We start from the raw sequence: 215,004 nt of genomic DNA, 5'->3' as shown, positions 1-215,004 counted from the left end.
TTTGTGTGTGCCCCGCGCCGCGGCGCGGCGCCCCCGCGGCGGGGGGGCGGCGGGGGGGGGGGGGGGGGGGCCCCCCCCCCCCCCCCCCCCCCCCCCCGCCCTTCCGGCTGCTCCGCCCCGCGCTCCTCCTGCCCGACGTCAGGCTTTCCTGGAGCGCTGCTCGCGCGGGGGAAGCAGCTGTTCCCTCAGCGCCGTGAGCTGGTGCGAGTGCTCGACCGCACGGGTCTCGTCCAGGGTGGTGAGGGCCAGCAGCAGCGCGTCGGCGACGACGAGCCCTGTCAGCGCCTCGTTGGTGATGCCGGTCGGCGTGTGGGGCGCGGTGAGGATCGCGTCGACCCGGTCCTCGAACGCCTCGCCCAGCTCGTCCGTCACGAAGACGACCTTCGCCCCCACCGACCGCGCCCGCTCCACCAGCACGGTGAGCTCGGACAGCGGTCGGCCGGGCTGGAAGATGACCACCGTGTCACCCTGCGCCAGTGACAGCAGCGGGTCGGCGAGCGCGAACCCCGTGGCGCCCACGAACCGCGCGCGGCGGCCGATACGGCCGAGGGTCAGGGCGAGATGCCGGGCCGCGAGTTCGCACGCGGCGACGCCGTAACAGAACACCTCACGAGCGTCGGCGAGCGCGGCCACGGCCTGCTGGAGGGCGTCGGTCCCGGTCAGGCGCCGGCACTGGTCGATGCGGTCCTGCGTCTCGTCGAAGACGTCGTTCCAGATGGTCTGCAGGTCCTGGCCGACGTGCGCGATGCGCTGTTTCAGCCGGACCTCGGGAGCCAGTGCCGAGGTGAAGTCCGCCGCCAGCTCCCGCTTCAGCGCTGGCAACCCCGCGTAACCCAGGCGCTGGAGGGCGCGCACGACCGTGGCGTTGCTGGTGCCGCTGGCCGTCCCCAGCTCCTGTGCGCTGGCGAACATCACCTGCTCGGCGGGCGCGCTGACCAGGTACTGCGCGACGGTGCGCTCGGCGGCCGACAGCTCGTCCCACTGGTCGCGCACGGTGGCGCGCAGGCGGGTCAGACCGCCGGGCGCGGCGCTGCCGGATTCTGGATTCTTCATTACAGGTATTGACTCCTACGTTACGGCCGTTACGCTCGTGTGTATTCCGTTTCAGGATCTCGTGTTCTCGAAACGAACATTACAGCACGCATGTGTCCCGAGGAGTCCTCGCGATGAAACACGCCCTTCCCGTCATCGAAGTGTCGGGGACCCCCGTCGAGCGCGGCCGCCAGTACGGAGCCGCTGTCGCGCCACAGATCGGGACCGCTCTCGCCTACTACGCGGAGGCGTTCGGATCGTCGTCCGGGCTCACCTGGCAGCAGGTCAGCTCCCGGGCGGCCCGCTGGCTCGAGCCCGTCCGCGACTACGCACCCCACCTCCTGGAGGAGATGCAGGGCATCGCCGACGGCGCCGGCGTCGGCCTGCTCGACGTCCTCGCACTCAACGCACGCGGCGAGGTCATCTACGACGACTCCTTCGCTCGGATGCGGGAGCAGGACGGGCCCGGCGCGCGGGTCCCGGAGGAGGAGCCACCGGACGGCTGCACCTCGTTCGCCGCGTACGGCCCCGCCAGTGGCGACGGCCACGTATGGGCGGGCCAGAACTGGGACTGGCGCGCCGGGGTCGCGGACACCGTCGTCATGATCCGCGTGGTCCAGCCGCCGAAACCGACCGTCGTCATGCAGGTGGAGGCCGGACAGATCGGCCGCCAGGGCGCCAACTCCGCCGGCATCGCACTCAACGCCAACGGGCTCGGCGGCCGCTTCGACGACACGGTCGGCATTCCGCAGACCGTGATCCGGCGCAGTGTCCTCGACCGCTCCACGATCACCGACGCCCTCGACGAGCTCTGCCGCACCCGCGCGCACATCGCCAGCAATGCCCTGCTGACGTGCCGCGAGGGATTCGCCATCGACCTGGAGACCACGCCGGCCGGCCACGGCTGGATGTACCCGACCGACGGCCTGCTGGTGCACGGCAACCACTACCAGGCAGGCGTCCCCGCCGCCCTCGCCGCGGACTACCGTCCGATGGCCGCCGACTCCCTGGTGAGGGTGCCCCGCGCGGAGGAGGGCCTGCGCCTGCTGCGGGGGTCCACCGGCGCGGACGAGTCGCGGGTGCTCATCAAGCAGGCGATGTCGGACCACCTGGGCCACCCCGAGTCGCTGTGCACCCACATCGACCCCCGAAGACCGCAGGTCAAGCAGTGGCAGACGCTCGTCTCCTCGTGCGTCGACCTCACCACCGGCGACTACCACGTGACGGCGGGCACGCCCTGCGACCGCGAGTACCAACACCTGCCCTGGAATCTCTACGACGGCCCCCACGCCCCGAACTGACGCTGTTTCCGCTCTCAGGGCCTCTCGTTCGGATCCGGCCTGATCCGAACGAAAGCCCCTGGCCCTTCCCCGCTCAGGAGCCCTGCATGAAGCTCAGAACCACCGTCGCCGCCGCCGGCCTCGCCGGGGCGATGGCCCTCACCACCGCGTGCAGCGGCGCGGACACCACCCGCCCGGCGGGAGGCGGCGCCACCGCCGACGCCGCACAGCTCACCCTCACATCCACCACCGCGAAGGCCAAGGGCGAAGTCGCCACCGTCAACTGGCTGCTGGAGGACGAGCCGGACTCCCTCGACCTGGACACCCAGGGCGGCAGCGCCGGCCGCACCGTCCTCAGCAACGTGTGCGAGCGCCTGTATCAACTCCAGCCCGACATGTCCGTGCAGCCCTCCCTGGTCCGGCAGGCCACCCGACCGGACGCCAGGACCCTCGTCCTCGCCCTGCGCGACGACGTCCTCTTCCACGACGGCTCCGCGATGACGGCGGACGACGTCCTGTTCAGCCTCCGGCGCCACGCCCGGCCGGACATGGAGCAGTCCGACGAGTTCGACAACGTCGCGGAGATGACCAGGACCGGCGACCTCGAGATCACCATCACCTTCAAGCAGCCGGACGCCCTGTTCACCAAGGCGCTGGCCGGTGACGCGGGACTGGTCTACAACCGCGAGCAGGTCGAGAAGTCCGGCAAGGACTTCGGCACCCCCGGACAGCCCGACGCCTGCTCGGGCCCCTACCGGCTCGGCGACTGGAAGTCCGGCGACTCGATCGTCATCAACCGCAGCGACACCTACCGGGGCGAGAAGCCCCTCACCCGGCAGCTCGTCTTCCGCTGGGCCGACGACAGCGCCATGGTGAACGCGCTGAAGACGGGCGCCGCCGACGGCACGTACGCAGACTCCATCGGCACGGCCGCCGCCCTGCGTGGCACCAAGGGGCTCGACCAGCACTACGGACCGAGCACCGCCGCCCTCGCCCTGATCCCCACGGAGCGCGGCGGCCTCGCCGACCCGGACGTCCGAAGGGCACTCGCGCTCGCCCTGGACCGCGCGGGCATAGCCCGCTCCGGCTACGGCGGTCTCGTCGAGCCGTGGGCCACCCCCGTCGGATCGGGTGCCTGGGGTTACGAGAAGGGCGCCTTCGCCGCCGCCCAGAAGCAGCTCACGGGTGCTCCGGCCCGGCCCGGCGCCGACGACATCGCCGAGGCGAAGAAGCTCGTGGAGAACGCCGAGGCGGCTCCCGACAAGCCGATCGTCATCGGCACGGACAGCAGCCAGGGCCGCCTGGTGATCGCCAACGCCGTCCGCGCCGCGCTCCAGCAGATCGGCCTCAAGGGGCAGATCAAGACCGTCCCGCCCGCCGAGTACGGCGAGTTCTACGGCGACAAGCAGGCCCGCGCCGACATCGACGTGCTCGTCGCCGACTGGTACATCTCCAAGAGCGACCCCATCGGCTTCTACGACAACGGCCTCTCCGACAGCTCCAACAACTGGGTCGGATTCCGCAGCCCGGAGTACGACAGCAAGGTCAAGGAGGCGATGCGGACGCTGGACGACAAGCAGCGCGCCGCGCTCGTGATCGACGTGCAGCGCCGGTTCAGCGAAGCCGCGGTCTGGATCCCCGTCGCGCAGATGCCCACGGCCCTCGTCATCGACGACAAGCTGACCGGCCCGCCGGCGTCCATGGCGTACCTCTACTACCCCTGGGCCGCAGCGCTCGGTGCGAAGTGAGCCGAGCCACCATGATCGCCGCTGTCGCGCGACGGCTCACAGGACTGTTCGCCACGCTGCTGGCCGCCTCCTTCGTGATCTTCGCCGCCGTGTACGCCGCCCCCGGTGACCCCGCCGTCTTTCTTGCCGGGGGCCGGGACAAGCTCACCCCCGAGCGGCTGGCCGCCGTCCGGGAGCAGTACCACCTCGACGAGCCGCTGGTCGTCCAGTACGGCCGCTGGCTCTGGGACTGCCTCCACCTCGATCTCGGCCGCTCGTTCCAGTACGGGGACCAGGTCGCCGATCTGCTGGCGGCACGGTTCCCCACCACCCTCGCCCTTGTCGCCTACGCCACCGTCCTCTTCGTGGTCCTCGGCGTCGGCGCGGGGATCCTCGCCGCGGTCCGCCGCGGCGGCTGGGTGGACTCCGCCGTCGTCGGCGGCACCACCCTCGCCGCGTCCGTCCCCTCGTTCGTCGGCGGTATAGCCCTCGTCGCGCTGTTCGGGGTCCAGCTCGGCTGGTTCCCGGTGACCGGCAGCGGCGAAGGCTTCGCCGGCATGGTCCACCACCTCACCCTGCCCGCCGTCGCCATGGCGCTCGGAGCGCTCGCCGTCATCAGCCGGGTCACCCGCCAGGCCATGCTGGACGCGGGCTCGGCCGACCACGTCGCCGTCGCCCGAGCCTCCGGGATCCCGGAGCGCGAGATCGTCCGCCGGCACGTCCTGCGCAACGCGCTGGGCCCGATCATCACCATGTGCGGCCTGGTCACCGCCGGAATGCTCGCCGGGACCGTCGCCGTCGAGACCGTCTTCGGGCTCAGCGGCATCGGTTCGCTGCTCGTCGGCGCGATCAACAGCCATGACTTCCCGGTCGCCCAGGCGGTCCTGCTGCTGATGGTCACCGGCTATGTCGTGGTCACCACCGTCGTCGACCTGGTGCATCCGCTGCTCGACCCCCGTCTCAAGGCCGTGAGGAGTTCCGCATGACCGCCGTCCCCGCCGGCGGGCTGCTGCCCGTCGGCAAGCGCTCCCGCCGCTCCGCCGGAGCGGCGGTGGCGGCAGGCTTCCTCGGACTCGTGGTGCTCGCCGCCGTGTTCGCCCCCCTGCTCGCCCCGTACCCGCCGGACGCCGTCGACCTCTCCTCCTCCCTCGTCGGCACCGGCCCGGAACATCCGCTCGGCACCGACGCGTCCGGCCAGGATTTGCTCTCCCGCGTGCTGTACGGCGCCCGGACGAGCCTGATAGCACCGGTCCTGCTGCTCGCTTTCGCGTCCGTCCTCGGTGTCGCGCTGGGCACCCTGGCCGCCTGGCGCGGTGGCTGGGTGGACACACTGGTGTCACGTGCCACGGACGTGATGTACGCCTTCCCCGGCCTGCTGTTCGTCGTCCTGATCATCGCCGTGTTCGGCGCAGGGATGACCACGTCCGTGCTGGGACTCGGGCTCGCCTTCGCCCCGACGATCGCCAAGTACACCCGCAGCGTGGCCCTTTCCGAGCGGGCGAAGCCGTACATCGACGCCTACCGGGTGCAGGGCATGGGAGGGGCGCGGATCTGTGTGCGCCACCTCGTCCCCAACCTCGCACGGTCGATCGCCGGCTATCTCGTCGTCCTGTTCGGTGAGGCCCTCATGAGCCTCGCGACGCTCAGCTATCTGGGCTTCGGCGCCCAGCCGCCCAGCTCCGACTGGGGGCTGATGGTGCAGGAGGGGCAGTCGGCGATCGTGCAGGGCGCCCTGCTGCCCGCGCTGGTGCCGGGCACCGCCATCGCTGCCGTCGTGGTGGCCTTCAACGTCGTCGGGGTCCGTGCCGCCGACCGGCTCGGATCCAGGAGGTAACCGCGCCATGCTGCTCGACATCGAGAACCTGACCGTCCATCTGCCGGGCGCCGCCCGTCCGTTGCTGGCGGAGGTGTCCCTCCAGGTCCGCACCGGCGAAGTCGTCGGCCTCGTCGGTGAATCCGGCTCGGGCAAGTCCACCACCGCGAAGGCCGCGCTGAGCATCCTGCCCGACGGCGCCCGGACGGAAGGGAAGGTGCTGGTCGACGGCGCGGACGTACTGTCGATGACCGGCACCCGCCTGCGCGAGCACCGCGCCCGCACGGTGGCCATGGTCCACCAGGACCCGCGCTCCGCCCTCAACCCGGTGCGCAATGTCGGCGACTTCCTCGTCGAAAGGCTGGTCCGCCCCGGTGACGGCTCCGGGAAGGAGAGGCGCAGAGCGCAGGGGACCGCGGTCCAACTCCTCGACGCCGTCGGCCTCCCCGACCCCGCACGGCGCGTCAGGCAGCGCCCGCACGAGATGTCCGGAGGCATGCTGCAACGGGTCGTCATCGCCGGTGCGCTCGCCGCCGAGCCGCGTCTGCTGCTCGCCGACGAGGCCACCAGCGCCCTGGACGTCACCACCCAGGCGGAGATCCTCGCCCTGTTGCGCCAGCTGCGTGAACAGCGGGAACTGGGCATGCTGTTCATCACCCACGACCTGCATCTCGCCGCCGCCTACTGCGACCGCGTGTACGTGATGTACGCGGGCCGTGTCGTCGAGGAACAGCAGGCGCAACGCCTCTTCGCCGACGCCCGGCACCCGTACACCAGGGGCCTGCTGGACTGCTCGCCCGAACTGGGCGAGACACCACGGGCCATCCGTCCGATCCCCGGCCGGCCCCCGTCGCTCGCGGACGCCTTCCCCGGCTGCCCCTTCACGGCACGCTGCCCCCACAGCGAGCCCGCGTGCGAAGCCTGGACCCCCGAGCCGCTGCCCCTCGCCGGCGCCGGCACGGCCGCCTGCCGCCGGATCGGCGAGCTGCCCCCGGGCGGTCCGCTCGGCAAGCCGGCGGCAGGCACCGCCGAGGACCCCGTACCACCGGCCGTACCGGTCGTCAGGAGCACACCATGAACGGCAACAGCCCCCAGGGCGGCGCGCCCCTGCTCGTGGTCGAAGGGCTCCGCAAGACCTTCCGGCTGCCGGGCGGCGGCACTCTCACCGCGGCCGACCAGGTCTCCTTCACCCTGCCCGAGGGCGGTTCCGTCGGCATCGTCGGCGAGTCGGGCTCCGGCAAGAGCACCGTGGCCCGCATGCTCGCCGGTCTCGAGAGACCCGACGTGGGCACCGTCACCGTCAACGGCCGGGACCGGCACTCCGCGCGCCGTGGCGGACGCTCCCGGCGCGACCGGCTGGCCCGCGCACGCGAGATCCAGATGGTCTTCCAGGACCCCTACGTCTCCCTCGACCCGCGGCTCACCGCGGGCCAGTGCCTTCGCACCGCCCTGCGGCTGCACGGGCACCCCGCGGTGGAGGACCGCATCCGGTCACTGCTCGACCGGGTCGGCCTGGGCGCCCGCGAGGCAGAGGCCAGGCCGCACGAGCTCTCCGGCGGACAACGCCAGCGCCTCGCCATCGCACGCGCCCTCGCCGTCGACCCGCGCGTCCTGGTGCTCGACGAGGCGGTCGCGGCGCTCGACGTGTCCATCCAGGCCCAGATCCTCCAACTCCTCGCCGAGATACGCGAGGACACCGGTGTGGCCCTGGTCTTCGTCAGCCACGACCTGGCCGTGGTGCAGCACATCACGGACGAGACCGTCGTCATGCGCAGGGGCACCGTGGTCGAACAGGGGCCGACGGACCGGGTGCTGAGCACACCGCGGCACGCGTACACACGACTGCTGCTCACCTCCGTCCCGCACCAGGGCTGGGACCCCTCGGACGTGGTCCGTGCCCGGGCCGGGGCGGCGAAGGCGGAGGCGGCTTGAGCGATGGCCGGCCCGGGGACACCGGGCCTTCGCGGTGCGCGGTCCGGCCCCCGGACACGCGGCATGCAAGAACCTACGAGACGGGCTCCCTGCGCCGGCATTGTCCGGATCAGGTGATGGGGGTCGTCCTCCGGTCCTGCGACCTTCAGACCTCTCAGCCCGACCGTCGACGTCGGCCCCGGCGGGTAACTCCGCCGAAGTCGGCTACTCCGGTCGAACTCCCTCGCTCGCCTCGTAGGCGTCTACCAGCCTAGCGCTCCACGCATCCCATCAAAAGGGGTGAAAGGGGGAAATTCTGGCTCTTTTCCGGGCGGGGGGCGAGAGGCCGTGTCATCCGGCTCGGCACATGATCGCCCTACCGGTCCTCGGCGCGTGGCTCGCCACCCGCACTCACCACCAGGCCGCCCCAGGGAAGGCCTGGGACACGCCCTGCCGGACGAGCCCGGCCGCCTACCCGACGAGTGCGGCCGCCGCCCCCGCGCAACCCCAGGCGACGGTGATGCCGGCGCCGCCGTGGCCGTAGTTGTGGACCAGCAGCGCCCCACCCGGCAGGCGCTCCGACTCGATCCGCACGCCGGTGTCCCGGGCGGGCCGCAGACCCACCCGGTGCCCGAGCACCTTGGCCCGGCCGACCTCCGGGTGGATACGGGCGCACCGCTCGACGATGGCCGCCGCGGTGGCCTCTTGGGGCACCAGGTCCCAGAAGTCCTCCTCGGCTGTGCCGCCCAACAGCAGCCGCCCCGGCTGCGGAAGGAGGTACGTCGTCGCGCTCGACGCGTGGTCGACCGCGGTGAACCACTCCTCGACGCCCGGGTTCTCCACCACCACCAACTGTCCCCGCACCGGCCGTACGGACGGATCGGGCACCAGCTCGCGTGCACCGAGACCGGTGCAGTTGACCACGACGGACGCCCCGCTCCGGGACTGTGCCCGGGCGAGGGAACCGGCCTCGCGCGCCTCGACGGCGCCGCCCGCGGCCTCCAGCCGCCGCCGCAGCCAGCCGAGATGGACCGGCATGTCGATCAGCGGAATCCGGGCCCGCAGACCGGAAGCGAACCCCGGCGGCAGGTCGTCGCGGCCCACATCCCGCAGTCCTTCGACCCGCGCGGCCCAGGGACCGAGCTCCGCCGGCCGGGTCCCCGCCTGGACGCCGGGCACCAGCCGTACGCCCGTCTCCTCCGGCCGGTCCGCCAGTGCCTCGTACACCCGCAGTGATTCCAGGGCCCACTCGCCGACCAGCTTCTCCGGCTCGATGCGATACGGCCACCACAGCCCGCCGGCGACCGCCGACGTGGTCATGCCGGCCGGATCCCGGGACCACACCCGCACCCGCTTGCCGCTCTCCGCCAGCACGATGGCCGTGGTCAGGCCCACCACCCCGCCGCCCAGCACCAGTACGTCGCCGTTCATGCCGGGACCGTAATCCATGGCGTTCGTGCTCAGAAGACCGCGCGGTTGGGCAGACTCACGACATGTCTGCCGAGTACGCGACCTTCGGGCTGGCGCCGGCGATGCGGACCGGGGGAGTCCTCGCCGATGGTGCCTACCAGGTGCACCGGGACTTCACCGACTTCATCGTCGACGGCCGGCCGCTGCTCCACCGGCTCAGTGACCTCGACGCGGTCTCGCCGCTGGCCTCGGACATCCCGCCCGCCGTCTTCACCGACCATCTGCGCCGGCTGCTGCTCGACGCGGAGGCACCGCTGAGCGACGGCAGGTACGTGATCTACGGCTGTCCCGAATGCGAGGGGCTCGAGTGCGGGGCCGTCACCGCCGTCATCGAGCGCGACGGTGACGACGTCGTCTGGCGGGACTTCGCCTGGCAGACCGACGGGACGGCCGATCTGGAACTCAACGGCTACCACGGCATCGGACCGTTCCGTTTCCGCGGCGAGGAGTACCGGGCGGCGCTGGAACGGCTGCTGCCCGGCCCGGAGGAGGACGCGGCCCGCCGCCGCGTCCTGCTGATCGGCGCGCGGGTCGCGGTCCTCGCCAAGCTCGCCGCCGCCCTGCGGTCCGTCGGCATCGGCGCCGACATCGCCCACGACGCGGCCGGCGTCCCGGCCGAGGAGCTCTGCGCGTACCAGGTCGTCGCCTTCGGCCGGGCGGTCACGGAGACGGACCGGGCCGCGGTCCGTGAGGCGTTCGACCGCGCCGACGCGCAGGTGGAGTACGTGGACGGGCTCGCGCCGATCATCCCGCTGCTGGTGGCGCAGATCGAGCTGGCCCTGGACCGGAGCCCGGTCGGGCAGCGGCGCCTGCGGGGGCTCGGGGCGAAGGGCGGGGAGGCGGTGGTCGAGGTGGCCTCGGCATGCCGCGTCCGGCTGGTGGCCTACCGTCTCGACGCGCTGTACCGCACCCGTGTCCGGGAGCTGTTCGACGGGACGCTGCATCCCGGGACGCACCGAATTCCGCTGGACGCCAAGGCGGTCAAGGGACGATCCTTCGTCGTGGCACGCACCATGGGGGGCGTGCTCGTCACGCCGGTGGCGCGATGATCCGACAAGAGGCCCGGGCGAGCCGCTGAATCGCCGCCGCATGCATCACTCACGTCACGTACATCACACGCCTCGCACGTGTGCGCCCCTGAACCGGAGGTCCGCCTCCCCGCGCTCATGAGCGCCAGGAGCAGCGGACCCGCCTTCCGCACCCGTGCGCCCGACGAACTGCGCCGAAGCCGGCGCCCGCGAGCCCATTCCTGCTGGGACCATCTCTACGCGGCACCCCTGTGGCCCCTCCACGGCGCGAACCTGGGCACCCTCGCCCGCACCTGCGACGCCGTCGGCGCCTGCATCACCGTCCCGCGCTTCCCGTGGGTGCCCGAGGCGCTGGCCCGCGGAAACACCCTGCGCAAGCCGGTGTGCACCCACCGGACCGGCGACCCGCTGGGATGGCTGGCCCGGCAGCGGGAGCGGGGCGCGCGCATCGTGGGCGTCGAGCTGGCCGACGAGGCGGTCCGCCTCGCCGACCTGGCGCCGGCGCGCCGGCCGACCGTCATGGTCCTCGGCCATGAGCAGCACGGGATTCCGCCGGAGGCACTCGACCTGCTCGACGAGTGCGTGGAGATCCCGATGATCGGCACCGGCTCGAGCCTGAACGTGGCCGTCGCCGGCTCCCTTGCCCTGTACAAACTCGCCGGACTCCTCTGACCCGCAAGAAGCCCTAGGATTCACTCCCTGATGACTGCAACTCTCGTCGCCAAGGACCTCGCCGCCGGACACGGCGACCGCTCGCTCTTCTCCGGGCTCGACCTCGTCGTCGCGCCCGGCGACGTGATCGGTCTCGTCGGCGTCAACGGAGCGGGCAAGTCCACCCTGCTGCGTCTGCTCGCCGGGCTCGACCGGCCGGAACAGGGTGAGCTGCGGCTCTCCCCGCCGACCGCGACCGTCGGCCACCTCCCGCAGGAGCCCGAGCGCCGCGAAGGGGAGACCGTCCGGGCCTTCCTCGCCCGGCGCACCGGCGTCGCGGCCGCCCAGACCGCCATGGACGCCGCCGCCCAAGGCCTGGCCGACGGCGTCGAGGGGGCGGACGACGCCTACGCCACCGGCCTGGAGCGCTGGCTCGACCTCGGCGGCGCGGACCTGGACGAGCGTGCCGAGGAGGTCGCCGGTTCGCTCGGCCTCACCGTCGACCTCGACCAGCCGATGACGTCCCTGTCGGGCGGCCAGGCCGCGCGCGCGGGTCTCGCCTCCCTGCTGCTCTCCCGCTACGACGTGTTCCTGCTCGACGAGCCGACCAACGACCTCGACCTGAACGGACTCGAGCGCCTCGAGACCTTCGTCCAGGGACTGAGGGCCGGCACGGTCGTGGTCAGTCACGATCGCGAGTTCCTCACCAGGACCGTCACCAAGGTCCTCGAACTGGACCTCGCCCAGCAGCAGATCACCCTCTACTGCGGCGGCTACCAGGCCTACCTCGACGAGCGCGAGACCGCCCGCCGGCACGCCCGCGAGGAATACGACGAGTACGCCGACAAGCGGGCCGCTCTCGAGGGCCGCGCCCAGATGCAGCGGAACTGGATGGACAAGGGCGTCAAGAACGCCCGCCGCAAGGCCACCGACAACGACAAGATCGGCCGCAAGATGCGGAGCGAGGCGAGCGAGAAGCAGGCCGCCAAGGCACGCCAGACGCAGCGCATGATCGAGCGGCTCGACACCGTGGAGGAGCCCCGTAAGGAGTGGGAGCTGCGGATGGAGATCGCCGCCGCCCCGCGTTCCGGCTCGGTGGTCGCCACCCTTCGCGAGGCACAGGTGCGGCGCGGCGGCTTCCGGTTCGGGCCGGCGTCGTTGCAGATCGACTGGGCCGACCGCGTGGCCGTCACCGGAGCCAACGGCTCCGGCAAATCGACGCTGCTCGCCGCCCTGCTCGGCCGGCTTCCCCTCGACTCGGGACACGCGTCGCTCGGCTCCGGTGTCGTCGTCGGCGAGGTCGACCAGGCCAGGGGGCTCTTCTACGGCACCGAGACGCTGCTGGACGCGTTCTGTGCGGCCGTCCCCGACACCGAGCCGGCCGAGGTCCGCACACTGCTGGCCAAGTTCGGTCTCAAGGCCGGCCATGTGATGCGCCCGGCGACGACCCTGTCACCGGGCGAACGGACCCGGGCCGCGCTCGCCCTGCTCCAGGGACGCGGCGTCAATCTGCTGGTGCTGGACGAGCCGACCAACCATCTCGACCTGCCCGCGATCGAACAGCTCGAGGCGGCGCTCGACTCCTACAAGGGCACGTTGCTGCTGGTCACCCACGACCGCCGGATGCTGGACGCCGTCCATGTCACCCGCCGTGTCGAGGTGGCCGACGGCAAGGTCACCGAGCTCTGACGACCCGGCCGCCGTGACCCGGTCCCGCTGCGAGGCGGCCCGGCCCGGACGCGCTCCCGCCGATCCAGCCGCTCCCACGCGGTCGCGGCCGCCACGGCTGCTGCCGCCGCCGCGGAGCGGCCCGGTGCGGGACGCCCCTGTGCGGGACGGCGGCTCCCGGGGCCGGGGATGTTGCCCCGGCCCCGAGCGCACATCAGCGGTTCTTCGGGTCCACCAGGCCCGCGCGGCGCAGCGCGTCCGCCATCGCGCTGTTCGAGGGGGCCGGGGCCTGGCGCGGCGTGCCGGCACCACGGCGGTCACCGCCGTTGCCGCCGCCGCGACGATCCCCGCCGTTGCCGCCCCCGCCACCGGCACCACGGCGTTCGCGGCCGGCGCCTCCACCGCCCTGGCGCTGCTGCGGGGGACGTCCGCCGCGCTCACGCCGGGGCGCACCCGCGTCCGCCGGCTGCGCCGACGCCTCGTCGTCCAGCCGCAGCGTCAACGAGATCCGCTTGCGCGGGATGTCGACGTCGAGCACCTTCACCTTCACCACGTCGCCCGACTTGACCACGTCGTGCGGGTCCTTGACGAAGTTCCGGGACATCGCCGACACATGCACCAGACCGTCCTGGTGGACACCGACGTCCACGAACGCGCCGAACGCGGCGACGTTGGTGACCACGCCTTCCAGCACCATCCCCGGGGTCAGGTCGCCGATCTTCTCGACGCCCTCCTTGAAGGTGGCCGTCCGGAACGCGGGACGGGGGTCGCGGCCGGGCTTCTCCAGCTCCCGCAGGATGTCCGTCACGGTCGGCAGGCCGAAGGTCTCGTCCACGAACTCGGCGGGCCGCAGCGACCGCAGCACGGACGTGTTGCCGATGAGGGACGCCACCTCTCCACCGGTCGTCTTCACCATCCGCCGCACCACCGGGTACGCCTCCGGGTGCACGCTGGAGGCGTCCAGCGGATCGTCACCGCCGCGGATGCGCAGGAAGCCCGCGCACTGCTCGTACGCCTTCGGGCCGAGCCGTGCCACGTCCTTGAGCGCCTTGCGGGAGCGGAAGGGGCCGTTGGAGTCGCGGTGCGCGACGATGTTCTCCGCCAGCCCGGCGCCGATGCCCGACACCCGTGAAAGCAGCGGCGCGGACGCCGTGTTGACGTCGACGCCGACACCGTTCACACAGTCCTCGACCACCGCGTCGAGCGACCGGGACAGCTTCACCTCGGACAGGTCGTGCTGGTACTGCCCGACGCCGATCGACTTCGGGTCGATCTTGACCAGCTCGGCCAGCGGGTCCTGCAGCCGGCGCGCGATGGAGACGGCGCCGCGCAGCGACACGTCCAGACCGGGCAGCTCCTGCGAGGCGAACGCCGACGCGGAGTACACGGAGGCGCCCGCCTCGGACACCATCACCTTGGTCAGGTTCAGCTCCGGATGCCTGGTGATCAGGTCGCCGGCCAGCTTGTCGGTCTCGCGGGAGGCGGTGCCGTTGCCGATCGCCACCAGCTCGACGGCGTGCTCCTTGGCGAGACGTGCCAGCTTCGCGAGTGACTCGTCCCACTTGTTCGCGGGAACGTGCGGATAGATCGTGTCGGTGGCGACCACCTTGCCGGTCGCGTCGACGACGGCGACCTTCACCCCGGTGCGGAAGCCGGGGTCGAGACCGAGGGTGGCGCGGGTGCCCGCGGGGGCGGCGAGCAGCAGGTCGCGCAGGTTGGCCGCGAAGACCCGCACCGCCTCGTCCTCGGCGGCCGTACGCAGCCGCAGCCGCATGTCGATGCCGAGATGCACCAGGATCCGGGTGCGCCAGGCCCAACGCACGGTGTCGGCGAGCCACTTGTCGCCGGGCCGCCCGCGCTGCGCGACACCGAAGCGGGCCGCGACGATGCCCTCGTAGGACGAGGGCCCGTCGGTCGGCTCCTCCGGTTCCAGGACCAGGTCGAGGACCTCCTCCTTCTCACCGCGGAACATCGCGAGGATCCGGTGGGAGGGCAGTTCGGTGAAGCCTTCGGAGAAGTCGAAGTAGTCGGCGAACTTCGCGCCCGCCTCCTCCTTGCCCTCCCTGACCTTGGCGGCGAGCCGGCCACGGGTCCACATCCGCTCGCGCAGTTCGCCGATGAGGTCGGCGTCCTCGGAGAAACGCTCCGTCAGGATCGCGCGCGCTCCGTCGAGGGCGGCGGGGGCGTCCGCGATCCCCTTGTCCGCGTCGACGAACGCCGCGGCGGCCGCCGACGGGTCGACCGACGGGTCGCTCAGCAGGCCCTCGGCCAGCGGCTCGAGCCCCGCCTCACGGGCGATCTGCGCCTTGGTGCGCCGCTTGGGCTTGAACGGCAGGTAGATGTCCTCCAGCCGCGCCTTGGTGTCGGCTGCCCCGATCCGGGCCTCGAGCTCGTCCGTGAGCTTGCCCTGCTCGCGCACGGACTCCAGGATCGCGGTCCGCCGTTCCTCCAGCTCCCGGAGATAACGCAGCCGTTCCTCGAGCGTGCGCAGCTGCGCGTCGTCGAGCATCTCGGTCGCTTCCTTGCGGTAGCGAGCGATGAACGGCACGGTCGACCCGCCGTCGAGCAGCTCGACGGCCGCCTTCACCTGCCGCTCGCGTACGCCGAGCTCCTCGGCGATCCTGCCTTCGATGGACGTCGTCACGGTTTCCCGACTCGCCTTCTCGTGCTCGCTGTGCTTGAGAGTGCATTGTGCCGGGTGGCCGGGGGCCGTGTCGCGTGCCTCAGGCGCGCCGTGTCCTGCCGCCGCGCGAGGCTCCGCCGAAGAGCTTGGCCAGCAGCCGGAACGGCAGCGTCACCACGGTGGCGATCGCCGAGCCGACCGTACGAAGGGCGTCTGCTATGGCGCGGAACACAATTGACCTCCAATGACGGGGGGTTGGACTACGTCGGGTAGCCGGGATCGCTTCTCCGTAAACGTCCCCGCCCCGCCCCCGCCCCGCCCCGTCCCGGTGCCTCAGCCCTTGCCGGTGAGGTTCTCGGGGAACGCGCCGGCGAGCGCCGCGGTCGTCAGGAAGCCGCGGCCGAGTTCCGTGAGACGCTCGACGCCCTCCGCGCCCAGGTGCTCGTACGGCGCCCGGTCGAGCCGGTCGGTGTGCTCCTCCAGCTCGGTCCGCAGCGCGGTGCCGGCCTCCGTCAACTCGCCTTCCGCGTCGATCAGTCCACGCTCCCGCAGCCGGGACTGCGCGGCCTCCCAGTCGGTCCGTCCCCAGCCGCGGGTGGCGAGGATCCAGCGCGGCGCCATTCCCTTGCCCGTGGCGGTGTGGCTCACCAGCGCCTCGAGCGGGTCGAGACCGGCCGCGAGCAGCGCCGCGAGATGCCCGTCGCCGCGGTGCTCCCGCAGCAGGGTCGCCGCGTGCCAGTACGCCAGGTGCGGCTCGTCCGGGACGGGCAGGTCGGCGTGGGCGGCGTAGAGCGGACGGGCGTGCCGGGTGCATGCCTCGGCCGCGCGCAGCGCGAGAGCCGCTGCCTCCGCCATCTCGGGGGAGGCCACGGCGTCGTCGCCGAGCAGCCGCCGCAGGGTGGTGTCGACGGCGCGCAGCCGCGCCGCGAGCACCGCCTCGGGAGAGGCGGTGTCCCACACGGCCGGCAGGTGCTCGGCGATCAGCTCGTGGTTGAAGTTGTAGAACGCGGCGGCCACCGCACCCGGTCCGACCGCGCCCATGGCGGCGCCACGTCCGGCGAAGTAGGCGGCTCTCGGGTCCTCGACACCCAGCTGTGCGAGCTCGGCGGTGAAGTCGGGGGAGAAGTAGACCGTCGAGTGCAGCGGGTTGAGGGCGTTGTGGCAGCGGCGTCCCGCGCGCGGATGCAGAGAAGTCATGTCAGCACGTTACCGACTGGTCGGTACGGATGGTAGATCGGGCCGGCCCCCCGACGGCGGTGGCAGGAAAGGTGGGGTCCTCGTCATTGCGGACACGGCCCCGTCGCGCGAAGGATGGGACTCATGACGGAGCCGACGACGACAGAACCGGTGGAGCGGCCGACGACGGGGCGGACGCTGCTCGTCCTCCTCTTCGACGACGTGCAGAGCCTCGATGTGACGGGACCGGTCGAGGTCTTCGAGGGAGCCCGCCGGGCCTGCGGCGACCGGTCCGCGTACCGGATCCGTACCGCCTCGCTCGACGGCTCGCCGGTACGGACCTCCAGCGGCCTCACGCTGGTCCCTGACGGGGACCTGGCAGGCGAGCCCCCGCCCCATACGCTCCTCGTCCCCGGCGGCGAGGGCACCCGACGCCCTGATCCACGACTGATCGACTGGCTCCGCGACCGGGCGCCGCACGCCGGACGCCTGGTGTCCGTGTGCACCGGCGCGCTGCTGCTGGCGGAAGCCGGGCTGCTCGACGGCCGGCGAGCCACCACCCACTGGGCCGTCTGCGACCACCTCGCCGGCGCCTATCCGGAGGTCGAGGTCGAGCCCGACCCGATCTTCGTCCGGGACGGCAGGCTCTCCACCTCCGCGGGCGTCACGGCGGGCATCGACCTGGCACTGGCACTGGTGGAGGAGGACCTCGGCCGGGACGTCGCCCTCACCGTGGCCCGCCATCTGGTCGTCTTCCTGCGGCGTCCCGGCAACCAGTCGCAGTTCAGTGCCCAGCTCGCGGCCCAGACCGCGCGACGCGAACCGCTGCGGGCCGTGCAGCACTGGGTCACCCAGCACCCCGAGGCCGACCTCTGCGTCGAGTCGCTCGCGGACCGCGCGGGCCTGTCGCCCCGGCACTTCGCCCGCGCCTTCCAGGCCGAGACGGGCACGACACCGGGCCGCTACGTGGAGCGGGTGCGCCTCGAGCACGCCAGAAGGCTCCTGGAGGACACCGCCGACGGAGTCACGAAGATCTCCCGCGCCTGCGGATACGGCACCCCGGAGGCGATGCGGAGGGCCTTCGTGAAGGCCCTCGGCGTGGCCCCGGCGGAGTACCGCCGCCGCTTCCGCGGACCCGCCCGACCCTCCCGCTGAACCCTACGAAGGGAACGCCCGTGCCCACGCAGATCGCTGTCCTGCTCTTCGACCGTTTCACGTCACTGGACGCCGTCGGCCCCTACGAAATGCTCTGCCGCCTCCCGGACGCCGACGTCGTCTTCGTCGCCGAACGGAAGGGTCCCGTGACGAACGACCGTGACGAGCTCTCGCTCGTCGCCACCAGGACCTTCGACGAGGTGACGGCGCCGGACATCGTCCTCGTCCCGGGCGGCCCCGGCCAGGACGCCCAGATGCGGAACGAGACCCTGCTGGACTGGCTGCGCGCCGTGGACGCCACCAGCACCTGGACCACGTCGGTGTGCACGGGCTCGCTGCTGCTCGCCGCGGCCGGACTGCTGAAGGGCCGTGAGGCGACCTCCCACTGGCTCGCCTTGGACCAGCTGGAGCGGCTGGGCGCGAGGCCGACGGGCCGCCGGGTCGTGACGGACGGCAAGTACGTCACGGCGGCCGGCGTCTCCTCCGGCATCGACATGGGGCTCACCCTGGTCGGCAGGCTGTCCGGTGACGAGCACGCCCGGGCCGTACAGCTGCTCACCGAGTACGACCCGCAGCCGCCCTACGACGCCGGCTCGCCGCTGAAGGCTCCCGCGCACCTGGTCGAGGAGTTCCGTACCAAGAGCCGCTTCGTCCTCCAATAGGCAGGTGCGGCCGTCGGCGTCAGCCGGCTGCCGGCGTCCATGAGAAGCGCGGCGTACGCCGCTCGAGGAAGGCGGCGACCCCCTCCGCGGTGTCGCCGCTGCCGCGCGCCTGCTCCGCCCAGTACGCGTCCCGGTCCGTGCGGCCGGCGGCGAACTCCTTCGCCGCGCACTGCGTGAGCTGCGAGCGCGACACCAGGATCCTGGTGAACTCGGCCGCCCGCCGGCCCAGTTCGTCCCCCGGCAGCACCTCGTCGACGAGCCCGGTCCGCAGCGCCCGCTCCGTGTCGATCAACTCACCGGAGAACAGGAGGTACTTGGCCGCGGCCGGACCCACCAGCGCGGCGAGCCGGCGCGTCGAACCCGCCGGGTAGACGATGCCCAGCTTCGCCGGTGTGACCCCGAACAGCGTGTCGCGTTCGGCGAAGCGCAGGTCGCAGGCGGCGGCGAGCTGACAGCCGCCGCCCACGCAGTAGCCGCGCACCACGGCGAGCGTCGGCTTGGGGAACGCCGCGAGGGCCTCCTCGGCACGCACCGCCAGCGCCTGCGGGTCCTCGCCGGGCAGACGCAGCGAGGAGATGTCCGCCCCGGCGCAGAACGTCCCGCCTTCGCCGGTCAGCACCAGGGCCCGTACGGCCGGGTCCGCCGCCAGTGTCCCGAGCAGCTCCGGCAGCGCCCGCCACATGTCCGCGGTCATGGCGTTGCGCTTGGCGGGATTGCTGATCACGACGGTGGCGACACCGTCCGCCACGGTGTGCCTGAGCCGGGGCGGATGCGCGTTCGGGGACTCCATGCGCCGGATGCTATCCGGCGGGCCCGAACCTATGATCAAGAAGGGGCGCCGCTGACACGGGGGTTCGCCGAGGAGTCGTCCGATGACCGGTACCGCGCACGACGAGAAGGACCACCGCAGCCGGGAGAAGAGCCTGCGCCGCGGCTTCGGGAGACTGGCCGTGCTCGGCGCGATTCTCGCCGTGGGGGGTCTGGTCGGCCTGGTCTACACGGGCGTCGCGACCCTCACCTCGATGCTCCTGTTCGGCTGGCTGCTGCTGATCTGCGGGATCGTCGGCCTGCTCCACGCGGTCGAGTCGCGCGGCAGCAACTTCTTCTGGCTGGCCGTCGTGGTCGCCGCGCTGAACATCGCGGCCGGCGCGATCGTCATCCGCCATCCGGAGACGGCGGCGGCGGGCCTCACCATGTTCGCCGCCCTGCTGTTCCTGACCGGCGGACTCTTCCGGCTGGTGGGCAGCCTGGTGGTCCGCGGCCCGCAGTTCGGCTGGACCCTGGTGCAGGGGGCCTTCGGCCTGCTGCTGGGTGTGCTGGTGCTGGCCGACTGGCCGGAAAGCAGCCGGTACGTCCTCGGCACCTTCTTCTCGCTGGCGCTGCTCTTCGACGGTCTGGGACTGATCGCGATGGGGGTCGGCGGCCGGCACGTCGTCGACATGGTCACGGAGCAGGGGCAGGGGCCGCGGGAGAGCCGGGAAAACGCTGATAAGAGTGCTGAAACGATCGATCCGGGGAAGCGGGCAGAAGGCGGTTCCGACCAGTCACACAACTGACGCTGTCATACGCACCCGGTCAAAACGCGTCGATCGGCGTTCACTTCCGTTCAGTGGTACGGCACGGACCAACTGACTACCAACACTTGCTACCCGAAGGTCAGTGGGGACGAGCCGAAGGTGGGTGCCGGACTATGGAGAGCCGCGGGAGCGTGCCGGCCCGGCCATTGTCGTACGAGGGCGTCTGGCGGTTCACCGCTCCCGCCCTCGACGTGTCCGTCCCGCAGGCCCGGCACGCCGTACGGGACCTGCTCGCCCGCCAGGGCGTCCCGGTCGCCGACGACGTGGTGCAGGGCCTGCTGCTGATCGTGTCGGAGCTGGTCACCAACACCGTGCGGCACGCCGCTCTGCTCTCGCCGGAGGTCGCCGTCGAGGTCGCCATCGGCACGCACTGGGTGCGGGTCTCGGTCGAGGACAACCACCCCTACCGTCCCAAGGCTCTGGAGACCGACGCCGCGCAGACGGGCGGCAGAGGACTGTTGCTGGTCCGCGAGATCACCCGGGAGGCCGGCGGCATCTGCGACGTCGAACACACCGCGAGCGGCGGAAAGATCATCTGGGCGGAGCTGCCGCTGATGCACCGGTTCCAGGACGGCGCGGCGCCCGTATGAGGCGCCGCGCCGTGGAGCAGGCGGGCGCCTCTCACCAGCCTCCGGCCGGCCCCGTCAGCTCCCTGACCGCGGGCCTGGCCGCGTCCAGCACCGTCATGAACCAGGCGGAGAACGTCGCCCGGCCGTGCAGCTCGGTCAGCTCGTCCGGCGTCACGAAAGCCGTCTCGCTGATCTCCTCCGGATCCGGCAGCACCGGCTTCTGCACCATCCCGACGAAGAGGTGGTTGTACTCCTGCTCGACCAGCCCGGACTCCGGGTCCGGGTGGTTGTAACGGACCGTGCCGGCCTCGGCGAGCAGTGAGGGAGAGACCCCCAGCTCCTCGTAGGTGCGCCGGGCGGCCGCCGCGAACGGCGACTCACCCGGGTACGGGTGGCCGCAGCAGGTGTTCGACCAGACACCGGGGGAGTGGTACTTGCCCAGCGCGCGGCGCTGCAGCAGCAGCCGCCCCTGCTCGTCGAAGAGGAACACCGAGAACGCGCGGTGCAGCTGACCGGGCGCCTGGTGGGCGGAGAGCTTCTCCGCCGTACCGACGGTGTTGCCCTCCTCGTCGACCAGCTCGAGCAGGATCGCTGGTGATGTGCCGTTCGACGAACTGGTCGCCGCGGTGGCTGGTGTGATCGGCATAACCGTCCTTCGCATCGGTCCTCGGCCCTGCGGTCCTTCCGGAGGAAGGCCCCTGGGCCCCGCTCAGTCTGCCGTACAAAAGCGGCTTGTCCGTACTTCGGCGGCCGCCTGGCATGTCCGCCCCGCCCCGGAAGGCGGGGCGGGGCGAACAGCCGGTCAGACGCCGAACGCCGCCGGGTAGCGGACCGTGCCCTTCGGCACGTCCTCGCAGCCGTCGAGCGCCAGCACCATCAGGGCCTCCTCCGGTACCTCGAAAGATGTCCTGATCCCGTGCTGCGCCGCGACCTCGAAGCCGAACCTCGGGTAGTACCCGGGATGGCTGAGGACGACGACCGGTCCCTCACCGCGTGACCTCGCCGCGTCGAGCACCGCCCGTACGACCGCCGTTCCCGCCCCCTGCCGCTGGTGGCGGGGCGCGGTCGCGACCGGCGCCAGGGCGAGCGCGGGGGTGCCGCCGATCCGGCACCGGGTGAGCAGCGCGTACGCGGCCACCGACCCGTCCTCCGCCTCCGCCACGTACGACAGCCCCGGCAGCCACGCCTCGGCGTCCAGGCGGAGCGAGTCCACGAGGGCGGCCTCCTCGGGGGTGGGGAACGCGGCGGCGTTGACCGCGCGTACGGCCGGGATGTCGGCCGCCGTCTCCGGCCGGGTACGCCAGCGGGGATCGACGGGGCGGAGCACGTAGCCGGTGTAGCCGAACTCCGTGCCGTGGTCCCTGCGCATGGCGATCTCCGCGCGAGTGGCGGCCAGCGCCTCCGGCATGCCCGGCGTGCCCGGGTCCGCGGCGTCGGCCCGCTCACCCAGCGGGCCGTAGTACTCGTCCCAGTCGCTCTCGGGCTGCCGGTACAGCCCGAGCACGGTGTAGCCGGCCGCGACGGCCGCCGAGCAGTTGTCGGCCGTGCCGCGCAACGGGTAGTGCGCGTCCCAGAAGGCTCGGGCCTCCGGGGAGGGGGCGGCCGACGTCCACTCACACTCGGTCATGACCAGGCTGCCGCCGGTGGAGAGCAGCCGCCGCCACTTCTCGAGCGCGGTGTCGAAACCGATGCTGTAGGCGGAGCTCTCCGCCCAGACGAGGTCGAACGACCCGTCGGGGAAGGGCAGGTCACCCATGTCGGCGTTGACGGTGACGATCGTGTCACCGAGGCCGCGCGCCACGGCGCTGTGCCGCAGTTCGTCCAGGAACGGCTGGTGCAGGTCGACCGCCGTCACCAGTGCGCCGGCCCGCTCGGCCAGCAGCAGGGCCGAGCGGCCGGGACCGCAGCCGAGGTCGAGCACGCGCGGCCGGGCGGGCAGGGGGCCCACCGTCGCGAGCAACCGCAGAGAGGTGTCGTCGGAGCCGGGACCCTGCCGCGGAAGACCGTGGTGCAGGGCGAAGAAAGCGTCGTGCAAAGCGTTGTCGGACAACGTGGAAACCCTTGTTCACGGGGCTCCGGCCGACGTGCGCGATCGAACCGGCGGATACCGGACGGGATCGGATCAGGGTCGGACGGAAGCCCGGAGGATGAGGAAGGACCGGGCGCTGCGCTGGGCAGCCTCCGCTGCGACGGTCATCAACCTCAGCTCCTCTCAAGGGTCGTGGGACGCCTGCGTCCGCGGAAACCCTAGCAGGGGCCGTCCCGCTCAGTGGCAGAGTCGCGCCTCGTGCTCGGCGTGCCCGACCGGCTCCAGCTGGAAGGTGCAGTGCTCGACGTCGAAGTGCTCGCCGAGGCAGCCCTGGAGGTCGTGCAGCATCTTCTCGTGACCCACCGAGTCCAGCGCGTCCTGGCTCACGACGACGTGCGCGGAGAGCACCGGCATCCCGGACGTGATCGTCCAGGCGTGCAGGTCGTGCACGTCCGCCACGCCGGGCAGGGCCAGTATGTGCGCGCGTACCTCCTCCATGTCGACGCCCTTGGGGGCCGACTCCAGCAGCACGTTCAGCGTCTCCCGCAGCAGCCGCAAGGTGCGCGGCACGATCATCACGCCGATGGCCAGGGAGGCGATCGGGTCGGCGTACTGCCAGCCGGTCGCCAGGATGATTCCCGCGGACACCAGGACCGTCACCGAGCCGAGCGCGTCCGCCATCACCTCGAGATAGGCGCCGCGGACGTTGATGCTCTCCTTCTGGCCCCGCATCAGCAGCGTCAGCGAGACCATGTTCGCCGCCAGGCCGACGACGGCGAAGGCGACGGTCAGGCCGCCCCGGGTCTCCGCCGGCTCGATGAACCGCTGCACCGCCTCCACGAGCAGGAAACCGCCGACGCCGAGCAGCAGCAGACAGTTGGCGAGCGCCGCGAGGATCTCGGCACGGGCGAACCCGAACGTGCGGTTCACCCCGGCCGGCCGGTTGGCGAAGTGGATCGCGAGCAGGGCCATCCCGAGGCCCACCGCGTCCGTCGCCATGTGGGCCGCGTCCGCGAGCAGGGCCAGCGAGCCCGACAGCAGTCCGCCGGCGATCTCCAGCACCATCACGCCGAGCGTGATGGCGAGGGCGATCCGCAGCCGGCTCCGGTGGACGGCGGCCGCGGTGCCCGTGGGCGGCGGGCCGCCGTGAGTATGCCCGTGGTCGTGCCCTGCCCCCATGTCCATGCCCTTCGCTCTGGTGCGCGTCGCTCGGCCGAGGCTTAGTCAACTACGGGTGGGGGGTATGGGGCAACACGGCACTGAACACCGTTGTCATATGCTCTGACCTGCGGAAATGCTTGCAGGTCAGAGCCCCTGGAAGATCAGTGCGGTGCTGCCTCGGGGTGTCTGGCCAGCCAGCCGGCCCACGCGGACGCGACCATGTCGCCTACCCCGTGCGAGGCGGACCAGCCGAGCTCCTTGCCGATCAGCTCGACGGACGCGACCGCCGTCGCCGGGTCCCCCGGGCGGCGCGCCTCCACCACCGGATCGATACGGCGGCCGGTGACCTCGCCCACCAGAGAGGCGAGCTCCCGGACCGAGACGCCGACGCCGCGGCCGATGTTGACGGTGAGATCTCCGCCGCCGTCACGCCCGGCCAGCCGCCGCGCCACCGTGAGGTGCGCGTCGGCCAGATCGGCGACATGGATGTAGTCGCGGACGCAGGTCCCGTCCGGGGTCGGATAGTCCGCGCCGAAGATCCGCGGAGCCTCCTGGCGGGTGATCCGGTCGAAGAACATCGGGATGATGTTGAACACGCCGACGTCCGCCAGCTCGGGGGCGGCCGCACCCGCGACGTTGAAGTAGCGCAGGCACGCGGTCGACAGACCGTGGGCGCGGCCGGCCGCCCGCACCAGCCACTCGCCCGTGAGCTTCGTCTCCCCGTACGGATTGATCGGCCTGCACACGGCCGACTCGGCGACGAGTCCGGTGTCCGGCATCCCGTACACGGCGGCGGAGGAGGAGAAGAGGAAGCGCCGCACGCCGGCCGCCACCACCGCCTCCAGCAGCACCGTCAGCCCGTGCACGTTCTCCCGGTAGTACCTGAGCGGCTGCTCCACGGACTCGCCGACCTGCTTCTTCGCGGCCAGGTGCACCACACCCGTGACCGCGTGCTCGGCGAGTGTGCGCTCCACCTCGTCCCGGTCGAGCACGGACCCGCGCACGAGCGGCACACCGGCCGGCAGCCGCTCGGGGAACCCGGAGGACAGGTCGTCGAGCACGACGACCCGTTCGCCGGCCGCCGTCATGGCGTGTACGACATGCGCCCCGATGTACCCCGCTCCACCTGTGATCAGCCACGTCATGACGGCCACCCTATGGTGTGGCCCGCCGCCCCCGGCCGGTCCCGGCCTTCCCCGCCGGGCTCCCGGGCGCTGCTCAGGGGCCGCGGTTTGGAGGGCGGGGCATGGATCGACAATGATGATCTCGGCGGGCCGCCGAGGCGTAAACGGCCGGTGAACTCCCGCTTCCGTACATCCGATAGCCTCTGCCGACGTGCCGCCGCCCGTGCGCCGGGCCGAGCGGCCGTGCACCAGCACCGCCAGCGCCAAGGAGTGAGTTCGTCTGTCGACCGCCATCCTCACCGGTCCGCCGGTACCCGGGTCGTCGCTCGAGGGCGATCTGCGGTCGCTGGGCTTCGACGTGCGGGTCGCCAACGGCCCTGAGCACACCGCCGCCCTGATCGAGGCCGTGCCCGGTACCGAGAGGGTCGCCGTGGTCGACCCGCGCTTCGTGGGCCATGTGCACGCCCTGCGGCTGGCGCTGACCGACCCGCGCTTTCCCACCGCCGCCGTCACCGGCGCACTCACCGCCCAGCCGGCCGGACGCACCGCGCTGACCGGCGCCGTGCGCGCGGTCTCCGCCACCGTGCCGGCCGGCGCGGGAGCCGTCGCCGGTGACGGCGTCGTCGACGGTGTGACCGCCGAGCTCGAGGCGCGGGGCGTGTCCGTCCATCACCCCGAGCTCGGTTCGCTGGTCGCCGCCGTGCCCTCCGACGCGGAGGAACGGCACCGGACGCGCGCCGCCGTCGACGCGGTCGACGACGAGGCGGTGCGCCTGCGCTCCGCCGTCAAGGCGCGCGACGGCTTCTTCACCACCTTCTGCATCAGCCCTTACTCCCGCTACATCGCGCGCTGGTGCGCCCGCCGGGGACTGACGCCGAACCACGTCACCACCGCGTCGCTGCTCACCGCGCTCGTCGCGGCCGGCTGCGCCGCCACCGGCACCCGCGCCGGCTACGTCGCCGCGGGCCTGCTGCTGCTCTTCTCCTTCGTCCTGGACTGCACCGACGGGCAGCTCGCCCGCTACTCCCTGCAGTACTCGACGCTCGGCGCCTGGCTCGACGCGACCTTCGACCGGGCCAAGGAGTACGCCTACTACGCGGGACTCGCCCTCGGCGCCGCCCGGGGCGGTGACGACGTCTGGGCACTCGCCCTCGGCGCGATGGTGCTCCAGACCTGCCGGCACGTCGTCGACTTCTCCTTCAACGAGGCGAACCACGACGCGACGGCCAACACGAGTCCCACGGCCGCCCTGTCCAGCAAACTCGACAGCGTCGGCTGGACGGTTTGGCTGCGCCGGATGATAGTTCTGCCGATCGGCGAACGCTGGGCGATGATCGCCGTGCTCACCGCGGTGGCCACCCCGCGCATCGTCTTTTACGCCCTGCTCGTCGGCTGCTCCCTCGCCGCCTGCTACACCACCGCCGGCCGGGTGCTGCGTTCACTGACCCGCAAGGCGCACCGCACGGACCGTGCGGCCCAGGCGCTCGCCGACCTCGCCGACTCCGGTCCGGCGGCAGAGGCCGTGGCCCGTGCCACCGCCCGCGCGGCACGGAAGTTGCCGGGCATCGCACCGCTCGCGTCGGCCGCCGTGGGCGCGGCCGTGCTGCTGGCGACCGCCGCGTTCACCGGATTCGGCAGCGTCTGGACGCTGGTCGCCGCCCTCGTGTACGCCGCCACCTCGGGGCTCGCCGTCGCCCGGCCTCTCAAGGGCGCCCTCGACTGGCTCGTCCCCCCTGTCTTCCGGGCCGCCGAGTACGGCACGATCCTGCTCCTCGCCGCCCACGCGGAGGTGAACGGGGCATTGCCCGCCGCTTTCGGGCTGGTAGCGGCTGTCGCCTACCATCACTACGACACGGTGTACCGCATCCGCGGTGGCACGGGCGCGCCGCCGCACTGGCTGGTCCGGGCGATCGGCGGGCACGAGGGGCGGGTCCTGGCAGTCGCTGTGCTCGCCTTCCTGGTGCCCGCGGACATCACCGTCGCGCTGACGGTCCTCGCTGTGGCCGTGGCGGTCCTGGTGCTGGTCGAGAGCATCCGATTCTGGGTGTCCTCGCAGGCACCCGCAGTACATGACGAAGGAGAACCCGCATGATCGGCCTCGTACTGGCAGCCGGTGCCGGACGGCGTCTTCGCCCCTACACCGACACGCTTCCGAAGGCCCTCGTGCCGGTGGACGGGGAGACCACGGTCCTCGACCTGACGCTGGGCAACTTCGCGGAGATCGGGCTCACGGAGGCCGCGATCGTCGTCGGCTACCGCAAGGAGGCCGTGTACGAGCGCAAGGCGGCGCTCGAGGCGAAGTACGGCGTGAAGCTCACCCTCGTCGACAACGACAAGGCGGAGGAGTGGAACAACGCCTACTCCCTGTGGTGCGCCCGTGACGTCCTCGCCGAGGGCGTGATCCTCGCCAACGGCGACACCGTGCACCCTGTCTCCGTCGAGAAGACCCTGCTCGCCGCCCGTGGCGACGGCCAGAAGATCATCCTCGCCCTCGACACGGTGAAGCAGCTCGCCGACGAGGAGATGAAGGTCATCACCGAGGGCGACAAGGGCGTCCGGCGGATCACCAAGCTCATGGACCCGGCCACCGCCACCGGCGAGTACATCGGCGTCACGCTCATCGAGCCGGAGGCCGCCGCGGATCTCGCGGACGCGCTGAAGACGACGTTCGAGCGCGACCCCGACCTGTACTACGAGGACGGCTACCAGGAGCTCGTGAACCGCGGCTTCACCATCGACGTGGCTCCCATCGGCGACGTCAAGTGGGTCGAGATCGACAACCACGACGACCTCGCGAAGGGCCGTGGGATCGCGTGCCAGTACTGACCCGGCTCATCCCGTCCCCGGTCGTCGTCGACATCCATCGCGGCGCGCTGGACGACCTGGCCGGTCTCCTCGCCGACCAGCGGATCTCCGCGTCCGGCCGGCTCGCCTTCGCGATCAGTGACGGCTCCGGCCAGAAGCTGCGCGAGAGGCTCGCCCCGGCACTGCCCGGCGCGGACTGGTACGACGTCTGCGGCGGCACCATCGACGCCGCGGTGAAGCTCGCCGACGACATCAGGGGCAAGCGGTACGACGCGGTCGTCGGCCTCGGCGGCGGCAAGATCATCGACGTGGCGAAGTACGCCGCGGCGCGGGTCGGCCTGCCGCTCGTCGCCGTCGCGACGAACCTCTCGCACGACGGTCTGTGCTCGCCCGTCTCGACGCTCGACAACGACAACGGCCGCGGCTCCTACGGCGTCCCGACGCCCATCGCCATGGTCATCGACCTCGACGTGATCCGCGAGGCGCCCGTCCGCTTCGTCCGCTCCGGCATCGGCGACGCGATCTCCAACATCTCGGCGATCGCCGACTGGGAGCTCTCGCACCGCGTCACCGGCGAGAAGGTCGACGGCCTGGCCGCCGCCATGGGCCGCACCGCGGGCGAGTCCGTGCTGCGCCACCCCGGCGGCGTCGGTGACGACGAGTTCCTCACCGTCCTCGCCGAGGCCCTGGTGCTGTCCGGGATCGCCATGTCGATCAGCGGCGACTCCCGGCCCTCCTCCGGCGCCTGCCACGAGATCAGCCACGCCTTCGACCTGCTCTACCCCAAGCGGGCCGCCAGCCACGGCGAGCAGTGCGGACTGGGAGCGGCCTTCGCGATGTACCTGCGCGGTGCGAGCGAGCAGGCGGGCCTGTTCGCCGAGGTCCTGCGCCGGCACGGCCTGCCCGTACTCCCGCAGGAGATCGGCTTCTCCACGGACGAGTTCGTGCGCGCCGTGGAGTACGCGCCGCAGACCCGCCCGGGCCGCTTCACCATCCTCGAGCACCTCGACCTCAACCACGACCAGATCAGGGACGCGTACGCCGACTATGCCAAGACCATCAGTAGCTGAACTCCGCCCGGTCGTTCACCCCGCGGGTGTGAAGGACCGGCGCAGCGGGGAGCACTGGGGCGGCCGCCTCTACATGCGAGAGATCTCCCTGCGTATCACCCGCCTCCTGGTCACCACCAAGGTCACGCCCAACCAGCTGACCTACGTGATGACCCTCGCCGGTGTCCTCGCCGCTCCCGCCCTGCTCGTGCCGGGCATATGGGGGGCCGTCCTCGGCGTCGTGGCGGTCCAGCTCTACCTGCTGCTCGACTGCGTCGACGGCGAGGTGGCCCGCTGGAAGAAGCAGTTCTCGCTGTCCGGCGTGTACCTGGACAGGGTCGGCGCCTACCTGTGCGACGCGGCGGTCCTGGTCGGTTTCGGCCTGCGCGCCGCGGACCTGTGGGGCAGCGGCCGGACCGACTGGCTGTGGGCCTTCCTCGGCACCCTCGCCGCACTCGGCGCGATCCTGATCAAGGCCGAGACCGACCTGGTCGGTGTCGCCCGCCACCAGGGCGGACTGCCGCCGGTCAAGGAGGCGGCGGCAGAACCGCGCTCCTCCGGCATGGCGCTCGCCCGCCGGGCCGCCGCGGCGCTGAAGTTCCACCGACTGGTCCTCGGCATCGAGGCGTCCCTGCTCATCCTGGTGCTGGCCGTCCTCGACGAGGCCCGGGGCGACCTGTTCTTCTCCCGCCTCGGCGTCGCCGTGCTGGCCGGCATCGCGCTGCTCCAGACGCTGCTCCACCTCGTGTCCGTCCTCGCTTCGAGCAGGCTGAAGTGAACGCCCCGCTGAAGCTCGGCGCCGTCGTCATCACGATGGGGACCCGGCCCGACGAGCTGCGCGCCCTCCTCGACTCGGTGGCGGGGCAGGACGGCGACCCGATCGAGGTGGTCGTGGTCGGCAACGGCGCCCCCGTGGTGGACGTGCCCGAGGGTGTGCGCACGATCGACCTGCCGGAGAACCTCGGGATCCCCGGCGGCCGCAACGTCGGCATCGAGGCCTTCGGACCCGGCGGCTCGGACGTCGACGTCCTGCTCTTCCTGGACGACGACGGACTGCTCCCCGACGCGGGCACCGCCCAGCTGGTCCGGGAGGCCTTCGACGCGGACCCGGGGCTGGGCATCGTCAGCTTCCGCATCGCCGATCCCGAGACCGGGCTCACCCAGCGCCGCCATGTCCCGAGGCTGCGCGCCTCCGACCCCATGCGCTCCTCGCGGGTCACCACCTTCCTCGGCGGCGCCAACGCCGTGCGCACGAAGGTGCTGGTTCAGGTCGGCGGGCTTCCCGACGAGTTCTTCTACGCCCACGAGGAGACGGATCTCGCCTGGCGCGCTCTGGACGCCGGCTGGTCCATCGAGTACCGCGCGGACATGGTGCTCCTCCACCCGACCATGCCCCCCTCCCGGCACGCGGTCTACCACCGGATGGTGGCCCGCAACCGGGTATGGGTGGCGCGGCGGAACCTGCCCCTGCCGCTGGTGCCCGTCTACGTGGGCGTCTGGGTGCTCCTCACCCTCCTGCGGCGCCCGACGCTGCCGGCGCTCAAGGCGTGGTTCGGCGGTTTCCGGGAGGGATGGCGCACCCCCTGCGGACCGCGCCGCCCGATGAAGTGGCGTACGGTGTGGCGTCTCACCAGGCTGGGTCGACCTCCTGTCATCTGACAAGCTCGGTTCTGAGAGCATCGGGGCGACGAGCCACCTAGGCCGCGCCCCGAACTGCCGCGCATCTTGAACACGAAAGTTTCAACTTGTGAGTGACACAACCCATGACGGTGCCATCGCGACGAGCCCCCCGCCGTCGCCGGACGACGGCCTGTCTCCGTCACAGCTCGCCGCCAAGTACGGCCTGGCCGTCAGCGGCGCCCGACCGGGCCTGGCCTCGTACATCAGGCAGCTGTGGGGCCGCCGCCACTTCATCCTGGCGTTTTCGCAGGCCAAGCTGACGGCCCAGTACAGCCAGGCGAAGCTGGGCCAGCTCTGGCAGGTGGCGACGCCGCTGCTGAACGCGCTGGTGTACTTCCTGATCTTCGGCCTGATCCTCGACGCCGACCGGGGCTTCAGCACCGAGGTCTACATCCCGTTCCTGGTGACCGGTGTGTTCGTGTTCACCTTCACCCAGAGCTCGGTGATGGCGGGTGTGCGGGCGATCTCGGGCAACCTCGGGCTGGTGCGCGCGCTGCACTTCCCCCGGGCGTCGCTGCCGATCTCGTTCGCGCTCCAGCAGCTCCAGCAGCTGCTGTTCTCCATGATCGTGCTGCTGGCGGTGGTGGTCGGCTTCGGCAGCTACCCGTCCCTGTCCTGGCTGCTGGTGCTCCCCGCGCTCGCGCTGCAGTTCGTGTTCAACACCGGCTTGGCCATGATCATGGCGAGGCTCGGCTCGAAGACCCCCGACCTGGCGCAGCTGATGCCGTTCGTCATGCGTACCTGGCTCTACGCGTCGGGCGTGATGTTCTCCATCCCGGTGATGCTCGCCGACAAGCCGGCCTGGATCGCGGACGTCCTCATGTACAACCCGGCCGCCGTCTACATGGACCTCATCCGGTTCGCGCTGATCGACGGCTACGGTTCGGAGAACCTGCCCTCGCACGTCTGGGCCGCCGGCCTGGGCTGGGCTCTCCTGGTCGGCTTCGCGGGCTTCGTGTACTTCTGGAAGGCTGAGGAGCGGTACGGCCGTGGCTGAGAACATCGACAACAGAGCCGGGCGTGTCCCGACGGTCATCGCCGACGACGTGCACATCGTGTACCGCGTCAACGCCGGCAGCGGCGGCAAGGGCAGCGCCACCGCTGCGCTGAGCCGGATCCTGCGCCGGGAGAAGGGCGAGGCGCGCGGTGTGCGCAAGGTGCACGCGGTGCGCGGCGTCACCTTCACCGCCTACCGCGGCGAGGCGATCGGACTCATCGGCACCAACGGATCCGGCAAGTCGACCTTGCTGCGCGCCATCGCCGGTCTGTTGCCGGCCGAGAGCGGCAAGGTCTACACCGACGGCCAGCCCTCGCTGCTCGGCGTCAACGCCGCCCTGATGAACGACCTGACCGGCGAGCGCAACGTCATACTCGGCGGCCTGGCCATGGGCATGTCGCGCGAGGAGATCCGCGAGCGCTACCAGGGGATCGTCGACTTCTCCGGCATCAACGAGAAGGGCGACTTCATCACCCTGCCGATGCGCACGTACTCCTCCGGCATGGCGGCCAGGCTCCGCTTCTCCATCGCCGCGGCGAAGGACCACGACGTCCTGATGATCGACGAGGCGCTGGCCACCGGTGACCGCCGCTTCCAGATCCGCTCCGAGCAGCGCATCAGGGAGCTCCGCAAGGAGGCCGGCACGGTCTTCCTCGTGAGCCACAGCAACAAGTCGATCAGGGACACCTGTGACCGGGTCCTGTGGCTGGAGAAGGGCGAACTCCTGATGGACGGTCCGACCGACGAGGTCATCAAGGCGTACGAGAAGGAGACGGGCAAGTAGCCCCGGTCCCCAGCGCCCGCAAGGCCCTCGCCGGTCGGCCGGCGAGGGCCTTCCGCTTGCCGCCGGCTTCCGGCGGGGCGGCGCACCGGAGAGTCGACGGGCAGTCAACTTGCCCGGGATCCGGGAAAGTTGGGCCCGAACGCGGTGTTGTTCCGTTCTGTGCGGCACCCCAGGGCGTCGTTCGGTGTTGTACAACGTAAGCTGTACCGGGACCGAATCGCGGCAAGTGGGGTGATATGCCGCGATCCGACCGGTCGAACCTTCGGCCGCCGGACGGTCGGCAAGCGGCGCAGCATGCGGCGGCGTGTCCGAAATGGGATGTATTGAGTCGGCAGTGTAGAACGGGAGATGTGATGGCCATGACGGGAAATCTCCAGCTCCGCGAGCCCATCGCCGACTCCGTTCCCGGCAGCGCGCAGTGACGGGCACCGCGCACCCCCGCGCCGACGACCCGGCACGGGGCACCCTCGACAAGGCCGCCGACGAGAACTTCCCCGTCGCCCCCTTCTTCCTGCCCCGCGCCTGGCGCGACGACCTCATGGCCGTCTACGGCTACGCCCGGCTCGTCGACGACATCGGTGACGGCGACCTCGCGCCCGGCGGCGCCGACGCCCGCCACCTGGGCGTCGGACCGGACCTGGCCGACGACCCGCTCGCCCTCCTCGACGCCTTCGAGGCCGACCTGCGCCGCGTCTTCGACCTGTCCGGCGACGCCCCCCGCCACCCGCTGCTGCGCGCACTGCGGCCGGCCGTCGCCCGGCGCTCGCTCACCCCCGAGCCGTTCCTCGGCCTCATCGCCGCCAACCGGCAGGACCAGCTGGTACGCCGCTACGAGACGTACGACGACCTCCTCGCCTACTGCGAGCTGTCGGCGAACCCGGTGGGCCGGCTCGTCCTCGGCATCACCGGCACGGCGAGCCCCGAGCGGCTGCGCCGCTCCGACGCCGTGTGCACCGGGCTCCAGATCGTCGAGCATCTCCAGGACGTCGCGGAGGACCTCGCCCGCGACCGGATCTACCTGCCGGCCGAGGACATGAAACGTTTCCACATCACGGAGGCGGACCTTGCCGCACCGACCGCGGGTGCCTCGGTGCGCGCCCTGATCGCCTACGAGGCGCAGCGGGCGCGCGCCCTGCTCGACGAGGGCATCGGGCTGGTCGGCTCCGTCGACGGGCGGCTGCGGCTGCTGCTGGCGGGTTTCGTCGGCGGTGGGCGTGCCGCGCTCGCCGCGATCGCCGCCGCCGGACATGATGTGCTGCCCGAACCGCCCAGAGCGACCAGGCCGAGGCTGCTGCGTGAAGTGGGGACCGTCTTGCGAAGAGCGCGTAGAGAGGGATGAGCCGGACGATGGAGGGACCGACCCAGGTGCCGACCGCGCCGGTGCAGGCCGCGTACAGCTACTGCGAGGCCGTCACCGGACACCAGGCCCGTAACTTCGCCTACGGCATCAGGCTCCTGCCGCCGCACAAGCGCCAGGCCATGTCGGCGCTGTACGCGTTCTCCCGGCGCGTCGACGACATCGGCGACGGCACGCTGAAGCCGCAGGCCAAGCAGGACCGGCTGGAGGCCACGCGCGAGCTGCTCGGACGCATCAGGCAGGGCGCCGTCGACGACGACGACACCGACCCCGTCGCCGTCGCGCTCTGCGACGCCGCCCGCCGCTTCCCGCTGCCGCTCGGCGGCCTCGACGAACTCATCGACGGCGTGCTGATGGACGTCCGCGGCGAGACGTACGAGACCTGGGACGACCTCAAGGCCTACTGCCGGTGCGTGGCCGGCGCGATCGGGCGGCTCTCGCTCGGCGTGTTCGGCACCCAGCCCGGCGCGCGCGGAGCCGACCGCGCCGCCGAATACGCCGACACGCTGGGCCTCGCGCTGCAACTGACCAACATCCTCAGGGACATCGCCGAGGACGCGGCCAACGGCCGCACCTACCTGCCCGCCGACGACCTCGCCAAGTTCGGCTGTTCCGAGGGCTTCCACGGCACGACACCGCCGCCCGGCTCCGACTTCGCCGGCCTGGTGCACTTCGAAGTGCGGCGCGCCCGGGCCCTGTTCGCCGAGGGCTACCGCCTGCTGCCCATGCTGGACCGGCGCAGCGGCGCGTGCGTCGCGGCCATGGCCGGCATCTACCGCCGCCTCCTCGACCGCATCGAGCGCGACCCGGACGCCGTGCTCCGCGGCCGTGTCTCCCTGCCGGGACGCGAGAAGGCGTACGTGGCCGTCCGCGGACTGTCCGGCCTGGACGCCCGCCACATCGGCCGCCAGACCCACGGAGGGCGCCGGTGACTTCCCCGACGAACATCCCGGACCAGGCCGCGGCGCAGGCGCTCACCCCCGTTCGGCGGGCAACCGGCCGGCCCGCCGCCGCGTCACTGATGGTGGCGGCCACGGCACGTCACGTGCCCCATGCCGCACGGTCCACGAGGGAGGCACGCGGATGACGGCCGACGGCATGGACTCCCGGCACGCGGTGGTGGTCGGCGGCGGCCTCGCCGGTGTCACCGCAGCGCTCCAGCTCGCCGACGCGGGGGTTCGGGTCACCCTGCTCGAGAGCAGGCCACGGCTCGGCGGGCTCGCCTTCTCGTTCCGCCGCGGCGAGCTCACCGTGGACAACGGCCAGCACGTGTACCTGCGTTGCTGCACCGCCTACCGCTGGTTCCTCGACCGGATCGACGGCGCGCACCTCGCCCCGGTCCAGGACCGCCTGGACGTGCCCGTACTCGACGTCGCCGCCAGGAAGGGGCCGAGGCTCGGCCGCCTGCGGCGCTCCGCGCTGCCCGTACCGCTGCACCTCGCCGGGAGCCTCGCCGGCTATCCGCACCTCTCGCTCGCCGAGCGGGCCGGCGTCGGGCGTGCCGCGCTCGCGCTGAAGGGGCTGGACCCCACCGACCCGGCACTGGACGGCGTCGACTTCGCCACCTGGCTCGGCCGTCACGGCCAGTCGGCGCGCGCCGTCGCCGCCCTGTGGGACCTCGTCGGCGTCGCGACCCTCAATGCCCGGGCACCGCAGGCGTCCCTGGGTCTGGCCGCGATGGTCTTCAAGACAGGGCTGCTGTCCGAGCCCGGCGCCGCCGACATCGGCTGGGCCCATGTGCCGCTCGGCGAACTGCACGACACACTCGCCCGCAAGGCCCTCGACTCGGCCGGGGTGCGCACCGAACTGTCCACCCGGGTACGGCGGATCAGTCGGCCGGCGGACGGCCGCTGGCAGGTCGACGTGGACGGCGAGCAGCTGGACGCCGACACCGTCGTGCTGGCCGTCGCGCAGCGCGAGGCCCACGCCCTGCTCCCCGCCGGCGCGCTGGAGGATCCCGACCGGCTGCTCGACATCGGCACCGCCCCGATCCTCAACATCCATGTGCTGTACGACCGCAGGGTGCTCCGCCGGCCCTTCTTCGCCGCGCTCGGCACGCCGGTCCAGTGGGTCTTCGACCGCACGGAGGCGTCGGGCGCCAAGGAAGGCCAGTACCTCGCGGTCTCCCAGTCCGCGGCGCAGAACGAGATCGACGAGCCCGTCTCCGTGCTGCGGAAGAGGTATCTGCCGGAGCTGGAAAGGCTGTTGCCCGCCGCTCGCGGTGCCGGGGTACGGGATTTCTTCGTCACCCGTGAGCGCACGGCGACCTTCGCACCGTCCCCCGGCGTCGGCAGGCTGCGGCCGGCCGCGCGCACACGCGCCACCGGCCTGTACCTTGCTGGCGCGTGGACTGCCACCGGCTGGCCCGCGACCATGGAGGGCGCCGTGCGCAGCGGATTCAGTGCCGCGGCTGCTGCGCTCTCCGCGCTCGGCCGCCGCCATGAACATCCCCTCAAGGAGGCGGCGTGAGCACCAGTACTGGAACCAGAGGAGAAAGCGTGCCGACAGTGCACTCGGCGTACCCGGCTGACGACACCGCGCAGAGCCCGGAGAGTGTCGACATCTCCGCACTGCTGGAGCGCGGACGGACCTTGTCCACGCCGGTGCTGCGCGCCGCCGTGGAGCGGCTCGCGCCGCCCATGGACACCGTCGCCGCCTACCACTTCGGCTGGATCGACGCGCAGGGACGGCCCTCGGAGGGCGACGGCGGCAAGGCCGTACGCCCGGCGCTGGCGCTCCTGTCCGCCGAGGCGGCGGGCGCCGCGCCCGAGGTCGGCATCCCCGGGGCCGTCGCCGTGGAGCTGGTGCACAACTTCTCGCTCCTGCACGACGACCTGATGGACGGCGACGAACAGCGCCGCCACCGCGACACGGTCTGGAAGGTGCACGGACCCGCCCTGGCGATCCTGGTCGGCGACGCGCTGTTCGCGCTGGCGAACGAAGTGCTGCTGGAGAGCGGCACCGTGGAGGCCGGGCGGGCCGCCCGCCGGCTCACCACCGCGTCCCGCAAGCTCATCGACGGCCAGGCCCAGGACATCTCCTACGAGCACCGCGAGCGGGTCACCGTCGAGGAGTGCCTGGAGATGGAGGGCAACAAGACCGGCGCGCTGCTGGCCTGCGCCGTCTCCATCGGCGCGGTGCTCGGCGGGGCCGACGAGCGGACCGCCGACACGCTGGAGGCGTACGGCTACCACCTCGGTCTCGCCTTCCAGGCCGTCGACGACCTGCTCGGCATCTGGGGCGACCCGGTCGCCACCGGCAAGCAGACCTGGAGCGACCTGCGCCAGCGCAAGAAGTCCCTGCCCGTCGTCGCGGCGCTCGCGGCCGGCGGTCCGGCCTCCGAGCGGCTCGGCGAACTGCTCGCCGCCGACGCCAAGAGCAGCGACTTCGACAGCTTCTCCGAGGAGGAGTTCGCCACCCGGGCGGCCCTGATCGAGGAGGCCGGAGGCCGGGAGTGGACCTCCCAGGAGGCCCGCCGCCAGCACGCCGTCGCGATCGAGGCCCTCGACGGTGTCGACATGCCCGAACGGGTCCGTGCGCAGCTCGTCGCGCTCGCGGACTTCGTCGTCGTACGAAAGAGATGATCGCCATCACCATCGCAAGGACCGACCGGAGCAACAGCCGCACCATATGAAGCGCGTCGCCGGCCGGTGACGTCATCGTCACCGGCCGACGTCAGACCCCAGCTCAGCAGAGACCACTGCAACGAAGGGGAAACAATGACAGCGACGACCGACGGAAGCAGCGGGCCCGTCCGGGCCGGTGCTGCCCCTGCCGGCGACACGACCACGACGACCGCCGCCCGGACCACCGCGCCGGGCACCGACGTACGGGAAGCGGCCGGACGTGCCGCGGAACGGGCCGTCGAGCATCTGCTCGCGCGGCAGGACGCCCAGGGGTGGTGGAAGGGCGACCTCGAGACCAACGTGACCATGGACGCGGAGGACCTGCTCCTGCGGCAGTTCCTCGGCATCCAGGACGCGGCGACCGTAGAGGCATCCGCCCGGTTCATCCGCGGGCGGCAGCGGGACGACGGCACCTGGGCGACCTTCTACGGCGGCCCGGGCGAACTGTCCACCACCATCGAGGCGTACGTCGCCCTGCGGCTGGCGGGCGACCGCCCGGACGACCCGCACATGCAGCGAGCCGCCTCCTGGGTCAGGAGCAGGGGCGGCATCGCGGCGTCCCGCGTCTTCACCCGGATCTGGCTCGCCCTGTTCGGCTGGTGGAAGTGGGACGACCTGCCGGAGTTGCCGCCGGAGCTGGTCCTCCTGCCCACGTGGTTCCCGCTGAACATCTACGACTTCGGCTGCTGGGCGCGGCAGACCATCGTGCCCCTGACCATCGTCTCCGCGAAGCGGCCGGTGCGACCGGCCCCGTTCGCCCTCGAGGAGCTGCACACCGACCCGGCGAGGCCAAACCCCCAGAAGCGGTTCGCCCCCGCGGCCAGTTGGGACGGCTTCTTCCAGCGCGCCGACAAGGCGCTGCACCTCTACCACAAGGTGGCGCCCCGCCGGCTGCGCCGGGCGGCCATGAACGCCGCGGCCCGCTGGATCATCGAGCGGCAGGAGAACGACGGCTGCTGGGGCGGCATCCAGCCGCCGGCCGTGTACTCGGTGATCGCCCTGCACCTGCTCGGCTACGACCTCGAGCACCCCGTCATGCGGGCGGGACTCGAGTCGCTGGACCGCTTCGCCGTCCACCACGAGGAGGACGGGCTCCCCGTGCGGATGATCGAGGCCTGCCAGTCCCCGGTCTGGGACACCTGCCTCGCCACCATCGCCCTCGCCGACGCCGGTCTGCCCGCCGACCACCCCGCACTGGTGAAGGCGGCGGACTGGATGCTGAGCGAGCAGATCGTGCGCCCCGGCGACTGGTCGGTGCGCAGGCCCGGGGTCGGGCCCGGCGGTTGGGCGTTCGAGTTCCACAACGACAACTATCCCGACATCGACGACACGGCCGAGGTGGTCCTCGCCCTGCGGCGGGTGAAGCATCCGGACCCGGAGCGGGTCGAGGCGGCCGTGGCCCGTGGCACGCGCTGGAACCTCGGCATGCAGTCCCGGAACGGCGCCTGGGGAGCGTTCGACGCCGACAACACCAGCCCGTTCCCGAACCGGCTGCCGTTCTGCGACTTCGGCGAGGTCATCGACCCGCCGTCGGCGGACGTCACCGCGCACGTCGTCGAGATGCTCGCCCACGAGGGCATGGCCGATGACCCGCGCACCCGGCGCGGCGTGCGGTGGCTGCTCCAGGAACAGGAGGCCTGCGGCGCCTGGTTCGGCCGCTGGGGGGTCAACTACGTGTACGGCACGGGGGCGGTGGTGCCCGCCCTGATCGCCGCCGGGCTGCCCGCTTCCCACCCGGCGGTCCGCCGGGCGGTCACCTGGCTCGAGTCCGTCCAGAACGAGGACGGTGGCTGGGGCGAGGATCTGCGCTCCTACCGGGAGGAGCAGTCCATCGGCCGCGGCGCCTCCACGGCCTCCCAGACCGGCTGGGCGCTGCTGGCGCTGCTGTCGGCGGGTGAGAGGCAGAGCAAGGCCGTCGAGCGGGGTGTCGCATACCTGGCGCGGACCCAGCGGCCGGACGGCTCCTGGGACGAGCCGTACTTCACCGGTACCGGCTTCCCCTGGGACTTCTCGATCAACTACCACCTGTACCGGCAGGTCTTCCCCCTCACCGCGCTCGGCCGCTTCCTCCACGGGGAACCGCCCGTGGGCCGTGCGGCCGCCCGTGAGGGGGGCTGATGGGGGACCCACAGGAGCCTGCCGTCCCTGCCGTTCCGCTGCTGATCGCCTGCGCGCTGGGCATCGAGAGGTTCGCGCTGCGGGCCGGTGACCGGCGCCGCGGCGGGAGCGGAGCGACCGTCCTGCGCACCGGCATGGGGCCGGCCAACGCCGGCCGTGCCGTGCGCGCCGCGTGCGGCACCGAGCCCTTCCGGGAGGCGGCGGTCGTGGCGTCCGGCTTCTGCGCGGGGCTCGCCCCCGGCATGCACCCGGGAGACCTCGTGGTCGTGGAGGAGGCCCGGCTCGGCGGGGTCTCCACCGACTGCACCGACACGGACCTGCTGGTGAAGGCCGTGGCCAGGGCGGTCCCCGGGCACACGGTGCACCGGGGCCCGCTGACCGGCGTGGATCACATCGTGCGTGGTCATGAGCGTGCGGAGCTGCTCGCGGCGGGCGCGATCGCGGCGGACATGGAGTCCGCGGCGACTCTGAACAGCGCCATGGAGACCGGGCCGCGTCCCGTTGCGGCCGTCCGGGTGGTCGTGGACGCCCCGGAACATGAACTGGTACGCATCGGCACACTTCGCGGTGGAATATCAGCCTTCCGTGTTCTTCGTGCCGTAATGCCCGCATTTCTTGAATGGCACCGTTCTTTGCTGCTCCCCAGGAGGTGAGCCAGATGGCCATGCCGCTCCGCCAGACCGTCAGGGTCGGGACCTATCTCTTCGAACAGAAGCTCCGCAAGCGCGACAAGTTCCCTCTGATCGTCGAACTCGAACCGCTCTACGCGTGCAACCTCGCATGCGAGGGCTGCGGAAAGATCCAGCACCCCGCCGGGGTGCTCAAGCAGCGGATGCCGGTGGCGCAGGCGGTCGGCGCGGTGCTGGAGTCCGGTGCCCCGATGGTCTCGATCGCCGGCGGCGAGCCGCTGATGCATCCTCAGATCGACGAGATCGTGCGTCAGTTGGTGGCCCGCCGGAAATACGTGTTCCTCTGCACCAACGCCGTTCTGCTCCGCAAGAAGATCGAGAAGTTCACGCCCTCCCGGTACTTCGCCTTCGCCGTGCACATCGACGGACTGCGGGAGCGGCACGACGAATCGGTCGCCAAGGAGGGCGTGTTCGACGAGGCGGTCGCGGCGATCAAGGAAGCCAAGCGTCGCGGCTTCCGGGTCACGACCAACTCGACCTTCTTCAACACCGACACCCCGCAGACGGTCATCGAGGTCCTGAACTACCTCAACGACGACCTCAAGGTCGACGAGATGATGATCTCGCCCGCCTACGCCTACGAGAAGGCGCCCGACCAGGAGCACTTCCTCGGCGTCGAGCAGACCAGGGAGCTGTTCAGGAAGGCCTTCGCCGGCGGCAACCGGCGGCGTTGGAGGCTCAACCACTCCCCGCTCTTCCTGGACTTCCTCGAGGGCAGGGCCGACTTCCCCTGCACCGCGTGGGCGATCCCCAACTACTCCCTCTTCGGCTGGCAGCGCCCCTGCTACCTGATGAGCGACGGCTACGTCCCCACCTACCGCGAACTCGTCGAGGACACCGACTGGGACAAGTACGGCCGTGGCAAGGACCCGCGCTGCGCCAACTGCATGGCCCACTGCGGCTACGAGCCCACCGCGGTCCTCGCCACCATGGGATCGCTCAAGGAATCGCTCCGGGCCGCCCGCGAGACGGTCTCCGGGTCCCGGTGACCGGTATGTGACCGACCGACACTCTGGACCAGGAGAGCCGAGGAATGACCGAGCAGCCCAAGAGCTTCGATCTGGCGGAACTGCTGGCGCGGCGCGGTGACGAGCGCTACGAGCTGCACGCCCGGTACCTCAACCACCAACTCCCGCGGATGCTGCGCACCATCGGGTTCGACAAGGTCTACGACCGGGCGGAGGGGGCCTACTTCTACGACACCGAGGGCAACGACTACCTCGACATGCTCGCCGGTTTCGGGGTGATGGGCCTCGGCCGGCACCACCCGGTCGTGAACAAGGCGCTGCACGACGTCATCGACGCCTCGCTCGCGGACCTGGTCCGGTTCGACTGCCAGCCGCTGCCGGGACTGCTGGCGGAGAAGCTGCTCGAGCACACCCCGCACCTGGACCGGGTGTACTTCGGCAACAGCGGGACGGAGGCCGTCGAAGCGGCGCTGAAGTTCGCCAGGTACGTGACGGGCCGGCCCAGGATCCTGTACTGCACGCACGCCTTCCACGGGCTGACGACCGGAGCGCTGTCGGTCAACGGCGAGGACGGGTTCCGCGACGGCTTCTCCCCGCTGCTGCCGGACACCGCCGTCGCGATGGGCGATCTCGCCGCACTCGAGCGCGAGCTGGTGCGCGGCGACGTGGCCGCGTTCATCGTCGAACCGATCCAGGGCAAGGGCGTCCACCCGACACCCCCCGGGTTCCTTCGGGGCGCCCAGGAGCTGCTGCAGAAGTACAAGGCGCTGCTGATCGCGGACGAGGTCCAGACGGGCCTCGGGCGCACCGGCGACTTCTACGCCTTCCAGTACGAGGCGGGTGTCGAGCCCGACCTCGTCTGCGTGGCCAAAGCGCTGTCCGGTGGCTATGTGCCCGTCGGCGCGACCCTCGGCAGGGACTGGATCTTCAAGAAGGTCTACTCGTCGATGGACCGGGTCCTGGTGCACTCCGCGAGCTTCGGCTCCAACGCCCAGGCGATGGCGGCGGGGCTCGCCGTGCTGTCGGTGCTGGAGAACGAGCACATCGTGAAGAACGCGCGGGTGACGGGCGAGCTGCTGCGGGCCCGCCTGGCGTCGCTCGTCGACCGGTACGAGCTGCTGCACGCCGTGCGCGGTCGGGGGCTGATGATCGGCATCGAGTTCGGGCGGCCGGAGTCGATCAAGCTGCGCAGTCGCTGGACCGTGCTCCAGGCGGCCCGGAAGGGACTGTTCGCGCAGATGGTGGTGGTGCCGCTGCTCCAGCGGCACCGGATCCTCACCCAGGTCTCCGGGGATCACATGGAAGTGATCAAGCTGATCCCTCCGCTGATCATCGGGGAGACGGAGGTCGACCGTTTCGTCGGCGCGTTCGAAGCCGTGATGGAGGACGCGCACGGCGGGGGCGGACTGATGTGGGACTTCGGCAAGACTCTGATGAAGCAGGCGGTCGCCAACCGCTGACCAGCTATTTTGCCTGTGAGGCAAAGAAATTTGCCTCACAGGCAATACTCTGGCCCAATGGAGGCATGACCACCTCTGCCGAGCCGACGGACGAGGGGCTGCCCGACATGGCGCCCCGGCTGCGCGAACTGCGCCGCCGCCGTGGACTCACCCTCGAGGTCGCCGCCCAGCGGGCGGGCCTCTCGCCCGCCCATCTCTCCCGGCTCGAGACGGGACAGCGGCAGCCCTCGCTGCCGATGCTCCTCGCGCTCGCCCGCATCTACGGTACGACGGTCGCCGAACTGCTCGGCGAACAACCGGCTGAACGCGATCCGGTCATCCGTGGCCGCGACCGCGAGCCCATGGCCGCGGTCGGCTGGGACTACCACCAGGCCGGCAACCCGGGACGTGCCATGCAGGCCCTGCGTGTCTTCGTGCCGCACGGCGTGCAGGGCGACCTCGTACGGGTTCACCCCGGCGAGGAGTGGCTCCACGTCGTGAGCGGGCGGCTGCGGCTCGGCCTCGGGGACACCGTCCACGAGCTCGCCGCCGGCGACAGCGCGCACTTCGACTCGCTCACCCCGCACCGCATCGCGGCGGCCGGCCCCGAGGGGGCGGAAATGCTGTTCGTGCACACCCTGCTGCAGGCCCCCGAACTACACCCCGTCCCTGACCGGTGAGGAACTCATCCCGCATGTCGTACGACCCCTTGGACAGGCGCACCACCGGCGACGAGAGCCCGCGTGAGGAGCGTTTCCCGCGCGGACTGGTGATCCGGCTCTTCGCCTACCTCATCGCCGGCCACGTCATCGCCGGGTTCCTCTACCTGCTGTTCCTGGTGGGCGGTCAGAACCAGTGACAGGCGGGGCTCAGCCCTGCTCGAGCAGCCGTTCCCGCAGACGCTCACGCGTCGCCGGGGACAGCCGCAGGCCCTCGGTGAGGTAGCGCTCCGTCGTGCCCCAGTTCTCCTCGATCGCCTCGAAGGCCGCGGCCAGGTACTCGGCACGGGCGTCGAAGAGCGGGCCGAGCAGCTCCATCACCTCGGGTGACATCGCGTCAGGACCGTTGCCGCTGCGCCGGACCTTGTAACGGCGGTGCGGGTCGTTGGACTTGAGGTAGTCCGCCTCGATGGCGTCGCGCTCCACGCCGACGGCGAGCAGCGACACCGCTATCGACAGGCCGGCGCGGTCCTTGCCCGCGGCGCAGTGCATCAGGGCGGGGACGCTGTCCTCGGCCAGGGCGTGCAGCACCCGGCTGTGCTCCGCCGTCCGCTCCTTGATGATCATCCGGTACGAGGCGATCATCCGTCCGGCGGCCTTGCCGTCCGCGAGGATCGACTTCAGCTGGTCCAGATTCCCGTCCCGGACCATCGTCCAGAACTCCGCGCCGTCCGCGGGATCGCTCAGCGGCAGGTTCACATTGCGCACTCCGGGCAGGTCGATGTCCGGCCCCTCGAGCTTCTGGTCCGCCGCGTTGCGGAAGTCGAAGATCGTGTGGAGGCCCAGGGTCGACAGGAACGCGGCGTCGGCCGCCGTCGCGTGTGCCAGGTGGCCGCTGCGGAAGAGCCTGCCGGGCCGCACCCGCCGCCCGTCCGTCGTCGGCAGGCCGCCCACGTCCCGGAAGTTACGGACCCCGGTCAGCTCGGGCTCTGTAGAGGGGACCTGCGGCAGCTGCTGCGTCACGGGGACTCCTTCGGAGGACAGTCGCCGGCGCTGTTCGCCGGGCGATGGCGCGGCCTCGACCATACGACACACGTGCATCGGCCGGTCATCCTGGCCGCCGGGCACGGTGGTTGGCGCCCCCACGCGCCGTTGCCACCGTGGGCCGCCCGGCGGATGATGTGCGGGCCTGTGCGGAGCTGTGAGTATCCGAGGGGTCAGATGATCGAGAACGTTGGCAAAGGGCGTACCTGGGTCCTCTCCGGGCCCACGAGCAGCTACGCCCTCCACCTCACCGACGCGGACGAGGTGGTGCACCTCCACTGGGGCGGGCGTATCCCGGCCGCCGCCGTGGAGGCCCTCGCGGCCGCGGGCCCGCCGCCGTACCGGCCCTTCGAGTCCCCGCTCGACGGCCGCGAGGAATACCCCGTCGAAGGCGGTCCGCGCTTCGTGCGCCCGGCGCTGTCGGTCAGGACCGAGAGCGTCCGCGGCACGGAATGGACCTTCGCCGGCTGGACCACCGAGGACGACGAGCTGAGGCTGCGCTTCCGCGACGAGCTGGTGGGCCTCGGCCTGACCCTCCACTACCGCATGCGCGGCGACAGCGACGTGATCGAACGCTGGGTCACCGTCGCACACGAGGGCACGGGCCCCGACCTCGAACTGCTCCGGGCCGATGCCGCCGCCTGGACACTGCCGCTGCGGGAGGCGTGGCGGCTCTCCCAGCTGCACGGCCGCTGGGCCGCCGAGTCCCGGCTCGTGCGCGACACGCTCCCGTACGGGGAGACGACGATCGGCAGCCGGCGCGGTCACACCGGTCACCAGCACCTGCCCTGGGTGGCCCTGGACGCGGAAGGCGCCACCGAGGAACACGGCGAGGTGTACGGCTTGGCCCTCGGCTGGTCCGGATCGTGGCGGATCTGCGTGCAGCGGCTGCCGGACGGGGCCGTACAGATCACCGGAGGGGCGGGGCACGACGACTCGGGGCTTCAGCGGCTCGCGCCGGGCGGGACGTACACCTCGCCCGTCTTCGCCGGCCTGTGGAGCGACGGGGGATTCGGCGGAGCGAGCAGGGCGTGGCACGCCTGGCAGCTGGCCCACGTGATTCCCGACGCCGGCCAGGTGCGGCCCGTGCTCTACAACTCGTGGGAGGCCACCGGCTTCGACATCTCGCAGCACCAGCAGTCGGCGCTCGCCCGGCGGGCCGCCGCTATGGGCGTCGAGCTGTTCGTCGTGGACGACGGCTGGTTCGGGCGGCGCACCGGAGACCGGTCCGGGCTCGGCGACTGGACACCGAACCCGGACCGCTTCCCCGGCGGGCTGGGGCCGCTGGCAGCCGAAGTGCACGCGCTCGGCATGAAGTTCGGCATCTGGGTGGAGCCGGAGATGGTCAACGAGGACAGCGACCTCTACCGGGCGCATCCCGACTGGGTCCAGCACCATCCGGGGCGGACACGGACCGAGTTCCGCAACCAGCTGGTGCTCAACCTCGCACGCGAGGACGTACGGGCGTACCTGTGGGAGCAGCTCGACACACTGCTCTCCGGAGCGCCGGTGGACCATGTGAAGTGGGACTTCAACCGCTGCTTCACGGATACGGGCTGGCCGGGGGAGCCGTACCCGCAGAAACTGTGGACCGAGCACGTCGAAGGCTTCTACGGGCTGCTGGACCGGCTGCGGGCGGCGCATCCCACGGTCGCCTTCGAGTCCTGCTCCGGCGGGGGCGGCAGGATCGATCTGGGGGTCCTCGCCCGCACCGACCAGGTGTGGACATCGGACAATACGGACCCGCTGGACCGGCTCGCCGTCCAGCACGGCTTCAGCCAGCTGCATCCGGCCCGGGTCATGGCGGCCTGGGTCACCGACAGCCCAGGCGTCCAGCTCAACGGTCGCCGCAGCAGTCTGCGCTTCCGGTTCGTGAGCGCCATGGCCGGGGTGCTGGGCGTCGGCGCAGACCTCTCGGCCTGGAGCGAGGCGGAGCTGGCGGAGGCGCGCGACTGGGTCCGGCTCTACAAGGAGATCAGGCCGCTGGTCCAGCACGGCGAGCTGTACCGGCTGCGGGCGCCGGAGGGCGGTCTCAGTGCCGTGCAGTACGTACGGGACGAGGAGACGGTGGTGCTCGCGCTGCTCCAGGCCCAGAGCTACGGGGAGCGGCCGCCGGCGCTCCGGCTGCGCGGCGTCGAGGCGACGGCGGCCTACGTGTGTGCCGACACCGGAGCGGTCCACCAGGGCGGGGTGCTGCTTCACCACGGAATTCACACCGGACTGAAGGGTGATTTCGACGCCACAGTGATCCGGCTCCGTCGGATGTGATCCACCGGCCTCAATTCGCCTTGCTCGTAAAGGGGGAGCGGGAATTGCGGAACGGGACCGGCAGCCGACGGCGACGGAAACCGGCGGAGCGCAGGAGGCGAGGAGAAGGAGTCCCTGGCCGGTCGGCCGGAAGTGACCGGTGTCACGGGCTTTCGTCGGCGGGCTGCGAAGTGGGGCAAGGGTGGCGGGTTTTGATGGGCAAGTGCGGGACTAGATGACTAAATGATGCTTCTGTCCGAATTGGATGGTTGCGTATAACGTGCCCCGTAAGAAGGGGAGATGGGTTCCGTCTCGTGAGCAGCGTCATATCCGTGACGTTCTGTGGCCGCGGCGCCGATGTGAATTCCGTTGCCGGCAAGGTAATTGGCCGTCTCTTGTCGACGGAGGGTGACCGCGAATCCGTGAAGACGGGGCGCCGGTCATTGATCGTGGAAAGTCGCGGCTTGTCCCACGCTGCCCGACTCGCCTACGGTCACGCTCAATCCGGACGGACCGCCTAATCCTGCCGCCGCCCGGAATTCGACCCTATCCACGCGTGGCAGGAGCGGGGGACCCAGGTAGTACGCCGCATCCGGACAATCCGGACGGCTTGGGGTGAAGTCGCACCGCGTGTGCGACCGGGCATCTCCAGCCCGAACCCGACAGCTCACCTCGTAGGCGCCGGAGAGGAATGCGCCATGCCCGCGAAGGGTAAGCACCGCCGTCCCAAGACCAACCCGATCACCCGCGGCTTCGTCGTCGCCGGTACGGGTGGCGCCGCCATCGCGCTCCCGCTGTTCGGCGCCACCACGGCCAATGCCGCCCCGGCGGAGGCTCCGGCCGTAGCGGAGAAGGCCGCCGCCGCCGCGGCCCCGGCCTCCGCGCCCGCGGCCGCTCCCGCCGCCAAGAAGGCTCCCAAGACGTACACGGTCGTCGCCGGGGACTACCTGTCGAAGATCGCCGCCGAGCAGGACGTCCGCGGAGGCTGGAAGCAGCTCTTCAACGACAACCGCCGTGTCATCGGTGCCGACCCGTCGCTGATCCACCCGGGTCTGGAGCTGACGATCGGCGCGAAGAACAAGGCGAAGAACGACCCGGAGCCCCGCTCCGAGTCCCAGACCCGCCCGTCCCGCGACGACTCGCGGTCCGCCGCGCCCAAGGCCGAGGCTCCGCAGGCCAAGGCTCCCGCCAAGGAGGCCGCGACCACTTCGTCCGGTTCCGGCTTCAGTGCCCCCGTCGACGCGGGCGTCACCACCCCGTACCGGGCCTCCGGTGCCATGTGGTCCAGCGGCTACCACACCGGTGTCGATTTCGCCGCCCCCTCCGGCAGCTCCGTCAAGGCCATCGGCGCGGGTACCGTCGTCTCCGCCGGCTGGGGCGGTGCCTACGGCAACGAGGTCGTCATCCAGCACACGGACGGCACCTACTCGCAGTACGCCCACCTCTCCTCGCTCGCCGTCTCCAGCGGCCAGTCGGTGACCGGTGGTCAGCAGATCGGGCTGTCCGGTTCCACCGGCAACTCCTCGGGTCCGCACCTGCACTTCGAGGTCCGCACCGGCCCCTCCTACGGTTCGGACATCGACCCGCTGGCCTACCTGCGCCAGCACGGCGTCTCCCTCTGAGTCGTCCGGCCGCACACCGCCCGCAGGTGAGTCCCCGTTCCGCATCAGGCGGAGCGGGGGCTTCCGCGTATTCCGGCCTGCCGGAATTTGACGGGTGGTAAAGATCACGGCGCGTCAACCCCTCCTTACGGTCGCGTAGGTCACATCCGTGAAGGAAAGATGTGCTCCCGTGGCAGACGATTCGAGAACAGAGAACAGTGGCGTATTCGGGTCGTACGCGGCGATCGGTGACAGCTTCACCGAAGGCGTGGGGGACCCGGGGCCCGACGGGAGATTCGTCGGATGGGCGGACCGGTTCGCCGTCCTGCTCGCCGACCGGAGGCCGGAGCACTCCTTCCGGTACGCCAACCTCGCCGTACGCGGCCGCCTCCTCGACCAGATCGTCGAGGAGCAGGTGCCGAGGGCGCGCCAACTCGCGCCGGACCTGGTGACCTTCTGCGCCGGCGGCAACGACATCATCCGGCCCGGCTCCGACCCCGACGACGTCGCGGAACGCTTCGAACGCGCGGTGGCCGACCTGGCCGGCTCCGTCGGCACCGTCATGGTGACCACCGGTTTCGACACCCGGGACGTGCCGGTCCTGCGGCATCTGCGCGGCAAGATCGCCACGTACACCGCCCACGTACGGGCCATCGCCGACCGCTACGACTGCCCCGTGCTGGACCTGTGGTCGCTCAAGTCCGTCCAGGACCGGCGTGCTTGGGACGCCGACCGGCTCCACCTGTCACCCGAGGGGCACACCAGGGTCGCGCTGCGCGCCGCTCAGGTCCTCGGGATCGAGGTGCCCGCCGATCCCGACCAGCCGTGGCCGCCGCTGCCCCCGCGCGGGACGCTCGAGGTGCGCCGGGACGACATCCAGTGGGCGCGCGAGTATCTGGTGCCCTGGATCGGGCGGCGGCTCCGCGGCGAGAGCTCCGGCGATCATGTGGAGGCCAAGCGCCCCGACCTGCTGCCCCTCTGAGGCGCACTGCGGTCCGGAGCGCGCGGTGGTCCGGACCGCCGAGGCGGCGTCGGTGCGCCCGGACCGCCCAGGGCCTGTCCGGACGATCTTTCCGGGGCGCAGGCATCCAGGCCCAGCGGCTGCCGGCGGAGTACCTCTTCGACCACACCATGGCCGGACGGATCCAGGCATGGACGGACTGGGCCAACCTCGCCGAGCGGCGTGCCGTGGAGAAGGCGGGTCTCGTCAGGGAGGGTGTGCTGCGCTCCGCGGTGTGGCTCGGCGGGCAGTGGCGTGATGCGGTGATCTACTCCATGCTCCGCGCGGAGCGGCCCGGCGGCGAACCGATGTGAGTGCGGGACGAAGATCGACCTGATCGACCGGACAAGTCCTGCGTGAGGGCGGACGGAGCCGCCGGAGGAATCGGCGACGGGATCCGTTCGAGGACTCCGCCCGCGAAGACGTCGTACAGCGGCAACGTCTCCAGGTGGACGTACCCGATGTGGCAGTCGCACACGGCGAGTGGGCAGGCGCGGGGGCGCAGTGCGCGGCGGTACGAGCCGTCGTAGAGGTTGCCCAGCTCCGCGCGGACGAAGTGGCAGCGGCGCACGGTCCCCTCGCCGTCCACCGAGACGACACTCTCGCCCGTGCGGCACGGCAGCCCGGCGGAACGGTGCGGGTGGCGGCTGTAGGGGAAGAGCGGATCCAGCTCCGTCCATGCCTGTGCCTCGGCGTCGGAGAGCTCGTGTCCTTCGGGCGCGTTCACCCACAGATAGATGTGGCCGGGCAGGTCGGCGCGGAGCCTGCGCGCCTCCTCCAGATGGCCCGGGAAGCCGACGATGCCCACGCTGAAACGGATCTCCCGCCGTATCAGATCCCGGCACTTGCTGATGAACCGGTCGTAAGGTGTCTGACCGGGATGATAGGTGCACCATAGGGCGAGGGTCTCCGGGGACGCCTCCGCCAGCCAGTCCGTCCGGCAGCTCAGATTCGTCTGGATCGCGACCCGGCGGATATGCGGCAGGTGCGACAACTCCGTCAGGGTCCGGCGGTACCAGGAGCGGACCAGCCCCTCTCCCCACGGCGTGAACAGGACCGACAGCCGGTCACCGGTCTGCCCGGCGGCCCACCCCGCGAAGCGCTCCAGCGCGGCGCGGTCCGCGCGCAGCTGCTCCCGGCTGTCGCGGCGCTTCGCGAACGGACAGTAGGGGCAGTCGTAGTCGCAGGACGACAACGGGCCCCGGTACAGCACGGTCAGATCCATGGACCCGCTCACTTCAGCTCGTACGAAGCCATGGCCGCCCGGACCGCGGGCGAGAACAGCTCGGGGCCCAGGGCGTCCGAATGGGCGAGCCCTTCGGGCGACAGCCTCAGCCGGCCGGGGGCGGCGGCCGGGTCGAGCCAGCCGCGGGCGGCGAACCGGTCCAGTTCCGCGGCGAAATGGCCGTCGGGAACAGAGCCGAACCGCTCGCGGTAGCCGGCCACGTCCATCCCCTCGGCCTGGAGCAGCGACTGGAGGAGGTGCCGGCGGCGTGCCTCGTCCTCGTCGACCCGCCGGCCCACCTCCGCCCGCGAGAAGTCCTCCGTCGTCGTGAAGTCGTCGATGATGCGGCGTATCTGGCCCATGTCGACGGCGTAGTCGAAGGAGTAGTGGAGGCTCGAGGTGTAGGAGCGGGCGCCGCAGCCCAGCCCGATCATGCCGTCCGTCTGGCAGGCATGGTCGTCGGAGGCCGACGGGGGCGCGCCCGCGCGGCGGAACATACGCATGGACACCTGCTCGTACCCGCGGGCGAGAAGATGGTCGCGGCCCGCGCGGTACAGACGCAGCCGCTGCTCGTCCCAGGCGGCGTCACCCGCCGCGCCCAGCCGGCCCAGGCCGGTCAGCGGACGCACGTACAGCGGGTAGAGGTACAGCTCCTCCGGCTCCCAGCCGAGGGCGGCGTCGAGCGACGAGAGCCACGTCTGTTCGGTCTGACCGTCGATGCCGTAGATCAGGTCGATGTTGAGGACGGGGATCCGTGCCTCCCGTATCCGACCGAGCGCGGCCTCCACATCGGCACGGCGCTGCGGCCGCACCGCGGCCCTCGCCTCCGCGTCGACGAAACTCTGCACGCCGATGCTGACCCTGGTCGTGCCGCGTTCGGCGAGCACGGCCAGCCGGTCCGCGGTCGCCGTGGCGGGCGACGTCTCCACCGACAGCGGCACCGCGCTCAGGTCGGCGCCCATCCGCTTCTCCGCGATGTCGCAGAGCCGCTCCAGCTCCGCGGCCGTCAGGAACGTCGGCGTGCCGCCGCCGAACGCGGCCGCCGCGAACCGCACCGGGTCGCCGTCCCCGAGGGCCTCGCGCACGGCGACCGCCTGCCGGTCGAGGGCGTCGAGGTAACGCCCGGTCAGCTGATCAGGTGCGCCGATCCTGGTGAACAGGTTGCAGAAGCCGCACCGGACCTCGCAGAACGGAATGTGCAGATACAGCGAGAGAGCGTCCTTGGGTTCCCCTGCCCACAGTTCGCGCAGGGGCGGCCGGTCCTCGAGAGGCCGGTAGGCCGTCTTGTGCGGATAGGCGTAGACATAGCTCTGGTAGGGGCGCGGAGAGTCGGGGCCGACGAGGGCTGCGGGTGCTGTCGCCGGGGCTGTCATGGGGGTCGACACGGGGGTGCTCATGCGGAGGCCTCGAGGAAGAAGTGGGCGTAGGGGACGGTCCAGACGGCCTCGTGGCCGAGGCGGTGGCCGGTGAAACCGCCGTCGCCGTACGCGGTGCCGTGGTCGGAGCAGACGATCGCGAAGCACCGGCGGCGGCTGCTCGCGGCGGCGAACAGACGCCCGATGTGACGGTCGACGTACTCGAGCGCCGCGGCGTGCGTATCCCGGGAGTCACCGTCGTCCCGGGTCGCTCCCGGCAGATGGAACCAGTTGGGCTGGTGCAGGGAGGGCACGTTGACGAACAGGAACAGTCTGCGCTCGCGCGGCAGGGAGGCCACGACCTGCTCCGCCCGCTCCACCTGCGCCTCGAAGGACGTGGGAGAGGCGACCGAGAACGAGGGCTCCCAGTGGCTCTCCTGGAACATCCCCGGCAGCACGGAGCCGAGCGGGCCCTGCTTGTTGAAGAACCCGACACCGCCGATGCACACCGTGCGATAACCGGCCCCGGCGAGGGCGGAGACGAGGTCGGGGGTGTCGAAGACGTACGTGCGTCCGGCGGTGGTCTCACTGCCGGCGAAACGGGCGGCGAACAGCCTCGGATGGGGCCCCTGTTCGGCCGGCGTGGGCAGGAACCCGGCGAACATCGCCTGATGGGCGGCGTACGTGAAACTGCCGGGCGCGTGCCGCTTCTCCCAGACGCCGCCCGGGAGATGACGGGCCAGGTTGGGGAGCCGGCCGGCCGCGGCCAGTTCGGCGGCGACGTCGAAACGCAGGGTGTCGAGCGTGACGAGCAGCAGGTCGTCCCGCCCCACGACCTCGTTCATGTCGGGCGTGCCGCCTTCGGCAGGCGCCTCCTGGCCGTGTCCGGCGGTGATGTCACGGTGTTGCACTTCGGTGGTTCCTCGTCCCGCGTAGTACGGCGGCGACCTGCGCCGCATAAGTGTCCTGGCCTTCAGCGCCGCTGCCGGGCATCCCGGTGAGCCCCGGCAGCAGATCCCCGAAGGCGTTGACCTCCCCGACGGCGAAACGCCGCCAGCCGGTCGACGGCAGCAGATCGACCCCGACACGGGAGACACCGGGAAAGCACGCAGCGGCTCGCTCGCACACCCCCAGGGCCCCGGTCCAACTGCCACCCGCCGCCTCCGTCGCGGCACGGGCCTCGGCGAGATCGCCGCGCAGCCCGCCCAGATGGAGATTGGTCATGGGGGAGCGGCTCGTCCGCACCACCGCGTGGGTGGCGCGGCCGGCGACCACCACCACCCGCAGATCGGCGACCCGGCCGCGCTGCGAGGCCTTCGGCAGCCAGCGCTCGATGTGCAGGCCGTCCGGCGCGAGCGCGTCGACCAGTGCGGCGACCTCGCGTTCGGAGCCGTAGCGCCGCACCCGCAGGGAGTTGAACAGACGTCCCTCCGCGTCCCGCTCCACCGACGTGGTGGCCTGCACCCGTCCCCCGCCCGCCGTCTCCAGCGCCATCACACCGGACGCGGATGAGCCGTGCGCCGGTTTGACGAACACCCGCCGCATGCCGGTCGCCGCCAGCAGCGAGCGCACATCGTCCCAGCCGCGCACCGGGGGCGCGGCCGCTCCGGAGGTCGGCGACCGGGGCACCGCCACGCCCGCCGCGAGCAGCGCCGCGTGGCACAGCCGCTTGTCGAACAGCACGGCGAGTTCCGCCGGATCGTCGAGCAGCCGTGCCCCGCCCGCCTCCGCCCGGACCGCGATGTCGCGTACGGCGGCGGTGAACCGCTCGTACCACAGCGCCGAACCCTCCACGCGGGTCGGATCGTCCACGCCGCGCAGCGCCCGCTCCACCTCGCGGTCCTCGCCCGGGGAGTCGATCCGCACCAGCTCCCCCGGGCGGAACTCCGCCCGGCCACGCAGTACGTCGAGCCAGGGCACCACCCGGGCGGCGGGCGCTCCGGCCTCACACAGCGCGTCCTGGAAGAGGGCGACACGGCGGTTGGCCGGATTGCCGACGACCGCGAGCGGCGGACCGGACAAGCGGCGGGCGGAGCCGGTCACTCCGCGACGGCCGTGTATCGGTCTTCCCTGTCGCCGGAACCATTTCCCTCCGACCCGGAGACGTCGAGCTCCACCCCGGCAGGCACCAGGGCGTCGGACAGGCGCTGCACCATCGCCTCGCTCATGAAGTGGTGATGCAGATCGAGCTTCTTGAGGTGCGTCAGCGGCTGGCCGTTCAACAGCGCCTCCGCGCCGTCGTCGCCCAGGGTGCCCATCGACAGGTCCAGCATCTCCAGGCGGGCCACGACCGGAGCGCCGGCGAGCGCCACCGCGATCTCGTCCTGTATCTCGCTGTTGCGCAGCGCCAGATACCGCAGCCTCGGCAGCCTGGTCCCCGACAGGAACGGCTCCAGGTCCGACACATCCGCGTTCGCGCCGTACCACGACGTGCCGAGCCAGAGGTCGAGATTCTCCAGCGCCGGCAGGTCGCTCGCCCCGATACCGCGGACCACGGCCACGTCCAGACCGCCGCTCTCCACGACCAGGGTCTCCAGCCGCTCGTGCTTCACCGCCGGGAACACCAGATCCTGGCCGCCGCGCACACCGAAGTGCTCGAGCTGCGGGAAGCCGTCGAGGAGCCGGGTCACCTCGCCCTGGTTGATCCAGGAGATCTCGCACTCCTCGAACGTGATGTCACCGACGAACAGCCCACGCAGCCGAGGCAGTTTCTCCTTCGCGCCGAGCAGCGCCGAGATGACCTCCCCGGGACCGGAGTCGTACGCGTCGCTCCACGAGCCGACGATCAGCGCGCGCACCCGGGTGGTGTCCACCGTCGCGGTGAAGCGGGCGAACGCCTCCTCCCACTCCTCCTCGCTCTCGTAGGAGTCGACTGAGATCCGCCAGGCCACACCCTCCGGCGCCGGCAGCACGGTCCCTGACGTGGCCTGTGCCTCGGAGTCGGGGAAGTCGAACGCGGGCAGGCCGTACCACTCCTGCAGATGGTTCGAGATGGTCATGACGGGGCTCCAGACACCGGTGAGGCTTGATCGGCTGACGTGTGAGCAGTTCTACCAAGGGCCACTGACAGCCCCGCCCGCGGGGCGGCCGGGGGCCGGCGGCGACGCCGGACCCCGTTGTCAGACCCTCCCCTTAACGTCGGGAACAGGTCGGACGCAGTGGGCGAACGGCGGAAAGGGGAGAGCCATGTACCGGCAGGGGGACGTCCTGATCGTGTCTGTCGCGGAGGACGCCGTGCCACCGCACGTCACCGACGCGCCGGGGGAGCCACGGGACGCACGCGGCCGGATGGTGCTCGCCCTCGGCGAGGTCACGGGCCACGCCCACGCGGTGACGGGACCCGGCCGACTGGTGCGAGAGCCGGGGCCGTTCGGCCCGATGCTCCTTCACCTTCCGGAAGGCGGCCGGGTGGTGCACGAGGAGCACTCGGCGATACCGCTGCCGAAGGGGTGGTACCGGGTCGTGCGCCAGCGGGAGTACCTGCCGGGAGCGGTGCGGATCGTCGCCGACTGAGCTGCGGCGGGCGGCAGGCGGCGGGGACGACGGACAGAACGACAACAGGGGACAGGACTTCACATGCAGTATGCGGACAAGTGGCGGGCGATCGCGGCGGCGACAGGACCGGCGGACCGGTCCGCCGCGGAGGAGGGCGTGCGGCTCGCCTACCGTGCGGCGGGGCTCGCCGCGCCCGACCGGATCGTCTGGGCGGACTCGCCCCTCTCGGGCGTGAACGCCGTCCAGGAGCTTCAGGAACCGGGGCGCTCCGTGCGCGACGAGGTGCGCACCCGCCCCTGGGCGGACGAACGGCGCCGCGTCCACGACGAGTTGGGGCCCGGTGGCTGGACCGCGCTGTGGAGCGGCACCGGAGCACTCCTGTGGGACAGCACCCGCGCCCTGGCCGAGCGCATACGCACCGGCGTCGTGGACGCGTTGCTCGAGAAGGCACCGGAGGGCGCCGCCGAGCGTGCCGCGGAGGAGACGAGGATCCGGGGCGTCCTGCTCGACGCGGTCCTCGGACAGCACGACGCCGCATGGCTCGCCGCCTTCGACGGCCGCAGCGACCGGTTGACGGGGCTGGCCCGGGTCGCGGAGCACGCCGGCTGGTGGTGGCCCTTCGAGAACGCCGTCGTCATCTGCGAACGGCCCTCCGGGCTGCACCGGGACGAGGCCGGCCGGCTCGACAACGGCGAGGGCCCCGCCCTCGTCTTCCCGGACGGATTCGCCCTCCACGCATGGCGCGGCATGCCCGTGCCCGCCGAGTTCCTCCGCGAACTCACGGCCCTGACCCCGGAGCGCATACGCGACGAGGAGAACGCGGAACTGCGCCGCGTGATGCTCGAGTACTACGGCTACGACCGGTATCTCGCGGAGTCCGGCGCCGAGCCCGTGCACCGCGACGAGACCGGCATCCTGTGGCGGATCGCGCTCGCGGACGACGAGGACGTGGTGATGGTCGAGGTGGTCAACTCCACTCCGGAGCCCGACGGCTCGCACCGGACGTACTGGCTGCGCGTGCCGCCCACGACGCGCACGGCGAAGGAGGGCGTCGCCTGGACGTTCGGGCTGGACGCCGCCGTCTACGAACCGGTACGGCAGACCTGAGCGGCGCCGCCGTCCTCACCGTCCCGGTTCGCTGTCACCGTCCCGGGCGGGAGCAGGGGACTCAGCGCGCCGTCGCCGTCAGTTCGGCGTGGTCGATGCCCAGCTCCCGGGCGAGGGCCTCGTCGGCCCACTGGAGCATGGCCGCCCGGGACAGCGAGCCCGCGTACGACGTCATCTGGACGGCCAGCCCGTCGAGGAACGCCGTCAGCCGCCAGGCCGCCGCCGCCGGATCCTGACAGGGGAACTCGCCGGCGGCCGCCCCCTCGGCTATGACCTCCGTGAGGGCGGACTTCCACTGCTGGTCGAGGGCGCGGGACACGTCCCGCAGGGCCGGTTCCCGCAGCGACACCGCCCAGGCGTCGATCCACAGCCGCCAGCCCTTGGCCTGTCCGGTCGGGGCGTACCAGCGCACCGCCGCGCGAAGCCGGCGCAGCGCGGTGGTGCGCCGCCCGAGAAGCCTGCGGAGATGGGCCAGATCCGCGTCGGCGGCATGCGTGAAGGCGGCCGCCACCAGCTTCTCCTTGGTGGAGAAGTGGTAGAGCACCAGGGCGCTGCTCACCCCCAGCGCGTCGGCGACGTCGGCGATCCGCACGGCCGCCACGCCCCGGGTCTCAATCTGCTCGACGGCGGCGCCCAGGATCTCCTCGCGCCTCTCCGCCACGCTCAACCGAACTCTGGCCACGGCGTCACAGTACACAGCTGATCTTGGATGAAGTCCAGCCCTGTACAGGGCCTTCCTCAGGCGGCCGCGGCCGACGCGACCGTCCTGTGCGTCCGTCGGCGCCGCCCCTCGTGCGTCAGCCGGCGGGGACCTCCCCGGCGGCGACTTCGGCCTCGGCCTGTTCCCGCGCCGGGATCTCGCAGTGGTCCTTGAAGCCCTGGCTGGTGAGGCCGAGTGCGGTGTTCATCCTGGACCGCAGGTTCTCCACCGCCACGATCGCCGTGAGCTCCACGAACGCCGCCTCGCCCAGTGCGGCGACCAACCGCCCGGCGAGATCGTCGTCGATCTCCGGCGGGTTGGCCGTCATGGCCTCCGCGAACTCCATGACGTCCCGCTCCAGCGGGGTGTACGCGTCGCTCTCCCGCCACAGGGGCACCTCGCGCACCTTGCGGGCGTCCATCCCGCGCTGCCTGTTCTCCCAGTGCCCGAAGTCCATGCACCAGCTGCAGCCGATCGAGGCGGCGGAGGCCATCACCGCGAGCGCCTTGAGATCCGCGTCGAGCTTGTTCCACCTGCCCACCGCCATCTCGAAGCGCAGATCGGCCCGGAGCACCCTGGGGTTGTGCCCCAGCGCGCGGACCGGGTCGAGGATCTTGCCGTAGGCGCGCTTCGAGTACCACTGGGCCGCGCGCAGGAAGAGTGAGCGGCGCGGGTCGAGGGAAATACGGGCCATGACGTGCTCCTCATGGGGGAAGCCGTGTGCTGTCACCACCACGACGGAGCGCACGCCCGGAAATGTGACACGGACCGGCACCGGATCCAGCCACAGGAGCACCGTTCAGGAACACCGGCACGCGGGCAGGCGTTGGCTGTCAGGACGGAGCGGCTGGTCGCCGACCGGGTCAGGGCGGTCCCACAGCCCGCCCCGACCGGGTCAGGGCGGTCCCGCAGACCGCTCCTTTCCGCCTTGAAATGCACATAATGGAATGACCCCGAGCATCAGGAGGTGCCGTGTCCGGCGCTGGTTCCCCCCACTCGCTGAGGTCCCGGCTGCGCTCACTGAGGCCTGCCGCCTTCGGGGCCGACCCGGCCGGCGAGCGCCTGGCGCGCATCCGCAGCTCGCCCAACTTCGCCGACGGCGTCTTCCAGAACCCCGAAGGGACGCGCACGAGACCGTCCAGCGGTTCCATGGTGGAGTTCGCCAGGACGTACTTCGCCAAGGAGGCGAGGACACGCCGCGTTCCGGCCCGCCCGGTGCCGCTGCACACCACCACCGCCACCGACCTCACCAGGCCGGCCGCCTCCGGGCTCCGGCTCACCTGGATGGGGCATTCCAGCGTTCTCGCCGAGATCGACGGCCGCCGGGTGCTCTTCGACCCGGTCTGGGGAGAGCGGTGTTCCCCCTTCACCTTCGCCGGGCCCAAGCGCCTGCACCCGGTGCCCGCGCCGCTCGCCGCTCTCGGCAGCCTCGACGTCGTCGTGATCTCCCACGACCACTACGACCACCTCGACCTGCCCACGGTTCGCGCCCTTGCCTCCACCGAAACTCTCTTCGCCGTGCCGCTCGGCGTCGGCGCCCACCTCGAACGCTGGGGCGTGTCCCCGGACCGCCTGCGCGAGCTCGACTGGAACGAGACCACGGAGATCGGCGGCATCCGGCTGACCGCGACCCCCGCACGCCACTTCTGCGGCCGCGGACTGCGCAATCAGCAGCACACCCTGTGGGCGTCCTGGGCCGTCGCCGGCCCCGAACACCGGATCTACCACAGCGGCGACACCGGGTACTTCACCGGCTTCCGGGACATCGGCGCCGAGCACGGGCCGTTCGACGCGACGATGATCCAGATCGGCGCCTACTCCGAGTACTGGCCCGACATCCACATGACCCCGGCCGAAGGCATGCGCGCCCACCTCGACCTGCAGGGCGGCACACCGGCCGGTGTGATGCTGCCGATCCACTGGGGCACGTTCAACCTGGCGCCGCACCCGTGGGCGGAGCCCGGTGAGGGCACGGTCGCGGCCGCGGCGAAGGCGGGAGCGCGTATCGCGCTGCCGCGACCCGGGGAGCCGTTCGAACCTACGGCCGAGAACGTGCCGTCCGTGCCGTGGTGGCGCGGTGTGTCCACCGTGCCGGTGGAAGGCTGGTCGGCGGTCACGGCGACCGTGGAGGCGACGGCGGCGAAGCCGGCGCGTGACGCGGCGCCGGAGTCGGGCGCAGCGGAGACGGCGCCGACGGCTTGAGTGGCGCGGGGCGCGGGGCAGCGCCTGCGGCGGGCGTGTCCCCTCCCCGCCCCTGCCCGTAGCCGGGGGTTCTACGCCTGGCGGCGTGGGGGACCCCCACCGGACCCCCGCGCCTCAAACGCCGGCGGGGCTGACTTTGTCAGCGCCGCCGGCGTTCCCGCGCGAAGCGGTCGGGGCCCGGGGCTTGCCCGCCACGCGGCGGAGCCGCACATCGGTACAGCGGGAAGGGGCGGGGAGGGGAACGGCCCCGCGCAGCGGCCACGCCCCCACGCCCCCGCCTACATTCGCTCTGTCGTGCGAGCCCTCATACCAGAGCGCGACCCATAGCGGGCAACTTTCGCAACAGCTCGGTCCACCCCCGTCCCCGGCGACTACCGTGTGTGGCCGGTGATCGACGGTGGGCTCTCATTCGCGTGCCCGGGTTCCGCCGTGGAGTCATGCCGATCAATCGCAGTACGCCGATCCCTGGGGCCCCACGTACCGAGGACGCTGATGTCTCAACTACGCGCACCAGCCGCGCGGTCCGACCGCCGAGAGGGCGGGCGTCACGGCCGGCCAGGTGCCCGCTCACTGTCGTCCGCGGGCCGGACGTCCTCCGGCAGGGCGTCTTCCGGCAGGACACCCTCCGGCAGGACCGCCACCGCGCCGCCGGAAGCCCGCATACGACCCCAACTACTGCGCGCGGCCGTCCTGCCGACCGTGGTCGCCGCCCTCAGCGGTGCGACGGCGGTGGTCATGACGCTGCGCGCCGCCACTCCCGGACCTTCCGCCGCCCTGTGGGTCGCGCTGAGCGCCATGGCCGCGCTCGCCGTGGCCGCAGTGGCGGTCGCCGCACGCGGCGCCGACCGGGCGGCCACGTCCGTGCTCGACCGGTGTTCCGAGCTTCGGCGCACCAACGCCCGGGCCCAGGACGAACTGCGCACAGTCGTCGACAGACTCAGGCGCGGCGAGGGTCCGCCGCCCCGCCGTACGCCCGAGCAAGGACCCTCGGGCGGGGACGAGTTCGACCTGCTCGCCCACGATCTGGTGCGCTCGCACGACGCCGCGCTGGCGGCCGTGGTGCAGGCGTCCCGGCTCTCCAGCAGCGTGGGCAACGAACAGAAGGTCGAGGTCTTCGTCAATCTGGCCCGCAGGCTGCAGTCCCTGGTGCACCGTGAGATCCAGCTGCTCGACGAGCTGGAGAACGAGGTCGAGGACCCGGAGCTGCTCAAGGGCCTCTTCCACGTCGACCATCTGGCCACCCGCATCCGCCGGCACGCGGAGAACCTCGCCGTCCTCGGAGGCGCCATCTCGCGGCGGCAGTGGTCCCACCCGGTCACCATGACGGAGGTGCTCAGGTCCGCCATCGCCGAGGTGGAGCAGTACCCGAGGGTGAAGCTGGTGCCGCCCATCGCCGGCACACTGCGCGGCCACGCGGTCGCCGACGTGATCCATCTGCTGGCCGAACTGGTCGAGAACGCCACGCTCTTCTCCGCGCCGCACACCCAGGTCCTGCTGCGCGCCCAGCACGTCACGGCCGGGCTCGCCGTGGAGATCGAGGACCGCGGGCTCGGTATGCCGCTCCAGGAGCAGGGCAAGATGAACGCCCTGCTCGCCGACCCCGACCAGGTCAACGTCGCCAATCTGCTCCAGGACGGCAGGATCGGCCTGTTCGTCGTGTCCGCGCTGGCCCGCCGCCACGGCATCGCCGTGCGGCTCCAGACGAACATCTACGGCGGCGTGCAGGCCGTACTCGTACTGCCGCAGAGCCTGCTCGGAGCCGACCACGACGGCGGGGCCGAGCACGGGACGGCCGCCGCGCCCACGCCCGCCCCGCACATGAACGGGCCCCGCGTCGCGGCCATGTCGCCGCCGTCGCTGCCACAGTCGGCCCTGTCCGCGCAGACCAGGCCGGTGCCGGCACAACGGGAGCCGGCCACCGCCGTCATGGCGGACGCGCCCCTGCCCGTGCGGGGGGAGCGCGGCGAACGGCCCGTGCCGGGCGCCGGGCACTTCGGCAACGGCCACCACGCGACCCCGCCCGGCCCCGTCGCCGGACCGGGCCCCGACGTGGCGGAGCCGCCCGACCGACCGGTGGTCCGCGGCACGATGGGCCGCCCCCAGCTGCCCAAGCGCCGCATCCAGGAGCACCTCGTCCCGCAGTTGCGGGACGCCCCCGCGCCACGCAGGGACGACGAAGAGGCCCTGCACGACCCGGGTCTGATGGCAGCTTTCCAGCGGGGCATCGGCCTCGCGGAGATCGAGCCGGAACGGGCGGCACCGCTGTCCGGACAGTCGGACCCCCAGCGTGACGAACCCACCATCAAGGAGTAGATGCACCATGGCGAGCGATGTGCCGACCGGCCATGTCTCGGACCTCGACTGGTTGTTGAGCGGTCTGGTCCAGCGTGTGCCGTACACCCGTAACGCGGTACTGCTCTCCTCCGACGGCCTCGTGAAATCGGTGCACGGTCTGGACAACGACAGCGCCGACCACATGGCGGCCCTGGCCTCCGGCCTGTACTCGCTGGGCCGCAGCGCCGGAGCGCGTTTCGGCGACGGTGGCGAGGTACGCCAGGTCGTGGTCGAGCTGGACTCCACACTGCTGTTCGTCTCCACCGCGGGATCCGGCACCTGTCTCGCCGTCCTCGCGGGACGGGAGGCCGACGCCGCCGTACTCGGCTACGAGATGGCGATGCTGGTCAAGAGCGTGCGGCCCTATCTGGTCACGCCCGTCAGACAGTCCGCCGGGACACCGAGCGCCGCGAGGCAGTGATCATGCCCTCACCCATGGACGGGCCGCTTGTCGACGACGCGGCGGGCCGGCTGATCCGTCCGTACACGGTGAGCGGCGGACGCACCCGTCCGACGGCCGCGCTGGACCTGCTCTCCATGGTGATGGCCACGGGCGCCGCGCCGCAGGCGCATCTCGGTCCCGAGCACACCACGGCGCTCGGCCTGTGCCATGGTCCGACGTCGGTCGCCGAGATCTCCGCCCACTTACGGCTGCCGGCCGTCGTCACCAAGGTGCTGCTGTCCGACCTGGTGGACTGCGGCGCCGTCACGGCCCGGGCGCCGCGCAGCCATGACACACCCACCGACCGTTCACTGCTGGAGGCGGTGCTCGATGGCCTACGACGACGGCTCTGACACCCGCGTCGCCGAGAGCGGCGACCAGTTCCCCACCGCGCTCAAGATTCTCGTCGCGGGCGGGTTCGGGGTGGGCAAGACGACCTTCGTCGGAGCGGTCAGCGAGATCGAACCGCTCAGTACGGAGGAGCTGCTCACCCAGGTCAGTGCGGCGACCGACAGTCTGGAGGGCATCGAGTCCAAGACGACCACCACGGTCGCCATGGACTTCGGCCGGATGACCCTTGACGAGCACCATGTGCTCTACCTCTTCGGTACACCGGGCCAGGAGCGCTTCTGGTTCATGTGGGACGAACTGTCGGAGGGCGCACTCGGCGCCGTCGTGCTCGCCGACACCCGCAGACTCGAGGACTCGTTCTCCGCCGTCGACTTCTTCGAGCGGCGCGGTATCGGATTCGTCGTGGCCGTCAACGAGTTCGACGGTGCCTACCGCTACGACCCGCAGGAGGTGCGGGCCGCGATCGACCTGAACCCGGAGGTACCGGTCGTGCTGTGCGATGCGCGGATCGCCAGTTCGGGCATCGGGACGCTGGTGACCCTCGTCCAGCACCTGCTCACCACAACCGCCGCCGTGCCGGGCCCGGCACCGAGCTATGGAGCACCGACATGACGTACGACCCCACCGGCCATCTGCTGTTGACCCCGGTAGACCGCGAGGCACCCGTACGGGTGCGGCGGTTGCGCCAGCTCGGGTTCGGGGAGCGCCCGGACGCGGCGTTCGACGACTTCGCCCGCAGGCTCGCCGAGGTGACCGGAGCTCCGTACTCCATGGTCAACTTCATCGACGAGCACCGTCAGTTCTTCGCCGGGCTGCACACCCCGTCGGGCACCCACAGCGGCGGCGAGCCGGGTCCCGCGGCGGGCGGTGCGGAGGTGAGCCGGTTCATGGCGCGCGACCACGGCTACTGCCCCCATGTGGTCGTGCGCCGCAAGGCGCTCGTGCTGGAGGACGTCTGCGACTACCCGCGCTTCGCCGGGAACCCGGTCGTCGACGAGATCGGCATCCGCTCGTACCTGGGTGCGCCGCTGATCGACCGTACGGGCATCGCGCTGGGCACCATCTGCGTGGTCGACACCGAGCCGAGGCCCTGGGGCCGGGCAGGTCTGGAGACCATCAAGTCACTCGCGGCGGATCTCGTCGAGCAGATCCACAGCCGGGAGGACGGCGGTATCTGAGGCGACGCCCACGGGGCGCGGCAAGCGCCCTGGGACGTCACCCGCAATCCGACCGCGGGAACCCGCGGTCACCCCGTCGGAGCCATCCGGACCTCTTCGGACAGCCGCTGCGACCACTGCCCCTTCGACGTGCCAAGGGCGACTTCCGCCAGCCGCAGGAGCTGGATGTCCGAGGTGCCGGCCGGGGCGAACATGTGGTGGGCGTCGCGCAGATAGCGCTCGATGGGCCGGTCGGTGAACAGGCCAGCGGCGGCGTGGACCTCCATGGCGTTGCGGGCCGAGTCGATCGCCGCCTCGACGTTCACCAGCTTGGCGTTCATGAGCTCCGCGTCGCACGGGATCCCCTCGTCCAGGAGATGGACGGAGTGATAGGCGGCGAGCCGGGCGGTCATCAGCCGGGACTGCATCGTGCCCAGCTTCAGCTTGACGGTCGGCAGTTCGTGCAGGGGTTTGCCGTAGCGGTACCGCTGCTCGCAGAAACGGGTGGTCTCCTCGAGGATCGCCCGGTGGATGCCCAGGGATACGGCGGTGAGGTTGGCCCGGCCGTAGAGGACGCTGGAGGAGTAGGCCACGGCGAGGCCGTCGCCCTCATCGCCGAGCCGATTGGCCGCCGGTACGCGGCAGTTGTCGAAGTGCAGCTCGCCGAAACTGAAACCGTGCAGCCCCATCGTCGGCTGTTCCGCACCGACCCGGAAGCCGGGGCGGTCGGACTCGACGAGGAAGGCGGTCAGCCCCTTGGAGCCCGGGCCGGTCCGTGCCACCACACCGTGGAGATCTCCGACGTGGCTGTTGCCGACGTACACCTTTCGGCCATTGATGAGGTAATCGTCGCCGTCCCGTACGGCGGTGGCGGTCATGCCCAGCACATGACCGCCCGACTCGGGCTCCGTGACGGCGATCGTGGGCAGGCACTCGCCGGCGGCGATGAGGGGAAGCCAGGTCTTCTTCTGCTCGTCGCTGCCGAAATGGACGATCTTGGCAGCGCCCAACTGCGAGGCCTGCACCATCGCGCCCATCGCGCCGCTGACCCGGGAGAGCTCCTCGATGATGATCGTCTTGGCGAGGTGGCCCAGCCCCATCCCGCCGTGGTCGCTGCCGATGGTGGCGCCGAGCCAGCCCTGCCGCGCGATGAGGTGGGACAGTGCCCGGTGGGCCGACCGGGCGGACTCCATGGCCGGGATCCTCGGCCGCACCTCCCTCTCGGCGAAGTCCCTCACGGCCGACCGTAGTCGGTGATGCGGCCGGCCGGTGAAGTATCCGTCCATCACGAGCTCCCCTCCGCGAAACGCCTGCTCGCGTCGTTGTTCGAGCAGGTGGTGCATCGGCAGTGCTGCCGCCCCTGGGCCCACGACATCAGACGCTTCACCGTTCGATGGGGGACAAGGTTCAATCCAACTTTGGCCGGAACAGGGGCCTTTGAGGTTTGATTGATGACGTGCTTTACGTGGTAGACCTCCCCACCCGGCCGATTCTTCCGTACGGCATTCCCCGGATGTGCGGCCCTGCCACATGACGGTGCCAACGGGTTCACCGGCGTATGGCTCTGCCGGTGGTCAGCGCTCCGGCGCGCCCAGGTGCCGGTCGGTGCATCCGGAGTTCAAGGGGCTCACGGTCAGTTGCTGCGCGCCCCCGACGGGAAGGGCGACCGGTGCCGTGGGTGGTGGCGGTGGAGGAGCGACACTGGCCCGCAGGACCACCTCACCGCCCACCCGCAGCACCCGTGACCGAGGGCCCCGGGGCTCGCGCAGGGCGAGCGCCATGACCTCCTCTCCCATGGCGGTGAGCGGCAGGGCGACCGTGGTCAGCGGTGGTGAGAGCTCCCGTACGAGGGGGATGTCGTCGAATCCCGCGAGCGAGATGTCCTCCGGTACGCGCACCCCCTGCTCCCGGAAGGCGGCGAGCGCGCCGACCGCCATCACGTCGGTCACCGCGAACACGCAGGTGGGCCGGTTGCCGCGGGCGAGCAGGGTGCGCGCGGCCGCATAGCCGCCCTCGCGGGTGAACGGGCCCCGCACGATGCGTTCCGGCGGCAGTTCGACGCCGCCCCGGGCCAGCTCCTCCTGGAAGCCGGCGAGCCGGTCGGCGACGGTGGTCAGCGACGGCGGGCCGCTGAGCACCGCGAACTCCCGGTGTCCGAGGTCGAGCAGGGCCCGGGCCAGCGCCGCGGCCCCGCCGTGGTTCTCCGGCAGTACGGCGTCGGCCCGCAGGCTGCGGTGGCGGCTGACGACCGCGACGCGACCGCCGGCCCGTACGTACGGATCGAGCTCCGCGGCGAGCGCCCGCTCCCACGAGCGGTCCTGGAAGCCGGAGCCGATCAGCAGGATGGCCCGGGCCCGCTGGGCGCGCAGCGTGGACACGTAGGCGATCTCGCGGGCCGGTTCGCGGAAGGTGCTGGCGAGCATCACCAGGAGGTCCTTCGCCGCGGCGGCGCGCATCACCCCGGCGGCGATGGCGGCGAAGTAGGGATCGCCGACGTCGTGGCAGATCAGGCCCACCGTGTTGCTCGACGCGCTGGCGAGCGCCTGGGCATGCGCGTTGGGGATGTAGCCCAGCTGGTCTGCGGCGGCGCGCACCCGGGTGCGCAGATCCTCCCGTACCCGGGTGGTGCCGTTCAGGGCTCGTGACGCGGTTGCGAGGGACACTCCCGCCCGGCGGGCGACAGCGTCCAGCGTCACATGAGCCTGTGTTTCCCGTTCACTCACTTGACCCCCCGAAACTTCGGGACGACCTATTGACCGTGCGGACGAGCAGTCATTAGCGTGGCGACACCTTACCAGAAAGCGCTTTCTGAAAGCGTTTTCCCCGCATCGATTCAGCCGCTCCGGAACGCACCAGGAGTTGACCGTGAGTCAGAGCGCCATCAAGGCAGCACCCGTGAAGGTGGCGGGAGTCGACCGGCGTGAGAGGCCGAGCCCGGGGGAGCGGGCATCCCGCCTGCTCGAACAGAGCTGGCGCCCGGTCGCCCTGCTCCTCGCCTGCTTCGCCGGCTGGTGGGTGATCGCCGCCGCCGAACTGGTCGAGCCCTACCTCGTTCCGTCGCCCGGCGCGACGCTGGACGTGCTGACGGGCAAGGCTGACTACATCTGGCAGCACAGCTGGGTGACCACCTACGAGACGCTCCTCGGCTTCCTGATCGCGGTGGTCGTCGGGGTCTTCGCCGCCGTGATCATGGTGTACTCGGCCACCGTCGAGAAGACCCTGTACCCGATCCTGCTGTTCGCACAGGTCGTTCCGAAGATCGCCATCGCGCCCCTGTTCGTGGTGTGGCTCGGCTTCGGCATCGCACCCAAGATCCTCATCGCCGTCCTGATCGCCTTCTTCCCCGTCGTCATCTCCATGGTGACCGGGCTCAAGGCCGTCGACCCGGAGATGCTCCAGCTCTCCTCGACCATGGGGGCGAGCCCTTGGCAGACCTTCGTGAAGATCAGGATGCCCGCGTCCCTGCCGCACCTGTTCTCCGGCCTCAAGGTCGCGGTGACCCTCGCCGTGACCGGCGCGGTCGTCGGTGAGTTCGTCGGCGCCAACGAGGGGCTCGGCTACGTGATCCTCCAGGCCAACGGAAACCTCGACACTCCCATGCTGTTCGCCGGCCTCCTCGTGATGTCCCTGATCGGCGTCGTCCTCTTCGTCCTCGTCGAGATCGCCGAGAAGCTGCTGCTCCCGTGGCACGCGAGCCGCCGGGAGACCGGCGTCACCACCACCTACTGACCGACCCCCGGGCACCGTTCCAAGTCGACGAGAAGGACAGCAATGACTGCGCGCAGACTGCTTCTGACCGGCCTCGTACCGCTGCTCCTGGCCGCCACCGCCTGCGGCGGGGACGACTCCGGCACATCCACCAGCTCCTCGGGGAAGAAGCTGGAGAAGGTGACGCTGACCCTCAACTGGTACCCGTACGGAGAACACGCGCCGTTCTACTACGGCAAGCAGCAGAAGATCTTCGAGAAGCACGGCATCGACCTCGACATACGGGCCGGCCAGGGTTCCCAGAAGACCGTGCAGGCGACCGGCGCGGGCCAGACCGACTTCGGCTGGGCCGACACACCCGCCGTGCTGTCCGGTGTCGACGCCGGCGTCAAGGTCAAGAGCCTCGGCGTCTTCCTGCAGACCACTCCGTCCTCGGTGCAGTTCTTCGAGTCGCAGAACATCAAGAGCCCAGCCGACCTCAAGGGCAGGACCATCGCGGGCACCGCCGGTGACGCCCTCTCCAAGACGTTCCCGATCTTCCTGAAGAAGAACGGCCTCAGCGAGTCCGACGTCAAGGTCCAGAACACCGACCCGGCCGGCAAGATCGCCGCGGTGATCTCCGGCAAGACCGACGGCCTGCTCGGATACGCCAGCGACCAGGGCCCCACCATGCAGAACAAGGCCAAGAAGCCCGTCTCCTACCTCCGGTTCTCCGAGAACGGCCTGAACTTCTACTCCAACGGCCTCATCGCCGGCCAGAAGGTCCTCACCGGAAAGAAGGACCTCGCGCAGCGCATGGCGAAGGCCGTCAGTGAATCCTTCGCGGCGGCCGAGAAGGCCCCCGAGCCGGCCGTCGCCTCGATGGACGGCGCCAGCGAGCAGCTGCCGCCGAAGGAGGTGCTGGCCGAGCAGTTCGCCACCACGCTCACCCTGCTGCACACCGATGCCACCAAGGGCCGGGCCCCCGGTGTGAACGTCGAGGCCGACTGGCAGCAGACCATCGACGTCTTCGCCGAGGCCGGACTGGTCAGCAGCCCCAAGGCCGTCGAGGAGTACTGGGACAGCGCGACCGCGATGAAGGGATGACGATGCCCAGGAACACCACCGTGCGGGAGCCGGACGTGACGAACGACAGACAGGGCGGCCCGTCCGCCACCACACCGGCGGTCGGCATCAAGGACGTCGCGGTCCGCTTCCGTACCAAGAACCGCGACGTGACCGCGCTGACCGACGTCGATCTCGAGGTCCGGGCAGGGGAGTTCGTCGCCATCGTCGGGCCCTCGGGCTGCGGCAAGTCGACCCTGCTCAAACTGGTCGCCGGGCTGCTGAGGCCCTCCACGGGCGATGTGCTCCTCGGCGGCGAGCGGGTGCAGGGGCCGCGCCACGACATCGGATACGTGTTCCAGCGCGCCGCCCTGCTCGAGTGGCGCTCGGCGCGCCGCAACATCCTCCTCCAGGCGGAGATGCGGAAGATGCCGGCGGAGTTCGGGCGCAGGCGCGCCGACGAACTGATCGCGATGACGGGGCTGAGCGGCTTCGAGGACGCCCTGCCGCACGAGCTCTCGGGCGGCATGCAGCAGCGCGTCGCGCTGTGCCGCGCCCTGCTGCACGAACCGCCCGTGCTGCTCATGGACGAGCCGTTCGGCGCGCTCGACGCGCTGACCCGTGAGCAGATGAACACCGAACTCAACCGGATCTGGCGGGAGACCGGCACCACGGTGCTGCTGGTGACCCACTCGATCTCCGAGGCCTGCTACCTCGCCGACCGGGTGGTCGTGATGAGCGCAAGGCCCGGCACCATCACCGAGATCATCGACGTGGGACTGCCCGCGGAACGGGACTACACCGAGACGATGGGACGGCCCGAGTTCCGGGAGGCCACCACCCACATCCGCGGCCTGCTCGGCGCGGCCTCCGCGCAGGACTGAGCACGAAAAAGGAGCCCCGCACCACCCACGGGGGGTGGTGCGGGGCTCCTTCTTCGTGTGCGCTCAGTACCTGAGGTTCGCCAGGTGGGTGTAGCTGTTCTGCGCGGTGGCGAACGGGTCGGCCGGCGCGTCGTGCTCGACCAGCCACTGCTTCACACCACCGCTGCGCGCGGTGTCGAACATCGCGGCGAAGTCCAGGACTCCGGAGCCGACGTCGGCGAACCCGCCGCTCGGCGCCATGTCCTTGACGTGCAGCGCCGGGAAGCGCCGGCGGTGCTCCACGAACAGGTCCTGCGGATCGCTGCCGCCGCCCTTGGCCGCCCAGTAGACGTCCAGCTCGAAGCCCACGAGCTCGGGGTCGGTCTCCCGCAGCAGGATGTCGTACAGGTTCTCGCCGTCCACCACCTGGTGGTCGGCGCCGTGGTTGTGGAACAGCACCGGGCCGAGACCCGCGTTGCGGGCGGCGAGGCCCGCCTTGTTGAACTCCCGGGCCGCCTCACGGAATCCGGCCGGGGTGTGCATCGCTCCTGGCAGGCTCGGCACGACGATCCATCGTGCGCCGAGGGTGTGGGTGTCCTCGATGGCCCGCGGCAGTCCGCTGCCGCGCACGATGTCGTAACCCACGTGCTCGAGGACCGCCCGCAGACCCGTCTCGTCGAGCATGGAGCGGATCGCGGCCGCGCTGTTTCCGTGCCGGCCGCTCACACCGACCGTCGCGTATCCGATCTGCGCCAGCCGGGCGAGGGTCCCTTTGAAGTCCGCCGCGAGAGGAGTGCGCATGGTGTAGAGGTGCATGCCGATCCCGGAAGGCGGGATGCGGCGGAAGCGCTGCGCCGTCTCGGGGGCCGTCCCTTCCGCCGCGGCCGCGTACGGGAGCGGGCCCGCCGCGGTGGCCGCCGCGGCGGCGGCGGCGACGCCGAGTGCCCTGCCGAGGAATGCGCGTCTGGTGCCGTTCATTCGGATGTCCCTTCTCAACTGACGTCGATGCGGACGAAGCCGCCGGTCGTGTCGCCCTTGTCGTCGGTGACGGTGAGATGCGCGGTGTAGGCGCCGGGGCGGGCGTAGGAGTGCGTCGCCGTCGGGGTCTCCTCACCCGCGGGCCGGGTGTTGTCGCCGAAGTCCCAGTGGTAGGAGGCGGCGGTGCGGCCCTCCGGCAGCTTCACCTTGCCGGTCAGCCGCACGGTGAGCGGCGCGCTGCCGGTGGCAGGAGCGGCAGCGACCGTGACGTCCGCTCCCTGACGCTTCTCCACACCGTGACCGTTGAAGTGCAGCCAGTCGACGGCGAACAGGTCCGGCTTGTCGGCACTCCAGTCCGGGTTGGTGAAGACGGCGTACAGCTTCATCGTTCCGCCGGGATCCGTCAGCGGCGTCGTGGGGGAGACGATGTTGCCCCAGCCGCCCGTGGCCGGGACGGTCACCTTGCCGAGCAGTTCACCGGTCGGTGACCCGGCGCGGAACTCGATACTTCCGCCGATGCCGCCGGAGGCAGCGCCCACGGTCACGGAGTCGATGCCCTTCAGGCTGACGGGGTCGAAGCTGATCCAGTCGCCGTGCTCGATCTCGGTGAGCCGCTTCCCGCCGGAGGCGTCGGCGCGGCTGCCCACGACGGCTCCGTGCTGCGCCCCGCCGGTCGACGTCATGTGCTCGGCCTCGCGGAACGCGGTGCGCAGGGTCAGCGAGGCGGAGCCGGTGAGGGCGGGCACGCCCGGTGCTCCCTTGTCCTCGTACTGGGCGGTGATGCCGTAATAGAGGTTCTGGCCGGGTCCGTGGCTGTCACCGGCGTCGGTCGTGATCTCGCCGGCGCATCCCGTGTAGTTGTCCAGCGGGTGGAGATGGGAGTCGTGGCCGAGCTGCGACTGGACCACCACACGTGAGCAGTCGATCCCTTGTCCGTCCTCCTTGTCCTTGACCTTCACGGTGAAGGGGATGGTGTCGCCGAAGCCGAACATCCCGCCGTCCGGCGGCTGCTGGATGGTGACCTGCGGCCGGGTGTTGCCCACGGTGATGTCCTGGACGGCCAGCCCGGTGAGGCCTCCGGGGCCGGTGACGGTGAGCCGTGCGGTGAAGCGGCCCTTGTCCTGGTACACGTGGCTCGGGTTCGCCTCCGTCGAGTCGGTCGTGCCGTTCCCGTCGAAGTCCCAGGCGTAGCTGACCGGTTCGTCGTCGGGCAGCCCCGAGCCCTCGCTGGAGAACGCGACGGTCAGCGGCACGGAACCGCTGTCCGGCGTGGCCGTGGCCTTGGCGTCGGGCAGCCGGTTGTCGCCGACGTGGTCGATGCGGTAGATCCCGGAGCCCTCGTTGCTGCCGCCGCGCCCTGTGCCGCTGCCGAGCCCGAAGTCGATGACGTACAGCGCGCCGTCCGGGCCGAAGTCGGCGTCGAAGGGCTGGTTCCACGTCATGTCGCCGAAGACGGGGTTGATCGAGTGCAGGTCACCCGCCTTGACCGGGGCGAAGCGCGGGTCGGTGAACGTCTGGTCGTGCTGCTGGATGGAGAAGGTCTTGAACCACTTACGGGTCAGTTCGTAGTTGAACCACTTGCCGTCGAAGGCCGCGGGGAACTTGCCCTGGTAGGTGTTGGCCTCGTCGTGGTCGTAGACCGGTCCGCTCATCGGGCCACCGCCGCCGCTGCCGAGTTCGGGGAACTGGGCGGAGGCCGAGTACGCGTACCAGACGGTGGCCGGCTCTGCCGGCGGCAGGTCGGTGAGGCCGGTGTTGTTCGGCGAGTCGTTGACCAGGTTCGCGCAGTCGAACTTCGGGCCGGAGGTCCGGGTCGCGAAGTCGTAGTCGTTGAACGGGGTGTTGTTGCCCACGCAGTACGGCCAGCCGAAGTTGCCCGCCTCGGTGATGCGCATGTATTCGACGGTGCCCTCGGGGCCTCGGTCCGGGTCGGCGGCGCGGGCGTCCGGGCCGTAGTCGGCGACCATCAGCGCGCCACTGTCCGGGTCGGTGGTGATCCGGAACGGGTTGCGCATGCCCATCGCGTAGATCTCGGCCCGCGTCTTCTCCGTGCCGGGGGCGAACAGGTTGCCCTCGGGCACCGCGTACGTGCCGTCGTCCTTGGGCGTGATGCGCAGGATCTTGCCGCGCAGGTCGTTGGTGTTGCCGGAGGTGCCCTGGGCGTCCCAGGCGCGGCGACCCTCACGCTCGTCGATCGGTGTGAAGCCGTCGGACGCGAACGGGTCGGTGTTGTCGCCGGTGGCGATGTAGAGGTCGCCGTGCTTGTCGAACGCGATCGACCCCGCCATGTGCGAGTTGGCCCGTCCTTCGCCCCGCAGGGTCGGGACGGTCAGCAGCCGCTTCTCGGATGCCGGGTCGATGGTGCTGCCGGTGACGGTGAAGCGGGAGAGGTTCAGCCGTTTCTCGGTCTTGTCGGAGTTCAGCAGGTAGAGCCAGTTGTTCTCTGCGAAGTCCGGGTCCAGGGCGAGCCCCAGCAGTCCGTCGGACTGGCTGGTCATCTCGGGGGTGTACTCGAAGTCGAGCGCGGTGGTGACCTTCAGCGTCGACTGGTCGATCACCTTCACCTTGCCGGTGCGCTCGATGAAGAAGACCCGGCGGTCGGGCGCCACCGCCAGCTCGAACGGGTCGGCGAGGTCGCTGGTGGCGAGCGGCGTCCGCTGGAAGGCGCCCGTCTTCGTCGCGGTGCAGTCCCCGGGCCTGTTGCCCGCGGCCCACTGGATGCCGCCGAGCAGGTGCTTCAGGAAGTCCGGCTCCTGGAAGGCGGACTTGGCGTGGCCGCCCGCGGTGAACCAGGAGCGTCCGCCGTCGTAGTTCTGGCACCACGACCACGGGTGGTCGACGCCCTCGTCGAGGCCGGTGATCGAGTCACGCACCTTGATCTGGGCGAGCGTGTGGACCTTTCCGGTCGGGTTGGTGCGCCAGTTGTACCACTCCTCCGTGCGCTCCCAGAGCTCGGGAAGGCCCTCGGTGGAGGGGTGCGACCGGTCCAGCACCTTGATCCGGCCGGTCTGTACGGCGGGGTGCTTGTCGAAGATGGCACCCACCAGGCCCTCGTACCAGCCCCAGTCGCGTTCGCTCGCGGAGGCGGCGTGCAGACCGACCCATCCGCCGCCGCCCCGGACGAACTTCTGGAGCGCGGCGCGCTGGGCCGCGTCCAGCAGATCGCCGCTCTCCGGTGTCGAGTTGGTGTTGTTGAAGACGATCGCCTGGAAGCGGGCGAGGTTCTCGTCGGTGAAGGCAGCGGCGTCCTCGGTGGCTTCGACCTCGAAGCCGTTCTCACTGCCGAGCTTCTTGATCGCCTCGATGCCCGCGGGGATCGAGTCGTGGCTGAAGTTCGTGACCTTGGAGAAGACGAGCACGCGATAAGGCGCCGCCTCGGCGCGGGGCGACAGGGTCACCCCGAGTCCGAGAAGCAGCGCCAGCAGTGCGGTGATGACGGCGACGGGTGAAAACGCGGTGCGACGGGCTCTCGGCCGTCCGGACTGTCGCGGCCGTTCCGGCCGCCTCGGGTGTCCGGACGGTTCTTGTCGAAGACTTCTCATGGCGCTCCCGGTGCTGGTAGGGCTGCGGGTTAGAAAGCGCTTTCTGAGTACGCCGGACAGCGTAGGTTCAGCCGTCGTGAGGGGTCAATGGGTCGGAAGCGTGCAGTGTGGCGCGGCAGTTGGGCCGCTGTCGGTGGCAGCGCTTACGGTGGGTGCCATGGCCACAGCCGACGACGTACGCAGGATCGCGCTCGCGCTCCCGGGAGCGATCGAGAAGCTCGCCTGGGGCATGCCCACCTTCCGGCTCGAGCCCCGAGGCCGGATCTTCGCGTCGCTGGCCGACGACGACCGGGTCATGGGCGTGAAGTGCCCGAAGGAGGATCGCGCCGAGCTGATCGCCGCAGAGCCCGCCAAGTTCTTCCTGCGCGAGGGCCACGACGACCACTACGCCTGGTTGCGGGTGCGGCTCGAAGCCCTGGAGGACGAGGACGAGCTGTACGCGATCCTGCTCGACTCATGGCGCCAGGCGGCCCCGCGCAAACTGCTCGACGCCCATCCGGAGCTGGCGCCGCCGCGGCCCTGACGGGGGAGCCCGGCGGTCGGGCCGGATGGCCGCGCGTCCGGTGCCCCGGTCGGGTGAGCGGGCGCCCCGGGCAACCGCTTCTCCGCGGCGACGGGGTACGGATGGCCCGCCGTTCCACGACGCCGGGAGGACCCCGCCCATGCCCGCCATCAAGAGCGCCGGGAGCGCGCTGGCCGCGACGGTCTGCGCAGCGCTGCTCCTCATCGGCTGCACCGACGCAGCCCCCGCACCGTCCGCCGGTGCGAAGGGTCGCGCGGCTCAGGCCACACCCCGGCCCCAGGCCGTGCCGGTCCGTCAGATCCCCGGCCTGGGCCCCGACTTCCGCTCACGGATCCCCGGCGGTACCCGCCAGGCGCTGGTCGTGACCGGCCGGACGGCCGACACGAACACTTCGCAGGGCGTGCTCTACGAGCGTGACGCCCGGGGTTCCTGGCGACCCGTCGCCGGACCGTGGCCCGCGCACAACGCCCTGCGCGGCTGGACGAACGACCACCACGCGGGCGATCTGCGCACTCCGATCGGGGTCTTCGGCCTCGGCGACGCCGGCGGGCGTTCCCCCGACCCCGGCACCCGGCTGCCGTACGACCAGGACGAGGAGTTCGCCGCCCCCGGGACCGGTTTCCTCGGTGAGCCCCTCGAAGGCTCCTTCGACTACGTGATCGCCATCGACTACAACCGCGTCCCCGGGACCAGTCCGCTGAACAAGGAGCGGCCGCTCGGTCTGGAGAAGGGCAGCGGCGTCTGGATCCACGTGGACCACGAGGGCCCGACCCAGGCGTGCATCTCCTTCCAGGAGGACCACATGCGCCGACTGCTGCGCGCCCTGGACCCGGCCAAGCAGCCGGTGATCGTCATGGGGCCCGCTCCTCAGCTCCGGCGGTGAGCGCCCCGGGCCCCCTGCCCGGCGAACGCCGAGATGCGGGCCCGCAGGGACACCGGGTCCAGGCCGTGCGCGGCGAGATGCTCGTCGATCGTGCCGTACCGGCGCAGCTCGCGGCGTGCCACACCGAGGCCCAGCACCCGGTGCGGCACGTCCGCCAGGGCGTCGTTCGCGGCGGTGGTCGAGGTGCCCTCGAGATACGGCTCGACGATCACCACGTCGCCCCGGCCGCCCGCTGCCGCCCGGACCGCCTCCTGGTCGAAGGGGCGTACGGTCGTCGCGTAGAGCACGCTCACGTCGAGCCCTTCGGTCGCCGCGAGGACGTTGTCCAGCATCGGACCGACCGCGACCACCGCGGGGCCGCGGCCCTCGCGGAGGGTGAGGAACCGGTCACCGGTGACCGGCCGGGCCTCGGTATTGCTCTGCTGCGACAGGCGCACGTACACCCGGCCGTCGCCGGTGACCGCGTGCCGCAGCAGCGCCTCGGCCTCGTCCGGGTGACCCGGCACATGGACCGTCCACCCGTCGAGGGTGTCCAGCAGGGCGACGTCCCCCGGTGACATATGGGTGAAGCCCCCGGCCGGCCAGTCGTACGAGGCGCCGGCGCTCACCAGCACCCCGCCGGTGTTCTGATGACCGAAGTCGAGCTTCACCTGTTCGAAGGGCCGCTCGACGAGAAAGCTCGCGAAGGTGTGCATGATCGGCCGCATCCCGCTGAGGGCGATGCCGCCACCGGCGCCGATCAGCAGCTGCTCGCGGATGCCCACGTTGATCACCCGGTCCGGGTGGCGGCGCTGTGCCTGCTCGAAGCCGGCGGCGCTGATCTCGGCGAGGACGAGAGCCGTCCGCGGCTCCTCGTCCAGGAGGCGGGAGGTGGTGGCGATGAAACGGTCACGCATCGTGTCCATGGTGGAGAAGTCCCCTCTCGGTGATGACGGTGCGCTCAGGCGTTCTTGGGCTCGACGCGGGCGACGACCGCCCGTGGCCGTCCCGGGTGCGGCGCCGTGAACGCGGCGTACAGTGCCTCGTGGTCCCTGCCGTCGACGGTCTGCGCCGACCAGCCGGCCGCCTCGAAACGGGAGGCGATGCCGCCGGGCCAGCCGTGGGTCGCGGACGCGTTGTCCACGACGAGCGTGTGCAGCTGCTCGAGACCTGCCGGACCGGCGTAGGCGATGGCCTCGTGGTTGCTGCCCTCGTCCAGCTCGGCGTCACCGATGAGGACCCAGACCCGGGGGTCGGCCAGCCCCTGGGCCCGCAGCCCGAGGGTCGTGCCCACGGCCAGCGGCAGACCGTGACCGAGGGATCCGCTGCCGATCTCGACCCCGGGTACGAGGACCCGGTCCGGGTGGTGACCGAGCGGGGAGTCGTACGAGCCGAAGCCCGCCAGCCACTCCTCGGGGAAGAACCCCTTGGCGGCGAGTACGGCGTAGTACGCCATCGGGCCGTGCCCCTTGGACAGCAGGAAGCGGTCACGCTCCGGAGCCTCGGCGGTCGCCGGGGTCACGCGCAGTACACGGTCGTACAGCACCCAGAGCGCGTCGAGCGTGGAGGTGGCGGCAGGGCCGTGCTTCTCGTCGCCGGTCATCAGGGCCATCAGCCGGCCGAGATCACGGAAGCCGGGCGACGAGCCGGGCCGGGAGCCGGTGGTCAGGGATGCGCCGGGCAGCTCGCCGGACACGTCGGATTGCGCATCGGCGGATACGGAGGAGAGAGCCGTGTTCGTCATGGCACCCACCGTGCAATCTCAAGTCCACTTGAGGTCAAGCGCGCCGAACGTGGAATACGGGTTCGTGACCAGCGCCCTGAGTGCGGTATTGTTCTCATGCGCGTTCGGCCAGGGGAAACCCCAGGTCAGGCGGGCATCGGGACGTGGCGCAGCTTGGTAGCGCACTTGACTGGGGGTCAAGGGGTCGCAGGTTCAAATCCTGTCGTCCCGACTCGAAAGAGTCGCAGATCAGGGGCCGGTTCAGAGCAATCTGAGCCGGCCCCTTGATCGTTTTGGGGCCAGACGGCGGTCAGCAGAAGAACCGCACTCTAGGAGAGGCCACTGCCGTCGGCGGGCAGGACCTGTTCGGCCCAGATGACCTTGCCCTCCGGTGTGTACCTGGTGCCCCAGACCTCACTGAGCTGCGCCACCAGGAACAGTCCGCGGCCTCCCTCGTCCATGGTGGCGGCGTACCGCAGGTGCGGGGCGGTACTGCTGGCGTCCCACACCTCGCAGGTCAGGGTGCGATCGCGCACCAGGCGGACGCGAACCGGCGCGGCGCCGTACCGTATGGCGTTGGTGAGGAGCTCACTGAGGATCAGTTCCGTGGTGAAGGCGAGTTCCTCCAGGCCCCACTCCTCGAGTTGCTTGGCCGTGAGGCTGCGCACGGCACCGACCTCGCTCGGGTCGAACGGCACGTCCCACTGTGCGACCCGGCCGGCTCCCAGGGTCCGGGTCCGGGCGATGAGGAGCGCGATGTCGTCGGACGGGCAGCTGGGGAGCAGGGCATCGAGTACGGCGCGGCGGCTGGCGTGCGGGTCCCGGTCGGGGTGGCTCAGCGCGGTGCGCAGCTTTTCCAGGCCCTCTGCGATGTCCCGGCTCCGCTCCTCGACCAGCCCATCGGTGTACAGGACGAGCTGACTGCCTTCCGCCAGGCGCACTTCCATGGTCTCGAACGGCATGCCGCCCAGCCCCAGCGGGGGTCCGGCCGGCAGTTCCGAGATCGTCGTCGAGCCGTCCGGGGCGACCACGAGCGGCGGCATGTGTCCTGCTCGTGCCATGGTGCAGTTCTGGGAGATCGGGTCGTAGACGGCGTACAGGCAGGTCGCGCCCAGGACGCCGCCGTTCGGGGCGGCGCTGTCGCCTTCCTGGTCCATACGCTGGACGAGGGTGTCGAGGCGGGCGAGGAGTTCGTCGGGCGGCAGGTCCAAGGAGGAGAAGTTGTGCACGGCCGTGCGCAGCCGCCCCATGGTGGCCGCGGCGTGCAGGCCGTGCCCGACGACGTCCCCGACGACGAGCGCGACGCGGCTGCCCGGCAGTGGGATCACGTCGAACCAGTCCCCGCCCACTCCGGATTGCGCGGGCTGGTAGAAGTGCGCGACGTCCACGGCACTCTGTTCGGGCAGATCCTGCGGCAGCAGGCTGCGCTGGAGCGTCACGGCGAGATTGTGTTCGCGGGTGTAGCGGCGGGCGTTGTCCATGGTGACAGCCGCGCGGGCGACGAGCTCCTCGGCCAGGGACAGGTCGTCCTCGTCGAACGGTTCCGGCTTCTGTGACCGCCAGAAGTTGACCACTCCGAGCACGACGCCCCTGGCCTTCAGTGGAGCCGCGATGAGCGAGTGGATCCCGTAGCCGACGATCGCCGATGTCCGCGACGGGTCCTGGGCGTGCCAGCCCGGCGCGTCATGGAGATCGGGCACGAGTTCGGCTGCGCCCGTGCCGTATCCGCGGGCCTGCGGCGTGGACGGCAGGAAGTCGATCAGACTGCCGAGCGGGTACAGCGGGTGATCGGAGCGGATGCCGCTGACCGCTGTGCGCCGCATGTCGGCGCCCGGGCCGGGCTCGTCGCCCTTCAGCACCGGGTCAGCCAGGTCGACCGTGACGAAGTCCGCCAACTGGGGAACGGCGACGTCGGCCAGTTCCTCCGCGGTGCGCACCACATCGAGCGTGGTGCCGACCTCACCCCCGGCGTCGTAGAGCAGCTTGAGCCGCCTGCGGGCCGTCTCCGCCCGGCTGCTCAGGAGCTGCATCTCGGTGGAGTCGCGGATGGTGACCGCCGAGCCCTGCGGGCGGCCCTGGGGGCGGGTGGGCCGCTGATTGACCACGAGCAGCCGGTCCCCGGCCTCCAGCACCTCGTCGGTGGCCACCCGGCCGGACAGCAGCAGTTCCGCCATCCGGTGATCCATGCCGACCTTGTCGACGGGGCGGCCTTCGGCGTCGTCCGGCAGGCCGAGCAGCCGTCCGGCCTCGTCGTTCGCCAGGAGCAGCCGTCCTTCGTCGTCGGTGATCAGCACCCCTTCGCGGACGGAGTGGAGCACTGCGTCGTGGTGCTCGTACATGCGGGTCATCTCATGCGTGCCGAGGCCGTGGGTCTGGCGACGCAGCCTCCGGCTGATCAGTGCCGTGCCAACGGTGGCCAGAGCCAGACCGCCGGTGATGGCCAGGAGGATGACAGGAAGTTGGCGGTCGGCGATGCCGGTCACGCTCTCCACCGTCAGACCTGCCGAGACCAGGGCGACGACATCGCCCTCGGGCGAGGTGACCGGCACGATGGCCTGGATCTCCTTGCCGAGCGGCCCCTGCACACTCTCGGTGTGCACCTGGCCGGAGAGCGAGGGCTCGATCGTGCCGACGAACCGCTCGCCGATGCGGTCCGGCTGAGGGTGGCTGTAGCGGATGCCGCGGGTGTCCATCACCACGATGAAGTCCACCCCTGCGGCCCTGCGCGTCTCCTCGGCGAGGGGCTGCAGGACCGCGGACGGGTCCGGCGATCTCAGCGCTTCCTGCAGGCCCAGGGATCTCGCGAAGGTCTGCGCCACGGAAACCGACCGGTTGCGGGCTTCACGGTCGATGTCGTACCGCGACTGCAGCACCAGGGACAGCAGGGCACCGGCCGCGAGCAGCACCACGATCGCCACCTGAAGGACGAAAACCTGTCCGGCGACGCTTCCGAATCTTCTGCCTAGGTTCGACCGCACCCGAACGCCGGGCACGAGAGAGGAGACGGGCTCACAACCCCAGTTGTAACACCTCCCCGCGGCCACGCTCCCAGCCTTCACGCTGTGCATCGGCGCAATCACGAAGGCCCCGTCCCTACGGGTCGCGGAGAGGGCGTTGATCCATGATCTCGGAGACGAGGATGTCCAGGTGGAGCCGCTCGCTCTTCCGGCCGGGCGGGACGACGCCTTCGGTCCGGGGCAGGAAGGCGGTGACGTTCAGCCCGAACGCGGTCCCTGCTCGCGGTAGGTGAGCAGGCGGGAACAGCGAGCACCGAACCGGTGACGGGGGCGTCCAAGCAATCAGAGCGACGGTTCAGATCCTGTCGTCCCGGTGTGCGGAAACGCAGGTCGGAGGCCGTGTCGGAGTGTTCGACACGGCTTCCCGCCCTGTTGGGGGCAGGCGGGACACCCCGCCCCCTCGTGCGGGGCCGGTACTGGGCACGTGCCGCGACGAGCCGCCGCGACGGGCTTCCCACCGACGGCCGCGCGGCTCGTCCGGCCGTCAGGGACGGCTCGTGAGGTAGCCGCCCATCGAGGTGAAGTAGTCGGTCGCGGCCATCTCGTCGCCGTCCTCCGTCCGTACCCGGGTGATCGCCAGACCGTGGTTGCGGCCGGTGCGGGCGTCGGCCCCGGCGACGATCACCACGCCGCCCGACTCCCGGTAGAAGATGCGACCGGGGGTGCCGCCGTAGCGGCCCTGGGACACGACCGCGGCCAGGATCTCCAGGCGCTTGCCCTTGTGGAAGGTGAAGGCGCTCGGGTACGGCGCGGACTGGGCGCGGACCAGCCGCTCGAGATCCTCCGCGGGCCAGTTCCAGTCGATGCGGATGTCCTCGGCGGACCGCTTGTGGAAGAAGCTCGCCTGCGACCGGTCCTGCTTGGTGAAGTCGGTGCGCCCGGAGGCGATGAGGGCGAGCGCCTCGGTGGTGACCGGGGCGATGAGGTCGACGGTCCGGTGGAACAGGTCGGTGGCGGTGTCCGTCGGCCCGACCGGCACGGCGTGCTGGACGACGATGTCGCCGGCGTCGAGCTCGTCGTCCATCATGTGCGCGGTGACGCCCACTTCGGGTTCGCCGTTGATGAGTGCCCAGATCAGCGGGGAGAAGCCGGCGTACTTCGGCAGCAGCGAGTCATGGACGTTGAGGGTGCCGTGACGGGGCAGGCCGAAGATGCGCGGCGGGATCCAGGTCCGCCAGTTGTTCGCGACGATGATGTCCGGGTCGGCCTCTTTGAGCCGCATGAACAGCTCTTCGTCGTCGGGCCTGTTGCGGATCAGCACCGGCACGCCGTGCTCCTGCGCGAGGTCGGCGACCGAGTCGCTCCAGATCTTCTCGTACGCGTGCTCGCTCTTGGGATGCGTCACGACCAGCACCACGTCGTGTTCGGAATCCAGGAGCGCTTGCAGGGTGCGCCGGTGCGAAGCGCCTGGCCGGCTACGTCGTGCCCGAGGACGGCGTCGAGACGGGGGCGGCGCTGGTGCAGGGCCTGCGTGACCACCTGCGGGCCGCCCTGCCCGACCACATGGTCCCGGCGGCGCTGGTGGCGGTGGGCACGCTGCCGCTGACCGTCAACGGAAAACTCGACGTCAAGGCCCTGCCCGCCCCCGACGTCACGGGGCCGGGCGCCGTCCGTCCGCCCCGGTCGCCGCAGGAAAGGACCCTCTGCGCGCTCTTCGCCGAAGTGCTCGGCGTCCCCGAGGGGAGCGTCGGGACGGACAGCAACTTCTTCGACCTGGGCGGTCATTCGCTGCTGGCCACCAGACTGATCAGCCGTGCGCGCACCGCGCTCTCCGCGGAGCTGGCGATCCGGGACCTCTTCGAGGCGCCGACCGTCGCCGAGCTCGTCGAGCGGGCAGCCCGCCCGGCCGCCACCGCACGCCCGGTCCTCACCGCCGGGGAGCGGCCCGCCGAACTGCCGCTGTCCCACGCCCAGCAGCGGCTGTGGGTCGTCCAGCAGATCGAGTGCACCTCCGCCGCCTACAACTTCCCGCTGGTGATGCGGATGCGCGGCACGCTCGACGTGCCCGCGTGGCGGGCCGCGCTGGCCGATGTGGCCGCACGCCACGAAGCGCTGCGGACCGTCTTCTTCGAGCGTGACGGCCAGGTCTTCCAGCGGGTGCTGCCCGTCGAGCGGGCCCACCCGGTGGTGGAGTGCCTCCGCGCCGACGAGGCAGAGGTTCCCGGCATCGTCGACGTCGCCGTCAACCGCCCGTTCGACCTGGCCGCCGAACTGCCGCTGCGGGCGACGGTCGTGGAGGTGGCCCCCGAGGACCACGTCGTCGTCCTGCTGCTGCACCACATCACCACCGACGAGTGGTCCGACCGGCCCTTCCTGCGCGACCTGGCCACCGCCTACGCCGCCCGCACAGGGGGCACCGCGCCGGTGTGGGAGCCGCTGCCCGTGCAGTACGCCGACTACGCGCTGTGGCAGCAGCGCCTCCTCGGCGACCCCGCCGACGCCCAGAGCCTGATCGCACGGCAACTGGAGTTCTGGCGCACGGCGCTGGAGGGCGCCCCTGAGGAGATCGAGCTGCCGACCGACCGTCCCCGGCCCGCCCGCCCCGCCTTCACCGGCGCGGAACTGGACATCGCGTTCGACGCAGAGGTCCACCAGGGGCTGAAGCGGCTGGCCAGGGAAAGCGGCGCCAGCATGTTCATGGTGGTGCACGCGGCCGCCGCCGCCCTGCTCCACCGCATGGGCGCCGGCACGGACATCCCCCTCGGCTCGCCCATCGCGGGACGCAGCGACGAAGCACTCGACGACCTGGTCGGCTTCTTCGTCAACACGCTGGTACTGCGGACGGACGTGAGCGGCGACCCGAGCTTCACGGAGCTGCTGGCCAGGATCCGCGCCACCGACCTGGCAGCGTTCTCCCACGCGGACGTGCCGTTCGAGGCCGTCGTCGAGCGGCTGAACCCGGCCCGGTCGCCCGCCCGCAACCCGCTGTTCCAGGTGATGGTCGGCTACCACAACCGGACCGCCGACGAGCTCCGGCTGCCCGGACTGCGGGTGGCGGACGTGCCGTTCCGGATCAGGTCCGCCAAGTTCGACCTGGTCTTCAGTTTCACCGAGCAGACCGCGGCCGACGGCGAAGACGGCACCCTCGGCTGCCGCCTGGAGTACGCCACCGAGCTGTTCGACCAGGAGAGCGCCGAGCAGCTCGCCGAGTGTCTGCGGCGGCTGGTCACGGCAGTGGCAGGGGCGCCGGAACAGCCCCTCTCCCGCGCGGAGATCCTCGCCCCCGGCGAACGGGAGACGGTCCTGGACCGCTTCAACGCCACCGGCCGGGAGGTCGAAGAGGCCTCGCTGCCCGCCCTGTTCGCCCGGCAGGTCGCCGAACGGCCCGACACGGTGGCCGTCGTGGAACGCTCCGAGTCGCTCAGCTACGCGCAGCTGGACGCCCGCTCCGACCGGATCGCACACCTGCTGGCCGCGCGGGGAGTGGGTGCCGAGAGCGTGGTCGGCGTGGCCGTGCCCCGCTCGGCCGACATGGTCGCCACGGTGCTCGCCGCCCTCAAACTGGGGGCCGCCTTCCTGCCGCTGGACCTGGTCCACCCCGCCGACCGGCTCGCCTACATGATCGAGGACTTCGGGGCCGCCGTCGTCGTCGGCACCGAGCCGGTGGCCGGGAAGATCCCTGAAGTGACGGGTGCCCCCGTGGTACTCCTCGACGCGCCGGACGTCACGGCCGAACTCGGCCGACTCCACGGCTCCGCCGTGAACGGCCTGCCCGTGAGTCTCCACCAGGCCGCCTACGTGATCTACACGTCCGGTTCGACGGGCCGGCCCAAGGGCGTGGTCGTCCCGCACGAGGGCATCTCCAGCCTGGTGGCGACCGCCGTCGACCGGATGGGCCTGGAACGGGACAGCAGTGTCCTCCAGTTCGCCTCGATCGGCTTCGACGTCTTCGTGTTCGAACTGTCGATGGCGCTGTGCCACGGCGGCCGGCTCGTGCTCATGCCGGACGAGGCGCGGGTCGCCGGGCCGGCGCTCACCGACTTCCTGGCGGAGCAGCGGATCACCCATATGATCCTGCCGCCGTCCCTGGTGTCGGCGCTGCCCGCCGACTGTGAACTGCCCGAAGGGTCCACGGTCCTCGTCGGGACGGAGACCGTGCCGCCGGACCTCTTCGAGCGCTTCGGCGCCACCGCCGACCTGATCGCGGCCTACGGACTGACGGAGGCCACGGTGAACTCCACGCTGTGGCCGGCCCGGCAGTCCGGGGGACGGCCCACCGGCCGGGTACCGATCGGCAGGCCCGACCCGAACACGGTCTGCTACGTCCTGGACGCCCGTCTGTGCCCGGTCCCGCCGGGTGTGGCCGGCGAACTGTACGTGGCCGGGAGGGGCCCTTGCCCGCGGCTACCTCGGCAGGTCCGCGCTGACCGCGGAGCGGTTCGTCGCCGACCCGTTCGGCCCGCCCGGCAGCCGGATGTACCGGACCGGGGACCGCGCCCGCTGGCGCAGGGACGGCAACCTCGACTTCCTCGGCCGGGTCGACACACAGGTGAAGATCCGCGGCTTCCGCATCGAACTGGGCGAGATCGAGGCCGCGCTCGTGGGCCGTCCCGAGGTCGCTCAGGCCGCCGTGGTGGCCGACCGCAAGGGCGACATCGTGCGCCTGGTCGGCTACGTCGTCCCGGAGAACGGTCCCGACACCGGACCGGGCCCCGCGAGCGGCCCGGACACCGTCCCCGGCCCCGAGAGCCGCCTCGACACCGGCACAGGAGTCCTCGACCCGCAGGCGCTGCGCGCGCACGTCGCCGCGCTGCTGCCCGAGTACATGGTGCCCGCCCTCGTCGTACCGCTGGACGGCCCGCTGCCGCTGACCCCCAACGGCAAGCTGGACCGCAAAGCACTGCCCGTACCCGACTGGTCGGGGATGACCGGTGACGCCCGACCGGTCACCCCGACGCAGGTCCGGCTGGCGGAACTGTTCGGCGAGATCCTGAAGCTGGAGGACGTGGGCGTCCACGACAGCTTCTTCGCACTGGGCGGCCATTCGATGGCCTCCATGCGCCTCGTCGGCCGGATCCGCACCGAGTTCGGCGTCGAGCTGAGCATCCGCGACGTGTTCGACGCACTGACCGTCGCCGGCATCGCGGACAAGATCGAGGGCGCGGCGGCCGCCCGCCCGGCGCTGCGACCGGTCGGGCACCGCGCGGACGGCGCCCCCGCGCCCGTCGCTCCCGTACAGCGCCCGCAGTGGTCGTCGTACCGACGGCACGCGGCCTTCGACCACGCACTCGTGCTGCGCTCGCCCGGCGGGCTGGACACCGAGGCGCTGTCCGCGGCGCTGGCGGACGTGGTGGCACGGCACGAACCGCTGCGCACCTGCTTCATCGAACGGGACGGAGCCGTTCTCCAGCAGGCCGGCCCGCCGCCGCAGCTGGAGACCGAGCAGTGCGCCGATGTAGATACCCGGCTCGCCGAGCTCGCCGCGGGGGCACCGGACCTGACGCGGGAGCCCCCGTTGCGGGCCAGGCTGCTCACCGGCGCGGACGGGACGAAGGCGCTGCTGCTGACCATGCACTACCTGGCCGCCGACGAATGGTCGGTCGTGCCGCTGTTCCGCGACCTCACCACCGCGTACGCGGCGCGGACCTCGGGCGCGGAGCCCGGGTGGCAGCCCCTCCCGGTGACGTACGGCGACTACACCCACTGGGCGCACGAGACGCTCGGCGAACTCACCGACCCGGACAGCCTGGCCGGACGGCAACTCGCCTACTGGCGGCAGACGCTGAAGGACGTCCCCCGTTCCCTGGAGCTGCCGGCCGACCGGCCGCGCACCGACGCGGCGGACCGGTCCGGGCCTGCCTGTGACCACGTCGGGTTCGTCCTCGACGAACAGCTCCACGCCGGCGTGGACCGGCTCGCCCGGGCCACCGGCAGCAGCATGTTCATGGTGCTGCACTCGGCACTGTCGGCCCTGCTCACCGCCCACGGCGCCGGCACCGACCTACCGATCGGCACCATGGTCGCCGGCCGCGGCGACGACCGGCTGGCCGATCTGGTCGGCTGCTTCTTCAACACCGTGGTGCTGCGCACCGACACCGCGGGGGACCCGACCTTCACCGAGCTGCTCACCCGGGTGAGGGAGACGACGCTCGGCGCGCTGGACCGGGGGGACGTGCCCTTCGACGAGGTGGCGCGTGCGACCGGCCTGCCGCCCGTGGGACCGCAGGTCATGGTGATCCACCACGAACAGGCGGACCTGGCGGAGCTGGAGGGCGGCATGGGCTCCTTCCACGCCGTGCCGACCGGCTCGGCCAGGGCCGAGCTGACTCTCAGCTTCTACGAGCCGCGCGGCGACGGACCGGTGCACTGCGAGCTGATCCACGCCACCGGACTGCTCGGGCGGGCCAAGGCGCGGCAGCTCGCGGACGAACTCCGCACGCTGCTGCGGAAGGTGGCGGCCGACCCGGAACAGCCGCTCTCGGAACTGTTCACCGTGAACCCCATGAGGAGTGACGAGCTATGACGACCAACCCGTTCGAGGACCCGCAGGGGCGCTTCCTGGTCCTGGTCAACGAGGAGAACCAGCATTCGCTGTGGCCCTCGTTCGCCGAGGTGCCCCCGGGGTGGCGCACCGTCTTCGGCGAGGACACCCGGGATGCCTGCCTCGCCTACGTGGAGGCCAACTGGACCGATCTGCGGCCCGCGAGCCTGATCGCGCGGCAGGGCTGAACCCGTGGTCGGGGACGGGCCGGCGACGGAAAGGATCTGCCGTTCGGCCCCCGCAGGTTCGGCTCGACCCGACAGACACCGCGAAAGAGCGTGTCGAGGACATTCGAGGCGAGGGCCTGGGCACCCGGAAGGCAGCCGTCCCCGGCCATGCCGACACACGTTTTCAACAGGGCCGCCTGCTCAAGGCCAGGATCCGTAACGGCCTCCAGCGCGGCGCCGCACTGCTCGATGACCACGGCCTGGTCCGACTCGAGGACCTCGAACCGCGCCTTCGCGTCCGTGGCTTCGAGCAGCTCTCGGATGCCGACTCCCCGTCCTTGGAGCGGATGGGTCGTGCGACTGGTCCGCCGGCGACGGCGACCGCGTAGAACGTCTGGTCGCACCGCACGAAACGGTAGCCCTCTCGCCGATGGTGCGCAGGATGTCGGCCCGGGAGACCTTGCGGGGGCTTTCCTCGTCCGGGTGCCTGTCAGGCAGCCGGGCGGTCAGCGCGGCGGCCGCCGCAGCCGTCTCCGAGTGGGGACCGGAGGCGCGCCGGCGGGTGCGGTCGGTGCCGGGCGAGGGACAGCCGGGGTGGCTGTGGGGGTCCCGGTCATGCCGGTGCCCCGATCCGGCGTGGGTGCCGGCTGCCGGCCTCGAGTGCTCGCTCGATGGTGGACCGGGCCTTGCGTTCGTTGGGGTCGATCCCGGCGAGTGGGTTCACCTTCACCGGGCGAACGGCGAGACCGTCGAGGGGCGTACGGCGAGACCGTCGAGCAGATCGAGGCCGGCAGGCGTATGCGTATCCCCCGATGCCGCACTGAGGCTGTCGTCTCTCGGTGGTGCGCGTGGCGATCTGACGCGTGTCTGCCCGGCCGCGTCAGGGGTACCGAGAAGGCATGCAAGCACTGTCACAGGATGTGATCGAGTTGGTCCGTGAGGATATTGACCAGGTGAAGGCGGAGTTGGTGGCTGCCGTGTCCGAGGGGCGCCGGGGTTCGGCGGCTCTGGGGGCGGGCGGGGTGCTCGGTGTGCTGGCCCTGCTGGCGGCTCAGGAGTCGGCGGTGCGGGCGCTGGAGCGGGTGTGGCCGGCGCCGCGGGTGACGGGGGCGTTGGCGGCTGCGTACGGCATCGGGGCTGTGGCGTTCGCCGGGTATGGGTACGAGAGATTGCGCCGGGCCCGAGCCGCGTCACGGGAGGCGCTGGCAGGTTCGCTGGACGCGGTGAAGGAGGTGGCCGACGAGTTGGCGCACTGACTGATGGGTCGTCACGGGCGGACACGCCGCCGTCCCCGCCGCCTCCGGGACGGGGGCGGGGACGGGCCCGTATCCGCTCACGGGCTCCCTTCCGCTCAGCCGGAGGAGGGCTCCGAAATCGTGGCTCGTCCAGCGGAGTCGACGCGTGGAGAGAGCGCAGGCTCCAGCCCTCCACGGCCGAGCCCTGTCAGGCGCAGGTGATGCCGGGTGCGTGCCGCGGCGTCCGGGAGTTCCCCCACGGATTTTCCGGCTTTCACACGGATGTCCCGGGGCTCAGGGGGCACGCGTAGTTCCGAGCTCGCACACGGGCAGGCGCGCCGCCGGGGGCGGTACGGCGTCGACCGCCGTTCAGCGGTCATACGGCCAGGCATCGGACGCCGGCGCTCCCTACCCGGCACGTACGTGGGCGGGCGGACAGCGGAAGGCGACAACGGAACGCAGGGAGCGCAGATGAAGGTCCGCACGTGGCCGGCCCCACCGGATCTCCGGCTCACGGCCCACGTGGTCGCCGGCCGCTATCGGCTCGACGACCTGTTGGGGCGTGGTGGTGCGGCTGACGTGTACGAGGGGCGGGACCTGCGGCTGCACCGGCCGGTGGCGGTGAAGGTCTTCCGGCCGGGCGGCGAGTCCCAGACGGAAGAGCGCTTCGACGGCGAGGGCCGCTTGCTGGCCCAAATGCAACACCCGGGCCTGGTGACCGTGTACGACTCCGGTCACGAGGACGGACGGCCTTACCTGGTGATGCAGCTCATCAAGGGGACGACGCTGCGCAGGCGCATCGCCGCGGGCCCCCTGACTCCCGCCGAGGCCTCCCGTATCGGGGCCGCGCTGGCCTCGGCGCTGGCTCATGTGCACGCGGCCGGTGTCGTCCACCGCGACGTCAAGCCGTCGAACATCCTTCTCGACGGCACGGGCACCCCGTACCTGACCGACTTCGGCATTTCCCGGTTGCTCGACGCCACCGCCCACACCGCCACCGGAACTCTCGTCGGAACCGCGGCGTATATGGCGCCGGAGCAGGTGCTGGGGAAAGGAGCGGCGCCGGCCGCGGACGTCTACAGCCTCGGACTCGTGCTCCTCGAGGCCCTGAAGGGTGAGCTGGAGTACGCGGGTGCCCCGTTGGAGGCAGCGATCGCGAGGCTGCACCGGCCCCCGGCCATTCCTCCGGACCTGTCGGCGGATCTCGTCGAGCTGTTGAAGGCCATGACGGATCCGGAGGAGACCGGTCGGCCCGACGCACACGCCTGCCATCGGGCACTGGCCGCCATGCAGGGCGGGGACTCGGCGTCGTCCTGCCGCGGGATCGGCCCATCGGTAGACGTCCGGAACGCGGGTGAGGACCGGAACGCCGCAGGCGACACACTGCGGTCGGAGTTCGCGGGTGCGCGAACAGGGAGCGCGGGGCCGGTGCTTGCGGCGACACCGAGCGAGGGGCCCCCGCCCCCGGACCCCCTTTTCACGGTTCCCGCTTCCCGCCGCTCCGGCCGCGCCCTCCTTGCTACGGGGGCGGCACTGGCCGTGCTCGGAGTCACGCTGACCGGCTCGATCGGTGGTCTGCCCTCCGAGGATGAGGATGCGGCCTCCCGGCCGCGCCAGGCCACGACGGAATCCACGTCGGGCCGGGCGGACGGGACGACCGAACCCTCGTCGGACCGGGCAGGACATCCGGGCCCGTCCTCCTCACCGGCGGCAACGCCCGCCGTCCCCCGTTCGCGGACGATGCCTTCCCTCACGGCCAAGGAGTCCGGCACGAATCCGAGTTCGGCGGCCGACGAGCGTGAGGGCCCCACTGCCGCCGGCCTGCAGGAGCCCGACAGCCCGCGGGGCGAGGCCGTCCGGGGCCCCGTCCGCGTCGATCCCGAGCCACGACCGGGGAAGGCCGAGCCGCCGAGGAAGAACCACAGCGACGGACCGGCCGACAGGGGCGGGGAAGGCCGACCGGCCCGGGACGAGTACGGCGGGTCGGCGGTATGAACCGACCGTACCGGGCAACAAGGAAGGACAGACCAGGCCACGTGTCCCGGTCGTCCCCGCAGGAAGGAAGTAGGCATGCTCCCCGACATCTGGTCCTTCTCCGAGACCGCGATCCACGCGGCCGACATGGATCTGACCGGATACAAGGTCGAAGCGACGGGCGGCGGTATCGGAAGGGTTGACCAGCACTCCGCCGAGGCCGGCTGCTGTCACCTGGTCGTGGACACCGGGTACCGGACGAACCTCACCATGCGGCAGCTCGCGTCGCCGTTCGGAGTGTCTCAGGCCCGGCAGACTTCCCGCCGGAGCAAGGGAGTTCGAGCCCGGCGCACCGAACCTCCTGCGACCGCGACCGGTCGCGCCCCGGGGATCAGGCCTTGACGGCCGTCTGTGGCGCCTCGTCGTCACCCGGCTGCCGGCGGCTGTCGGACCACGCCGACCACAGGTCGCCGTAGCGCCCGCCCGCCGCCACCAACTCCTCGTGCGTGCCCGTCTCGACGACCCGGCCACCGTCGAGGACGACGACACGGTCGGCGGTCGCCGCCTGGGGGAGCCGGTGGGCCACCAAGAGTGCCGTACGGCCTTCCAACGCCTTGAGCGCGGCCGCCTCCAGGGTGCGGGCTCCGGCACTTCCCGCGTCCGCCGTGGCCTCGTCGAGGATCGCGATCGGCGGATCGGCCAGGACCAGGCGTGCCAGCGCCAGATGCTGGGCCTGGGTCACCGTGAGGCGGTGGCCGCCCTCGCCGACGACGGTGCCGAGCCCGTCCGGCAGCGCCTCCACCCACGCCAGGGCGTCGACCCGGGCGAGCGCGCCGCGCAGCTCGTCGTCGGTGGCCTCGGGCCGGGCCAGCCGCAGATCCTCCGCCAGCGGTCCGGCGAACACATGGACCTCCTGGCTGATCAGCGTCACCGCACGCCGGATGCCGGCCGGGCCGAGCTCTTGCGCGTCGACACCGCCGAGGCTGAACGAACCGCCGGACGGCGGATGGACACCGGCGATCAGCTTCGCCAGGGTGGTCTTCCCGGCCCCGCTGGCACCGACCAGCGCCACCCGCTCGCCGTCACGCACCTCGAGGTCGACCTCACGCAGCACCGGGTGCCCGGGCACGTACTCGTGGCTGAGCCCGTACGCCTTGACGGAACCGTCGACCGGTACGGGGGCACCGGCCGGATCGTGCTCGGCCGGCAGGCTCGACACGCCGACCAGGCGGGCGAGGCTCGCACCGGCCGACTGCGCCTCGTCGATGAGGAAGAGCGCGGCGTTGACGGGGTTGAACAGGCTGTGGAAGTAGAGCGCCGCGGCGGTCGCCGTGCCGATGCTGACGGAACCGTTGCCGACCAGCAGGAAGCCGGTGACCAGGACCGACGCCAGACCGACGAACTCGGCGAGATTGAGCCGGGAGAAGAACCCGGACACGAGCCGGATGCCGCGCAGCGCGAGGTCGACCGCGTCCCGTGACCGGTGCTCCAGCAGCTGCGCGTGCCTGCCGTTCAGCCGGAACGCCCGCACGGTCCGCACACCGCCGACGCTGTCGAGGAGCTGGTGCTGGAGGGCGCCGGTCGCCACCCGGTGCGCCGCGTACACCAGGGAGGAGCGGGGGATGTACCACCGCACGGTCAGGACGTGGACCCCTCGGTATGGGAGGCCGGTTCGGGGCCACGCCTGTGGTGCGCGCGTGCGAGCGAGTACGCCGCACGGGCCGCCGCGGACGAGTGGCTGCTCGACGCCGCGGAGAGGGCCCGGGTCGGGGCGTTCGTACGGGACCGTGACCGCGACCGGTACCGCGTCGCGCACGTGGTGCTGCGGCGCCTGCTCGGCGCGTACCTGGACGAGGACCCGGCCGCCGTCGGCCTCGTCCGTGAGCCGTGCCCCGGCTGCGGCGAGCCGCACGGCCGCCCGGCCGTCGCGGACGCGCCCTTCCACTTCTCCCTCGCGCACTCCGGCGACCTCGCCCTCCTCGCGTTCGCCGACACCCCCGTCGGTATCGACGTGGAGGCCGACCCGTCCCCGGAGGCGGCGGCCGAGATCGGCGCCATGCTGCACCCGCGGGAGCGCGCCGAGCTGGCCGCCGTAGCGCACCGGGCCCGTCCCGCCTCGGTCGGCCGCTGCTGGACCCGGAAGGAGGCGTACCTCAAAGGTGTCGGCATCGGCCTCGCCGAGGACCCCGCGGTCACCTATGTGGGAGCCGGCCCGGCTCCCGCGGCCCTGACCGGCTGGTCACTCACCGACGTCCCGGTCCTCCCGGGCCACGCGGCCGCCTGCGCCGTACGCCGTCCCGGGCCGGACCTGCCGGCGCCGGCCGCGTACCCGTCGTCGCTCACCGCAGCCGACCGTCACGAGTCCGGCGCTTGACGACGGTCCGGCAGGCGACTGCACTGGAGTCATCGCCTGCATCTACTCCGTCCTAGGGAGAGCAGCGATGACAACCATGGAAACGTTCAACCTTCTGCAGCCCTACAAGATCGCCGAGGAGACGTTCGTCATCCCGTGGGCCCTCGAGGCCCCGCCCGTCGGCCACTTCCCGATGAACTCGATGGTGATCCGGGGAGCCGAACCGGTCCTCGTGGACACCGGTGCGCCCGCGGTGCGCTCCCAGTGGCTGGAGGCAGCCTGGTCCGTCGTGGATCCCCTGGACGTACGGTGGATCTTCCTCACCCACGACGACCGCGACCACGCCGGCAACCTCCTGGCGGTCCTCGCCCAATGCCCGAACGCGACCCTGCTGACGACTTGGTTCTCCCTCGGCCGCATGGCCGAGGAGTGGGAGACCCCCATCAACCGGTGCCGCTTCATGACGGACGGCGACACGATCGACGCGGGCGACCGCACCCTGGTCGCCAAACGACCGCCCCTGTACGACAACCCCACGACCCGTGCCCTCTTCGATCCGAGCACCAGCGTCCTGTGGGCCGTCGACACCTTCGCCACGAACGTGCCGGCCCCCGTGCCCGAGACGGCGGCGCTGTCCCCGGACGAATTCCGCGACGGCCAGTTCTTCGGCGGAAGGCTGGTGTCCCCCTGGGTCGCCCTGCTGGACGCCCAGAAGTTCGGGACCGTCGTCACCGACTTCCAACACCTGAACGCCGAGGTCATCGCCGGCTGCCACTGCCCGGTCCTCCGCGGCCCCCACATCCCCGAGGCCTACGACCTCCTCCGCCGGCTCCCCGAGATCCCACCGTGGGCCGAGTTCACCCAGGCCGACCTGGACCAGTGGATGGCGGATGCCGAGAGCTCGGTCCCGCCGGAGCAGCCGCGGCCGTCGGCGACGTGAGAGGCGGCGCCGCGCGGCGTCGGGACCTGCTGCACTCCGGCGCTGGGACCACGGCCGGGCGGCTCCTACGACGGATTCCCTGACCCGATGCGCCGGCGACGTGCTCGTCGGCACGCAACGGCACGGGCCGGAAGGTGGGTGCGAGCCCGCGTCACCTCCTGGTGCCCGACACCTCGATCTCCGCCCACACCTGCTTGCCGCCGCTCAGCGGCAACGAGCCCCAGGACGCCGTCGTCGCCTCGACGATGAGCAGACCGCGGCCGCCCGTCGCCTCCCAGTCGAGATCCGCCGGGATCACGGGGGAGCGGGGGGAGGTGTCGTTCACGGCGATCCGCAGCCGGTCCGACGACAGCGTCAGGTCCAGCCCCACTTCGCCCTGTGTGTGGGCGATGGCGTTGGTGACGAGCTCGGACACCACCAGCAGCGCGATGTCCACCTCCTCCGCCACGCCCCACGAACGCAGCGTGCGCGCGGCGAAACGCCGGGCGTGGAGCACGGCGTTCGTCAGACGCCACACCGTCCAGTGGGTCCGCAGCGGACGCACCCGGGACCCGTCGTAGCGCAGCAGCAGCACCGCGACGTCGTCGTCGCGCCCGTCGGCGGTGCCGAGGAGTTCGTCGGCCACCCGCCCGATGTCGGACGGGTCCGCGGCGCCGAGGGCCTCGCCCACGCGGCGCATACCGTCCTCCAGGGGGAGGTGCGCCGACTCCACCAGGCCGTCGGTGAGCAGCGTGAGCAGGGTGCCGGGGGCCAGCCCCGCCTCGGTCATGGTGAACTCGGCGTCCGCGAGCACACCCAGCGGCGGCCCGCCCTCCACCACCAGTTCCTCGGTCCTGCCGTCCGGGTGGCGCAGCAGCGGCGGCAGGTGGCCGGCCCGGACGAAGATGGCGATGCCCTCCTCCATGTCCAGATCGACGTACAGGCAGGTGGCGAAGAGGTCCGTCTCCATCCCGACGAGCAGCCGGTTGGCGCGGGAGACGACCACGTCGGGGGGATGGCCCTCGACCGCGTAGGCGCGGACCGCCGTACGCATCTGACCCATGATGGTGGCGGCTGCGGCGCTGTGGCCCTGCACGTCGCCGATGACAAGGGCCACGTGCCCGTCGGAGAGCGGGATCACGTCGTACCAGTCTCCGCCGACCTCCAGTCCCACGGTCGCGGGCAGGTAGCGGGCGACCGCGACGCCGCCGGGCAGCACCGGAAGCTTGCGGGGCAGCAGGCTGCGCTGGAGCATCCTCGCGAGCTCGTGCCCCGCGTCCAGGGCGTGGGCGCGCCTGAGGGCGTTGCCGACCAGTCCGGCGACCGCCGTCAGCAGCGACCGCTCCTCCGGGGCGAACTCGTGCTCGGCGTCCCAGCCCACCAGGCACACGCCGATGAGGCGTCCGTCGGCCGGGAGCGGGACGACCGCCAGACCGCCGGGTCCGATGCCGAGGAGACCCGGTTCCAGGTCGGCGCCGGGCGGCCACAGACTCATGTGGCCGTCCCGCAGGGCGTTCTGCAGCGTGGGCAGCGAGTGGCACGAGGCGTCCGGCCACTCGGACCGCCACTCCGTCTGCCACACGCCCGGCCACGCGTCCGGCTCCGGCGGGTCGAGGATGGTGACCAGCAGCCGGTCGGCGTCGAGCTCCGCGACGGCGATCCGGCTCGCGTCCAGGGGCTGGCGCAGAGCGTCGACGACCATACGGCTGACGTCCCGCACGGTGCTCGCCCCCGCCAGCCGGGCGGACAGCCCCTGCACGATGGCGACCTCGTCGTCGGTGGGGCGCAGGTAGACGGCGTCCGCGACCACACCGAGCACCCGTTCGGGCATGCCGTCGGCGCCGAACCGCAGCCGGCAGCGCAGACCCAGCCAGCGCAGCTCACCGCCCGGCCGGCGGATGCGGAACGCCAGCTGCTCCCCGGAGGACGACAGCCTGCCCGGCTCGACCACGGCCATCAGCGCCGGAATGTCGTCGGGGACGGCGCAGGACAGCAGTGTCTCGACCCGCGCGTCGAAGTCCTCCGGGGCGATCCCGAGGAGCTCCAGCACGCGCTCGTCCGCCTCCATGTGCCCGGTGTCCATCGTCAGGGTGAACGCGCCGCTGTGGAGCGGTACCAGCGTGGGCCCCGGATGCGTCCTGGGACCCGACCGCCCGACGACGCGGGCCGGCACGGACTCGAGTCCGGCGGCCACCTGATCGGCGTAGAGCTCCATCAGACTGCGGCGGTCGGCATCGAACCCGTCCGCCGTCTCGCCCGCGACCAGCAGACAGCCCAGCTTGGCGGCCCCGTGGCCCAGCGGCAGGGCGCCCAGCGAGAACTTGGGCGGCAGCGTCCCGGGGCCCACGGGGGTCACTCCACGGGGGTCGCTGGAGGCGTACGCGGCCAGCTCCGCGGGGCTCAGCCACAGGGGCCGGGCGGCGCGGAAGGCGTCCGTGGCGGGGGAGCGGCTGCCGAGGCCGATGACGGCCGGCAGCCCGTACGTCCCGCCGCGGTCCCCCACGACCTCGGCCAGCCGTAGCTCGTCGCCACCCTCGGTGAGGACGTAGACAGCGGCCAGCTCGGCCCCGCAGAACGCAAAACTCGCCCGTGACAACGCGCACCGCCTCCGTACGCGGTCATGTACCGCGCTGTTCCCCATGCTGCCGTTGTTCGCGGGGTCGGAGCTAGTCAGAGGACGAAGATGATGCGCCGGGTGGGCCTCCTCGGCCCGGCGGCGTCCGGGCGTCACGGGGGACAGGGGCGGGGGACGCCGGGGAGGGGGACTGCCGCCGGACAGCCCCTCCTGGCGTGAGCACTCGACGGTCTGCCGTTGCAGGACGCCATCCCCGCGCAGGTGGACCAGGTGTTCCCCGGCGGCCGCGCGGAGCCGCGCTACCCACCGGTCGTCTGCAAGGCGATCTCCGACGCCGTCCAGGGCACCATGCTCGCCGGCCGCAGCGTGGCGAGTGAGACAGAACGAGCCGCCGAGTCCATCGCGGCCTACGCCCGGAGCTCCCAGGGGGCGAGCCTGAAATGAGCAGTGTCTTCCTGAGCTTCTTCCAGGTCAGCGGCTTCGGCGGCTGCAGGTCCGGAATCCCCCTCAATTCAACTCCCGGGCCCGGCGGCATACGCGAGCGGCGGTGCGATCGCCTGGGCGTCCGCTCCCTCCCCGACCCACAGCCCGATGAACAGCGCGGCGGTCGCCTCCAACAGCCCGGCCCGCCCGAGCCCGCCCCCGGCCACCGGTTCACAGCCCGCATCCCGCACCAATGCGCGTACGAGCCCGAGCGCCGTCTCGTCGTCCCCACAAACCGGAACGGCAAGGGGCCGACCGTCGAAGGCGGGCGGATCCATACGCCACACGGCCTCGTGGCAGAGGTTGAACGCCTTGACCACATGGGCGCCCGGTGCAGCCGCGGCCAGCCGCTGTGCGGCAGAGGGACCGCCGTCCGTCAGCAGACGGAAACCGGGCCCCACCGGATTGGAGCAGTCGAGCAGCACCTTCCCGTCCAGGGTCGCGTGCAGTTCCCGCACCACGTCCTCTCCTGCTCCATAGGGCAGCGCGGCCAGCACCAGGTCGCCGAACCCGGCCGCCGCACGCAGACTCCCGTGCCGTGCGCCGCCGCCCACGCGCGCCGCGAGCCGCTGGGCTCCGCGTTCGTCCCTTCCCCCGACGGCCACTTCGTGACCTGCCCGCACCCAGTGCGTGGCGAGCGCGTCCGCCATGTTGCCCGTTCCCAGCACGCCGATCCGCATCGAACGCCCCTCTCTCCGTGCTCGCTTTCCACGTTCGGGACAACGCTAGAGAGCCCGTCAGGCACCATTCGGTACGTGACGACCGACGCCTTCCTCGCCGACTGCCGCGCCCGCCTCGCCTTCGACCTTCTCTCCAACACCTGGAGCGCCGTGGTGCTCTGGGCCCTGCGCGACGGTCCCGGGCGCCCGAGAGAACTGCGCGAGCGAATAGGCGGCATCAGCTCCAAGGTCCTCACCGAGACGTTGCGGCGCCTTCAGTTCAACGGGCTGGTGGAACGCCACGCGTATGCCGAAGCGCCGCCCCGGGTCGAGTACCGACTCACCGCCCTGGGCCGGACGTTGCTGGGCCCGATCGAGGCATTCGGTGCATGGGCCTTCGAACACGGCGACGACGTCATGGCCGCCCAGGACCGCGAGGCCGCGTGCGCTCCCCGTCGTCAACCGTGACCGAAATCCGTTTCGCGTCCCGGGGAGGCGCCCCTACTGTGGCGCGGTGACAACTCGGATGATCATTCTCAACGGTGGTTCCAGCTCGGGGAAGTCCGGGATCGTGCGATGCCTCCAGGCCGTACTGCCGGATCCCTGGCCGGCGTTCGGGGTCGACTCGTTCGTCGACGCGCTGCCCGCGAAGATGCAGTCGTCGGACGCGGGACTCGAGATCGCGGCGGACGGCCGAGTGAGCGTCGGCGCGGAGTTCCGGGCGCTGGAGGCGGCCTGGACCGAGGGCATCGTGGCGATGGCCCGGGCCGGCGCGCGCATCATCGTCGACGACGTCTTCCTCGGCGGAGCGGCGTCACAACAGCGGTGGCAGAAGGCACTTGGCGGGCTGGCCGTGCTGTGGGTCGGCGTCAGATGCGAGAGCGCGGTCGCCGCAGGCCGCGAGATCGCACGGGGAGACCGGGTCCAGGGGATGGCCGCCTCGCAGGCGGACGCGGTTCACCGAGGGGTGACCTACGACGTGGAGGTCGACACCACGCACACCGAGTCCCTGGCGTGTGCGCGAACCATCGCCGCCCACGTCCACTGACCACATCGAACGCCGGGGATCCCCGCGCGACCACGGGCCTGACGGAGCAGCCGGCCGAGGGCACGCCCCTGCGGGACCACGTGCCGAGGGAGCCTTGCCGGCGGGAGGGGCGGTGCGGAGGTTCCACCCCCTCCCACCGCCCACCCAGGCCGGCGGCCACGTCCGCAGGGGCGCAACGCCTTCGGGCCCGGCCCGGACCCGCCCGGACCCCGCAGCGTCACGCCGCCTGGCTCGGCCCCGCCGTGCGGTCGTAGGACGGCAGCTGGACCGTCGTGAGCGAGGGCGCACCAGCGACGCGCTCCTCGGCGTCGCGGCTCCGGGACCGGACGGGGCCGGAACGGAGACCGGCGCGGGCCCGGCCCGGATGCCGCCCCCGGCCGACCATCGGTCGCCCCGGCGGCCCGGTCCTGTGACCCTGGGGGCATGGGACGAGGAAGTGGCAAGACGAATGTCCGCAGGGTCTACGAAGAGCCCGGCCCGGACGACGGCCTCCGGGTCCTGGTCGACCGGCTCTGGCCGCGTGGTCTGAGCAAGGACGCGGCGCATGTCGACGAGTGGCCCAAGGCGCTGACGCCGTCGTCGGAGCTGCGGCGCTGGTACCACGGACCGGACGGGGAGTACGCGGAGTTCCGGCGACGCTACGAGGCCGAGCTCGCGGAACCCGCCGCCGCCGAGGCGCTGCGGAGACTGCGCACCGCCGCCGCCGAAGGGCCGGTGACGCTGCTGACAGCGTCCAAGGAGCCGGACCGCAGCCACGCCGCCGTGCTGAAGAGCCTGCTCTGACGCACACTCAACTCGCTTTACTGGACAGGAATTTGGAGCACGCCCCGTATCGTGGACCCGGCGACGGTCCGGCCGTCGCCCCGGAACGAGAGGCCCACCGAGTGCACCTGCCCACCGACGACCCGGCGGCCCCCTGGATGACTCCTGTGCCCGGCGGTGTCGTGGAACTCCGCGACGACCGGCGCGGCACCCGCTGGCGCACCGAGCTCGCTCCGTTCCGGCTCGGCACGTATCCCGTCACCAGGGACCTTCACCGCGCCGTCACCGGAGCCGATCCCACCCCGCGGCCCGAACCCACTGCCGATGCCATGGCCCTTTCCGCCGCGAGCGGAGCCGCGCCCGTGACGAACATCAGCTGGCTCGACGCGATCGAGCTGTGCAACCGGGTGTCGGACCGGGCGGGGCTCGGCCGGGCCTACTCGCGCGACGCGCGCAGCGGCGAAGTGACATGGGACCGGGCGTCGGACGGCTACCGGCTGCCGACCGAGGCGGAGTGGCAGTACGCCTGCAAGGCAGGCACCAGCGGTTACCGCTACGGCGAGATCGACGACATCGCCTGGTACGCGGACAACTCCGGCGGCCGGGCCCACGACGTCGGCGGCAGGAAGCCCAACCCGTGGGGCCTGCACGACATGCTGGGCAACGTGTGGGAGTGGTGCTGGGACCTCTACGACGAGGAGGTCTACGGCTCCTACCGCATCTTCCGCGGCGGTGGCTGGGCCGAGTCGGAGCGCGGTTGCGGAGCATCCGTGCGACGCCGCAGCCATCCCACGTTCGCGATCGACGACCTCGGCCTCCGGCTCGCCCGCACCGTGCGCAGCGCCTGAGCCGAACCGTCCGCGCTCGCTCTCCCGGCCGGGCCAAGGACGGGCAGGAGCCCCGGATCGCCGGCGTAGGCGTCCGCACCGACGACCTGTCCGCGGGTGCCTGCTGCGGCCCGGCAGGCGCGAAGTGATCCTGCTAGAGGCGTAGCCGAGGGGACTCCGCGGCCGGGTCCACCGGGCCGGTCAGCCGGTCCGCCAGCTCACGGGCCCAGCCGGTCAGCCCCGGCACGTCGATGGCGTGCGGCGCAGGGAAGCCGGCGATCCGGTCGGCGCCGCGCAGCAGCAGACGCGCGCCGCCCGCGGTGTTGCCCCGCGCCGCGTGGGTGAGCCCCACCGCGAGCTGGGCCAGGCCGCGCCACAGCTCGCGTTCGTCCTCGGGGCCGGACTTCCAGGCGTCCTCGAACACCTCGTGCGCATGGAACGGCATCCCGGCGTCGAGCAGCCGCTGCGCCTCGGAGAGCGTCTCGGCGGGAGTGCGCAGTACACCCTCCGGCTGGCGTTCGACGCCGGGCGCGCCATGGGGGAGGGGGCGCCCCAGCCCGTCCCGGGGACGGGCGTTGCGCGCCCGGCCCTCGGCGTCGCGGTCTCTGCGTGCCTTGTCCATGCCGCAATTGTCCCTCGCAGCCCCCCGTCGGCGTCGGGCGGTGTGCCCCTCATGCCACCGCGTCGCAGGCCGGGCGTCCGACGACCCCGCAGAGTGAGGTAATGTTCTCTTGCGCGCTCGGCCAGGGAAACCGGCGGAACCGCGCATCGGGACGTGGCGCAGCTTGGTAGCGCACTTGACTGGGGGTCAAGGGGTCGCAGGTTCAAATCCTGTCGTCCCGACTCGTACGAGTCGCAGGTCAGAGGCCGTATCGGAGGAATCCGATACGGCCTCTCGACATTTCTGGGGACCTGTGGGGACCAGCGCACTTGACTGCCCGGGAGCGCACCGTGACTCGGTCAAGGTACGGCTTCATGTACGCCGCCCGCCGACGGCGGGGACCGAGGACCACACGGCCGGGAGCTCGACGCCGACGAAGAAGCCGGCGCGCACTTCGGAGGCTTCACAGGAGCGTCGCCGGAGGAACTCGGCAGATCGGCACCCCCGCCTCCCGGTGACCGGATCGAGTGGCCCTGACCTGCTGCTGAACGGACGTGGGCGTCGGCGGACCGGAAAGGGGTCCCGGTCCTGGGCGGACGGTGCGCTGTCGTGCCAACTCCTGAGCACAGAGAGAAAAGTCGGTCGGTCGGGACGGTCGTAGCTTCGGGGTGTGCCCAGCCGCGGAAGCGCGGCAGGTGCGGCACCGACCGTTCCGAGAGGACCCTCATGTTCGACATCACCAAGGTGCAGGCCGCCCCGAGCGCGGATCTGCTCACGCCCGACAACGCCGTCATGCTCTTCGTGGACCACCAGCCGCAGATGTTCTTCGGCACCGGGAGCGGCGATCGCGCCGCGATCATCAACAGCACCGTGGGTCTCGCCAAGGCGGCTCAGGCGTTCGACGTGCCCGCCGTCCTGACCACGGTGGCCGCCGAGTCGTTCTCCGGACCTCTGCTGCCGCAGCTTGCCGATGTGTTCCCCAAGCAGGAGGTCATCGACCGCACGACGATGAACGCCTGGGAGGACGAGGCGCTCGTGGCGGCGGTCAGGGCGACCGGGCGCAAGAAGATCATCCTCTCCGGCCTGTGGACCGAGGTCTGCCTGGTGCTGCCCGCGCTGTCCGCGCTGGAGCAGGGGTACGAGGTGTACGTGGTCTCCGACGCCTCCGGCGGCGTCAGCCCGGCCGCCCACGAGCACGCGCTGCAGCGGATGATCGCGGCCGGCGCGGTGCCGGTGACCTGGGTGCAGGTGCTCCTCGAGCTGCAGCGCGACTGGGCGCGACAGGAGACGTACGGCGCGGTCATGGAGATCGTCAAGGCCCACGCGGGCGCCTACGGCCTGGGTGTCGTGTACGCGCAGAGCGTCATCGGCGCGCACGCGGCCGGCTGATCTCCTTGGACACCGGCATTCTGATCCTGCGTCTGCTGGTGGGCCTGCTCGTCGCCGGCCATGGGGTGCAGAAGATCAGCTCGCACCTGGGCGGCAGGGGACTCGAGGGCGGCACGGAGGAGTTCCGCGCCGACGGTTTCCGCGGCGGAGCCCTCACCGCACTGGCGGCGGGCGGTGGCCAGACCGGATCGGGTCTGCTGCTCGTCGCCGGCCTCCTGACCCCGCTTGCCGCCACCGGGGCCATCGGGGTCATGACGGTCGCTCTCACCGTGAAATGGCACAACGGCCTCTGGGTGCAGAACGACGGCTACGAGTACCCGCTCGTCCTCATCGGCACCGCTGCAGCCATCGCCGCCACCGGACCCGGTGCCTGGTCCCTCGATGCGGCCCTCGGCCTCACGCCGTACCCGCTGTGGTGGACGGCCCTCGTGCTCGCGGCGGGCGTCGGCAGCGGGCTGCTCACCCGGCTCGTACTGCACCGGGCAGCCCCGGCGGCGGCGCGGAGCGCCGGCCACGGCGCGCGCTGAGCGCGCGCCACGAAGACCGGGCCCGGCCGTCCCGCGCCCCCGCCCGGACGGCCGGGCCCACCACCGAACAACAGGAGCACCCGATGGAATCCGCACCCACCACCGCACCCCGTAGCGGCGGCGGCCAGCCGCTGCTGCACCAGAAGGGCGACGAGACCCAGACGTTCGGCTCGCTCAAGCAGCTGCCGATCGGCCTCGGCCACGACACCCGCATGTACGCCTGCCAGCGGCTGAACCGCGTACTCGCCGACACTCAGATCCTGTACTCCCTCTACAAGAAGCACCACTGGCTCATGCGCGGGGCGACCTTCTACTCGCTCCACCTCATGCTGGACAAGCACGCAGAGGCCCAACTGGCCATCGTGGACGCGCTGGCCGAGCGGATCCAGAGCCTCGGCGGCGTCGCGGTCGGAGACCCGCGCCACGTCGCGGAGCTGACGGCGATTCCCCGGCCTCCGGACGGCGTGGAGAAGGTCCCCGTCATGCTGTCGCGGCTCCTCGACGCGCACGAGCGGATCCTGATCGACGCGCGGGATGCCGCCGCCCGGATATCGGCAGAAGGCGACGAGGGCAGTACCGACCTGCTCGTCTCCGACGTCATCCGCACCGGCGAGGCGCAGGTGTGGTTCCTGGCCGAGCACCTCGTGGACACCCCCCTGGTGCGCGGCTGATGGAGGACACGTACGACGTCGTCGTGGTGGGTGGCGGGCCGGGCGGCGAGGTCGCCGCCGACCGGGTCGTCCGGTCAGGACTGACCGCCGTCGTCGTCGAGGCCGAGACGGTCGGCGGCGAGTGCTCCTACCGGGCATGCGTGCCGAGCAAGGCCCTGCTGCGCCCCGGCGCGGCCAGACAAGCCGCGCGGTCGGTCGACGGGGCACGGCAGGCGGTGACCGCGGCGCTCGACCCGGCGCAGGTCCTGGCCCGCCGCGACCGGTTCACCGGCCGCGGCGACGACACCGGCCAGGCCGACTGGCTGAACAGCGCCGGCATATCCCTCGTACGAGGGCATGGACGGCTCGCCGGAGAGCGCCGGGTGGACGTGACCGGGGCCGACGGCACGGTCCGCACCCTGCGTGCCCGGCTCGCAGTCGTCCTCGGCCCCGGCACACGACCCGCGCTGCCGCTGGTCGAAGGGCTCGACCGGATCGGTGTGTGGACCAACCGGCAGGTCACCACGGCCGATGCGGTGCCCGAGCGGCTCGTCGTCATCGGCGGGGGAGTGGTGGCCTGCGAGATGGCCACCGCCTGGCGTTCACTCGGCTCCTCCGTCACCCTGCTCGTCCGCGACCAGGCCCTGCTGACCGGCTGGGAGCCGTGTGCCGGCGAAGAGGTCACTCGCGGTCTGACCGGTCTGGGCGTCACGATCCGCTTCGGGGTCTCGGCGACCCGGGTCGCCCGGGACGGGACCACCCGGGCCGTGACCGTGGAGACCGACGACGGCGCCACCCTCGTCTGCGACGAGGTGCTGGCCGCGGTCGGCCGTCGCCCGCGTACCGCGGACCTCGGCCTGGAGACCGTCGGACTGCCGGCCGGCGACTGGCTCCCGGTCGACGACACCTGCCGCGTCACCGCCCTCGACGGGGACTGGCTCTACGCCGTCGGCGACGTGAACCACCGTGCGCCGCTGACCCACATGGCCAAGTACCAGGCCCGCGCCTGCGCCGCGGCGATCGCCGAGCGCGCCGCAGGCCGCCCCGCCGACACCGGTCGTCGGCAGGCCTGGAGCGCGGAGGCCGACCACCTCGCCGTCCCGCAGGCCGTCTTCACCCACCCCGAGGTCGCGAGCGTCGGTTTCACCGAACGCGCGGCACGCGAAGCGGGAGTCGCGGTACGCGCGGTGGAGTACCGCATCGACGACGTCGCCGGAGCCGCGCTGTACGCGGACGACTACCGCGGCCACGCCAAGCTCGTCGTCGACGAGACCCGTGGCGTCGTCGTCGGCTGCACCCTCACCGGCCCGATGGCGACCGAACTCATCCACACGGCCACCGTCGCCATCGTGGGCGAAGTCCCGCTCGAGCGTCTGCGGCACGCCGTCCCCGCCTTCCCGACGGTCAGCGAAGTGTGGCTGCGGCTGCTGGAGGCGTACGGCCTCTGAGGCCCCCTCTGCCCGTCCCGTCCGAAGCGCAACGACACACCGACTCCAGGAGCACACCATGCCGTTCATCAAGGTCGCCGAAGGCGGCTCCGCACCCATCAACCTGTACTACGAGGACCACGGCACCGGACAGCCCGTCGTGCTGATCCACGGCTGGCCGCTCAACGGGGCTTCCTGGGAGAAGCAGACCGCCGCACTCCTCGCCGCCGGTCACCGGGTCGTCACGTACGACCGGCGCGGCTTCGGCCGCTCCGACCAGCCCGCAGAGGGCTACGACTACGACACCTTCGCCTCCGACCTGAACGAGGTGCTCACCACCCTCGACCTGCGCGACGCCGTGCTGGTCGGCTTCTCCATGGGCAGCGGCGAGGTGACCCGCTACCTCGGCACGTACGGCTCCGACCGCATCGCCAAGGCCGTCGTGATCGGCGTCGTCCCGCCCTTCCTGCTGAAGACGGACGACAACCCGGGCGGGGTGGACGCGAGCGTCTTCAAGGGCATCGAAGAGGCCATCACCGCCGACCGGTTCGCGTTCATGACCGCCTTCCTGGCTGATTTCTACAACGTCGACGTGCTCGGCGGCGAGCGCATCAGCGAGCAGGCGGTCCAGGCCAGTTGGAACGTCGCCGTCAGCGCCTCCGCCAAGGGCACCCTGGACTGCGTCCAGGCCTGGCTCACGGACTTCCGCGCGGACCTGCCGCGCATCGACGTCCCCACCCTCATCATCCACGGCGACGCCGACCGCACCCTGCCCGTCGAGGCCACTGCGATCCCGCTGGCCGAGCGCATCACCGGCGCCCGGCTGACGATCGTGCCCGGCGGCCCGCACGGCCTGATCTGGACCCACGCCGACGAGGTCAACACAGCCCTGCTCGCCTTCCTCGACTGAGCACGCCTGCCGCTTCACCACCCGACCAGGCCGACTGTCACCGTCAGTTCGCCGCCGATGTCCCCGCCGCCGACGCTGCAAGAACATCCCCCGGGCGGCCGAGCGGTGGACGGCACGGCGCGCCGGCTCGCACACCACCGAGGTGGACGCGTCGCACGCCGTGGTCGTCTCCCGCCCGGCGAAGGTCACCGGCGTGATCCTCGACGCCGCGCGCACGACCCGCTGAGCACCACCCGTACGTTCTACGAAGGAGAACCCCTCATGCCGAACCTGCCGACCCTCGAACCCGCTGCCCAGGCCTTCGCCGACGCGACCGCTCAGCCGCCGTTCCTCTACCAGATCCCCGTGCCGGACGGCCGCAAGGCCGTGGACGACGTCCAGAGCGGTGACGGTGTCCCCTTGCCCGCCGTCGACGAGGAATGGGTCGTCGTCCACGGCGGCCCGACCGGCGACGTCCGAGCCCGCATCGTCCGCCCGCGCGGCGCCGGCGGCCCGCTCCCGGTCATCCTCTACATCCACGGCGCCGGCTGGGTCTTCGGCAACGCCCACACCCACGACCGGCTCGTCCGCGAACTCGCCGTCGGCACCGGGGCGGCCGTGGTCTTCCCCGACTACGACCTCTCGCCCGAGGCCCGCTACCCCGTCGCGATCGAGCAGAACTACAGCGTCGCCCAGTGGATCGCCCGCGAGGGACACCACAAGGACCTCGACGGCACACGGATCGCCGTCGCGGGCGACTCGGTCGGCGGGAACATGACCGCCGCCCTCACTCTCATGGCCAAGCAGCGCGGCGACGTCCGCCTCACCCACCAGGTCCTCTTCTACCCGGTCACCGACGCGAGCTTCGACACCGACTCGTACCACGCCTTCGCCGAGGGCTACTTCCTGCGTCGCGACGCCATGAAGTGGTTCTGGGACCAGTACACGACCGAGGAGGCCGAGCGCGCGCAGATCACCGCCTCGCCGCTGCGGGCCACCACCGAGCAGCTCACCGGCCTGCCGCCCGCCCTGGTCGTCACCGCCGAGGCCGACGTCCTGCGCGACGAGGGCGAGGCGTACGCGTCGAAGCTCCGCGCCGCCGGAGTCCCCGTCACCGCCCTTCGCGTACAGGGAGCCATCCACGACTTCGTCATGCTGAACGCGCTGCGCGAGACGCAGGCCGCCGAACTCGCCATCGGCGTCGCCATTGACACCCTGCGCAAGGCCCTGGCATGACCGGGCCGTCGACCAGCATGCCGGTGGCGGGCCTGGTGCCCGCCCCGCGCCGGGAACACGCGCAGGCCGACCTCCTCGTCCGCAACGCGAAGGTGTTCACCGGTGACGCCGACCGCCCCGAGGTCCGCGCCGTCGCGATCCGCGACGGCCGGATAGCGGCCCTCGGCGACGACCACGACCTCGCCCACCTCGTGGGGCCGGGGACCAGGGTCGTCGACGCTCTCGGCCGCAGGGTGATCCCCGGCCTGAACGACTCGCACCTTCACGTCATCAGGGGCGGCCTGAACTACGTCATGGAGCTGCGCTGGGACGGGGTGCGCAGCCTCCGCCACGCCCTCGCCATGCTGCGCGAACAGGCGGGCCGCACCCCCAAGGGGCAGTGGATCCGGGTCGTCGGCGGCTGGACAGCCGACCAGTTCGCCGAGCGCAGGATGCCGACCGTCGCCGAGCTGAACGCCGCCGCCCCCGACACCCCGGTGTTCGTCCTGCATCTGTACCAGTCGGCCCTGATGAACCGGGCCGCGGTACAGGCGGCCGGATTCAACCGCGGCACGCCCGATCCGCGCGGCGGCCAGATCGTACGGGGCCGGGACGGCGAACCCAACGGCGTCCTCCTCGCGGCGCCGAGCGCTCTCATCCTGTACTCGACGCTGGCCAAGGGTCCGACGCTGGACGAGGCCGACAGGCGGACGTCGACGCGACACTTCCTGCGCGAGCTGAACCGCTTCGGACTGACCTCCGCGGTCGACGCCGCCGGCGGGTTCCAGAACTTCCCCGACAACTACGCCACGGTCGTCGACCTCGCAAGGTCGGGGGAGCTGTCCCTGCGGATCGCCTACCACCTGTTCCCGCAGACGGCCGGTCAGGAGCTCGCGGACCTGAAGCGATGGACCGAGATGGTGAAGCCCGGGGACGGGGACGAGTGGCTCCGGCTGAACGGCGCGGGTGAGAACCTCACCTGGGCGGCCGCCGACTTCGAGAACTTCTCCGAACCCCGTCCCGAGCTTGCCGAGGGGTACGAGGCCGAGTTCGAGAAGGCGGTCCGGCTCCTGATGGAGAACGGCTGGGGCTTCCGGCTCCACGCGACCTACGACGAGACGATCCGCCGCGACCTGGCCGTCTTCGAGAAGCTCGCGGCGGAAGGGCTCTTCCCCGGCGGCAACCGCTGGCTCTTCGATCATGCGGAGACCGTGTCGGCCGACAGTCTGGACCGGATCGCCGCACTCGGCGGTGCCGTGTCCGTACAGAACCGCATGTCCTTCCAGGGCACCGCCTTCCGCGACCGCTACGGCGCCGAGGCCGCCGCCCACACCCCACCGGTCCGGGCCATGCTCGACCGGGGCCTGACCGTCGCCGCCGGCACCGACGCCACCCGCGTCTCCTCGTACAACCCGTGGGTCGCGCTCCACTGGTTGGTCACCGGGCGCACCGTCGGCGGCACGGCGCTCTACCCGGCCGGGAACCTGATCAGCAGGGAGACCGCCCTCGGCCTCTACACCCGGGGCGGCGCGCGACTCACCGGCGAGCAGGACGTCAAGGGAACCCTGCGGGAGGGCTGTTACGGCGACCTCGCGATCCTGTCCGACGACTTCCTCACCGTGCCCGAGGAAGTCATCCCCGACATCGAATCCGTGCTCACCGTCGTCGGCGGCCGCATCGTCTACGCGAGCGCGGAGTACGACGGACTCGACGAGGCCGTCCCGCCGGTCAGCCCGGAATGGAGCCCGGTGGCCCACTTCGGCGGCTACCAGAGCGGTGCCCGCCAGGCCTCGCTCGTGGCCGAGGCCGTCGCCGAGTCCGAGCAGCACCGCCGATGGCGCGTCGCCCGTGGCTCCGCTCCCGACGCGCCTGCGCCGTTCCTCGACCCCTGCTTCGAGCACTGAACGAGAGATCCCCACGATGAGTACAGACTCCGCCTCCGCCGACTGCGCCGACGGCGGGCCGTCCGGCCGACCGGACGCCGCCCCGGGGCGCCGCTTCGAGCCGGACCTCCGGTCGATGACCCGGATCAACCTGCGCCCCATCGCCTCACCCATGCCGCTGGGCTTCTTCACGGTGGCGATCGCCTCCGTGATGACGGGATGCATGCAGCTCGGGCTCTTCGAGGCCGAGGCCCGCGGCGCCGTCGCCCTCTGCGTACTGCCCGCCTTCGCGCTGCAGTTCCTGGTGAGCATCCTGGCCTTCGGTGCCCGTGACGTGATCGCGGCGACGCTCATGGGCATCTTCGCCGGCAGCTGGCTGGCCTACGCGCTCGTCATGTTCAGCGGCGCGGCCGAGGGGCTCCGGGTCCTGGGCGTCTTCAACCTGGCGTTCCTCTGCTTCGGGGCGCTGATGGCCGCCGTGACGCGACCCAAGCGTGCGCTGTGGCTCGTCCTGGTGGTCTCACTGCCCCGCTGGGCCGCCACCGGCCTGTCGGGTCTCACCGGCGCCGAATGGCTCACGCGCACGTCCGGGGTCCTCGGCCTCCTGGTGGCGCTCGTCGCGATGTACGCCGCTTTCGCCCTGATGTTGGAGGACATGCGCAGCGAGGAGGTCCTGCCCATCGGCCGCAGTGGCCCCGCCCACGCCGCCGTGGAGGGCGACCTCGCGGTCCAGCTCCGCAACCTGGAACGCCAGGCGGGCGTGCGCCGCACGCTCTGAGTCACCCCAGCCGCCACAGCCACACCGACCCACGAGCATCGCAACCGCACAGGAGCACCCATGGAACCGCAGGTGGTGGACCGCCTCGAGAAGTCCCGGTACGAGATCCTCGCCGGTGACGACGGCACCGAGACCGCGGGCTTCGCCGAGTACTTCCTCTCGGAGGGCGAGATCGCCTTCATCCACACCGAGACCGATTCCCGGTTCGCGGGCCGGGGCCTGGGCGGGCTGCTCGCCCGGGGAGCCCTCGACGACGCCAGGGCACGCGGGCTGCACGTCCTGCCGTACTGCCCCTTCATCCGGGGGTGGATCGGCAAGCACCCCGAGTACGCCGACCTGGTGCCCGAGGCGCGCCGGGCTCGGTTCGGCCTGTGAAGCACGAGGATTCCGCCTCCCACGCCCCTACCCCCTCACCGAGGAGTTCACTCATGTCCCGATCCACCGAGCCCACCGTCGTGCTGGTCCACGGCGCCTTCGCCGATGCCTCCAGCTACGCCCGCGTCATCCCCGAACTGACCGCCGCCGGCCTGAAGGTGGTGGCTCCGGCGGTGCCCAACCGCAGCCTGATCGACGACGCCGCGTACATCGCCTCGGTGATACGTGCCGTCGACGGCCCCGTGATCCTCGTGGGGCACTCCTACGGCGGCGCCGTCATCACCCTCGCCGGCACGGAGGACAACGTCCGAGCGCTGGTCTATCTGGCCGGATACGCCTTGGAGGAGGGCGAGAGCCTGGGCGAGCTGCAAGGACGCTTCCCCGACTCCGGCCTCGCCGACGCACTCGTCTACACGCCGTTCCCCGTGGCCGGCTCCACCGAGCCCGGCACCGACGTCACGGTGGAGGTCGAGAAGTTCCCCGCCCTGTTCGCCGCGGACGTCGACCCCGAGCTCGCCGCGGTGCTCGCCGTCTCCCAGCGCCCCCTGGCCGCACGCGCCTTCACGGAGGCGGCGCCGGTCGCGGCCTGGAAGCGCAAGCCCTCTTGGGGGCTGGTCGCCACCTCCGACCGGACCATCAACCCCGATGTGGAGCGCTACGGCTACGAGCGTGCCGGCATGACCACCGTCGAGGTCGACTCCTCGCACCTCGTCATGCTCGCTCGGCCGAAGGCCGTGGCCGAGCTGATCGAGGACGCGGTCCGGTCCACCGCCGACCGAACCGCGCCCTGACCGGTGCCCGTGCCGACCCCACCCTCTTGGTGTGGTGTCGGCACACCCGCACGAGGCCGCCGGCCGGTCGGTACGGTGCCGCCGGGCGAGAACCGCATCGGTTCACGCGTGACGCGCGCTCAACTGCCATTCCCGTGGGGACATCCCGTACGCGCGCCCGCCCGTGGATCGAGCGCGCCACTGCCGAACTCCGCGCGGCCGGAGTGACCGTGGCGGCCTCCGCCGCTCCGGAGGCCGTGGCCGGCCTGACGCCACAGGAGCTGCAGATCGCCCAACTGGCCGCGGAAGGACTGACGAACCGGGACATAGGGGCCCGGCTCTCTCTGTCCCCGCGCACCATCGGCTTCCACCTGCACAAGATCTTCCCGAAGCTCGGCATCACGGGACGCGCCCCATTGCGGGACGTCCTCGGCCCTTGACCTCGAACCGGGTGGGCCGACGGCCGGTCGGCCCTCCTCACCGCCTCCGCCGGACCACGAGATCGTCGCCCGGCGACCTCGGTGCGGACGTCCGATGGTGTGCGGCCCGATGCAGGCGCTCGCCATATGTCTAGGAAGAGGCGGGGGACGGCCGCGCGGAGTCCGTTCGAGGTGACGACTTCGAGCGGCCGCCGTCGCACATCACCGTGACAAGGATCATCGACGTGGGGGACGTATCCGCGCCCGAGGCATTGGGAAGGACCGTCGCAGCCGTCCAGTTGCCCTTGCGCAGGCTGAGCCATCCCTCACCCATGTCATGTCCGTCCTGCCAGCCGTGGTCCGACCGCGCCCGCGCGAACCCGGCCTTCAGAGCGGTGTCCGCCGTCGCCGACTCGTGCTCGCCCGTCAAGCGTTCGTGGCACTCGGTCGGGATCAGCTCCTGCGGGGTCCGCTCCAGCGTGATGCCCTCGGCCTTGAGAGCCGAGGTCAGGTCCGAGACCACCGTGTCCGCGGGCAGCGGCGGACCCGAATAGCGCGGTGGGAGCGGGCCTTTGTCCTCCAGGAGCAGAGCGGCGCAGCCGGTCGTCGCCGTCATCGTCAGCACCGTCATCAGGGCCAGGCCCGTCAGGCCTGTGCGCCCCCGTCGCAGTCGCACGGTCTCGTCCGCTCCTTCCGTACCGTTCACGGCCGCTCAGTCTCCCACCCCGCCGGACCACGACGGACAGCGGCCCGGCCAGACGTCCCGTCGGCGATCCGTTGTCGGACCCCTCTGCGAAGGTGTGGGTACGGGACGGTGAGGAGCCGTCCGCACCGGCGAGGCAGGGGGCATGGTGACAGGTCGTCACGACGGCTGGGCAGGCATGGACTGGAAGAGCTGGCAGGACCATGACGACATCCGGCGGCGGCTCGACCAGGGGGCGGACCCGGAACGATGGGGCGGAGGACGGGCCTTGCACCGGGCAGCGGTGTTCGGCTCCCCGGAGCACGCGCCGTGGTCGGCCCGCCCGACATATGGGCCCGACTCCCGCAGCGTGACTACTGGACCTGCTGATACGCGGACGCGAGGGAGTGAGGCAGGCCGGCCGTTCTGCCCCGGGGCCCGGAGGTGCCTGGCGCACGCGGACGGGTCGGCACCTGGAGCGCGTCGTCACGCGGTCCAGGTTGCCGCCCTGGATCCACGAAGATCCTCGCGAAACTCAACTCCCAAGTCAATCCTAGGGTTTCCTTGCAAAAGCCCAAGATATATCTTGGCTCTCTGATGACTCTCGATGATCTGCGCGTCTTCGTCGCCGTGTGCCGCGCCGGCAGCCTCAGCGCCGTCGCCCGCGAACTGTCCTGCACCCAGTCCGCCGTCAGCCAGCATGTGAAACGGCTCGAGCGGGAGATCGGGGCCGACCTGGTGGAACGGCATCCGCGCGGCGTCGTACCCACACAGGCGGGCCGGCTCCTCCAGGCGGCCGCCGCCGACGGCATCGCCGGCCTCGACGTCGCCCTGCGACGCCTCGCCGACCTCGTACGCGGCGACGGCGGCTCGGTGCGCATCACCACCGGCGCCACCACCGTGCGCCACTTCATGTCGGCGGCGGTCGTCGAATTCCGGCGCCGACACCCCCGCGTCAGCCTGGAGTTCCAGACGGAGAACTCCAGCCGCAGCTGCTTCGACGCCCTCGCGGCCCACGACCTGGACCTCGCATGGATCACCATCGGCGCGCCCGTGCGCGGCGTCGAGCAGCGCCGGGTGATCGACCTGCCCTGGGTCCTGGCCGTCCACGCGGACGACCCGCTCGCCACCCGGAGCCGAATCGAACCGCAGGATCTCGCCGGCATCCGCCACATCCGGCTGCCCGAGAACTCCACATCGCGCGCCCGGCTCGACGCCGCCTTCGCCGAATGGGGCATCCACGTCACCTCGGACACCGGCGTCGCCGACTGGGACACCGCCATCCTCCTCGCCGAACTCGGCCTCGGCCACGCCGTCGTCCCCGCCCTGCCCGGCTGGAGCGGCTCCGCCCATCCGTCGCTGCGCTTCGTCCCGATCCCCGACCTCCCCGCCCTCTCGGCGGGCTGGGCGGTCCGGAAGTGGGACGCCCTGTCGCCGCTGGCCCGAGCCTTCGCGGACATGGTCGCCGCCAGGAGCGGCCAGGACGCGCTCCCCGGTCAGCGCCACGGGCCCGCCGGGGCCGGGACGGCGCACCGGGGCGGCGGGACGCACACCACATGACGGCCCTGTAGTCCCAGCTCGGACACCAGGGAGCAAGTAACCCGCCGGTAGGTTCCGAGGAGCTTGGGCCTGCCGTCTCCTGTGGCTTTGGCGCCTCGTTGGGCTGATCGGATGAACCGACGGGCTCGACGGCAAGGGGCGGGTGTGCGACAAGAGTGGTCGCCGGAAGACGTGGTGGCGTGCTGGACGCTGGTGGATGGCGACTGGGACCTGGTGGCCGACAAGTCCGGCCCGACCAGGCTCGGCTTCGGCCTGATGCTCAAGTTCTTCGAGATCGAGGCCCAGTTCCCGGAGTTCATCGAGGAATTCCCACAGCCCGCCGCGATCCGCCAGCCCCAGGACCCCGCCGAGTTCATCACCGGCCGGAAGCAGCGGATGACCGACGGCCTGGACCGGCTGTCCGCCGCTCTGGCAGACGGCTCGGCGGGCGGGGTGAAGGTCACCACCCGCAAGGGTGAGCCGTGGATCACCGTGCCGAAGCTGGAGAAGCTGGACGAGCCCACCGGCCTGGCGGCCCTGAGAGGCCGAGCAGGTGCTGCGGCGCTTCACCCGCGGCGGCCCCAAGCACCCCACCTACTCCGCGCTCGAAGAACTCGGCCGCGCCGTACGCACGACCTTCGCGTGCGACTACCTCGCCAGCCCCGGCCTGCGCCGCGAGATCCATGGCGGGCTCCAGGTCGTGGAGAGCTGGAACAGCGCGAACACCGTCCTGCACCACGGCAAGGACGGCGCCCTGACCGGCCCGGACAAGGAACCCGCCGAGACTTCGATGCTCGCGCTGCACCTCCTCCAGTCCGCCCTGGTGCACGTCAACACCCTGCTGTTGCAGCAGGTCCTCGCCGAACCGGCCTGGGCGAAGAAGCTGTCCGACGAGGACCGGCGAGGACTGACTGCGCTGTTCTGGTCGAACATCAACCCGTACGGCACCTTCCGCCTCGACATGGACAAGCGGCTCGACCTGCTGCCTGCCCTGGTGCCCGGGCCGCGCCGCGCGGCGGATGAGGCGTTCAAGCAGCAGGCTCGGCATCCGGCCGCTGAACCGGAGCAACACCGCCGCCCGCGTCGTGACCACCCGCAACCTTCCATGGACGTGATCCAGGCGGGAGCATCTTGGTGACGGTGGACGGGGGTGGCAGACCATGGGGCGTAGACGGGGTGCGTGGGCCGGGTCGGCGGTAGCGGGAGGGGCCGCATTGGTGGCGGCTGTGCTGGGGCCGGTGACCAACTACGCCAGTGCCGCGGTGCCTGGCTGGGCGGCGCAGGCGTGGGTGATCTGGCCGGTGTTCGCCGTGCTGGTGGCGGTCGGCATCGGGCTGTTGCTGTGGGGCCGGCATCTGGATGCCGCAGCAAGGCCCCCGGCGCGGCTGGCACCGGTGAGCCGACTGGCCCGAGGCCTGCAGGCTTCGTTACGCCCCCCGCATGTTCAGCGCGTGCGGGGGCGTGAGGGAGAACTCGCCGTGCTGGCAGGCATGCTTCGGCGGCCACAGGGCCGGTTCGCGGTGCTGTGCGCGGTCGGCGGGATGGGCAAGACAACGGTGGCCGCGCAACTGGCCACCCAGGCCGAGGCGGCGGGCTGGCGAGTGTTTTGGGTGCGCTGGCGCGACGGTGCCGAGCTGGCGCAGCAGATGGTGCAGGCGGCGCTGGCCTGCGGGCTGCCAGAGGCAGAGCTGGAGGCCGCACGAGCGGGGCAGGCGAGCCTGCCGGATGTGGTCTGGCGACAGTTGGGCCGGGTGCGGCGGTGGCTGCTGGTGGTGGACAACGCCGACGAGCCGCACGAGATCGGCCCGGCAGGGGAGCCGGTGGCCGACTATCGCGGCTGGATCCGTCCTCACGGCCGGGGCCTGCTGGTGGTGACCAGCCGGGATGGCAGCGAGCAGACCTGGGGTCCGTGCGCACAGCTGCTGCCACTGGAGCCGCTGCCGGTGCGACCTGCGGGGCAGGTCCTGCTGGACGCTGCTCCCGTGGCCGGCACCGCCGAGCAGGCCCGGGAGCTGGCGGCGCGACTGGGCGGGCTGCCACTGGCTTTGCACGCGGCTGGCACCTATCTGGCCGGACCCACCAGCCGCTACCGCACCTTTGCCGCCTACCGCCAGGCCCTGGAACAGGAACTGCGGTTCTTGTTGGGAGCGGCGCACCCGAATGCCTCCCATCCGCAGGTCGCCCGCGCCGTGGTGCGGCACACCTGGGAGGTGTCCTTGGACCAGCTCGCCGGGGAGGGCAACGCTTTGGCCCGCCCCTTGTTGCGACTGCTGGCCCTGCTGGCTCAAGCCCCCGTCCCACTGTCCCTGATCACCCCGGACCTGCTATCCGTCGTCACCGGACACGACGTCACCGCGGTGGCCCTGGAGGCCGCGTTCGCCGGCCTGCACCGCTACGGTCTCCTCGGCCTGCCCCACTCTCCCGGCAGCACCGGCCCGGCGTCGGGCAGCAGTGAGGGGGCGCAGGTGGTGCTGCATCCCCTGATCCGAGAGATCAACGCTGTCGCCCTCACGGCCGAGACCTCCGATCTCGCCGTGTGGCACCGGGCCCTTGCCGAGCGGCTGACCACGGCCGTGCACGAGGCCAACCAGCGCGGGCGCGCCGGTTGGCCTGCAGCCGTGCTCCTCGCCCCCCACCTGCCTCTGCTGCTCGACTACGCGGACCCGCGCACCGCCACACACCACCGCACCACTCTCAACGCCCTGGCGCAGGTGCTGCAGAAGGCTGGCGCTTTCGGTGCGGCGCGCCTGCTGGATGAACGGGTCCTCGACGTCGAGACCCGCATGCTGGGCCCCGAGCACCCCGATACCTTGACCAGCCGCAACAACCTGGGCAATGCCTTGTTCGGAATGGGAGAGCCGGCCGAGGCAATACGCCTGCTCCGGCAGACCCTGGAGGACCGCACCCGCATCCTGGGCCCCGTGCACCCCGATACCTTGACCAGCCGCAATGACCTCGCATGCGCTTTGGACGGGACGGGTGAGCATGCCGAGGCGGTGGGTCTGCTGCGGCAGACCCTCAACGACCGTACCCGTGTCCTGGGCCCCGAGCATCCGCATACCCTGGCCAGCCGGGACAGCCTCGGTCTCGCGCTGGACGGGATGGGCGAGCACGCACAAGCAGTGCGCATGCACCGGAGCACCCTTGACGACCGCATCCGTGTCCTGGGCCCCGAGCACCACCTCACCCTGCTCAGCCGCCACAACCTCGCCAGCGCCCTGACCAGGGCGGGTGAGCAGACGGAAGCGATACAGCTGCTGCGGCAGGCGCTCAACGACCACGCCCGCATTCTGGGCGACGAGCATCCGCACACGCTGGCCAGCCGGGACAGCCTCGGTCTCGCGCTGGATGGGATGGGCGAGCACGCACAAGCAGTGCGCATGCACCGGCAGACCCTGGAGGACCGCACCCGCATCCTGAGCCCCGAGCACCCGGATACCCTTGCCAGTCGCCACAACCTCGCTCTCGCTTTGACCAGTGCAGGTGAGCAGGCCGAAGCGATAGACCTGCTGCGCCGAACCCTCGATGACCGCGTCCGCATCCTGGGCGACGAGCACACGCATACCTTGAGCACCCGCAACGCGCTGGAGACAGCGCTAGCCATGTCCACCCAACGGCCACAGAGCCGGTGGTGGCACTGGCTGCGGCGCAGGAACGCCGCAGCCGGTGGCGGTTGAGGAGGCCCTGTATCCCCGAGCCGCCGCCACGCTGGGTCGGCTTCGACAGGCGTGCGTGTGGAGTGCGCGGAGCAGAGGATGGCCAGTCGAGAAAATCGATCGACAGACGAGTGCACGAGGCGCTGTGATGGCTCCGACTGCCCGCCGCATGGAGCGGGCCCACCGCAGGAGTTGCTCTTGGCAGCCGGGAGAGCCGCGGACCCCCGCCCCGCGATCGATGCCGCACTGGCCAGACGTCTGGTCGATACGCAGTTCCCGCAGTGGGCCGAGCTGCCTCTCAAGCTGCTCGACCCGGCCGGTTCGGACCATGTGATCTACCGGCTGGGTGAGGACCTGTCTGTCCGGCTGCCCCGCCATGCGGGTGCCATCAGACAGGCCATGAAGGAGTCTGAGTGGCTCCCCAGGCTCGCCCCGCACCTGCCGTTGGCCATCCCCGTACCGGCGGGGGTGGGTGAGCCCGACTTCGGCTATCCGTGGCCGTGGGCGGTGTCCCGCTGGCTGGACGGCGATGTGGCGACCGCCGAGGCACTGGCCGACTCGTCCCGGGCTGCCGTCCAACTGGCTGAGTTCCTCACCGCCCTTCAGGCATTCGTTCCCGAGGGCTTTCCGGTCGAGGGCGCTCGCGAGGACCTCACCGGTCGGCCGCTGACCGACCGGGACCGCGCGACGCGAGCCGCTATCGCGGAGGTCGACGGTGCGTTCGACACCGCGGCCATGACCGAGCTGTGGGATGCGGCGCTGAGCGCTCCCGGATGGGACGGCCCGCCGGTCTGGTTCCACGGCGACTTTCACACCGGCAACCTGCTGACCGTCGCAGGCCGCCTCAGCGCGGTCATCGACTTCGGCGGGCTCGGCATCGGCGACCCGGCCTGCGACCTGACCATCGCCTTCACCCTGATGTCTGCCGGGAGCCGGGCTGTCTTCCGCGCCACGCTCGGCGTCGACGACGCCACCTGGACCCGGGGCCGCGGCTGGGCCCTGGCCACCGGCCTGAACGCCTACACCTCCTACGCCGCCGTCGATGCCCGGGTCGCCGCGCAGACCACCCGCCAGATCACCGAGGCGCTGATCGGCTGATCAACCGATTCCAGGATGTGTCGGTTCATGGAGAACGCCCTGGGCCCATCTCGGGTTCGGATCCGAGGAGCTTGCGGGCGGAGTCCGCGTAGCGGATGGCGGTCTTCTCGTCGATGCCGAGGACGAGGGCGAGGTGGAGGGGGTCGGCGCCGTGGGTGAGGGCCTCTTCGAGCTGTCGGTCGACGCGGAGCCGTTCGAGGGTGGCGGTGAGGCTGCGGGTGGCCCGGGTGGATCACGTGAGGCAGGAAGCGGACGTAACCGTCCGTGACCGGCCCTGCGGACTCCCGGATACCGAGTCCGGCGGCCTCGTTCTCGACGACCCAGGCCCCCGGCACCGCGGTTGCCGTCGAAGTCGGGCAGGGGTGCCGACTCCTGGTAGCAGCAGGGCTCTTCGCGCACCACGGGCGTGTCGCCCGCGGCGTGCAGGGTGATCCCGGCCCTCTCCCGCCCCAGGAGCGGCTTGGCCGCCCAGCCCGGGCCGTCGGCCAGCCCCGGCAGTCTCCGGGCGCGCATGCCGCGGGACGTCCGGCAGCACCAGCGCAAACCTGTACCCGCGGCCGCGCGCGGCGTGCGACCTGCGTGGCGGGTCCGTCGGGGCCGCTGGAGGGCTCCTTGTGGGGCATGCCCGAGGCGTGCGTGCACTGTGTACAGCGACCAAGGTCCGTCTCCATGCCGGGTAGCGCCCCCGCCGCGCCCCTCCCGCGCCGTTCGACCGCGTGCCGAGCCGGGCGGAGAAGCTCCGCCGTGCTCAAGAGGTGTCGGACAGTCGTCCCAGCCACTCGCTCAGCAGACCGCTCTCCGCGCCGGTCAGTGCCGGGGACGGCGCGTGGGCGAGCAGGGCGTCGAGTTTCGCCGCGGTCGAGGGGATGTCGGCCCCGCTCCGCCCGTCCGCCGGTCCGGCGGCCGACGTGGCCTCGGCGTAGGCGTCCGGGGTGAGAATCGCGGCGTGGACGGCGTCGCGGACCCGGGTGGACAGGGCCGTGTCCTCGAAGGTCGTGGGGCGGGACACCAGCATCAGCGCCACTCCCACGTTCGCCGCCATGACCATCTGCGCGGCCACGCGCGGCGCGAGCCGCAGTTTGCCGAGTGCCGCCGCACGTTCCAGGTCCCGGGTGAGGATCCGGTGCGACTCCAGGGCGGCGGCGGGCGGTGTGCGCATGGCGGGGGAGTTCATCAGCCGGTAGAGGTTGGGGTTGGCCAGGGCGAAGGCCACATGGGTGTCCCAGCCGTCCCGCAGGTCCTGGACGGGATCCGCTCCGGGGCTGCGCTCACGCTTGGTCGCCAGGTACGTGTCGAAACCGTGGTCGACGACTGCCGAGAGCAGACCTTCCTTGTCCCCGAAGTGCCGGTAGAGCGCCGGGGCCCCGACATGGGCCGCGTCGCACACGGCCCGGGTGGAGATGTCGCCGTCGGGGGAGGCCGCGACCAGGTCGGCAGCGACTTCGAGGATGCGGTCACGGGTGCTCATGGCCGCGACGCTACCAAGCCGCGTAGCGGTGCTACCCGCCCGTGCACGGGAGGTCACCTCCATCGAGGAGGGCTGACGAGGACGTGCTCGCTCATGACATGACCCCTGGCGTGAGGAAGGCTCCGATGAGTGGCTGTCCGGCGCCGCGGGGCTCAGATCGCGCCGCCGTTGGCGCGCAGCACCTGGCCGTTGATCCAGCGGGCGGGGCCGGCGAGGAAGGAGACGACCTCGGCGATGTCGGCGGGGGTGCCGAGGCGCTCCAGCGGGTTCATCTTCGACATCCGCTCGATGGTCTCGGCGTCCTTGCCGTCCAGGAACAGCGCGGTGGCGGTCGGCCCTGGGGCGACCGCGTTGACGGTGATGTCCCGGCCCCGCAGCTCGCGGGCGAGGATCAGCGTGACGGCCTCGACGGCGCCCTTGGTGGCGGCGTACGCGCTGTAGCCGGGGAGGGCGAGGCCGAGGATGGACGTGGAGAAGTTGATGATGGCGCCGCCGGAGCGCAGTCGGCGGGCCGCCTGCTGGTCGACGACGAACGTGCCGCGGATGTTGGTGCGGTGCATGCGGTCCAGCGCGTCCAGGTCGAGGTCGACGAGCGGCGCGAGCGTCATGACGCCGGCCGCGTGGACGACCACGTCCACGCCGCCGTAGGTGTCCTCGGCGAGGTCGAAGAGGGCGGCGACCGCCTGCTCGTCGGCCACGTCGGCGCGGAAGGCGACGGCTTGCCCGCCCGCCGCGGTGACGGCGGTGACCGCCGCCTCGGCCTCGGCCTGGTTGCCCGCGTAGTTGATCACGACGGCGAAGCCGTCCGAGGCCAGCCGCTCTGCGCTCTCGCGGCCGATGCCCCGGGAACCGCCGGTGACGATCGCGACGCGGCGGGGGGTAGGTGTCCGGCTCTGCTCAGTCATCGGGTCGCTCCTGTCGGGAGATCGATAGGTTCGCTGGAATCAACGTTAACACCAAACATGTAGCGACGCTACGGTGATGAGGCCCGAGCGGTGATGCTCTGCTCGCAGCTCTCCCCCGCCTCCCCGAACTTCCGTACCGGAGCGTCTCCTTGCCCCCGGTCGCCCTCTCCGCACGAGGGACCCCGCCCCGCCACTCAAGATCACCGGGTGCAGAATGGCCCGTATGGCGATAACGAACATGCCGAAAACGGCAACGATCGACGACGCTCCGCAGATCAGCCGTACCCTGGCCCGCGCCTTCGACGACGACCCGATGATGCGCTGGTTCTTCCCCGACGACGATGCGCGCGAGGCGGTGCTGGGCCGCTACTTCGCCACGATCTTCACCCGGCAGTACGGGCGACACGGCGTGTGCGAGCACACCGAGGCGGCGGCCGCGTTCTGGGTACCGCCGGAGGCGCAGGCCAAGGCCGTTCCCGACGCGGAAACCATCCAGGAACTCCTGAACATTCTCGGCGACAGGGCTCCGCTGTTCAGGGACGCCGTCGAGACGGCCGCGAAGCACACACCCCAGGAACCGCACTGGTACCTGGCGATGATCGGCGCCGACCCGGCCGCCCAGGGCCAGGGCCACGGGGCCGCCCTGCTGCGCTCTGGGCTGGCCAAGGCCGACGCGGCGGGTCTGCCCGCTTATCTGGAGTCCTCCAAACCGTCCAACCTCCCCTTCTACGAGCACTTCGGTTTCACCGTGCGTGAGGAACTGCGCCTGCCGGGGGGCGGGCCGGTGCTGTGGGGGATGTGGCGCCTGCCGGCCGACTCCCACTGACGGCCGGGGCAACTGCCCCGGCGGGACGGCGTGCGACGTGCCGAGCACGGTCGTGACCTTGCCGCGTCGGGCGCGACGGTCGAGCGTGAAGCGCCTCCGCCTTCACCGGGACTCTCGCGCTCGGCGGTCGGCCTCCTCGGCTGCGCGCTCCAGCCGGCTTCGGTGGCTCTCCCACCACGCCGGATCCCCGGGCGCCATGCTGCGGTTGCTCTCGTTCATCCCGACGGCACCGTCCATGAGTTCCCGGAGGATGTCGGCGTGCCCGGCGTGCCGGTGCGTATCAGCGATCACGCGCACGACGGCATGATGCAACGTCACCTCGCTCTTTCTGGGCCACCACGGCACCTTGCCGATCGTGTCCAGTGCCAGCGCGTCGATCGTCGCGTCCGCATGCGCCCATGCCCGGTGGTAGAGCTCCACGATGTACTCGCGTGACTCGTCGGCGGTGGCCCACATGTCCGCGTTGGCCTCGGCACCGTCCTCCAGCCAGGGCAACGGCTCGCCGGACGGTCGTCCGAAGGTGTCACCGAGGTAGCCCAGCTCCACGCCGGCCGCGTGCTTGACCATGCCCAGGAGGTTGGTGCCGGTCGGCGTCAGCGGGCGGCGGACGTCGTACTCGGAGAGCCCTTCGAGCTTCCACAGCAGGGCGTCACGGGCGGACTGGAGGTAGAAGTGAAGGTCAGCCTTGGGATCCGATGCGTTCATGGCATCAGTCTGCCGCTGGCGTGATCTTTGTTCACCGCGTTTGTCTGCCGCTCCCGGCGAACAGACCGGCGGGCCGGGTACGCCTACCCGGCCCGGGCGGAGCGTTCCCGAGTGATCGAGCGGCCCCGAAAGGGGAAAGGCTCCCGTGCCTACGCCCCAGGCCGCGCCGCCTTCCACCTCCTGCGCGGGCGACGGGGCACCGAGTGCGGTGCGTCCCCGGGCATGCCAGCATCGAGACATGAGCTTCTGGCGGCCCGCTGTGCCGTCGCCGCCATCCGGCAGCCGGGCGGCAGCCCGGCCGAATCCCGGGAGCCGTGCATGGGACTCTTTCCCGATGCCAAACCCGAACTGATCGACCCGGATCCCGATCTCCAGCAGGCCTTCGACGCCGCGATCGCCACCTTCGGCCACGGGCTGGAGAAGACGCCGATCGTCCTGGTGTCCCTGGAGGATGTCGAGCCGCACGATTTCGCCGGCCAGCTCGTCGAGGAGGTGCACTACTCGGCGAGCCTGCTGAAGGCCACCGCGATGTGGGCCGCGTTCGAACTCCGACGGGCCGCCAACGAGCTCATCTCGACTGCTCATCCGGCGCCCGCCGACACCCTCGCACTCCTGCGCGACACCTTCGACAGAGAGATCAACGACAACCGTGTCGCACAGCTCGCGGGCAAGAACCTCGAGGGTTTCCTGCTTCCCCGATGGGACAAGGTGTTCCAGGTACAGCCCGATGCCACAGTCAACTTCACGCCCGACTTCTTCGGGAAGCTGTTCGACGCGATCGTCGACGGCAGCAACAGCGCGGCAGGCACGGTGGTCCACGGGCTGGGCTTCGGCTACCTCACGAAGGCCGCCGCCACGGCTGAGTTCTTCGACGACGGCGCCGTCGACACCCCGCAGACCGCGGACGGGATGTGGCTGTGCGGCGACTTCGGCCACGGCTTCCCGCCCCAGCGCATCCCGTGCGTCAACGACACACCGGTGGCCCAGGCGACGTCCGCCTTTCAGATGGCCCGGCTGTTCACCTTCCTGGCCGCCGGTCCCGGCGCGGCAGGGGCTCCGGGTGTCGACCCGGGCCGGGCCCCCGACCCGGGGAACACCCCGCTTGTCGACGCGGCCTCCGACGAGGCCATGCTCAAGCTTCTGTTCAACGCGGTGGACGTGCCCCGGCTGCACCTGTTCCTCAACCGCGACACCTCGGTGCAGTTCGTCACCTTCCAGTCGAAGATCGGTCTGGGGCCGGTGAACAGCGGAACCAAGGTGGCCTCGGAAGCGGCGATCATCAAGGAGGCGTCGGCCGGCCGACGCTTTGTCGCTGTCTTCCAGAACCGGGCCTTCGTCAACGACTCCTCGATCGTCCCGGTCTCACAGGTCATCGACGCGACCATCGCCAACTTCCTCTTCCCCTGATACACACAAGGGTGTCGAGGACCCGGGAAGCGGGGCTTCCACAAGCGCTCATCCGCCGCACCACACAGGACACCGTCTTGACACCCCTCTATGCGTCGAATGTGTAGAACCGTGTGTGGTCCAACATGTCGCGTGGCGTGACGTCATTCCAGGGGCGCATGGTGGAGTTCAGATCCACCACGTTCTCGGTCGGGGTGTCGGGCAGATATCGCGATGCGGGATGCCGTTTCTGCCAGTCCGCCCACAGTTTGTCTATGAAGGCGTGATGCAGCCAGAACACCGGATCGTTCGGGGACGCGCCCGTCGCCATGTGGCCGCCCACCCAGACATGCACCCGGTTGTGCAGATTGACGCCGCGCCAGCCCTCGAGGAGGTTGCGAAAACCCCGTGAGGTGCTGTTCCAAGGCGGTGTGTCGTACGTTTCAACGGCCAGAACCGCCTCGATGTCGTCGCGCCGGGGCAATGCCCTTCCTCCGCCGCCCAATGCGCGCCGCAGGAAGGGGCGGGTGTCCACTCGGGTGTCGATGGTCCAGTTTCCGGCCAGGCTCGCGAACGGTCCGGTCGTCACCTGGCCGTCGCGGCTGCGTCCGTCACCGCCCAGGAAGTCCGTGGCCCACAGGGAAGAGCCGGGCGTATCGTCCGTGCTCCAGTCCCAGTAGGGCAGTGTCACGGAGGGGATGATCCGTTGAAGCTCCCGCTCGAATTCGAGCAGGAACTTCCGGTGCCAGGGCAGAAACGACGGGGAGCGGTGCCCCACTCGTTCGCCCTGGTCCGTATCGCTCATGATGAATTCGTTGTGGGTGCGCACGAAGTCGTCGTAGCGCCCGCCGCGTTTGAGTTCGAGGACCGCGTCGACGAATTCGCGCTTCTCGGTGGAGGTGAGTGTGGACTGGTTCTTTCGCACGGCCATGTCAGGCGCTCCTTTCCGGGACGATCACGGGTGTGCCGTGCTGGGGACGAGGTCGGCGCCGGCCAGATTGTCGACCGCTGACCGTGCCAGGGCGTGCGGAGTCGCGAAAACCTCGTAGTGGTCGATGAGACTGACCCACGTCCCGTCTCCGTTCTGCATGACGTGGAGATCGGTTCCGTCTATCAGGACTCGGTAGCCGCTCTCGTTCCCGTGATGCCCGTGATCGGTCGGCCGGCCTTGGATGTGCCTGCCCTTGTACGTTTCGTCGAACGGCTTGCCGGCCGTGGGGGTCCGGGTGGGGCTGTCCTGTCCTGCTCGGTTCGCCCGATGGGATTCTTCGCCGTACACAGAAGCGGTTGTTCCGGCGACGGCCAGCGCCGCGAGCGCCGCAGTTCCACCTCGAAGAAATCGACGACGAGTACGCATGCGTTCCCTCTCTCACAATACGGTCGGTGTTCCCGCGGAGTTGACGGGTCAGATCCGACTGCCCCGGATCCCACCAACGTTGCCGAAGGATTTGCGACGGGCCACGGATCGGCGGATATCCGGCCAACACTTGCATGAAGAATCAACTGCGGGTGAAGCAGATCGTCCTGTCTGCCCGGACGGTAGGACGTCCCGGCAGAAGATCCGTGGGCCGTTCACCGGTTGCTGTGGGAGATCTTTCGCCGGCCCGAGGGTGCCCGACTCTCCCCGTGGCGTGACAGCTTGACGGAAAGACACCACCAGCGGATTTCTGTGCCGCTTCAACCAAGCTTTCTCCGGCATCGGCTGGAAAGGTGCCATCTCGGTCGACAAGCCACGGCTCATTAACGGCCGTAAGGCCGCCCGGCTCGGTGACGACTCACGCAGACGAACTGCCGCTAAACGCGCACCGTCACAAACTCCGTGGCGCCCGGCTCGCCCTTTCAGGCCAGGTTCTCCGATTCCCGATGTCCGAAGTCAGGGGCATCGATGCGATGTTCCCGTGGCTCCTGAGCAACGCTGAAAGTTCCGTAGTCGAGAAAAAGGAGAATCTGATGCGTCGCTCCGCAACCAAGATCACCTGCGTCGCCGGTGTGGTCACCGGCCTCCTCGCTCTGACAGCCGGCTCTGCCGCAGCCGGCACGCCCCACAGCCTGTACCCGCCCTCCGCGATGGTGCTCACCGTCGGTCAGGGCGAGAGCGCGGCGACAGCGACCGTCGAACGGGCGGTCACCCTCACCTGCAACCCGACTGCCGGCGGCTCCCACCCCGACGCCGAGGCCGCATGCGCGGACCTGGAACGCGCTCATGGTCAGCCCGCGCTCACCCTGAAGGACGACTCGGATCGCGTCTGTCCGCAGATCTACGCTCCCGTCACCCTCACGGCTGACGGCGTGTGGGAGGGCCGTCGGGTCTCGTACGAGCGGACCTTCCCCAACAATTGCGTGGCGGACTCCCGCGTCACGAATCTGTTCAACTTCTGACCTCTGGCATCGGCAACGCCGAGGACGCCGGGTGGGTGGTCCGACCCGAGGGGGGCCGGACCACCCTCCCGCACGACGGAGCCGGGCGGCATCACGCTGGATGCCGCCCGGCTCCGCCTGCAACGACTGGTCGGTTCAGTGTCTGCCCGGTGGTGACGCGCTCAGCGACGACCGCTCGACGGGCGGGCGCTCACCGGTGGCCCGTCACTCGAGCAGCTCCGCGTACGCGCCCATGGCGAGGGCTATGTCCGCCTGCGCCCAGAAGCGGTGGTACGTGAACTCCGGCGCGGCGCCGCCCGCCAGGTAGCTCTCGATCTTCGACCAGGCAGGGTCGTCCTGGTAGAAGGAGCGAAGCGACGCGAACGTCGACGACGAGTTGATCGTGTCGCCGTTCGGCATCGTGCCCGTCCAGCCGCTGGGCACGTACACCGGGTCGTCGAACCGGCTGTAGTCGGTACGCGTCTCGGGCACCGCGATGCCGAGCGCGTCCTGGTGGTGGTCCCACATCCCGTCGAGCAGCGCCTTGGCCACGGACTTGGCCTCCGCGTCACCCGAGCGTGCGGCGTAGTACGTCAGCACCTTGGCGTACGCGCCGGCCACACCCACGTCCTGGGTGTAGTCGGCCACCGTCACGTGCAGACCGGCGTTGGCGCCCGGGTTCGCCGCGTTCCACGTGTCGGGCTTTCCGGACCACTGGAGCGTGGACGGGATCCGGAACGTGCCGTCGGGGTTGACGGTCGTCTCGGAGAGCGCCCAGTCGACCCACTTGTCGAGCACCTCCTTCGCCTGCGCGTCACCCGTCTGCTGGTAGTACTCGGCGACCCGCTCCATGGACCACGCCTGGAAGCCGAACCACTGGTTCGACGGCGGGTCGTGGTAGACCGGCTTCTCGTCGTACGCCATCCCGTAGAAGGTGGGAGTGCCGGCCGCAGGCGCCTCGTACCGGCCGCCGACGCTGTTCGTCGCACCGCCCGCGATGGCTCCTTCATCGGCCTGCAGCCAGCGGTAGAACTCGATCTGCCGGTCCAGGCTCTTCGCCCAGTCGGCCTGCGCCGTCGCCGACTTGGGCTTCAGCGGGGCGTAAGCGCTGAGCGCGTAGGCCGCCAGCGGGTTCTGGTAACCGCCGTGCGCGTGGCTGGAGCCGATCCGCCAGGCCCAGCCCGCCGAGGCGTCGGTCGCGCCGCCCCAGGCGTAGTACCAGGACAGCAGGTAGTGCGAGCTGTCCTTGCCGGTGCCGGCCGGGCAGGTCGTCGGACCCACGCAGTTGCCGACCTTCTTGAAGTACTTGTCGAACATGGCGTAGCGCAGGTAGTCGCCCATCTTGGCGGCCTTGGCCACCGTCCCGGAGACCTGGGAGCCCTTGCCCTGCTCCTTGGCCCACAGGTCGGCCCAGTAGGCGGCCTGCACGGCCCGGGCGTCCGCGTCCGGGGCGTTGGTGTACTTCCACTGCTTGGCGTAGGACGCGTCCTTGGTGAACAGGTCCAGGTAGCCGTTGGGGCCGCCGTAGGCGAACCGGTCACAGGTCGGCTGCGGCACCGTCTCCCACACCGATTCCTGCGGGCCGCGCTGGAAGGTGTTGATGTACGAGGGGCCCGTCGCGCTCGGCCCGGCCTCGCACTTGCCGGGCTCGTTGCCGTACCCGTAGACGTTGTCGACGTCCTGGAGCCAGTGCATGCCGTAGACGTCGTCCGTGCCGTACGCGGCCTTCAACTCGGCCGCGATCGGGTCCCTGCCGGAGGTCACGGACGGCTGGAGCTCGGCCGGGTACTGGGAGGGCTGGTCGTGCTCCGGCGCGTAGGTCGCCGGCTTGTTCGGGTCGTAGTAGGAGCCGGTGGCCTGGTCGGCGTGCGTGGGGATCATGTACTTCTCCATGATCTCCCAGGCGCCGTTGAACTTCGTCCAGTCACCGCTGATCCGGCCGTACATGGCCTGCAGCCAGGTCAGGTAGCTGTACGCCTCCGACGTCGTCTCGTGCCCGTGGTCGGGGGCCTCGACGATCAGCGTCTCGACGGAGTGGTACGGGATTCCCTCGGGTGAGAAGTAGCCGTTGGCCGGGTCGGTGATCTTCCCGTACAGCTCGAGGAAGCGACCGTCGTACTCCTTCGAACCGCCCAGTTGCGTCACCGTCACCTCGGCAGCGGTGTGACCGGGGGCGGTCACTCTGAAGGTGGCCGCGCCGGTTCCCTCGCTCTCGGCGGCGATGGTCACCTTCTGCGCCGTGTTCCAGTTCGACGGGGTGAAGGTGAGGCTTCCGCCGCTGCTCACGCTCAGTTTCGTGTTGCCCGCCGTGCGGGCCACGGAGACCGTGACGTTCGAGGACGGCCGGGTGGACAGCTTGACGTCGAAGGTGCCTGATCCGCCCTGCTGGACGCCCAGTTGGGTGGGTGAGGCGACCAGGGCGGGACCGGTGGCCACGGTGATGCCGACCGGGGTGGACTCGGCCGAGGCGCCCTGGCTGTCGTAGGCCTTGGCGTAGAGCGAGTAGGCGCCGGCCGCGAGACCGCCGGCGCTGAAGGTGTACGGCGAGCTGGTGTCCGTGCCCAGCAGGGTCGCGTCGCTGTAGAACTCGACCTTGGTGACACTCGCGCCGTCGGCCGCGGCGGCCGTCGCGGCCAGCGGGATCGAGTCGCCGGCGGAGAAGACCGCCCCGGCTGCCGGGCTGGTGAGCACGGCGATCGGCGGCTGGTGGGCGCCGGTGCAGGTGGTGCCGTTGACGGCGAAGGAGGTGGGCGCGGCGTTGGCGCCGCTGTAGGAGAACTGGGCGCCGGTGCTGACGGCGGCACCGGCGGCGATCGACCGGCTCCAGGCGGGCGCCTTGACCGTGATGTTGCTGCCGGACTGCGACCAGGTGCCGTTCCACCCGTTGCTGAGCTTCTGGTTCCCCGAATAGGAGTACGTCAGGGTCCAGTCGTCGATCACCTCGGAACCGCGGTTGGTGATGGTGAGGTCGGTGGTGAAGCCGGAGCCCCAGTCGCTGGTCCGGTAGTCGACGCTGCACTGGACGGCGGCGGCGTGGGCCGGCGAAGTACCGGTCGCGGTCAGGGTCAGGGGGAGCGAGAGGACGGCGGCCAGCGCCGTCAGTACGCGCCTCAGTGGGCGCCGTCTTCCTGGTGGAGACATGGGGGTGACTCTCCTAGCGGCTCGGGGAGTTGAGCACGGGCATGCTGAGCACAAGCCTTGAACCAGTGGGAGCGCTCCCACGGTGAGGTCGTGGCGCGGGGCTGTCAAGAGTTGTCACAGAAACCGAGGTACGGAAGTGCGCTCCGTCAAGAAATTTGCCAAGTCCCCTTCTCTGGCCCGCCGTTCGGCGCTAGCCTCCGGTGCAACCAGTGGGAGCGGTTCCATCACGGGACACGCCGTTTTCGGCGCGTCCGAGCTGCAAGGAGTCGCTCATGCGTCACCCCCCGCACCTTGCCGTTGCCCCGCCCGGCGTCCTGCCCGCACCGGGCGGTACAGCGCTGCGACGGTTCGCGTATCCCCGAACAGAGTCTCCGGAACGGGACAGAACCGCTCCCCGATTTCGGCCACTTGGCTGGGAGCGCTCCCACTGTCAGGCCGTGTGCACACGGCTGCTCGACCAGCGCAATGCCCCCACCCCCGATTCGCCGACGAGAGGACACGTCACCTCATGAGCCGCGACACCATGAGCCGCGCCACCGCACCACCGCTGCGACGGAAGCGGACCGCCCTGCTGGCCGCCTGCAGCCTCCTGGCCACCGGCGCCGGCGCCGTCACCCTCATGCAGACGCCGGCCGCCGCCGCGGCGATCGCCTGCAGCGTGGACTACCGGACCAGCGACTGGGGCTCCGGCTTCACGACCACGGTCGACATCAAGAACACCGGCACCACCGCGATCGAGAACTGGACGCTGACGTACGCCTACGCCGGCAACCAGAAGCTCAGCAGCGGCTGGAACGGCACCTGGTCGCAGTCAGGCAGCACCGTCACGGTCAAGGGCGCCGACTGGAACCGGTCCATCGCCGGCGGCGCGACCGTCTCACCGGGCGCGCAGTTCTCCTACAGCGGCACCAACACCGCGCCGACGTCCTTCGCGGTCAACGGCGTGACCTGCAACGGCGGCACCACGCCCACCGACCCGCCGACCGACCCGCCCACCGACCCTCCGGCCGGTGGCAAGGTCGACAACCCGTTCGTCGGCGCCAAGATGTACGTCAACCCCGAATGGTCGGCGAAGGCAGCTGCCGAACCGGGCGGCAGCCGCATCGCCAACACCTCGACCTCCGTGTGGCTCGACCGCATCGCGGCGATCGAGGGCGTCAACGGCGGGATGGGTCTGCGCGACCACCTCGACGAGGCGCTCAAGCAGGCAGGCGGCAGCCCGCTGGCCATCAACCTCGTCGTCTACGACCTCCCCGGCCGCGACTGCGCCGCCCTCGCCTCCAACGGCGAGCTCGGCCCCGAGGAACTCCCGCGCTACAAGAGCGAGTTCATCGACCCGATCGCGGCCGCCGTCTCCGACCCGAAGTACGCGAGCCTGCGTATCACCACCGTCATCGAGATCGACTCGCTGCCCAACCTCGTCACCAACGCGGGCAGCCGGCCCACCGCCACCCCGCAGTGCGACGTGATGAAGGCGAACGGCAACTACGTCAAGGGTGTCGGCTACGCGCTGTCCAAGCTCGGCCCGATCCCCAACGTCTACAACTACATCGACGCCGGTCACCACGGTTGGCTGGGCTGGGACGACAACTTCGGCCCCTCCGCCGAACTGTTCGCCCAGGCCGCCAAGGCCGAGGGCAGCAAGCTGGAGTACGTCACCGGCTTCATCACCAACACCGCCAACTACGGCCCCCTCAAGGAGCCGCACTTCACGATCAACGACGCGGTGAACGGCACCTCGGTGCGCCAGTCGAAGTGGGTCGACTGGAACCGCTACGTCGATGAGCTGTCCTACGCCCAGGCCTTCCGCCAGCGTCTCGTCCAGGCCGGCTTCGCCTCCAACATCGGCATGCTGATCGACACCTCCCGCAACGGCTGGGGCGGGGCCGCCCGGCCCACCGGACCGGGGCCGCAGACCAACGTCGACACCTATGTCAACGGTGGCAAGCTCGACCGCCGGATCCACCTCGGCAACTGGTGCAACCAGGCGGGCGCGGGGCTCGGCGAGCGGCCGAAGGCGGCTCCCGAGGCGGGCATCGACGCCTACCTGTGGGTCAAGCCCCCGGGTGAGTCCGACGGCTCCAGCTCGGAGATCCCGAACGACGAGGGCAAGGGCTTCGACCGGATGTGCGACCCGACCTACACGGGCAACGCACGCAACGGGAACAACATGTCCGGCGCGCTGGGCGGTGCCCCGGTCTCCGGCCACTGGTTCTCCGCGCAGTTCCAGGAGCTCATGAAGAACGCCCACCCGGCGCTCTAGGGTCCTCCTCCGGATCGGGCACCGCAGGATCCGGACGAGAGGCCCCGGCAGCGGGCACACCGCGCGAGCGGTGACCCGCGGGCGCACCGACGCGCCTCGGCCGGCCTGGACAGGCCATGACCCGCAACTTTAGGGTCATGGCTCTCAGGACGCCGAGGCGCGTCACAACGTTCCGCCGTGGAGTACACGAATGGTCACCCTTGCTGATGTCGCCCGCCACGCAGGCGTCTCCGCCAGCACGGTCAGCTATGTCCTCAGCGGCAAACGCTCGATCTCCAGCAGCACCCGTGAGCGGGTCGAGCGGAGCATCGAAGAACTCGGCTACCGACCGCACGCCGGCGCCCGCGCACTCGCCAGCAACCGGTCCGGCATCATCGCGCTGATGGTGCCGCTGCGCACCGACATCTATGTGCCCGTGATGCTCCAGATCGCCATGGCGGTCACCACCACGGCCCGCGCACACGGGTACGACGTCCTCCTGCTCACCGGGGAGGAGGGGCCGGAGGCCGTGCGGCGCATCGAGGGCAGTGCGGTGGCGGACGCGATGATCGTCATGGACGTGGAGCTCGACGACGAACGGCTGCCGCTGCTGCGGAGCGCCCGCCGCCCCGCCGTGCTGATCGGACTGCCCGCCGACACCGGCGGCCTCAGCTGCGTCGACCTCGACTTCACGGCAGCCGGAGCACTGTGCGTGGAACACCTGGCCGGGCTCGGCCACCGGCAGATCGCGTTCATCGGCGAGGCCCCAGGGGTCTACGAACGCCACACCGGCTTCGCCGAGCGCACCCTCGCCGGACTGCGCTCCGCCGCCGGGACCCACGGCATGCGGCTCCTGCACCGCCCCTGCGCGAGCGGGTGGACCGCGGTCGCCGCCACCCTCGGGCGGATCCTCGAGGAACGCCCCGGCACCACGGCCTTCGTCGTGCAGAACGAGGCCGCCACCGACCCCCTGCTTGCCCTGCTGCGCCAGCAGCGGCTGGCCGTTCCGGAGGACGTGTCCGTCGTCGGCATCTGCCCCGACCAGGTCGCGGCGCAGGCCCCGGTGCCGCTCACCGCCGTCACGGTTCCCGCGCAGGACATGGGCCGGCGCGCGGTCGAGCAGGTGGTGGCCATGCTGGACGGCGGGGAGACGGCGGAGACCGTGCTCCTCGCGCCCGAACTCACCGTGCGGGCCAGCTCCGGCCCCGCTCCCCGCTGACGTGCCGCACCGCGCCGCGACCTAAGGGAGAGGACACCGTGGCCACAGCCGCCGATGACGCGCGCGCGGAGTTCCAGGCGTTCTTCGAGCGCCACTACGCCGAACTCGCCCGTCTCGCCCATCTGCTGACGGGCGAGGCCGACGCCGCCGACGACCTCGCCGCCGACGCGATGCTCGCCCTGTGGGACCGCTGGGACCGGGCGCGCGCCGCCGACCACCCCGTCGCCTACGCCCGTGGCGTGGTCGCCAACCTCGCCCGCAGCCGCATCCGGAGCGCCGTCAGGGAACGGCGCCGGGTGGCGCTGTTCTGGTCGCAGCGCTCCGAGAAGACCGACGGACCCGACGTCCCCGTGGTCGTCGACGTGCGGGAGGCGCTGCGCGCGCTGCCTTTCCGTAAACGCGCCTGCGTCGTACTGCGCCACGCCTTCGACCTGTCGGAGCGCGATACCGCCCTGGCGCTCGGCGTCTCGGTCGGCACGGTCAAGAGCCAGACCTCCAAGGGCATGGCGGAACTGCAACGGCTGCTGGGTCCCATGGCAGCCTCTGAGCTGGTCGGAGGCCGGAACTGATGGACGAGGTGCGCAGGCGGCTGCGGGAGGCGGCGGCGTCGCACCGCCCCGACCGGGAGCGGATGCTGGCCCGCGTCGAGCGCGGCATGGCGGAAGGCCGGCAGCCGGCCGGGGCGGTGCCGGCGTACCGGCCGGGACGGGCGAGCCGGCTGACGATCGCCGGAGCGACGGCGGCGGTCGTGGCGGTGCTGGCGCTCGGCGGTCACACCGTGGCGACCATGGGCCGCGACGACGACGGCGCGGCGGCCGGTGCGGCCTCGCCGCCCGCCTCACCGGCGCCGGGCGCCACCGAACAGCCGTCCCCGGCGCGGACCGAGGACGGCCATCTGTGGTCCGACGGCTCCGTGGACCCGCACAGCAACAGCTACTGGGCGCAGAGCAACGTCACGGTGAAGAACCGCGAGGTGCTGACCTCGCTCACGGTGGAGCTGAGGATCACCGACACCGGCGGCGTGGCGAGCACCGGCGGCTGGCGCACCCGTCCGGCCGGCGACTTCGACTTCTCCGTACGCAAGGAGAGCGGCGCCCTCGTCTACCGCTGGACGCTGCGGCCGGGGCGCACGGTCCCGCCGGGGCAGCATGTCTTCGCCGGCCAGTACGACCATGCGGAGGGCGGCCGTGACGCGGCCGGGGACACGTACACGGTCCGGTCGGAGGCGTCGGGTGAACCCGCCTCGGTCCAGGGCGACTTCGCGCGCACACCGTCCTGAGCGGTACGGGGCGTAAGAAAATCGCGCGGGGCGGCAACCTGGGCCTTTTCTGTGGCGACCTTCCGGCGTAGGTCTTCACACCCCCACATCCGAAAGGGCCCAGAACACATGAGCCGACACAAGCGGAGCCTTGGGCGTCGCAGGACGGTTGCCGCGCTGGGCGCGGCGCTCGGGCTGACCGTGACCGGGATCGTCACCACCAGCATGCTCAACACCGCGGGCGCGGCCACCCCGTGGCCCAAGCCCGACGGCAGCTCGGCCGTGACCGCCACCATCGAGGTCTCAGGCACGTACGACGGCGGCCTGAAGCGGTTCTACGGCAGCGGTGACCTCGGCGACGGCGGCCAGGGCGAGGGCCGGCACCCCATCTTCAAGCTGAAGGACGGCGCCGTCCTGAAGAACGTCGTCCTCGGCCCGCCCGCCGCCGACGGCGTGCACTGCATGGGCAGTTGCACGCTGCAGAACGTCTGGTGGGAGGACGTCGGCGAGGACGCCGCCAGCTTCAAGGGCAAGTCCGCGGGCTCCGTCTACACCGTGTACGGCGGCGGTGCGCGGAAGGCGTCGGACAAGGTCTTCCAGTTCAACGGCGCGGGCAAGCTGGTCGTCACCAAGTTCCAGGTCAGCGACTTCGGCAAGCTGGTCCGCTCCTGCGGCAACTGCTCCACGCAGTACAAGCGGTCGGTCATCGTCAACGACGTGGACGTCACCGCCCCAGGGAAGTCCCTCGTGGGCATCAACACCAACTACGGTGACACGGCTGCCCTGCGCAACGTCCGCATCCACGGCGACAGCAGCCGCAAGATCAAGCCCTGCATCCGCTACACGGGCAACGCCTCCGGCGACGAACCGGTCGAGACCGGCAGCGGTCCCGACGGCACGTACTGCCGGTACAGCTCCTCGGACATCAGCTACGACTGACGCCGGAGCACGGTGAAGGGCCCCCGCCGGCCGTGACCGGCGGGGGCCTGCGTCATACCGGCGGCGAACGGTCTCAGCCGGCGCTCCGCCACGGTGTCCAGTCGCCCAGATACACCTCGCGTGTCGCCGACCTCGCCTGGAGGGAGTCCAGTTGGGGCCGGTTCTCCGGCACGGTGATCCGGGCCCCGGGGCCGGTGTTGCGGTACTCGGCGTACCGCTGCGCCTGCCACGGGTAGGCGTCCCGCATGTTCGTGTACGGCTCCACCGCGTCGATCCCCGGACCGATCACGCTGTCGCGGACCACCAGCGACGGCCACGCGGTCGGGTCCGAACTCGGCACCCAGGGGCGGGAGAGCTTGTACGCGCCGTCCTCCGCGCCGCTGCTGATCCGGCACCGCACGGCGAGGTAGCCGAACGGTTCGTCCCGCGCGGTGGACGGGGCGAACACCATGCCCTTGGGCGTGAAGTCCACGTCCCTGGCGAGGGTGTGGAAGCGGCAGTGCTCGAACACCGCACGCCCGCGTCCGAAGACGAAGTCGACGTCCCCCTCCACGTAGCAGTGCGAGAAGAACTGCCGGGCGACGGTGGACACGGAGGGCGAGTCGGCGTACAGGGTGTCCTGGTGGCCCAGGAAACGGCACTGGTGGAACGCCGAACGGTCGCCGCTCACCTTGATCGCGACGGCCTGGGTGCCGCTGATCTCCGGATGGTCCGCCCGCAGCCAGTCGTTGGCGAAGGTGATCCGGCGGGCGGTGAACCCGGTGGCGCGGACCGTGGTGGTGGCGGAACCGCTGGTGCCGTACGTACCCGAACCGTCCGGCTTCGCGGTGCCGGCCGCGTTGTCGTACACGACGACGGTGTCACGGGGGTCCGGGCTCGCGCCGATCAGCGTGAGACCCGCGAGTGCCTCGCCGATCGTCACCACCTCGCGGTAGACCCCCGGGGCGACGACGATCGTGAAGCCCGTGCCGCCCACCGCGGACACCGCGCCCTGGACGGTGGTGTGGTCGCCGAGCCCGCCCGGGTGGACGTACAGCGTCCGGCTGCCGGGCCGGGCCGCGGGCGAACCGAACGGTCCGAAAGGGTCGTCCGTGACGGCCCGGGCGGGGCTGTGCACCGCCAGAGAGAGGGCCGCTCCGGCGCCGGCGGCGAGCAGGGCGCGGCGGCCGACCGCCGCGCCCGGGGAGTGCGTGGCCATGTGATGAGGCTCCTTCTCTCGTCAGCGCAGCCGGCCCGCGCCCGCCCGGTGGACGACCAGCCCGGGCACCGCCCGCGGATGGTCGAGGCGGGTGCGCAGCGTCGGCGTCCAGCCGGCGCCCGACCGCAGCGTCTCCTCGGGCACCTCCGCGTTGTGGACGGCCACCAGGTCGACCGCCCGGCCGTTGACGTGGTTGCGCTCGGCGGTGACGGGGGAGTCCTTCCACTTCTTGAGGATCCGGCCCGCGCCCACTCCGGCCGGCAGCGTGAACGAGTTCGCCTCCGCGACGAGCTGGGACTCCGCGCCGATGCCGAAGCTGTACGCGTAGGCGTCCTTGTCGACGACGTAGTGGTTGTTGTACGTGTCGACCTTGCCGAAGCGGACGCGCGGCGCACGCTCGACGATGTCCCGGAACAGGTTGTGGTGCAGGGTGACCCGCAGCTTGCCGCGGTCCGTGTCGCCGGCGCTGTCGCTGTTGCCGATCATCAGGGTCTTGTCGTGGTCGGCGAAGACGTTCCAGGAGGCCGTCACCAGGTCGGCGCCCCTGACGATGTCGAGCTCACCGTCGTGCTGCTGGTACACCTCGCCGTAGTAGGACGGCAGTGAACTGTCGGGGTGACGCCCGTCGGTGAACGTGTTGTGGTCGATCCACACATGGGTGGACCCGTACACCACGAGGCTGTCGTACTCGGAGTTCCACGCGCCGGTCGCGCCGTCCGTCGGGTCCCACTGGGGGAAGCAGTCCAGCGGGCTCTCGAGGGTGAGGTTGCGGACGATGACGTTGTCGACGCCCTTGACCTGGAGACTCGCGCCGACGATGCCCGCGTCCTTGCCGACGCCGACGATGGTGGTGTTCGCCGGCACGTACGCCTTGATCGCCTGCGCCTGGTTGTCCGCCGACACGGCGCGCAGGTCCTCCTGGGGGCCGCTGACGGGGGTGTCGTAGCCCCATACAGCGGGGTCGTAGTCGGCGAGATAGGCGTCGAAGTCGTAGCCCTCTGCCTCGAACGCGGCGCAGCCCGACGCGGTGGCGTCAAGGGTGCCCTTGACCTTGATGATCCGGGGTGCGTCACCGTCGCCGGCGAGCGCGGCCCGGAACTCCTCCCAGGTGGTGACCGTGTGCACCTGCGCGGGGCGGGCCGTGGCACCGCCGGTGGTGCCGGTGCCGAGCGAGGCCCAGCCGTCGCGGGCGGGCAGGGTCTGACGGGCGGTGTCCCGGTGGGGAGCGGCGTTCGTCGCCGCGGTGGCGGTCAGGACCAGTGTGGTGCATCCCAGGGCCGTTGCGATGATGCGTCCCTGACATCTCAGCGTGTGCGTGGTGCGGTGCATGGTGCGGCTCTCTTCCCGGTTCAGTCGGCGGCGGGCCAGGTGATCCATGACTCGGGGATCTCGTCCTCGAGCCGGCGGACGTCGCGCGGTGCGATCACGCCGGTGCTCAGCAGTGTTTCTGCGACCATCCGTGCCACGGCGATCGCGCCCGGCGGATTGAAGTGCGTGTTGTCCTGCTCTTCCGGCGTCCAGTTGAAGTACGCCTTGGTGCCCTCCGGACCCAGCTCCTGCCAACGGGCGATCGACAGGGCCTGCACGTCCAGCAGCGCGGTCCCCTCCTCGGCGGCCAGCGCCCGCATCGCGGCCGGGTAGTCGCCGTGCGTCGGGACCGCGGTCCCCTGCGCGTCGAACCTGCGCCGCTCCACGGACGTCGCCAGCACCGGCCGGGCGCCGCGCTCGCGGGCCCCTTCGACGTACCGGCGCAAATGTTCCCGGTACGTCGACCAGGGCTCGGTGTACCGGGCGGGGTCGGCGCTCTTCGCGTCGTTGTGGCCGAACTGGACGAGCAACAGGTCACCGGGCGCGATCCGGGTCAGCAGGGCGTCCAGTCGACCCTCGTCGACGAAGCTCTTCGAACTCCGGGCGTTGACCGCGTGGTTGGCGACCCGTAGCCGCCTGTCCAGGAAGAAGGGGAGGGCCATGCCCCACCCGGTCTCGGGCGCGGCGTCCGCGTACTTCTGCGCGGCCGTGGAGTCCCCGGCGATGAAGAGCGTGCGGCTCCGGCCACCCGCTGCCGGCCCGGCCACGGCGGCGGGGGCCGCCGCGGCGGCGAGCGGAAGGCTCGCCGCCGCCGCGACCACCTGACGACGGGTCGGCCTCACCCGTTCTGCTGCTTCCACTCGGCCTGGGCCTCGTTGAGCTGCTCCGCCAGGGAGTCGAGGAAGTCCTTCGCGGACATCTTGCCGAGCAGCACCTTCTGGAAGGCCGGCTCGTTCTCGGCCTTGGAGATGGTGTTCCAGTCGGGCAGGTAGTAAGGCAGCTGCACGATCTTCGTCGAACCGCTGGACAGTGCCTCGGCCGCCAGCCTGGTGGGCTCCGCCTTCTGCACCCAGGCGTCCTTGGCCGCCTCTGTGTGGGCCGGGATCGCGCCGGCCGACTCGTTCCACCGGCTGTTGGACTCGTGGGACGCGGCGAACTCGATGAACTTCCAGGCGGCCGTCTTGTTCTTGCTCGACTTGAACAGGCCCAGACCGTCGACCGGGTTGGAGACCTGCACCCGTGTGCCGTCGTCGGTGGTCGGCAGCGGGATGCCACGGAACTTCTCCGTCCCGAGCGCCTTCACATGGTCCTTGTAGGAGCCCAGATTGTGGTTCAGCATGCCGATCTCGCCGCTGTCCCACTGGGCGACCATCTTGGTGAAGTCGTTGTTCACGTCCGCGGCAGGGGTGTTCTTCTTGAACAGTGCCGCGTACTTCTCCAGCGCCGCCACGTTCTCAGGGGCGTTGACCGTGGTCCTGTCGCCCTGCCAGAAGGTGTCGATGCCGCTCTGGCCGTACATCGCGTCCAGCGCCTGTGCGATGGACCCGGCGCCGCCGCGGATGGTGTAGCCGAAGCGGTTCTTGTCCTTCGCCGTGAGCTTGTCGGCGGCCGTGAAGAACTTCGCCCAGGTGGTGGGCGGCTCCAGACCGGCCTCCTCGAAGAGGTCGGTGCGGTAGTACAGCACACCGTTGCTGGCGGACGTCGGCACGGTGAACATACGGTCCTGGCCGCCCGCGGCCTTCACGTTCTCCACCATGCCGGCGTTCAGCTTGCCACCCAGAGGACTCGCGGCGATGCGCTCGTCGAGCGGCTCCAGCGCGCCCTGTGCGGCGATGCCCGCCAGCATCGCCGCCCCGACGCCGCCGACGTCCGGCAGGCCGCCGCCCTGGATGGCCGTGTCGTACTTCGACTGGACCTCCGTCGAGGCGACTCCCACGTAGTTGACGTCGATGTCCGGGTGCTTCTTCTCGAACTCCGCGATGATCTCCTTCCACACGTCGGTGCGGACACCGCCGTTGTTGTCCCAGAAGGTGATCTCGCCCTTGCCGGACCCCTCGCCGCCCTTGTCCCCGGCGCCGCCGCTGCCGTCGTCACCGCAGGCGGTGGCGGTCAACAGGAGCGCCGTGGTGAGGGCGAGGAAGGAGGCGGCTCTGCCCCGTCCCCGGTGGAAGATCGTCATGGTCGGCTCTTTTCTGCTCGTACGGGTGTGCGTGTTCGCGCGGGTGTGCGTGTCCGTGAGGGTGTGCGTGGAGCGGTGATGCGGAACTGTGTGAACATCGCGGCGCCGGTGTGACCCGCCGCCGTTGTCCGCTCCGCGGCGGGCGCGGTGGCGAACAGGCCGAGGAGGGCGCCGGTCCAGCGCCAGGGGGTGGCGGCGAAGACCCGGCCGGACGGCACGAACCCGTCCTGGCCGGCTCCGGGCACGGCGGCCGAGAAGCGGCACCTGGCGCCGGCCACGGTCTCGATCCGCAGCAGCGCCCGGCCCTCCGGCGCGTGCCGGGAGCGTGCCGCGTCCCGTTCGCGCGCCGCGGCCGCCTCCGCGAAGCGGTGCACCAGCTGGACCGTGCCGTCGGCGGCCCGCTCCAGGCCGATCCAGGCGTACGCGTCCCCGAGTACCGCGAGTCCCGCCCGTGCGCCCGGTTCCTCGTCGTCCAGGCGCAGTTCGACCTCGACGACCGCGTCGGCCGCGGGCAGCCGCTGGGTGAGGACGTTCGGCAGCCTGCGCAGGTCCTGCGCGTCGTCGCCGCGTAAACACGTCAGCCGCAGACCGTCGCCCGAGTGCAGTGGGGCCCAGCCCTCGCCCGGGTTCGCCGCCCACTGCCACTGGCGGCCGAAGCGCCCTCCGGGGAAGCCGTCGTCGGTGGCGGGGGCGGACCGCGGCTGCTCCGGCAGGTCGGGTTTGGGGTGGAGGAGGACGGGCGAGCCCCCGTCGCCGAGTACGGGCCAGCCGTCGTCGTCCCACTGCATGGGCTGCAGGTGGACCACGCGGCCGTAGGCCCCACGGTCCTGGAAGTGCAGGAACCAGTCCTCCCCGTACCGGGTGCGCACCCAGCCGCCCTGGTGCGGCCCGTTGACGGGCGTGTCGCCCTGTTCGAGGACGACACGCTCCTCGTACGGGCCGAAGAAGTCCCGGGAGCGCAGCGCGCCCTGCCATCCCGTGGCGACACCGCCGGCGGGGGCCAGGATCCAGAACCAGCCGTCGTGCCGGTACAGCTTGGGGCCCTCGAGGGTGAACCAGCCCGGGATGCCGTCCCCGTCGACGATCGTCTTCCCCTCGTCGAGCAGCGCGCTGCCGTCGGGCCGCATCCGATGGCCGGTGAGCCGGTTGTTGATCCCCGACCGGGACCGGGCCCAGGCGTGGACGAGGTACGCCTCGCCGGTCTCCTCGTCCCACAGCGGACAGGGGTCGATGAGCCCCTTGCCCTCCTTCACCAGATGCGGACGGCTCCAGCCACGGCGTACATCGGTCGAGTTGACCTGCCAGATCCCGTGGTCCGGGTCGCCCCAGAAGATCCAGAAACGGTCGTCGTGATGACGTATCGACGGCGCCCACACCCCGCTGTCCTGCCGGGGCAGTGCGAAGGCGGCCGCGGGCTCCAGCCGCTCCAGCGCGTGCCCGATCAAGGTCCAGTTGACGAGGTCCCGGGAGTGCAGCAGCGGCAGCCCGGGGGCCCGGCCGAAGCTGGACGCGGTGAGATAGAAGTCGTCGCCGACCCGGACCACGTCGGGGTCGGACCAGTCGGCGGCGAGAACGGGATTGCGGTACGTCCCGTCGCCGAGGTCCCCGGTCCTCATGCCGTCACCGCCTTGTGGACCAGCGCCGCGGCGCCGTCCCGGTCCAGGCGCCCGTCGGCGACGACGGTGACGACGCGGCGCACCAGCGTCTCGTGTGGCCCCAGCGGCAGCCGCTCCACCGTGGCCAGGGACGAACCGACGCCCGGGTACTCGCCGGCCCGGACGAACCACGGGTCCTCCCGGGTCCGCGCGGTGGCCCCGGCGAAGACCAGCGTCCAGCCCTGCCCCGCGACGGCCAGCCAGTCGGCCCGCGTACCGTGCACCGCGGTCTCGCCCTCCGCGTCCGCGGTGAACACGTCCGGAGCCGCCGGCTCCTTCGGCGCACGCCAGAAGAAGCCGCCGTAACCGGCGCCGTCGCGCCCGTTGGTGGCGGGACTGCCCATGGACAGCGCCGCACCGCTCGCATTGGTCAGCGAAAATGTGAGGTCCAGCGCCCAGGCGGTGCCGGTGAGAGGCGTGACCGCCACCGTGCGGTGCTCGCGCAGCAGCCGGCGTCCGCCTGCCACCCAGCTCAGCTCCTCCACGAAACCGTCCGGGTCGCGCAGCTTGAACCCGTCGTGGCGCTGCTGCCCATGGTTGTCGAGCTCGGTGGGGCCCTGCCCGCGCACGAAGGTCCGTCCGCCCCAGAAGTTGTGGCCCTCCACGTCCGGTACGGCCACCCCTGCGCCCAGGTGGTGCGGATGGTCGGGCGGCGCCAGTTCGGTCACCGGGACGCCGGCCAGCGTGGTGACGGGATGAAGGCAGGGACGGGGGGAGGAGCGCCGGTCCAGGTCGGCGGGGAGCGAGTAGCGGCCGACGGGCCGGCCCGAGCAGTACAGCTGCGTCGTGGAGCTCATGGCGTGGTGACCTCCGTGGACAGGGCCCAGGGCGCGCCGAGTTCGGAGTAGAGGCGGAGCGTCTCGGCGCCGGCGGCGACCAGCGCGTCGATGCCCGGGACCACCCGGCGCGGGGCGCTCCCCTCCTCGGCGTGCCGCCACGCGTCCGGCGGCAGCCGGACCGGTTCCGGGGCGGTGCGCACCGCCTCGACGACGCGCATGAACGCGCCGCAGGCATCGGGCGGCACCAGCAGCGCGTCGCCCCGCGTCAGGTGCCGGACGAGGTTCTCCAGCAGATCTGTCCGGCCGTGAACGGTCTCGTGCGGGCCGTGCCCGGACCGCTGGACCAGCACGCGGTCCTGCTTGTACCAGAAGGTGATGCGCCCGCTGCTGCCGTGCACCACCACATACGGCTCGGAGGCCACCTCGGCGCAGAGCGTGGCCGCCACGGTGACACGGCCCCCGCGGGACGTCGTCACCCGGACGCACGACGTGTCGTCGGACTCGATGTCGTTGGCGCGGAACAACTGAGTCTCCACGCCCGCCACTTCCTCGGCCCGGGTGCTGCCGTCCAGCGCCAGAGCCGTCGACACCGCGTGGGCGAGCGGATTCGTCAGCACGCCGTCGACCACGTCGACACCGTCGAGACGGCGTCGGCCTGCCCACGGGGAGCGCCGGAAGTACGCCTCGCCGCGCACCCACGCCCCTGCCGCGCCCACGCCGCGCACCTCGCCGATCACCCCGTCGTCGACGAGCGCGCGGACGGCCGGCAGCGCGTGCGAGCCCAGCGACTGGAACCCGACCTGGCAGACGGCACCTGCCTGGGCGACCCCGTCGGCCATCCGCCGGAACTCCTCGTACGAGGGGGCGGGCGGCTTCTCGAGCAGCAGGTGCGCACCGTGCCGGGCGGCGGTCAGCGCCAGGTCCGTGTGCGTCTGGATCGGTGTGCAGACGACGACGATCCGGGCGCCGGTCGAGGCGAGGAGCGCGTCCAGGTCCGGCCCCTGCTCCGGCGCGGAGGGCGCCGCGGACCCGTCGAAGCCGTCGAGCTCGTCGGGAGACAGCGGGCGCAGCTCGCAGACCCCGGCCAGGCGCACCAGGCCCTCCTTCTGGAGCCGGGCGATGTTGGCCAGGTGCTGCCGGCCGTGGCCCCGGGCGCCCGCGAGCACGACGGGCAGCGGCTCCACCGTGGCGGTCATCCCTTCACCGCCCCGGCGCTGAAGCCCGTGATCAGCCACTTCTGGATGAACGCGAACACGATGACGACGGGGACGGCGGCGATCACACCGCCCGCGGCCAGGGCGCCCAGGTCGACGCTGTCCGCGCCCATCAGCGTGTTGAGACCGACCGGGATGGTCTGCTTGTCCTGGTTGTTGAGGAACATCAGCGCGAACAGGAAGTGGTTCCAGGCGTGGACGAACGCGAAGGAGCCGACGGCGACGAGCCCGGGCCGCAGCAGGGGCAGCACCACGATCCGGAAGGCGCTGAAGCGGTTGCAGCCGTCCACCCACGCCGCCTCCTCCAGGGAGTACGGCACGTTCCTGATGAAGCCGCTGATCAGGATCATCGACAGCGGCAGCTGGAAGACGGTCTCCGCGATGATGACGCTGACCAGCGAGTTGATCATCTGCAGGCCGGCGAAGATCTCGAAGAGCGGTACCAGCAGCAGCGCGCCCGGTACGAACTGGGAGCACAGCAGGGCCAGCATGAAGCCCTTCTTGAGGCGGAAGTCGAAACGGGCCAGGGCGTAACCGCCGGCCAGCGCGACGACCGTGGTCATCACCAGGACGGCGATACCGGTGATGAGGCTGTTCTGGAAGAAGGTCGCGAAGCTGCGCTCGGTCCACACCTTCTCGAAGTGCTCGCCCGTCATCGGCCACGGCACCAGCGAGGTGGAGCCGGTCGGACGGACCGCGAACAGCAGGATCCAGTAGAAGGGGATGAGGGTGAAGAGGAGGTAGATGCCGAGCGGCAGATAGATCTGCCACCGCGGGACCTCGTCCCAGGCGCGCCGGCGTTTCGCGGGAGCCGGCCGGGCGGGGGGCGGGACGACGGGCACGGGCGCCGCGCCGCGAGTGGCCTGTGTGGTGATCACTTGTCCTGGCCTCCGAACTTGCTCAGGCGCAGATAGACCATCGAGAAGAAGAGCAGGATCACGAACGCCACCGTCGTCAGCGCCGAGGCGTAGCCGAAGTCATGGGCGTCGACGCTGGTGTTGGCGATGTAGAGCGGCAGCGTGGTGGTCTCGCCGGCAGGTCCGCCGCCGGTGAGGGTGTAGAGCAGGTCGACGTTGTTGAACTCCCAGACCGCCCGCAGCAGCGTGGAGAGGATGATCGCGTCCTTCAGGTGCGGCAGGGTGATGTGGAGGAACTGCCGTACCCGGTTGGCGCCGTCCACCTCCGCCGCCTCGTACAGATCCTTCGGCACGGACTGGAGGTCGGCGAGGATGAGGATGGCGAAGAAGGGGACACCGCGCCACAGGTCCGCGACCACGGCGGCGGGAAAGACGGTGGCCGTGTCGGACAGCCACGAGGTCCCGTACTCGCCGATGCCCATGTCCGCGAGGTAACGGGTGATGCCGGTCTGGGAGTTGTAGAGCAGCACCCAGATGGCGGAGGTCAGCACCCCGGAGACCGCCCAGGGCGAGAAGACCAGCGCGCGCCCGAGGGCCCGGCCGACGAAGGTCTGGTTGACGATGAGGGCGAGCGCCAGTCCGAACAGCAACTGAAGGCTCACCTCGACGACGACCCACTTGAGGCTGAACGTCAGCGTGCCCCAGAAGTGCGGGTCGTCCGTGAAGATCGTCGTGAAGTTCGACAGGCCCGCGAAACCGTTCCGCCAGGGCTTGGTGGGGTTGTACTCCTGAAGGCTGTAATAGAAGACGCTGAGCACCGGATAGGCGATGAAGCCCAGCATCAGCAGCCCGGCGGGGGCTATCAGCAGATACGGCAGCCGGCGGGGCGCCGCTCCCGTGCGGCGGCCGCGGGCTCCGGGCCGCCGGGCCGGTGGCCCTGGCGATTTCTGCGCCACAGCTTGGGCCATGACTGCATCTCCGATCTGGGGTAAGCGCTTTCTCCGGCGCTGTGCGGATGTCGGGCGAAGAAGAAGAGGCTGGGCGAAGAGGAGAAAGAAGGGGGCGTGCGAAGTGGGGCGGAGGCCGCGGGCTCAGCCCGCGTACGGATCCGGCACTTCGCCGGGCCTGGCCAGGAAGGCGAAGTCGCATCCCGTGTCGGCCTGGGTGACCTGTTCGCTGTAAAGAGCTCCGTAGCCGCGCTCGTAGCGGGCCGGCGGCGGTGTCCACTCGGACCGGCGTCGCTCCAGCTCGGCGTCGGTGACCTCCAGACGGAGGGAACGCGCCTCGACGTCGAGGGTGATCAGGTCCCCGGTGCGGACCAGGGCCAGCGGCCCTCCGACGTAGGACTCGGGCGCGATGTGCAGGACGCACGTGCCGTAACTGGTCCCACTCATCCGGGCGTCGGAGATGCGGACCATGTCCCGCACACCCTGCTTGAGCAGATGGTCCGGGATCGGCAGCATCCCGTACTCCGGCATGCCGGGACCGCCCTTGGGGCCGGCGCCCTGAAGGACCAGCACATGGCCGGCGGTGATGCCGAGCGACGGATCGTTGATCGTGCGCTGCATCGTCCGGTAGTCCGGGAACACCACGGCCGGTCCGGTGTGCTTCAGCAGATTCGGATCGGCGGCGATGTGCTTGATGACCGCCCCGTCGGGGCAGAGGTTCCCGCGCAGCACCGCGACGCCTCCCTCCTGCGCGACGGGGTTGTCGCGGGGGCGGATCACATCGTCGTTGTGCACCTGGGCGCCCTCGAGCTGCTGCCGCAAGGTGGCGTGGGCGACCGTGGGCCGGTCCAGGTGGAGCAGGTCACGGATGCGGGAGAGGAAGCCGGGCAGCCCGCCCGCGAAGTGGAAGTCCTCCATCAGATAAGGCCCGCCGCCCGGACGGACGTTGGCCAGCACCGGCACCGTACGAGCGATCCGGTCGAAGTCGTCCAAGCGCAACGTCACGCCGGCACGCCCGGCCATGGCGATCAGATGGATGACGGCGTTGGTGGAGCCGCCGAGACCGAGGACCGTGGTCACCGCGTCCTCGAACGCCTCACGGGTCAGGATCCGCGACAGCCTCAGGTCCTGGCGCACCAGCTCCACGATCCGCATCCCGGACGCCGCGGCCATGCGGTCGTGCCCGGAGTCGACCGCGGGGACGGACGAGGCGCCGGGAACCGTCACTCCGAGCGCCTCGGCCGCGGCCATCAGGGTGGCGGCGGTCCCCATCGTCATACAGGTGCCGGGGGAGCGGGCCAGACCGCTCTCCAGCTCGCTCATCTCGCAGTCGCCGATGAGCCCGGCCCGCTTGTCGTCCCAGTACTTCCACATGTCCGTGCCGGAGCCGAGCACTTCGTTGCGCCAGTGGCCCGGCAGCATCGGCCCCGCAGGCACGAACACCGTCGGCAGGTCCGCGCTCGCGGCACCCATCAGCAGCGCCGGCGTGGACTTGTCGCAGCCGCCCATCAGCACCGCGCCGTCCACCGGGTAGGAGCGCAGCAGCTCCTCCGTCTCCATCGCCAGCATGTTGCGGTAGAGCATGGGCGTCGGCTTCTGGAAGGTCTCCGACAGAGTGGAGACCGGGAACTCCAGCGGGAACCCGCCCGCCTGCCACACCCCGCGCTTGACGGCCTGGGCGCGGTCACGCAGATGCACATGGCACGGGTTGATGTCCGACCAGGTGTTGAGGACGGCGATCACGGGCTTGCCGAGATGCTCCTCCGGCAGGTACCCGAGCTGACGCGTACGGGCCCGGTGGGAGAACGAGCGCAACCCGTCGGTCCCGTACCACTGGTGGCTGCGCAACTGCTCCGGCCGCAGGCTCATATGCCCCACCCGGCCACGAGCCCGGCGACCTCGGCACGCCGCTTCTGCAGGAGCGGACTGCTCGGCGGCCGCACGTCGCGGCGGCACAGGCCGAGCGAGGCGAGGGCCTCCTTGACGACCGTGACATTGTCCGCCGACCCGTGGGCGGCGCGCAGATCCTCCAGCGGCCGGATCCGCTCCCACACCTTCATCGCCGCCGCGTGGTCCCCGGCGCGCAGCGCGGCGAGCATCTCCAGCGAGATCGACGGGGAGATGTTGACCAGGCCGGAGGTGAAGCCGGTGGCGCCCGCGGAGAAGTAGGCGGGAGCGTACAGCTCCGCGAGACCGGCGATCCACACGAACCGCTCGAGGCCCGCGTCGCGGGCGAACGCCGCGAACTGCGCCGTGTCGGGCACCGCGTACTTCACTCCGACGACATTGGGGCACAGCTCCCCGAGGCGCGCCATGCGCTCGCCGCGCAGATGCGGACTGCGCACATAGGGGACCACGCCGAGCTCGGGCACGGCCTCGGCGATCGCCCGGTGGTAGTCGAGCCAGCCGTCCTGCGACACATAGGGGTGCACCGGCTGATGGACCATCACCATCTGCGCGCCCGCGTCCCGTGCGTGCCGCGCGGAGGCGACCGCGGTGGGCACGTCCAGGCCGACGCCCACGAGGACGGCTGCCCGGCCGGCGGACTCCTCGAGGGTCAGTTCCGTGACGGCGCGCCGCTCGTCGGGGTCGAGCGCGTAGTACTCGCCGGTGTTGCCGTTGGGGGTCAGGGTGCGCACCCCGCCGTCGAGAAGCCGGCGCACCAGCGCCCGGTGCGCGACGGTGTCGACGGTGTCGTCGCGGGTGAAGGGCGTGACCGGGATGGCCACCACGTCGGCGAGGGCCTCCCGCAGCGAGCTGAAGCCGGGATCGGTGCTCATACCTGGTCCTCCTCGGCCTGCTCGGGGAACGCCCGCTGTACGAACGAGTCGATGTGCTCGTGCAGCGCGCGGGCCGCGGCGTCGGCGTCCCCCGCGAGGGCGAGCTGAAGGATCTCGCGGTGCTCGTCGGCCTCCCGCTGCCAGGACGGGTCGGCGGCCCACGCCACGGTGGAGACCAGGGCCGCCTGGTCGCGGACCTCGTCGAGCATCCGGGCCAGCAGCGGATTGCCGCAGGGCAGATACAGGGCCCGGTGGAACTCCCGGTTGGCCAGCGACCTTTCGGCCTGGTCCGCCGCCTCGTCAGCCCTGACGAGCGCCGTCCGCGCGTCCTCGAGCGAGGCGTTGCGGGTGATGGAGCGCCGCAGCGCCTCCGGCTCCAGCAGCAGCCGCACGTCGTACACCTCGCGCGCCATGTCGGCGTCGACCATGCGGACGGTGGCGCCCTTGTACTGGCTCATCACCACGAGCCCCGTGCCGGCGAGGGTCTTGAGGGCCTCCCGCACCGGGGTCTTCGACACACCGAACCGCGCGGCCAGTTCGGTCTCGACCAGGGACTGGCCCGGGCTGAGGCCGCCGGTGAGGATGGCGTGCTTGATCGCCTCCAGCACGTACTGGGTGCGGGAGGGGATCGGGGTGGGAGCGAAGGTCATCAGCACTCTCAGATCTCGCGTATCGCGTCTCATATATGACGTACGAAGTGCAACGCGCCGAACGTAGGGCCGACTTGGCGCGCCGTCAATGCTTCGGACGCGATTCGATGCGATGTCTGGTTTGTTACGGTGAAGCGCTTCGATCGGTGCCGTCGAGTGCGTTGACCTCATCTCGCGCCACTTCATAGATTGGTGGCGCAAGCGCTTCCGCCCGACTTCCTTCCGGGTTTCTCCTGCCGTACTTCCGCTCTCCTTTCCGAGGACCTCCATGAAGTTCACCGACGGCTTCTGGCTGATGCGCGAGGGCGTCCACGCCTCGTACGCCACCGAAGTACGCGATCTGCAACCCGGCGACGACCGGTTCACCGCCTACGCCTCCGTCCGCCGCGTCCGGTCGCGCGGCGACACGCTCAACTCGGCGCTGATCACCGTCGAATGCAGAAGTCCCCGCTCTTCGCCGAGGGAGTGGCGGGCGGCTACCTGGTCCGGCGGCCGAACGGTGACGTCTGGCAGTGGGACCTGTGGCAGCCGGGCATGGCGCTGGTCGACTTCACCGACCCGGCGGCGCGCACCTGGTTCCAGTCCCGGCTGAAGGTCCTGCTCGACCAGGGCGCCGACTGCTTCAAGACCGACTTCGGAGAGCGTATTCCCACCGATGTGGTCTGGCACGACGGCTCCGACCCCGAGCGGATGCACAACTACTACACCCAGCTCTACAACGCCGCGGTCTTCGAACTCCTCGAGAAGGAGCGGGGGGCGGGGCAGGCCGTGCTCTTCGCCCGCTCCGCGACCGCCGGCGGCCAGCAGTTCCCCGTCCACTGGGGCGGCGACTGCTGGGCATCGTTCGACGCCATGGCCGAGTCGCTGAGGGGCGGACTCTCACTGTCGCTGAGCGGCTTCGGTTTCTGGAGCCACGACATCGGCGGCTTCGAGGGCACCCCGGACCCGGCCCTGTTCAAGCGCTGGCTCGCCTTCGGGCTGCTGTCCTCGCACAGCCGGCTGCACGGCAGTGACTCCTACCGGGTGCCGTGGGAGTTCGGCGACGAAGCGGTGGCGGTGGCCCGGCAGTTCACCGAGCTCAAGCACCGGCTGATGCCGTACCTCTACGGTGCGGCCGTCGAGGCGCACCGCACCGGCGTGCCGGTGATGAGGCCCATGCTGCTGGAATTCCCCGACGATCCCGCGTGCCGGACCCTCGACCGGCAGTATCTGCTCGGCCCGGACCTGCTCGTGGCGCCCGTCCTCTCCGCGGAGGGAGAGGTGGAGGTGTACCTGCCCGAGGGGGAGTGGACGCATCTGCTCACCGGTGAACGGGTGAGCGGCCCCGCCTGGCGCCGCGAGGTCCACGGCTTCGACAGCCTGCCGCTGTACGTCCGCCCCGGCGCGGTGATCCCGTTGGCCGCCGACGTCCGCAGCCCGGAGGGGCCGTGGACGGACGCCCTGACCCTGCTGGTCGCCCCGGGGACGGACAGGCGCACGGTCACCGTCCCCGGGCCTGACGGGAGCACGGCGGCCACGTTCCGCATCGTCCGAGAGCCCGGCGCCCTGCGCGTGACCGCCGCCGGCACCGAGCGGCCGTTCCGGGTGAAGGCCGTCGGCCACGGCGGAGCGCGCGGCACGGGAGAGGTCACCGTGCCGCTCCGCTGACCGCCGGACCACGCCGCCGACCTGCCACCCGGGCCGTCGGCGCCGGACGGCGGACCGCCGCGCGCCCCGGGACCGGGGCCCGGGGTGTCGCAGCACCTGCCCGGGACAGGCCCCGGTACCTGACGCCCCGACCGGGCACAGGGCCCGCCGGCGCCGGGCCGCCGCGCGTGCCAGGACTCGACGCCCGGGGCCGTGTCCGCCTGGGACCGGTCCCGGCGTTCGACGCCCCCGCCGTCGGCGCCGGACGCCGGGCCGCCGCGCGCCCCCCCCGGATCGCACGAGGGCCCGGCCGCCACGGCCGGGCCCTCGGAGCGGGGCAGGGGGAGCGTCAGACGATGTTCTCCGCGATCTCCGCCTGCTCGCGGGCGGTTCCGTACGCCGCCGGCGTTCCGTACGAGCGGCGGGCGACGAACCACCACACCGTGGCCAGGATCAGCACCGCCGCCAGTGCGATCGAGGCGTAGTTCATCGAGTCGACGGTCACCGGGTTCGACTGGGGCAGGCAGAACAGCACCGTCACGCACGCCACCCACACCACGGCGGTCCAGCCGATCGGCCTGCTCCAGCGGCCCAGCGACCACGGACCCGGCTGGAAGCGGTCACCGGCACGCAGCCGCAGATAGATCGGGATGGCGTACGCGGGAGTGATGCCGATGACGTTGATCGCGGTGACCGCTCCGTAGGCGGTCGCGGAGTACAGCGACGGGACGGCCAGCAGACAGGCGAAGGTGACCGACAGCCACACCGCGGGGACGGGCGTCTGCGTCCGGCTGCTCACCTTGCGCCACAGGGCGGAACCGGGCAGCGCGTTGTCCCGGCTGAAGGCGAACACCATCCGGCTGGCCGCGGCCACCTCCGCGTTGCCGCAGAAGAGCTGCGCGACGATCACCACGAGCAGCAGCGCCGTCGCGGCGCCGGTGCCGAGAGCGTCGATGAAGATCTGCGCAGGCGGTACGCCGGTCGCGGTGTCCTGGGTGCCCGCGTAGTCCTGGATCGCGAAGGTCAGGCCCGCCAGCAGCGCGAACCCGGCGATCCAGGAGACCCAGATGGAGCGCACGATGCCCTTGGCGGCGGCCACGGACGCGTTGGAGGTCTCCTCCGAGAGGTGGGCCGAGGCGTCGTACCCGCTGAAGGTGTACTGCGCGAGCAGCAGGCCGATGGCGGCGACGTAGACGGGGTTGTCCCAGCCCGTGCCGTTGACGAACTCGCCGAAGACGAACTCGGGGGACTGGTGGTCGGACGGCACGATCGCGAGGGCGCCCACGATCAGGGCCACGCCGCCGAGGTGCCACCACACGCTGACCGAGTTGAGCAGGCTGACGAGCCGTACGCCGAAGAGGTTGAGGGTGGCGTGCAGCAGCAGGATGCAGATGAAGATGATCATTGTGGAGCCGGGGGTGGGTTCGATCCCCCACTGGAGGTTCAAGAACGCGCCGGTGAACAGGGCGCAGCCGTAGTCGATGCCGGCGATTGCGCCCAGCAGGCCGAGAAGGTTGAGCCAGCCCGTGTACCAGCCCCACTTACGGCCGCCGAGCCGGTCGGCCATGTAGTACAGCGCGCCCGACGTCGGGTAGGCGCTGGTGACCTCCGCCAGGGCCATGCCGACGCAGAGGACGAAGAGACCGACGCCCAGCCAGCCCCACAGCATCACCGCGGGACCGCCGGTGCCCAGCCCGAATCCGTACAGCGTCATACAGCCGGACAGGATCGAGATCACGGAGAAGCTGATGGCGAAGTTGCCGAAGCCGCCCATCCGGCGGGCCAGGACGGGCTGATAGCCGAGCTCCCTCAGCCGTTCCTCCTCGTCCTTGGGAGGGGTCCGGCCGGAATCCGACCACTTCGGCGGGGATATGGACATCGAGGTACCTCCGGGGAAAGGCGATGTACTTGAGCGGACAGGGCAAGGCGGTGGTGCGGGCGGGCAGGACACAGCGCGACGGGGGAGTACGCGCCAGGGGAGGACGGGGAGGGGACGTGGCCCGGGCGGGCGGAGGTGGCCTCAGCCGTACCGGCCCGCGGCCGGGCCGGGGCCGGGCCCGGCGTCACGCGCCGCCGCGAGGCAGCGGGCCCGTGCGCGCAGGAACACCTCCTCCGCGAGCGCCGCGTCACCGGGATCGGGCGTGCGGTACGCCCACGGAAGCGTCGCGTAGAACGGGCCCAGCGCCTCGAACACCCGGGCGGCGTCGGCGAACTGGAGCGCGCCCCACAGCGCGTGGGCCAGGTGGCTGAGATCGAGCAGCGTGCGCGTCGCCGTGGGCGCGACGTCGAACCAGTCGTGCAGGGCCAGCCGGCCGTCGCGGGCCGCGTCGTCCGTGACCCAGTGCAGGTCCAGCGCCTTCTCCTGGCCGTTCTCCCGGCGGTAGCGCTCCACCCGTACATAGAGCGGCAGCACCTTGAGCGGCGATCCCAGGGGCGCGGACGAGGACGCCCACTGGACGAAGTTGACGGCCTCGGAGAGATGGGGGCCGGACCGCCGGGCGTACACGAACTGCAGCATCCGGTGGTACGCCTCGCGGTTGTGCGGATCGCGCTTGTCCGCCTGTGCCAGCAGCCCCCACGGGCCGGGGAAGAGCATCGGCCCCGGCGGTGCCATCCGGTGCTCGTCGAGCCGCTGCCCCTCGTCGAGCCGGGCGAGCGCCAGCAGACACACCCACGGCACCGGGTCCTCGGGCGACCGGTGCGCCGCCGCCCGGCATGCTTCCCAGGCCTCGTGCCACAGGTCCTGGGTGTGCCGGTGCGCGTCGCGGTGCGCCCGTAAAGCGCGCTCGACCGCGACCCGGCAGTGCATCACCGCCGCGGCGGCGCTGTCGGGTTCCTCCGCACGCCATGTCTGCACCGTGTCGGAGCCGGCGGCCACCGCCGCCAGCACCTGGGTGCGCTGGGTCCACAGGGCCCAGTCGGCCGTCGCCTCGAGAAGGTTCCGCATCGACAGCCAGCGGCCCGTGCGTAAGTCCTGGAGGGCGCTGCGCAGTTCCGTGTCCTGGCCGGCCGGATGGTAGACCGGGCGGAAGGAGTCCGGGGCCATCAGCAGGCCACCCTTCCCGGGCACGCCCGGGAGACGTCGCCTAACACGGCTGCCGGGCCGTCGGGCCCGTCACCGCGCCGACCGGTCCGCCGACCGTCGCGCGGTCCGCTCCGTGTTCCGTCGCAGGGTGGAGCCAGGGGGGAGAACTGGTCGTCATCGGGCCTCTTGGGGCAGTGGGGGCTGAGGCGAGCGTCGACGGCGGTGGTCGGCCGGGCATCGACGGCGGTCGGGCACGTACGGGGAACCGCGCCGTCCCCCGCATCGCTTCCGCGTGCGGGCCGATCTTACTCAAGCCGCGCCGCGCGGCAACCAGTTGACCAAGTCGCCGCCCGACGGGGCGTGCTCCGCCGCCCCTTGACGGCGGCGACGGCCTGCCCCACGCTTTCGTCTGCGATCAAGGTTTCTTCTACCGGAGAGCGGGGTGGCCGATGACGGGCCCGGTGCTTGCCGTCGACCAGGGCACCTCCGGCACCAAGGCGCTCGTCGTCTGCCCCGAACGCGGCGTGATCGGCACGGGATTCGTGCCCGTGTCCCCTCGCTACGGCCCCGGCGGACGCGTCGAGGTGGACCCCGCCGAGCTGCTCGACTCCGTCCTCGGCGCGGGGCGCAGGGCGCTCGCCCACGCCGGTGAGCCGGTCGAGGCCGTCGGTCTGGCCAACCAGGGCGAGACCGTCCTCGCCTGGGACCCGGCGACCGGCGAGCCGCTCACCGAGGCGATCGTCTGGCAGGACCGGCGCGCCGAACCGCTCTGCGCCGAACTCGCCCCGCACGCTGAAGAGTTGACGCAGCTCACCGGATTACCGCTGGACCCGTACTTCGCCGCGCCCAAGATGGCGTGGATCCGCCGTGAGCTCACCGGCGAAGGCGTCGTCACCACCAGCGACTCCTGGCTCGTGCACCGGCTCACCGGCGCGTTCGTCACCGACGCGGCAACCGCCGGCCGCACCCAGCTCCTCGACCTCGACCAGGTCGCCTGGTCACAGCGGGCACTCGACCTCTTCGGCCTGTCCGGCGAACGCCTTCCGGACGTCGTGGACTCCGCCGGCCCCGTCGGCGTCACCACCGCCTTCGGCGCCGGGACACCGCTCACCGGACTGCTCGTGGACCAGCAGGCGGCCCTCCTCGCCCAGCGCGTCACCGAACCGGGCACCGCCAAGTGCACCTACGGCACAGGGGCGTTCCTGCTCGCCCACACCGGTCACCGGCCGCACCGCTCCACCACCGGGCTCGTCGGCTGCGTCGCCTGGCGGCTCGGCGGGAAGGCGAGCTACTGCCTGGACGGCCAGGTGTACACCGCGGCCTCCGCCGTCCGATGGCTCGCCGACCTCGGCGTCGTCTCCGGCGCGGCGGACCTCGACACCGTCGGCTCGTCCGTCCCCGACAGCGGCGGCGTCACCTTCGTGCCGGCGCTCGCCGGGCTCGCGGCCCCCTGGTGGCGCGGCGACGTCAGAGGCTCGGTCACCGGACTGGGACTCGACACCGGCCCCGGCCACCTCGTGCGCGCACTGTGCGAGGGCATCGCCGCACAGGTCGTCTCCCTCACCGAAGCCGTCGCCACCGACCTCGGCTCCCCGCTGACGGCGCTGCGCGTCGACGGCGGCCTCACCCGGTCCGCGCTCCTCATGCAGGCGCAGGCCGACCTGCTCCAACTGCCCGTGGAGGTCTCCGCGCTGCCCGACGCGACCGCACTGGGAGCCGCCGCCGTGGCCCGGCTCGGCATCGACCCCGGACTGGCGCCGGATCAGGTGGTTCCCGACCGGAAGCCGTCCGCCGTCTACGAGCCCCGCATCAGCGCCGACCGGGCGGCCGAACGGCTCGGCGTCTTCCGTGCGGAGGTCGAGGCCCTCCTCGAGCGCTCCCCTTCGGCCGCCGGGGACCACGGAACGCGATGACCGTCACGACCAGCGGCGAACTGCCCGACCGTCTGCACGACGTGATCGTCGTCGGCGCCGGAGTCGTCGGCACCGCCGTCGCGCGCGAACTCGCCCGTCACCGCCTGCGCGTCGCCCTCGTCGACGCGGGCGACGACGTCGGCAACGGCACCTCCAAGGCCAACACGGCCATCCTGCACACCGGCTTCGACGCGGCGCCCGGCACCCTGGAGTCCCGGCTGGTACGCGAAGGCCGGCACCGCCTCGCCGCCTACGCCGAACAGAGCGGCATCCCCGTCGAACCCGTCGGCGCGCTCCTCGTCGCCTGGGACCGGGAACAGCTCGCCACCCTGCCCGCACTCGCCGCCAAGGCCGCCCGTAACGGCTACCACGCCACCCGCCTGCTCGACGCCGCCGAGCTCGCCCGCAGAGAACCGCACCTGGGACCCGGGGCACTCGGCGCCCTCGAGGTCCCCGACGAGTGGATCATCTGCCCCTGGACGACGACGCTCGCCTACGCCACCCAGGCCGTCCGCGCCGGCGTCGACCTGCACCTGAACTGCCGGGTGCAGTCCGTCACCGCCGGCACCCACCACGAACTGGCCACCTCCCGGGGCCTGTTGCGCACCCGCTACCTCGTCAACGCGGCAGGACTGCACGCCGACGAGCTCGACCGCCGCCTCGGCCGCCAGGACTTCACCGTCACCCCCCGGCGCGGCCAGCTCATCGTCTACGACAAGCTCGCACGCCCCCTCGTCGGGCACATCCTGCTCCCCGTGCCCACGGCGCTCGGCAAGGGCGTCCTCGTCGCACCGACCGTGTACGGGAACGTGATCCTCGGCCCGACCGCGGAGGACCTCGACGACAAGCGGGCCACCGGGTCGACCGCCGAAGGCCTCGAGACCCTGCGGGCCGCGGGCCGACGGATCCTGCCCGCACTGATCGACGAGGAGGTCACCGCCGTCTACGCCGGACTGCGCGCCGCCACCGGGCAGGCGGACTACCGCATCCGGGCGCACCCCCGCCTGCGGTACGTCACCGTCGGAGGCATCCGCTCCACAGGGCTGACCGCCTCCATGGCGATCGCCGACTACGTCACCGGCCTCCTCGGCGACGCGGGACTCCACCTCGGACCCGCCCGCGACCTCGAACCGGTCCGCATGCCGAGCATCGGCGAGGCACGGCCACGCCCGTACCAGCGGGCCGACCTGATCGCCGCCGACCCCGCGTACGGCACGATCGTCTGCCACTGCGAACGCGTCACCCGCGGCGAGATCCGCGACGCGCTCACCAGCACCGTCCCGCCCGGATCGCTCGACGGACTACGGCGCCGCACACGGGCCCGCGGCGGCCGCTGCCAGGGCTTCTACTGCGGACCCGCCGTCCGCGCGCTGTTCGAGGACGGCCGCCGATGAGCCGCACCGAGCGGGCCGTGGACGTCCTCGTCGTCGGCGCGGGACCCGCCGGCCTCGCCGCCGCGGCCCACCTGGCCGCGGCCGGCGCCGGCCGTGTCGAGGTGCTCGAACGCGAACAGGAACCCGGCGGCATCCCACGCCACAGCCACCACCAGGGCTTCGGACCACGCCACCGCCCGACCACCGGCCCCCGCTACGCCAAGCGCCTCGCCGACGCGGCCCTCGCCGCCGGAGCCGCGGTACGCACGGGCGTGACGGCCACCGGCTGGGCGGGCCCCCGCACCCTCGACACGACAGGCCCGCACGGCCTCGAACGACTCACCGCACCCGCCGTGGTCCTGGCGACCGGCGCCCGCGAACGGCCGCGCAGCGCCCGGCTGGTCCCCGGCACCCGGCCGGCCGGCGTCCTCACCACCGGCGAACTCCAGCAGGCCGTCCATGTCCACGGCCAACCGGTCGGCAGCCGCGCCGTCGTCGTGGCCACGGCAGGCGCCGACGCCGTCGCCTCTGCCGCCGCCGACACCCTGCGGACGGCCGGGGTCCACGTCGCCGCCCTGGTCACCGAGGCGATCCGCGGCCCCCTGCGGTCACCGCGCCACCGGTTCCCGCTGCTCACCGGATCCACCGTCGTGGAGCTCGCCGGCCACGGCAGGCTGACGGGCGTCCGCGTACGGGGCGACGACGGCCGCGGCGCACTCCTCGACTGCGACACCGTCGTGTTCACCGGCGACTGGATCCCCGAGCACGAACTCGCCCGGCGCGGCGGCATCGTCCTCGACCCCGGCACCCGCGGGCCGGCCGTCGACACCGCCTTCCGCACCGCCGTGCCCGGCGTGTTCGCCGTCGGCAACCTGCTGCACGGCGGTGAGCCGGCGGTGAGCGCCGCCGCCGAGGGCCGCGGCGTCACCGGGCCCGTCCTCGCGCACCTGGCCGGCGCGGACCCCTGGCCGGGCGGGGGGGTGCCGCTACGGGTCGAACCGCCGCTGCTATGGGTCGCACCGAGCCGTGTGCGCCCCGGCAGCCCGCCGCCCCTCGGAGAGCGCTTCACCCTGCGCTCCGCGGAACGCCTCCCCGCGCCCGTCCTCGTCGTCCACCAGGACGGCCGGGTTCTGGACCGGCAGCGCCTGCCGCACACCGCCCTGCCCGGCCGGCCCCTCCACCTGCGCGCCCACTGGACGGCCGCGGCGGACCCCGACGGCGGCCCGGTCCACATCAGCGTCATGTCCGATTCCCGCGAGCCCGGCGCCTGGGGGCCGCCCATACTGGCCGTATGACCACCGAGGCACGCACGGTAGAGGACAGCCGGTACCAGGCGGTGAGCAGCCGGGACGCGCGCTTCGACGGAGTGTTCTTCTTCGCCGTCTCCACGACCGGCATCTACTGCCGGCCCAGCTGCCCCGCCGTCACGCCCAAGCGCGAGAACGTGTCCTTCCACCCCACCGCCGCGGCCGCCCAGAGCGCCGGCTTCCGCGCCTGCCGCCGCTGCCGGCCCGACGCGGTCCCCGGCTCCGCCGAATGGAACGTCCGCGCGGACGTCGTCGGCCGGGCCGTGCGGCTGATCGGCGACGGCATCGTCGACCGGGAAGGCGTCGCGGGCCTCGCCGACCGACTCGGCTACAGCGCCCGCCAGGTACAGCGCCAGCTCAACGCCGAACTCGGCGCGGGACCCATCGCGCTGGCCCGTGCCCAGCGCGGCCACACCGCTCGCGTACTCCTCCAGACGACGACCCTTCAGGCCGCCGAGATCGCCTTCGCGGCCGGATTCGCGAGCGTCCGCCAGTTCAACGACACCATCCGGGAGATCTACGCCGCCACCCCCACCGAACTGCGCGCCCTCAGGCCCGGCCGCCCCGCCGCCGACAAGGGCGCCGCCGGGATCCCGCTGCGGCTCGCTCACCGGGGCCCGTACGCGGCGGACCGGATGTTCGACCACCTGGCCGCCCATGCCGTCACCGGCGTCGAGGAGGTCATCGGCCGGGCCGGCGACCGCACCTACCGCCGCACCCTGCGGCTGCCCGGCGGTGCCGGGATCGCCGAGGTCCGCGAACGCCCTGGCAGCGGCCGCTGGATGGACTGCCGGCTGCATCTGACGGACCTGCGCGACCTGACCACCGCCAACCAGCGGATGCGCCGCCTCCTCGATCTCGACGCCGACCCGTACGCCGTCGCAGAGCGCCTTGGAGCCGACCCGTCCCTCGCCCCCCACGTCGCGTCCCGCCCCGGCCTGCGCATCCCCGGTGCCGCCGACCCCCATGAGTCGGCGATCCGCACCATGGTCGGAACGTCGGCCGCGAGCACGCTCGTGGCCGCGCACGGCGAGCGGCTCCCCGCACCGAGCGGCGGACTCACCCACCTGTTCCCCCGCCCGCGGGACCTGACCGGCACCGGCCACCCCGCACTGCGCGCCCTGGCAGAGGCGCTCACCACGGGCGACGTGGTGCTCGACCCCGGCGCGGACCGCGAGGAGACGGAGCGCCGGCTGCTGCGGCTGCCCGGCATGGACGCCCGGACCGCCGCCCGCATCCGCATGCACGCCTTGGGCGACCCCGACGTCCTGCTGCCCGGCGACCCGGCGGTCCCCGCCGGCGCGGACACCGGGCGCTGGCGGCCGTGGAGCTCGTACGCGATGCACCACCTGTGGGCGTCCGCCGACAGCCTGGTGAGCTGACCGGGCACCACTGAGCCTCACCCGGACGGTCCAGCAACACAACGGCCCCGGCTCCCGGCGGCCCGAGAGTGGATGACGTCGCCCATCCTCACCGCCCTGGGAGTACCGATGACCCCCCTCAACCGACGTGACCTCGGCCTGCTCGTCCTGCGCGTCGGGACCGGCGCCGTCCTCGTCGCCCACGGCACGCAGAAACTCTTCGGCTGGTTCGGCGGCGGCGGCCTGGAAGGCACCGCCAAGGGCATGGAGGCCATGGGCTTCCACCCGCCCAAGCAGAGCGCGATGGCCGCGGGCATCGCAGAGGCGGGCGGTGGCGTGCTGCTCGCCCTCGGCCTCGCCACTCCCGCTGCGGGCGCTGCGGTGACCGGCAACATGGCCGGCGCCGTCTCCGTCCACGCACCGGCCGGCTTCTTCGCCCAGTCCGGCGGCTTCGAGTACCCGGCGTTCCTCGGCTTCACCGCGGCCGCGATCGGCGTCATGGGCCCCGGCCGCTACTCCCTCGACCACGCGACCCGGCACCGCTTCGACGGCCCGTGGATCCTCGCGGCCGCCTTCGCGGCCAGCGCGCTCGCAGCGTCCGCGATCGTCGGCAAGCGGGCGAAGGGTCAGATCGGGGCGGACGTGGACCCGGGCCCCGAGAAGGACCAAGGGGTCGACACCCTGGAGGACTAGGAGTCCGGTCCGTCGAAGTCCCCTGGCCGGCGCGTGGCAGGATCACCTGCCATGACCCAACAGCGCCCGCCTTTCCCGCCGTTCGACCTCGACAGCGCCCTGGCCAAGGTCCAGGCCGCCGAGGACGCCTGGAACACCCGCGACCCGCACAAGGTGGCCCTCGCCTACACCGAGGACTCCGTCTGGCGGAACCGGGACGTCTTCCTGACCGGCCGCGAGCAGATCGCCGAGTTCCTCACGGCCAAGTGGGAGCGTGAGCTGGACTACGTCCTGCGCAAGAGCCTGTGGTCCTTCCACGAGAACCGCATAGCCGTCCGCTTCCAGTACGAATGGCACGACGCCGCGGGCCGGTGGTTCCGCAGTTACGGCAACGAGTTGTGGGAGTTCGACGAGCGTGGCCTGATGAGCCGCCGCGAGGCGAGCATCAACGACGTGGCCATCCAGGAGTCCGACCGCCGCTACTTCGGGCCGCGCCCCGAGGACGAGCGCGGCCCAGGTCACGACATCCCCCTTCAGTGATCCGGTCGTACCGGGACGCCCCGGCGGACCTGAGGGTCGACGGCGCGATGTGCCGCCGGCCGACGGCCCTCAGGTGTCCGCCGCGCCTCACTCGCCTCTGAGCAGGTCGACCGTGCCGGCCAGGCCCTCGTCGCCGTGACCCTCGGCCACCCGCCGACGCATCAGGTCCATGTAGGGCGTGAGGAGCCGGGGGTCGACCGACTGGCCCTCGGCCGTGGCCAGAAGCGCGTCGTTGCCCGCCGACATCATGGCGAGGTTGGAGGTGACGCCCTCCGTGTAGTCACCGCTCTCCAGTTGGGCGGCGATCTCGTGGGTCATACCGGTCATGGCGCCGAGCCACTCTGCGAGCAGGGCGGCGAAGCCGGCCTGGTCGAGGTCCTTCTCGGGGCGCACCAGGGCGAAGGCGTGGGTGACGCCCGCGAACATGCCGGTCATCGCGCTGAGCAGGGCGATGTCGTGCAGGGCCGCGTGCCCGGCGTCCTCGCCGACGAACTTCGCGCCGGCGGGAACCTCCAGCACCTCCCGGTGGCGTTCGAACAGCTCGCGGTCGCCGCTGTAGAACACATAGCCGCCCGTCTCGGGCCGGCCGATCATCGGGGGAACGGCCATGATCCCGCCGTCCAGGAACCGGGCACCTCGTTCCTCGGCCCACAGGGCCCGCAGCCGGGACCGGGCGGGGGCGTTGGTGGTCAGATCGACCAGGTCCTTTCCGGTCAGGTCGGTGCCCTCCAGGGTCTCGCCCACGGAGGCGTCGTCCAGCAGGCAGAGCACGACGGGGCCGGTCGCCGAGGCCAGCGCCTCGGCCGGCGTCGCCGCCACCCGGGCGCCCTCGGCCGCCAGGTGTTCGGCCTTGGCCGGGGTGCGGTTCCATACGGTCAGCGGGTGTCCTGCGGCGAGCCAGGCGCGGGCGAGAGCGGTGCCCATGTCGCCGAGGCCGAGGAGGGTGACAGGGGTCCTGGAAGAGGTGTGGTTGTCCATGCCCATCAGGCTCGTACGGGGACGGACCTTGATCAAGTACGCACTTTTTTGTGGGTGGTTACCTTATGGTGAGTGCATGACCAGGCGCGCCACGTACGTGTGCGGCATCGACGCGGCGATCGACGTGGTCGGCGGCAAGTGGAAGGTCCTCGTCCTGTGGGCGCTGGAGGCCGGTCCCTGCCGGTTCGGTGAGTTGCGGCGCGGCATCCCCGGCGTCAGCGAGAAGGTTCTCGCCTCCCACCTCCGGGAGTTGGAGTCCGACGGCATCGTCGTCCGTGAAGAGGACTGCGAGGGAGCGGTACGCCGCGTCACCTACGCGCTCACGCCGCTGGGCGTCTCCCTCAACGAGGCGCTCGGCCCCCTCGGCGCCTGGGGCAGGAAGCACCTGCTCGACGACCGGAGCTCGCACGACGAAGTGTCCGACCGCTCCCGCTGACGGCCGGCTCCCCGTACGGCTCCCCACACTCACCCCTGCCCGCGCCGCGTTCTCGGCGTGCCCGCAGGAGGGGGGGATCCAGGGTCTGGCTCGAACCTCTGAACAGTGGTTCACTTGTTGTATGGCCTACCGCAAGACGCCCGCTGTCCAGAGCCGGCTCGACGCCGCCAGGGAGCACCTCGTGGCGCAGGCGACCTCCGTCGTCGCGGAATCCGGCTGGGCGAACGCTTCCGTCACCGCGGTCGCCGCCGCGGCCGGCATGTCCGTCGGGTCGGTCTACCAGCACTTCCCGTCCAAAGGGGCGCTGGCCGTCGAGGTCTTCCGGCGTGCCTCCGGGCGCGAGGTCGAGGTGCTCGCGGAAGTCCTCCGGGACGCAGGCGGGGACCCCGTCGAGCGGCTGGCGCACGGCGTGCGCGTCTTCGCCCGCCGCGCCATGGAGCGTCGCGGCCTGGCCCACGCACTCCTCGCCGCCCCCACCGAACAGGCCGTGGCCCGTGAGCGGCTGGAGTTCCGGCGCCGCTACCGCGACGTGTTCGCCGAGGTGATCCGCGAGGGCATCGCCGGCGGACAACTCCCGCCGCAGGACCCCGACGTCACCGCCGCCGCACTGACCGGCGCGATCGGTGAGGTGCTGGTCGACCCGTTGTCCGATCCCGCGGCCGGGGACACCGCCGAGCACCTGGTCGCCGAACTGGTCGCGATGTCCCTGCGCTGCGCCGGCGCCCGGACCGCCGGCTGACCACCCCTACGAGACCCCGAGGACGACGATGACGACGACTCCCGCCGCAGCCCACGGCACGACCGCGAACGCCGGAGCGACCGCGAACCCCGGCGCGACCGGCCCCGCCCCGAGCAGCCGGCCCACCGCCGACACCCATGTCGTGACCAACCAGCCGCCGCCGCTCGTCGGACACGACGTCGCGGACGACGCCGTACTGCTCGAGGGCCTGCGGCGCGAGGGCGCCGGCTGGTACACCGAGGACCTGCACCGCATCGGCAGGCTCGCCGGCTCCGAACAGGTCCAGCGCTGGGCCGAGGAGGCCAACCGCTGCGAACCCGTGCTGCGCACCCACGACCGGTACGGGAACCGGATCGACGAGGTGGACTTCCACCCGTCCTACCACTCGCTCATGGACGTCGCGATCAGTGAGGGACTCGGCGGCGCCCCCTGGGCGGACGACCGGCCCGGCGCCCACGTCGCCCGGGCGGCGGGATTCATGGTGTGGTCCTCCGCGGAGCAGGGCCACGGCTGCCCCGTGTCCATGACCTACGCCGTGGTGCCAGCCCTGCGGCACGCGCCGCAACTCGCCGCCGTGTACGAGCCGTTGCTGACCAGCCGGGTGTACGACCCCGGGATGCGCGCGCCGGCCGGCAAGCGCGGACTGCTCGCCGGTATGGGCATGACGGAGAAGCAGGGCGGCACCGACGTCCGCGCCAACACCACCACCGCCACCGAGCAGCCCGACGGCACCTGGCGGCTGCGCGGCCACAAGTGGTTCACCAGCGCGCCCATGAACGACCTCTTCCTGGTGCTGGCGCAGGCCCCCGGCGGTCTGTCGTGCTTCCTGGTGCCGCGGGTGCTCCCCGACGGCAGCCGCAACACCTTCCGCATCCAGCGGCTCAAGGACAAGCTGGGGAACCGGAGCAACGCCAGCAGCGAGCCCGAGTTCGACGACACCGTCGGCATGCTGGTGGGCGCGGAGGGGCAGGGCGTGCGGACGATCATCGACATGGTGACGATGACGCGGCTGGACTGCATCCTCGGCTCGGCGTCCGGCATCCGTACCGCTCTGGCGCAGGCGGCCCACCATGTCCACCACCGTCGCGTGTTCGGCGCCAAGCTGATCGACCAGCCGCTGATGCGCAATGTCGTCGCCGATCTGAGCATCGAGTCCGAGGCGGCGACCACGCTCGCGCTCCGGGTCGCCGGAGCGGTCGACCGCGCGCAGCGCGGCGACACCCAGGAGAAGGCCTTCCTGCGACTGGCGACGGCGGTCGGCAAGTATTGGGTCTGCAAGCGGCAGCCTGCCGCCGTCGCCGAGGCCCTGGAGTGCCTCGGCGGAAACGGCTACGACGAGGCGTCCGGCATGCCGAGGCTCTACCGGGAGGCACCGCTGAACGGCATCTGGGAGGGATCCGGCAACGTCAACGCGCTGGACGTGCTGCGCGCGCTGAGCCGTGAGCCCGGCTCCCTGGAGGCGTACAGCGCCGAGATCGAGGCCGCTGCCGGCGCGGACGCCCGACTGGACGCGGCGTGGCGGGAGTTGCGCGGGGCGCTGGTGCTCACCGAGGACGCCGCTCTGGGCGCCCGCCGCCTGGTCGAGCGCATGGCCCTCGTCCTGCAGGGCTCCCTGCTCGTCCGGCACGCACCGGCCGCCGTGGCCGACGCCTTCTGCGCGTCCCGCCTCGCCGGCGACCGTGGCCTCGCCTTCGGCACGCTCCCCACGGGCCTCGACCTCGCCGCGGCGATCGAACGGGTGCCGGCGGCGGTCTGAGCGGGTGCCCTGACGCCGCGGTCCGCCGAGGGGTCCACCTCGAGGACCAGCGGCCGCCTACCGCGGACGCAGTACCTTCGCGGCGACTGCGGCATCGGCGGCAGCGCGAAGTGTCTGCGTCCGCCGGACGACCGGTGGCAGGTCCGGCGGACATGATCGGCTGGCATCGAGCCGTAGCAGCAGAAGGAGCACCTCATGTCAGTTCGGTCCGTGCTTGCCGCACCGGTGGTCGCGCACATCTCCGTCCCGGCAGCCGCCGATGCCTACACCATGAGCTCCGGGCGCCTCTGGGCCGTCGTGGCCGCGCTGCTGGGGCTGCTCGGCGTGGCCGCCGGCGGGCTCGCGCTGGCCCGCCCCGCCGGCCGCTTCGGCACCCGCACCGGCACCGGGCGGAGCAGGGCCGTCGTGGCACTGGGGGCGGGCCTGATCAGCACGGCCCTCGGCGCAGTGGTCGTGGCCACCGCCGAGGGTGGTCTCGGCACCGGCAACGGGCTGGGCGGCGCCGTCGTGGCGCTGGTGGTGGGACTGATCGGCATCGTCCTCGGCGGGCTGGCCCTGTCCCGCCTCCGCCGCACCGGCTGACCGGGGCCGGCCCGCCGCCGGTCACCACCGCACGGGCAGCCTGCGCACGCCTCTGATCAGCAGCCCCGGCATCCACGGCAGATCCGCCTCGTCCCCGTCCTGAGCCAGGTCCGGGCAGCGTTCCAGCAGTGTGCGGAACGCGATCCTGCCCTCGAGCCGCGCGAGCGGCGCGCCCAGGCAGTAGTGCAGACCGTGACCGAAGGCGATGTGGCCGCGGGCGTCCCGGCGGATGTCGAACCGGTCGGGGTCCTTGAAGCGCGCGGGATCGCGGTCGGCGTCCGCCATGGTGATCAGGACGGTGGAGCCGGCGGGAATGGTCACCCCTCCGATCTCGACATCCTCCAGCGCGAGGCGGTCCGTACAGGTCTCCACCGGACCGTCGTAACGGAGCATCTCCTCGATCGCTCCGTCGAGCAGCCCGAAGTCGGCCCGCAACGCGGCCAGTTGATCGGGGTGCGAGAACAGCGCCCGCATGCCGTTGCCGATCAGATTGACCGTCGTCTCGTGCCCGGCGATGAGCAGCAGGACGGACATGCCGATGAGCTCCTCGGGCGACAGCCGGTCCCCGTCGGCGTCCGCCGCGTGGATCAACGCGCTGAGCAGGTCATCGCCGGGACGCGCCCGCTTGGCGGCGATCAACTCGGCCAGATAGGCGGGCATCTCCTCGTAGGCCCGCGCCTCCGCCTCCGGGCTGGTGCGCGCCACCATCTCGTTGGACCAGCGCCGGAAGGCGTCCCGGTCGAGCTCAGGCACACCCAGCAGGTCGCAGATGACGGTCATCGGCAACGGGAAGGCGAAGGCCGCGATCAGATCCGCCCGCCGCGACGGTTCCGCCAGCATGGCGTCGAGCAACTCGTCCGTGATCTGCTGGATGCGCGGCGCCAGAGCGTCGATGCGCCTCGGGGTGAAGCCCTTCGTCACCAGCCGCCGCAGGCGGGTGTGGTCCGGCGGGTCCGACATCAGCATGTGGGCGAGGGCAGGCTGGTCCTGGCCGGTGTTGATGATCTGGCTGACGTCCCCGGACTTGATCCAGTCCCGGCTCAGCCGCGGATCCGTGAAGGCGGCGCGAGCGGTGTCATGACCGAGGACGAGCCAGATCTCCTCGCCGTCGGGGTCGAGCACCCGGTGCACGGGCGCCTTGGCCCGCAGCCGGGCGTAGACCGGATAAGGATCGCGGACGAAGTCCGGGCCGAAGTCCCGCAGATCGACGATGGGCGTGGCCGCCATGTATTCCCCCCAGTTCACGAGTCGAATCGCACGCTAACGCGAACGAAGGGCGGACGGACATCGGGTTTCGGTCAATGAATCCGCCCCTGCCTGCGCGCGCCACCGATGAGTTCCGGTCGCGGCGGCCGTCGACAGTGTCGGATCAGCTGCAGAGCCGGCACCTTGAAAGGAACACTCCCATGCGCAAGTTCAAGCTTCAGGTCCAGACCACCGCCGACGGCTACATGGCCGGCCCGAACGGCGAGATGGACTGGATGACCTGCCCGTGGACCGACGACATCAACGCCTACCTGGACGCGCTCACCGAACCGGTCGACTGCATCGTCCTCGGCCGCAAGCTGGCCGAAGGCTTCATCCCCACGTGGGCGGCCGGCCCGGAGGGCGAGGACCAGGCGTCCATCGACAAGATGAACAACACGCCCAAGGTCGTCATCTCCAACACCCTCACCGAGTCGCCCTGGGACAACGCCGTCGTCGCCGGAGGTGACCTCGCCGGGATCATCGGCAAGCTCAAGGGCCAGCCCGGCGGGGACATCATCGCCTACGGCGGTGGCACACTCGTGTCGAGCCTCATCGCCGAGGGACTGCTCGACGAGCTCCACCTGCTCGTCAACCCGACAGCGATCGGCGCCGGAATGCCGGTGTTCCCCGCCCTCGGCAGGAACCAGCCGCTGCGCCTTGTCGCGGCCCGGCAGTTCGACTGCGGTATCACCGCGATGCACTTCGAACCGAAGGGCGCCTGAAGAGCACCGGCTCCGGCCGCTCAGGGCCGTCGACCGCAGAAGCCAAGGAGGAGTCAGGTGCTCACGCTGGGCCGGATAGCCGAGGACCCCACGGTCCTGACGCACCGTCTCATCACAGCCACCGGTCCCGAGATCGTCCTGCGCCCCCTCGCTCACGGCGACGCGGAACCGCTGTCCGGGTTCCTCCAGGGCCTGTCCCGCGAGTCGCGGCGGTTCAGCACGTTCGCCGGTCACGACCTCGCGGCCGCATGGGAGTTGTGCGATGCGATCGCCCGCTACGACAAGCTCAGGCTGGTCCTCGAGGAAACACCGTCCGGCCGTGTCGTCGGCCTCCTCGAGCTCAGTCTCGGTCTCACCCCCGGGGACATCGCGCGCTACCGGGCCGCCGGCATCGGTCTCGTCGAGGGCGCCGACTGCCGCTTCGGCCCCACCCTGGCGGACGACTACCAGGGAAGGGGCGTGGGGACGCTGCTCCTCCCGCTCGTCACGGACGCCGTCCGACGGCTCGGCAGGTCGAGGATCATCCTGTGGGGCGGCGTCCGCCGACCACGCCCGGGCCGTCCGCTTCTACCAGAAGAGCGGCTTCCGTCAGGTCGGATCCTTCGTCGGACCGGACGGCGCCCGGTCACTCGACATGCTGCTGGACCTGGGGGAGGAACCCTCGCGGGCAGCGGGCGGGCCGTAGTGGGATGCCGGCCGGTGTCACGCTGCGGCATGGCGGGAAGGTACCGCAGCAGGTTCAGGTGGACGCCGTCCGGCACGGTCTTCATGCCGGGCGTGCGGCGGAACTCGAGATACGGGCCGACGCCCTTGGCAGAGCGCCACACCGCGTGCAACGACATCATGAACCGCGCGGGAGAGGACCGGGCCCGACTGCCGCCCCTTCACGGCGCGTTCCCGTCCCCCGACCGGGATCTCAGCGGGGCGGCAGGCTGGAGCGGCGTACGACGAGCTCCGGTTCCAGCACCACACGGCGGTGTTCGTGGTCGCCGCCGTCGGCCGTCTCCATCTCCTCCAGCAGGAGTTGGGCGGCGAGCGTGCCCATGGTGCGGGCCGGCTGGCGCACCGAGGTGAGGGGCACGGCCGCGGCCGCGGCGAACTCGATGTCGTCGTAGCCGACGATCGCGAGGTCCTCCGGGACGCGTACGCCCGCCGCGAAGACCGCCTGGAGCACGCCGAGAGCGAGCAGGTCGTTGGCGCAGAAGACGGCGGTGGGCCGGTCCGTCATGCCGAGGAGGCGGGCTCCGGCGTCGCGGCCGGCGGCGACGTCGAGGCGGTCGGTGGGCAGCTCCCGCATCACCCCCGGCGGCAGGCCGGCCTCGTCAAGGGCCTGCAGGGCACCGGTGCGGCGGTCGCGGATCTGGCTGAGGCCGGGCGGCCCGCTGACGTACGCGAGGGAGCGGTGACCGGACTCGACGAGGTGGCGGACGGCGAGAGCGCCGCCGGTCACGTCGTCGACGGACACGGAGCATTCGGCGTTGCCCTCGGCGACCCGGTCGACGAGCACGAAGGGGATCTTGTGACGGCGGAAGGTCCTGATGGTGCCGCCGGTGGCGTCGGCGGGGGTGACGAGCACCCCGCGGACCCGCTGCTCGGCGAACAGCGCCAGGTACTCGGCCTCGTCCGCCGGGCTCTGGGCGCTGTCGCAGATCATGACGCCGAGCCCCGAGCCGCGGGCGGCCTGCTGCGCGCCGCGTGCGATGTCCGCGAAGAACGGATTGCCCATGTCGAGGACGAGCAGCCCCATCATGCGGCTGTGGCCGGCCCGCAGTTGGCGGGCGGATTCGCTGCGGACGTAGCCGAGGCGGCTGATCTCGGCCTCCACCCGGGCCCGGGTGGGGGGCGAGACCGTGGCCGGGCGGTTGATCACGTTGGAGACCGTGCCCACGGACACGCCGGCGGCGCGGGCGATGTCCTTGATACCCACCGAGCGGGCCATCGGGTCAAGACCTCCAGGGTGAGAAGAGCAAAGGCGGGCCTCAGGTTACCCACGGCCGGCCGCGGGCCCGCCGGTGCCTTCGGCGGCGCGGAACCGCGGCGGCGTGTGTGGCCGAGCGGTGCCCTGCCGGAGCCGCACGCCGTACCGGAACGATGCCGTGCCGGCACGCCGCCGGGACCGGGGCCGGCGGGTCGCTTCAGGCGAGGTGGAACACCTCCGTGAGAGGTTTCATGGCCTCGTCGGGCCGCTGTCCGTCCAGGGCCTCGAAGCAGTCGGCCATCTCGGCCTGCCAGCGGGCGTTGACGTCGGTCGCCTCCATCGCGGCCCTGGCCGCGTCGAAGTCGTCCGTCTCCAGGTAGCCGACGAGCAGTCCGTCCTCCCTCAGGAAGAGCGAGTAGTTGCGCCAGCCGCCGGCGGAGAGGGCGTCGAGCATCTCGGGCCACACGGCCGCGTGGCGCTCCCGGTATTCGGTGAGCCGGTCCTTGCGGACCTTGAGCAGGAAACAGACGCGCTGCATGGGGACCGTCCCGAGGGTCGGAGGTTGTACCGGTCGGCGTTGTTCTCGTCGGTGAACTCGACGGCGCACGGGAGCACCCCGCCGTCGTGAAAGGTTTCACTGAAGATGATCGGGAGGTTAAGCACCGCAGCGATTTCACGTCAATGGCCAGCGGCCGGAAAGTCGGCCTGCCGCTGAATGCCAATGCCTGAGTGGGAGTCCGGTCGGGCGGGGGTTGACGTCCCCGGGCACGCACACTTAGCGTCCTCTTGAATCGTTTCACCGATACCGTCCCCGCAAGCGCCGCACCGGGTCCATGGGCACCGCGCCCGGGCCCCGATGCCGTAGGAGCCCACGTGACCGACCGCGCCGCTGTCAAAGCAGCCCTGCAGGCCCAGACCGTAGAGACGCCGTCATGGGCGTACGGGAACTCAGGCACCCGCTTCAAGGTGTTCGCCCAGCCGGGCGTCCCGCGCACCCCGTACGAGAAGCTGGACGACGCCGCCCAGGTGCACGCCCGCACGGGCGTCGCGCCGACCGTCGCCCTGCACATCCCCTGGGACCGGGTCGACGACTACGCGGCGCTGGCGAAGTACGCCGGGGAGCGGGGCCTGCGGCCGGGCACGATCAACTCGAACGTCTTCCAGGACGACGACTACAAGCTCGGCAGCGTCTGCCACCCCGACCGCGCGGTGCGGCGCAAGGCCCTGGACCACCTGCTGGAATGCGTCGACATCATGGACGCCACCGGCTCCCGCGACCTGAAACTGTGGTTCTCCGACGGCACCAACTACCCCGGCCAGGACGACATCCGGGCCCGCCAGGACCGGCTCGCCGAAGCGCTCGGCACCGTGTACGAGCGGCTCGGCGAGACGCAGCGGATGCTGCTGGAGTACAAGCTCTTCGAGCCGGCCTTCTACACCACCGACGTGCCGGACTGGGGCACCGCCTACGCCCACTGCCTGAAGCTCGGCCCCAAGGCGCAGGTCGTCGTGGACACCGGCCACCACGCACCCGGCACCAACATCGAGTTCATCGTGGCGCTGCTGCTGCGCGAGGGGAAGCTCGGCGGATTCGACTTCAACTCCCGCTTCTACGCCGACGACGACCTCATGGCCGGCGCCGCCGACCCGTTCCAGCTGTTCCGGATCATGTACGAGGTCGTCCGGGGCGGCGGGCTGACGCCCGAGGTGGCGTTCATGCTCGACCAATGCCACAACATCGAGCAGAAGATCCCCGCCGTCATCCGCTCGGTGATGAACGTCCAGGAGGCCACCGCGAAGGCCCTCCTCGTCGACGCCGGCGCCCTGTCCGCCGCCCAGCGCGCCGGCGACGTGCTCGCCGCGAACGCCGTGCTGATGGACGCCTACAACACCGACGTCCGGCCGCTGCTCGCCGAACTGCGCGAGGAGACGGGTCTCGACCCCGACCCGGTCGCCGCCTACCACCGCTCGGGCTGGCAGCAGCGGATCACCGAGGAGCGGGTCGGCGGACAGCAGGCGGGCTGGGGCGCCTGAACGCAACCGTCCGGCAGGTCATCCCCGTACGCACACACCTCGAAGGACACATCCATGGCCTCCTCGCCACACCCCGCGGCCGAAGCTCTTCTCGGCCGCTCCCACCGGCTCGGCTCCGACCCGCGCAACACCAACTACGCGGGCGGCAACACCTCCGCCAAAGGCGTCGCCACGGACCCGGTGACCGGCGGAGACACGGAACTGATGTGGGTCAAGGGCTCCGGCGGAGACCTCGGCACACTCACCGCGTCCGGCCTCGCCGTACTACGGCTGGACCGGCTGCGGGCCCTCGCCGCCGAGTACCCGGGTGTGGAGCGCGAGGACGAGATGGTCGCGGCGTTCGACTACTGCCTCCACGGCAGGGGAGGGGCCGCCCCGTCCATCGACACCGCGATGCACGGACTCGTCGACGCCGCCCATGTCGACCATCTGCACCCGGACTCCGGCATCGCGCTGGCATGCGCGGCGGACGGGGAGAAACTGACCGCCGAGTGTTTCGGCGACAGCGTGGTCTGGGTGCCGTGGCGGCGGCCCGGTTTTCAGCTCGGCCTGGACATCGCCGCCGTGAAGGAGGCCAACCCGCAGGCCGTCGGCTGCGTCCTCGGCGGCCACGGCATCACCGCCTGGGGCGACACATCCGAGGAGTGCGAGCGCAATTCGCTGCACATCATCCGCACCGCGGAGGCGTTCCTCGCCGAACACGGCCGCCCCGACCCCTTCGGGCCGGTACTCGACGGGTACGAGCCGCTGCCGGAGCCCCAGCGGCGCGCCCGGGCAGCGGCCCTGGCCCCGCATGTACGCGCCCTGGCGTCGGCCGACCGGCCGCAGGTGGGGCACTTCGACGACAGCGAGATCGTGCTCGACTTCGTCTCCCGGGCAGAACACGGCCGGCTCGCGGCCCTCGGCACGTCCTGCCCGGACCACTTCCTGCGCACCAAGGTGCGCCCGCTGGTACTGGACCTGCCCGCGACCGCTTCCCTGGACGACACCGTCGCGCGTCTGAAGGAACTGCACACCGCCTACCGCGCGGAGTACCGGGCCTACTACGAGCGTCACGCCCTGCCCGACTCGCCGCAGATGCGCGGCGCGGACCCGGCGATCGTGCTGATCCCCGGCGTCGGCATGTTCTCGTTCGGCAAGGACAAGCAGACCGCCCGCGTGGCCGGCGAGTTCTACGTCAACGCCATCAACGTGATGCGCGGCGCCGAGGCCGTCTCCCGCTACGCGCCCATCGACGAGTCGGAGAAGTTCCGTATCGAGTACTGGGAGCTGGAGGAGGCCAAGCTGCGGCGGATGCCGAAGCCCCGACCGCTCGCCACCCGCATCGCGCTCGTCACGGGAGCCGGCTCCGGCATCGGCAGGGCCATCGCCCGACGGCTCGTCGCCGAAGGCGCCTGCGTCGTCGTCGCCGACCTGAACGCCGGCAACGCGGCCGCCGTCGCCGAGGAGCTGGGCGGCCCCGACCGGGTCGTCGCCGTCACCGTCGACGTCACCGAAGAGGCGCAGATCACCGCTGCGTTCCAGGAAGCGCTGCTCGCCTTCGGCGGCGTGGACCTGGTCGTCAACAACGCCGGGATCTCCATCTCCAAGCCGCTGCTCGAGACCACGGCGCGGGACTGGGACCTCCAGCACGACATCATGGCCCGCGGCTCCTTCCTAGTCTCCCGCGAGGCGGCCCGCGTGATGACCGCACAGCAACTGGGCGGCGACATCGTCTACATCGCTTCCAAGAACGCCGTGTTCGCCGGGCCCGACAACATCGCCTACTCCGCGACCAAGGCCGACCAGGCCCACCAGGTACGGCTGCTCGCCGCCGAACTCGGCGAGCACGGCATCCGCGTCAACGGCGTCAACCCCGACGGAGTGGTGCGCGGTTCCGGCATCTTCGCCGACGGGTGGGGCGCCCAGCGGGCGGCCACCTACGGCATCGAGGAGGACGAGCTCGGCGAGTTCTACGCCCGGCGCACCATCCTCAAGCGCGAGGTGCTGCCCGAGCACGTGGCGGCCGCGGTCTTCGTCCTCACCGGTGGCGACCTGACCCACACCACCGGACTGCACATCCCCGTCGACGCCGGCGTCGCCGCCGCCTTCCTGCGATGAGCCGCCGCCCTTCCGCGACGGACCGCCGCCCTTCCGCGACGAGCGGACCGGCGAAGGCCTTCGCGGCGGTCGACCTCGGCGCGTCCAGCGGACGCGTCATGGTCGGCCGCCTCGGCCGCGGAACCCTCGAACTCACCGAAGCGCACCGCTTCCCCAACCGGCCCGTCCGCGCCGGCGCCACCCTCCACTGGGACGTCCTCGCCCTCTACGCCGGCGTCCTGGACGGTCTGCGCGCGGCCGGAGAAGCCGCCGGCGGGCGTCTGGAGTCGGTCGGCATCGACAGCTGGGCCGTCGACCACGGCCTGCTCGACGCGGACGGACGACTGCTCGGCAACCCGGTGCACTACCGCGACGCCCGTACCGAAGGCGTCCCGGAGAAGGTGTGGGCCGACCTGCCGGCCGACCGGCTGTACGCGGCGACCGGCATCCAGCACGCGCCGTTCAACACGCTGTACCAGCTGGTGGCGGCCCGGGGCACGGCGCAGCTCGCCGCGGCCCGCCGCCTGCTGCTGATCCCCGACCTGATCGCCTACTGGCTGACCGGGGAGCAGGGCACGGAGCTCACCAACGCCTCCACGACCCAACTGCTCGACCCGCGTACCGGCGACTGGGCCCGCCCGGTCGCCGAGAGCACCGGCATCGACGTCGCGCTGTTCCCGCCACTGCGACGGCCTGGCGATCCGGCCGGCACGCTGCTGCCGCACGTCCTCGACGAGACCCGGCTGACCGGCCCCGTGCCCGTCACCACCGTCGCCTCCCACGACACGGCGTCGGCGGTCGCCGCCGTCCCGGCGGCCGCCGGGACACGGTTCGCCTACATCTGCACCGGTACGTGGTCGCTGGCCGGCCTCGAACTCGACTCGCCTGTGCTGACGGAGGCCGGCCGCCGGGCCGCCTTCACCAACGAGCTGGGCATCGACGGCACCGTCCGCTACCTGCGCAACATCATGGGCCTGTGGCTGCTCCAGGAGTGCCTGCGGGAGTGGGGCGACCCGGACCTGACGCCGCTGCTCGACGCCGCCGCCGCGATCCCCGGCCCGGCGTCCGTGGTGGACGCCTGCGACCCGGCGTTCCTCGCACCCGGCCGGATGCCGCAGCGCATCGCGGAGGCCTGCCGTGCCTCGGGACAGCCGGCGCCGCGCACGCCCGCCGAGACCACCCGCTGCATCCTCGACTCCCTCGCGCTGGCACACCGCCGGGCGGTAGAGGACGCCCAGCGGCTCGCCGGCCACCCGGTCGACGTCGTCCATGTCGTCGGCGGCGGAGCGCGCAACGCACTGCTGTGCCGGCTGACCGCGGACGCCTGCGGGCTGCCGGTGGTGGCCGGACCCGCCGAAGCGGCGGCGCTCGGCAACATCCTCGTCCAGGCCCGCGCCCACGGCCTGATCGGCGACCGCGACGAGATGCGGAGTCTGCTCGCCCGCACCCAGCACTTGACCCGCTACGAACCGTCGGGCGACCGTGCCGCATGGGACGCCGCCGCCGAACGGGCCGTCCGGAGATGATGGTCCGGCCGACGGCGCCGCCGACGACCGTCGCGCCGGGGCGGCCGGGCAGCGCACGCCCGCCCCGTACCCCGCCTGCCGACGAAGGAGCCGCATTGCGTGTCGCCCTGTTCATCACCTGTGTCAACGACACGCTGTACCCGGACACCGGCCGGGCCGTGGTGAGGCTCCTGACCCGGCTGGGTGTCGACGTCGACCACCCGCTCGGCCAGACCTGCTGCGGCCAGGCGCACTACAACACCGGCTACCGGCACCAGGCGGAGCCGCTGGCCCGGCACTTCGCCGACGTCTTCGGCGCCTACGACGCGATCGTCACACCGTCGGGGTCCTGCGCGGCGATGGTGCGCGAGCTGTATCCGCGGATGGGCGAGCGGGCCCGTGCGGAGGGCCGCGGCGACACGCTGGCCCGCACCCTCGCGCCGGTGGTGCCGAAGACGTACGAACTCACCGAATTCCTGGTGGACGTCCTCGGCGTCACGGACGTCGGCGCCCACTACCCGCACACGGTCACCTACCACCCGACGTGCCACGGACTGCGCGGACTGGGCCTCGGCGACCGCCCTCGGCGTCTCCTGGAAGCGGTCGGCGGCCTCGAGCTGGCCGAACTGCCCGGGGCGGAGGAGTGCTGCGGCTTCGGCGGCACGTTCGCGGTGAAGAACGCCGACGTGTCGGCCGCGATGGGCACCGACAAGGTCAGGAACGCGGCCTCGACCGGCGCCTCGGTGCTGTGCGCGGCGGACAACTCGTGCCTCATGCACCTCTCGGGGACGATGGCCCGGCTGCGGGTCGGCATGCGCCCGGTCCACATCGCCGAGATCCTGGCGAGCAGACGAGAGGAGCCTTCGGCATGAGCGGCACGTTCGTCGGGATGCCCGCATTCCCCGAAGCGGCGCACGACGCCGTACACAACCCCACCCTGCGCGCCAACCTGCGGCACGCCACGACCACGATCCGCCGCAAACGGGCCGAGGCCGTCGCCGAGTTGTCCGACTGGGCCGCCCTGCGCGAGGCCGGCAAACAGATCAAGGACCACACGCTCCGTCACCTCGACCGGTATCTCGAGCAGTTGGAGAACGCCGTCACCGCCGCCGGCGGCACCGTCCACTGGGCCGCCGACGCGGACGAGGCCAACCGCATCGTCACCGGCCTGGTGAAGGCCACCGGCGAGAACGAGGTCGTCAAGGTCAAGTCGATGGCCACCCAGGAGATCGGCCTCAACGAGGCACTCGAGGCGGCGGGCATCCGCGCCTACGAGACCGACCTCGCCGAACTGATCGTGCAGCTCGGCGACGACAGGCCCTCCCACATCCTGGTCCCCGCGATCCACCGCAACCGTGGCGAGATCCGCGACATCTTCCGCTCCGAGATGACCCGATGGGGCCGCCCCGCCCCCGACGATCTCACCGACACACCCGCCGAGCTGGCGGAGGCCGCACGGCTGCATCTGCGCGAGAAGTTCCTCCGCGCGAAGGTCGGCATCTCCGGCGCCAACTTCATGGTCGCGGAGACAGGAACCCTCGTCGTCGTCGAGTCCGAGGGAAACGGACGCATGTGCCTGACGCTGCCGGAGACACTGATCTCCGTCGTCGGGATCGAGAAGACCGTCCCCACCTGGCGCGACCTGGAGGTCTTCCTCCAGACGCTGCCGCGCTCCTCGACCGCGGAGCGCATGAACCCGTACACCAGCATGTGGACCGGCACCACCGACGGCGACGGACCACGCGCCTTCCAGCTCGTCCTCCTCGACAACGGACGCACCGACACCCTCGCCGACGCCGTCGGCCGCCAGACGCTGCGCTGCATCCGCTGCTCCGCGTGCCTCAACGTCTGCCCCGTGTACGAACGCGTCGGCGGGCACGCCTACGGCTCGGTCTACCCCGGCCCGATCGGCGCGATCCTCAGCCCCCAACTGCGCGGCACGGGCAGCGACATCGACGCGTCACTGCCCTACGCGTCCACACTGTGCGGCGCCTGCTACGAGGTGTGCCCGGTCGCCATCGACATCCCCGAAGTGCTCGTACACCTGCGGGAACGCGTCGCCCAGGGCGGACCGGTGACCCGGGCGGGCACCAAGGTCGTCCTCAAGCCGGCCCGGGGCCACGCCGCCGAGCGTGCGGCCATGCGCGCCGCGCGATGGGCCCTCACCCACCCCGGCGCGGTGCGTGCCGGCCAGCGCCTGGCCGCCCGCACCCGGCGGTTCCACCCGAAAAGGCTCCCCGGCCCCGGCAAGGCGTGGACCGCGACCCGCGAACTGCCGACGGTGCCACCGGAGTCGTTCGGAGCCTGGTGGAAACGCACGGACGGCGGAACGCGCGACGGAAAGGGCGGAAGCCGGTGAGCAGCAGAGACCTGATCCTCGGCAGGGTGCGGCACGCCCTGGCGGACCTGGCGGAGGACCCGGCACCGTACGAACAGGCCGTCGAACGCACCTACCTGCGCGAGCACGGCGAACGCACCGTCGAGCAGACTGTCGCTCTGCTCGCCGAGAACCTGGCGGACTACCGGGCCGTCGTCCACCGGTGCACCGGCCCGGAGGTGGCCGGCACCGTGGCGCGGCTGCTGTCCGCCCGGGGCGCGCGGACCGTCCTCGTGCCGGCCGGCCTGCCGCCGGACTGGTCGGCCGACGTCACGGCGGACCGCGTCCCGGACAACGTGTCGAGCACTGCGTACGACCTGGACCGGGCCGACAGCGTGATCACCGGCTGCGCGGTCGCCGTCGCGGAGACCGGCACGATCGTCCTGGACGGCGGACCGGGCCAGGGCCGCCGCCGCATCACCCTCGTGCCCGACCACCACATCTGCGTCGTCCGCGTCCCCGCCCAGGTCGTCTCCTCCGTCCCGAAGGCGCTGGAACGCCTCGACCCGGCACGCCCCCTGACCTGGATCTCCGGCCCGTCGGCCACCAGCGACATCGAACTGGACCGGGTCGAGGGCGTCCACGGCCCCCGCACCCTGGAGGTCCTGCTCGTGGACGAGCAGCCGGCGCCTACGGGGGAGAGCTGACAGGCCATGCCGCCGAGGGGAGCGCCTCCGCCAGATGGGCCCAGGAGCTGGCGGACGGCGCCGCCGGGGGATACCGCTGAGGCATGGCTGGGATCGAACTGCACACAGCAGCATTCAACGACCACGCACTCGTCCCGAGACGTCACGCACGGGACGGCGACAACATCTCCCCACCGCTGACCTGGTCCGGCGTGCCCGACGGCACGGCAGAGCTGCTCCTGCTCTGCGAGGACCCCGACGCACCCTCCGGCACCTTCGTCCACTGGCTCGTCACCGGCATCGACGCCGCCGACGGCTCCGTGGAAGCCGGCGAGACACCCCCTGGCGGCACGCCACGGACCAACGGCTTCGGGGACGCAGGCTGGGGCGGACCGCACCCACCCGTGGGCGACGAGGCACACCGGTACTTCTTCCGCCTCTACGCCCTGCCCGAGCCCGTGACGCTCCCCGACAAGGCCACCGCCGACGACGTCCACCGCGCCGTGGACAAGACACAACTGGCCAGCGGCACGATCGTCGGCCTCTACCAGCGCTGACCGGAACGGCGCCGCACGAAGCAGGACCGGCCCCCGTCGACGGGGAGCGCTCCTGCTTCGTGCGGCGCCGTTCCGCGACGGCCGACGGCGTGGTGGTGCTCCCGCGGTACACGGCCGGGCCACGCCGTGGGAACGGCGAGGCCCGGGCACACCGGCCGGCCGAGGTGCCCGAACCGGCTCAGGTGCCGAGGCGCGAACGCAGCAGTTCCTTGCCGAGCTCGGCCCCCTTGCGGCTGTCGGCCTGCGCCTTGCGGAACAACTCCACGATCTCGGTGTCGTTGTCGCGTTCCGCGTCCTTGATGTAGGTCTCCATCCGCAGCGCGTTGTTCAGGCACGCCTCGACGTACCAGATCAGGTTGTAGTGCTTGTCCTTCGTGCCGGTGATCTCGCCGGTTTCGCTGGTGCTCATGGGTGTCGGTTCCTTTCCTTGTGCGATTCATGTGGCGCATGTGATTCATGCGGTTCGTGCGGTCGGTCGGGGAAAACGGGAGCGGTGGGACCGCGGGCCGGTCTCAGTGGTGACGGCCGGTGATCAGGTCACGGGCCCGGTCCACCAGGCCGGCCCCGGGAGCGAGGATCTTGTTCGCGGGAGGCGTGTCCGGCGCGGCGGGATGCGGGCGGGTCGGCGCCGTCTTCTTCGCCCGGCGGATCTTCTCGCCCAGGTCGGCCAGCGTTTCGGGGGTGCAGGCCCCTGCCAGGAGCGGGAAGAGCCGGTTCTCCTCGTCCCGCACATGCGCGGCGACCTCGAGCTTCAGCTTCGCGACCAGATGGTTGAAATCGACGTGGTCGGGTTCGAGGCCCTCGAGTTCCTTCAGCATCCGCTCGACGCCGGCATGGTCCTCGATCTCCTTGTCGGCGATGCGGTCACCCCCGTCGACGTGGCGGCGCACGGCCGGATACAGGTACTCCTCCTCGGCAACGGCGTGCCGCACCAGTTCCACCGTCAGCTCGTCCACGAGCTCCCGGCGGCGCGAGTCCGCGACCGGCTGCATCTCGATCCGGGCGAACAGCGCGTCCACCTCTCGGTGGTCCGCCGTGAGTTCCTCGATGACGTTCCCGCCGTGTCCCATGCCGGTCCCTTCTTGATCCTCGGCCGAAACCGAGCAGATCGGTTCACCGTGGCAGCGCGAGTACCCATAGTCCTGGCCGACACGCACGCGATCGGTGAAGCAGGGCAATTCGGGCGACACCGGTGTCCGAGCGGCCGCGCCGCTCGCTCCCCGTCCGGCCGCCTGGGCCCGGTGCCGGTGCCGGCGTCCGGCTCCGGGCCCCGGGCCCGCTCAGAGCGCGGAGCGCTCCACGGGGATCCACAGCTCCGCGTCCGCCTGCGTCCCGTCCGCCGACAGGCTCACCCGCAGGATCTCGGGCCCTGGCCTGCTCCGGTACGGGTTCGACGGGAACCACTGCGTGAACACGTCCCGCCACAGGAACTGCAGAGCCTGCGGGAAGGAGCCCGAGCTCTCGAACACTGCCCACGTCCCCGCCGGAACGGCGAGGACATCCGTGCCCTCCGGCGCCTCGGCACCGGTCACCACGCCGTGGTAGTAGTCGAGTTCCGTCCCCTCCGCCCGGCTCGGGTCGAGGTCGTCGCTCACCGCGACGATCCCCTTCGGCTCCTGGTCGGACAACTCCGCGAGCCGCCGGACCGTCTCCTTGTCGATGCCCCGGATGAACTCGGCGATGGCCGGGTTCACCCCCTCATGGACAAGAGGCACGCGGGCCTTCATACCGACCACACGGAACTCCTCCCTGTCCACAACCCTGTATCGCATACTGCCGCTCCCTTCGACGGTGAGACGGAAGGACAACCGCTGCTGGGACCGCAGAGCCGCACCGGTCCGCCGGGCCTCACCCGGACCGACGCCGTGCACGGCACGGAACGCCCGCGCGAACGCCTCCCCGGAGCCATAGCCGTAGCGCACCGCGATCTCCAGGAGCGTCCGCCTGCCGGCGAGCACCTCGGCCCCCGCGACGGTCAGCCGCCTGCGCCGGACGTACTCCGACAGTGGCATCCCCGCGAGCGCGGAGAACAACCGGCGGAAGTGGTACTCCGATGTCATCGCGACGCGCGCCAGGTCGGCCACGTCGATCTGCTGATCGAGACGGTCCTCGATGTGCTCCATGGCCTGGTTCAGCCGCTCCAGCACCCCGGCCTCCCTCCCTTGACGACACTCACGCTAGGAGGGCTCCATCCTGTCGGACCCGACATCCTGTGCCCGGTCCGGTCCGGTCGGGTACGGCGAGCCAGGGGACCTGGCTGGCCCTCTGGCACCTCGGCGTTGACAGTCGCCATCCAGGTTGGCCCTCCTTCGGAGAGCGGTCCCAGAGCGTCTCAGAGGTCGAAAAGGGGCTGGCCCCATGGACGAGGAAGACCTCGCACGCCTGCTGGACAAGCTCGACCTGCGGCAGAAAGCGCGTCTGCTCACGGGTGCCACCACCTGGCGCACGGCTGCCGAACCCGCCGTCGCGCTGGGAGCGATGACGATGTCCGACGGACCTGCCGGTGTGCGCGGGGAAGCCTGGGACGAGCGCGAGACGTCGGCCTTGCTGCCGTCCGCCACGGGGATGCCTGGACCTGGCGGCCCCCGGGGTGACGCTCTGGTCGACGCGCCGGCCGAAGCGATCCCCGATGGCCGAGCTGTGGCCCGGCGGGGCGCCGCGGTCCGCCGGTCGCCGAGCCGCACCTGTGTAGGCACCTTGCGCGGCGCGACGATGCAGACCGCAGCCGCGCACATGAAGCCGGAGCAGATGAGGTCAGGGGCAGGGCCCCGGCTGTCGGTGGTCGTTGGGATACTCGGTGGACACGGCACCCAGGAGGACCCAGCCCCCATGACCGACAAGCAGCAGGGGCCGACCCCCGCCGAGCTTCGCGAGCTGATGAGTGAAGTACACGCTGTGCAGCGACGGGTCCAAGACACCTACCTGCGGCTGTGGTCCGCTCCGGAGACGCGGGATGTCGCCTACCAGTTGGAGGACGCGGCCGGAGACATCCGCCGGGCCTGGGAGGCGCTGGAGAGGATTGCAGGCAGCTCGGCCCGCGTCCATGTCGTTCCCGGAACCGAGAGCCTGTGCGGAGTGCCCTGGGGTGTCTGCCCGGACCACGGGAACACCCTCCGCAGTAGTGGCGACAACTCCTGGTGCACGGCGGCGGACTGCTTGCGGAAGTGGGGTCATGACAAGCTCGGCACCACCTGCGGTGAGCCTGTGGCCCACAAGGTCACGGACGCGGGTGGAAAGTCGTTCCTGGCCTGCCGGGCACACGCGATGGACGCGGAGAAACGGCTCTAGGCGGATCCCAGGGATCATGACCCGCTCCGGGGCGCCATTCCTCGAGGGTGCGCGGCGCCGTGCAGGCCATGCGCGTGAACGAGCCGGCGGCGAACGCCGAGCGGTCCCGTATCCTGGCGCAGCGGCAACCGCAATGAGCAAAGGACAGCGCCAGTGGCACTCACCGCCCTTTCCGCCGACGAGGCCCGCGCCCGCCTTCACGAGCTGACCGTCATCGACGTGCGTACGCCCGGCGAATACGCCTCCGGCCATCTGCCCGGGGCCCACAACATTCCGCTCGACCATCTTGACGAGGCTCTGGCGGCGCTGAAAATCGCCGCCGACCGGGGTGACCTCCTCGTCGTGTGCGCCTCCGGCGCCCGCTCCGAGACCGCCTGCCGACGGCTCGCCGACGCCGGCATCACCGCCGCCACCCTCACCGGCGGCACCACCGCCTGGGTCCAGCTCGGCCACGACACCCACCGCCCCGCCGGGACCCGCACCCCGTGGGCCATGGAACGGCAGGTCCGCCTCGCCGCCGGATCGCTCGTCCTCACCGGCCTCGTCCTCGGACGACGTCTGCCCAGGGCCCGGGGGCTCTCGGCGGCCGTCGCCGGTGGTCTTGTCTTCTCCGCCCTCACCGACACGTGCGGCATGGCGCGCGTCCTCGCCAAGCTCCCTCACAACCGGCCCAAGGCCGCCGACCTCGAGGCCACTCTCGCCGGCCTGTCCCGCTGACAGGGCGGCTGACAGCAGCCGACCACCGAGGACCGGCTGATACGGAGCCGGGCCCGCCGAGGGGCGCCCGGCTCCGCCGCCTACAGGCGGTCGGGACCGGCACCGGGCCGGTCGGCCGCCCAGAAAGAGGCGCACAAGCCCGCGACCGGGCGTGACCCTGCGGTCGGCGCCGCGAGGCGGCGAAAGCGGAACGGCGAAAGGCGGCGGAAGGCCGTGCTCAGCGGCCGCGCGGCGGGCGCTGAGCCTGCACGATCAGCAGGACGCCGCCCAGCAGCACCGCGGCGCCGGACATCGTGACCCCGGAACGGAGGCCGTCGGCCTTGACCAGCACGGCGCCGGCGACCTGGATGACGAGCGCGAGAGCGATCGCCAGCTGCGCCCAGCCGAAGAGATGCGGACGGACGATGTACTGCCGCTGCATGGGCAGCAGCCAGCCCCGACGGAGCGCAGCCACTCCACTCACGGCGACGAGCAACGCCATCAGTCCGAGCGGTATGCCGAGATACAGAGCCATGGTTCGCCCCCCTTATGCCGAGATCATGGCATGCCGATGGCACGCCTGACTACACCGTTCTCGCACTTCGCACGGGGTGCAGGGGTGAGCGGCCGGTGTCGGTGCGGGCTGGGAAGATCACCTGCATGACACCGTTGCGTCTCACCGACATAGAGCGAGCCGTTCGCAGCAGCTGGAGTGCCGACACGTGCACACCTGAGTTCCGATCCCGCTGGACCCCTGACAACCCGGCCCGGGACCAGTGCGGTGTGACCGCGATGGTGCTCAATGACCTCATGGGAGGCGAGCTGATCCGAGGGGAGGTCCACGTCGACGGAGTACGCGTGGACTACCACTGGTGGAACCGCCTCGGCATGGGCATCGAGATCGACCTCACCCGTGAACAGTTCCGGCCGGAGGAAACCGTCACCGGCGGAGTCGTCGTTCCACGACCGCCCGTCACCGAGTGGCGGCGGCTCCACGAGGAGTACGAGCTCCTCCGCGACCGTGTCATGGACAAGCTCAACGAGCGACAGACGACTATGTAGGCGGCACGCCAGGTCGGAGGGGTCAAAGGAGTCCAGAGGGTCCAGAGGAACGACGGCCCGACCGGAACGGCACCCGCGGGACGTGCGCGCCCGCTACGAAGCGATGTCGGCGCGGACGACACGCAGCGCGGCGGCCGGGTCCGTGGCGCGCGTGACCGTTCGGCCCACGACGACATGGGAGGCGCCGGCGGCGACGGCCGCACGGGGGGTGCCGGGCCGGGCGTGCTCGGCCGGTGACTCACCGGGCAACGCGACGCCGGGCGTGACGATCAGCGCACCGGTGCCCAGCACGCTCCGCAACACCGCGACGTCCTGCGGCGAGGCGATCACACCGTGGCAGCCGGCCTTGTCAGCCAGCCGCGCCAGCCGCAGCACCTGCTGCTGCGCGGGCTCGTCGACCCCGATGTCGGCGAGATCCGCATCGGTCATGCTGGTGACCACGGTCAGGGCGAGGACACGCAGGCCGGGGAAGTCGCGGGCGGCATCGACGGCGGCCCTCATGATGCCCGCACCGCCCATGCTGTGCACGGTCACCATGGAGACCCCCAAAACTCCCGCGGCACGCACCGCACCCGCGACCGAGTTCGGAATCTCGAAGAGCTTGAGGTCGAGGAAGACCTCCTTGCCGTGCCCCACAAGGTGCTTGACGAAGTCGGGACCGACCGATGTGAGCAGTTCCAGACCGACCTTGTAGAAACGGCACTCGTCGCCCAGCCGCGCGACGATCTCGTCCGCGGCCGCTCGGTTGTCGCAATCCAGGGCGACGATGATCTGACTGCTCGGCTCCACGACGTCATTGTGCCCGGCCGGGGAGAGCGACGTCACACGGGTCTGGCACGCTGCTGACCATGAAGGACGACGACCTGATCGGCACTCAGACGCCGCATCGCCGCATCACGGAACCGGAAGAGGCCCTCGCGGTGCTGGAGCGCGCCGTCCCCGGCCTGACCGGGCTTCGCCGGCCCGAGCCTGCCGTGCTCGACTGGGCCGTGCTCGAGGAGAGCCTGGGCACCGCCCTGCCGGCGGACTACAAGCATCTCGCGCAACGGTACCCGACGTTCGCCCTCGGCGACTTCCTCCTCGTCCCGCTTCCCGAGCCGGGCGAAGAACACGACACCCTTCGCGGATTCCGTGACGGCCTGGACGTACTCGCCGATGCCTGGGTGGAACCAGGCCGCGGTCCGGCTGCCCGTCCCGCCCCCGGCGGTCTGCTGCCCTGGGCCGAGTCGGACGAGAGCGACAAGTTCATGTGGAGCACGAGCGGCGAGACCCCGCAGGACTGGACCGTCACGGTCGCTTCCCGAAGCGGAGGATGGTGGCACTACACCGGCGGCGCGGTCCAGTTCCTCGCCGAGTACTGCGAAGGAACGCTGGAACCCTGGGCGTTGCCCCCGATCGACCCCGAAGCCACCCCATGCTGAGCCATCGGTACCGGAGCCGATTCGCTCTCCGTCGCGGTCCCTCTCGCCTCGCTCGCCCTCCGGTTCGCCCCCCTGCGGGCCCGCGGACGAGGCGTCGGCGTTGCACTGCGCACGCTGTGAAGAGACCTTCGCCGTGCGGCAGGGGGCACGGGGCTGCCCGGAACGAGCCTGCGCCGTGAAGCCCTGTGCCGTTCCCGCAGTCGTCGCGTGCGCTCGCCTCGCCGCTCGCGTGACCCGGCCGCAAGGCACGGCGAACAGTTCGTCCACAACCCTCTGCCCAGCATGCATCGGTCAGGTAAGTTCCCTCTGTGCACGGCGAGTTGATCTCATGATGCGCGGCTGGCAGGGGGAGGCGGGGGAGCGCCATGGGCGGGAGACTGTACGGTCAGCAGGCCCTGCAGGAAGGCTTCGTCCCCCGGCTGGTGGGACTGCACCACAAGGACGGGTACCAGGTCCCCTTCGCGTATCCCAAGGGCGCGCCCGTGGTTCGCATCGTCGGCGGACGCGGGAGCGGCAGGACCGCCCTGCTGCGCGCCGTCCATGACGCGTACAACGGCCGGGTGCCGCTCGCAAGGGTGGACCTAGAGGCTCCCGGCTTCGGTGAGCCCGGTGTCGCCGACGGTGACGACGACGTCCCCAACGCCTCCCGCATCACCCACCTGCTTTATCTGCTCGCTTACAAACTCGGCCTGGAGGTACGGCATTTCGGCAGGCCCCTGGCCTTTCCCCGGCTGTCGCTCGGCCTCCTCGTCGTCACCGCCTGGCGCCCGCTGAACAGCGACGGGACCGATGTGCGGCCGCCGGACCTGCGTCGGGCGGAGGCCGATCTGCGCACCCTCATCACCGCGGAGGACCCCGACGTACGACGCCGCAGGGAGAGCCTCGGCCGCTGGTTCGACGTCGTCACCGACAACCTCCCGCTGGTCCTGTCCGCCGTCCCCGGCCTCGACAGCATCGCCGGGATCGTCCTCGACACGGCCCGGGCGCAGCTCGTCAAGAGCGAACCGGACAAGGGCGCGCTGGCCTGGTGGGGCGGCCGGCTGCACCGTTCCCAGGGCTACCAGGGCGACTCGCTGCAACGGCTCTTCCAGTTCGTCCGCGGCTTCCGCAGGCTCGACGACCGCCGGCGCACCGCCGAGGAACATCTCGTCGCCGCCCTCCTCGACGACATCGACGCCAACTACGGCACACTGCGCCGGCTCAACAAGAAGCCCAGGCCGCTGCTGCTCCTCGACAACGCCCACACCGGCGTCGGACGTACCTTCCTCGACCTGCTCGACACCGGGCACGGCGTCCCGGGCAAGGACCCGACGCGGCCCGTGGTCCTCGCCACCCTCCTCGGCAAGGGCGACGGGCATCCACCGCTGAGCGAGGTCGGCGGCGACGCCGTGCCGCAGGCCAGGCCCCTGGTCCTGAGCATCCCCGACATCGAACCGGCCCACATCGCGGAGATGCTCAGCCCCGTCGACTACCCCGACCATCTGCCCCGTGTCGTCGCCCGCTACAGCGGCGGCAGGGCGGCGAGCGCCCGCATCCTCGCGGACGCGGCCGTGCAGCGCGTCCAGGAAGCGGGCACGATACGCAGCGGCGAACTCCTCGACGAAGCGTCGCCCGCGCTCCTCGACAAACTGCTTCCCGACCCCGTGATGCAGGAGCGCTTGGTGCTGCTGTCCGCCGCGGCCGAGCCGGGCACCCGGCGTGGACTGTGGACCTTCGCCCATCCCGAGGACCACTCGCAGGACCTGGTCGCCGCCCGGGTCCGTGAGACCGACGAATACCGCACGCGCTCCTTCCTCGACGGCGACCGCGCGCTCGACCTGCTGCTGCGCCACCGGCTGGCCGCCACCATCACCCACGAGCGCTGGCGCGACACCCAACTGCGTCTGCGATCCCTGTGCGACCCGCGCAGCGACACCTATCTGCACCACACGCTCGCCCTGGGCCGGGTCGAGGAGGTGGTGTGCGTCCTGCACCACCGGTTCACCGTCGCCCCGCCCGCCGAGTGGCTGGCCTCGCTCAACCTGATCTGCGCCGCCCCCCACCCACGCGAGGGCTACGAACCCCCCGTCTCGGGCCCCACCCTGTCGTGCACGGCCTGCGGCAGCGACGTCCCCGGCCCGCACCACGAAGCCGTGGCCGCCCTGGTGCCCCTGCTCTGGCGGCTTTCCGACCCGCTCACCCTCGCCCCCCGCGAGGACGAACTGACCACCGTCCGCATCGCGTTGGAGACGCTGTACGGCAACAAGGCCGCGCACGCCGCCTATCGCGAGGCGTCCGCCGCCTGGCCGGCCCGTCTGCGTGCCGGAGCACAGGCTCCCGACCTGCCCGTCCAGGAAGGTGCCGCGTCATGACGTCGTTCATCGCAAGACTCCCCGGCGGACCGCTCACCAAGGCGGCCGGCCTCGTCGTCGCCCTGGCCGTGCTCGGTGCCGCCGTGTGGACCGGCATCGTCGTCCTTCGGCCGGACCCGGCCTGCGGAAAGGGCATCGAGGAACGCGGCCCCGAAGGAGCCCGGGAATGCACGGGCGTCACCGACGGCAGCTTCGTCTTCGCGGCCAACCTCAAGGAGGTCAGCGCACGGATCAAGGCCGAGAACGAGCGGATCAAGGACGAACCGCACGTCTCCGTCGCCGTGATGCTGCCGATGGCGCCCGCCCAGACCTTCGAACAGCGGAAGACACTGCACGAGGTGCAGGGCGCCTACCTCGCGCAGTACCGCGCCAACCACGACTCCAACAGCAAGAAGCCGGCGATACGGCTGCTGCTCGCCAACCCCGGTCGCAGCCACAGCCATTGGAAGCCCGTCGCCGAACAGCTCGGCGCCATGTCCGAGTCCAAGACCGACAACCTCCGGGCCGTGATCGGTTTCGACGTCTCCACCGCCACCACCCAGGCGGCCATCGGCTATCTCACCAGGGAGCGCGGCATTCCCGTCGTCGGCGGCCCCATCACCGCCGACGACTCGGGCAACAGCCCTCAGAGGCCCGACGCCTACCCGGGCCTCGCCCGGGTCGTGCCCACCACCACCGACCAGGCCAAGGCCCTGTCCCACTTCAACAAGGACATCGACCCCAAGCACACCCTGGTCGTCGAGGACATCCGCACCGGTGACAACTACGTCGACGCGCTCAAGCGGGCCTTCGCCGAACGAACCCTCGGATCGCCACGCGCACCCGAGCAGTACCGCGCGCCCGAGGAGTTCCACGAAGAGGGCACCACCGCCAACGCCTTCGACCAGATGGTCGACACCATCTGCACCTCGGCCGCCAAGGTCATCTACTTCGCCGGACGCCCCGTCCAGCTACGGCAGTTCGTCAACGAGCTCGGGAACCGGGGCTGCACCGAGAAGAAGTACACCGTCATCACCGGCTCCGGCGCCTCCACCCTCTCCTCCGACAAGCTCCTCGACTGGGACGCCTTCCGCAAGGGCGTGACCCTCCAGTACGCCGCCGTCGCCCACCCCGATGCCTGGACCGGCCCCAAGGCACCCGCCACCGGCGGCTCGGCGGCCGCCTACCGCACCCTGGCCGAGCTCGCGACCAGCAAAGAGGTCGGAAACATCGGCCCGGTGGAACTGACCGACTCGCGGACCATCACCTTCTACGACGCCGGGCTCACCGCGATCACCGCCATCCGGATGCGCGACGACGGCGACCCCGTCATCCCCACCCTCGGCCGCATCAGCGACGCGTGGCTGCGGCTGCACGGCATGGGCAAGGTCGACGGCGCCAGCGGCTGGATCTGCCTGGACAACTACGGAAACCCCTACAACAAGGCGGTCTCCGTGGTGGAACTCGCGCCCGACGCACCCGGCCGCATCCGGTTCGTCGGCCTCGCCTGGCCGACCGGCCGGCCCACCCCAGCGGACTGCACCGCGAGCCGCACCTGACACGGCACGGCGGCGGCCGGACGCCCGAGGAGGGGCGCCCGGCCGCCGCAGGCCGTGCCGCTCAGCGCCGCCCGCCCGTGCGGCCGGCCGAGGCCGGACCTGGAACCGGGACCGTCGCGTTCACATGACGCGCGATGCATGCGATGGTCCCGACGTTGTCTTCGAACAGATACCCCTTCATGCCAACTGCCCGAGCGGCTTCGATGTTGACCGCGACGTCGTCGATGAAGAGGCACGCCTCGGGACGCACGCCCAAGCCGGCACACGCCGCTTCGAAGGCCCGCGGGTCGGGCTTGCCGATGCCGATCTCGTGCGAGTAGACGATCTCATCCACCAGTTCGTCGAAGTGGTACAGCGAGGTCTCGCGCTCCCGGGCGCCGACAAAACTGTTGCTCAGGATGCCCAGCTTGCACCGGCCCCGCAGATCCCGCACGAACGCGATGAGTTCATCGTTCGGGGTGCCCAGATACTCCGCCCACAGATCAGCCATGAAGGCCTCGACCTGAGGCGCGTCGAGGTGCAGACGGGCTGCCACCTGTTCGTGCACCTCCCGTTCGCTGATGCTCCCGAGGCCCCCGGCCCGCCACACGTCACCCAGTCGCTGGTTCACCGTGCCGGGCGGCAACTCCAGCCGCTGCTCCCACCGTTGCACCCACCCTGTTTCCGGAGTGATCTCCAGTACGCCGCCGATGTCGAGAATGACGCAGGTCTCTGTCAATGCGGGCCCCCATTTCGTCCTGGCCGGACCACCGAGCACGGACATCGCTCGCTCATGTGGTCTCCGCACCCACTGTCGGGCTTCACCACGGCGCCGGGTCAAGCGATCTCTGAGGCTTGTGACAGCCCTGTGGCGAGCCGCCACCCGGCTCGACCCGGGGCGGCCTGCGGCGGGAGCCTGACCGCGGCTGCGGCCCTCGCGCATCCCCGTCGCAATCCACGGCAGGCCCCGCCGGGCGGGCCGAACTCATGGACCGAGGGGGGACGCAGTGCCATCCTTGGCCCATGGGAGCAGGACGGCGGAGCCAGGCCGAACGGGACGACATCACGGTGGAGATCGGCTACGCGCTGCTCAGCGCCTGCTTCCTCGGCGGCGTGGTGTTCGCCGCGGTCGCCGGCCCTGCCGCTGTCTGGACCCTCCCTCCGGCGGTCGAGAGGCTCTTGTGGGCCACGGGCGCTACGGTCGCCGGCGCTCTCGCGGTGATTCGTGTCGTCCATGTGCTGTGGCGGCACGCGGCTCGGCGCCGCTGACGTACCGGCGGCGACCGGAGCCTCTCCCTGATCCACCGACATCACGAGTTGATGTTCAGTAGCGTGATGGGTATGACGCCTGAGGGAGAGGCAACGGACAGCGAAGTCCTGGTCGGCGGCATGGTCAACGCGGGTGCGGTTCTCCGCCGCGGTGCGCTGGTGGAACGCCCGGCGCCGCCCCACGCGATCGCCCTCCATGCCCACCTCCTCGCGCTGAGGGAGCACGGTTTCGACGCGGCTCCGGTCCCCGTCGGGCTCACCGCGGACGGCCGCGAGCAGGTGACGTTCGTCCCTGGCGACGTGGCCCTGCCGCCGTTTCCGCACTGGGTGATGACACGGCCTGCCTTGCGATCCGTGGGGAGTCTGCTCCGGCGCCTCCACGAGTCCGCGGCGGCCGTCGCGGTCGACACCCGCGTCGAGTGGCCTCAGGACCTGGCCGACCCGGAGGGTGGGACGATGCTGTGCCACAACGACGTGTGCCCGGAGAACGTCGTCTTCCGCGACGGCCGCGCGGTGGCCTTGATCGATTTCGATCAGGCCGCCCCGGGGCGGCCCCTCTGGGACGTCGCCATGACCGCCCGCTACTGGGTCCCCATGCTCGACCCCCTGTCCGCGACCGCCTCCTACCCCGACGGCCTGGATGCCCCCGCCCGGCTGCGGATCCTCGCCGACGGCTACGGCCTCACGCCGCAGGAGCTCGGCGAACTGCCCGCCGTCGTCGAACAGGCCACCGGGGTCTGCCGCGCTTTCGTGGCCGGCCGCGTGGCCGCCGGTGACCCGGTGTTCACCCGGGCACTGGACGAGCGTGGCGGCTGGGACCGCTGGGACCGGATGCAGGCATGGTTGGTCGATCACCGTGAGACGTTCACGGCTGCCCTGCTGAACTGACCAGGCGGCCACCTGCTGCGGGGCAGGCGGCAACAAGGCGACGGCGCGGGGCAATTGGAGCCCGTTGACGCGACACCTTGACGTGCCCCTGACGTCATGGCTTCATGGGAGCGCTCCCATAGATCCGATGTCCACGTTTCTTGGCCCCCCACTCCTGGAGTCACAGTGAGAACAGCGAGAGGCACGACAGGAACGAGCGGTACGAGCAGCAGCGCCACCAGAAGACCGGCGAGAAGCGCCACAGGACCTGCCACGGTACGTGATGCAGGCAGCGCCACCGCGACAATCTCCGTCGTGGCCCTGCTGGCCGGACTCGCCTTGGTCCTCGGGCTGCTCCTGCCCGGCCCCTTCGGCGCGACCGCCGCGCACGCGCAGCCGTCCGATGTCCGTGCCCCCGGGCTCCACATCAGCGACGGCCGACTGCTCGAAGGCAACGGCAACGACTTCGTCATGCGGGGCGTCAACCACGCCCACACCTGGTACCCGGGCGAGACGCGGTCACTGGCCGACGTCAAGGCGCTGGGCGCCAACACCGTACGGGTCGTCCTCTCCAACGGCCACCGCTGGACGGAGAACAGCCCCGCGGACGTGGCGGCGGTCGTCGCGGACTGCAAGGCCAACCGGTTGATCTGCGTACTGGAGGTGCACGACACCACCGGTTACGGCGAGGAAGCGGCGGCCGGCACGCTCGACCAGGCGGCCGACTACTGGATCGGTCTGCGCGAGGTGCTCACCGGCGAAGAGGACTACGTCGTCATCAACATCGGCAACGAGCCCTGGGGCAACACCGATCCGTCCGGATGGACCGCTCCCACGACCGCCGCCGTCAAGAAGCTCCGCAACGCGGGCTTCGAGCACACGATCATGGTGGACGCCCCCAACTGGGGCCAGGACTGGCAGGGCGTCATGAGGGCCAACGCCCGGGCCGTGTACGACGCCGACCCCACCGGGAACCTGATCTTCTCGATCCACATGTACAGCGTCTTCGACACCGCCCAGGAGATCACCGACTACCTGAACGCGTTCGTCGACGCCGGACTGCCCATTCTCATCGGCGAGTTCGGAGGCCCCGCCGACCAGTGGGGCGACCCGGACGAGGACACCATGATGGCCGCCGCCGAGCGACTCCGGCTCGGCTACCTCGCCTGGTCCTGGAGCGGTAACACCGACCCGGTCCTCGACCTGGCCATCGGCTTCGACCCGAGCCGGCTCAGCTCCTGGGGCGAGCGCATCTTCCACGGCGCGAACGGCATCGCAGAGACCTCCCGAGAGGCCACCGTCTACGGCGGCGACCCGGGCGACACGCAGGCCCCGACCGCTCCCGGCGCCCCGATCGCCTCCGCCGTGACCGCCGACTCGGCCACCCTCGCGTGGCCCGCCGCCACCGACGACGTCGGCGTCACCGGATACGACGTCGTCAGTGTCAGCGGCGGCTCGGAGACCAAGGTCGCCGCGTCATCCTCCACCACGGCCACGGTGACCGGCCTCGCCGCCGGTACCGCGTACACCTTCGCCGTCTACGCCCGTGACGCGGCCGGGAACCGTTCGGCCCGCTCGGCAACGGTGGCCGTCACCACCGACGAGGGCGGCACCCCCGGCGCGGGCTGTGCCGTCGGGTACCGCGTCGTCAACGAGTGGCCGGGCGGCTTCCAGGGCGAGATCGTCGTGCGCAACACCGGCGCTGCCGCCATCAGCGGCTGGACGCTGGTCTTCCGTTTCGTCGACGGCCAGCGCGTCGCCAACATGTGGGGCGGCACCCCCGCCCAGGACGGCGGCACGGTGAACGTCACCCCCGCCTCGTACACGTCCGACATCGCCGCCGGCGGTTCGGTGAGCGTCGGCTTCACCGCCACCAAGGGCGGCGCCAACTCCGCGCCGACCGCCTTCACGCTCGACGGCACCACCTGCGCCACGGCGTGACCTGACCTTTCGGCGATCGCCGGGCCGGTTCCCCCGGCTGCCGAGCTGAGCGACCCCTTCCGCGGGGCGGGGTCGCTCAGCTTCGGGCAGGGTCCTGGACCGGTTCGGTGCTTTGCACCACCCCGAACGGGTTGTCGATCGCGTAGCGCCAGTATCCGTCCGCGCCGCGGCGGGCCACGTCCGTCGCGGTGCCCTCGATCCGGACGGGGTCCCCGTCGGGCGCGAAGCCGGCGATGACGAAGTCCACGATCAGCAGCGCCAGATCACCGACGACGTACGTCTGACGTGGCGCCACTCGGATCGGGACGCGCAACCGGAGGAAGTCACCGTTGGCACGGAGGCGACCTGCCCCGGTGACCATATGACCGGGCGTCGGCACGAAGCCCGCACCTGGCTCGTAGAGCTGGTCGAGGGCCTCCGGATCGAAGGTGTTGAAAGCTCGCTCGAAGGCGTACGGGTGCTCGGCGGCGCTGGTCGCCAGCGGCACACTGGTGGAATGCGTCATGTGGCAAGCGAACAGCCCGCACAAACAGGTAACCAAACGGAAACCCACGTCGCGTGGGACGTGGAACTGGTACCCGGGCCGCGGGGCCGCACCCGACGGCCGGAGGCCGACTGTCCCGTCGAGGTCGCCCTCGCGGCGGTCTCGGGCCGCTGGACCACACTGCTGCTGCGGGAGTTGATGGGCGGCCCTCGCGGCTTCATGGACCTGCGGGCCCTGCTCCCGGAGCTGTCGGCGAAAGTGCTCACCGACCGGCTCCGAGCACTCCAGGACGGCGGCTTGGCCGAGGTGGAACGAAGGCGAGGTTTCCCCGTGCGTACGCGATATGCCCTGACGGATGCCGGCCGGGCACTGCGGCCGCTGCTCGTCGAGCTGTACGCCACAGGGGAGGAACTGCTGCGCCTGGGCGAGCAGCGGACGGAGAGCGAGCCGGCCCCTGACGGACCCACTCGTCACACCGTCCCCGCGCCCTCCGACGCGTCCCGGGCAGGGGGCCCGCCGCCTCCGGCGTAGCGGCGCCGCGGCAGGCGACCACGGGGTCGTGCGCGACAGGAACCGCTCTCAGCCGCCGCTCTTCTCCCCAGCACCGCCGTAACGCTGATTGAACTTGGCGATCTGCCCCTGAGGGTCCACAGCGCGGGCCTTGCCCGTATGGAAGGGATGGCTCTCGGAGGAAATCTCGACATCGATGACCGGATACGTCTCGCCGTCGTCCCACTCGATGGTCTCGTCGCTGCGCGCGGTCGACCTGGTCAGGAACGCGTAGCCGGCGGCCCGGTCACGGAAGACCACGGGACCGTAATCAGGGTGCTTGTCCTGCTGCATCGCTTCTCCAGCCGTGTCGGGGCGCCCCCTGTCACGGTCGCACACGAGGCCCGGTGATGCAGCGCGACCCTGGCAGCGGGGCAGCGGGGCAGCGGGCCTGGGCGGGGCGCCGCCACATGCCGCACGGCGATGCGCGGCTCGCGTGGCCGACGCCTCTATTGTGCTGGTATGAGTGCACACTTCGATGTCGTGGTTCTCGGGGCAGGTCCTGGCGGCTACACGGCGGCGGTCCGCTGCGCCCAACTCGGAATGTCGGTCGCGGTGGTGGAGGAGCGGTACTGGGGCGGTGTGTGCCTCAACGTGGGGTGCATTCCCTCGAAGGCGCTGCTGCGCAATGCCGAGTTGGCCCATCTGTTCACCCATGAGGCGAAGACCTTCGGGATCCGCGTCGACGGCCAGGTCACTTTCGACTACCGGGAGGCGTTCCAGCGCAGCCGGAAGGTGGCCGACGGACGTGTCAGAGGCGTGCACTACCTGATGAAGAAGAACGGCATCACCGAGTTCGACGGTACGGGCGTCTTCACCGACGCTCACACCATGCGGGTCCGGGGCTCCGACGGCACGGAGCAGACCGTCGATTTCGATCACTGCATCCTCGCCACCGGCGCGACGACCAGGCTGCTCCCGGGCACGAGCCTGAGCGAGCGGGTGGTGACGTACGAGGAGCAGATTCTCAGCGACCGGCTGCCGGGAAGCATCATCATCGCCGGCGCGGGCGCCATCGGCGTCGAGTTCGCGTACGTGCTGCACAACTACGGCGTGCAGGTCACGCTCGTGGAGTTCATGGACCGGGTCGTTCCGCTGGAGGACGAGGAGGTCTCCGCGGAACTGGCCCGCCGCTACCGCAAGCTGGGCGTCAACGTGTTGACGTCCACGAGGGTCGAGGCGATCCACGACGAGGGTCCGCAGGTGCGGGTGCATGTCACGACGGGCGGGCAGCGTCAGGTCCTCGAGGCCGACAAGGTGCTCCAGGCCATCGGCTTCCAGCCGCGGGTGACCGGTTACGGTTTGGAGAGCACCGGCGTACGCCTGACCGACCGCGGGGCGGTCGAGGTCGACGGGCGATGCCGCACGAACGTCCCGCACATCTTCGCGATCGGCGATGTCACGGCACGGCTCATGCTCGCGCACGCGGCCGAGGCCATGGGCATGGTCGCCGCCGAGACCATCGCGGACGCGGAGACGATGGAACTCGACTACATCATGATCCCGCGCGCCACCTACTGTCAGCCGCAGATCGCCAGCTTCGGCTGGACCGAGGCCCAGGCGCGTGAGCGCGGCTTCGACGTACAGGTGCAGAAGTTCCCCTTCACCGCCAACGGCAAGGCCCACGGACTCGGCGATCCCTCCGGCTTCGTGAAGATCCTCAGCGACGGCCGGCACGGGGAACTGCTGGGCGCCCACCTCATCGGCCCGGAGGTCACCGAACTGCTGCCGGAACTGACCCTGGCCCAGCAGTGGGACCTCACGGTGCACGAGGTCGCCCGCAACGTGCACGCGCACCCCACACTCGGCGAGGCCGTCAAGGAAGCGGTCCACGGGCTCGCAGGCCACATGATCAACATGTAGCCGCCCGTCGCGTCCGCGGTCCGTTCCCCGTCAGCCGCCCGTCGCGTCCGCGGTCCGTTCCGCCTCAGCCGCCCGTTCCGCGCCGCCGGCCGTGGCCGCGTCGGCCTCCCAGCGCAGCAGGTCTCCCGGCTGGCAGTCGAGTGCCTCGCAGAGCGCGGCGAGCGTCGCGAAGCGCACCGCCTTGGCGCGGCCGTTCTTGAGTACGGCCAGGTTGGCGGGGGTGATCCCGACGCGTTCCGCGAGCTCGCCCACGGACATCTTGCGCTTGGCGAGCATCACGTCGATGTCGACGGTGATCGGCATCAGATCACCTCGTCCAGCTCGGCCTTCATCCGGGCCGCCTCGACGTCGCGCGCCACGGCCTGGGCGAGCAGCATCCGCATCACGAGCACGACGAGCGCGACCCCCAGGACCGCCAGGCCGGCCCCTCCCACCAGCAGGACGATCCCGGGGGCGACGGCTTCGCCCGGCGCCAGGACGGCCCCGAACGTGAACACCAGCAGGGCGGCCGCCACCACCGCGCCGATCACGATGTCCACGTACCGGAAGGCGGCGTAGGAGAACAGCGTTCCGCGCCGCACCATCGTCACGAGCCGCCACACGCAGACCAGCACGACCTCGACCGTCACGATCCCGAGGACCATGATCACAAGAACCGGGGTGCGCAGGTGTGCGACGTCCGCGTCGAGCTCCTTCATGTCGATGGCCAGCAGGGGCACCATCACCGCCTGCACGAACACCGAACCGGCGAGCAGCGCCACGATCACGGCGCGGAGCGCCAGCACTGTCAACTTTCCCATCGCTTCCCCTTCAATCGAACTGCGATGGAAATCTATCGAAAATCGATAGGCTCGACAAGCTGCTCAGTGTGTCCCGGAGGGTTGCGGCCCCCGACAGATCCCGTCGCCCGGTCGAGCCCGGCCGCCGGTCATGTCCGCCGACCCCGGAAAGGCTGTCGATCCGACCAGCGCAGACGTCTCATGTGCCCGCATGGCTCATTCGAAGACCTCGTACGCCTGCCTGCCCTGCCGCGCTTCGCACAAGCAGCGCTACGGCAGCGACCGGCGGCGGATCTGCCCGCAGTGTTCGGAACACATGGTCCATGTGGGGGCGGGACCTGCCATGACCGCGTACGGCAGCCTGACCCGGCTCGTGACGCCGCCGGCCGCACCCGTCGACGCCCGTGGCGACTGGGCCGCCGCCGGGACCGCGCTCGGCGTTCGGCTTCCCGAGCCTTCGTCTTGTGACCGGCGCCCAGTGAGGGGCTGATCGTCGCCGGTGTGCCGTCGGCCACGAGCTTGTCGGCGGCTGTCGCCAACTCCGCGGGGCCCGCCTCCCCCAGCGAGGTGCCCTCTGCCACGGGCGGGGACGTCAGCCGTCCGACAGCAGGGCGCGGCATCCGTACGACGGGGATGGCGCCGAAACGCTCCCGGCCGGGCCGCACAGGCCCGGCCGGGAGCGTTTCCGCATGCCTGCTCGGCGGCCTGGGCGTTCAGTATGCGGAACGGCGGCCCGAAACCGATACATAGAAAGCGCTTGTGCAAATCATTGACATGCTCACACCGTGCCGCCACTCTGGGTCGCACCATCAGCGATTCTGCCCGGAAGTGGACTGAGCTGGTTGACGTATTGACCGACCGTCAGCTGTAGCGTACTTTCCTCCGCAGTTCTCATACAGGAACGATGTTCAGTATGTAGAACAACAAGCTTCTGAGTCCGTGATGGTCTCTGCCACTGCCACCCCACCACCCACCGACTGGTACCTGCGGCCGACACCGCAGGCGGTGAAAGGAACGCCGAGTGAGCACACGGAACCACCATCGAAGAAGGCGCGGTCGTGCCGCCGCCGCTGTCGCAGCCGTCACCGCCCTGATCGGCGGCGGCGTCACCGCGCTGTGGATGACCGGCTCCGCGTCGGCCGCGGCGACGGCTGGCTCGTACAGCCTGAAGAACGCCAACAGTGGACTGTGCCTGGCGGTGCCCGGCGCGAACACCTCCGCCGGCGTCCAGCTCGTCCAGAACACCTGCAACGGCGCGGCCGATCAGACCTGGAAGCTCGCGGCCTCCGGCAGCGGTTGGACCCTGACCGCCGCCCACAGCTCCAAGTGCGCCGGTGTACGGGACGCTTCCATCAGCGCGGGCAAGCCGGTGGAGCAGCAGAGCTGCGGCGGTACGGCGACCCAGGTCTGGAAACTGACGCAGGTCAGTGGCGACAGCTATCAGGTCGTCAACAGCAACGGCGGCAAGTGCCTGAACGTCAAGGACAGTTCGAAGACCGCCGGCGCCCTGGTCCAGCAGAACTCGTGCGACTCGGTGACCAGCAAGAAGTGGACCTTGACCACGTCGGGCACGGTCCCCACGGACCCGCCGACGGACCCGACCGACCCGCCCACGGACCCGCCCACCGATCCGCCGGGGTCGTGGCCGACGGCCAACGGCAGCCAGGCGGTGACCTCCACCATCTCGGTCACGGGCACCTACGACGGTGGCATGAAGCGCCTGTACGGCAGTGGTGACCTGGGCAGCGACGGCCAGAGCGAGAGCCAGCCCCCGATGCTCCGGCTGGCCGACGGCGCCACCCTGCAGAACGTCATTCTCGGTGCCCCCGCCGCGGACGGCGTGCACTGCGACGGCACCTGCACGCTCAAGAACGTCTGGTGGGAGGACGTCGGCGAGGATGCCGCGACCTTCCGCGGCAGCTCCTCCTCGACGGTCCGCACCGTCGAAGGCGGCGGTGCGCGGAAGGCGGCGGACAAGGTCTTCCAGCACAACGGCGCCGGCGCCTTGATCATCAAGAACTTCCAGGTCGAGGACTTCGGGAAGCTGGTCCGCTCCTGCGGCAACTGCTCCACGCAGTACGCCAGGCACATCCAGATCCTCAACACCAAGGTCACGGCTCCGGGCGACACCCTGGTCGGCATCAACACCAACTACGGAGACACGGCGCGGTTCTCGGGCATCACGATCCACCGGGACTCCGGCCGCGACATCGACATCTGCACGAAGTACAGGGGCACGACGAGCGGCGAGCCCGCCAAGATCGGCACGGGAGCGGACGGCACGAACTGCCTCTACGCCTCGTCCGACATCCGCTACGTCGACTGACACGCGCCGCGGGCCGCGGTGACCCCGCGCCGCGCCGCGGTGCCCCGAAAACCCTGAAGGTCCAAAGACGTCGGGCGGCCACCGGAACAAGCCGGCACGCAGCAGAACACCCCCCATTCGAAGACGCAAAGCGAGGCGAGAATGAAACATCCAGTCGCACTACGACTCTCCGCGGCGCTGGCCACCGGTGCCCTCGCGGCTGCGGCCGGTGTGGCTCTGTCGACGCCCGAGGCGTCGGCAGCGACCGGCGGCGCCACCGGCTACGCCACCCAGAACGGCGGGACCACCGGCGGAGCGGGCGGCCAGACGGTGCGGGCCACCACGGGAACCGCGATCCACGCGGCCCTGTGCAACCGGGCCAGCAGCAGCACCCCGATCACCATCCAGGTCGAGGGGACCATCAACCACGGCAACACCAGCAAGGTCTCGGGGGCCAGTTGCAACACCGCCGACGGTGTGATCGAACTCAAGCAGATCAGCAATGTCACGATCGTCGGCGTCGGCGGGGGAGCCGTCTTCGACCAGGTGGGCATCCACATCCGCGAGGCCCGCAACATCATCATCCAGAACGTGACCGTCCGGAACGTCAAGAAGTCGGGCTCGCCCACGTCCAACGGCGGCGACGCCATCGGCATGGAGAGCGGCGTCCGCAACGTCTGGGTCGACCACACCACGCTGGAGGCGTCGGGCGGTGAGTCGGAGGGCTACGACGGCCTCTTCGACATGAAGGACAACACCCAGTACGTGACCCTGTCCTACAGCATTCTGCGCAACTCCGGCCGGGGCGGCCTCGTCGGCTCCAGCGAGAGTGACCTGTCGAACGGCTTCGTCACGTACCACCACAACCTGTACGAGAACATCGACTCCCGTGCGCCCCTCCTGCGTGGCGGCATCGGCCACATGTACAACAACCACTACAAGAGCCTCAACGAGTCCGGCATCAACTCCCGTGCCGGCGCCCGCGCCAAGGTGGACAACAACTACTTCGAGGACTCCAAGGACGTCCTCGGCACCTTCTACACCGACGCGGCCGGCTACTGGCAGGTCAGCGGCAACATCTTCGACAACGTGACCTGGTCCAGCCCGGGCAGCGACAACAACCCCGCCGGTCCGGACCCGAAGTCCAACACGACCGTCAGCATCCCGTACTCCTACAGCCTCGACGGAGCCGACTGCGTGCCGGGCGTCGTGAGCCGGACGGCGGGCGCGAACATGGGGCTGCGGGTGTCGGACGGCAACTGTTCGCCGCAGACGCCGGCACCGACGACCCCCGCCCCGACCCCGACGACCCCCGCGCCGGACCCCACCACGCCCGCGCCCACCCCGACCCGGCCGAGCGGGACCAACCTCAGCATCGGGGCCGGCTCCGACGGCACCGGCAAGGCCGACGGGACGAGCTACGGCAACGTGCGGGACGGTGACCTGAGCACCTACTGGTCGCCGGCCGGCCCGACCGGTTCCGTCTCGGTCAAGTGGGGCTCCGCCACCACGGTGTCGCAGATCAACATCCGGGAGGCGTCGGGCGCAGCGGGCAGCATCGGATCCTGGAGGGTCGTCAATCACGACACCGGCGCCGTGCTGGCCTCCGGCAGCGGTGCGGGCGTGATCACGTTCCCCCGGACGTCACTGCAGAAGATCACCTTCGAGATCACCGGCTCGACGGGAACGCCTCGGGTCGCGGAGTTCGAGACCTACGCCGGCTGACGGGGCGCGCTGCCGTCCGGCGGGTCCGGCTTCCCGGACCCGCCGGGCTGCCGCGTCGACGCGAAACCGCGGCCGGCGCAGGCCCGATCGTTCTGCCCCCCGCCTGCGTGTTCGCGGCGGAGGAATGATCGAGCGCTTTACGGTGGGCCGATGCGAGTTGTTCCCAGGTGGGCCCTGATCTCGTCGGGGTGTGCCCCTGTCGTCCTGGTCGGAGGCTGGACGGTCGCCGCGCTGCTGCAGGGCCCTGCCTACGATCCCACTACGCAGACGATCAGCGTTCTGGGGGCCTACGGGGCCGAGGGATTCTGGGTGATGACCGGAGCGTTCCTCGCCCTTGGCCTCTGCCACGTGTGCACCGCCTTGGGGTTGCGCCCGGCCGCGCTCGCCGGACGTGTGGCGCTGGCCGGCGGCGGAGTGGCGGCGTTCGCTGTGGTCCTGATCCCCGCGCCGAGCAGTGGGGGATCCCTGCGACACGGGTCGGTCGCCGCGGTGGGCTTCGCTCTCCTCGCGGTGTGGCCGGTGTTGGCCGCCGATCGCGGCGGAGCCGCGCCATGGGGGCTACGGCCCCTGCCGTCCCTTGTGGTGACCGCTGTGATGGGCGTCGGTGCGGGCTGGTTCCTGATCGAGATACAGCGTCACGGCGTCGCTGGGGTCGCTGAACGCCTGGTGACGTGCATTCAGTCCCTATGGCCCTTCGTGGTCGTCGCCTCCTGCCTTCTGCATCCCGACAACAGCGGCTCTTCGAAGTGACCGCGGCCGACAGTCCGGATGTGGCCGGGAACGGGCGAGCCCGGGGACCGCACCCCCGTCCGGCGTCCGCGGCCCGTCAGGCGCCCTTCTTGCCCAGGAACCGGCGCAGCTTGGTCAGCGGCCACGTGTTGATCACGTCTTCCTTCGTCAGCCAGCCACGCTGCGCCGTCGCCACCCCGTAGCGCATGTACGGCAGATGTGTGATGGCGTGTGCGTCGGAGTTCACGGCGAACTTCACGCCGTACCGCTTCGCGCGCAGGATGTCCTCGTCGCACAGGTCGAGGCGCTCGGGATGCGCATTGATCTCGAGAGCGGTGTCCGTCCGTGCGCAGGCGGTGAAGACGGCGTCGAAGTCGGCGTCGATGCCCGGGCGTTTGCCGATCCGGCGGGTCGTGGGATGGCCTATGACGGCGACGTGCGGGTTCTCGCAGGCGCGGACGAGACGGCGGGTGAGTTCCTGTCTGCTCTGGTTGAAGTGCGAGTGGACCGAGGCCACACAGATGTCGAACTCCGCGAGGAAGTCGTCCGGCCAGTCCAGGGTGCCGTCCGGACCGATGTTGAGTTCGGTGCCGTGCAGCAGCCGCATCGTGTGGTGCGTGCCGTCGAGTGCGCGGACCCGCTCACGCTGGGCGAGGATCTTCTCCTTGGTCATGCGCTGCATGTACAGGTCGGGGGCGTGGTCGGTGACGGCGTAGTACGCGTAACCGCGGGCGGCAGCGGCGGCGACCATGTCTTCCAGCGGGGCCAGTCCGTCGGTGAAGTCGGTGTGCGTGTGCAGATCACCGCGGATGTCCTTCTCCGTCAGGAGGTCCGGGAGCTCGCCGTGCAGTCCGGCGGCGATCTCACCGCGGTCCTCGCGCAGCGTCGGCGGTATCCAGGGCAGTCCGAGCCTGGCGTAGATCTCCTCCTCCGTCTCGGAGGTGATGCTTTCGCCGCTCTCGGCGTCGAAGAGCCCGTACTCGGACAGCTTGAGGCCTCGACGCACGGCGATGGCGCGCGTGCGGATGTTGTGGGCCTTGGAGCCGGTGAAGTACTGCAGCCCCGCGCCCCAGGAGGCCGGGGGAAGGACCCGTAGATCCACCTGAAGCCCTGTGGTGGTGCGCACGGAGGTCTTCTTCTTCCCGTGTGCGATGACCTCGGCCGTGTGGGGAAGGGCCGTGAGGGCGTCCATGAACGGGGCGGACCGGTGCGCCGCCACCAGGATGTCGACGTCCCCGATGGTCTCCTTCATACGGCGCAGGGACCCCGCGTACGAGCACCGGACGCAGCCGCGGATGTCCGACAGCTCGGCGACGAGCTGTTCGGCGACGTCCATGGCGGCGCTGACGAGGATCCGGCCCTCACCGGCCTTCTGGAGCACCGAGATGCCGTGCAGGAGGTTGCTCTCCGTCCGCTCTCCGAAGCCCTTCAGATCGCGCAGCCGTTCCTTGTGAATGGCGTCGAGCAGCTGGTCGACGGAGGCGACTTCGAGCTCCTCGTACAGGATCAGGGCCTTGCGGGGCCCGAGTCCCGGAATCGTGATCAGCTCGCGCACCCCGGCCGGCACGGACGCCCGGGCCTCCTCGACGACGGACATTCGGCCGGTCCGCAGGTACTCCATGATCTTGTCGGCGACGGACCTGCCGACGTTCGGGATCTCGCGCAGCCCCTTGGCGTCGAGCTTCGAGACGTCCTCCGGGTGGCCCCCGACGGCGCGGGCGGCCTTCTCGTAGGCGCGGGCCTTGAACGCCTCCCCGCCCCGGATCGCGATGAGGTCGGCGTACTCCTGGAGCAGCGCCTCGACCTGGTCGTTGGCTCGGACCATGTCTCCAGGGTGCCCCCGCTCGCCCCCGGCAGGCGCGCCGGGAGCCCGGGCGAGGGCCTGGCGTGAGGAAGCAGGGCGGAGGGCCGTCGCAGTGACGGTGATCACGGAGAGCATCCCGGGGTCGTTGCGTAGGCTGGCAGGGCTGTCGCGGCGAGGGAGTGGACGGGCCGGCCGGACCTCCCCGCTGGCCTGACGGTACGTCAAAAATGCCCTTGACCTGCAAAAACGCAGGCAGGGAGCCTACATTCGGGAGTACCTCGATGCTGCGTACCATGTTCAAGTCCAAGATCCACCGGGCCACCGTCACCCAGGCCGACCTGCACTACGTCGGGTCCGTGACCGTCGACCGCGACCTGATGGACGCCGCCGACCTGCTGCCCGGTGAGCTGGTCCACATCGTCGACATCACCAACGGCGCGCGCTTGGAGACCTACGTCATCGAGGGGCAGCGCGGCTCCGGTGTGATCGGGATCAACGGGGCGGCCGCGCATCTGGTGCACCCCGGAGACCTGGTGATCCTGATCAGCTACGCCCAGGTCGAGGACGCGGAGGCCCGCGCCCTGGTGCCCAGCGTCGTGCACGTCGACGCGGACAACCGGATCGTGGCGCTCGGCTCCGACGCCTCCGAGCCGGTGCCCGGCAGCGACACCTCGCGCAGCCCCCAGGCGGCTTCCGCGCTCTGAGCCGCGCACGCGGGCGAACTCCGCCGCCGGGGAGGAGACTGGGAGCAGAGGTGTTCCGGCCCGGCGGTGGGCACGCGTGCGGCGTGGGGCGTGCGGTGATCGCGGCATCGCCTGCGGCTTCGCAGCGCGGGACCGCGGCGCCGACCCTGTCACAAGGGGGGTTCCGGAGACGCCATGACTGTTCACAAGGTCGGTCAGGACATCAGCGTCATCAACGACTGCCTCGAAGTCCCCGGCATCGGCTACCTCGCCGTCAACGCCTTCGTGCTCCACGCGGCGGAGCCCGTCGTCGTCGACACCGGCGTCGGGCTGCCGGACCGCGACTTCCTCACCACGCTCGCCTCGGTCGTCGATCCCGAGGACGTCCGGTGGATCTGGCTGACGCATCCCGACCGTGATCACACCGGAGGGCTGTTCGCGCTGCTGGACGCCGCACCGCGCGCGCGTCTCGTCACGACCTACATCGGCGTCGGCATCATGTCGACGGAGCGCCCGCTCCCGTTGGACCGCGTCCATCTGCTCAACCCCGGCCAGAGCCTCGACGTCGGCGACCGTACGCTCAGGGCGTTCCGGCCGCCGCTGTTCGACAACCCGGCCACCACCGGGTTCTACGACGACACGTCGCGCACCTGCTTCAGCTCGGACTGCTTCGGCGCCCCGATGCCCACTGCGGAGCTGGCGACCTCCGACCATGCCGGCGACGCCACGGACGACGAGCTGCGCGACGGTCAGCTGCTCTGGGCCACCGTGGACAGTCCGTGGATCCACAACGTCGACACCGCCAAGTACCTGGCCAGCGTCCAGCCGCTGCGCGAGATGGCGCCGGAGGCGGTCCTCAGCACACATCTGCCGCCGGCCGTCGGCATCGCACCGCGGATGATCGACACCATCTCCCGGGCCCCGGGCGCCGACCCGTTCGTCGGGCCGGACCAGGCCGCGCTCGAGCAGATGCTGGCCTCGTTCGAGCCGGAGGGGACCCCGTCGGCCCCGGTCGTGCCCGGCTGAGGCCGCCCGCCGCGGTCAGCGGCGGCGTGTGACGGCGCTAGCATCGCGATCATGCTGGCGCTACTGCACACGTCCCCCGTCCACATACCCGTCTTCGACGCGCTGAGGGACGGCGACCACCCGTCCCTTGAGCTACGGCACCTCGTCCACGACGAACTGCTGACCCGAGCGATGGCCGAAGGCCCCCAGGCCGTCGCCGCCGCGGTGGACGAGGTCCTCGCGGGGGCGGTCGCCGAAGGCGCCACCGCGGTTCTGTGCACCTGCTCGACGATCGGCCAGGTCGCGGAAGCCTGCGCCCCCCGCCTCGGCGTCCCGGTGCTCCGGGTGGACCGGCCGATGGCCGCCGCCGCGGCCCGGCACCGGCGGATCGTCGTGGTCGCGGCGGTGCGCAGCACACTGGAACCGACCGCCGCCCTCATCAGGGAAGAAGCCGCCGGGCGTGACATCGACCTGAGCACGCGGCTCGTCGAAGGCGCATGGGAACGGTTCGAGGCGGGGGACCACGACGGCTACCTGGACGCCGTGGCCGGGGCCCTCGACGAGGTGCGCGGCGCGGACGTCATCGTGCTCGCCCAGGCCTCGATGGCGGACGCCGCCGGCCGCACCAGCACTCAGGTTCCCGTGCTCGCCAGCCCCGGGACGGGCTTTCGCGCGGCAGCCGCCGCGGCCGGCGCCTGACCCGGGGGACCCCGCAGCGTGACTGGATCGCGCCGGAACGGGAACGCGGTACGGGACCGCGGAACGAAACGACCCTCACAAAGATCCGCCCCGGATCCGTCCCGCGGAACGGAAGAGATCCATGACGTCCCCCGGGAGGCCGGCATGACGCATCCGAACCCCGCCCCCGCACCCCCGGTGCCCACGCCCGACCCCGGGCCGCCGCCGGACCCGGGTCCGATGCCGGGTCCTGTGCCCACCCCGAGCCCGCCGCCGGTGCCCCCGCCGGATCCGATCCCGCAGCCGCCGGGGCCCGGCCCGCAACCGGTTCCGGGCCCGGAACCGGAGCCGGGACCGGCCGGTGTCTGACAGAACCGCCCGGAGCCGCCCTCCCCGACCGGGAGGGCGGCCCCAGGCGTTTGTCAGTCGGCCGCCACCTCCGAGCGGTCGCCGCCCCAGAGGGTGTGGAACGACCCCTCCCGGTCGGTCCGCCGGTAGGTGTGCGCGCCGAAGAAGTCCCGCTGGCCCTGGGTGAGCGCGGCGGGCAGCCGCTCCGCGCGCAGCGCGTCGTAGTAGGCCAGCGCGGCGGCGAAGCCCGGCGTCGGCACGCCCTGCCGGGCGGCTGTCGCCACGACGTCCCGCCAGTCGTCCTGGGCCGCGCCGATCTCCTCGGCGAACTGCTTGTCGGCGAGCAGGCTCGGCAGGTCACGATGCTCGTCGTACGCCCCGCGGATACGGTCGAGGAACGCGGCCCTGATGATGCAGCCGGCACGCCAGATCGCGGCGACGGAGCCGGCGTCGACGTCCCAGCCGTAGGCCTCGCTCCCGGCCTGCACCTGGTGGAAGCCCTGCGTGTACGACACGATCTTGGACGCGTACAGCGCCTGCTCGACCCGGTCGGCGAAACGGCCCGCCTCCTCGGCGTCGAGGGGCCGCGGCTGAGGGCCGGGCAGCGAGCGCGACACCTCCCGCAGCTCCGCGTGACCCGACAGCGAACGCGCGAAGACGGCCTCGGCGATACCGGAGACGGGCACGCCCAGGTCGAGCGCGATCTGCACCGTCCAGCGGCCGGTGCCCTTCTGCTCCGCCTGGTCCATGACGATGTCCACGAACGGCTTGTCCGTGGCCGCGTCCGTGTGGGCCAGCACCTCCGCGGTGATCTCGATCAGATACGAGTCCAGCCGCCCGGTGTTCCAGGTGCGGAAGGTCTGCGCGATCTGCGCGGGGGAGTAGCCCGCGACCGTACGCAGCAGGTGGTACGCCTCCGCGATGAGCTGCATGTCGGCGTACTCGATGCCGTTGTGCACCATCTTCACGAAATGCCCGGCGCCGTCCGGCCCGACGTGCGTGACGCACGGGGAGCCGTCGGGGGCCTTCGCCGCGATCCTCTCCAGCAGCGGGCCGAGCGAGGCGTACGACTCGGCCGAACCGCCCGGCATGATGCTCGGACCGTGCAGGGCGCCCTCCTCGCCGCCGGAGATCCCCACGCCCACGAAGTGGATGCCGCGCTCCCGCAACTCCTTCTCGCGGCGCCTGGTGTCGGCGAAGTGGGCATTGCCGCCGTCGATGATGACGTCCCCCTCCTCCAGCAGCGGTGCGAACTCCTCGATCACCGCGTCCGTGGCGTCACCGGCCTTGACCATGATGACCAGACGACGCGGCCTCTCCAGTGCGGCGACGAACTCCTCCGGCGACTCGGCGGCGACGAACGTCCCCTCGCCCCCGAACTCCTCCACCAGTGCGCGCGTCCTGGCGGCCGTACGGTTGTGCACGGCCACCGTGAAGCCGTTGCGGGCGAAGTTGCGGGCCAGATTGCGGCCCATCACCGCGAGACCAGTGACGCCGATCTGAGCTGTTCCACTCATGCGTGTGCTCCTGGAAGTCCGTAGGAATATGCCGCCCCTACGCATACGCAGGGACAGGGCAGGCCATTCATCGATCCTCGAGCCGTGCGGAGGCATCCGCACGCGGTCATTGTCGGCCCGCGGGCGCCGTTCGGGCACCGCGGCGCCCCAAGCGGGCGGCGCCCGGCTCCGCTCCGGACCGCCATGCGCGCCTGACCAGGTATGACGCGTTTCGGCAAACGGGCACGAACGGGCACAGGGTGCGCCGTGGAGACGCTGGTCGAGCGGCCTCGATTGCTTGTACAAACGACACACGGGCCCGGACGGACGCCGCGCCCGTACAAGCAGCAGAGCATCAGCACCGCATGAGCAGGGATGTGTGCCGTGGACACCGAGGAACGCCGACGGGGAATTCTCGACACGGCCCGGCGTGACGGGTCGGTCGACGTCAACCGGCTGGCCGACCGGTTCCGGGTGGCCAAGGAGACCATCCGCCGCGACCTCCACACCCTGGAGGAGCACGGACTCGTGCGGCGCACCCACGGCGGGGCCTATCCCGTCGAGAGCGCCGGCTTCGAGACGACGCTCGCGACCCGCACCACCCGCCATGTGCCGCAGAAGTCGCGGATCGCGGCCGCCGCGGCCGATCTGCTCGGCGATGCCGAGACCGTCTTCGTCGACGAGGGCTACACCCCGCAGCTCGTCGCCGAGGCGCTGCCCCGCGACCGGCCGTTGACGGTGGTCACCGCGTCCCTCGCCGTGGCGACCGTCCTCGCGGAGGCCGAGCAGACCGCGGTGCTGCTCCTCGGCGGGCGGGTACGCGGCGGGACCCTGGCCACGGTCGACCACTGGGCCACCAGGATGCTCGCCGGCTTCGTCATCGACCTGGCGTACGTCGGCGCGAACGGCATCTCGCGCGAATACGGCCTGACCACCCCCGACCCGGCCGTGAGCGAGGTCAAGGCGCAGGCCATGCGCAGCGCACGCCGCCGGATCTTCACCGGCGTGCACACCAAGTTCGGCGCCGTCAGCTTCTGCCGCTTCGCCGAGGTCGGTGATTTCGAGGCCGTCGTCACCGACGCCGGACTCCCGTCCGCCGAGGCGCAGCGCTACTCGCTGATGGGGCCGCAGGTCATCCGCGTCTGACCCGTCTTTCCACCGGGATCCGCACCGGGACGCGGGTCCATCTCCACATCCGCTTCCGTCGCCGCCGCACCGGGCCACGGGCAGGTCCGGCATGCCACGGCACGACGGAACCAGAGCCGCTACCAGGGATCAGGAGAACAGATGCCCCACCAACGACGACGACATGGGCTCCGTGTGCGTGCGGGCGCGGGCGCGGCGGCCATGGCCCTCCTCGCCGGATGCGCCGGCGCGGGCGGCACCTCCTTCGGGGGCGGCGACGCGCTCAACGTGCTCATGGTCAACAACCCGCAGATGGTCGAACTGCAGAAGCTGACCGCCCGGCACTTCACGAAGGAGACCGGCATCAAGGTCAACTTCACGGTCCTGCCGGAGAACGATGTCAGGGACAAGATCAGCCAGGACTTCTCCAACCAGGCCGGCCAGTACGACATCGCGACCATCAGCAACTTCGAGGTCCCGTTCTTCGCCGAGAACGGCTGGCTCCACCCGCTCGACGAGTACACCCGCGCCGACACCGCCTTCGACCAGGACGACATCCTGGAACCGGTCGCCCAGTCGCTCACCTACGACGGCACGCTCTACGCGGAACCCTTCTACGGCGAGTCCTCCTTCCTCATGTACCGCAAGGACGTCTTCGCCGCGAAGGGTCTGGCGATGCCGGCGCGCCCCACCTGGCAGCAGGTCGCCGGCCTCGCCGCGAAGACCGACGGCGCGCAGAAGGGCATGAAGGGCATCTGCCTGCGCGGACTGCCCGGCTGGGGCGAGGTCGTCGCCCCGCTCACCACCGTCGTCAACACCATGGGCGGGACCTGGTTCACCAAGGACTGGCAGGCCCGGCTGGACTCGCCCGAGTTCAAGAAGGCCACCCAGTTCTACGTCGACCTCGTGCGCAAGCACGGGCAGTCCGGCGCCGCCCAGTCCGGCTACGCCGAGTGCCTCAACAACATGACCCAGGGCAAGACCGCCATGTGGTACGACGCCACGGCGGGCGCCGGATCGCTCGAGGCCTCCGGATCACCGGTGAAGGGCAGGATCGGCTACGTACCGGCGCCGGTGGAGAAGACCGAAAGCTCCGGCTGGCTCTACACCTGGGCGTGGGGCATGCAGAAGGCCTCCAAGAAACCGGACAAGGCATGGGAGTTCATCTCCTGGGCCTCCGGCAAGGAGTACGAGGCCCTGGTCGGCGCCACGAGCGGCTGGGCGAACGTTCCCGCCGGGAAACGGGCGTCCACCTACGACCACCCTCAGTACCTGAAGGCGGCCGCGGCGTTCGCCGAAGTGACCAAGGACGCCATCGCCGGCGCCGACCCGCGCAGCCCCGGCACCCAGCCACGCCCCACCACGGGCATCCAGTTCGTCGGCATCCCCGAGTTCACCGACCTCGGGACGAAGGTCTCCCAGGAGATCAGCGCGGCCATAGCCGGCCGCCAGTCCGTCGCGCAGGCCCTCAAGGCCTCGCAGTCACTGGCCGAGAAGGTCGCCAAGGAGTACCGGTGAGTACATCCCTCAGCACACCGCCGAACCCACCCGCGCACACCGTGACCCCCACCGAACCGTCGCCGTACGTACCTCGCAAGGCCGCCCGCAGCGGCCGTATGCGGGCCTGGGCGACCCGCGCACCGCTGCTGCCCGCGCTGGTCTTTCTCGTCGCCGTCACCCAACTGCCCTTCGTGGCAACGCTGGTGATCTCCCTTTTCGACTGGAACTCCCTCGATCCCGAGGAACGCGCCTTCAGCGGCCTGTCGAACTACGCCTCCGTGTTCACCGACCCCGCCCTGCGTGAATCGGTCCTCACGACCGTGCTGCTCACCGCGACCGTCGTCGTCGCCAGTGTCGTCCTCGGGCTGGTGCTCGCCCTGCTCCTCGACCGTGCCTTCCTCGGCCGGGGCCTGGTACGCACCCTGCTCATCACCCCGTTCCTACTGGTCCCCGTCTCGGCCGCGCTGCTGTGGAAACACGCGCTCTACAACCCCGAGTACGGGTTGCTCAACGGCGCCCTCAGCTGGGCCGCCGGGCTGTTCGGCATCGAATCGCCCGCCCAGCCCGACTGGATCTCCGAGATGCCGCTCCTCGCAGTCGAGGCGGCCCTCGTGTGGCAGTGGACGCCGTTCATGATGCTGATCCTCCTGGCCGGACTGCAGAGCAGGCCCGCCGAGATGATGGAGGCCGCCCGGCTGGACGGAGCGGGGAACTGGCAGATGTTCCGCTACCTGACCCTGCCGCACCTGCGCCGCTACCTCGAACTGGGCATCCTGCTCGGCTCGGTGTACATCGTGCAGAACTTCGACGCCGTCTTCACGATCACCTCGGGCGGCCTCGGCACCGCCAACCTCCCGTACACCGTCTACCAGACCTTCTACCAGGCCCACGAGTACGGACTGGCGTCCGCCGCGGGAGTCGTCGTCGTGATCGGCACCATCATCGTCGCGACCTTCGCACTCCGGGTGGTCTCGTCCCTCTTCCGTGAGGAGGCGACCCGCGCATGACCACTGCCACCCACCCGCCGCGGCACCAACTGCCGCCCGCCGCCCGCAAAGCACGGCACCGCTCCGCCGCACTCGGCCTGCTGGCCTGGGCAGCGGGAATCAGTTTCTGCGCTCCCGCCCTGTGGATGCTGCTCACCTCCTTCCACTCGGAGGCCGACGCCGCCACCAACCCGCCCTCCCTCGCCGCCTCCCTCACCCTCGACGGCTACCGCGAGTTCTTCGGCGGCGGAGGCGGCCCCACCCCGTGGCCGCCGCTGATCAACTCGCTGTCCGCGTCCGTCTTCTCGACGGTCCTCGTCCTGGTGCTCGCCCTGCCCGCGGCGTACGCGCTCTCCATCCGCCGGGTGCGCAAGTGGACGGACGTGATGTTCTTCTTCCTGTCCACGAAGATGCTGCCCGTCGTCGCCGGCCTGCTCCCCGTCTACCTGTTCGCGAAGAACACCGGGATGCTGGACAACGTCTGGCTCCTCGTCGTCCTCTACACCTCGATGAACCTGCCGATCGCGGTGTGGATGATGCAGTCCTTCCTCTCGGACGTCCCCGTCTCCATCATCGAGGCCGCCCAGGTCGACGGTGCCGGGCTGCCCACCGTGCTCGCCAGGGTCGTCGCCCCCGTCGCCGGGCCCGGCATCGCGGCCACCGCACTCATCTGCTTCATCTTCAGCTGGAACGAGCTGCTGTTCGCACGGGTGCTCACCGGCGTCGTCGCCCAGACCGCGCCCGTGTACCTGACCGGATTCGTCACCAGCCAGGGACTCTTCCTCGCCCAGCTGTGCGCCGCTTCCGTCGTCGTGTCCCTGCCGGTGCTCGCCGCCGGCTACGCCGCCCAGGACAAACTCGTCCAGGGCCTCTCCCTTGGAGCCGTCAAATGAGGGCAGCGATCGTCGAAGCCCCCGGCAAGGTCGTCGTCACGACCGTCCCCGACCCGGCCCCCGGACCGCGCGACGTCGTCGTCTCCGTGGCGTCCTGCGGACTGTGCGGCACCGACCTGCACATCCTCCAGGGCGAGTTCGCGCCCACCCTGCCGATCGTGCCCGGCCACGAATTCGCCGGCGAGGTCGTCGGCACCGGCAAGGACGTCACCGAACTCGCCGTCGGCGACCTCGTCGCCGTCGACCCCTCCCTGCACTGCCACGAATGCCGCTACTGCCGCAGCGGCCGCGGCAACCTCTGCGACCGCTGGGCCGCCATCGGCGTCACCGTCCCCGGCGGCGCCGCCCAGTACGCCGTCGCCCCCGCCGCCAACTGCGTCAAACTGCCCGGCCACATCGACGTCAAGGACGCCGCCCTCATCGAACCGCTGTCCTGCGCCGTACGCGGCTACGACGTACTCAGCGGCACCCTCGGCGCGGACGTGCTCGTCTACGGCTCCGGCACCATGGGCCTGATGATGCTCGAGCTGGCCAAACGCACCGGCGCGGCTTCCGTCGACGTCCTCGACGTCAACCCCGACCGGCTCGCCACCGCCGGGCTCCTCGGCTGTTCCCGCACCGCCGCCTCCGCCGACGAACTCGACCGGCCCCGCGGCTGGGACGTCGTCATCGACGCCACCGGCAACGCCAAGGCCATCCAGGACGGCCTCGGACGTGTCGCCAAGGGCGGCACCTTCCTCCAGTTCGGGGTGGCCGACTACGCGACGACCGCGGTCATCGAGCCCTACCGCATCTACAACCAGGAGATCACCATCACCGGCTCCATGGCCGTCCTGCACAGCTACGAGCGGGCCGCGGCACTCTTCGCCACCGGCGTCCTCGACCCGTCGGTCTTCATCAGCGACCGGCTGCCGCTCGAGGAATACCCGCAGGCCATCGAGCGGTTCAGCGCCGGCCAGGGCCGCAAGATCGTGGTCGAGCCGTGAGCCGGGACGGAGTGCTGGTCCTGGGGGAGGCGCTGATCGACCTCGTACCCGAGCCGGGGGACCCCGGGCTCCTGCGCGCCCAGCCCGGCGGCGCGCCCGCAAACGTCGCCGTCGGCCTGGCCCGGCTCGGCACACCGGCCTCCTTCGCCGGGATCCTCGGCGGCGACGCCTTCGCCCGGAGCATCGAACACCGGCTCACCCGTGCGGGCGTCGACCTCTCCCTGTGCGGGCGCTCGCCGCTGCCGACCACGCTCGCCGTTGCCGACCCCGGACCGGAGGGCACCGCGTACCACTTCCACACCGACCGTACGGCCACCTTCCAGCTGCCCGACCGAACGGCCGACGTGCCACGCTACGGCGCCGTGTACGTCGGCGGGCTCGCGGCCGTCGTCGAACCGGCGGCCTCCACCGTCGCGGCGACGGCACGCGCCGCGGCCCGCGACAGCCTGCTCGCCGTCGACCCCAACGTGCGCGAGGACCGCACCCTCGAGAACGGCCCCGGCCTCGGCACGCTGCGCGAACTGTGCGCGGCCGCCCACGTCGTCAAGGCCAGCGACGAGGACCTCGCCCGGCTGTGGCCCGGCCGGGAACCCGACGCGAGCTGTCGTGAACTCGCACACGGCGGCAGGCTCGTGGTCATGACCCGCGGCGCGCGGGGCAGCACCGCGTACACGGCGGCCGGCGCCGTGGTCGCCGTCCCCGCCGTACCCGTCGACGTCGTGAACACCATCGGCGCGGGGGACGCGTTCATGGCAGCCATGCTCGCGTGGCTCGCCGCCGGGGCGTGGCGGCGCGACCTCCCCGCCGACCGGGCCGAGGCGATGCTCGGCCACGCCTCCGAGGTCGCGGCGTCGGTCTGCGCGCAGGCCGGCACGGAGCCGGCGGTGCCGGTGCCGGTGCCGCGCTGAGCGCGCCTGCGCCGGTCGGTGGGCGCGCCTTGACCGGCCGATGCCGCTGCCGCACGACGCGCCTCCACCGGCCGGTGTCACAGCCGGCCGGTGGGGGCGCGCCCCTGTCCGTGGAGCAGCGCTGCCGTCGGGGTTGTGAACTGCTGTGGTGTGACTTCGTATGAGTGAGTTCTGGCGTGTGTGGGTGAGTCGTTGTGGGCTGCTGTGCGCGGCGGCCGGTGTGGTGGACGGGGGTTCGTCTGTCGAATGGGTGACCTTGGGGGTGGTGGGTCGTTGGGGGTGGTGGCGGGTGCGCGTGGTCCGGAGGGGGTGATCGCTGTGGGAGGTGGCGGCGCCGTTCGTAGTGACCGGCCCTTCGGGTGTCGCCGTGCGCGACCGGCTGCGGGACCTCTCGTCCGAGGACGAGCAGGTGCTGCGTCTGGTGGGTGCGCACCTGGGCTCGCTGGCCTCGCGTGATCTCAAAGCGCGTTGCATGGCCGGGTTGGGGCACTCCGCCGAGTCGTGGGCGGCGCGCAAGCGGGGCCCGACGGCTGAGTCGTCGTCGCGGTGGGCGGGGTCGATCACGAAAGCCACGCACGACCAGTGGGCGCTCGCCCGGCGCGGGCAGGCCGCGCACATCCACAACCTCGCAGCCGGTGTCGCGGCGATCCGGCACCGGCTGTCGCTGCCGGTCGGAGCGAAGGGCACGAAGCGGGCCCCGGGCGGCTACCGCTCCCGGCAGGAGTGGCACTCCAAAACCCGCCACCTGCGGGTGCTGGAGGACCGGCTCGGAAAGGTGCGGGCCGACCGGGAAGCGGGCCGGGTGCGCGTGGTGCGGGGCGGCAGACGCCTGGCCCGTACCCGTCACCATCTTGCCGAGGCGGGGCTGACCGCAGCCGAGTGGCGCCGGCGGTGGGAGGCGGGGCGCTGGTTCCTCCAGGCGGACGGCGAGTCGGGGAAGAGGTTCGGCAACGAGACGATCCGCATCACGCCCGACGGCGAGGTGTCGATCAAGCTCCCGGTACCGCTGGTGTCTCTGGCGAACGCTGCGCACGGGCGGTACGTCCTCGCCGGGCGGGTGCGGTTCTCGCACCGGGGTGCCGAGTGGGCGGACCAGGTGGCGGCGAACCGGGCCGTGGCCTACCGCATCCACAACGACACCGGACGCGGACGCTGGTATCTCACCGCGTCCTGGCAGATCCCGCCGTCGAGAACGGTCCCGCTCCAAGCCGCCCTCACTGACGGTGTGATCGGGGTGGACACCAACGCCGACCACCTCGCCGCCTGGCGCCTGGACGCCCACGGCAAACCGTGCGGTGAACCCCGCCGCTTCCCCTACACCCTCACCGGACCGGCCGGCCATCGGGACGCGCAGGTACGCCACGCCCTCACCCGCCTCCTGCACTGGGCCACATCCTGCGGCGTGACGGCGATCGCGATCGAGGACCTCGACTTCCAGACCGAGAAAACCAGGGAGAAGCACGGCCGCAGGCGATGGTTCCGGCAGCTCATCTCCGGCATGCCCACCGGCAAACTCCGTGCCCGGCTCACCTCCATGGCCGACGCCGCCGGCATCACGATCATCGCCGTCGACCCCGCCTACACCAGCAAATGGGGCGCCCAGCACTGGCAGAAGCCCCTCACCAGCACCACCCGTAAGACCAGCCGGCACGATGCGGCGAGCATCGCGATCGGCAGGCGCGCCCAGGGACACCCGATCCGGCGACGGACGACACCGCCCCGCACCCACCAGAGCGATGGATGCGGGCATCGGACCGTCCAGGCCGACTCGGGCGCCCTGGGGCGTGAGGGACCCCGCCCCTGCATCCCCGGACCACGCACCAGATGCGTGCCGCCGGACGCGGCGAGAACGCGGGCGACCAGGCCACCCAACACCGTTCGGGGTGTCCGCAGTGACCAGGAATGGGTCCAAGACTCACTCCTACGCACTGATCAGGAACGGTATGTTGCGTCCAGGAAAGGAGCACCATGGCGGACGGCAAGAGACGGACAGTGCGCGACCTGCGGCGCGGCAACCGCGCGCTGGTCCTCCAGCGGCTGTACTTCGACGGCCCGCTGAGCCGCCAGGAACTCGGACCGGCCACCGGACTCAGCTCGGGCTCCATCAGCAACGTCGTCTCCGAACTCGTCACAGAGGGTCTCCTCGAAGAAGCCGGCATCGTCGACTCCGACGGCGGCAGGCCACGGACCCTGCTGCGTGTCGCCCCCGGCAGCGGACTGCTGATCGGCATCGACATCGGTGAGACCCGCGTACGGGCCGAACTCTTCGACCTCTCCTTCACCGAGCTGGCACGTACCGAACGGCCGCTCGCCCAGCACGGCTACGACGTCGACCGCATCGTCTCCCACGTACGCACCGCCGTCGCCGACGTCCTGCGCGACGCGGGCGCGGATCCCGGTCTGCTGCTCGGTATCGGCATCGGCGTGCCCGGCATCGTCGAGCACTCCGCCGACGGGGCCGTCGTGCACGGGCAGACCATCGGCTGGAACGCCGTCCCCTTCGAGCAGTTGCTGCGCAAAGCCGTCGACATCCCGTCCGGGGCGCCGCTGTTCATCGACAACGGCGCGAAGACCCTCGGGCAGGCGGAGATGTGGTTCGGCGGCGGCCGGGGAGCGGCCTCCGCCGCGGTCGCCCTCATCGGCTCCGGAGTCGGCGCGTGCGTCGTGCACGCCGCGACACCCGACGAGAGCGCCCGCACCGACGCCCTCGAATGGGGCCACACCGTGGTCCACATCCGTGGGCGGCGCTGCCGGTGCGGATCCCTCGGCTGCCTCGAGGCGTACGCCGGCGCGGAGGCACTCCGCGAACGCCGGCGGGAGGCCGGCGGGGCGCCGGCGGCGGGCGACACGGGCGACACGGCCGACACGGACGACGAGACCGCGCTGGCCGCGCTGCTCGCCGCGGCGTACCCCCTTGACGGGCCGGCCGACGCTGCGGCCGTGGCCCTCCTCGACGAGACGGCCGAGTACCTGGGCGCCGCGGTCGCCGACCTCATCAACCTCTTCCGGCCCGAACGCATCCTGCTCGGCGGCTGGGCCGGACTCCAGCTCGGCCCGCACCTCCTGCCCCTAGTGCGGCGCTACGCGGCCGAGTACGCCCTCGAACACGCGGCCGCCCGCACGACGATCGAACTGGGCCGACTGGGCGCGGACGCGGTCACGGTGGGCGCGGCGACGCTGACGCTCTCCGACTTCCTCAACCGCGGGGGGACGCGCCCGGCCCGGGTCACGTAGCCGCGTCTCGGTGGGGTTGCGCCCTTGCGGGCGCGGCCCGGTCTCGGCGTACGTCGCTTCTGCGGACGGGGCCCGGCACGGGGCGGTGCGCCTCGCGGGGCGGTCCGGCACGGGGTGGTGCGCTCCTGCGGGCGGGGCCTGGCACGGGGTGTGCGCCACGCGGCGCGTGGCCGGTGCGGTTGCGTGTCGCCCTTGGCGGGCGAGGCCAGGCACGTGGTGGTGTGACACGCGGCCCGGCCCGGGCCTGGTCCTGGTGCGTGTCGCCCCTGCGGGGCGGGGCCGCCGGCTTGCGGGTGGTGCGGGGGGCGGGGCCTCCGGAGGGGGGTGTCCGGAATGGCTGTCCTCACCGCGCTTCGCGCGAGTTGCGACGCTTTACTTCCGGACACCCCCCTCCTC

General features: G+C 71.4%; 191 protein-coding genes, 2 tRNA genes, 7 pseudogenes and 2 riboswitches. Of the genes and pseudogenes, 130 read left to right on the top strand and 70 right to left on the bottom strand.

Translation table 11 applies throughout. From position 1 onward, the window contains the following. Positions 1-138: 138 nt before the first annotated feature. Positions 139-1,053, bottom strand: coding sequence for a MurR/RpiR family transcriptional regulator (locus ACIPJI_RS21045; protein WP_356623624.1), 915 nt, complete (start codon positions 1,051-1,053; stop codon positions 139-141). Between the two features lie 113 nt (positions 1,054-1,166). Between ACIPJI_RS21045 and ACIPJI_RS21040 the strand changes: the two genes are divergently transcribed. From ACIPJI_RS21040 to ACIPJI_RS21015, 6 genes are all read left to right on the top strand, one after another. Beyond that, positions 1,167-2,333, top strand: coding sequence for a C45 family autoproteolytic acyltransferase/hydolase (locus ACIPJI_RS21040; protein WP_402247948.1), 1,167 nt, complete (start codon positions 1,167-1,169; stop codon positions 2,331-2,333). 86 nt (positions 2,334-2,419) lie between these two features. Then, the gene (locus ACIPJI_RS21035) at positions 2,420-4,060 is read left to right on the top strand and encodes an ABC transporter substrate-binding protein (protein WP_402247946.1); all 1,641 of its coding nucleotides are present in this window, start codon (positions 2,420-2,422) and stop codon (positions 4,058-4,060) included. Positions 4,061-4,071: 11 nt separating this feature from the next. Then, positions 4,072-5,025: an ABC transporter permease gene (locus ACIPJI_RS21030; RefSeq protein ID WP_402247944.1), complete on the top strand. Its 954-nt coding sequence runs from the start codon at positions 4,072-4,074 to the stop codon at positions 5,023-5,025. Further along, positions 5,022-5,873, top strand: a complete 852-nt coding sequence (locus ACIPJI_RS21025) for an ABC transporter permease (protein ID WP_356623630.1) — start codon at positions 5,022-5,024, stop codon at positions 5,871-5,873. The genes ACIPJI_RS21030 and ACIPJI_RS21025 overlap by 4 nt, the downstream gene beginning before the upstream one ends. Positions 5,874-5,880: 7 nt before the next feature. Further along, positions 5,881-6,930: an ABC transporter ATP-binding protein gene (locus ACIPJI_RS21020; protein WP_402247942.1), complete on the top strand. Its 1,050-nt coding sequence runs from the start codon at positions 5,881-5,883 to the stop codon at positions 6,928-6,930. Next, positions 6,927-7,784, top strand: coding sequence for an ABC transporter ATP-binding protein (locus ACIPJI_RS21015; protein ID WP_402247940.1), 858 nt, complete (start codon positions 6,927-6,929; stop codon positions 7,782-7,784). Before ACIPJI_RS21020 ends, ACIPJI_RS21015 begins: the two co-directional genes overlap by 4 nt. Positions 7,785-7,853: 69 nt before the next feature. Beyond that, positions 7,854-8,019, bottom strand: a riboswitch (TPP riboswitch). 215 nt (positions 8,020-8,234) lie between these two features. Here ACIPJI_RS21015 and ACIPJI_RS21010 read toward each other — a convergent pair. Further along, the gene (locus ACIPJI_RS21010) at positions 8,235-9,194 is read right to left on the bottom strand and encodes an NAD(P)/FAD-dependent oxidoreductase (protein ID WP_402247938.1); all 960 of its coding nucleotides are present in this window, start codon (positions 9,192-9,194) and stop codon (positions 8,235-8,237) included. 62 nt (positions 9,195-9,256) lie between these two features. Here ACIPJI_RS21010 and ACIPJI_RS21005 point away from each other — a divergent pair, with 62 nt between their 5' ends. The 3 genes from ACIPJI_RS21005 to ACIPJI_RS20995 all read left to right on the top strand — a co-directional run bounded on the left by ACIPJI_RS21005 (position 9,257) and on the right by ACIPJI_RS20995 (position 12,601). Continuing rightward, entirely contained in the window at positions 9,257-10,282 is a 1,026-nt protein-coding gene (locus ACIPJI_RS21005) for an oxidoreductase (RefSeq protein ID WP_402247937.1), read from the top strand. A gap of 117 nt (positions 10,283-10,399) precedes the next feature. Then, positions 10,400-10,933: an RNA methyltransferase gene (locus ACIPJI_RS21000; protein WP_307709584.1), complete on the top strand. Its 534-nt coding sequence runs from the start codon at positions 10,400-10,402 to the stop codon at positions 10,931-10,933. A 30-nt stretch (positions 10,934-10,963) separates the two neighbouring features. After that, on the top strand, positions 10,964-12,601 hold the full coding sequence (locus ACIPJI_RS20995; protein WP_402247935.1) for an ABC-F family ATP-binding cassette domain-containing protein: 1,638 nt from the start codon (positions 10,964-10,966) through the stop codon (positions 12,599-12,601). A gap of 193 nt (positions 12,602-12,794) precedes the next feature. On the opposite strand, the gene ACIPJI_RS20990 is transcribed toward ACIPJI_RS20995, so the two are convergent. From ACIPJI_RS20990 to ACIPJI_RS20980, 3 genes are all read right to left on the bottom strand, one after another. Then, complete coding sequence (locus ACIPJI_RS20990; protein WP_402247933.1) at positions 12,795-15,224, bottom strand: Tex family protein; 2,430 nt, start codon at positions 15,222-15,224, stop codon at positions 12,795-12,797. Positions 15,225-15,303: 79 nt separating this feature from the next. Beyond that, positions 15,304-15,435 (bottom strand): LPFR motif small protein, encoded by a 132-nt coding sequence (locus tag ACIPJI_RS20985; RefSeq protein ID WP_307709587.1) that lies wholly within the window; start codon positions 15,433-15,435, stop codon positions 15,304-15,306. Positions 15,436-15,536: 101 nt separating this feature from the next. Then, complete coding sequence (locus tag ACIPJI_RS20980; protein WP_402247931.1) at positions 15,537-16,400, bottom strand: hypothetical protein; 864 nt, start codon at positions 16,398-16,400, stop codon at positions 15,537-15,539. Between the two features lie 123 nt (positions 16,401-16,523). Between ACIPJI_RS20980 and ACIPJI_RS20975 the strand changes: the two genes are divergently transcribed. Next, on the top strand, positions 16,524-17,534 hold the full coding sequence (locus ACIPJI_RS20975; protein ID WP_402247928.1) for a GlxA family transcriptional regulator: 1,011 nt from the start codon (positions 16,524-16,526) through the stop codon (positions 17,532-17,534). A 20-nt stretch (positions 17,535-17,554) separates the two neighbouring features. Beyond that, on the top strand, positions 17,555-18,196 hold the full coding sequence (locus tag ACIPJI_RS20970) for a DJ-1/PfpI family protein (RefSeq protein ID WP_307709590.1): 642 nt from the start codon (positions 17,555-17,557) through the stop codon (positions 18,194-18,196). A gap of 19 nt (positions 18,197-18,215) precedes the next feature. On the opposite strand, the gene ACIPJI_RS20965 is transcribed toward ACIPJI_RS20970, so the two are convergent. Further along, positions 18,216-18,986 carry an enoyl-CoA hydratase/isomerase family protein gene (locus ACIPJI_RS20965; protein WP_402247926.1) on the bottom strand — a complete coding sequence of 257 codons (771 nt, stop codon included), beginning with the start codon at positions 18,984-18,986 and terminating at the stop codon, positions 18,216-18,218. 82 nt (positions 18,987-19,068) lie between these two features. On the opposite strand from ACIPJI_RS20965, the gene ACIPJI_RS20960 reads away from it, so the two are divergent. Both ACIPJI_RS20960 and ACIPJI_RS20955 read left to right on the top strand, forming a co-directional pair. Then, complete coding sequence (locus ACIPJI_RS20960) at positions 19,069-19,752, top strand: HdeD family acid-resistance protein (RefSeq protein ID WP_307709592.1); 684 nt, start codon at positions 19,069-19,071, stop codon at positions 19,750-19,752. Positions 19,753-19,886: 134 nt separating this feature from the next. After that, entirely contained in the window at positions 19,887-20,363 is a 477-nt protein-coding gene (locus tag ACIPJI_RS20955) for an ATP-binding protein (protein WP_356623648.1), read from the top strand. A gap of 31 nt (positions 20,364-20,394) precedes the next feature. Here ACIPJI_RS20955 and idi read toward each other — a convergent pair whose 3' ends face one another. The 4 genes from idi to galE form a co-directional block, all read right to left on the bottom strand. After that, complete coding sequence (gene idi, locus ACIPJI_RS20950) at positions 20,395-20,988, bottom strand: isopentenyl-diphosphate Delta-isomerase (RefSeq protein WP_307709594.1); 594 nt, start codon at positions 20,986-20,988, stop codon at positions 20,395-20,397. A gap of 156 nt (positions 20,989-21,144) precedes the next feature. Beyond that, positions 21,145-22,392, bottom strand: a complete 1,248-nt coding sequence (locus ACIPJI_RS20945; RefSeq protein WP_402247924.1) for a bifunctional class I SAM-dependent methyltransferase/N-acetyltransferase — start codon at positions 22,390-22,392, stop codon at positions 21,145-21,147. Positions 22,393-22,608: 216 nt separating this feature from the next. Beyond that, the gene (locus ACIPJI_RS20940) at positions 22,609-23,550 is read right to left on the bottom strand and encodes a cation diffusion facilitator family transporter (protein WP_402247922.1); all 942 of its coding nucleotides are present in this window, start codon (positions 23,548-23,550) and stop codon (positions 22,609-22,611) included. Positions 23,551-23,693: 143 nt separating this feature from the next. Next, on the bottom strand, positions 23,694-24,677 hold the full coding sequence (gene galE, locus ACIPJI_RS20935) for a UDP-glucose 4-epimerase GalE (RefSeq protein WP_402247920.1): 984 nt from the start codon (positions 24,675-24,677) through the stop codon (positions 23,694-23,696). Positions 24,678-24,936: 259 nt separating this feature from the next. Here galE and ACIPJI_RS20930 point away from each other — a divergent pair, with 259 nt between their 5' ends. The 17 genes from ACIPJI_RS20930 to ACIPJI_RS20850 all read left to right on the top strand — a co-directional run bounded on the left by ACIPJI_RS20930 (position 24,937) and on the right by ACIPJI_RS20850 (position 43,027). Beyond that, positions 24,937-26,748, top strand: coding sequence for a DUF5941 domain-containing protein (locus tag ACIPJI_RS20930; protein WP_356623690.1), 1,812 nt, complete (start codon positions 24,937-24,939; stop codon positions 26,746-26,748). After that, a complete protein-coding gene (locus ACIPJI_RS20925; RefSeq protein WP_307709598.1) occupies positions 26,745-27,482 on the top strand; it encodes a phosphocholine cytidylyltransferase family protein in 738 nt (245 codons plus the stop codon). Before ACIPJI_RS20930 ends, ACIPJI_RS20925 begins: the two co-directional genes overlap by 4 nt. After that, positions 27,470-28,531, top strand: coding sequence for an iron-containing alcohol dehydrogenase family protein (locus tag ACIPJI_RS20920; protein WP_307709599.1), 1,062 nt, complete (start codon positions 27,470-27,472; stop codon positions 28,529-28,531). The genes ACIPJI_RS20925 and ACIPJI_RS20920 overlap by 13 nt, the downstream gene beginning before the upstream one ends. Further along, complete coding sequence (locus ACIPJI_RS20915) at positions 28,509-29,288, top strand: CDP-alcohol phosphatidyltransferase family protein (RefSeq protein WP_189464947.1); 780 nt, start codon at positions 28,509-28,511, stop codon at positions 29,286-29,288. The genes ACIPJI_RS20920 and ACIPJI_RS20915 overlap by 23 nt, the downstream gene beginning before the upstream one ends. Positions 29,289-29,323: 35 nt before the next feature. Then, a complete protein-coding gene (locus ACIPJI_RS20910; protein WP_373465437.1) occupies positions 29,324-30,169 on the top strand; it encodes a glycosyltransferase family 2 protein in 846 nt (281 codons plus the stop codon). An 88-nt stretch (positions 30,170-30,257) separates the two neighbouring features. Further along, positions 30,258-31,187, top strand: coding sequence for an ABC transporter permease (locus ACIPJI_RS20905; protein ID WP_402247917.1), 930 nt, complete (start codon positions 30,258-30,260; stop codon positions 31,185-31,187). Continuing rightward, complete coding sequence (locus ACIPJI_RS20900; protein WP_307709602.1) at positions 31,180-31,971, top strand: ABC transporter ATP-binding protein; 792 nt, start codon at positions 31,180-31,182, stop codon at positions 31,969-31,971. The genes ACIPJI_RS20905 and ACIPJI_RS20900 overlap by 8 nt, the downstream gene beginning before the upstream one ends. Before the next feature lie 418 nt (positions 31,972-32,389). Next, complete coding sequence (gene hpnC, locus ACIPJI_RS20895; RefSeq protein WP_356623662.1) at positions 32,390-33,310, top strand: squalene synthase HpnC; 921 nt, start codon at positions 32,390-32,392, stop codon at positions 33,308-33,310. Then, positions 33,307-34,260, top strand: coding sequence for a presqualene diphosphate synthase HpnD (gene hpnD, locus ACIPJI_RS20890; RefSeq protein ID WP_402247915.1), 954 nt, complete (start codon positions 33,307-33,309; stop codon positions 34,258-34,260). Before hpnC ends, hpnD begins: the two co-directional genes overlap by 4 nt. 151 nt (positions 34,261-34,411) lie before the next feature. Then, a complete protein-coding gene (gene hpnE / locus ACIPJI_RS20885) occupies positions 34,412-35,797 on the top strand; it encodes a hydroxysqualene dehydroxylase HpnE (RefSeq protein ID WP_356623664.1) in 1,386 nt (461 codons plus the stop codon). A gap of 38 nt (positions 35,798-35,835) precedes the next feature. Continuing rightward, entirely contained in the window at positions 35,836-36,912 is a 1,077-nt protein-coding gene (locus ACIPJI_RS20880) for a polyprenyl synthetase family protein (RefSeq protein ID WP_307710567.1), read from the top strand. A gap of 135 nt (positions 36,913-37,047) precedes the next feature. Beyond that, positions 37,048-39,072 (top strand): squalene--hopene cyclase, encoded by a 2,025-nt coding sequence (gene shc / locus ACIPJI_RS20875; protein WP_356623665.1) that lies wholly within the window; start codon positions 37,048-37,050, stop codon positions 39,070-39,072. Next, positions 39,072-39,725, top strand: a complete 654-nt coding sequence (locus ACIPJI_RS20870; protein ID WP_307709607.1) for a 1-hydroxy-2-methyl-2-butenyl 4-diphosphate reductase — start codon at positions 39,072-39,074, stop codon at positions 39,723-39,725. The genes shc and ACIPJI_RS20870 overlap by 1 nt, the downstream gene beginning before the upstream one ends. 5 nt (positions 39,726-39,730) lie before the next feature. Then, entirely contained in the window at positions 39,731-40,750 is a 1,020-nt protein-coding gene (gene hpnH / locus ACIPJI_RS20865; protein WP_356623666.1) for an adenosyl-hopene transferase HpnH, read from the top strand. Between the two features lie 44 nt (positions 40,751-40,794). Continuing rightward, the gene (locus ACIPJI_RS20860) at positions 40,795-42,189 is read left to right on the top strand and encodes an aspartate aminotransferase family protein (protein WP_402247913.1); all 1,395 of its coding nucleotides are present in this window, start codon (positions 40,795-40,797) and stop codon (positions 42,187-42,189) included. A gap of 65 nt (positions 42,190-42,254) precedes the next feature. Continuing rightward, positions 42,255-42,848 carry a helix-turn-helix domain-containing protein gene (locus ACIPJI_RS20855; protein ID WP_402247912.1) on the top strand — a complete coding sequence of 198 codons (594 nt, stop codon included), beginning with the start codon at positions 42,255-42,257 and terminating at the stop codon, positions 42,846-42,848. 14 nt (positions 42,849-42,862) lie between these two features. Further along, entirely contained in the window at positions 42,863-43,027 is a 165-nt protein-coding gene (locus tag ACIPJI_RS20850; RefSeq protein ID WP_307709611.1) for a DUF6126 family protein, read from the top strand. Positions 43,028-43,037: 10 nt separating this feature from the next. On the opposite strand, the gene ACIPJI_RS20845 is transcribed toward ACIPJI_RS20850, so the two are convergent. Beyond that, entirely contained in the window at positions 43,038-43,850 is an 813-nt protein-coding gene (locus tag ACIPJI_RS20845) for a tyrosine-protein phosphatase (protein WP_402247910.1), read from the bottom strand. 198 nt (positions 43,851-44,048) lie between these two features. On the opposite strand from ACIPJI_RS20845, the gene ACIPJI_RS20840 reads away from it, so the two are divergent. The 4 genes from ACIPJI_RS20840 to ACIPJI_RS20825 all read left to right on the top strand — a co-directional run bounded on the left by ACIPJI_RS20840 (position 44,049) and on the right by ACIPJI_RS20825 (position 49,033). Next, on the top strand, positions 44,049-46,139 hold the full coding sequence (locus ACIPJI_RS20840; protein WP_402247908.1) for an alpha-galactosidase: 2,091 nt from the start codon (positions 44,049-44,051) through the stop codon (positions 46,137-46,139). A 511-nt stretch (positions 46,140-46,650) separates the two neighbouring features. Beyond that, a riboswitch (cyclic di-AMP (ydaO/yuaA leader) is annotated at positions 46,651-46,812 on the top strand. A gap of 4 nt (positions 46,813-46,816) precedes the next feature. Continuing rightward, entirely contained in the window at positions 46,817-47,740 is a 924-nt protein-coding gene (locus tag ACIPJI_RS20835; protein WP_402247906.1) for a peptidoglycan DD-metalloendopeptidase family protein, read from the top strand. Between the two features lie 169 nt (positions 47,741-47,909). Then, complete coding sequence (locus ACIPJI_RS20830; RefSeq protein WP_307709615.1) at positions 47,910-48,701, top strand: SGNH/GDSL hydrolase family protein; 792 nt, start codon at positions 47,910-47,912, stop codon at positions 48,699-48,701. Between the two features lie 149 nt (positions 48,702-48,850). Next, positions 48,851-49,033: a GNAT family N-acetyltransferase gene (locus ACIPJI_RS20825; RefSeq protein WP_402247904.1), complete on the top strand. Its 183-nt coding sequence runs from the start codon at positions 48,851-48,853 to the stop codon at positions 49,031-49,033. Here the strand turns inward: ACIPJI_RS20825 and ACIPJI_RS20820 are convergent. The 5 genes from ACIPJI_RS20820 to ACIPJI_RS20800 are packed head-to-tail and all read right to left on the bottom strand — an operon-like array spanning position 48,988 to position 54,298. Beyond that, positions 48,988-49,944, bottom strand: a complete 957-nt coding sequence (locus tag ACIPJI_RS20820) for an STM4011 family radical SAM protein (protein WP_402247902.1) — start codon at positions 49,942-49,944, stop codon at positions 48,988-48,990. The two genes, ACIPJI_RS20825 and ACIPJI_RS20820, sit on opposite strands and share 46 nt — an antisense overlap. Positions 49,945-49,952: 8 nt before the next feature. Beyond that, positions 49,953-51,317, bottom strand: coding sequence for an STM4012 family radical SAM protein (locus tag ACIPJI_RS20815; RefSeq protein ID WP_402248241.1), 1,365 nt, complete (start codon positions 51,315-51,317; stop codon positions 49,953-49,955). 20 nt (positions 51,318-51,337) lie between these two features. Then, complete coding sequence (locus tag ACIPJI_RS20810) at positions 51,338-52,144, bottom strand: STM4013/SEN3800 family hydrolase (protein ID WP_402248239.1); 807 nt, start codon at positions 52,142-52,144, stop codon at positions 51,338-51,340. A 52-nt stretch (positions 52,145-52,196) separates the two neighbouring features. After that, entirely contained in the window at positions 52,197-53,342 is a 1,146-nt protein-coding gene (locus ACIPJI_RS20805) for an STM4014 family protein (RefSeq protein WP_402247900.1), read from the bottom strand. Further along, entirely contained in the window at positions 53,339-54,298 is a 960-nt protein-coding gene (locus tag ACIPJI_RS20800; RefSeq protein ID WP_307709618.1) for an STM4015 family protein, read from the bottom strand. The genes ACIPJI_RS20805 and ACIPJI_RS20800 overlap by 4 nt, the downstream gene beginning before the upstream one ends. Before the next feature lie 187 nt (positions 54,299-54,485). On the opposite strand from ACIPJI_RS20800, the gene ACIPJI_RS20795 reads away from it, so the two are divergent. Both ACIPJI_RS20795 and ACIPJI_RS20790 read left to right on the top strand, forming a co-directional pair. After that, entirely contained in the window at positions 54,486-54,812 is a 327-nt protein-coding gene (locus tag ACIPJI_RS20795) for a hypothetical protein (RefSeq protein ID WP_402247898.1), read from the top strand. 63 nt (positions 54,813-54,875) lie between these two features. Next, entirely contained in the window at positions 54,876-55,901 is a 1,026-nt protein-coding gene (locus ACIPJI_RS20790) for a DUF6745 domain-containing protein (RefSeq protein WP_402247896.1), read from the top strand. A gap of 61 nt (positions 55,902-55,962) precedes the next feature. On the opposite strand, the gene ACIPJI_RS20785 is transcribed toward ACIPJI_RS20790, so the two are convergent. Both ACIPJI_RS20785 and ACIPJI_RS20780 read right to left on the bottom strand, forming a co-directional pair. Further along, positions 55,963-56,583, bottom strand: coding sequence for a TetR family transcriptional regulator C-terminal domain-containing protein (locus ACIPJI_RS20785; RefSeq protein ID WP_356623683.1), 621 nt, complete (start codon positions 56,581-56,583; stop codon positions 55,963-55,965). A 115-nt stretch (positions 56,584-56,698) separates the two neighbouring features. Next, a complete protein-coding gene (locus ACIPJI_RS20780) occupies positions 56,699-57,295 on the bottom strand; it encodes a carboxymuconolactone decarboxylase family protein (RefSeq protein ID WP_402247894.1) in 597 nt (198 codons plus the stop codon). Between the two features lie 278 nt (positions 57,296-57,573). Here ACIPJI_RS20780 and ACIPJI_RS20775 point away from each other — a divergent pair, with 278 nt between their 5' ends. After that, the gene (locus ACIPJI_RS20775) at positions 57,574-58,803 is read left to right on the top strand and encodes an MBL fold metallo-hydrolase (RefSeq protein ID WP_402247893.1); all 1,230 of its coding nucleotides are present in this window, start codon (positions 57,574-57,576) and stop codon (positions 58,801-58,803) included. 545 nt (positions 58,804-59,348) lie between these two features. Here the strand turns inward: ACIPJI_RS20775 and ACIPJI_RS20770 are convergent. Beyond that, entirely contained in the window at positions 59,349-59,540 is a 192-nt protein-coding gene (locus ACIPJI_RS20770) for a hypothetical protein (RefSeq protein WP_402247891.1), read from the bottom strand. Between ACIPJI_RS20770 and ACIPJI_RS20765 the strand changes: the two genes are divergently transcribed. Genes ACIPJI_RS20765 through ACIPJI_RS20745 form a run of 5 tightly spaced genes read left to right on the top strand, consistent with a single transcriptional unit; the run spans position 59,539 to position 63,108 of the window. Further along, positions 59,539-61,116 carry a sensor histidine kinase gene (locus ACIPJI_RS20765; protein WP_402247890.1) on the top strand — a complete coding sequence of 526 codons (1,578 nt, stop codon included), beginning with the start codon at positions 59,539-59,541 and terminating at the stop codon, positions 61,114-61,116. The genes ACIPJI_RS20770 and ACIPJI_RS20765 overlap by 2 nt on opposite strands. Positions 61,117-61,123: 7 nt before the next feature. Beyond that, on the top strand, positions 61,124-61,558 hold the full coding sequence (locus ACIPJI_RS20760) for a roadblock/LC7 domain-containing protein (protein ID WP_356624806.1): 435 nt from the start codon (positions 61,124-61,126) through the stop codon (positions 61,556-61,558). Positions 61,559-61,560: 2 nt separating this feature from the next. After that, positions 61,561-61,932 carry a DUF742 domain-containing protein gene (locus ACIPJI_RS20755; protein WP_356624805.1) on the top strand — a complete coding sequence of 124 codons (372 nt, stop codon included), beginning with the start codon at positions 61,561-61,563 and terminating at the stop codon, positions 61,930-61,932. Beyond that, positions 61,910-62,542, top strand: coding sequence for an ATP/GTP-binding protein (locus tag ACIPJI_RS20750; protein ID WP_356624803.1), 633 nt, complete (start codon positions 61,910-61,912; stop codon positions 62,540-62,542). Before ACIPJI_RS20755 ends, ACIPJI_RS20750 begins: the two co-directional genes overlap by 23 nt. Further along, a complete protein-coding gene (locus ACIPJI_RS20745) occupies positions 62,539-63,108 on the top strand; it encodes a GAF domain-containing protein (RefSeq protein ID WP_402247887.1) in 570 nt (189 codons plus the stop codon). The genes ACIPJI_RS20750 and ACIPJI_RS20745 overlap by 4 nt, the downstream gene beginning before the upstream one ends. Positions 63,109-63,176: 68 nt before the next feature. Here the strand turns inward: ACIPJI_RS20745 and ACIPJI_RS20740 are convergent, their stop codons facing one another. Beyond that, positions 63,177-64,373 (bottom strand): acyl-CoA dehydrogenase family protein, encoded by a 1,197-nt coding sequence (locus tag ACIPJI_RS20740; protein WP_402247885.1) that lies wholly within the window; start codon positions 64,371-64,373, stop codon positions 63,177-63,179. Positions 64,374-64,661: 288 nt separating this feature from the next. Beyond that, on the bottom strand, positions 64,662-65,783 hold the full coding sequence (locus ACIPJI_RS20735) for a LacI family DNA-binding transcriptional regulator (protein WP_402247884.1): 1,122 nt from the start codon (positions 65,781-65,783) through the stop codon (positions 64,662-64,664). Positions 65,784-65,952: 169 nt separating this feature from the next. Between ACIPJI_RS20735 and ACIPJI_RS20730 the strand changes: the two genes are divergently transcribed. Genes ACIPJI_RS20730 through ACIPJI_RS20720 form a run of 3 tightly spaced genes read left to right on the top strand, consistent with a single transcriptional unit; the run spans position 65,953 to position 68,723 of the window. Further along, a complete protein-coding gene (locus ACIPJI_RS20730) occupies positions 65,953-66,816 on the top strand; it encodes an ABC transporter permease (protein ID WP_307709631.1) in 864 nt (287 codons plus the stop codon). A gap of 42 nt (positions 66,817-66,858) precedes the next feature. After that, positions 66,859-67,881: an ABC transporter substrate-binding protein gene (locus ACIPJI_RS20725; protein WP_402247882.1), complete on the top strand. Its 1,023-nt coding sequence runs from the start codon at positions 66,859-66,861 to the stop codon at positions 67,879-67,881. Then, positions 67,878-68,723, top strand: coding sequence for an ABC transporter ATP-binding protein (locus tag ACIPJI_RS20720; RefSeq protein ID WP_373465366.1), 846 nt, complete (start codon positions 67,878-67,880; stop codon positions 68,721-68,723). Before ACIPJI_RS20725 ends, ACIPJI_RS20720 begins: the two co-directional genes overlap by 4 nt. A 63-nt stretch (positions 68,724-68,786) precedes the next feature. Here the strand turns inward: ACIPJI_RS20720 and ACIPJI_RS20715 are convergent, their stop codons facing one another. Together ACIPJI_RS20715 and ACIPJI_RS20710 are read right to left on the bottom strand one after the other, a co-directional pair. Further along, positions 68,787-69,680 carry a sugar phosphate isomerase/epimerase family protein gene (locus tag ACIPJI_RS20715; protein ID WP_402247878.1) on the bottom strand — a complete coding sequence of 298 codons (894 nt, stop codon included), beginning with the start codon at positions 69,678-69,680 and terminating at the stop codon, positions 68,787-68,789. 14 nt (positions 69,681-69,694) lie between these two features. After that, the gene (locus ACIPJI_RS20710; protein WP_402247876.1) at positions 69,695-73,222 is read right to left on the bottom strand and encodes a ThuA domain-containing protein; all 3,528 of its coding nucleotides are present in this window, start codon (positions 73,220-73,222) and stop codon (positions 69,695-69,697) included. Between the two features lie 157 nt (positions 73,223-73,379). On the opposite strand from ACIPJI_RS20710, the gene ACIPJI_RS20705 reads away from it, so the two are divergent. Together ACIPJI_RS20705 and ACIPJI_RS20700 are read left to right on the top strand one after the other, a co-directional pair. Then, positions 73,380-73,745, top strand: coding sequence for an MmcQ/YjbR family DNA-binding protein (locus ACIPJI_RS20705; RefSeq protein ID WP_307709636.1), 366 nt, complete (start codon positions 73,380-73,382; stop codon positions 73,743-73,745). Positions 73,746-73,884: 139 nt separating this feature from the next. Next, the gene (locus ACIPJI_RS20700) at positions 73,885-74,628 is read left to right on the top strand and encodes a hypothetical protein (protein ID WP_402247874.1); all 744 of its coding nucleotides are present in this window, start codon (positions 73,885-73,887) and stop codon (positions 74,626-74,628) included. Here the strand turns inward: ACIPJI_RS20700 and ACIPJI_RS20695 are convergent. Both ACIPJI_RS20695 and ACIPJI_RS20690 read right to left on the bottom strand, forming a co-directional pair. Then, positions 74,613-75,533 carry a transketolase family protein gene (locus ACIPJI_RS20695; RefSeq protein ID WP_307710570.1) on the bottom strand — a complete coding sequence of 307 codons (921 nt, stop codon included), beginning with the start codon at positions 75,531-75,533 and terminating at the stop codon, positions 74,613-74,615. The genes ACIPJI_RS20700 and ACIPJI_RS20695 overlap by 16 nt on opposite strands. A 35-nt stretch (positions 75,534-75,568) precedes the next feature. Further along, positions 75,569-76,219 (bottom strand): transketolase, encoded by a 651-nt coding sequence (locus ACIPJI_RS20690; RefSeq protein ID WP_356624810.1) that lies wholly within the window; start codon positions 76,217-76,219, stop codon positions 75,569-75,571. A 269-nt stretch (positions 76,220-76,488) separates the two neighbouring features. On the opposite strand from ACIPJI_RS20690, the gene ACIPJI_RS20685 reads away from it, so the two are divergent. Then, positions 76,489-76,562: transfer RNA gene (locus ACIPJI_RS20685), tRNA-Pro, on the top strand. A 97-nt stretch (positions 76,563-76,659) separates the two neighbouring features. On the opposite strand, the gene ACIPJI_RS20680 is transcribed toward ACIPJI_RS20685, so the two are convergent. Both ACIPJI_RS20680 and ACIPJI_RS20675 read right to left on the bottom strand, forming a co-directional pair. Then, on the bottom strand, positions 76,660-79,248 hold the full coding sequence (locus tag ACIPJI_RS20680; protein WP_402247872.1) for a SpoIIE family protein phosphatase: 2,589 nt from the start codon (positions 79,246-79,248) through the stop codon (positions 76,660-76,662). Between the two features lie 583 nt (positions 79,249-79,831). Beyond that, the gene (locus ACIPJI_RS20675) at positions 79,832-80,734 is read right to left on the bottom strand and encodes a methionyl-tRNA formyltransferase (protein WP_402248236.1); all 903 of its coding nucleotides are present in this window, start codon (positions 80,732-80,734) and stop codon (positions 79,832-79,834) included. Between the two features lie 35 nt (positions 80,735-80,769). Here ACIPJI_RS20675 and ACIPJI_RS20670 point away from each other — a divergent pair. From ACIPJI_RS20670 to ACIPJI_RS20650, 5 genes and pseudogenes are all read left to right on the top strand, one after another. Continuing rightward, a pseudogene (locus tag ACIPJI_RS20670) lies at positions 80,770-83,619 on the top strand (condensation domain-containing protein); the annotation flags it as partial. A gap of 301 nt (positions 83,620-83,920) precedes the next feature. Continuing rightward, positions 83,921-85,810: a condensation domain-containing protein gene (locus ACIPJI_RS20665; RefSeq protein WP_402247870.1), complete on the top strand. Its 1,890-nt coding sequence runs from the start codon at positions 83,921-83,923 to the stop codon at positions 85,808-85,810. Then, positions 85,807-86,016, top strand: coding sequence for an MbtH family protein (locus ACIPJI_RS20660; RefSeq protein ID WP_402247868.1), 210 nt, complete (start codon positions 85,807-85,809; stop codon positions 86,014-86,016). Before ACIPJI_RS20665 ends, ACIPJI_RS20660 begins: the two co-directional genes overlap by 4 nt. An 878-nt stretch (positions 86,017-86,894) precedes the next feature. After that, positions 86,895-87,251, top strand: coding sequence for a phage holin family protein (locus ACIPJI_RS20655; protein WP_189464334.1), 357 nt, complete (start codon positions 86,895-86,897; stop codon positions 87,249-87,251). Between the two features lie 450 nt (positions 87,252-87,701). After that, positions 87,702-89,225, top strand: coding sequence for a protein kinase (locus ACIPJI_RS20650; RefSeq protein ID WP_402247866.1), 1,524 nt, complete (start codon positions 87,702-87,704; stop codon positions 89,223-89,225). A gap of 406 nt (positions 89,226-89,631) precedes the next feature. On the opposite strand, the pseudogene ACIPJI_RS20645 reads toward ACIPJI_RS20650, so the two are convergent. Next, positions 89,632-90,855, bottom strand: a pseudogene (locus ACIPJI_RS20645) (ABC transporter ATP-binding protein); the annotation flags it as partial. Between ACIPJI_RS20645 and ACIPJI_RS20640 the strand changes: the two are divergent. After that, positions 90,850-91,578 (top strand): 4'-phosphopantetheinyl transferase family protein, encoded by a 729-nt coding sequence (locus ACIPJI_RS20640; protein ID WP_402247864.1) that lies wholly within the window; start codon positions 90,850-90,852, stop codon positions 91,576-91,578. The pseudogene ACIPJI_RS20645 and the gene ACIPJI_RS20640 overlap by 6 nt on opposite strands. 67 nt (positions 91,579-91,645) lie before the next feature. After that, positions 91,646-92,497 (top strand): MBL fold metallo-hydrolase, encoded by an 852-nt coding sequence (locus tag ACIPJI_RS20635; RefSeq protein ID WP_402247862.1) that lies wholly within the window; start codon positions 91,646-91,648, stop codon positions 92,495-92,497. A 151-nt stretch (positions 92,498-92,648) separates the two neighbouring features. On the opposite strand, the gene ACIPJI_RS20630 is transcribed toward ACIPJI_RS20635, so the two are convergent. Then, on the bottom strand, positions 92,649-95,072 hold the full coding sequence (locus ACIPJI_RS20630; RefSeq protein ID WP_356624779.1) for a SpoIIE family protein phosphatase: 2,424 nt from the start codon (positions 95,070-95,072) through the stop codon (positions 92,649-92,651). A gap of 216 nt (positions 95,073-95,288) precedes the next feature. Here ACIPJI_RS20630 and ACIPJI_RS20625 point away from each other — a divergent pair, with 216 nt between their 5' ends. After that, positions 95,289-95,495, top strand: coding sequence for a hypothetical protein (locus ACIPJI_RS20625; protein WP_402247861.1), 207 nt, complete (start codon positions 95,289-95,291; stop codon positions 95,493-95,495). A gap of 68 nt (positions 95,496-95,563) precedes the next feature. Here the strand turns inward: ACIPJI_RS20625 and ACIPJI_RS20620 are convergent, their stop codons facing one another. Further along, complete coding sequence (locus ACIPJI_RS20620) at positions 95,564-96,214, bottom strand: NADPH-dependent F420 reductase (RefSeq protein WP_402247859.1); 651 nt, start codon at positions 96,212-96,214, stop codon at positions 95,564-95,566. Between the two features lie 75 nt (positions 96,215-96,289). Between ACIPJI_RS20620 and ACIPJI_RS20615 the strand changes: the two genes are divergently transcribed. The 4 genes from ACIPJI_RS20615 to ACIPJI_RS20600 all read left to right on the top strand — a co-directional run bounded on the left by ACIPJI_RS20615 (position 96,290) and on the right by ACIPJI_RS20600 (position 98,851). Further along, positions 96,290-96,661: a winged helix-turn-helix transcriptional regulator gene (locus tag ACIPJI_RS20615; protein WP_402247857.1), complete on the top strand. Its 372-nt coding sequence runs from the start codon at positions 96,290-96,292 to the stop codon at positions 96,659-96,661. A gap of 46 nt (positions 96,662-96,707) precedes the next feature. After that, a complete protein-coding gene (gene cpt, locus ACIPJI_RS20610) occupies positions 96,708-97,241 on the top strand; it encodes a chloramphenicol phosphotransferase CPT (protein WP_402247855.1) in 534 nt (177 codons plus the stop codon). A gap of 423 nt (positions 97,242-97,664) precedes the next feature. Beyond that, positions 97,665-98,024: a DUF488 domain-containing protein gene (locus tag ACIPJI_RS20605; protein WP_402247854.1), complete on the top strand. Its 360-nt coding sequence runs from the start codon at positions 97,665-97,667 to the stop codon at positions 98,022-98,024. A gap of 107 nt (positions 98,025-98,131) precedes the next feature. Then, positions 98,132-98,851, top strand: a complete 720-nt coding sequence (locus tag ACIPJI_RS20600) for a formylglycine-generating enzyme family protein (RefSeq protein WP_402248234.1) — start codon at positions 98,132-98,134, stop codon at positions 98,849-98,851. Between the two features lie 133 nt (positions 98,852-98,984). Here the strand turns inward: ACIPJI_RS20600 and ACIPJI_RS20595 are convergent, their stop codons facing one another. After that, complete coding sequence (locus ACIPJI_RS20595; RefSeq protein ID WP_356624769.1) at positions 98,985-99,452, bottom strand: DUF309 domain-containing protein; 468 nt, start codon at positions 99,450-99,452, stop codon at positions 98,985-98,987. Positions 99,453-99,599: 147 nt separating this feature from the next. On the opposite strand from ACIPJI_RS20595, the gene ACIPJI_RS20590 reads away from it, so the two are divergent. From ACIPJI_RS20590 to ACIPJI_RS20535, 12 genes are all read left to right on the top strand, one after another. Further along, a tRNA-Pro gene (locus ACIPJI_RS20590) sits at positions 99,600-99,673 on the top strand. Positions 99,674-100,157: 484 nt separating this feature from the next. Further along, a complete protein-coding gene (locus ACIPJI_RS20585) occupies positions 100,158-100,820 on the top strand; it encodes a hydrolase (RefSeq protein WP_402247852.1) in 663 nt (220 codons plus the stop codon). A gap of 5 nt (positions 100,821-100,825) precedes the next feature. Next, a complete protein-coding gene (locus tag ACIPJI_RS20580) occupies positions 100,826-101,347 on the top strand; it encodes a DoxX family protein (protein ID WP_402247850.1) in 522 nt (173 codons plus the stop codon). Between the two features lie 83 nt (positions 101,348-101,430). Then, positions 101,431-102,018 carry a Dps family protein gene (locus tag ACIPJI_RS20575; protein ID WP_402247848.1) on the top strand — a complete coding sequence of 196 codons (588 nt, stop codon included), beginning with the start codon at positions 101,431-101,433 and terminating at the stop codon, positions 102,016-102,018. Continuing rightward, positions 102,018-103,445, top strand: coding sequence for a dihydrolipoyl dehydrogenase family protein (locus tag ACIPJI_RS20570; RefSeq protein WP_402247846.1), 1,428 nt, complete (start codon positions 102,018-102,020; stop codon positions 103,443-103,445). Before ACIPJI_RS20575 ends, ACIPJI_RS20570 begins: the two co-directional genes overlap by 1 nt. Before the next feature lie 58 nt (positions 103,446-103,503). Then, positions 103,504-104,334, top strand: a complete 831-nt coding sequence (locus tag ACIPJI_RS20565; protein WP_402247844.1) for an alpha/beta fold hydrolase — start codon at positions 103,504-103,506, stop codon at positions 104,332-104,334. A 261-nt stretch (positions 104,335-104,595) separates the two neighbouring features. Continuing rightward, positions 104,596-105,549 (top strand): alpha/beta hydrolase, encoded by a 954-nt coding sequence (locus ACIPJI_RS20560; protein ID WP_402247843.1) that lies wholly within the window; start codon positions 104,596-104,598, stop codon positions 105,547-105,549. Then, on the top strand, positions 105,546-107,432 hold the full coding sequence (locus ACIPJI_RS20555) for an amidohydrolase (protein WP_402247842.1): 1,887 nt from the start codon (positions 105,546-105,548) through the stop codon (positions 107,430-107,432). The genes ACIPJI_RS20560 and ACIPJI_RS20555 overlap by 4 nt, the downstream gene beginning before the upstream one ends. A gap of 16 nt (positions 107,433-107,448) precedes the next feature. Further along, on the top strand, positions 107,449-108,189 hold the full coding sequence (locus ACIPJI_RS20550; RefSeq protein WP_402247841.1) for an acetate uptake transporter family protein: 741 nt from the start codon (positions 107,449-107,451) through the stop codon (positions 108,187-108,189). A gap of 60 nt (positions 108,190-108,249) precedes the next feature. Further along, on the top strand, positions 108,250-108,564 hold the full coding sequence (locus ACIPJI_RS20545; protein WP_307709668.1) for a GNAT family N-acetyltransferase: 315 nt from the start codon (positions 108,250-108,252) through the stop codon (positions 108,562-108,564). 53 nt (positions 108,565-108,617) lie between these two features. Beyond that, a complete protein-coding gene (locus ACIPJI_RS20540; RefSeq protein WP_402247840.1) occupies positions 108,618-109,355 on the top strand; it encodes an alpha/beta fold hydrolase in 738 nt (245 codons plus the stop codon). A 134-nt stretch (positions 109,356-109,489) separates the two neighbouring features. Next, positions 109,490-109,774, top strand: a complete 285-nt coding sequence (locus ACIPJI_RS20535) for a helix-turn-helix transcriptional regulator (protein ID WP_402247839.1) — start codon at positions 109,490-109,492, stop codon at positions 109,772-109,774. A 130-nt stretch (positions 109,775-109,904) separates the two neighbouring features. On the opposite strand, the gene ACIPJI_RS20530 is transcribed toward ACIPJI_RS20535, so the two are convergent. Beyond that, positions 109,905-110,429 carry a hypothetical protein gene (locus ACIPJI_RS20530; RefSeq protein WP_402247838.1) on the bottom strand — a complete coding sequence of 175 codons (525 nt, stop codon included), beginning with the start codon at positions 110,427-110,429 and terminating at the stop codon, positions 109,905-109,907. A gap of 603 nt (positions 110,430-111,032) precedes the next feature. On the opposite strand from ACIPJI_RS20530, the gene ACIPJI_RS20525 reads away from it, so the two are divergent. The 4 genes from ACIPJI_RS20525 to ACIPJI_RS20510 all read left to right on the top strand — a co-directional run bounded on the left by ACIPJI_RS20525 (position 111,033) and on the right by ACIPJI_RS20510 (position 116,728). Then, entirely contained in the window at positions 111,033-111,995 is a 963-nt protein-coding gene (locus tag ACIPJI_RS20525; RefSeq protein ID WP_402247836.1) for a LysR family transcriptional regulator, read from the top strand. 532 nt (positions 111,996-112,527) lie between these two features. Further along, on the top strand, positions 112,528-113,112 hold the full coding sequence (locus ACIPJI_RS20520; protein WP_402247835.1) for a Tn3 family transposase: 585 nt from the start codon (positions 112,528-112,530) through the stop codon (positions 113,110-113,112). Between the two features lie 100 nt (positions 113,113-113,212). Beyond that, positions 113,213-115,651, top strand: a complete 2,439-nt coding sequence (gene fxsT, locus ACIPJI_RS20515; protein WP_402247833.1) for an FxSxx-COOH system tetratricopeptide repeat protein — start codon at positions 113,213-113,215, stop codon at positions 115,649-115,651. Positions 115,652-115,828: 177 nt separating this feature from the next. Then, positions 115,829-116,728: an aminoglycoside phosphotransferase family protein gene (locus tag ACIPJI_RS20510; protein ID WP_402247831.1), complete on the top strand. Its 900-nt coding sequence runs from the start codon at positions 115,829-115,831 to the stop codon at positions 116,726-116,728. A gap of 230 nt (positions 116,729-116,958) precedes the next feature. Here the strand turns inward: ACIPJI_RS20510 and ACIPJI_RS20505 are convergent. The 3 genes and pseudogenes from ACIPJI_RS20505 to ACIPJI_RS20495 all read right to left on the bottom strand — a co-directional run. Next, positions 116,959-117,196: pseudogene (locus ACIPJI_RS20505) on the bottom strand (glutathionylspermidine synthase family protein); the annotation flags it as partial. Between the two features lie 280 nt (positions 117,197-117,476). Next, the gene (locus ACIPJI_RS20500; RefSeq protein ID WP_402247829.1) at positions 117,477-118,196 is read right to left on the bottom strand and encodes a TetR/AcrR family transcriptional regulator; all 720 of its coding nucleotides are present in this window, start codon (positions 118,194-118,196) and stop codon (positions 117,477-117,479) included. Positions 118,197-118,348: 152 nt separating this feature from the next. Next, positions 118,349-119,101 (bottom strand): SDR family oxidoreductase, encoded by a 753-nt coding sequence (locus ACIPJI_RS20495; protein WP_402247827.1) that lies wholly within the window; start codon positions 119,099-119,101, stop codon positions 118,349-118,351. A 223-nt stretch (positions 119,102-119,324) separates the two neighbouring features. Here ACIPJI_RS20495 and ACIPJI_RS20490 point away from each other — a divergent pair, with 223 nt between their 5' ends. Continuing rightward, positions 119,325-119,927: a GNAT family N-acetyltransferase gene (locus tag ACIPJI_RS20490; protein WP_402247826.1), complete on the top strand. Its 603-nt coding sequence runs from the start codon at positions 119,325-119,327 to the stop codon at positions 119,925-119,927. Between the two features lie 102 nt (positions 119,928-120,029). On the opposite strand, the gene ACIPJI_RS20485 is transcribed toward ACIPJI_RS20490, so the two are convergent. After that, positions 120,030-120,632 (bottom strand): DinB family protein, encoded by a 603-nt coding sequence (locus ACIPJI_RS20485; protein ID WP_307709674.1) that lies wholly within the window; start codon positions 120,630-120,632, stop codon positions 120,030-120,032. Positions 120,633-120,950: 318 nt separating this feature from the next. On the opposite strand from ACIPJI_RS20485, the gene ACIPJI_RS20480 reads away from it, so the two are divergent. After that, positions 120,951-122,039, top strand: coding sequence for a hypothetical protein (locus ACIPJI_RS20480; RefSeq protein ID WP_402247824.1), 1,089 nt, complete (start codon positions 120,951-120,953; stop codon positions 122,037-122,039). A gap of 88 nt (positions 122,040-122,127) precedes the next feature. On the opposite strand, the gene ACIPJI_RS20475 is transcribed toward ACIPJI_RS20480, so the two are convergent. Then, positions 122,128-122,949: a tyrosinase family protein gene (locus ACIPJI_RS20475; RefSeq protein ID WP_356622581.1), complete on the bottom strand. Its 822-nt coding sequence runs from the start codon at positions 122,947-122,949 to the stop codon at positions 122,128-122,130. Positions 122,950-122,973: 24 nt separating this feature from the next. Continuing rightward, positions 122,974-123,375 (bottom strand): tyrosinase cofactor, encoded by a 402-nt coding sequence (locus ACIPJI_RS20470; RefSeq protein ID WP_402247821.1) that lies wholly within the window; start codon positions 123,373-123,375, stop codon positions 122,974-122,976. Between the two features lie 593 nt (positions 123,376-123,968). Between ACIPJI_RS20470 and ACIPJI_RS20465 the strand changes: the two genes are divergently transcribed. Continuing rightward, the gene (locus ACIPJI_RS20465) at positions 123,969-124,397 is read left to right on the top strand and encodes a subtilase-type protease inhibitor (protein ID WP_356622579.1); all 429 of its coding nucleotides are present in this window, start codon (positions 123,969-123,971) and stop codon (positions 124,395-124,397) included. A gap of 204 nt (positions 124,398-124,601) precedes the next feature. Here the strand turns inward: ACIPJI_RS20465 and ACIPJI_RS20460 are convergent, their stop codons facing one another. Next, positions 124,602-127,517: a glycoside hydrolase family 48 protein gene (locus tag ACIPJI_RS20460; RefSeq protein ID WP_402247819.1), complete on the bottom strand. Its 2,916-nt coding sequence runs from the start codon at positions 127,515-127,517 to the stop codon at positions 124,602-124,604. 523 nt (positions 127,518-128,040) lie between these two features. Between ACIPJI_RS20460 and ACIPJI_RS20455 the strand changes: the two genes are divergently transcribed. From ACIPJI_RS20455 to ACIPJI_RS20435, 5 genes are all read left to right on the top strand, one after another. Next, the gene (locus tag ACIPJI_RS20455) at positions 128,041-129,780 is read left to right on the top strand and encodes a glycoside hydrolase family 6 protein (RefSeq protein WP_402248231.1); all 1,740 of its coding nucleotides are present in this window, start codon (positions 128,041-128,043) and stop codon (positions 129,778-129,780) included. A gap of 190 nt (positions 129,781-129,970) precedes the next feature. Continuing rightward, a complete protein-coding gene (locus tag ACIPJI_RS20450) occupies positions 129,971-130,978 on the top strand; it encodes a LacI family DNA-binding transcriptional regulator (RefSeq protein WP_402247817.1) in 1,008 nt (335 codons plus the stop codon). Between the two features lie 38 nt (positions 130,979-131,016). Next, positions 131,017-131,547 (top strand): SigE family RNA polymerase sigma factor, encoded by a 531-nt coding sequence (locus tag ACIPJI_RS20445; RefSeq protein WP_356622576.1) that lies wholly within the window; start codon positions 131,017-131,019, stop codon positions 131,545-131,547. Next, positions 131,547-132,257: a hypothetical protein gene (locus tag ACIPJI_RS20440; protein WP_356622575.1), complete on the top strand. Its 711-nt coding sequence runs from the start codon at positions 131,547-131,549 to the stop codon at positions 132,255-132,257. The genes ACIPJI_RS20445 and ACIPJI_RS20440 overlap by 1 nt, the downstream gene beginning before the upstream one ends. Before the next feature lie 108 nt (positions 132,258-132,365). Further along, the gene (locus tag ACIPJI_RS20435) at positions 132,366-133,175 is read left to right on the top strand and encodes a pectate lyase (protein WP_356622574.1); all 810 of its coding nucleotides are present in this window, start codon (positions 132,366-132,368) and stop codon (positions 133,173-133,175) included. 73 nt (positions 133,176-133,248) lie between these two features. Here the strand turns inward: ACIPJI_RS20435 and ACIPJI_RS20430 are convergent, their stop codons facing one another. The 12 genes from ACIPJI_RS20430 to ACIPJI_RS20375 form a co-directional block, all read right to left on the bottom strand. Next, a complete protein-coding gene (locus ACIPJI_RS20430) occupies positions 133,249-134,373 on the bottom strand; it encodes a pectinesterase family protein (protein ID WP_356622573.1) in 1,125 nt (374 codons plus the stop codon). A gap of 21 nt (positions 134,374-134,394) precedes the next feature. Beyond that, on the bottom strand, positions 134,395-135,702 hold the full coding sequence (locus tag ACIPJI_RS20425; protein ID WP_402248230.1) for a polysaccharide lyase family 1 protein: 1,308 nt from the start codon (positions 135,700-135,702) through the stop codon (positions 134,395-134,397). Positions 135,703-135,722: 20 nt separating this feature from the next. Then, positions 135,723-136,523: a rhamnogalacturonan acetylesterase gene (locus ACIPJI_RS20420; protein ID WP_402247815.1), complete on the bottom strand. Its 801-nt coding sequence runs from the start codon at positions 136,521-136,523 to the stop codon at positions 135,723-135,725. Continuing rightward, positions 136,520-137,860: an ABC transporter substrate-binding protein gene (locus ACIPJI_RS20415; protein WP_402247813.1), complete on the bottom strand. Its 1,341-nt coding sequence runs from the start codon at positions 137,858-137,860 to the stop codon at positions 136,520-136,522. The genes ACIPJI_RS20420 and ACIPJI_RS20415 overlap by 4 nt, the downstream gene beginning before the upstream one ends. Further along, a complete protein-coding gene (locus ACIPJI_RS20410) occupies positions 137,857-139,476 on the bottom strand; it encodes a family 43 glycosylhydrolase (RefSeq protein ID WP_402247811.1) in 1,620 nt (539 codons plus the stop codon). Before ACIPJI_RS20410 ends, ACIPJI_RS20415 begins: the two co-directional genes overlap by 4 nt. Continuing rightward, a complete protein-coding gene (locus ACIPJI_RS20405) occupies positions 139,473-140,312 on the bottom strand; it encodes a PmoA family protein (protein ID WP_402247809.1) in 840 nt (279 codons plus the stop codon). Before ACIPJI_RS20405 ends, ACIPJI_RS20410 begins: the two co-directional genes overlap by 4 nt. Continuing rightward, the gene (locus ACIPJI_RS20400; protein WP_402247807.1) at positions 140,309-141,490 is read right to left on the bottom strand and encodes a Gfo/Idh/MocA family protein; all 1,182 of its coding nucleotides are present in this window, start codon (positions 141,488-141,490) and stop codon (positions 140,309-140,311) included. Before ACIPJI_RS20400 ends, ACIPJI_RS20405 begins: the two co-directional genes overlap by 4 nt. Beyond that, the gene (locus ACIPJI_RS20395) at positions 141,487-142,383 is read right to left on the bottom strand and encodes a carbohydrate ABC transporter permease (RefSeq protein ID WP_402248228.1); all 897 of its coding nucleotides are present in this window, start codon (positions 142,381-142,383) and stop codon (positions 141,487-141,489) included. The genes ACIPJI_RS20400 and ACIPJI_RS20395 overlap by 4 nt, the downstream gene beginning before the upstream one ends. Then, on the bottom strand, positions 142,383-143,333 hold the full coding sequence (locus ACIPJI_RS20390; protein ID WP_307709690.1) for a carbohydrate ABC transporter permease: 951 nt from the start codon (positions 143,331-143,333) through the stop codon (positions 142,383-142,385). The genes ACIPJI_RS20395 and ACIPJI_RS20390 overlap by 1 nt, the downstream gene beginning before the upstream one ends. Positions 143,334-143,456: 123 nt before the next feature. After that, a complete protein-coding gene (araD, locus tag ACIPJI_RS20385; RefSeq protein WP_307709691.1) occupies positions 143,457-145,181 on the bottom strand; it encodes an L-arabinonate dehydratase in 1,725 nt (574 codons plus the stop codon). Beyond that, positions 145,178-146,092 (bottom strand): dihydrodipicolinate synthase family protein, encoded by a 915-nt coding sequence (locus ACIPJI_RS20380; RefSeq protein WP_402247805.1) that lies wholly within the window; start codon positions 146,090-146,092, stop codon positions 145,178-145,180. Before ACIPJI_RS20380 ends, araD begins: the two co-directional genes overlap by 4 nt. Then, positions 146,089-146,742, bottom strand: a complete 654-nt coding sequence (locus tag ACIPJI_RS20375) for a GntR family transcriptional regulator (protein WP_307709693.1) — start codon at positions 146,740-146,742, stop codon at positions 146,089-146,091. Before ACIPJI_RS20375 ends, ACIPJI_RS20380 begins: the two co-directional genes overlap by 4 nt. 438 nt (positions 146,743-147,180) lie before the next feature. Here ACIPJI_RS20375 and yicI point away from each other — a divergent pair. Further along, positions 147,181-148,389, top strand: a pseudogene (gene yicI, locus ACIPJI_RS20370) (alpha-xylosidase); the annotation flags it as partial. Positions 148,390-148,717: 328 nt separating this feature from the next. Here yicI and ACIPJI_RS20365 read toward each other — a convergent pair. Further along, the gene (locus tag ACIPJI_RS20365) at positions 148,718-150,247 is read right to left on the bottom strand and encodes an amino acid permease (protein ID WP_356622565.1); all 1,530 of its coding nucleotides are present in this window, start codon (positions 150,245-150,247) and stop codon (positions 148,718-148,720) included. 141 nt (positions 150,248-150,388) lie between these two features. Next, a complete protein-coding gene (locus ACIPJI_RS20360) occupies positions 150,389-151,414 on the bottom strand; it encodes a hypothetical protein (protein ID WP_356622564.1) in 1,026 nt (341 codons plus the stop codon). A 428-nt stretch (positions 151,415-151,842) separates the two neighbouring features. On the opposite strand from ACIPJI_RS20360, the gene ACIPJI_RS20355 reads away from it, so the two are divergent. The 6 genes from ACIPJI_RS20355 (at position 151,843) to ACIPJI_RS20330 (ending at position 158,559) form a co-directional block, all read left to right on the top strand. Beyond that, positions 151,843-153,306, top strand: a complete 1,464-nt coding sequence (locus tag ACIPJI_RS20355; protein ID WP_356622563.1) for an FGGY family carbohydrate kinase — start codon at positions 151,843-151,845, stop codon at positions 153,304-153,306. After that, a complete protein-coding gene (locus ACIPJI_RS20350) occupies positions 153,303-154,700 on the top strand; it encodes an FAD-dependent oxidoreductase (RefSeq protein ID WP_402247802.1) in 1,398 nt (465 codons plus the stop codon). Before ACIPJI_RS20355 ends, ACIPJI_RS20350 begins: the two co-directional genes overlap by 4 nt. Next, positions 154,697-155,974 carry an FAD-dependent oxidoreductase gene (locus ACIPJI_RS20345; protein ID WP_402247799.1) on the top strand — a complete coding sequence of 426 codons (1,278 nt, stop codon included), beginning with the start codon at positions 154,697-154,699 and terminating at the stop codon, positions 155,972-155,974. The genes ACIPJI_RS20350 and ACIPJI_RS20345 overlap by 4 nt, the downstream gene beginning before the upstream one ends. After that, entirely contained in the window at positions 155,971-157,368 is a 1,398-nt protein-coding gene (locus tag ACIPJI_RS20340) for a DNA-3-methyladenine glycosylase 2 family protein (RefSeq protein ID WP_402247797.1), read from the top strand. The genes ACIPJI_RS20345 and ACIPJI_RS20340 overlap by 4 nt, the downstream gene beginning before the upstream one ends. A gap of 108 nt (positions 157,369-157,476) precedes the next feature. Beyond that, positions 157,477-158,040: a DoxX family protein gene (locus ACIPJI_RS20335; protein ID WP_356622559.1), complete on the top strand. Its 564-nt coding sequence runs from the start codon at positions 157,477-157,479 to the stop codon at positions 158,038-158,040. Positions 158,041-158,091: 51 nt separating this feature from the next. Then, entirely contained in the window at positions 158,092-158,559 is a 468-nt protein-coding gene (locus ACIPJI_RS20330; protein WP_307709701.1) for a nuclear transport factor 2 family protein, read from the top strand. An 87-nt stretch (positions 158,560-158,646) separates the two neighbouring features. Here the strand turns inward: ACIPJI_RS20330 and ACIPJI_RS20325 are convergent, their stop codons facing one another. Then, positions 158,647-159,543: an NAD(P)-dependent oxidoreductase gene (locus ACIPJI_RS20325; protein ID WP_402248226.1), complete on the bottom strand. Its 897-nt coding sequence runs from the start codon at positions 159,541-159,543 to the stop codon at positions 158,647-158,649. Positions 159,544-159,613: 70 nt separating this feature from the next. Between ACIPJI_RS20325 and ACIPJI_RS20320 the strand changes: the two genes are divergently transcribed. The 4 genes from ACIPJI_RS20320 (at position 159,614) to ACIPJI_RS20305 (ending at position 163,050) form a co-directional block, all read left to right on the top strand. Further along, complete coding sequence (locus ACIPJI_RS20320; protein WP_402247795.1) at positions 159,614-159,973, top strand: winged helix-turn-helix transcriptional regulator; 360 nt, start codon at positions 159,614-159,616, stop codon at positions 159,971-159,973. A gap of 121 nt (positions 159,974-160,094) precedes the next feature. Further along, complete coding sequence (locus ACIPJI_RS20315; RefSeq protein WP_402247794.1) at positions 160,095-160,712, top strand: TetR/AcrR family transcriptional regulator; 618 nt, start codon at positions 160,095-160,097, stop codon at positions 160,710-160,712. A gap of 28 nt (positions 160,713-160,740) precedes the next feature. Further along, positions 160,741-162,468: an acyl-CoA dehydrogenase family protein gene (locus tag ACIPJI_RS20310; RefSeq protein WP_402247792.1), complete on the top strand. Its 1,728-nt coding sequence runs from the start codon at positions 160,741-160,743 to the stop codon at positions 162,466-162,468. Positions 162,469-162,663: 195 nt separating this feature from the next. Continuing rightward, positions 162,664-163,050, top strand: coding sequence for a DUF6223 family protein (locus ACIPJI_RS20305; RefSeq protein ID WP_402247790.1), 387 nt, complete (start codon positions 162,664-162,666; stop codon positions 163,048-163,050). Between the two features lie 21 nt (positions 163,051-163,071). Here the strand turns inward: ACIPJI_RS20305 and ACIPJI_RS20300 are convergent, their stop codons facing one another. After that, positions 163,072-164,277, bottom strand: a complete 1,206-nt coding sequence (locus tag ACIPJI_RS20300; protein ID WP_402248224.1) for a cytochrome P450 — start codon at positions 164,275-164,277, stop codon at positions 163,072-163,074. 179 nt (positions 164,278-164,456) lie between these two features. On the opposite strand from ACIPJI_RS20300, the gene ACIPJI_RS20295 reads away from it, so the two are divergent. Next, entirely contained in the window at positions 164,457-165,020 is a 564-nt protein-coding gene (locus tag ACIPJI_RS20295; RefSeq protein ID WP_402247788.1) for a dihydrofolate reductase family protein, read from the top strand. A 725-nt stretch (positions 165,021-165,745) separates the two neighbouring features. Here the strand turns inward: ACIPJI_RS20295 and ACIPJI_RS20290 are convergent. The 3 genes and pseudogenes from ACIPJI_RS20290 to ACIPJI_RS20280 form a co-directional block, all read right to left on the bottom strand. Beyond that, a pseudogene (locus ACIPJI_RS20290) lies at positions 165,746-165,853 on the bottom strand (VOC family protein); the annotation flags it as partial. Positions 165,854-165,936: 83 nt separating this feature from the next. Beyond that, positions 165,937-166,959: a LacI family DNA-binding transcriptional regulator gene (locus ACIPJI_RS20285; protein ID WP_402247787.1), complete on the bottom strand. Its 1,023-nt coding sequence runs from the start codon at positions 166,957-166,959 to the stop codon at positions 165,937-165,939. A 196-nt stretch (positions 166,960-167,155) separates the two neighbouring features. Continuing rightward, the gene (locus ACIPJI_RS20280; RefSeq protein WP_356622551.1) at positions 167,156-167,476 is read right to left on the bottom strand and encodes an L-rhamnose mutarotase; all 321 of its coding nucleotides are present in this window, start codon (positions 167,474-167,476) and stop codon (positions 167,156-167,158) included. Positions 167,477-167,811: 335 nt separating this feature from the next. Between ACIPJI_RS20280 and rhaI the strand changes: the two genes are divergently transcribed. The 7 genes from rhaI (at position 167,812) to ACIPJI_RS20245 (ending at position 176,116) form a co-directional block, all read left to right on the top strand. Beyond that, complete coding sequence (gene rhaI, locus ACIPJI_RS20275; RefSeq protein WP_402247785.1) at positions 167,812-168,972, top strand: L-rhamnose isomerase; 1,161 nt, start codon at positions 167,812-167,814, stop codon at positions 168,970-168,972. 54 nt (positions 168,973-169,026) lie between these two features. Next, positions 169,027-171,072, top strand: a complete 2,046-nt coding sequence (locus ACIPJI_RS20270) for a bifunctional aldolase/short-chain dehydrogenase (protein ID WP_402247784.1) — start codon at positions 169,027-169,029, stop codon at positions 171,070-171,072. Next, positions 171,069-172,577 (top strand): rhamnulokinase family protein, encoded by a 1,509-nt coding sequence (locus tag ACIPJI_RS20265; RefSeq protein ID WP_402247782.1) that lies wholly within the window; start codon positions 171,069-171,071, stop codon positions 172,575-172,577. Before ACIPJI_RS20270 ends, ACIPJI_RS20265 begins: the two co-directional genes overlap by 4 nt. 95 nt (positions 172,578-172,672) lie before the next feature. Next, the gene (locus tag ACIPJI_RS20260; protein WP_402247781.1) at positions 172,673-173,428 is read left to right on the top strand and encodes a (Fe-S)-binding protein; all 756 of its coding nucleotides are present in this window, start codon (positions 172,673-172,675) and stop codon (positions 173,426-173,428) included. Next, positions 173,425-174,915 carry a lactate utilization protein B gene (locus ACIPJI_RS20255; protein ID WP_402247779.1) on the top strand — a complete coding sequence of 497 codons (1,491 nt, stop codon included), beginning with the start codon at positions 173,425-173,427 and terminating at the stop codon, positions 174,913-174,915. The genes ACIPJI_RS20260 and ACIPJI_RS20255 overlap by 4 nt, the downstream gene beginning before the upstream one ends. Continuing rightward, the gene (locus tag ACIPJI_RS20250; RefSeq protein WP_402247777.1) at positions 174,912-175,580 is read left to right on the top strand and encodes a lactate utilization protein C; all 669 of its coding nucleotides are present in this window, start codon (positions 174,912-174,914) and stop codon (positions 175,578-175,580) included. The genes ACIPJI_RS20255 and ACIPJI_RS20250 overlap by 4 nt, the downstream gene beginning before the upstream one ends. Positions 175,581-175,663: 83 nt before the next feature. Then, positions 175,664-176,116: a YbhB/YbcL family Raf kinase inhibitor-like protein gene (locus tag ACIPJI_RS20245; RefSeq protein WP_402247775.1), complete on the top strand. Its 453-nt coding sequence runs from the start codon at positions 175,664-175,666 to the stop codon at positions 176,114-176,116. Positions 176,117-176,294: 178 nt separating this feature from the next. Here the strand turns inward: ACIPJI_RS20245 and ACIPJI_RS20240 are convergent, their stop codons facing one another. From ACIPJI_RS20240 to ACIPJI_RS20230, 3 genes are all read right to left on the bottom strand, one after another. Then, complete coding sequence (locus ACIPJI_RS20240; protein WP_159683673.1) at positions 176,295-176,525, bottom strand: hypothetical protein; 231 nt, start codon at positions 176,523-176,525, stop codon at positions 176,295-176,297. Between the two features lie 103 nt (positions 176,526-176,628). Beyond that, positions 176,629-177,186: a hemerythrin domain-containing protein gene (locus ACIPJI_RS20235; RefSeq protein WP_402247773.1), complete on the bottom strand. Its 558-nt coding sequence runs from the start codon at positions 177,184-177,186 to the stop codon at positions 176,629-176,631. Positions 177,187-177,396: 210 nt separating this feature from the next. Continuing rightward, entirely contained in the window at positions 177,397-178,263 is an 867-nt protein-coding gene (locus ACIPJI_RS20230; protein ID WP_356622542.1) for an AraC family transcriptional regulator, read from the bottom strand. Between the two features lie 211 nt (positions 178,264-178,474). Between ACIPJI_RS20230 and ACIPJI_RS20225 the strand changes: the two are divergent. Then, positions 178,475-178,679: pseudogene (locus ACIPJI_RS20225) on the top strand (hypothetical protein); the annotation flags it as partial. A gap of 878 nt (positions 178,680-179,557) precedes the next feature. Beyond that, positions 179,558-180,121, top strand: coding sequence for a rhodanese-like domain-containing protein (locus ACIPJI_RS20220; RefSeq protein ID WP_356622540.1), 564 nt, complete (start codon positions 179,558-179,560; stop codon positions 180,119-180,121). Positions 180,122-180,338: 217 nt separating this feature from the next. Here the strand turns inward: ACIPJI_RS20220 and ACIPJI_RS20215 are convergent, their stop codons facing one another. Further along, on the bottom strand, positions 180,339-180,635 hold the full coding sequence (locus ACIPJI_RS20215; protein ID WP_307709723.1) for a hypothetical protein: 297 nt from the start codon (positions 180,633-180,635) through the stop codon (positions 180,339-180,341). Positions 180,636-180,760: 125 nt separating this feature from the next. Here ACIPJI_RS20215 and ACIPJI_RS20210 point away from each other — a divergent pair, with 125 nt between their 5' ends. Then, complete coding sequence (locus ACIPJI_RS20210; protein WP_402247771.1) at positions 180,761-181,162, top strand: hypothetical protein; 402 nt, start codon at positions 180,761-180,763, stop codon at positions 181,160-181,162. A 93-nt stretch (positions 181,163-181,255) separates the two neighbouring features. Here ACIPJI_RS20210 and pyrF read toward each other — a convergent pair whose 3' ends face one another. Continuing rightward, the gene (gene pyrF / locus ACIPJI_RS20205) at positions 181,256-181,951 is read right to left on the bottom strand and encodes an orotidine-5'-phosphate decarboxylase (protein WP_402247769.1); all 696 of its coding nucleotides are present in this window, start codon (positions 181,949-181,951) and stop codon (positions 181,256-181,258) included. A 59-nt stretch (positions 181,952-182,010) separates the two neighbouring features. On the opposite strand from pyrF, the gene ACIPJI_RS20200 reads away from it, so the two are divergent. From ACIPJI_RS20200 to ACIPJI_RS20190, 3 genes are all read left to right on the top strand, one after another. Next, positions 182,011-182,583 carry an SMI1/KNR4 family protein gene (locus tag ACIPJI_RS20200; protein ID WP_402247767.1) on the top strand — a complete coding sequence of 191 codons (573 nt, stop codon included), beginning with the start codon at positions 182,011-182,013 and terminating at the stop codon, positions 182,581-182,583. Between the two features lie 365 nt (positions 182,584-182,948). Then, positions 182,949-184,934 carry a hypothetical protein gene (locus ACIPJI_RS20195; RefSeq protein ID WP_402247765.1) on the top strand — a complete coding sequence of 662 codons (1,986 nt, stop codon included), beginning with the start codon at positions 182,949-182,951 and terminating at the stop codon, positions 184,932-184,934. After that, complete coding sequence (locus ACIPJI_RS20190) at positions 184,931-186,472, top strand: hypothetical protein (RefSeq protein ID WP_356622534.1); 1,542 nt, start codon at positions 184,931-184,933, stop codon at positions 186,470-186,472. Before ACIPJI_RS20195 ends, ACIPJI_RS20190 begins: the two co-directional genes overlap by 4 nt. A gap of 61 nt (positions 186,473-186,533) precedes the next feature. On the opposite strand, the gene ACIPJI_RS20185 is transcribed toward ACIPJI_RS20190, so the two are convergent. Then, a complete protein-coding gene (locus ACIPJI_RS20185) occupies positions 186,534-187,190 on the bottom strand; it encodes an HAD family hydrolase (protein WP_402248222.1) in 657 nt (218 codons plus the stop codon). Between the two features lie 284 nt (positions 187,191-187,474). On the opposite strand from ACIPJI_RS20185, the gene ACIPJI_RS20180 reads away from it, so the two are divergent. The 3 genes from ACIPJI_RS20180 (at position 187,475) to ACIPJI_RS20170 (ending at position 190,528) form a co-directional block, all read left to right on the top strand. Next, a complete protein-coding gene (locus tag ACIPJI_RS20180; RefSeq protein WP_402247763.1) occupies positions 187,475-187,720 on the top strand; it encodes a DUF6332 family protein in 246 nt (81 codons plus the stop codon). A 72-nt stretch (positions 187,721-187,792) separates the two neighbouring features. Then, complete coding sequence (locus ACIPJI_RS20175; protein WP_402247762.1) at positions 187,793-188,608, top strand: phosphotransferase; 816 nt, start codon at positions 187,793-187,795, stop codon at positions 188,606-188,608. A gap of 294 nt (positions 188,609-188,902) precedes the next feature. Then, positions 188,903-190,528, top strand: coding sequence for a cellulase family glycosylhydrolase (locus ACIPJI_RS20170; RefSeq protein WP_402247760.1), 1,626 nt, complete (start codon positions 188,903-188,905; stop codon positions 190,526-190,528). Positions 190,529-190,604: 76 nt separating this feature from the next. Here the strand turns inward: ACIPJI_RS20170 and ACIPJI_RS20165 are convergent, their stop codons facing one another. Further along, on the bottom strand, positions 190,605-191,033 hold the full coding sequence (locus tag ACIPJI_RS20165) for a YybH family protein (RefSeq protein WP_402247758.1): 429 nt from the start codon (positions 191,031-191,033) through the stop codon (positions 190,605-190,607). A 60-nt stretch (positions 191,034-191,093) separates the two neighbouring features. On the opposite strand from ACIPJI_RS20165, the gene ACIPJI_RS20160 reads away from it, so the two are divergent. Then, complete coding sequence (locus ACIPJI_RS20160) at positions 191,094-191,543, top strand: winged helix-turn-helix transcriptional regulator (RefSeq protein WP_402247756.1); 450 nt, start codon at positions 191,094-191,096, stop codon at positions 191,541-191,543. Between the two features lie 48 nt (positions 191,544-191,591). Here the strand turns inward: ACIPJI_RS20160 and ACIPJI_RS20155 are convergent, their stop codons facing one another. Further along, positions 191,592-191,855, bottom strand: a complete 264-nt coding sequence (locus tag ACIPJI_RS20155; protein WP_402247755.1) for a type B 50S ribosomal protein L31 — start codon at positions 191,853-191,855, stop codon at positions 191,592-191,594. A gap of 168 nt (positions 191,856-192,023) precedes the next feature. Between ACIPJI_RS20155 and lpdA the strand changes: the two genes are divergently transcribed. Then, positions 192,024-193,424, top strand: a complete 1,401-nt coding sequence (gene lpdA, locus ACIPJI_RS20150) for a dihydrolipoyl dehydrogenase (protein WP_356622528.1) — start codon at positions 192,024-192,026, stop codon at positions 193,422-193,424. Between the two features lie 30 nt (positions 193,425-193,454). Here lpdA and ACIPJI_RS20145 read toward each other — a convergent pair whose 3' ends face one another. Both ACIPJI_RS20145 and ACIPJI_RS20140 read right to left on the bottom strand, forming a co-directional pair. Next, complete coding sequence (locus ACIPJI_RS20145; protein WP_402247753.1) at positions 193,455-193,727, bottom strand: helix-turn-helix domain-containing protein; 273 nt, start codon at positions 193,725-193,727, stop codon at positions 193,455-193,457. After that, positions 193,727-194,224 carry a DUF2975 domain-containing protein gene (locus tag ACIPJI_RS20140; protein ID WP_402247751.1) on the bottom strand — a complete coding sequence of 166 codons (498 nt, stop codon included), beginning with the start codon at positions 194,222-194,224 and terminating at the stop codon, positions 193,727-193,729. Before ACIPJI_RS20140 ends, ACIPJI_RS20145 begins: the two co-directional genes overlap by 1 nt. A gap of 190 nt (positions 194,225-194,414) precedes the next feature. Here ACIPJI_RS20140 and ACIPJI_RS20135 point away from each other — a divergent pair, with 190 nt between their 5' ends. The 5 genes and pseudogenes from ACIPJI_RS20135 to ACIPJI_RS20115 all read left to right on the top strand — a co-directional run bounded on the left by ACIPJI_RS20135 (position 194,415) and on the right by ACIPJI_RS20115 (position 198,983). After that, positions 194,415-194,693: a hypothetical protein gene (locus tag ACIPJI_RS20135; RefSeq protein ID WP_402247749.1), complete on the top strand. Its 279-nt coding sequence runs from the start codon at positions 194,415-194,417 to the stop codon at positions 194,691-194,693. A gap of 630 nt (positions 194,694-195,323) precedes the next feature. Next, positions 195,324-195,761 (top strand): annotated as a pseudogene (locus ACIPJI_RS20130) (RICIN domain-containing protein); the annotation flags it as partial. After that, on the top strand, positions 195,759-196,529 hold the full coding sequence (locus tag ACIPJI_RS20125; RefSeq protein WP_402248221.1) for a pectate lyase: 771 nt from the start codon (positions 195,759-195,761) through the stop codon (positions 196,527-196,529). The pseudogene ACIPJI_RS20130 and the gene ACIPJI_RS20125, both read left to right, overlap by 3 nt. A 141-nt stretch (positions 196,530-196,670) precedes the next feature. Next, on the top strand, positions 196,671-198,233 hold the full coding sequence (locus ACIPJI_RS20120; protein ID WP_402247747.1) for a polysaccharide lyase family 1 protein: 1,563 nt from the start codon (positions 196,671-196,673) through the stop codon (positions 198,231-198,233). A 150-nt stretch (positions 198,234-198,383) separates the two neighbouring features. Beyond that, the gene (locus ACIPJI_RS20115) at positions 198,384-198,983 is read left to right on the top strand and encodes a DUF998 domain-containing protein (protein ID WP_402247745.1); all 600 of its coding nucleotides are present in this window, start codon (positions 198,384-198,386) and stop codon (positions 198,981-198,983) included. A gap of 76 nt (positions 198,984-199,059) precedes the next feature. Here the strand turns inward: ACIPJI_RS20115 and polX are convergent, their stop codons facing one another. Beyond that, positions 199,060-200,787, bottom strand: a complete 1,728-nt coding sequence (gene polX, locus ACIPJI_RS20110; RefSeq protein ID WP_402247743.1) for a DNA polymerase/3'-5' exonuclease PolX — start codon at positions 200,785-200,787, stop codon at positions 199,060-199,062. A gap of 260 nt (positions 200,788-201,047) precedes the next feature. Here polX and panD point away from each other — a divergent pair, with 260 nt between their 5' ends. From panD to ACIPJI_RS20095, 3 genes are all read left to right on the top strand, one after another. Beyond that, on the top strand, positions 201,048-201,470 hold the full coding sequence (panD, locus tag ACIPJI_RS20105; protein WP_402247741.1) for an aspartate 1-decarboxylase: 423 nt from the start codon (positions 201,048-201,050) through the stop codon (positions 201,468-201,470). Between the two features lie 174 nt (positions 201,471-201,644). Continuing rightward, positions 201,645-202,475, top strand: coding sequence for an MBL fold metallo-hydrolase (locus tag ACIPJI_RS20100; protein ID WP_356622522.1), 831 nt, complete (start codon positions 201,645-201,647; stop codon positions 202,473-202,475). 51 nt (positions 202,476-202,526) lie between these two features. Further along, positions 202,527-203,153, top strand: a complete 627-nt coding sequence (locus tag ACIPJI_RS20095) for an aspartate/glutamate racemase family protein (RefSeq protein ID WP_356622521.1) — start codon at positions 202,527-202,529, stop codon at positions 203,151-203,153. Between the two features lie 401 nt (positions 203,154-203,554). Here the strand turns inward: ACIPJI_RS20095 and gndA are convergent, their stop codons facing one another. Then, on the bottom strand, positions 203,555-204,997 hold the full coding sequence (gene gndA / locus ACIPJI_RS20090; protein ID WP_402247739.1) for an NADP-dependent phosphogluconate dehydrogenase: 1,443 nt from the start codon (positions 204,995-204,997) through the stop codon (positions 203,555-203,557). Between the two features lie 363 nt (positions 204,998-205,360). Here gndA and ACIPJI_RS20085 point away from each other — a divergent pair, with 363 nt between their 5' ends. The 8 genes from ACIPJI_RS20085 to ACIPJI_RS20050 all read left to right on the top strand — a co-directional run bounded on the left by ACIPJI_RS20085 (position 205,361) and on the right by ACIPJI_RS20050 (position 214,608). After that, on the top strand, positions 205,361-206,122 hold the full coding sequence (locus ACIPJI_RS20085) for a DeoR/GlpR family DNA-binding transcription regulator (RefSeq protein WP_307709743.1): 762 nt from the start codon (positions 205,361-205,363) through the stop codon (positions 206,120-206,122). 141 nt (positions 206,123-206,263) lie between these two features. Further along, entirely contained in the window at positions 206,264-207,619 is a 1,356-nt protein-coding gene (locus ACIPJI_RS20080; RefSeq protein WP_402247737.1) for an ABC transporter substrate-binding protein, read from the top strand. Further along, positions 207,616-208,608 carry a carbohydrate ABC transporter permease gene (locus tag ACIPJI_RS20075; protein WP_402247735.1) on the top strand — a complete coding sequence of 331 codons (993 nt, stop codon included), beginning with the start codon at positions 207,616-207,618 and terminating at the stop codon, positions 208,606-208,608. Before ACIPJI_RS20080 ends, ACIPJI_RS20075 begins: the two co-directional genes overlap by 4 nt. Continuing rightward, positions 208,605-209,480 carry a carbohydrate ABC transporter permease gene (locus tag ACIPJI_RS20070; RefSeq protein ID WP_402247732.1) on the top strand — a complete coding sequence of 292 codons (876 nt, stop codon included), beginning with the start codon at positions 208,605-208,607 and terminating at the stop codon, positions 209,478-209,480. Before ACIPJI_RS20075 ends, ACIPJI_RS20070 begins: the two co-directional genes overlap by 4 nt. Next, complete coding sequence (locus ACIPJI_RS20065) at positions 209,477-210,466, top strand: zinc-dependent alcohol dehydrogenase family protein (RefSeq protein WP_402247730.1); 990 nt, start codon at positions 209,477-209,479, stop codon at positions 210,464-210,466. The genes ACIPJI_RS20070 and ACIPJI_RS20065 overlap by 4 nt, the downstream gene beginning before the upstream one ends. Further along, positions 210,463-211,374: a PfkB family carbohydrate kinase gene (locus tag ACIPJI_RS20060; RefSeq protein ID WP_402247728.1), complete on the top strand. Its 912-nt coding sequence runs from the start codon at positions 210,463-210,465 to the stop codon at positions 211,372-211,374. Before ACIPJI_RS20065 ends, ACIPJI_RS20060 begins: the two co-directional genes overlap by 4 nt. A gap of 343 nt (positions 211,375-211,717) precedes the next feature. Beyond that, the gene (locus ACIPJI_RS20055) at positions 211,718-213,433 is read left to right on the top strand and encodes an IS200/IS605 family accessory protein TnpB-related protein (RefSeq protein WP_402247726.1); all 1,716 of its coding nucleotides are present in this window, start codon (positions 211,718-211,720) and stop codon (positions 213,431-213,433) included. Continuing rightward, the gene (locus ACIPJI_RS20050; protein WP_402247725.1) at positions 213,343-214,608 is read left to right on the top strand and encodes an ROK family protein; all 1,266 of its coding nucleotides are present in this window, start codon (positions 213,343-213,345) and stop codon (positions 214,606-214,608) included. Before ACIPJI_RS20055 ends, ACIPJI_RS20050 begins: the two co-directional genes overlap by 91 nt. Positions 214,609-215,004 lie beyond the last annotated feature (396 nt).

This window comes from Streptomyces sp. NPDC086835 (assembly GCF_044745705.1).
Classification (GTDB): domain Bacteria; phylum Actinomycetota; class Actinomycetes; order Streptomycetales; family Streptomycetaceae; genus Streptomyces.
Note: the sequence above shows the minus strand (reverse complement) of the source record. Positions and strands in the feature narration are given on the sequence as shown.

Coding starts and splice junctions, on each gene's coding strand:
- ACIPJI_RS21045 (WP_356623624.1), bottom strand. CDS start 1,053: ATGAAGAATCCAGAATCCGGCAGCGCCGCGCCCGGCGGTCTGACCCGC.
- ACIPJI_RS21040 (WP_402247948.1), top strand. CDS start 1,167: ATGAAACACGCCCTTCCCGTCATCGAAGTGTCGGGGACCCCCGTCGAG.
- ACIPJI_RS21035 (WP_402247946.1), top strand. CDS start 2,420: ATGAAGCTCAGAACCACCGTCGCCGCCGCCGGCCTCGCCGGGGCGATG.
- ACIPJI_RS21030 (WP_402247944.1), top strand. CDS start 4,072: ATGATCGCCGCTGTCGCGCGACGGCTCACAGGACTGTTCGCCACGCTG.
- ACIPJI_RS21025 (WP_356623630.1), top strand. CDS start 5,022: ATGACCGCCGTCCCCGCCGGCGGGCTGCTGCCCGTCGGCAAGCGCTCC.
- ACIPJI_RS21020 (WP_402247942.1), top strand. CDS start 5,881: ATGCTGCTCGACATCGAGAACCTGACCGTCCATCTGCCGGGCGCCGCC.
- ACIPJI_RS21015 (WP_402247940.1), top strand. CDS start 6,927: ATGAACGGCAACAGCCCCCAGGGCGGCGCGCCCCTGCTCGTGGTCGAA.
- ACIPJI_RS21010 (WP_402247938.1), bottom strand. CDS start 9,194: ATGAACGGCGACGTACTGGTGCTGGGCGGCGGGGTGGTGGGCCTGACC.
- ACIPJI_RS21005 (WP_402247937.1), top strand. CDS start 9,257: ATGTCTGCCGAGTACGCGACCTTCGGGCTGGCGCCGGCGATGCGGACC.
- ACIPJI_RS21000 (WP_307709584.1), top strand. CDS start 10,400: ATGAGCGCCAGGAGCAGCGGACCCGCCTTCCGCACCCGTGCGCCCGAC.
- ACIPJI_RS20995 (WP_402247935.1), top strand. CDS start 10,964: ATGACTGCAACTCTCGTCGCCAAGGACCTCGCCGCCGGACACGGCGAC.
- ACIPJI_RS20980 (WP_402247931.1), bottom strand. CDS start 16,400: ATGACTTCTCTGCATCCGCGCGCGGGACGCCGCTGCCACAACGCCCTC.
- ACIPJI_RS20975 (WP_402247928.1), top strand. CDS start 16,524: ATGACGGAGCCGACGACGACAGAACCGGTGGAGCGGCCGACGACGGGG.
- ACIPJI_RS20965 (WP_402247926.1), bottom strand. CDS start 18,986: ATGGAGTCCCCGAACGCGCATCCGCCCCGGCTCAGGCACACCGTGGCG.
- ACIPJI_RS20960 (WP_307709592.1), top strand. CDS start 19,069: ATGACCGGTACCGCGCACGACGAGAAGGACCACCGCAGCCGGGAGAAG.
- ACIPJI_RS20955 (WP_356623648.1), top strand. CDS start 19,887: ATGGAGAGCCGCGGGAGCGTGCCGGCCCGGCCATTGTCGTACGAGGGC.
- idi (WP_307709594.1), bottom strand. CDS start 20,988: ATGCCGATCACACCAGCCACCGCGGCGACCAGTTCGTCGAACGGCACA.
- ACIPJI_RS20940 (WP_402247922.1), bottom strand. CDS start 23,550: ATGGGGGCAGGGCACGACCACGGGCATACTCACGGCGGCCCGCCGCCC.
- galE (WP_402247920.1), bottom strand. CDS start 24,677: ATGACGTGGCTGATCACAGGTGGAGCGGGGTACATCGGGGCGCATGTC.
- ACIPJI_RS20925 (WP_307709598.1), top strand. CDS start 26,745: ATGATCGGCCTCGTACTGGCAGCCGGTGCCGGACGGCGTCTTCGCCCC.
- ACIPJI_RS20915 (WP_189464947.1), top strand. CDS start 28,509: ATGCCAAGACCATCAGTAGCTGAACTCCGCCCGGTCGTTCACCCCGCG.
- ACIPJI_RS20910 (WP_373465437.1), top strand. CDS start 29,324: ATGGGGACCCGGCCCGACGAGCTGCGCGCCCTCCTCGACTCGGTGGCG.
- hpnD (WP_402247915.1), top strand. CDS start 33,307: ATGAGCCGGACGATGGAGGGACCGACCCAGGTGCCGACCGCGCCGGTG.
- hpnE (WP_356623664.1), top strand. CDS start 34,412: ATGACGGCCGACGGCATGGACTCCCGGCACGCGGTGGTGGTCGGCGGC.
- shc (WP_356623665.1), top strand. CDS start 37,048: ATGACAGCGACGACCGACGGAAGCAGCGGGCCCGTCCGGGCCGGTGCT.
- ACIPJI_RS20870 (WP_307709607.1), top strand. CDS start 39,072: ATGGGGGACCCACAGGAGCCTGCCGTCCCTGCCGTTCCGCTGCTGATC.
- hpnH (WP_356623666.1), top strand. CDS start 39,731: ATGGCCATGCCGCTCCGCCAGACCGTCAGGGTCGGGACCTATCTCTTC.
- ACIPJI_RS20860 (WP_402247913.1), top strand. CDS start 40,795: ATGACCGAGCAGCCCAAGAGCTTCGATCTGGCGGAACTGCTGGCGCGG.
- ACIPJI_RS20855 (WP_402247912.1), top strand. CDS start 42,255: ATGACCACCTCTGCCGAGCCGACGGACGAGGGGCTGCCCGACATGGCG.
- ACIPJI_RS20850 (WP_307709611.1), top strand. CDS start 42,863: ATGTCGTACGACCCCTTGGACAGGCGCACCACCGGCGACGAGAGCCCG.
- ACIPJI_RS20840 (WP_402247908.1), top strand. CDS start 44,049: ATGATCGAGAACGTTGGCAAAGGGCGTACCTGGGTCCTCTCCGGGCCC.
- ACIPJI_RS20835 (WP_402247906.1), top strand. CDS start 46,817: ATGCCCGCGAAGGGTAAGCACCGCCGTCCCAAGACCAACCCGATCACC.
- ACIPJI_RS20825 (WP_402247904.1), top strand. CDS start 48,851: ATGGCCGGACGGATCCAGGCATGGACGGACTGGGCCAACCTCGCCGAG.
- ACIPJI_RS20820 (WP_402247902.1), bottom strand. CDS start 49,944: ATGGATCTGACCGTGCTGTACCGGGGCCCGTTGTCGTCCTGCGACTAC.
- ACIPJI_RS20815 (WP_402248241.1), bottom strand. CDS start 51,317: ATGACAGCCCCGGCGACAGCACCCGCAGCCCTCGTCGGCCCCGACTCT.
- ACIPJI_RS20810 (WP_402248239.1), bottom strand. CDS start 52,144: ATGAACGAGGTCGTGGGGCGGGACGACCTGCTGCTCGTCACGCTCGAC.
- ACIPJI_RS20800 (WP_307709618.1), bottom strand. CDS start 54,298: ATGACCATCTCGAACCATCTGCAGGAGTGGTACGGCCTGCCCGCGTTC.
- ACIPJI_RS20795 (WP_402247898.1), top strand. CDS start 54,486: ATGTACCGGCAGGGGGACGTCCTGATCGTGTCTGTCGCGGAGGACGCC.
- ACIPJI_RS20790 (WP_402247896.1), top strand. CDS start 54,876: ATGCAGTATGCGGACAAGTGGCGGGCGATCGCGGCGGCGACAGGACCG.
- ACIPJI_RS20780 (WP_402247894.1), bottom strand. CDS start 57,295: ATGGCCCGTATTTCCCTCGACCCGCGCCGCTCACTCTTCCTGCGCGCG.
- ACIPJI_RS20765 (WP_402247890.1), top strand. CDS start 59,539: ATGACGCTGCGCGCCGCCACTCCCGGACCTTCCGCCGCCCTGTGGGTC.
- ACIPJI_RS20770 (WP_402247891.1), bottom strand. CDS start 59,540: ATGACCACCGCCGTCGCACCGCTGAGGGCGGCGACCACGGTCGGCAGG.
- ACIPJI_RS20760 (WP_356624806.1), top strand. CDS start 61,124: ATGGCGAGCGATGTGCCGACCGGCCATGTCTCGGACCTCGACTGGTTG.
- ACIPJI_RS20755 (WP_356624805.1), top strand. CDS start 61,561: ATGCCCTCACCCATGGACGGGCCGCTTGTCGACGACGCGGCGGGCCGG.
- ACIPJI_RS20750 (WP_356624803.1), top strand. CDS start 61,910: ATGGCCTACGACGACGGCTCTGACACCCGCGTCGCCGAGAGCGGCGAC.
- ACIPJI_RS20745 (WP_402247887.1), top strand. CDS start 62,539: ATGACGTACGACCCCACCGGCCATCTGCTGTTGACCCCGGTAGACCGC.
- ACIPJI_RS20740 (WP_402247885.1), bottom strand. CDS start 64,373: ATGGACGGATACTTCACCGGCCGGCCGCATCACCGACTACGGTCGGCC.
- ACIPJI_RS20725 (WP_402247882.1), top strand. CDS start 66,859: ATGACTGCGCGCAGACTGCTTCTGACCGGCCTCGTACCGCTGCTCCTG.
- ACIPJI_RS20720 (WP_373465366.1), top strand. CDS start 67,878: ATGACGATGCCCAGGAACACCACCGTGCGGGAGCCGGACGTGACGAAC.
- ACIPJI_RS20715 (WP_402247878.1), bottom strand. CDS start 69,680: ATGAACGGCACCAGACGCGCATTCCTCGGCAGGGCACTCGGCGTCGCC.
- ACIPJI_RS20710 (WP_402247876.1), bottom strand. CDS start 73,222: ATGAGAAGTCTTCGACAAGAACCGTCCGGACACCCGAGGCGGCCGGAA.
- ACIPJI_RS20705 (WP_307709636.1), top strand. CDS start 73,380: ATGGCCACAGCCGACGACGTACGCAGGATCGCGCTCGCGCTCCCGGGA.
- ACIPJI_RS20700 (WP_402247874.1), top strand. CDS start 73,885: ATGCCCGCCATCAAGAGCGCCGGGAGCGCGCTGGCCGCGACGGTCTGC.
- ACIPJI_RS20695 (WP_307710570.1), bottom strand. CDS start 75,533: ATGGACACGATGCGTGACCGTTTCATCGCCACCACCTCCCGCCTCCTG.
- ACIPJI_RS20690 (WP_356624810.1), bottom strand. CDS start 76,219: ATGGCCCTGATGACCGGCGACGAGAAGCACGGCCCTGCCGCCACCTCC.
- ACIPJI_RS20660 (WP_402247868.1), top strand. CDS start 85,807: ATGACGACCAACCCGTTCGAGGACCCGCAGGGGCGCTTCCTGGTCCTG.
- ACIPJI_RS20655 (WP_189464334.1), top strand. CDS start 86,895: ATGCAAGCACTGTCACAGGATGTGATCGAGTTGGTCCGTGAGGATATT.
- ACIPJI_RS20650 (WP_402247866.1), top strand. CDS start 87,702: ATGAAGGTCCGCACGTGGCCGGCCCCACCGGATCTCCGGCTCACGGCC.
- ACIPJI_RS20635 (WP_402247862.1), top strand. CDS start 91,646: ATGACAACCATGGAAACGTTCAACCTTCTGCAGCCCTACAAGATCGCC.
- ACIPJI_RS20620 (WP_402247859.1), bottom strand. CDS start 96,214: ATGCGGATCGGCGTGCTGGGAACGGGCAACATGGCGGACGCGCTCGCC.
- ACIPJI_RS20605 (WP_402247854.1), top strand. CDS start 97,665: ATGGGACGAGGAAGTGGCAAGACGAATGTCCGCAGGGTCTACGAAGAG.
- ACIPJI_RS20595 (WP_356624769.1), bottom strand. CDS start 99,452: ATGGACAAGGCACGCAGAGACCGCGACGCCGAGGGCCGGGCGCGCAAC.
- ACIPJI_RS20585 (WP_402247852.1), top strand. CDS start 100,158: ATGTTCGACATCACCAAGGTGCAGGCCGCCCCGAGCGCGGATCTGCTC.
- ACIPJI_RS20575 (WP_402247848.1), top strand. CDS start 101,431: ATGGAATCCGCACCCACCACCGCACCCCGTAGCGGCGGCGGCCAGCCG.
- ACIPJI_RS20570 (WP_402247846.1), top strand. CDS start 102,018: ATGGAGGACACGTACGACGTCGTCGTGGTGGGTGGCGGGCCGGGCGGC.
- ACIPJI_RS20565 (WP_402247844.1), top strand. CDS start 103,504: ATGCCGTTCATCAAGGTCGCCGAAGGCGGCTCCGCACCCATCAACCTG.
- ACIPJI_RS20560 (WP_402247843.1), top strand. CDS start 104,596: ATGCCGAACCTGCCGACCCTCGAACCCGCTGCCCAGGCCTTCGCCGAC.
- ACIPJI_RS20555 (WP_402247842.1), top strand. CDS start 105,546: ATGACCGGGCCGTCGACCAGCATGCCGGTGGCGGGCCTGGTGCCCGCC.
- ACIPJI_RS20550 (WP_402247841.1), top strand. CDS start 107,449: ATGAGTACAGACTCCGCCTCCGCCGACTGCGCCGACGGCGGGCCGTCC.
- ACIPJI_RS20545 (WP_307709668.1), top strand. CDS start 108,250: ATGGAACCGCAGGTGGTGGACCGCCTCGAGAAGTCCCGGTACGAGATC.
- ACIPJI_RS20540 (WP_402247840.1), top strand. CDS start 108,618: ATGTCCCGATCCACCGAGCCCACCGTCGTGCTGGTCCACGGCGCCTTC.
- ACIPJI_RS20525 (WP_402247836.1), top strand. CDS start 111,033: ATGACTCTCGATGATCTGCGCGTCTTCGTCGCCGTGTGCCGCGCCGGC.
- ACIPJI_RS20500 (WP_402247829.1), bottom strand. CDS start 118,196: ATGAGCACCCGTGACCGCATCCTCGAAGTCGCTGCCGACCTGGTCGCG.
- ACIPJI_RS20495 (WP_402247827.1), bottom strand. CDS start 119,101: ATGACTGAGCAGAGCCGGACACCTACCCCCCGCCGCGTCGCGATCGTC.
- ACIPJI_RS20490 (WP_402247826.1), top strand. CDS start 119,325: ATGGCGATAACGAACATGCCGAAAACGGCAACGATCGACGACGCTCCG.
- ACIPJI_RS20485 (WP_307709674.1), bottom strand. CDS start 120,632: ATGAACGCATCGGATCCCAAGGCTGACCTTCACTTCTACCTCCAGTCC.
- ACIPJI_RS20480 (WP_402247824.1), top strand. CDS start 120,951: ATGGGACTCTTTCCCGATGCCAAACCCGAACTGATCGACCCGGATCCC.
- ACIPJI_RS20475 (WP_356622581.1), bottom strand. CDS start 122,949: ATGGCCGTGCGAAAGAACCAGTCCACACTCACCTCCACCGAGAAGCGC.
- ACIPJI_RS20470 (WP_402247821.1), bottom strand. CDS start 123,375: ATGCGTACTCGTCGTCGATTTCTTCGAGGTGGAACTGCGGCGCTCGCG.
- ACIPJI_RS20465 (WP_356622579.1), top strand. CDS start 123,969: ATGCGTCGCTCCGCAACCAAGATCACCTGCGTCGCCGGTGTGGTCACC.
- ACIPJI_RS20460 (WP_402247819.1), bottom strand. CDS start 127,517: ATGTCTCCACCAGGAAGACGGCGCCCACTGAGGCGCGTACTGACGGCG.
- ACIPJI_RS20455 (WP_402248231.1), top strand. CDS start 128,041: ATGAGCCGCGCCACCGCACCACCGCTGCGACGGAAGCGGACCGCCCTG.
- ACIPJI_RS20450 (WP_402247817.1), top strand. CDS start 129,971: ATGGTCACCCTTGCTGATGTCGCCCGCCACGCAGGCGTCTCCGCCAGC.
- ACIPJI_RS20440 (WP_356622575.1), top strand. CDS start 131,547: ATGGACGAGGTGCGCAGGCGGCTGCGGGAGGCGGCGGCGTCGCACCGC.
- ACIPJI_RS20435 (WP_356622574.1), top strand. CDS start 132,366: ATGAGCCGACACAAGCGGAGCCTTGGGCGTCGCAGGACGGTTGCCGCG.
- ACIPJI_RS20430 (WP_356622573.1), bottom strand. CDS start 134,373: ATGGCCACGCACTCCCCGGGCGCGGCGGTCGGCCGCCGCGCCCTGCTC.
- ACIPJI_RS20425 (WP_402248230.1), bottom strand. CDS start 135,702: ATGCACCGCACCACGCACACGCTGAGATGTCAGGGACGCATCATCGCA.
- ACIPJI_RS20415 (WP_402247813.1), bottom strand. CDS start 137,860: ATGACGATCTTCCACCGGGGACGGGGCAGAGCCGCCTCCTTCCTCGCC.
- ACIPJI_RS20410 (WP_402247811.1), bottom strand. CDS start 139,476: ATGAGGACCGGGGACCTCGGCGACGGGACGTACCGCAATCCCGTTCTC.
- ACIPJI_RS20405 (WP_402247809.1), bottom strand. CDS start 140,312: ATGAGCTCCACGACGCAGCTGTACTGCTCGGGCCGGCCCGTCGGCCGC.
- ACIPJI_RS20400 (WP_402247807.1), bottom strand. CDS start 141,490: ATGACCGCCACGGTGGAGCCGCTGCCCGTCGTGCTCGCGGGCGCCCGG.
- ACIPJI_RS20390 (WP_307709690.1), bottom strand. CDS start 143,333: ATGGCCCAAGCTGTGGCGCAGAAATCGCCAGGGCCACCGGCCCGGCGG.
- araD (WP_307709691.1), bottom strand. CDS start 145,181: ATGAGCCTGCGGCCGGAGCAGTTGCGCAGCCACCAGTGGTACGGGACC.
- ACIPJI_RS20380 (WP_402247805.1), bottom strand. CDS start 146,092: ATGAGCACCGATCCCGGCTTCAGCTCGCTGCGGGAGGCCCTCGCCGAC.
- ACIPJI_RS20375 (WP_307709693.1), bottom strand. CDS start 146,742: ATGACCTTCGCTCCCACCCCGATCCCCTCCCGCACCCAGTACGTGCTG.
- ACIPJI_RS20365 (WP_356622565.1), bottom strand. CDS start 150,247: ATGTCCATATCCCCGCCGAAGTGGTCGGATTCCGGCCGGACCCCTCCC.
- ACIPJI_RS20360 (WP_356622564.1), bottom strand. CDS start 151,414: ATGGCCCCGGACTCCTTCCGCCCGGTCTACCATCCGGCCGGCCAGGAC.
- ACIPJI_RS20355 (WP_356622563.1), top strand. CDS start 151,843: ATGACGGGCCCGGTGCTTGCCGTCGACCAGGGCACCTCCGGCACCAAG.
- ACIPJI_RS20350 (WP_402247802.1), top strand. CDS start 153,303: ATGACCGTCACGACCAGCGGCGAACTGCCCGACCGTCTGCACGACGTG.
- ACIPJI_RS20345 (WP_402247799.1), top strand. CDS start 154,697: ATGAGCCGCACCGAGCGGGCCGTGGACGTCCTCGTCGTCGGCGCGGGA.
- ACIPJI_RS20340 (WP_402247797.1), top strand. CDS start 155,971: ATGACCACCGAGGCACGCACGGTAGAGGACAGCCGGTACCAGGCGGTG.
- ACIPJI_RS20335 (WP_356622559.1), top strand. CDS start 157,477: ATGACCCCCCTCAACCGACGTGACCTCGGCCTGCTCGTCCTGCGCGTC.
- ACIPJI_RS20330 (WP_307709701.1), top strand. CDS start 158,092: ATGACCCAACAGCGCCCGCCTTTCCCGCCGTTCGACCTCGACAGCGCC.
- ACIPJI_RS20325 (WP_402248226.1), bottom strand. CDS start 159,543: ATGGGCATGGACAACCACACCTCTTCCAGGACCCCTGTCACCCTCCTC.
- ACIPJI_RS20320 (WP_402247795.1), top strand. CDS start 159,614: ATGACCAGGCGCGCCACGTACGTGTGCGGCATCGACGCGGCGATCGAC.
- ACIPJI_RS20315 (WP_402247794.1), top strand. CDS start 160,095: ATGGCCTACCGCAAGACGCCCGCTGTCCAGAGCCGGCTCGACGCCGCC.
- ACIPJI_RS20310 (WP_402247792.1), top strand. CDS start 160,741: ATGACGACGACTCCCGCCGCAGCCCACGGCACGACCGCGAACGCCGGA.
- ACIPJI_RS20305 (WP_402247790.1), top strand. CDS start 162,664: ATGTCAGTTCGGTCCGTGCTTGCCGCACCGGTGGTCGCGCACATCTCC.
- ACIPJI_RS20300 (WP_402248224.1), bottom strand. CDS start 164,277: ATGGCGGCCACGCCCATCGTCGATCTGCGGGACTTCGGCCCGGACTTC.
- ACIPJI_RS20295 (WP_402247788.1), top strand. CDS start 164,457: ATGCGCAAGTTCAAGCTTCAGGTCCAGACCACCGCCGACGGCTACATG.
- ACIPJI_RS20285 (WP_402247787.1), bottom strand. CDS start 166,959: ATGGCCCGCTCGGTGGGTATCAAGGACATCGCCCGCGCCGCCGGCGTG.
- ACIPJI_RS20280 (WP_356622551.1), bottom strand. CDS start 167,476: ATGCAGCGCGTCTGTTTCCTGCTCAAGGTCCGCAAGGACCGGCTCACC.
- ACIPJI_RS20270 (WP_402247784.1), top strand. CDS start 169,027: ATGGCCTCCTCGCCACACCCCGCGGCCGAAGCTCTTCTCGGCCGCTCC.
- ACIPJI_RS20265 (WP_402247782.1), top strand. CDS start 171,069: ATGAGCCGCCGCCCTTCCGCGACGGACCGCCGCCCTTCCGCGACGAGC.
- ACIPJI_RS20255 (WP_402247779.1), top strand. CDS start 173,425: ATGAGCGGCACGTTCGTCGGGATGCCCGCATTCCCCGAAGCGGCGCAC.
- ACIPJI_RS20245 (WP_402247775.1), top strand. CDS start 175,664: ATGGCTGGGATCGAACTGCACACAGCAGCATTCAACGACCACGCACTC.
- ACIPJI_RS20240 (WP_159683673.1), bottom strand. CDS start 176,525: ATGAGCACCAGCGAAACCGGCGAGATCACCGGCACGAAGGACAAGCAC.
- ACIPJI_RS20235 (WP_402247773.1), bottom strand. CDS start 177,186: ATGGGACACGGCGGGAACGTCATCGAGGAACTCACGGCGGACCACCGA.
- ACIPJI_RS20215 (WP_307709723.1), bottom strand. CDS start 180,635: ATGGCTCTGTATCTCGGCATACCGCTCGGACTGATGGCGTTGCTCGTC.
- ACIPJI_RS20210 (WP_402247771.1), top strand. CDS start 180,761: ATGACACCGTTGCGTCTCACCGACATAGAGCGAGCCGTTCGCAGCAGC.
- ACIPJI_RS20200 (WP_402247767.1), top strand. CDS start 182,011: ATGAAGGACGACGACCTGATCGGCACTCAGACGCCGCATCGCCGCATC.
- ACIPJI_RS20195 (WP_402247765.1), top strand. CDS start 182,949: ATGGGCGGGAGACTGTACGGTCAGCAGGCCCTGCAGGAAGGCTTCGTC.
- ACIPJI_RS20190 (WP_356622534.1), top strand. CDS start 184,931: ATGACGTCGTTCATCGCAAGACTCCCCGGCGGACCGCTCACCAAGGCG.
- ACIPJI_RS20180 (WP_402247763.1), top strand. CDS start 187,475: ATGGGAGCAGGACGGCGGAGCCAGGCCGAACGGGACGACATCACGGTG.
- ACIPJI_RS20175 (WP_402247762.1), top strand. CDS start 187,793: ATGACGCCTGAGGGAGAGGCAACGGACAGCGAAGTCCTGGTCGGCGGC.
- ACIPJI_RS20165 (WP_402247758.1), bottom strand. CDS start 191,033: ATGACGCATTCCACCAGTGTGCCGCTGGCGACCAGCGCCGCCGAGCAC.
- ACIPJI_RS20155 (WP_402247755.1), bottom strand. CDS start 191,855: ATGCAGCAGGACAAGCACCCTGATTACGGTCCCGTGGTCTTCCGTGAC.
- lpdA (WP_356622528.1), top strand. CDS start 192,024: ATGAGTGCACACTTCGATGTCGTGGTTCTCGGGGCAGGTCCTGGCGGC.
- ACIPJI_RS20145 (WP_402247753.1), bottom strand. CDS start 193,727: ATGCCGATCACCGTCGACATCGACGTGATGCTCGCCAAGCGCAAGATG.
- ACIPJI_RS20140 (WP_402247751.1), bottom strand. CDS start 194,224: ATGGGAAAGTTGACAGTGCTGGCGCTCCGCGCCGTGATCGTGGCGCTG.
- ACIPJI_RS20135 (WP_402247749.1), top strand. CDS start 194,415: ATGGCTCATTCGAAGACCTCGTACGCCTGCCTGCCCTGCCGCGCTTCG.
- ACIPJI_RS20120 (WP_402247747.1), top strand. CDS start 196,671: ATGAAACATCCAGTCGCACTACGACTCTCCGCGGCGCTGGCCACCGGT.
- ACIPJI_RS20115 (WP_402247745.1), top strand. CDS start 198,384: ATGCGAGTTGTTCCCAGGTGGGCCCTGATCTCGTCGGGGTGTGCCCCT.
- polX (WP_402247743.1), bottom strand. CDS start 200,787: ATGGTCCGAGCCAACGACCAGGTCGAGGCGCTGCTCCAGGAGTACGCC.
- panD (WP_402247741.1), top strand. CDS start 201,048: ATGCTGCGTACCATGTTCAAGTCCAAGATCCACCGGGCCACCGTCACC.
- ACIPJI_RS20100 (WP_356622522.1), top strand. CDS start 201,645: ATGACTGTTCACAAGGTCGGTCAGGACATCAGCGTCATCAACGACTGC.
- ACIPJI_RS20095 (WP_356622521.1), top strand. CDS start 202,527: ATGCTGGCGCTACTGCACACGTCCCCCGTCCACATACCCGTCTTCGAC.
- gndA (WP_402247739.1), bottom strand. CDS start 204,997: ATGAGTGGAACAGCTCAGATCGGCGTCACTGGTCTCGCGGTGATGGGC.
- ACIPJI_RS20080 (WP_402247737.1), top strand. CDS start 206,264: ATGCCCCACCAACGACGACGACATGGGCTCCGTGTGCGTGCGGGCGCG.
- ACIPJI_RS20070 (WP_402247732.1), top strand. CDS start 208,605: ATGACCACTGCCACCCACCCGCCGCGGCACCAACTGCCGCCCGCCGCC.
- ACIPJI_RS20065 (WP_402247730.1), top strand. CDS start 209,477: ATGAGGGCAGCGATCGTCGAAGCCCCCGGCAAGGTCGTCGTCACGACC.
- ACIPJI_RS20050 (WP_402247725.1), top strand. CDS start 213,343: ATGGCGGACGGCAAGAGACGGACAGTGCGCGACCTGCGGCGCGGCAAC.